212 protein-coding genes, 2 tRNA genes, 1 other RNA gene and 2 pseudogenes (2 of these 217 cut by a window edge) are annotated in these 230,686 nt (G+C 51.1%); 99 read left to right on the top strand and 118 right to left on the bottom strand.

The window, feature by feature from the left end:
- Positions 1 to 1,095, top strand: partial view of an exostosin domain-containing protein gene (locus IE073_RS10480; protein WP_189585385.1) — the end only. The gene continues 1,272 nt to the left of window position 1, outside the view; only the last 1,095 of its 2,367 coding nucleotides appear in the window; the start codon falls outside the window, past its left edge; it ends in the stop codon at positions 1,093 to 1,095.
- Positions 1,096 to 1,164: 69 nt separating this feature from the next.
- On the opposite strand, the gene IE073_RS10475 is transcribed toward IE073_RS10480, so the two are convergent.
- Both IE073_RS10475 and IE073_RS10470 read right to left on the bottom strand, forming a co-directional pair.
- Positions 1,165 to 1,842, bottom strand: coding sequence for an ABC transporter ATP-binding protein (locus tag IE073_RS10475; RefSeq protein WP_189585382.1), 678 nt, complete (start codon positions 1,840 to 1,842; stop codon positions 1,165 to 1,167).
- A gap of 73 nt (positions 1,843 to 1,915) precedes the next feature.
- Positions 1,916 to 2,776 (bottom strand): ABC transporter permease, encoded by an 861-nt coding sequence (locus IE073_RS10470; protein WP_189585379.1) that lies wholly within the window; start codon positions 2,774 to 2,776, stop codon positions 1,916 to 1,918.
- 168 nt (positions 2,777 to 2,944) lie between these two features.
- Between IE073_RS10470 and IE073_RS10465 the strand changes: the two genes are divergently transcribed.
- The 3 genes from IE073_RS10465 (at position 2,945) to fcl (ending at position 6,018) form a co-directional block, all read left to right on the top strand.
- The gene (locus tag IE073_RS10465; RefSeq protein WP_189585376.1) at positions 2,945 to 3,712 is read left to right on the top strand and encodes an FkbM family methyltransferase; all 768 of its coding nucleotides are present in this window, start codon (positions 2,945 to 2,947) and stop codon (positions 3,710 to 3,712) included.
- 277 nt (positions 3,713 to 3,989) lie between these two features.
- Positions 3,990 to 5,057 carry a GDP-mannose 4,6-dehydratase gene (gene gmd / locus IE073_RS10460; RefSeq protein WP_189585373.1) on the top strand — a complete coding sequence of 356 codons (1,068 nt, stop codon included), beginning with the start codon at positions 3,990 to 3,992 and terminating at the stop codon, positions 5,055 to 5,057.
- Positions 5,050 to 6,018: a GDP-L-fucose synthase gene (fcl, locus tag IE073_RS10455; RefSeq protein WP_189585370.1), complete on the top strand. Its 969-nt coding sequence runs from the start codon at positions 5,050 to 5,052 to the stop codon at positions 6,016 to 6,018. The genes gmd and fcl overlap by 8 nt, the downstream gene beginning before the upstream one ends.
- 35 nt (positions 6,019 to 6,053) lie before the next feature.
- Here fcl and IE073_RS10450 read toward each other — a convergent pair whose 3' ends face one another.
- The 3 genes from IE073_RS10450 to IE073_RS10440 all read right to left on the bottom strand — a co-directional run bounded on the left by IE073_RS10450 (position 6,054) and on the right by IE073_RS10440 (position 10,000).
- Entirely contained in the window at positions 6,054 to 7,094 is a 1,041-nt protein-coding gene (locus IE073_RS10450; RefSeq protein ID WP_189585367.1) for a glycosyltransferase, read from the bottom strand.
- 42 nt (positions 7,095 to 7,136) lie between these two features.
- Complete coding sequence (locus tag IE073_RS10445) at positions 7,137 to 7,622, bottom strand: hypothetical protein (protein ID WP_189585364.1); 486 nt, start codon at positions 7,620 to 7,622, stop codon at positions 7,137 to 7,139.
- 119 nt (positions 7,623 to 7,741) lie between these two features.
- The gene (locus IE073_RS10440) at positions 7,742 to 10,000 is read right to left on the bottom strand and encodes an acyltransferase family protein (protein WP_189585361.1); all 2,259 of its coding nucleotides are present in this window, start codon (positions 9,998 to 10,000) and stop codon (positions 7,742 to 7,744) included.
- 196 nt (positions 10,001 to 10,196) lie between these two features.
- Here IE073_RS10440 and IE073_RS10435 point away from each other — a divergent pair, with 196 nt between their 5' ends.
- Complete coding sequence (locus IE073_RS10435) at positions 10,197 to 11,141, top strand: hypothetical protein (protein WP_189585358.1); 945 nt, start codon at positions 10,197 to 10,199, stop codon at positions 11,139 to 11,141.
- On the opposite strand, the gene IE073_RS10430 is transcribed toward IE073_RS10435, so the two are convergent.
- From IE073_RS10430 to IE073_RS10420, 3 genes are read right to left on the bottom strand one after another with little or no spacing between them, the layout of a single operon-like run.
- The gene (locus tag IE073_RS10430) at positions 11,138 to 12,253 is read right to left on the bottom strand and encodes an AGE family epimerase/isomerase (RefSeq protein ID WP_189585355.1); all 1,116 of its coding nucleotides are present in this window, start codon (positions 12,251 to 12,253) and stop codon (positions 11,138 to 11,140) included. The genes IE073_RS10435 and IE073_RS10430 overlap by 4 nt on opposite strands.
- Positions 12,254 to 12,263: 10 nt before the next feature.
- Positions 12,264 to 13,151, bottom strand: a complete 888-nt coding sequence (gene galU, locus IE073_RS10425; RefSeq protein ID WP_189585334.1) for a UTP--glucose-1-phosphate uridylyltransferase GalU — start codon at positions 13,149 to 13,151, stop codon at positions 12,264 to 12,266.
- A gap of 52 nt (positions 13,152 to 13,203) precedes the next feature.
- Complete coding sequence (locus IE073_RS10420; protein ID WP_189585330.1) at positions 13,204 to 14,724, bottom strand: phosphomannomutase/phosphoglucomutase; 1,521 nt, start codon at positions 14,722 to 14,724, stop codon at positions 13,204 to 13,206.
- 258 nt (positions 14,725 to 14,982) lie between these two features.
- Between IE073_RS10420 and IE073_RS10415 the strand changes: the two genes are divergently transcribed.
- On the top strand, positions 14,983 to 16,083 hold the full coding sequence (locus IE073_RS10415; RefSeq protein ID WP_189585327.1) for a mannose-1-phosphate guanylyltransferase: 1,101 nt from the start codon (positions 14,983 to 14,985) through the stop codon (positions 16,081 to 16,083).
- Here IE073_RS10415 and IE073_RS10410 read toward each other — a convergent pair.
- Entirely contained in the window at positions 16,080 to 17,105 is a 1,026-nt protein-coding gene (locus IE073_RS10410; RefSeq protein WP_189585324.1) for an NAD-dependent epimerase/dehydratase family protein, read from the bottom strand. The two genes, IE073_RS10415 and IE073_RS10410, sit on opposite strands and share 4 nt — an antisense overlap.
- Positions 17,106 to 17,244: 139 nt before the next feature.
- Here IE073_RS10410 and glmM point away from each other — a divergent pair, with 139 nt between their 5' ends.
- Entirely contained in the window at positions 17,245 to 18,594 is a 1,350-nt protein-coding gene (gene glmM / locus IE073_RS10405) for a phosphoglucosamine mutase (protein ID WP_189585321.1), read from the top strand.
- On the opposite strand, the gene IE073_RS10400 is transcribed toward glmM, so the two are convergent.
- The 4 genes from IE073_RS10400 to gap form a co-directional block, all read right to left on the bottom strand.
- Entirely contained in the window at positions 18,591 to 19,730 is a 1,140-nt protein-coding gene (locus tag IE073_RS10400; RefSeq protein ID WP_233350003.1) for a DegT/DnrJ/EryC1/StrS family aminotransferase, read from the bottom strand. The two genes, glmM and IE073_RS10400, sit on opposite strands and share 4 nt — an antisense overlap.
- A gap of 151 nt (positions 19,731 to 19,881) precedes the next feature.
- Positions 19,882 to 20,928, bottom strand: a complete 1,047-nt coding sequence (locus IE073_RS10395) for a class I fructose-bisphosphate aldolase (RefSeq protein WP_189585318.1) — start codon at positions 20,926 to 20,928, stop codon at positions 19,882 to 19,884.
- Positions 20,929 to 20,955: 27 nt separating this feature from the next.
- Entirely contained in the window at positions 20,956 to 22,137 is a 1,182-nt protein-coding gene (locus IE073_RS10390) for a phosphoglycerate kinase (RefSeq protein ID WP_189585316.1), read from the bottom strand.
- The gene (gene gap, locus IE073_RS10385; protein WP_189585314.1) at positions 22,134 to 23,153 is read right to left on the bottom strand and encodes a type I glyceraldehyde-3-phosphate dehydrogenase; all 1,020 of its coding nucleotides are present in this window, start codon (positions 23,151 to 23,153) and stop codon (positions 22,134 to 22,136) included. Before gap ends, IE073_RS10390 begins: the two co-directional genes overlap by 4 nt.
- 153 nt (positions 23,154 to 23,306) lie before the next feature.
- On the opposite strand from gap, the gene IE073_RS10380 reads away from it, so the two are divergent.
- From IE073_RS10380 to IE073_RS10350, 8 genes are all read left to right on the top strand, one after another.
- Complete coding sequence (locus tag IE073_RS10380) at positions 23,307 to 23,606, top strand: hypothetical protein (RefSeq protein ID WP_233350002.1); 300 nt, start codon at positions 23,307 to 23,309, stop codon at positions 23,604 to 23,606.
- A 1-nt stretch (position 23,607) separates the two neighbouring features.
- Entirely contained in the window at positions 23,608 to 23,967 is a 360-nt protein-coding gene (locus IE073_RS10375; RefSeq protein WP_189585308.1) for a cell division protein ZapA, read from the top strand.
- A gap of 48 nt (positions 23,968 to 24,015) precedes the next feature.
- Positions 24,016 to 25,011, top strand: coding sequence for an SGNH/GDSL hydrolase family protein (locus IE073_RS10370; RefSeq protein WP_189585306.1), 996 nt, complete (start codon positions 24,016 to 24,018; stop codon positions 25,009 to 25,011).
- Positions 25,012 to 25,071: 60 nt separating this feature from the next.
- Positions 25,072 to 25,230, top strand: a non-coding RNA gene (ssrS, locus tag IE073_RS14320) — 6S RNA.
- A 66-nt stretch (positions 25,231 to 25,296) separates the two neighbouring features.
- The gene (locus tag IE073_RS10365; RefSeq protein ID WP_189585303.1) at positions 25,297 to 25,776 is read left to right on the top strand and encodes a hypothetical protein; all 480 of its coding nucleotides are present in this window, start codon (positions 25,297 to 25,299) and stop codon (positions 25,774 to 25,776) included.
- Positions 25,773 to 26,318, top strand: coding sequence for a 5-formyltetrahydrofolate cyclo-ligase (locus IE073_RS10360; RefSeq protein WP_189585300.1), 546 nt, complete (start codon positions 25,773 to 25,775; stop codon positions 26,316 to 26,318). The genes IE073_RS10365 and IE073_RS10360 overlap by 4 nt, the downstream gene beginning before the upstream one ends.
- Positions 26,315 to 27,130 (top strand): TIGR00282 family metallophosphoesterase, encoded by an 816-nt coding sequence (locus IE073_RS10355; protein ID WP_189585297.1) that lies wholly within the window; start codon positions 26,315 to 26,317, stop codon positions 27,128 to 27,130. The genes IE073_RS10360 and IE073_RS10355 overlap by 4 nt, the downstream gene beginning before the upstream one ends.
- 102 nt (positions 27,131 to 27,232) lie before the next feature.
- Positions 27,233 to 28,009, top strand: a complete 777-nt coding sequence (locus tag IE073_RS10350; RefSeq protein WP_189585294.1) for a YebC/PmpR family DNA-binding transcriptional regulator — start codon at positions 27,233 to 27,235, stop codon at positions 28,007 to 28,009.
- A gap of 59 nt (positions 28,010 to 28,068) precedes the next feature.
- Here IE073_RS10350 and IE073_RS10345 read toward each other — a convergent pair whose 3' ends face one another.
- Positions 28,069 to 29,361: an ATP-dependent DNA helicase gene (locus IE073_RS10345; RefSeq protein ID WP_189585291.1), complete on the bottom strand. Its 1,293-nt coding sequence runs from the start codon at positions 29,359 to 29,361 to the stop codon at positions 28,069 to 28,071.
- A 735-nt stretch (positions 29,362 to 30,096) separates the two neighbouring features.
- Between IE073_RS10345 and IE073_RS10340 the strand changes: the two genes are divergently transcribed.
- A complete protein-coding gene (locus IE073_RS10340) occupies positions 30,097 to 31,206 on the top strand; it encodes a S1C family serine protease (RefSeq protein ID WP_233350001.1) in 1,110 nt (369 codons plus the stop codon).
- On the opposite strand, the gene rfbA is transcribed toward IE073_RS10340, so the two are convergent.
- From rfbA to aroA, 4 genes are all read right to left on the bottom strand, one after another.
- A complete protein-coding gene (rfbA, locus tag IE073_RS10335) occupies positions 31,203 to 32,072 on the bottom strand; it encodes a glucose-1-phosphate thymidylyltransferase RfbA (RefSeq protein ID WP_189585284.1) in 870 nt (289 codons plus the stop codon). The genes IE073_RS10340 and rfbA overlap by 4 nt on opposite strands.
- Before the next feature lie 148 nt (positions 32,073 to 32,220).
- Positions 32,221 to 33,234 carry a dTDP-glucose 4,6-dehydratase gene (gene rfbB, locus IE073_RS10330; RefSeq protein WP_189585281.1) on the bottom strand — a complete coding sequence of 338 codons (1,014 nt, stop codon included), beginning with the start codon at positions 33,232 to 33,234 and terminating at the stop codon, positions 32,221 to 32,223.
- An 88-nt stretch (positions 33,235 to 33,322) separates the two neighbouring features.
- Complete coding sequence (gene cmk, locus IE073_RS10325) at positions 33,323 to 33,946, bottom strand: (d)CMP kinase (protein ID WP_189585278.1); 624 nt, start codon at positions 33,944 to 33,946, stop codon at positions 33,323 to 33,325.
- Complete coding sequence (gene aroA, locus IE073_RS10320; RefSeq protein ID WP_189585275.1) at positions 33,943 to 35,265, bottom strand: 3-phosphoshikimate 1-carboxyvinyltransferase; 1,323 nt, start codon at positions 35,263 to 35,265, stop codon at positions 33,943 to 33,945. Before aroA ends, cmk begins: the two co-directional genes overlap by 4 nt.
- A 107-nt stretch (positions 35,266 to 35,372) precedes the next feature.
- Between aroA and IE073_RS10315 the strand changes: the two genes are divergently transcribed.
- Positions 35,373 to 35,837 carry a TIGR02300 family protein gene (locus IE073_RS10315; RefSeq protein ID WP_189585272.1) on the top strand — a complete coding sequence of 155 codons (465 nt, stop codon included), beginning with the start codon at positions 35,373 to 35,375 and terminating at the stop codon, positions 35,835 to 35,837.
- A 99-nt stretch (positions 35,838 to 35,936) separates the two neighbouring features.
- Positions 35,937 to 36,012: transfer RNA gene (locus IE073_RS10310), tRNA-Ala, on the top strand.
- A 173-nt stretch (positions 36,013 to 36,185) separates the two neighbouring features.
- On the opposite strand, the gene IE073_RS10305 is transcribed toward IE073_RS10310, so the two are convergent.
- On the bottom strand, positions 36,186 to 36,806 hold the full coding sequence (locus IE073_RS10305) for a response regulator transcription factor (RefSeq protein WP_189585269.1): 621 nt from the start codon (positions 36,804 to 36,806) through the stop codon (positions 36,186 to 36,188).
- A gap of 72 nt (positions 36,807 to 36,878) precedes the next feature.
- Between IE073_RS10305 and IE073_RS10300 the strand changes: the two genes are divergently transcribed.
- Positions 36,879 to 38,879, top strand: a complete 2,001-nt coding sequence (locus IE073_RS10300) for a sensor histidine kinase (RefSeq protein WP_233350000.1) — start codon at positions 36,879 to 36,881, stop codon at positions 38,877 to 38,879.
- A gap of 153 nt (positions 38,880 to 39,032) precedes the next feature.
- On the opposite strand, the gene IE073_RS10295 is transcribed toward IE073_RS10300, so the two are convergent.
- From IE073_RS10295 to IE073_RS10285, 3 genes are all read right to left on the bottom strand, one after another.
- Positions 39,033 to 40,298 (bottom strand): dicarboxylate/amino acid:cation symporter, encoded by a 1,266-nt coding sequence (locus IE073_RS10295; RefSeq protein WP_189585263.1) that lies wholly within the window; start codon positions 40,296 to 40,298, stop codon positions 39,033 to 39,035.
- A gap of 232 nt (positions 40,299 to 40,530) precedes the next feature.
- Positions 40,531 to 42,000 carry a carotenoid oxygenase family protein gene (locus tag IE073_RS10290; protein WP_189585260.1) on the bottom strand — a complete coding sequence of 490 codons (1,470 nt, stop codon included), beginning with the start codon at positions 41,998 to 42,000 and terminating at the stop codon, positions 40,531 to 40,533.
- A gap of 72 nt (positions 42,001 to 42,072) precedes the next feature.
- Complete coding sequence (locus IE073_RS10285; protein WP_189585257.1) at positions 42,073 to 43,011, bottom strand: NAD(P)H-dependent flavin oxidoreductase; 939 nt, start codon at positions 43,009 to 43,011, stop codon at positions 42,073 to 42,075.
- A 91-nt stretch (positions 43,012 to 43,102) separates the two neighbouring features.
- On the opposite strand from IE073_RS10285, the gene IE073_RS10280 reads away from it, so the two are divergent.
- The 4 genes from IE073_RS10280 to IE073_RS10265 are packed head-to-tail and all read left to right on the top strand — an operon-like array spanning position 43,103 to position 47,666.
- Entirely contained in the window at positions 43,103 to 44,332 is a 1,230-nt protein-coding gene (locus tag IE073_RS10280) for an acetyl-CoA acetyltransferase (RefSeq protein ID WP_189585254.1), read from the top strand.
- 3 nt (positions 44,333 to 44,335) lie between these two features.
- Positions 44,336 to 45,553, top strand: a complete 1,218-nt coding sequence (locus IE073_RS10275; RefSeq protein ID WP_189585251.1) for an acetyl-CoA C-acyltransferase — start codon at positions 44,336 to 44,338, stop codon at positions 45,551 to 45,553.
- On the top strand, positions 45,553 to 47,220 hold the full coding sequence (paaN, locus tag IE073_RS10270) for a phenylacetic acid degradation protein PaaN (RefSeq protein WP_189585248.1): 1,668 nt from the start codon (positions 45,553 to 45,555) through the stop codon (positions 47,218 to 47,220). The genes IE073_RS10275 and paaN overlap by 1 nt, the downstream gene beginning before the upstream one ends.
- Complete coding sequence (locus IE073_RS10265) at positions 47,220 to 47,666, top strand: lipocalin-like domain-containing protein (protein ID WP_189585245.1); 447 nt, start codon at positions 47,220 to 47,222, stop codon at positions 47,664 to 47,666. The genes paaN and IE073_RS10265 overlap by 1 nt, the downstream gene beginning before the upstream one ends.
- Before the next feature lie 89 nt (positions 47,667 to 47,755).
- On the opposite strand, the gene IE073_RS10260 is transcribed toward IE073_RS10265, so the two are convergent.
- Both IE073_RS10260 and IE073_RS10255 read right to left on the bottom strand, forming a co-directional pair.
- On the bottom strand, positions 47,756 to 50,074 hold the full coding sequence (locus tag IE073_RS10260; protein WP_189585242.1) for a TonB-dependent receptor: 2,319 nt from the start codon (positions 50,072 to 50,074) through the stop codon (positions 47,756 to 47,758).
- A gap of 137 nt (positions 50,075 to 50,211) precedes the next feature.
- Positions 50,212 to 51,876, bottom strand: coding sequence for a class I adenylate-forming enzyme family protein (locus IE073_RS10255; protein ID WP_189585239.1), 1,665 nt, complete (start codon positions 51,874 to 51,876; stop codon positions 50,212 to 50,214).
- 107 nt (positions 51,877 to 51,983) lie between these two features.
- Between IE073_RS10255 and IE073_RS10250 the strand changes: the two genes are divergently transcribed.
- Positions 51,984 to 52,907 (top strand): winged helix-turn-helix transcriptional regulator, encoded by a 924-nt coding sequence (locus tag IE073_RS10250; protein ID WP_189585236.1) that lies wholly within the window; start codon positions 51,984 to 51,986, stop codon positions 52,905 to 52,907.
- On the opposite strand, the gene IE073_RS10245 is transcribed toward IE073_RS10250, so the two are convergent.
- Both IE073_RS10245 and IE073_RS10240 read right to left on the bottom strand, forming a co-directional pair.
- Entirely contained in the window at positions 52,904 to 54,820 is a 1,917-nt protein-coding gene (locus IE073_RS10245) for a DUF5060 domain-containing protein (RefSeq protein ID WP_189585233.1), read from the bottom strand. The two genes, IE073_RS10250 and IE073_RS10245, sit on opposite strands and share 4 nt — an antisense overlap.
- Before the next feature lie 14 nt (positions 54,821 to 54,834).
- Entirely contained in the window at positions 54,835 to 55,389 is a 555-nt protein-coding gene (locus tag IE073_RS10240) for a DsrE family protein (protein ID WP_189585230.1), read from the bottom strand.
- A gap of 196 nt (positions 55,390 to 55,585) precedes the next feature.
- Here IE073_RS10240 and IE073_RS10235 point away from each other — a divergent pair, with 196 nt between their 5' ends.
- On the top strand, positions 55,586 to 57,748 hold the full coding sequence (locus IE073_RS10235) for a PQQ-dependent dehydrogenase, methanol/ethanol family (protein WP_233349999.1): 2,163 nt from the start codon (positions 55,586 to 55,588) through the stop codon (positions 57,746 to 57,748).
- A gap of 199 nt (positions 57,749 to 57,947) precedes the next feature.
- Positions 57,948 to 58,832 carry an acyl-CoA thioesterase gene (locus IE073_RS10230; RefSeq protein WP_189585224.1) on the top strand — a complete coding sequence of 295 codons (885 nt, stop codon included), beginning with the start codon at positions 57,948 to 57,950 and terminating at the stop codon, positions 58,830 to 58,832.
- Positions 58,833 to 58,881: 49 nt separating this feature from the next.
- Here the strand turns inward: IE073_RS10230 and IE073_RS10225 are convergent, their stop codons facing one another.
- On the bottom strand, positions 58,882 to 60,354 hold the full coding sequence (locus tag IE073_RS10225; RefSeq protein ID WP_189585221.1) for a protein adenylyltransferase SelO: 1,473 nt from the start codon (positions 60,352 to 60,354) through the stop codon (positions 58,882 to 58,884).
- Between the two features lie 92 nt (positions 60,355 to 60,446).
- Positions 60,447 to 60,575, bottom strand: coding sequence for a hypothetical protein (locus tag IE073_RS14220; protein WP_267905572.1), 129 nt, complete (start codon positions 60,573 to 60,575; stop codon positions 60,447 to 60,449).
- Positions 60,576 to 60,837: 262 nt separating this feature from the next.
- Here IE073_RS14220 and galT point away from each other — a divergent pair, with 262 nt between their 5' ends.
- The 4 genes from galT (at position 60,838) to IE073_RS10205 (ending at position 64,511) form a co-directional block, all read left to right on the top strand.
- Positions 60,838 to 61,920, top strand: coding sequence for a galactose-1-phosphate uridylyltransferase (gene galT, locus IE073_RS10220; RefSeq protein ID WP_189585218.1), 1,083 nt, complete (start codon positions 60,838 to 60,840; stop codon positions 61,918 to 61,920).
- The gene (gene galK, locus IE073_RS10215) at positions 61,917 to 62,981 is read left to right on the top strand and encodes a galactokinase (protein WP_189585215.1); all 1,065 of its coding nucleotides are present in this window, start codon (positions 61,917 to 61,919) and stop codon (positions 62,979 to 62,981) included. Before galT ends, galK begins: the two co-directional genes overlap by 4 nt.
- A gap of 64 nt (positions 62,982 to 63,045) precedes the next feature.
- Entirely contained in the window at positions 63,046 to 63,735 is a 690-nt protein-coding gene (locus IE073_RS10210) for a hypothetical protein (protein WP_189585212.1), read from the top strand.
- Between the two features lie 20 nt (positions 63,736 to 63,755).
- A complete protein-coding gene (locus IE073_RS10205) occupies positions 63,756 to 64,511 on the top strand; it encodes an SDR family NAD(P)-dependent oxidoreductase (protein ID WP_189585209.1) in 756 nt (251 codons plus the stop codon).
- A 26-nt stretch (positions 64,512 to 64,537) separates the two neighbouring features.
- Here the strand turns inward: IE073_RS10205 and IE073_RS10200 are convergent, their stop codons facing one another.
- A complete protein-coding gene (locus IE073_RS10200) occupies positions 64,538 to 65,737 on the bottom strand; it encodes an FAD-dependent monooxygenase (RefSeq protein WP_233349998.1) in 1,200 nt (399 codons plus the stop codon).
- Positions 65,738 to 65,841: 104 nt separating this feature from the next.
- Here IE073_RS10200 and IE073_RS10195 point away from each other — a divergent pair, with 104 nt between their 5' ends.
- Positions 65,842 to 66,987, top strand: coding sequence for a DsbA family protein (locus IE073_RS10195; protein WP_189585206.1), 1,146 nt, complete (start codon positions 65,842 to 65,844; stop codon positions 66,985 to 66,987).
- A gap of 56 nt (positions 66,988 to 67,043) precedes the next feature.
- Here the strand turns inward: IE073_RS10195 and IE073_RS10190 are convergent, their stop codons facing one another.
- Positions 67,044 to 68,630, bottom strand: coding sequence for an isocitrate lyase (locus tag IE073_RS10190; RefSeq protein WP_189585204.1), 1,587 nt, complete (start codon positions 68,628 to 68,630; stop codon positions 67,044 to 67,046).
- Position 68,631: 1 nt separating this feature from the next.
- Positions 68,632 to 70,263, bottom strand: coding sequence for a malate synthase A (aceB, locus tag IE073_RS10185; RefSeq protein WP_189585201.1), 1,632 nt, complete (start codon positions 70,261 to 70,263; stop codon positions 68,632 to 68,634).
- A 156-nt stretch (positions 70,264 to 70,419) separates the two neighbouring features.
- Here aceB and IE073_RS10180 point away from each other — a divergent pair, with 156 nt between their 5' ends.
- The 5 genes from IE073_RS10180 (at position 70,420) to IE073_RS10160 (ending at position 76,869) form a co-directional block, all read left to right on the top strand.
- Positions 70,420 to 71,820, top strand: a complete 1,401-nt coding sequence (locus tag IE073_RS10180) for a helix-turn-helix domain-containing protein (protein ID WP_189585198.1) — start codon at positions 70,420 to 70,422, stop codon at positions 71,818 to 71,820.
- A gap of 189 nt (positions 71,821 to 72,009) precedes the next feature.
- On the top strand, positions 72,010 to 73,536 hold the full coding sequence (locus tag IE073_RS10175; protein ID WP_189585195.1) for an efflux RND transporter periplasmic adaptor subunit: 1,527 nt from the start codon (positions 72,010 to 72,012) through the stop codon (positions 73,534 to 73,536).
- Positions 73,537 to 73,600: 64 nt separating this feature from the next.
- Entirely contained in the window at positions 73,601 to 74,254 is a 654-nt protein-coding gene (locus IE073_RS10170; RefSeq protein ID WP_373298707.1) for an ABC transporter ATP-binding protein, read from the top strand.
- Positions 74,251 to 75,477 (top strand): ABC transporter permease, encoded by a 1,227-nt coding sequence (locus IE073_RS10165; RefSeq protein ID WP_189585192.1) that lies wholly within the window; start codon positions 74,251 to 74,253, stop codon positions 75,475 to 75,477. Before IE073_RS10170 ends, IE073_RS10165 begins: the two co-directional genes overlap by 4 nt.
- An 18-nt stretch (positions 75,478 to 75,495) precedes the next feature.
- Positions 75,496 to 76,869, top strand: a complete 1,374-nt coding sequence (locus IE073_RS10160; RefSeq protein WP_189585189.1) for a TolC family protein — start codon at positions 75,496 to 75,498, stop codon at positions 76,867 to 76,869.
- A 6-nt stretch (positions 76,870 to 76,875) separates the two neighbouring features.
- Here IE073_RS10160 and IE073_RS10155 read toward each other — a convergent pair whose 3' ends face one another.
- A complete protein-coding gene (locus IE073_RS10155) occupies positions 76,876 to 78,561 on the bottom strand; it encodes a M20/M25/M40 family metallo-hydrolase (RefSeq protein WP_233349997.1) in 1,686 nt (561 codons plus the stop codon).
- A 287-nt stretch (positions 78,562 to 78,848) separates the two neighbouring features.
- Here IE073_RS10155 and IE073_RS10150 point away from each other — a divergent pair, with 287 nt between their 5' ends.
- Complete coding sequence (locus IE073_RS10150; RefSeq protein ID WP_189585186.1) at positions 78,849 to 80,156, top strand: efflux RND transporter periplasmic adaptor subunit; 1,308 nt, start codon at positions 78,849 to 78,851, stop codon at positions 80,154 to 80,156.
- Positions 80,156 to 83,311: an efflux RND transporter permease subunit gene (locus IE073_RS10145; protein ID WP_189585183.1), complete on the top strand. Its 3,156-nt coding sequence runs from the start codon at positions 80,156 to 80,158 to the stop codon at positions 83,309 to 83,311. The genes IE073_RS10150 and IE073_RS10145 overlap by 1 nt, the downstream gene beginning before the upstream one ends.
- Before the next feature lie 27 nt (positions 83,312 to 83,338).
- Here IE073_RS10145 and IE073_RS10140 read toward each other — a convergent pair whose 3' ends face one another.
- The 4 genes from IE073_RS10140 to IE073_RS10125 form a co-directional block, all read right to left on the bottom strand.
- A complete protein-coding gene (locus IE073_RS10140) occupies positions 83,339 to 86,623 on the bottom strand; it encodes an error-prone DNA polymerase (protein ID WP_189586269.1) in 3,285 nt (1,094 codons plus the stop codon).
- Entirely contained in the window at positions 86,620 to 88,107 is a 1,488-nt protein-coding gene (locus tag IE073_RS10135; RefSeq protein ID WP_189585180.1) for a Y-family DNA polymerase, read from the bottom strand. Before IE073_RS10135 ends, IE073_RS10140 begins: the two co-directional genes overlap by 4 nt.
- Entirely contained in the window at positions 88,064 to 88,705 is a 642-nt protein-coding gene (locus IE073_RS10130) for a hypothetical protein (RefSeq protein ID WP_189585177.1), read from the bottom strand. Before IE073_RS10130 ends, IE073_RS10135 begins: the two co-directional genes overlap by 44 nt.
- 236 nt (positions 88,706 to 88,941) lie before the next feature.
- Entirely contained in the window at positions 88,942 to 89,961 is a 1,020-nt protein-coding gene (locus IE073_RS10125; protein ID WP_189585173.1) for a mechanosensitive ion channel family protein, read from the bottom strand.
- Positions 89,962 to 90,177: 216 nt separating this feature from the next.
- Here IE073_RS10125 and IE073_RS10120 point away from each other — a divergent pair, with 216 nt between their 5' ends.
- Both IE073_RS10120 and IE073_RS10115 read left to right on the top strand, forming a co-directional pair.
- Entirely contained in the window at positions 90,178 to 90,621 is a 444-nt protein-coding gene (locus IE073_RS10120; RefSeq protein ID WP_189585170.1) for a PA2169 family four-helix-bundle protein, read from the top strand.
- 32 nt (positions 90,622 to 90,653) lie between these two features.
- On the top strand, positions 90,654 to 91,658 hold the full coding sequence (locus tag IE073_RS10115; RefSeq protein ID WP_189585166.1) for a DNA topoisomerase IB: 1,005 nt from the start codon (positions 90,654 to 90,656) through the stop codon (positions 91,656 to 91,658).
- Between the two features lie 72 nt (positions 91,659 to 91,730).
- Here the strand turns inward: IE073_RS10115 and IE073_RS10110 are convergent, their stop codons facing one another.
- The 3 genes from IE073_RS10110 to IE073_RS10100 all read right to left on the bottom strand — a co-directional run bounded on the left by IE073_RS10110 (position 91,731) and on the right by IE073_RS10100 (position 93,552).
- Entirely contained in the window at positions 91,731 to 92,705 is a 975-nt protein-coding gene (locus IE073_RS10110) for a sensor histidine kinase (RefSeq protein WP_189585164.1), read from the bottom strand.
- 180 nt (positions 92,706 to 92,885) lie between these two features.
- Entirely contained in the window at positions 92,886 to 93,332 is a 447-nt protein-coding gene (locus tag IE073_RS10105; RefSeq protein WP_233349995.1) for a hypothetical protein, read from the bottom strand.
- Between the two features lie 49 nt (positions 93,333 to 93,381).
- Positions 93,382 to 93,552, bottom strand: a complete 171-nt coding sequence (locus IE073_RS10100) for a PLD nuclease N-terminal domain-containing protein (RefSeq protein ID WP_189585161.1) — start codon at positions 93,550 to 93,552, stop codon at positions 93,382 to 93,384.
- A gap of 219 nt (positions 93,553 to 93,771) precedes the next feature.
- Between IE073_RS10100 and IE073_RS10095 the strand changes: the two genes are divergently transcribed.
- Positions 93,772 to 94,143 carry a response regulator gene (locus IE073_RS10095; RefSeq protein ID WP_189585157.1) on the top strand — a complete coding sequence of 124 codons (372 nt, stop codon included), beginning with the start codon at positions 93,772 to 93,774 and terminating at the stop codon, positions 94,141 to 94,143.
- Positions 94,144 to 94,280: 137 nt separating this feature from the next.
- On the opposite strand, the gene IE073_RS10090 is transcribed toward IE073_RS10095, so the two are convergent.
- Positions 94,281 to 95,387: a sensor histidine kinase gene (locus IE073_RS10090; protein WP_189585154.1), complete on the bottom strand. Its 1,107-nt coding sequence runs from the start codon at positions 95,385 to 95,387 to the stop codon at positions 94,281 to 94,283.
- A gap of 228 nt (positions 95,388 to 95,615) precedes the next feature.
- Complete coding sequence (locus IE073_RS10085; protein WP_189585151.1) at positions 95,616 to 95,831, bottom strand: hypervirulence associated TUDOR domain-containing protein; 216 nt, start codon at positions 95,829 to 95,831, stop codon at positions 95,616 to 95,618.
- 134 nt (positions 95,832 to 95,965) lie between these two features.
- On the opposite strand from IE073_RS10085, the gene IE073_RS10080 reads away from it, so the two are divergent.
- Positions 95,966 to 96,709, top strand: coding sequence for a Crp/Fnr family transcriptional regulator (locus tag IE073_RS10080; RefSeq protein ID WP_189585148.1), 744 nt, complete (start codon positions 95,966 to 95,968; stop codon positions 96,707 to 96,709).
- Here the strand turns inward: IE073_RS10080 and IE073_RS10075 are convergent.
- A complete protein-coding gene (locus IE073_RS10075) occupies positions 96,678 to 97,451 on the bottom strand; it encodes a response regulator (protein WP_189585145.1) in 774 nt (257 codons plus the stop codon). The genes IE073_RS10080 and IE073_RS10075 overlap by 32 nt on opposite strands.
- Positions 97,452 to 97,608: 157 nt before the next feature.
- On the opposite strand from IE073_RS10075, the gene IE073_RS10070 reads away from it, so the two are divergent.
- The 8 genes from IE073_RS10070 to IE073_RS10035 all read left to right on the top strand — a co-directional run bounded on the left by IE073_RS10070 (position 97,609) and on the right by IE073_RS10035 (position 101,532).
- A complete protein-coding gene (locus IE073_RS10070; protein WP_189585142.1) occupies positions 97,609 to 97,791 on the top strand; it encodes a NepR family anti-sigma factor in 183 nt (60 codons plus the stop codon).
- A gap of 28 nt (positions 97,792 to 97,819) precedes the next feature.
- Positions 97,820 to 98,446, top strand: a complete 627-nt coding sequence (locus IE073_RS10065) for a sigma-70 family RNA polymerase sigma factor (protein WP_189585139.1) — start codon at positions 97,820 to 97,822, stop codon at positions 98,444 to 98,446.
- A 27-nt stretch (positions 98,447 to 98,473) separates the two neighbouring features.
- Positions 98,474 to 99,445, top strand: coding sequence for a sensor histidine kinase (locus tag IE073_RS10060; RefSeq protein WP_189585136.1), 972 nt, complete (start codon positions 98,474 to 98,476; stop codon positions 99,443 to 99,445).
- Positions 99,446 to 99,562: 117 nt separating this feature from the next.
- Positions 99,563 to 99,856, top strand: a complete 294-nt coding sequence (locus IE073_RS10055; RefSeq protein ID WP_189585133.1) for an ElaB/YgaM/YqjD family protein — start codon at positions 99,563 to 99,565, stop codon at positions 99,854 to 99,856.
- Positions 99,857 to 99,862: 6 nt separating this feature from the next.
- A complete protein-coding gene (locus IE073_RS10050) occupies positions 99,863 to 100,297 on the top strand; it encodes a hypothetical protein (protein WP_189585130.1) in 435 nt (144 codons plus the stop codon).
- Positions 100,298 to 100,299: 2 nt separating this feature from the next.
- On the top strand, positions 100,300 to 100,443 hold the full coding sequence (locus IE073_RS10045) for a hypothetical protein (RefSeq protein ID WP_189585128.1): 144 nt from the start codon (positions 100,300 to 100,302) through the stop codon (positions 100,441 to 100,443).
- 214 nt (positions 100,444 to 100,657) lie between these two features.
- Complete coding sequence (locus IE073_RS10040; protein ID WP_189585125.1) at positions 100,658 to 101,128, top strand: hypothetical protein; 471 nt, start codon at positions 100,658 to 100,660, stop codon at positions 101,126 to 101,128.
- A complete protein-coding gene (locus IE073_RS10035) occupies positions 101,128 to 101,532 on the top strand; it encodes a hypothetical protein (RefSeq protein ID WP_189585123.1) in 405 nt (134 codons plus the stop codon). Before IE073_RS10040 ends, IE073_RS10035 begins: the two co-directional genes overlap by 1 nt.
- Before the next feature lie 38 nt (positions 101,533 to 101,570).
- Here the strand turns inward: IE073_RS10035 and IE073_RS10030 are convergent, their stop codons facing one another.
- Positions 101,571 to 102,302, bottom strand: a complete 732-nt coding sequence (locus IE073_RS10030) for an endonuclease/exonuclease/phosphatase family protein (RefSeq protein WP_189585120.1) — start codon at positions 102,300 to 102,302, stop codon at positions 101,571 to 101,573.
- Positions 102,303 to 102,369: 67 nt separating this feature from the next.
- On the opposite strand from IE073_RS10030, the gene cls reads away from it, so the two are divergent.
- Positions 102,370 to 103,827, top strand: coding sequence for a cardiolipin synthase (gene cls / locus IE073_RS10025; protein WP_189585117.1), 1,458 nt, complete (start codon positions 102,370 to 102,372; stop codon positions 103,825 to 103,827).
- On the opposite strand, the gene IE073_RS10020 is transcribed toward cls, so the two are convergent.
- The 11 genes and pseudogenes from IE073_RS10020 to IE073_RS09970 form a co-directional block, all read right to left on the bottom strand.
- Entirely contained in the window at positions 103,822 to 104,634 is an 813-nt protein-coding gene (locus tag IE073_RS10020; protein WP_189585114.1) for a metallophosphoesterase family protein, read from the bottom strand. The two genes, cls and IE073_RS10020, sit on opposite strands and share 6 nt — an antisense overlap.
- Position 104,635: 1 nt before the next feature.
- The gene (locus IE073_RS10015) at positions 104,636 to 105,547 is read right to left on the bottom strand and encodes a diacylglycerol/lipid kinase family protein (RefSeq protein ID WP_189585111.1); all 912 of its coding nucleotides are present in this window, start codon (positions 105,545 to 105,547) and stop codon (positions 104,636 to 104,638) included.
- Positions 105,548 to 105,872: 325 nt separating this feature from the next.
- Entirely contained in the window at positions 105,873 to 106,598 is a 726-nt protein-coding gene (gene phoU, locus IE073_RS10010) for a phosphate signaling complex protein PhoU (RefSeq protein ID WP_189585108.1), read from the bottom strand.
- A 4-nt stretch (positions 106,599 to 106,602) separates the two neighbouring features.
- Positions 106,603 to 107,394, bottom strand: a complete 792-nt coding sequence (gene pstB / locus IE073_RS10005) for a phosphate ABC transporter ATP-binding protein PstB (RefSeq protein WP_233349994.1) — start codon at positions 107,392 to 107,394, stop codon at positions 106,603 to 106,605.
- 11 nt (positions 107,395 to 107,405) lie between these two features.
- Positions 107,406 to 108,683, bottom strand: coding sequence for a phosphate ABC transporter permease PstA (gene pstA / locus IE073_RS10000; protein WP_189585100.1), 1,278 nt, complete (start codon positions 108,681 to 108,683; stop codon positions 107,406 to 107,408).
- A pseudogene (gene pstC / locus IE073_RS09995) lies at positions 108,676 to 109,590 on the bottom strand (phosphate ABC transporter permease subunit PstC); the annotation flags it as partial. The gene pstA and the pseudogene pstC, both read right to left, overlap by 8 nt.
- Positions 109,591 to 109,631: 41 nt before the next feature.
- Entirely contained in the window at positions 109,632 to 110,723 is a 1,092-nt protein-coding gene (locus tag IE073_RS09990; RefSeq protein ID WP_189585093.1) for a substrate-binding domain-containing protein, read from the bottom strand.
- A 23-nt stretch (positions 110,724 to 110,746) separates the two neighbouring features.
- The gene (locus tag IE073_RS09985) at positions 110,747 to 111,877 is read right to left on the bottom strand and encodes an OprO/OprP family phosphate-selective porin (protein ID WP_189585090.1); all 1,131 of its coding nucleotides are present in this window, start codon (positions 111,875 to 111,877) and stop codon (positions 110,747 to 110,749) included.
- A gap of 679 nt (positions 111,878 to 112,556) precedes the next feature.
- The gene (locus IE073_RS09980; protein WP_189585087.1) at positions 112,557 to 113,804 is read right to left on the bottom strand and encodes a glycosyltransferase; all 1,248 of its coding nucleotides are present in this window, start codon (positions 113,802 to 113,804) and stop codon (positions 112,557 to 112,559) included.
- 25 nt (positions 113,805 to 113,829) lie between these two features.
- Positions 113,830 to 115,341 (bottom strand): glycoside hydrolase 5 family protein, encoded by a 1,512-nt coding sequence (locus IE073_RS09975; RefSeq protein ID WP_189585084.1) that lies wholly within the window; start codon positions 115,339 to 115,341, stop codon positions 113,830 to 113,832.
- A complete protein-coding gene (locus IE073_RS09970; protein ID WP_189585081.1) occupies positions 115,338 to 116,021 on the bottom strand; it encodes a hypothetical protein in 684 nt (227 codons plus the stop codon). The genes IE073_RS09975 and IE073_RS09970 overlap by 4 nt, the downstream gene beginning before the upstream one ends.
- A 209-nt stretch (positions 116,022 to 116,230) precedes the next feature.
- On the opposite strand from IE073_RS09970, the gene IE073_RS09965 reads away from it, so the two are divergent.
- The 6 genes from IE073_RS09965 (at position 116,231) to IE073_RS09940 (ending at position 127,092) form a co-directional block, all read left to right on the top strand.
- A complete protein-coding gene (locus IE073_RS09965; protein WP_189585078.1) occupies positions 116,231 to 117,403 on the top strand; it encodes a glycosyltransferase in 1,173 nt (390 codons plus the stop codon).
- A 34-nt stretch (positions 117,404 to 117,437) separates the two neighbouring features.
- Positions 117,438 to 118,694 (top strand): MATE family efflux transporter, encoded by a 1,257-nt coding sequence (locus tag IE073_RS09960; protein WP_233349992.1) that lies wholly within the window; start codon positions 117,438 to 117,440, stop codon positions 118,692 to 118,694.
- 1 nt (position 118,695) lies between these two features.
- Positions 118,696 to 121,824, top strand: a complete 3,129-nt coding sequence (locus tag IE073_RS09955) for a putative glycosyltransferase family protein (RefSeq protein ID WP_233349991.1) — start codon at positions 118,696 to 118,698, stop codon at positions 121,822 to 121,824.
- A 176-nt stretch (positions 121,825 to 122,000) separates the two neighbouring features.
- Positions 122,001 to 123,485 carry a TolC family protein gene (locus tag IE073_RS09950; protein ID WP_189585070.1) on the top strand — a complete coding sequence of 495 codons (1,485 nt, stop codon included), beginning with the start codon at positions 122,001 to 122,003 and terminating at the stop codon, positions 123,483 to 123,485.
- A 17-nt stretch (positions 123,486 to 123,502) separates the two neighbouring features.
- Positions 123,503 to 124,972 (top strand): MBOAT family O-acyltransferase, encoded by a 1,470-nt coding sequence (locus tag IE073_RS09945; protein WP_189585067.1) that lies wholly within the window; start codon positions 123,503 to 123,505, stop codon positions 124,970 to 124,972.
- 20 nt (positions 124,973 to 124,992) lie between these two features.
- Positions 124,993 to 127,092 carry a hypothetical protein gene (locus IE073_RS09940; RefSeq protein ID WP_189585064.1) on the top strand — a complete coding sequence of 700 codons (2,100 nt, stop codon included), beginning with the start codon at positions 124,993 to 124,995 and terminating at the stop codon, positions 127,090 to 127,092.
- Here IE073_RS09940 and IE073_RS09935 read toward each other — a convergent pair.
- The 4 genes from IE073_RS09935 to IE073_RS09920 form a co-directional block, all read right to left on the bottom strand.
- Complete coding sequence (locus IE073_RS09935) at positions 127,089 to 128,543, bottom strand: sigma-54-dependent transcriptional regulator (protein WP_189585061.1); 1,455 nt, start codon at positions 128,541 to 128,543, stop codon at positions 127,089 to 127,091. The two genes, IE073_RS09940 and IE073_RS09935, sit on opposite strands and share 4 nt — an antisense overlap.
- 8 nt (positions 128,544 to 128,551) lie before the next feature.
- Positions 128,552 to 130,594, bottom strand: coding sequence for a PAS domain-containing hybrid sensor histidine kinase/response regulator (locus tag IE073_RS09930; RefSeq protein WP_189585058.1), 2,043 nt, complete (start codon positions 130,592 to 130,594; stop codon positions 128,552 to 128,554).
- 503 nt (positions 130,595 to 131,097) lie between these two features.
- Positions 131,098 to 131,174: transfer RNA gene (locus IE073_RS09925), tRNA-Arg, on the bottom strand.
- A gap of 105 nt (positions 131,175 to 131,279) precedes the next feature.
- On the bottom strand, positions 131,280 to 132,221 hold the full coding sequence (locus tag IE073_RS09920; RefSeq protein ID WP_189585055.1) for a P1 family peptidase: 942 nt from the start codon (positions 132,219 to 132,221) through the stop codon (positions 131,280 to 131,282).
- A 213-nt stretch (positions 132,222 to 132,434) separates the two neighbouring features.
- Here IE073_RS09920 and IE073_RS09915 point away from each other — a divergent pair, with 213 nt between their 5' ends.
- The 5 genes from IE073_RS09915 (at position 132,435) to IE073_RS09895 (ending at position 138,978) form a co-directional block, all read left to right on the top strand.
- Entirely contained in the window at positions 132,435 to 133,205 is a 771-nt protein-coding gene (locus IE073_RS09915; protein WP_189585052.1) for a Crp/Fnr family transcriptional regulator, read from the top strand.
- A gap of 81 nt (positions 133,206 to 133,286) precedes the next feature.
- Positions 133,287 to 134,525: a putative DNA modification/repair radical SAM protein gene (locus tag IE073_RS09910; RefSeq protein WP_189585049.1), complete on the top strand. Its 1,239-nt coding sequence runs from the start codon at positions 133,287 to 133,289 to the stop codon at positions 134,523 to 134,525.
- Complete coding sequence (locus IE073_RS09905) at positions 134,522 to 136,024, top strand: UdgX family uracil-DNA binding protein (protein WP_189585046.1); 1,503 nt, start codon at positions 134,522 to 134,524, stop codon at positions 136,022 to 136,024. The genes IE073_RS09910 and IE073_RS09905 overlap by 4 nt, the downstream gene beginning before the upstream one ends.
- A gap of 93 nt (positions 136,025 to 136,117) precedes the next feature.
- Positions 136,118 to 137,791 (top strand): class I adenylate-forming enzyme family protein, encoded by a 1,674-nt coding sequence (locus IE073_RS09900; RefSeq protein ID WP_189585043.1) that lies wholly within the window; start codon positions 136,118 to 136,120, stop codon positions 137,789 to 137,791.
- Positions 137,791 to 138,978 carry a flavin monoamine oxidase family protein gene (locus IE073_RS09895; RefSeq protein WP_189585040.1) on the top strand — a complete coding sequence of 396 codons (1,188 nt, stop codon included), beginning with the start codon at positions 137,791 to 137,793 and terminating at the stop codon, positions 138,976 to 138,978. The genes IE073_RS09900 and IE073_RS09895 overlap by 1 nt, the downstream gene beginning before the upstream one ends.
- Here the strand turns inward: IE073_RS09895 and IE073_RS09890 are convergent.
- Positions 138,971 to 140,392 carry a sodium/proline symporter gene (locus IE073_RS09890; RefSeq protein ID WP_189585037.1) on the bottom strand — a complete coding sequence of 474 codons (1,422 nt, stop codon included), beginning with the start codon at positions 140,390 to 140,392 and terminating at the stop codon, positions 138,971 to 138,973. The two genes, IE073_RS09895 and IE073_RS09890, sit on opposite strands and share 8 nt — an antisense overlap.
- A 133-nt stretch (positions 140,393 to 140,525) precedes the next feature.
- On the opposite strand from IE073_RS09890, the gene IE073_RS09885 reads away from it, so the two are divergent.
- A complete protein-coding gene (locus IE073_RS09885) occupies positions 140,526 to 141,308 on the top strand; it encodes an enoyl-CoA hydratase/isomerase family protein (protein ID WP_189585034.1) in 783 nt (260 codons plus the stop codon).
- On the opposite strand, the gene IE073_RS09880 is transcribed toward IE073_RS09885, so the two are convergent.
- From IE073_RS09880 to IE073_RS09865, 4 genes are all read right to left on the bottom strand, one after another.
- Entirely contained in the window at positions 141,309 to 142,397 is a 1,089-nt protein-coding gene (locus IE073_RS09880; protein WP_189585030.1) for an aminotransferase class V-fold PLP-dependent enzyme, read from the bottom strand. It abuts the gene before it with no gap.
- On the bottom strand, positions 142,390 to 143,136 hold the full coding sequence (locus tag IE073_RS09875; protein WP_189585027.1) for a tryptophan 2,3-dioxygenase family protein: 747 nt from the start codon (positions 143,134 to 143,136) through the stop codon (positions 142,390 to 142,392). The genes IE073_RS09880 and IE073_RS09875 overlap by 8 nt, the downstream gene beginning before the upstream one ends.
- Before the next feature lie 679 nt (positions 143,137 to 143,815).
- Positions 143,816 to 144,244, bottom strand: coding sequence for a PaaI family thioesterase (locus IE073_RS09870; RefSeq protein WP_233349990.1), 429 nt, complete (start codon positions 144,242 to 144,244; stop codon positions 143,816 to 143,818).
- Positions 144,245 to 144,301: 57 nt separating this feature from the next.
- Positions 144,302 to 144,778 (bottom strand): Lrp/AsnC family transcriptional regulator, encoded by a 477-nt coding sequence (locus IE073_RS09865; RefSeq protein WP_189585024.1) that lies wholly within the window; start codon positions 144,776 to 144,778, stop codon positions 144,302 to 144,304.
- A 226-nt stretch (positions 144,779 to 145,004) separates the two neighbouring features.
- On the opposite strand from IE073_RS09865, the gene IE073_RS09860 reads away from it, so the two are divergent.
- Positions 145,005 to 145,247, top strand: coding sequence for a DUF6356 family protein (locus IE073_RS09860; protein ID WP_189585022.1), 243 nt, complete (start codon positions 145,005 to 145,007; stop codon positions 145,245 to 145,247).
- Positions 145,248 to 145,489: 242 nt separating this feature from the next.
- Complete coding sequence (gene putA, locus IE073_RS09855; RefSeq protein ID WP_189585018.1) at positions 145,490 to 148,882, top strand: bifunctional proline dehydrogenase/L-glutamate gamma-semialdehyde dehydrogenase PutA; 3,393 nt, start codon at positions 145,490 to 145,492, stop codon at positions 148,880 to 148,882.
- Between the two features lie 22 nt (positions 148,883 to 148,904).
- Here the strand turns inward: putA and IE073_RS09850 are convergent, their stop codons facing one another.
- Positions 148,905 to 149,219, bottom strand: a complete 315-nt coding sequence (locus tag IE073_RS09850) for an Lrp/AsnC family transcriptional regulator (protein ID WP_233349989.1) — start codon at positions 149,217 to 149,219, stop codon at positions 148,905 to 148,907.
- Between the two features lie 3 nt (positions 149,220 to 149,222).
- A pseudogene (locus tag IE073_RS14300) lies at positions 149,223 to 149,357 on the bottom strand (Lrp/AsnC family transcriptional regulator); the annotation flags it as partial.
- Positions 149,358 to 149,486: 129 nt separating this feature from the next.
- Between IE073_RS14300 and IE073_RS09845 the strand changes: the two are divergent.
- Positions 149,487 to 150,113, top strand: coding sequence for a VOC family protein (locus tag IE073_RS09845; RefSeq protein ID WP_189585013.1), 627 nt, complete (start codon positions 149,487 to 149,489; stop codon positions 150,111 to 150,113).
- 64 nt (positions 150,114 to 150,177) lie between these two features.
- Here IE073_RS09845 and mmsB read toward each other — a convergent pair whose 3' ends face one another.
- The 5 genes from mmsB to IE073_RS09820 all read right to left on the bottom strand — a co-directional run bounded on the left by mmsB (position 150,178) and on the right by IE073_RS09820 (position 155,332).
- Entirely contained in the window at positions 150,178 to 151,059 is an 882-nt protein-coding gene (mmsB, locus tag IE073_RS09840; RefSeq protein ID WP_189585010.1) for a 3-hydroxyisobutyrate dehydrogenase, read from the bottom strand.
- Positions 151,056 to 152,114 carry an enoyl-CoA hydratase/isomerase family protein gene (locus IE073_RS09835; protein ID WP_189585007.1) on the bottom strand — a complete coding sequence of 353 codons (1,059 nt, stop codon included), beginning with the start codon at positions 152,112 to 152,114 and terminating at the stop codon, positions 151,056 to 151,058. Before IE073_RS09835 ends, mmsB begins: the two co-directional genes overlap by 4 nt.
- 52 nt (positions 152,115 to 152,166) lie before the next feature.
- The gene (locus IE073_RS09830) at positions 152,167 to 153,306 is read right to left on the bottom strand and encodes an acyl-CoA dehydrogenase family protein (RefSeq protein WP_189585004.1); all 1,140 of its coding nucleotides are present in this window, start codon (positions 153,304 to 153,306) and stop codon (positions 152,167 to 152,169) included.
- Positions 153,307 to 153,744 carry a DUF4174 domain-containing protein gene (locus IE073_RS09825; protein WP_189585000.1) on the bottom strand — a complete coding sequence of 146 codons (438 nt, stop codon included), beginning with the start codon at positions 153,742 to 153,744 and terminating at the stop codon, positions 153,307 to 153,309. It abuts the gene before it with no gap.
- A gap of 91 nt (positions 153,745 to 153,835) precedes the next feature.
- A complete protein-coding gene (locus IE073_RS09820) occupies positions 153,836 to 155,332 on the bottom strand; it encodes a CoA-acylating methylmalonate-semialdehyde dehydrogenase (protein WP_189584997.1) in 1,497 nt (498 codons plus the stop codon).
- A 144-nt stretch (positions 155,333 to 155,476) separates the two neighbouring features.
- Between IE073_RS09820 and IE073_RS09815 the strand changes: the two genes are divergently transcribed.
- Entirely contained in the window at positions 155,477 to 155,962 is a 486-nt protein-coding gene (locus IE073_RS09815; RefSeq protein WP_189584994.1) for a CreA family protein, read from the top strand.
- Here IE073_RS09815 and IE073_RS09810 read toward each other — a convergent pair.
- The 5 genes from IE073_RS09810 to IE073_RS09790 form a co-directional block, all read right to left on the bottom strand.
- Complete coding sequence (locus tag IE073_RS09810; protein ID WP_189584990.1) at positions 155,959 to 156,417, bottom strand: DUF4112 domain-containing protein; 459 nt, start codon at positions 156,415 to 156,417, stop codon at positions 155,959 to 155,961. The genes IE073_RS09815 and IE073_RS09810 overlap by 4 nt on opposite strands.
- Before the next feature lie 95 nt (positions 156,418 to 156,512).
- Positions 156,513 to 156,785 carry a DUF5710 domain-containing protein gene (locus IE073_RS09805; protein WP_189584987.1) on the bottom strand — a complete coding sequence of 91 codons (273 nt, stop codon included), beginning with the start codon at positions 156,783 to 156,785 and terminating at the stop codon, positions 156,513 to 156,515.
- A 120-nt stretch (positions 156,786 to 156,905) separates the two neighbouring features.
- Entirely contained in the window at positions 156,906 to 157,805 is a 900-nt protein-coding gene (locus IE073_RS09800) for a class I SAM-dependent methyltransferase (RefSeq protein ID WP_189584984.1), read from the bottom strand.
- A gap of 236 nt (positions 157,806 to 158,041) precedes the next feature.
- On the bottom strand, positions 158,042 to 159,025 hold the full coding sequence (locus tag IE073_RS09795; protein WP_189584981.1) for a complex I NDUFA9 subunit family protein: 984 nt from the start codon (positions 159,023 to 159,025) through the stop codon (positions 158,042 to 158,044).
- Positions 159,026 to 159,131: 106 nt separating this feature from the next.
- A complete protein-coding gene (locus tag IE073_RS09790) occupies positions 159,132 to 159,575 on the bottom strand; it encodes a low molecular weight protein-tyrosine-phosphatase (RefSeq protein WP_189584978.1) in 444 nt (147 codons plus the stop codon).
- Between the two features lie 9 nt (positions 159,576 to 159,584).
- Between IE073_RS09790 and IE073_RS09785 the strand changes: the two genes are divergently transcribed.
- Positions 159,585 to 160,286: an NAD-dependent deacylase gene (locus IE073_RS09785; RefSeq protein ID WP_189584975.1), complete on the top strand. Its 702-nt coding sequence runs from the start codon at positions 159,585 to 159,587 to the stop codon at positions 160,284 to 160,286.
- Here IE073_RS09785 and IE073_RS09780 read toward each other — a convergent pair.
- Positions 160,272 to 161,519 (bottom strand): MFS transporter, encoded by a 1,248-nt coding sequence (locus IE073_RS09780; RefSeq protein ID WP_189584972.1) that lies wholly within the window; start codon positions 161,517 to 161,519, stop codon positions 160,272 to 160,274. The two genes, IE073_RS09785 and IE073_RS09780, sit on opposite strands and share 15 nt — an antisense overlap.
- Positions 161,520 to 161,574: 55 nt before the next feature.
- Here IE073_RS09780 and IE073_RS09775 point away from each other — a divergent pair, with 55 nt between their 5' ends.
- A complete protein-coding gene (locus IE073_RS09775) occupies positions 161,575 to 162,021 on the top strand; it encodes a YaiI/YqxD family protein (RefSeq protein ID WP_189584969.1) in 447 nt (148 codons plus the stop codon).
- A gap of 6 nt (positions 162,022 to 162,027) precedes the next feature.
- Here the strand turns inward: IE073_RS09775 and IE073_RS09770 are convergent, their stop codons facing one another.
- Positions 162,028 to 162,390: a DUF6768 family protein gene (locus IE073_RS09770; protein WP_189584966.1), complete on the bottom strand. Its 363-nt coding sequence runs from the start codon at positions 162,388 to 162,390 to the stop codon at positions 162,028 to 162,030.
- Positions 162,387 to 162,959 carry an RNA polymerase sigma factor gene (locus IE073_RS09765; RefSeq protein ID WP_189584963.1) on the bottom strand — a complete coding sequence of 191 codons (573 nt, stop codon included), beginning with the start codon at positions 162,957 to 162,959 and terminating at the stop codon, positions 162,387 to 162,389. Before IE073_RS09765 ends, IE073_RS09770 begins: the two co-directional genes overlap by 4 nt.
- Before the next feature lie 160 nt (positions 162,960 to 163,119).
- Here IE073_RS09765 and dapD point away from each other — a divergent pair, with 160 nt between their 5' ends.
- On the top strand, positions 163,120 to 163,965 hold the full coding sequence (dapD, locus tag IE073_RS09760) for a 2,3,4,5-tetrahydropyridine-2,6-dicarboxylate N-succinyltransferase (RefSeq protein ID WP_189584960.1): 846 nt from the start codon (positions 163,120 to 163,122) through the stop codon (positions 163,963 to 163,965).
- Positions 163,966 to 164,453: 488 nt separating this feature from the next.
- Here the strand turns inward: dapD and IE073_RS09755 are convergent, their stop codons facing one another.
- From IE073_RS09755 to trxB, 4 genes are all read right to left on the bottom strand, one after another.
- The gene (locus IE073_RS09755; RefSeq protein ID WP_189584957.1) at positions 164,454 to 165,062 is read right to left on the bottom strand and encodes a hypothetical protein; all 609 of its coding nucleotides are present in this window, start codon (positions 165,060 to 165,062) and stop codon (positions 164,454 to 164,456) included.
- Position 165,063: 1 nt separating this feature from the next.
- The gene (locus tag IE073_RS09750; RefSeq protein WP_189584954.1) at positions 165,064 to 167,475 is read right to left on the bottom strand and encodes a response regulator; all 2,412 of its coding nucleotides are present in this window, start codon (positions 167,473 to 167,475) and stop codon (positions 165,064 to 165,066) included.
- Positions 167,476 to 167,802: 327 nt separating this feature from the next.
- The gene (locus IE073_RS09745; protein ID WP_189584952.1) at positions 167,803 to 168,711 is read right to left on the bottom strand and encodes a LysR family transcriptional regulator; all 909 of its coding nucleotides are present in this window, start codon (positions 168,709 to 168,711) and stop codon (positions 167,803 to 167,805) included.
- Complete coding sequence (gene trxB / locus IE073_RS09740; protein ID WP_189584951.1) at positions 168,712 to 169,683, bottom strand: thioredoxin-disulfide reductase; 972 nt, start codon at positions 169,681 to 169,683, stop codon at positions 168,712 to 168,714.
- Positions 169,684 to 169,869: 186 nt separating this feature from the next.
- Between trxB and IE073_RS09735 the strand changes: the two genes are divergently transcribed.
- A complete protein-coding gene (locus tag IE073_RS09735) occupies positions 169,870 to 170,751 on the top strand; it encodes a ThuA domain-containing protein (RefSeq protein ID WP_189584949.1) in 882 nt (293 codons plus the stop codon).
- A 68-nt stretch (positions 170,752 to 170,819) separates the two neighbouring features.
- Positions 170,820 to 172,268 carry a tetratricopeptide repeat protein gene (locus IE073_RS09730; protein WP_189584947.1) on the top strand — a complete coding sequence of 483 codons (1,449 nt, stop codon included), beginning with the start codon at positions 170,820 to 170,822 and terminating at the stop codon, positions 172,266 to 172,268.
- Here the strand turns inward: IE073_RS09730 and IE073_RS09725 are convergent.
- Together IE073_RS09725 and greA are read right to left on the bottom strand one after the other, a co-directional pair.
- The gene (locus IE073_RS09725; protein ID WP_189584945.1) at positions 172,253 to 173,227 is read right to left on the bottom strand and encodes a mitochondrial fission ELM1 family protein; all 975 of its coding nucleotides are present in this window, start codon (positions 173,225 to 173,227) and stop codon (positions 172,253 to 172,255) included. The genes IE073_RS09730 and IE073_RS09725 overlap by 16 nt on opposite strands.
- Positions 173,227 to 173,700, bottom strand: coding sequence for a transcription elongation factor GreA (greA, locus tag IE073_RS09720; RefSeq protein WP_189586260.1), 474 nt, complete (start codon positions 173,698 to 173,700; stop codon positions 173,227 to 173,229). The genes IE073_RS09725 and greA overlap by 1 nt, the downstream gene beginning before the upstream one ends.
- Before the next feature lie 377 nt (positions 173,701 to 174,077).
- Between greA and IE073_RS09715 the strand changes: the two genes are divergently transcribed.
- The 3 genes from IE073_RS09715 (at position 174,078) to IE073_RS09705 (ending at position 175,839) form a co-directional block, all read left to right on the top strand.
- Complete coding sequence (locus tag IE073_RS09715; protein ID WP_189584942.1) at positions 174,078 to 174,392, top strand: UrcA family protein; 315 nt, start codon at positions 174,078 to 174,080, stop codon at positions 174,390 to 174,392.
- Between the two features lie 374 nt (positions 174,393 to 174,766).
- On the top strand, positions 174,767 to 175,249 hold the full coding sequence (locus IE073_RS09710) for a hypothetical protein (RefSeq protein ID WP_189584939.1): 483 nt from the start codon (positions 174,767 to 174,769) through the stop codon (positions 175,247 to 175,249).
- An 83-nt stretch (positions 175,250 to 175,332) separates the two neighbouring features.
- Positions 175,333 to 175,839, top strand: coding sequence for a hypothetical protein (locus tag IE073_RS09705; RefSeq protein ID WP_233349987.1), 507 nt, complete (start codon positions 175,333 to 175,335; stop codon positions 175,837 to 175,839).
- Between the two features lie 55 nt (positions 175,840 to 175,894).
- Here the strand turns inward: IE073_RS09705 and carB are convergent, their stop codons facing one another.
- The gene (gene carB, locus IE073_RS09700; RefSeq protein ID WP_189584932.1) at positions 175,895 to 179,182 is read right to left on the bottom strand and encodes a carbamoyl-phosphate synthase large subunit; all 3,288 of its coding nucleotides are present in this window, start codon (positions 179,180 to 179,182) and stop codon (positions 175,895 to 175,897) included.
- Between the two features lie 216 nt (positions 179,183 to 179,398).
- Between carB and IE073_RS09695 the strand changes: the two genes are divergently transcribed.
- From IE073_RS09695 to IE073_RS09675, 5 genes are all read left to right on the top strand, one after another.
- Positions 179,399 to 180,307 (top strand): M48 family metallopeptidase, encoded by a 909-nt coding sequence (locus IE073_RS09695; RefSeq protein WP_233349985.1) that lies wholly within the window; start codon positions 179,399 to 179,401, stop codon positions 180,305 to 180,307.
- A gap of 64 nt (positions 180,308 to 180,371) precedes the next feature.
- On the top strand, positions 180,372 to 180,599 hold the full coding sequence (locus tag IE073_RS09690) for a hypothetical protein (RefSeq protein ID WP_189584929.1): 228 nt from the start codon (positions 180,372 to 180,374) through the stop codon (positions 180,597 to 180,599).
- Positions 180,596 to 180,976 (top strand): type II toxin-antitoxin system death-on-curing family toxin, encoded by a 381-nt coding sequence (locus IE073_RS09685; protein ID WP_233349983.1) that lies wholly within the window; start codon positions 180,596 to 180,598, stop codon positions 180,974 to 180,976. Before IE073_RS09690 ends, IE073_RS09685 begins: the two co-directional genes overlap by 4 nt.
- Positions 180,973 to 181,995 (top strand): NAD-dependent epimerase/dehydratase family protein, encoded by a 1,023-nt coding sequence (locus IE073_RS09680; protein ID WP_189584926.1) that lies wholly within the window; start codon positions 180,973 to 180,975, stop codon positions 181,993 to 181,995. Before IE073_RS09685 ends, IE073_RS09680 begins: the two co-directional genes overlap by 4 nt.
- A 37-nt stretch (positions 181,996 to 182,032) precedes the next feature.
- Positions 182,033 to 182,377 carry a hypothetical protein gene (locus IE073_RS09675; protein WP_189584923.1) on the top strand — a complete coding sequence of 115 codons (345 nt, stop codon included), beginning with the start codon at positions 182,033 to 182,035 and terminating at the stop codon, positions 182,375 to 182,377.
- Between the two features lie 14 nt (positions 182,378 to 182,391).
- Here the strand turns inward: IE073_RS09675 and carA are convergent, their stop codons facing one another.
- A complete protein-coding gene (gene carA, locus IE073_RS09670; protein WP_189584919.1) occupies positions 182,392 to 183,549 on the bottom strand; it encodes a glutamine-hydrolyzing carbamoyl-phosphate synthase small subunit in 1,158 nt (385 codons plus the stop codon).
- Between the two features lie 253 nt (positions 183,550 to 183,802).
- Here carA and IE073_RS09665 point away from each other — a divergent pair, with 253 nt between their 5' ends.
- Entirely contained in the window at positions 183,803 to 184,300 is a 498-nt protein-coding gene (locus IE073_RS09665) for a GatB/YqeY domain-containing protein (RefSeq protein WP_233349981.1), read from the top strand.
- On the opposite strand, the gene IE073_RS09660 is transcribed toward IE073_RS09665, so the two are convergent.
- Complete coding sequence (locus IE073_RS09660) at positions 184,297 to 185,466, bottom strand: pyridoxal phosphate-dependent aminotransferase (protein WP_189584916.1); 1,170 nt, start codon at positions 185,464 to 185,466, stop codon at positions 184,297 to 184,299. The two genes, IE073_RS09665 and IE073_RS09660, sit on opposite strands and share 4 nt — an antisense overlap.
- Positions 185,467 to 185,541: 75 nt before the next feature.
- On the opposite strand from IE073_RS09660, the gene IE073_RS09655 reads away from it, so the two are divergent.
- Together IE073_RS09655 and IE073_RS09650 are read left to right on the top strand one after the other, a co-directional pair.
- The gene (locus IE073_RS09655; protein ID WP_189584913.1) at positions 185,542 to 186,441 is read left to right on the top strand and encodes a DMT family transporter; all 900 of its coding nucleotides are present in this window, start codon (positions 185,542 to 185,544) and stop codon (positions 186,439 to 186,441) included.
- 289 nt (positions 186,442 to 186,730) lie between these two features.
- Positions 186,731 to 188,395, top strand: a complete 1,665-nt coding sequence (locus IE073_RS09650) for a hypothetical protein (protein WP_233349979.1) — start codon at positions 186,731 to 186,733, stop codon at positions 188,393 to 188,395.
- Between the two features lie 15 nt (positions 188,396 to 188,410).
- Here the strand turns inward: IE073_RS09650 and IE073_RS09645 are convergent, their stop codons facing one another.
- Positions 188,411 to 188,932 carry an SRPBCC family protein gene (locus tag IE073_RS09645; protein WP_189584907.1) on the bottom strand — a complete coding sequence of 174 codons (522 nt, stop codon included), beginning with the start codon at positions 188,930 to 188,932 and terminating at the stop codon, positions 188,411 to 188,413.
- 97 nt (positions 188,933 to 189,029) lie between these two features.
- Between IE073_RS09645 and IE073_RS09640 the strand changes: the two genes are divergently transcribed.
- Both IE073_RS09640 and IE073_RS09635 read left to right on the top strand, forming a co-directional pair.
- The gene (locus IE073_RS09640) at positions 189,030 to 190,565 is read left to right on the top strand and encodes an FMN-binding glutamate synthase family protein (RefSeq protein WP_233349977.1); all 1,536 of its coding nucleotides are present in this window, start codon (positions 189,030 to 189,032) and stop codon (positions 190,563 to 190,565) included.
- A 73-nt stretch (positions 190,566 to 190,638) separates the two neighbouring features.
- Positions 190,639 to 190,983, top strand: coding sequence for a YbbD-related protein (locus IE073_RS09635; RefSeq protein ID WP_233349975.1), 345 nt, complete (start codon positions 190,639 to 190,641; stop codon positions 190,981 to 190,983).
- Between the two features lie 41 nt (positions 190,984 to 191,024).
- Here the strand turns inward: IE073_RS09635 and lptB are convergent, their stop codons facing one another.
- The 4 genes from lptB to IE073_RS09615 all read right to left on the bottom strand — a co-directional run bounded on the left by lptB (position 191,025) and on the right by IE073_RS09615 (position 194,199).
- The gene (gene lptB, locus IE073_RS09630; RefSeq protein ID WP_189584901.1) at positions 191,025 to 191,792 is read right to left on the bottom strand and encodes an LPS export ABC transporter ATP-binding protein; all 768 of its coding nucleotides are present in this window, start codon (positions 191,790 to 191,792) and stop codon (positions 191,025 to 191,027) included.
- The gene (locus tag IE073_RS09625; RefSeq protein ID WP_189584898.1) at positions 191,792 to 192,319 is read right to left on the bottom strand and encodes an LptA/OstA family protein; all 528 of its coding nucleotides are present in this window, start codon (positions 192,317 to 192,319) and stop codon (positions 191,792 to 191,794) included. The genes lptB and IE073_RS09625 overlap by 1 nt, the downstream gene beginning before the upstream one ends.
- 11 nt (positions 192,320 to 192,330) lie before the next feature.
- Entirely contained in the window at positions 192,331 to 193,506 is a 1,176-nt protein-coding gene (gene lptC, locus IE073_RS09620; RefSeq protein WP_233349973.1) for an LPS export ABC transporter periplasmic protein LptC, read from the bottom strand.
- A gap of 63 nt (positions 193,507 to 193,569) precedes the next feature.
- Complete coding sequence (locus IE073_RS09615; RefSeq protein ID WP_189584893.1) at positions 193,570 to 194,199, bottom strand: ribonuclease D; 630 nt, start codon at positions 194,197 to 194,199, stop codon at positions 193,570 to 193,572.
- Between the two features lie 130 nt (positions 194,200 to 194,329).
- Between IE073_RS09615 and IE073_RS09610 the strand changes: the two genes are divergently transcribed.
- Positions 194,330 to 195,385: a bifunctional transcriptional activator/DNA repair enzyme AdaA gene (locus IE073_RS09610; protein ID WP_189584891.1), complete on the top strand. Its 1,056-nt coding sequence runs from the start codon at positions 194,330 to 194,332 to the stop codon at positions 195,383 to 195,385.
- A 10-nt stretch (positions 195,386 to 195,395) separates the two neighbouring features.
- Here the strand turns inward: IE073_RS09610 and IE073_RS09605 are convergent, their stop codons facing one another.
- Genes IE073_RS09605 through gspE form a run of 9 tightly spaced genes read right to left on the bottom strand, consistent with a single transcriptional unit; the run spans position 195,396 to position 202,594 of the window.
- Positions 195,396 to 195,848 (bottom strand): type II secretion system protein M, encoded by a 453-nt coding sequence (locus IE073_RS09605; RefSeq protein ID WP_189584889.1) that lies wholly within the window; start codon positions 195,846 to 195,848, stop codon positions 195,396 to 195,398.
- Positions 195,845 to 196,903: a type II secretion system protein GspL gene (gspL, locus tag IE073_RS09600; RefSeq protein ID WP_189584879.1), complete on the bottom strand. Its 1,059-nt coding sequence runs from the start codon at positions 196,901 to 196,903 to the stop codon at positions 195,845 to 195,847. Before gspL ends, IE073_RS09605 begins: the two co-directional genes overlap by 4 nt.
- Entirely contained in the window at positions 196,903 to 197,934 is a 1,032-nt protein-coding gene (gene gspK, locus IE073_RS09595; protein WP_189584876.1) for a type II secretion system minor pseudopilin GspK, read from the bottom strand. The genes gspL and gspK overlap by 1 nt, the downstream gene beginning before the upstream one ends.
- Positions 197,931 to 198,560, bottom strand: a complete 630-nt coding sequence (locus tag IE073_RS09590; RefSeq protein ID WP_189584873.1) for a type II secretion system protein GspJ — start codon at positions 198,558 to 198,560, stop codon at positions 197,931 to 197,933. Before IE073_RS09590 ends, gspK begins: the two co-directional genes overlap by 4 nt.
- Positions 198,557 to 198,928, bottom strand: a complete 372-nt coding sequence (gene gspI / locus IE073_RS09585; protein ID WP_189584870.1) for a type II secretion system minor pseudopilin GspI — start codon at positions 198,926 to 198,928, stop codon at positions 198,557 to 198,559. The genes IE073_RS09590 and gspI overlap by 4 nt, the downstream gene beginning before the upstream one ends.
- On the bottom strand, positions 198,925 to 199,428 hold the full coding sequence (locus IE073_RS09580; RefSeq protein WP_189584868.1) for a prepilin-type N-terminal cleavage/methylation domain-containing protein: 504 nt from the start codon (positions 199,426 to 199,428) through the stop codon (positions 198,925 to 198,927). The genes gspI and IE073_RS09580 overlap by 4 nt, the downstream gene beginning before the upstream one ends.
- Positions 199,419 to 199,844: a type II secretion system major pseudopilin GspG gene (gspG, locus tag IE073_RS09575; RefSeq protein ID WP_189584865.1), complete on the bottom strand. Its 426-nt coding sequence runs from the start codon at positions 199,842 to 199,844 to the stop codon at positions 199,419 to 199,421. Before gspG ends, IE073_RS09580 begins: the two co-directional genes overlap by 10 nt.
- A 15-nt stretch (positions 199,845 to 199,859) precedes the next feature.
- A complete protein-coding gene (gspF, locus tag IE073_RS09570; RefSeq protein ID WP_189584862.1) occupies positions 199,860 to 201,086 on the bottom strand; it encodes a type II secretion system inner membrane protein GspF in 1,227 nt (408 codons plus the stop codon).
- A 2-nt stretch (positions 201,087 to 201,088) separates the two neighbouring features.
- The gene (gspE, locus tag IE073_RS09565; protein ID WP_189584859.1) at positions 201,089 to 202,594 is read right to left on the bottom strand and encodes a type II secretion system ATPase GspE; all 1,506 of its coding nucleotides are present in this window, start codon (positions 202,592 to 202,594) and stop codon (positions 201,089 to 201,091) included.
- Positions 202,595 to 202,800: 206 nt separating this feature from the next.
- Here gspE and IE073_RS09560 point away from each other — a divergent pair, with 206 nt between their 5' ends.
- The 4 genes from IE073_RS09560 to IE073_RS09545 all read left to right on the top strand — a co-directional run bounded on the left by IE073_RS09560 (position 202,801) and on the right by IE073_RS09545 (position 209,135).
- Complete coding sequence (locus IE073_RS09560; RefSeq protein WP_189584856.1) at positions 202,801 to 203,697, top strand: ABC transporter ATP-binding protein; 897 nt, start codon at positions 202,801 to 202,803, stop codon at positions 203,695 to 203,697.
- Positions 203,690 to 207,364 (top strand): ABC transporter permease/M1 family aminopeptidase, encoded by a 3,675-nt coding sequence (locus tag IE073_RS09555; RefSeq protein ID WP_189584853.1) that lies wholly within the window; start codon positions 203,690 to 203,692, stop codon positions 207,362 to 207,364. Before IE073_RS09560 ends, IE073_RS09555 begins: the two co-directional genes overlap by 8 nt.
- Positions 207,365 to 207,567: 203 nt before the next feature.
- On the top strand, positions 207,568 to 208,131 hold the full coding sequence (gene efp, locus IE073_RS09550; protein ID WP_189584850.1) for an elongation factor P: 564 nt from the start codon (positions 207,568 to 207,570) through the stop codon (positions 208,129 to 208,131).
- Between the two features lie 179 nt (positions 208,132 to 208,310).
- Positions 208,311 to 209,135: an inositol monophosphatase family protein gene (locus IE073_RS09545; RefSeq protein ID WP_189584847.1), complete on the top strand. Its 825-nt coding sequence runs from the start codon at positions 208,311 to 208,313 to the stop codon at positions 209,133 to 209,135.
- 33 nt (positions 209,136 to 209,168) lie between these two features.
- Here IE073_RS09545 and IE073_RS09540 read toward each other — a convergent pair whose 3' ends face one another.
- The 3 genes from IE073_RS09540 to IE073_RS09530 all read right to left on the bottom strand — a co-directional run bounded on the left by IE073_RS09540 (position 209,169) and on the right by IE073_RS09530 (position 211,675).
- Positions 209,169 to 209,660, bottom strand: coding sequence for a hypothetical protein (locus tag IE073_RS09540; protein ID WP_233349971.1), 492 nt, complete (start codon positions 209,658 to 209,660; stop codon positions 209,169 to 209,171).
- 625 nt (positions 209,661 to 210,285) lie between these two features.
- On the bottom strand, positions 210,286 to 211,299 hold the full coding sequence (gene arsB, locus IE073_RS09535; RefSeq protein WP_189584842.1) for an ACR3 family arsenite efflux transporter: 1,014 nt from the start codon (positions 211,297 to 211,299) through the stop codon (positions 210,286 to 210,288).
- A 37-nt stretch (positions 211,300 to 211,336) separates the two neighbouring features.
- Positions 211,337 to 211,675, bottom strand: coding sequence for an ArsR/SmtB family transcription factor (locus IE073_RS09530; protein WP_189584840.1), 339 nt, complete (start codon positions 211,673 to 211,675; stop codon positions 211,337 to 211,339).
- A 174-nt stretch (positions 211,676 to 211,849) separates the two neighbouring features.
- Here IE073_RS09530 and rpmE point away from each other — a divergent pair, with 174 nt between their 5' ends.
- A complete protein-coding gene (rpmE, locus tag IE073_RS09525; RefSeq protein WP_189584839.1) occupies positions 211,850 to 212,071 on the top strand; it encodes a 50S ribosomal protein L31 in 222 nt (73 codons plus the stop codon).
- Positions 212,072 to 212,179: 108 nt separating this feature from the next.
- Here rpmE and rcdA read toward each other — a convergent pair whose 3' ends face one another.
- Entirely contained in the window at positions 212,180 to 212,740 is a 561-nt protein-coding gene (gene rcdA, locus IE073_RS09520) for a protease adaptor protein RcdA (protein ID WP_189584837.1), read from the bottom strand.
- A gap of 136 nt (positions 212,741 to 212,876) precedes the next feature.
- Positions 212,877 to 213,080, bottom strand: a complete 204-nt coding sequence (locus IE073_RS09515; protein WP_189584835.1) for a DUF1192 domain-containing protein — start codon at positions 213,078 to 213,080, stop codon at positions 212,877 to 212,879.
- A 208-nt stretch (positions 213,081 to 213,288) separates the two neighbouring features.
- Here IE073_RS09515 and IE073_RS09510 point away from each other — a divergent pair, with 208 nt between their 5' ends.
- Positions 213,289 to 213,954, top strand: coding sequence for a DUF1013 domain-containing protein (locus IE073_RS09510; RefSeq protein ID WP_189584828.1), 666 nt, complete (start codon positions 213,289 to 213,291; stop codon positions 213,952 to 213,954).
- Positions 213,955 to 214,043: 89 nt separating this feature from the next.
- Here IE073_RS09510 and IE073_RS09505 read toward each other — a convergent pair whose 3' ends face one another.
- Together IE073_RS09505 and IE073_RS09500 are read right to left on the bottom strand one after the other, a co-directional pair.
- Entirely contained in the window at positions 214,044 to 214,850 is an 807-nt protein-coding gene (locus tag IE073_RS09505) for an SDR family NAD(P)-dependent oxidoreductase (RefSeq protein ID WP_233349969.1), read from the bottom strand.
- A gap of 133 nt (positions 214,851 to 214,983) precedes the next feature.
- The gene (locus tag IE073_RS09500; protein WP_189584827.1) at positions 214,984 to 215,154 is read right to left on the bottom strand and encodes a YdcH family protein; all 171 of its coding nucleotides are present in this window, start codon (positions 215,152 to 215,154) and stop codon (positions 214,984 to 214,986) included.
- A gap of 202 nt (positions 215,155 to 215,356) precedes the next feature.
- Here IE073_RS09500 and IE073_RS09495 point away from each other — a divergent pair, with 202 nt between their 5' ends.
- The gene (locus tag IE073_RS09495; protein ID WP_233349967.1) at positions 215,357 to 215,602 is read left to right on the top strand and encodes a YdcH family protein; all 246 of its coding nucleotides are present in this window, start codon (positions 215,357 to 215,359) and stop codon (positions 215,600 to 215,602) included.
- Between the two features lie 25 nt (positions 215,603 to 215,627).
- Here the strand turns inward: IE073_RS09495 and IE073_RS09490 are convergent, their stop codons facing one another.
- Positions 215,628 to 216,701 (bottom strand): NAD(P)/FAD-dependent oxidoreductase, encoded by a 1,074-nt coding sequence (locus IE073_RS09490; RefSeq protein ID WP_189584824.1) that lies wholly within the window; start codon positions 216,699 to 216,701, stop codon positions 215,628 to 215,630.
- Positions 216,702 to 216,826: 125 nt separating this feature from the next.
- On the opposite strand from IE073_RS09490, the gene IE073_RS09485 reads away from it, so the two are divergent.
- Positions 216,827 to 218,563, top strand: a complete 1,737-nt coding sequence (locus IE073_RS09485) for a carboxylesterase/lipase family protein (RefSeq protein ID WP_189584821.1) — start codon at positions 216,827 to 216,829, stop codon at positions 218,561 to 218,563.
- Between the two features lie 5 nt (positions 218,564 to 218,568).
- On the opposite strand, the gene IE073_RS09480 is transcribed toward IE073_RS09485, so the two are convergent.
- Positions 218,569 to 219,519 carry a carbon-nitrogen hydrolase family protein gene (locus tag IE073_RS09480; RefSeq protein WP_189584819.1) on the bottom strand — a complete coding sequence of 317 codons (951 nt, stop codon included), beginning with the start codon at positions 219,517 to 219,519 and terminating at the stop codon, positions 218,569 to 218,571.
- 238 nt (positions 219,520 to 219,757) lie between these two features.
- Positions 219,758 to 220,063, bottom strand: a complete 306-nt coding sequence (locus IE073_RS09475; RefSeq protein WP_189584816.1) for a DUF6958 family protein — start codon at positions 220,061 to 220,063, stop codon at positions 219,758 to 219,760.
- Between the two features lie 131 nt (positions 220,064 to 220,194).
- On the opposite strand from IE073_RS09475, the gene IE073_RS09470 reads away from it, so the two are divergent.
- From IE073_RS09470 to IE073_RS09460, 3 genes are read left to right on the top strand one after another with little or no spacing between them, the layout of a single operon-like run.
- Positions 220,195 to 220,704 (top strand): hypothetical protein, encoded by a 510-nt coding sequence (locus IE073_RS09470; RefSeq protein WP_189584812.1) that lies wholly within the window; start codon positions 220,195 to 220,197, stop codon positions 220,702 to 220,704.
- Positions 220,705 to 220,715: 11 nt separating this feature from the next.
- Positions 220,716 to 221,201: a hypothetical protein gene (locus tag IE073_RS09465; RefSeq protein ID WP_189584810.1), complete on the top strand. Its 486-nt coding sequence runs from the start codon at positions 220,716 to 220,718 to the stop codon at positions 221,199 to 221,201.
- Positions 221,202 to 221,203: 2 nt separating this feature from the next.
- Positions 221,204 to 221,815 (top strand): class I SAM-dependent methyltransferase, encoded by a 612-nt coding sequence (locus IE073_RS09460; protein ID WP_189584807.1) that lies wholly within the window; start codon positions 221,204 to 221,206, stop codon positions 221,813 to 221,815.
- Between the two features lie 15 nt (positions 221,816 to 221,830).
- Here the strand turns inward: IE073_RS09460 and IE073_RS09455 are convergent, their stop codons facing one another.
- From IE073_RS09455 to IE073_RS09435, 5 genes are all read right to left on the bottom strand, one after another.
- Positions 221,831 to 222,877: an AraC family transcriptional regulator gene (locus tag IE073_RS09455; protein ID WP_189584804.1), complete on the bottom strand. Its 1,047-nt coding sequence runs from the start codon at positions 222,875 to 222,877 to the stop codon at positions 221,831 to 221,833.
- A 309-nt stretch (positions 222,878 to 223,186) separates the two neighbouring features.
- Positions 223,187 to 224,023, bottom strand: a complete 837-nt coding sequence (locus IE073_RS09450; protein WP_189584800.1) for an enoyl-CoA hydratase-related protein — start codon at positions 224,021 to 224,023, stop codon at positions 223,187 to 223,189.
- 9 nt (positions 224,024 to 224,032) lie between these two features.
- Complete coding sequence (locus tag IE073_RS09445; RefSeq protein WP_189584798.1) at positions 224,033 to 225,121, bottom strand: DUF2855 family protein; 1,089 nt, start codon at positions 225,119 to 225,121, stop codon at positions 224,033 to 224,035.
- 46 nt (positions 225,122 to 225,167) lie between these two features.
- The gene (locus IE073_RS09440; protein WP_189584795.1) at positions 225,168 to 225,590 is read right to left on the bottom strand and encodes a DUF1330 domain-containing protein; all 423 of its coding nucleotides are present in this window, start codon (positions 225,588 to 225,590) and stop codon (positions 225,168 to 225,170) included.
- On the bottom strand, positions 225,587 to 226,474 hold the full coding sequence (locus IE073_RS09435) for an SDR family oxidoreductase (protein ID WP_189584792.1): 888 nt from the start codon (positions 226,472 to 226,474) through the stop codon (positions 225,587 to 225,589). The genes IE073_RS09440 and IE073_RS09435 overlap by 4 nt, the downstream gene beginning before the upstream one ends.
- A 236-nt stretch (positions 226,475 to 226,710) precedes the next feature.
- Between IE073_RS09435 and IE073_RS09430 the strand changes: the two genes are divergently transcribed.
- Positions 226,711 to 227,514 carry an outer membrane beta-barrel protein gene (locus IE073_RS09430; protein ID WP_189584790.1) on the top strand — a complete coding sequence of 268 codons (804 nt, stop codon included), beginning with the start codon at positions 226,711 to 226,713 and terminating at the stop codon, positions 227,512 to 227,514.
- 58 nt (positions 227,515 to 227,572) lie between these two features.
- On the opposite strand, the gene IE073_RS09425 is transcribed toward IE073_RS09430, so the two are convergent.
- Positions 227,573 to 229,399, bottom strand: a complete 1,827-nt coding sequence (locus IE073_RS09425; RefSeq protein ID WP_189584788.1) for an ABCB family ABC transporter ATP-binding protein/permease — start codon at positions 229,397 to 229,399, stop codon at positions 227,573 to 227,575.
- A 75-nt stretch (positions 229,400 to 229,474) separates the two neighbouring features.
- On the opposite strand from IE073_RS09425, the gene IE073_RS09420 reads away from it, so the two are divergent.
- A complete protein-coding gene (locus IE073_RS09420; protein WP_189584785.1) occupies positions 229,475 to 230,320 on the top strand; it encodes a WecB/TagA/CpsF family glycosyltransferase in 846 nt (281 codons plus the stop codon).
- Between the two features lie 270 nt (positions 230,321 to 230,590).
- Here the strand turns inward: IE073_RS09420 and IE073_RS09415 are convergent, their stop codons facing one another.
- Positions 230,591 to 230,686, bottom strand: the 3' portion of a protein-coding gene (locus IE073_RS09415; protein WP_189584782.1) for a DUF262 domain-containing protein. The gene runs 960 nt beyond the window's last position; 96 of the gene's 1,056 nt are visible here — the last part of the coding sequence; its start codon lies beyond the right edge, outside the window; its stop codon occupies positions 230,591 to 230,593.

Here is a 230,686-nt window from a genome sequence, read left to right as displayed (position 1 = left end):
GCTTTCATGGAATTTGATGAGAAGAAGATTTCGCCGAACCAAGAGGCGTTCGAGGTTACGAAGCCTTTGAAAGTTATGTTGTACGGAAAACACTCTAATCGGACACCATTGTCTTACCAACCTTACTTGACGCACTCCAAAGACATGATCGAAATTGTCGATACGGCCAAAGAAGCCGACCTGATTATGACAGGCTTCAATATCGATTTTTCTTCAGACACCAAGGCGTTAAACAACCATAAATTAGATAATTACAATGCTAAACATGTGGTCTTGTCGGAAGAGCCCCTTTGGGACGTAATCTGGAGCAAGGGCTATACCGAGCAAGCCCGGACGATTGAGAGCAAGGCGGGCAATATCCCCTATCACTTCCTCAACCACATGAACTCTGACATTTATGCCTTTAACAAGGTTCCCTATTTCATAACCACGAGTGACAAATTCTTCGTCAGATATGGGAATTACTTTAGACGGAACGCTAAAATGTCTGTCGAAGATCTGATGAAGCATTGGTCTTCCACGACAATACGGTCAGCGTTTTATGCCGAAATCCGTAACAATGAACGCTATGGCGTGGAAGTGAAGGAAGACGATGTTTATGGACTTTGTCTCCTGCGTACGTCCGTCGCGAAGAACTGTAAAAAAGGCAATATTGTACGCGTCGGCGGTGGTTGGCCCAAAACAGCGAAGAAACGTCAAGCCTTGCCAGATTGGCATTTAGATAAGTTAAATGCCCTGGATGGGAAAACGCTAATCGCGTCGGGTTTGGAAAACACCCATCAAAAACACTATATCACAGAGAAGATTTTTGACGCTTTTGCCGTCAATGCAATTCCAGTGTATTTCGCGAGTCCAAATCATCGCATTCATGAACTTTTCCCCGATGGTGGGTTCATCAACATCTTCGGTATGACCGGTGAGGACGCCGCCAAATACATTGATCGTTTCGTGCCAGACGAAGCCTTTGCCAAGCAATATTTGAAGTCTCAAAAACGTATGGCAGATCTCTTTAGTCAGCCGCAGGTTCTGGTCGAAGAGCGCAAACGTTTAATGGTCGACTTTATAAAGGCTGCTAAGAAAATCTCATCAATCTGAAGGCTACAATTAACCTATACGGAACCGTTCCAGCCACGGCTGAATCCTATACGCTTGGGCTAAGTGAGTTTAGTATTCAGTTGTACGGTTGAACTTAATGGCCTCATCAATGTCCCCGCGGAATAAAATCTTCCCACGGCGCAACACTATACCTTTGTTGCAGGTTCTTGCCTGCACTTGTGAGTTATGGCTGGCGAAAATAAAGATGCCCGTCCGGTCGATGAGAGAGCCCAAGCGCTGACTGGCTTTCTTCTGGAAGTTTTCGTCACCAGCGGACAACCATTCATCCAATATCAAAATGTCAGGCCGAAAAGCTGTGGCAATCGCAAAAGCGAGGCGAAGTCGCATCCCACTCGAATAAGAGCGCATCGGAAGATCGATGAAGTCATTAAGGTTGGAAAATTCAATGATATCCGCGAATTGCTGATCAATCTCTTCTTCGTTAAAACCCATATAACGCGCCCGCAATCGGATATTGTCGCGGCCAGTGGCATGATTGTTCAGCCCCAGTTGGATGGAGATCAGAGACGATATCCGCCCCTCAACCCTAATTTTGCCTGAGGTCGGCGGGATGATCCCTGCCAATATCCGTAGAAGCGTCGTTTTGCCGGCTCCATTGTGCCCAATTAAAGCTACCCGATCACCTGTTTTGAGATTGAGTGAGACATTATCTAGTGCACTGATGCCAACGCGCCTTTTCTGTTGCGTGATCACACCACCCAAAGCCACAGTTTTGAAAGAGTTCATTATGCCCTGGGATCGAGCCTGTGGGAGATCGAAGTGAACGCCGACATTTTCCATTTTGATTGAGGGGCCCATCTTAGCTCCAATACACAATGCGTTTTGCAAACAGACAGAAAGTGACCATACCCAAGACAGCGATGACAATCGATGTTCCGCCCGCCCAAAGAAAACTTTCGACCACATCGGAATACCCGAGAAGTGAACCGCGGACCGTGTTGATGTAGTGGTAGAGTGGGTTGTAGGTGATGAGAAAGCTAAGGTCGCCCAGTCGATCAGAACGCCAAAAAACAGGCGTGACGAAAAATGCAAAGGTCAACGATGCACTGGTAAGCTGCCCAATATCCCTGAATTTCGTGCCAATAGTGCCGATAAATAGGGTAAACCAGAACCCGGTCCAAAGTATAAGAAACATCCCGCCGATCGCCATCAAGAGGGCGGGCCAAGACGGAAAAACCTTAAAGTAAATGAGGACGCCAACCACGATGATCAATTTGTAGAGCATGCTGAGTAAAGCTGTACCAACCAGACGAAGAGCGAAAATTGTCTTGGGGATCGGCGCCTGATTGAAGGCGACAGACGCGGCCAGGAAAACCGATGCGCCTTCGTTGATCAATGTCGATATGAGGCCCCAAACGATGATCCCGATGGCGACATATGGAAAATAATCGCTGAGATTATCACCAAGGATGCGTGAGTAGAGAAGTGCTAGTCCGGAGACCATCATAAAGGTTGTGGCTGTGATCCAAAACCCGCCTAGAAAAGTGCCTTGATACCTTGAGAAAAAAGAGGTGTGAACCAGATTGAGGAGCAGTCGAGGACGCGATAAGGCCGTCTTCAGGTCGTCCAAAGCGTATTTAAAGCCGTCTTTGGAAGCATCAAAACTATAGACGGGCAAAGTCTCGCGTTCTACTGCCTCATCTTGATTAACGGAAGTCATATTTAGGATTCATCCTGTTCCATGCGTCCGCAGGGTTTAATACCCATCCGTGGTTGTGAGCAACACATAATGCAGGTCTGCTATAGCGGGTATATTTACAATCTTTAACCCAGCAGCGACTTGCTTTTCAGCTTGGTCAATTTATGCTGTCGTTTTACGGAAAAGTACATGTTAAGCAGACATCCAACCAAAGCCCATGCCTTCAAAACGTTGAAAAACATGGGTTTCCCCGTAGAGGCGGTTGTCGATGTGGGCGTTTTAAGCTGCACAGCTGACCTCATGAACAGTTTTCCTAACGTACCGCATATCTTGGTCGAGCCTATCGAAGAGTTTTATGCAGATATTGAGCGCATTTATCAGGGCGCAGGTATCCAATTCAAAATTATTAAGGCCGCAGCGTCCGATGCCGATGGCACTGCGAAGATGAAAACCTCCTCGATAAGATCCGGTAAAGACATTACGCACTCTCGCTTAACCCATGAGAAAGGGGATGGTGAAAATTTCCGTACGGTCCCGACCATCACGATAGCGACTCTGATTAAGACGGAAACGATCCCAAAACCCTACCTCCTAAAAATTGACGTCGACGGCGCGGAGCTTGATGTAATGCGCGGCGCACTTCCTGTCGTTTCGAATTGCAGCGTTCTCTGTATTGAAGCTGGTCCTCAGAACTTTGCAGAGCGCTGTAACGCGGCGCTCACCCTTGGGTTCGAACTTTTCGATATCGTAGATTTGTGCTATTATGGTAACCGCTTTGTGCAAGCAGACTTCATTTTCATTAACTCTCAGATGGTCAAAAATCTGAAACTTGATATGTATGAAGACGGATTTGACGTCGAAAAATGGACGCCTTATGTCCCCCAGACTGAAACGCTCAGTGACTCAAAGGTTAAGCGGACGTTCAACCGTATGAAGAAGGTACTTGGCGACACCTAATGAATTCAAATTATCGCGGCTGAATTCTACGCTATTGTTGGACTTCCAACCTCTTTCACCCTCGATCTTTACTTTACATGAAGGATATATTTTCCTATTTCGTATGGGCTAACGTTGCGGGGCAATTGTGCCGTCAGCCAAACCATCAAGACTGCATATTTTAAAACAATTCAACCAGAATACTGATCTAGCCTTTTATAGAGTTTGAAGCCGCTGCGCCGTAAATCTGTATCAGGTCTGCTCATGGACGAAAAATAAATCGACAGAGAGTACTCATATGACAAAGACCGCTTTAATCACAGGTGTTACCGGGCAAGACGGTGCCTATTTGACAGAGCTTCTGCTTGGCAAAGGTTACACTGTACACGGCGTTAAGCGCCGGTCGTCTTCGTTTAACACGTCGCGCATTGATCACCTTTATGTCGATCCGCATGATCCAGATGCCAAGCTATTCTTGCACTACGGAGATCTGACCGACTCCACGAACATGATCCGTATTGTTAAAGAAACGCAACCTGACGAAATCTATAACCTAGGCGCGCAATCACATGTCCAAGTTAGCTTTGATACGCCAGAATATACGGCGCAATCTGACGCGATTGGCACACTGCGTTTGCTCGAAGCTATTCGTATTCTCGACTTGGCGGACAAGACACGTTTCTACCAAGCCTCTACATCTGAGCTGTATGGTAAAGTCGTCGAAACGCCACAAAGCGAAACAACGCCTTTTTATCCACGCAGCCCATATGCGGCCGCTAAAATTTACGCTTATTGGGTTACCGTAAACTACCGCGAAGCTTATGGAATGCATGCGTCCAACGGCATCCTGTTCAACCATGAAAGCCCTCTCCGCGGTGAAACATTCGTGACGCGTAAAATCACTCGGGCTGTTGCCGCCATTCACAACAATCTCCAAGATACACTCTATCTGGGCAACCTCGACGCAATGCGCGACTGGGGCCATGCACGTGATTATGTAGAAGGTATGTGGCGCATCCTGCAGCAAGACGAATCTGACGATTATGTTTTGGGTACGGGTGAAATGCACTCCGTTCGTGAATTTGTGGAACTGGCTTTCTCTATGGTCGATATCAAAATCGATTGGAGCGGCGAAGGCGTTGATGAAATCGGTAAATGTAGCAAAACTGGTCGCACGTTGGTTAAGGTAGATCCACGTTATTTCCGTCCAACAGAGGTAGAACTTCTTCTTTCTGATCCAAGTAAAGCGAAAGAAAAGTTGGGCTGGACATTCACAACACCTTTTGCAGGTCTCGTTGCCGATATGATGGAAAGCGATCTGAAGCTAGTGGCACGTGAAGTCGACCGGAAAAACCGACATGACTAATACGTCCAAACCCTATGACCTGACCGGAAAACGGGTCTGGGTTGCTGGCCATCGAGGCATGGTCGGTTCAGCGATTGTTCGCCGACTAGAGAGTGAAAATGTTGCTGAGGTTCTAACGGCTACGCGGTCGGAGTTGGACTTAAAAGACAAAGCGGCCGTTGACGCCTGGATGGATGAAAATAAGCCCGACGCCATTTTTTTGGCGGCAGCAAAGGTTGGCGGAATTCACGCGAATTCTGTCTACCCGGCTGATTTCCTCTATGACAACCTAGCGATCGCTTCGAACATCATTCACAAGGCTCACGCCATTGGAACGGAGAAGCTCTTATTCCTAGGCTCATCTTGCATTTATCCTAAGTTTGCAGATCAGCCAATTGAGGAAAGCTCTCTCCTCTCTGGCGCTCTCGAGCCAACAAATGAGTGGTATGCGATCGCCAAAATCGCAGGGATAAAACTTTGTCAAGCCTACCGTCAGCAACATGGCAGTGACTTCATCTCCGCAATGCCCACAAACCTGTATGGTCCAGGCGACAATTACCACCTGGAAAACTCCCATGTTATCCCAGCCCTTATTCGCAAGGCCTATAATGCCCGCGAAGAAAATGCGGATTCGATGGAAATTTGGGGAACAGGCACGGCGCGTCGTGAATTTATGCACGCTGATGACTGCGCTGATGGTCTTGTTTTCTTAATGAAGAATTACTCTGGTCATGAACATGTTAATGTCAGCCAAGGCGACGATATACCTATCGAAGATTTGGCGCGACTGATTATGAAGCTCGTCGGCTTTAAAGGGACATTGACAAAAGACACGACCAAGCCGGACGGAACGCCGCGCAAACTTATGTCCAACTCACGTATGGCAGCTTTAGGGTGGTCACCTACCCGCGAACTCGAAGACGGGTTGGCGGATGCGATTTCATGGTTTGAGACACATCTGGATACAATCAGAGAAGCCTAAAACGTCTCATTTCTTGGCTAGCGGCGGTTTCGCCGCTATGCCCATTTGGCTTCTATCAGCTTCATATCATCTGATGAATTTTTTGCGTCTATGCAAATGACGCCGCATTCCCCAGCCTTTATCGCGGTATGGAACGTGATCCACGCGGTAGCCCCATCCCAAGTTATATCTCCAGACTTACAGCTTACAACATAGTCCTTTGTCGGCTTTGAAAAGCGGCACTCTAGCCTCCGCTGAGCGGTCTCTGTCGCATTGATAATCGGTAGCGTCGCGTGAGGTTTCCCGTTGTAAAGCGGGAGTAAGCTATCACCCCATTTCGTCTGGTCACGATAGACACCATGCGTTTGCAGCACGCTGGATACGACACCTTTTGCGACGTTCATGAGACCTTGTGAACGATGCAATATGGCGGCAAATTCTTTGTAGCGCTTTATAGAAATCTGGCTTGTTTTCGTGTCAGTGACCCAAGACACATTCGAAAAAATTTCGTCAATGAACATAAATTCATGGCCATTATCATAAAGCCGTAACCAGAGATCCCAGTCCATTGTGTAGTGCAGAGATTTATCGATCCCGCCGATTTTTTCCAAAGCACTTCGTCGGATGAAACAGGAAGGCTGCGAAATATAGTTATCTCGATATATTAAATTGGAAACGGGCTTAACTGCACTGTGTAGCCCAAGAACATCGCCTTCCTCATTGCAGATCGAGCTATGCCCATAGATAAGATCAATGTTTGGATTGGCCTCAAAAGCGGCGAGAACCATAGGTATGCAGTTTTCCAACAACATATCATCAGCATTCAACCAGGCGAGAATGGGCGCCGTTGAGCGGGCCCATCCTTCTGCGATCGCGTCTGACTGCCCTCCGTCAGGCGCACATCTATGGTAGGTGGTTTGAACGCCGCTTTGGGCGATTTCCTGAGCAACAGCGGGGTCCCCGCTTGCGTCCATTATCGCAATATCAAGATATTCATTTTGGGCTTTTAAAGACCCAAGCGAAGACTTGAAAAACTTTGATCCATAACCAATAGGAACGCTCACGCAGACACGTAATTCGGATGTGTGACGTGTCATATAGTGCGAAGCGTTCCCGACATTGCCCTAGGGGCGGCAGCTTTAGGCGTTAGGTAGTTTGCCAGCGACCGTACACTCGCGAGGACCGCGTGTACCAGATAGGTTGAGCGTTGCCTCTGTCAGGCTCCCCGTGAACGTGATGTCGCGCGGCTGACCGGGAGTATCTTCATAAGTACCTTCGACGTTGACCGTTCCATCTGCTGCGACTGTGCCGCCCCAATATTCGTAACCTGACTCGCCAGCAGTGCCTTTGATGAATGAGAGCGTTCCGCCTTCAACAAAAACAACATAGGAACGTTCAAACCCTGCTGCAGAGCCAACGCCGCCACATGTCATACGCGTCAAATATTTAGGCGCGGGCGTCACGGTAACAACTGCAGGGACTTCAACTGTCGTTGTTTTTTTCGGAGCATCCTTTGGCGCGCATGCGCTTAGCGCGAAAGCCAAGCCGATCGCACTGACTGTAGCGAAAGTACTGCGCACGGTATTTTTGTTCGTTTTCAGAAGCGAAAATGTCTTGAAAGTCATAATATCCAACTGTTTCTAAAATTTCAGCCATCACATACAGGCATCAGACACTGGGTGAAAGTGAATTGTACGTAGGAGTAACGTAAAATCCATTCACCGTCTCAGAAGTGTTCTGGTCCCTATTTTAAATCTGCCACTAGACGGCAATCTCGAGGGCCGCGTTTTCCATTTGCGATTAAAATGTCATCGAATGAGATGCCAGAGAAGCTTATTTCTTTCATGCCACCAGCCCCCTCCTGATACTCGCCTGCGATTGAGACTACACCCTCGGGGGAGATGTTCAGGTCCCATCTTTCAAAGGCTCCAGAGGTCGGGTTTGAACGGTCCAGTTTCCACATCCCACTTTCTTGAGACAAGCTATACTCACGAACGAACGGCTTTGCTGATCCAACCGCAGAACATTGCATAACAAGCTGGGATTTGCGCCCATTCTGGCCTTCGGACGCAATTGCCTTCGCTTTGAAAATAGGCCGTAGTTGCGGGTCATATTTCCGGCGGATTTTAGCGGCCATGACTTCAGCTCCAACTTCAGTCAAATGTCTATCATCCAAAATAATCATACGACCGTCATTCGTTGCAATTGAACATTCGGGCGTGCAGGCGAGCTCGAGGAAATCAACGAATACATCCGCTTGCGGACCATACCGCGTTTTATAGAACTCATTCCATTTGATATTGGCTTGATCAATTTTTCGATCTGCCGATTTCTGCGCCTCACTTAGGGAAATCGAGCTTTCTAATATTGTCGGTAGTTTCTCGGAATAGGCAAGTCGCTGGCCAATTAAAACTGACGGCGTCTGTGTATCCGCACTTGCCTTCAGAACATCACCAATATCTGTGTGCAGATTGGGTAACCAGTTAGACGTGAAAATCACGGCGTCATATTGGCGACTGGGAAGCAACTCGTTGAAGAACAAAGCATATAACCGCTTGCAATCGGCATATTTACCCTCGTCGGGCATATTCTCTGGAAGCTTCAAACGGCACCCTGGAATGGACATTTGAAGGAAATTCACATCGGGATAAGCGCGTTTGAACGCCATATAAGTTCCGCCGGTATAGCTATCGCCAATTACAAATACATTGGGCCGCGTTGGATCGACCTCACCGCAAATTTCCAGATTCCAATCATCAAAACCATGATCTGCCACAACAATATTACAGCTGCCTGTCCGTATTTCGGCAAGCCTCGTCGCCCAGTCATTTGGCGCATTATTTACGATAGATTTCACAGCTTCAGGAACTCGACTTGGGAACCCATCTTTTTGAATAAACAGAACAGAAAGAGAGAGAGCGGCCGCCATTGGCAGAATTATTCCCGCTAACTTTAGCTTACTTTCGGTGAGGGATTGCTTGCCATGAATGCGCAAAGGTTCTTCAACACAGTTATAAAGGACAGCACCCAGAACTAGGGACACAACGATCAAGCCAATCTGATCGACGGGCGAAAAATTAAACCCAGTTTTGATGCCATAATAAACAATGATCGGCCAATGCACCAAGTAAACTGAATATGAGCGACGCCCTAACCAAACAGCCGGGGGCGAAGCAAAAATAGTTTCTAAGATGGGTGTTCTAGCTGTTGCGATAAATATCCCCGCTAAGGCTGCGGGCAACAAGGCGGTCGGCAGGACGCCTGTTACCGTATCGCCGATCCAAACCGTTGCGAAGACAAGCGCGACCATCGCCGCCAGTCCAAGATAGCCGCGTTTATTGCCGGCTACAGGGAATGCCCAAAAAGCCAAACCTGCGCCGATACAAAATTGAAAAATGCGGAAAGGCGTCATGAAAAATACGAAATTCGCATTTTTAGGCGCATAATAAAGTGCCGCGGCTAGAGACAGTACCCCAATGATCGGGATCAGGTATTTGGCTTTGCCCTTAAAAACGCGCATCAACACAATGATCGTCACAGGCCAGACGAGGTAAAATTGTTCCTCAACCGATAATGACCACATATGCAGCAGTGGTTTTAGATGCGAAGCGGTGTCAAAATAGCCCGCATCCAACGCGAAGAAAATATTTGCGAAGAAGAGAGCTGCTGCCAAAGCAGATCCTGACATTTCTTCCAGCGCAGAGGGGCTGAGAACAAAAAAACCTGCGATCAGCGTCGCAAGAATGGTAACAAAGAGCGCAGGAAACAACCTCACGGCCCGACGAGAGTAAAAATTAGCAAAGCTGAACTTGCCCTTCTCAGAGGCCGAAATAATGCCACGCGTGATCAGGAACCCTGAAATCACAAAAAATACATCAACACCTACATAGCCGCCTAGAAAAAAAGGTGTTTTGACATGAAAGAGTAGGACCAAACTAACGGCCACAGCGCGCAAGCCGTCGATTGCCGGTATGTATCCGGAATTTGCTTTGGTAACGGACAAAATGAGACTCTAAGTTACGGGACAGACCACCTGATTAAACGTGTTTTGCATAATATAGTCAGACGGAAATACCAACCCGTACTTACCATTCAACGGAAGATAGGGCCTAGGTTTTTCCCTATAGCTGTACTTAAATTACGCATACCCATTTTATAACTTCATAGACGTTCAAAGGTTATTGGCTTAGCGTACGCCTATGAACAAAATAAAATTTGACGAAGGCGATACAGCGACTGTTGATCGGATTGAGGCTGTATTGCGAAAGCATGGCCCGCAAACGGGAACATGGCTGTCGGAACATTTTTCTAATGTCCATCCGATCGGCCTCTGGCGTGTATGCTACGGCTCCAATCGCATCCTGATTCAAAATTGCGCGCGCTATTACCTGAGGTATGACGTCACGCGCGAGAATATGCTGCGTTTGAGCCCGTCCATCTTGCGCGACTTTCTGACGTTCAGTCTAATTTACCTGCCAGAGCAAGGCGTGGCCTCGGTGGAGGCAGGTACACGTTTGGCTAACCGCTTCCGCCGTATCTCCCTTCGGAAGTTATCGCTCGCTAGAGAAGCGCTCCTAAGATTGCCCTCTGATCTACAGAAGGAAATCAACGAGAACTGTGTGGTTTTCTTGTCGGGAGACATCGCCTATTATCTCGCCCACGACACACCACGCCAGCATGATACATTGAAGGTGCCCATTAAGGGGTCTGATATCGACATCGTGATCATCAACAATTTGGAATCTGACCCCGAAATGGTAGCGGCTATTGAGGCCGAACTGCTGAAAATCAAACGTCTTTATTTAGTTTCGCCCGATATTCGCGAAGAATTGGATTTTATCGTAAAGCCTGTCGGGAAAATGCTGGATCAACTGTCCTACCAAGACATTCACCAAAAAATTGCAACAAAGATCCTGTATGAAAGCTATTTTCTGATGGGTCGGGTTGATATCTATCAATCGCTTATGCGGCATTTAGATGTGAGCGGCGCGCGCGCGAAAATCGAAGCTGATTTTGAGGTCGCATTAGGGGAACGCAAACAGACAATCGGCAAGATTATGAATTTGTCTTTCGCGGAGTCCGAGCAAGACACCAATGTCAATTCCCTGTTCTACGCGTCCCAAGAACGGTTGGAATTCACTTAGGCCTCGATCAAGCCTGCGACACGTTCAGCTTCCGCCGCCATGCATAAAATATGGTAAAACGTACTGACGGGAATGGTTTTGGCGATATTGGTTCCACAGGCATTTATCTGATCGTTCCAGAGACCATCTGCAGTCAGATATGTAGGAAAAAGAGCATCAATTGTAGCGGCCGCCATATCTCTTGCACCAGGCGTTCCCTTTTCCGCCATTGCCAAATGCGCTTTTATCACTTCAGTTTGAACCCATAGACGTTTGGTTTCGCGCCGCACCTCTCCAGCTTTCGTTTCTTCATCATTGAGGAACCATCCGCGGTTTCGCAGTGCCGTTTGGTAGAGTGCGGCTTGATAAGGGCCAACGCTTTCGCTTGTGGCTTTCTCATATTGCCCTAAGAGCCAAACCCACTCCATTCCATGTCCGGGTTCAGCTGTTTGGCCTTCGTCGCTTGCGGCTATTGTCCAATCTGCCTCAAAAAACTCACTGATTGTACCTTCATTGAACACATGTTTTTCGAAAATAGAAAATACACGCTCAGCGTATTGAATGTGCTGCTTGTCTTGGGACAATCCATAGAGAAACAGACTGGCTTCCAACAGGTGCATATGGGGATTTTGACGACGTGCATCAGAAAGTGAAGCTTGGTTCGTTTCCATCCAGCCGCCATGCGGGTGAGCAAGCGTGTCTTCTATCCAACCAAGAAGACCTTCTGCGTCTTTTAAATATTCAGGTCGATTAGTTAGCCCATAAAGACTGCTCGCCGCTAAAACATAAAAGGCGTGGTCATAGAGGTCGCGCATATCATTTGTGACATTTCCGTCGATGCCCACGCGGTGAACATAACCGATATCCTGCAGTCTTTTATAGGTATTCTCAGCAATTTCTAACCCGTCATACCAGCCGAGGGAGGTTGCTTTGGCGTAGACGTAAACTTGGCGCGCCAACACCCTCCATCTTCGCTCCGCCTGTAGGTCAGGCTGCCCGTTCAAATCTAGATGTTCAACCCAGCCACCCGTTGGGAGTTGGGCGCGGTCGGCCCAAATTGGCAAGGCTCGCTCGCTGCACCACGTTCGGAGCCGCACAGCACTATGCATTAAGGCGTCATTAAATTGCGTCACGAAGCCGTGCCTAGGCTAATTCAGCCGACTGACGGATGAGCGCGCGTGCCCCTTCGCCAATGTCTGCATGTGTGCGCGCATAGGCCATAACCGCCTCAAAATAACCGAGTTTGGAACCGCAGTCATAATCTTGGCCTTCATAAGCGAAGGCGTGGAAATCTTGGGTTTCCATCAAGCGCGCCATAGCATCGGTCAGCTGAATCTCTCCGCCCGCACCGGCCGCTTGATCTTTAAGCAAGCCCATCAACTCTGGTTGCAAGATATAGCGCCCCGTAATCTTAAGGTTAGAAGGCGCCTCGGCGACCGGCGGCTTCTCAACCATGCCATCCATTGCGATAATTTTTTCCGATCGAAAATCCTCACCCGATTTTGGCTTAATTACGCCATAGCTCGACACCTTATCTTCGGGGACAGGGTCCACGGCGATAATATTGCCGCCGACTTGGTTATAAACATCCATCATTTGCGCCAAACAAGATTGTTCGGATTGAATGAGTACGTCTGGAAGCAAAACCGCAAAAGGCTCGTCACCAATGATGTCGCGGGCGCACCAGACCGCATGTCCGAGGCCCCTAGCTTGCTGTTGACGTACGAAACTCATGGTACCTTCAACTGGCTGTTTGGCTTTCAATCTGTCATAAATGTCCTTCTTACCCTTACGCAGTAAAGTGTCCTCCAACTCATAGGCGCTATCAAAATAATCGACGATTGCGCTTTTGCCTCGGGCTGTGACGAATACAAAATGCTCAATTCCCGCCTCAATCGCTTCATCCACCACATATTGTAACGCAGGACGATCCACGATCGTCAGCATTTCCTTGGGCACCGTCTTTGTGGCGGGCAAGACGCGTGTGCCGAATCCGGCAACGGGGAGGACAGCTTTTGTAACGCGTTTCATCATTTTATCCGAACTGTGGAAGTGTCTGGGTTTGGCGATGCAAGTTTAGGGCCTAGATCTTTTGATCAAACTCACCGATTTCTGGGTATTTTGCCAAACGTCGCTCAATCTCTCGGAACATACCGATCATATTCTCTTCAGAAGTGGGGCTTTCGACAACCACAACGAGGTTGGGTGTATTCGAGCTGGCGCGCATGAGCCCCCAAGTTCCATCCTCAAGGGTCAGGCGCACACCATTGACTGTGTTCACATCGACAATCGATTGACCCAAGATTTTAACTCCTGCTTCGGCGTCAGCGGTGGCGTTGGCAACGAGGCTGTCCATGACACCATATTTTTCTTCATCAGCGCAATATGGGCTCATCGTTGGCGAACCCCAGGTTTTTGGAAGTGCTTCACGGAGGTCAGCCATGGTTTTCCCAGGGTTTCGGTCCAGCATTTGCAAAATTGCGATCGCCGACACCAGACCATCGTCATAGCCGCGACCGAGCGGTGCGTTAAAGAAATAATGGCCAGATTTTTCAAATCCCACGAGTGCGTCAAGTTCATGCACGCGGCGTTTGATATAGCTGTGGCCTGTTTTGTAATAATCTGTTTTCGCGCCATTGGCTTTCAAGACAGGGTCCGTGTGATACAGCCCTGTCGATTTTACATCGACAACAAATTGTGCATTTTCATGAATGGCGGATAGATCGCGCGCCAACATAACGCCGACTTTATCGGCAAAAATTTCTTCGCCCGTATTGTCCACGACGCCACAGCGGTCACCATCGCCATCAAAGCCAAGTGCGACTTCGGCTTTGTTCTCAAGACAGGCATCCCGCATGGCATGGAGCATTTCCAAAGCTTCTGGGTTGGGATTGTAGTTGGGGAAGCTCCAATCGAGATCGCATTCGACAGGCACGACGTCCGCGCCGATACGTTTGAGCGTTTCTTCCGCAAATGCGCCTGCCGTACCGTTACCGCAGGCTGCAACAACGCGAATAGGTCGCGAGAGTTTTATGTCCTTCGTGAGGTCGGCAATATAGGCTTCGCGAACACCATCCACATAGCGGTACGACCCGCCGGCGCGTGCAACGCTTTCGCCATTAAGGACGATCTCTTTGAGACGGCCCATTTCATCGGGGCCGAATGTCAGCGGCGCTTGAATGCCCATCTTCACGCCTGTCCATCCATTGGAGTTATGCGATGCGGTTACCATTGCAACGCCGGCACAATCTAAGTGGAATTGCGCGAAATAGGCCATCGGAGACAATGCCAAACCAATGTCATGCACATTGATACCCGCACTCATAAGGCCAGCTGTGAGCGCCATCTTTATCCCGAGGGAGTAATGACGAAAATCATGGCCAACCGCGATATTAGGTTCGACACCGCGTTCGTGCATCAATGTTCCTAAGCCCTCGCCAAGCGCCTGCACGCCGTAAAGGTTGAGCTCAGAGGGTTTTTCCTCACTGGGCAGGCCAAACCACCACCGCGCATCATATTCACGAAATCCAGTGGGTTTGACAAGCGGGAGAGTTTCAAACTCAAGCGTATTGGCACTGATGTCTGAGCGAGGCGTACGTGTCATAATATATTGCTTACCAAATTTCGACTTATGGGCATTGACCTGTCCTAAGACTGGTATGTCTTCGTTACCATAAGGTGTAAGGGAAGTCTTTGCGCCGTTAATTATGTGCAGTATTATCGCCAAACATATGTGTTACAAGAATAAATTCGAAATTTTGCGGTATCACAGGTGCAATTTAGAAATGCGTTTTGCCTCTTGCGATAAGGGTGTGTATGCGGTTCCCATATACCCCTAGCGCAGTTGACTGGAGAGAATATCTTGGCCTTTAAAATTTATCCTTTCGTGATGTGCGGCGGCGCGGGCACGCGCTTGTGGCCCATGTCGACAAAAGCACAGCCCAAACAGTTTCATAAAATCGTCTCAGATTTGTCGATGTTGCAGGAAACCGCTGTACGTGGCGGCATGGCCAAAGGCGTTGATATTGCCCCGCCCAGTTTTGTCTGCGCCTCTGCGCATAAAGACCTCGTCGTGTCGCAATGTGAAGACATTGGCATCAAACCTCACATGGTTATCCTAGAGCCGCTCGCCAAAAATACAGCCGCCGTTGCGGCCACAATTGGTTTAGCCATGGCGGATGCTGATCCAAACGCGCTCGTTCTGTTACTGCCTGCCGACCACTATATCGGCGATGTGCCAGCATTCTGGAACTACATCAATTCTGGCGGCGCCAGTGCAATGGCGGGCAACATTGTCACCTTTGGTATTCGGCCGACACATCCAGAAACGGGTTATGGCTACATTCAGGCGGATAAAGAAACGGGCGACGGGAGTCGCGGGATCGTAGAATTTGTAGAAAAACCAGATTTGGAAACGGCGAAAGACTACCTCGCAAATGGTAGTTATTTTTGGAACGCAGGAATTTTCCTCTTTAAACCCGACGTTATTACGTCGGCGTTCGCTGATCATGCGTCCGATATCCTAGATGACGTAAAACTGGCCGTCAGCGAAGCCAAAACAGTCGACAACCTTATCTTCCTCGATGGCGTTAGCTTCGATAAATGTCGTAGCGAGTCTTTTGACTATGCGATCATGGAAAAAGCTTCAAATATCAGCCTGGTCGGCCCCGTCGACATCGGATGGAATGACATCGGGTCTTGGCGCGCGGTGTGGGAACATGAAATGAATATGGGTGGCCCGGCAGTTAGCGATGGATATTGCGCCGAAACAAATACGAGCAAGGTGGATTGCTCCAACGTCCTTCTTCGTTCGTCTGGACCGTTTGTGGCAACCGTCGGCGTATCTAACCTCGCCGTTGTGGCGACAGCGGACTCTGTTCTCGTCATCAATCTGGACTCAGCGCAGCACGTGAAAAAGGTCGTCACGCAGTTAAAAGACGCGAAAGCCGATAAGCTGGTTTAGGGTTGAGCGGTGTTCAAGCCGACGCTGTAATATTCACGATACCAATCGACGAAGGCTTTCACGCCTTCTTCCACATCGACACTCGGTTTATATCCTGTCAGCGATTGTAACAAATCAGCATTAGCAAATGTCTTTGTGACGTCGCCCGGCTGCATATCCATCATGTTCATTTTGGCACTAACGCCGACATTTTTTTCAATCTCTTGGATAAAGTCCATAAGCTGAACAGGGTTAGCGTTGCCAATATTGACGATACGGTACGGCGCCACGGGGGAAAGCGAATCTTCGACATCCGTCACGGGTTGACCTTTCACAGGTGGCGTTTTGATCAGCAAATTAATCGCCTTGGTCAGATCATCAACATAGGTGAAGTCGCGCATCATTTTGCCATGGTTGAAAACGTCAATGGACTGGTTTTCAAAGATCGCCTTGGTGAACATAAAGAAGGCCATATCGGGTCGCCCCCACGGTCCATAAACTGTGAAGAACCGAAGGATCGTGGTCGGGATATCAAACAGGTGACTGTGGCTATGCGCAATCAGTTCAGATGCTTGTTTGGTCGCCGCATAGATCGTCAGCGGAAATGCGGCTCGATCATTCTCTTTAAACGGATAGACGTCATTTGCCCCATAAGCGGAACTTGTTGAGGCAATGATCAGATGCTTAACTTTATGCTGTTTGGATAATTCGATGACATTGAAACCACCCATGACATTGGTGTCGACATAGGTGCGCGGATGATTAAGCGAATAACGTACACCAGCTTGTCCCGCCAGATGGACAACGTAATCGGGTTCAAATTCGTCAAATGCTGATTGCATCGCATCCATGTCTTCCAGACGAATTTCATGATTTATATAGGTGTCAAAAGCTTCCAAGCGCGCCAGACGATCCCGTTTGAGCTGCACATCATAATAGTCTGTCACGGCATCAATGCCGCTCACCTCATGCCCGTCTTTGAGCAATCGTAGCGCAAGGTTATTGCCGATAAATCCAGCTGTACCCGTGACGATAATTTTCATAATGAACCGCTTTCAAGTCTGATGCTGACCTAAACCCCTGCCCCGTCGCGTGCAACGTTCGTATACCGCAGATTTTTTTGTTCTTATTTCACGTTTTGCGGCACATTATGTCCAGAGATAGGCGCTAGAGAGAGTTCATATGAGTAAGTTTTTTGGAACAGATGGCGTCCGCGGTCTGGCAAATACTGGCAAAATGTCCCCCGCCAGTATCCTAAACCTAGGACAAGCCGCAGGTCGTTATTTTCGCGCAAACGGCAAAACCCGCACCTCTGTCTTAATCGGAAAAGACACGCGCCTATCGGGTTATATGGTTGAGGCTGCATTGGTCGCGGGACTGACATCCGTGGGCTTAGACGTCACTTTGACAGGCCCGATCCCCACGCCTGGCGTAGCGTTAATGACCCAAAAACTGGGCGCAGATTTGGGCGTCATGATCACGGCCTCCCACAATAAATTTCAAGATAACGGAATTAAGTTCTTTGGCCCTGATGGCTGTAAACTCTCTGACGCTGCAGAAGCGCAAATTGAGGCCTATTTATTAGAGGCCGACACGGCTTTGGTCCCATCGGCAGACCTTGGTCGGATGTCACGCCGCGATGACCTGCAAGCCGAATACGTAAACATTTGCAAATCCAGTTTCCCCACAGACTTAGATTTGACAGGGCTGAAGATCGTGATCGATTGCGCCAATGGTGCCGCCTATAAAACCGCACCAGCGACGTTTGCGGAGCTGGGGGCTGACGTTATTATTCCGATCGGCGTGAGCCCGAATGGGGTAAATATTAATAAAGACTGCGGGTCCACCGAAACAGATTTATTATCCGAAACTGTTCTTGCCGAGGGCGCGGATATTGGGGTTGCCCTAGATGGTGATGCGGATCGTTTGATCATGTGTGATGAAAAAGGGCGCATCATTGATGGTGACCAGCTGTTGGGCTTGATCGGATCGAATTGGAACAAGAACGGCTTGCTTTCTAAGCCTGGGATTGTTGCAACGGTCATGTCCAATTTAGGGTTAGAGCGCTTCATCGAATCTCAAAATATGAGTTTCATCCGCACGGATGTTGGTGATCGCCATGTTGCTGCGCGAATGCGCCAAGACGGATATAATATTGGCGGAGAACAGTCTGGGCATCTATTGATGACAGATTACGCCCCCACGGGAGATGGAACGATAGCGGCTTTGCAGGTCTTGGCGGCGATCATTCGCATCGGGAAACCTGCGAGCGAAGCTCTGTCCGTCTTTGAACCCGTACCGCAATTGCTCAAAAATGTGCGTTACGCAGGCGCAAATCCAATGCAAAGCCCAGCGCTCTTATCTGCGATAGACGCGGCGAAAGCTGAATTTGGCACGTCGGGCCGTGTACTTGTCCGCGCCTCGGGCACAGAACCGCTCATCCGCGTCATGACCGAGGGCGACGATGCGACTCAAGTGGAGCGAATTGCCGATCAGCTTGTCGAAGTCGTGCGGCAGCAGTCTAAAAGTTAAACAGCCTTTGCCGCTTCAATGATGCGGTCTTGGTCATCCTCAGACAGATAGCCATGCATCGGTAGGCTGATGACATGTTCTTTACAGGCCATAGTATTGGGTAGCCCATCCGAGCAAATCGGATAGTCCATATAGGCGGTTTGCATATGTATAGGTCGCGGATAATATCGGGCCGTCGGAATGCCGTGAGCTTTTAGCGTGTCAGCAAAGGCCGTCGGGTCCGACACTTCGACCGTATATTGTGCCCAAGTTGAGATGACCCCATCCAAAACAGCTGGCGTGCGGAGTGTATTGCTCTTCAAACCTTCGGAATAGCGCGCTGCAATTTTGTTTCGGGCTTCGATTTCATCCGCAAAAATACCGAGTTTAGCCAAGAGAATGACGGCTTGAAGCGTATCGAGCCGGGAGTTCAGGCCGATCCGCACATTATCATATTTGTCGACGCCACTGCCATGCATCCGCAGGGACCGCAGGACTCGATCCATTTCCGCATCATTGGTCAGCGTCGCACCGCCATCCCCGTAAGCGCCGAGAGGCTTAGCGGGAAAGAAGCTCGTCGTCTCGACATCTGCCCACGCCAGAGGGTGTTTGCCATTTAACGTCGAACCAAAGCCTTGCGCACAATCAGAAATAAAATGCAGACCCGCCTCACGGATGATGGGCGAGAGAGCGTCGTAATTGGCACATTGCCCAAATAGATCGACGACGATGACGGCTTTGGGCGTCAATTCACCCTTAGCCTCAACATCTTGGATCGCCTGTTTAAGGCTCTTGGCGCACATGTTGTAAGTGTCACGATCTATATCGACGAAGACAGGTGTCGCGCCCGCAAGCGCCACAACTTCGGCTGTCGCACAATATGTGAAGGATGGGCAGAATACAGCGTCGCCAGGACCAACACCCCAAGCCATCAAAGGCAGCAGGATCGCATCTGTCCCATTTGCGCAGCTGACGGCATGTTTAGCGTCGGCGAAAGCTGCGAGTTTGTTCTCAAATTCGGTAACTTGAGGCCCAAGGATATATTGTCCGCTTTCCAAGACAGCGGCGATGCCTGCGTCGATCTCGGCTTTTAGCCGCGCTTGTTGCGCGTGAAGATCAATAAATTGCATGGCGACGGCTTTCAAACGAGAGGTCATATCTGAACTCACACTATAGTCACGACATCACGCGGAAGCCATATCCAAGGACAATCGTCGGCGCTTCATATGCAACGCGATAATTTTAAAAGCCCCAATAGACGCGCGGTTTCGCGCGTCTCTGTAGCAGACTGTAAAAAAGCGTGTAGGCCTATGCGTCGACTTCGTCGTCGATCGCCGCACTCCAATCGCCCGTGCTGGCCAGGCCGTTCATGCGGGCGCGGTGATTGAACGCTTTTTGCGCTGCATCGTAATTCTCTGCCTTACCTTGCCAAGCAAAGAGGGCGGATTGCTGGAGCGCGCGACCGAAAGAATAGGTTAGCTTCCAAGGGAAACCGCCAATTTTGTTCATCATATCTAGGTTGCGTGTCGCTTCTTCATTCTCTTGTCCGCCGGACAGGAAGGCGATGCCAGGAACCGCAGATGGGACTGTGTCTTTGAGAACTTTGATCGTGCGCGTGGCGATTTCTTCGCGAGTTGGTTGCTCCGCACATTGCTTGCCCGCAACGACCATATTCGGCTTCAACACGATTCCCTCTAGGGCCACACCTTGTTCATATAGCTCGGTGAAAAGGGAGTTCAAAACCCGCTCTGTGACTTCGTGGCAGCGCTCAACAGAATGATGACCGCCCATTAGAATCTCAGGCTCGACGATTGGAACAATGCCAGCCTCTTGGCAAAGCGCCGCGTAACGACCTAAGGCGTGATTATTGGCTTTTATCCCGCCATTTGTTGGCGTGCGGCCCACTTTGATATCCGGATGAGAAATCTCGATCACGGCGCGCCATTTGGCGAAGCGTGCGCCCAGCTCGTAATATTCAGCTAAACGTTCACGCAAGCCGTCGAGGCCTTGAGTAATCGTTTCACCAGGGCGACCCGCGAGTGGCGTAATGCCTTTATCGACTTTGATACCTGGAATAGCGCCTGCATCTTGGATGAGCTTGACGAAGGATGTACCGTCTTCGGCTGACTGACGCAGAGTCTCATCGAATAAGATAACGCCACTGATGTGGTCTTGCATGGCAGGCTGTGTACGGAACAACATTTCCCGCCACGCGCGGCGATTATCTTCGTTGTTTTCCGTATTGATCGACGCAAAGCGCTTCCCAATTGTGCCAGTGCTTTCATCGGCAGCGAGGATACCTGTTCCAGGCTCCACCATTTTTACTGCGATTTTATTTAGGGCTTCGAGGTTCATCGTTGCGCTCCGTGTCGTCTTGAGAGTTTAGGCTTTAAGAATATCTACACCAGGCAGAGTTTTGCCTTCCATCCATTCGAGGAAGGCGCCACCAGCTGTAGAAATAAATGTGAAGTCATCAAGCACGTCGGCCAAGGCCAGCGCGGCAACTGTATCGCCGCCGCCTGCAACGCAGATGAGATTGCCTTTACGGCAGAGCTTGGCCGCGTATTTCGCGCATTCAACCGTCGATGTATCAAATGGGGTCATTTCAAACGCGCCCAGCGGCCCGTTCCAAATTAGGGTCTTTGAAGCGTCCATGACATCTAGAATAGCGGACACCGTATCAGGGCCCGCGTCCAAGATCATCTCATTGGTCTTGACCTCGCCCAGACCGCAGACGCGGCTCTCCGCATTGGCTTTGAACTCGGTCGCAACAACGACGTCCACGGGTAAGACGATGCGGCAATTTTCTTTCTCGGCCGCCTTGAGAATGTCGAGAGCCTTGTCGCGCAGGTCTTTCTCGCACAGTGACGCGCCGACATCATGACCTTGGGCATAGAGGAATGTATTGGCCATCCCCCCGCCGATCACGAGTGTATCGAGGCGGGAGACGAGGTTTTCCAGAAGGTCAATTTTTGTACTGACTTTGGCACCGCCGACGAGCGCCATGACCGGCGTCTCTGGATGGTCCAGCGCGGCAGCTAAGTGATCAAGCTCGCGTTCCATAGCCAGACCGGCGTAAGACGGGAGATATTCACCAATAACAGCGCTACTGGCATGTTTACGGTGCGACGCTGAAAAGGCGTCCATGATAAAGACATCGCCAAGGCTGGCGAGGAATTTCGCCATCTTTGGATCGCCCTGTGTTTCCATTGCAGAAAACCGCGTGTTTTCGACCAAAACGATAGCGTCTTGGTCAAGGTCAGCGATCATATCAGGACTAGGTCGTTCAACAAATGTGACTGTCTCGCCGAGCGCTTTCTCAAGAGCGGGTACAATAAACCGCAACGACATGTCAGGGTTTGGCTGTCCTTCTGGGCGTCCAAAATGAGATAACAGAACGGTCTTCGCGCCATGGCCTTGCAGATGTTGGATAGTTGGCAGGGCCGACCGGATGCGTGTGTCATCCGTGATGTTTCCGTCTGCATCCCGTGGAACATTGAAATCCACGCGGACGATGGCAGTCTTGCCCGCTAATTCAGCGGATTCTATACGATTGAAGCTCATGCGGCATGATCCATATTTTCGCCCATAACGCGGGCAACATCGATCATACGGTTAGCAAAACCCCACTCATTATCATACCACGCAATGATTTTTACCAAATCACCGTCGAGCGCTTTCGTCAGAAGGGAGGCAAAAATTGCGCTATGCGGGTCATGATTAAGATCGGAACTCACCAGCGGGTTTTCAGAATAGCAAATCACGCCTTTCATGGGACCTGCCGCAGCTTCGGCCATGAGAGCATTAATTTCTTCAGCAGTTGTTTTCATCTCGGGCTGAAACGCCAGATCAACCATGGAGACATTGGCCGTTGGCACGCGGACAGCCGAACCTGAGAGACGACCTTTGAGCTCTGGGATGACAAGTCCCACCGCTTTGGCCGCGCCGGTGCTGGTCGGGATCATGTTCAAAGCCGCCGCGCGGGCACGATATAAGTCTTTGTGGCTGTTATCTAGGATGCGTTGATCTTGGGTATAGCTATGAACGGTGGTCATAAAGCCACGGCGAATACCGACGGTATCCATCAAGACCTTTGCAACAGGAGCCAGGCAATTCGTCGTACAAGACGCGCAAGAGACAACCTTATCGTCGCCTGTAATGTCATTATGGTTCACGCCATAAACAATTGTTTTATCAACGCCTGTACCAGGCGCCGAGATCAAGACCGCTTTCGCGCCAGCTTGCAAATGCGGTTGGACGCTCTCTTTGGAGCGGAAAATACCTGTACATTCCATGACGACATCGACGCCCAGTCCGCCCCAATCAACGGCGCCCGGATCGCGTTCATGGCTCATGGCAACGCAGCCACGACCGAAATCAATATAGCCCTCGCCCATTTCAACTTTATGGCCAAAACGACCATGCACAGAGTCATAGCGCAGAAGATGCGTCGAGGTTTCAATGGCCCCGGGCGAATTGATGGCAACCAACTCTATGTCCGAAATGTCATATTCCGCCAAGGCGCGCGCCACGAGGCGCCCAATGCGACCAAAGCCATTAATACCAATTTTTATGGTCATTTTCGTACATTTCCTACGGTTCGAAAAAACCCGCACCCCTTGCGGAGGACAGTGAGACAAGTCAACATAAACCCCTTGTTTTCCAGCAATTTGCGGGCCATTCTGTCAAGATATTTGCGAGTCTGGAAGAATTAAATGAATGACAGCGCTGACATGAAATCTGCTGAAGCGGAATTGGATCGAGCCGTTGATTCGCTCGAGGTGGGCATTGATGCGCTCTTGTTGCGAATGCAGAAATTGGAAACAGGCGCGCAGGATAGTGACGCCTTCCGTCAAGATCGAGTAAAGCTGGCCGCGCAACTGGATGAAATGGCGGCCGATGCGCAAGCCGCGAAAGACCGGCTAGCGGCACGAGAGGCGGAATTTGCCAAATTGACACAAGACAGCGAGGCTGAGCTGGACCGTGTCATGACGGTGGTGCGCGGGGCGCTTCAAAACGCATCTGGAGGATAAGATGGGAAAAGTCAGCCTAGACATAAATGGTCGCAAATATGCCATGGGATGCGAGGACGGCGAGGAGGAGCGCTTGCTTCGCCTGGGTCAAAAACTTGATGACCGTGTTGCCCAAATGGCCAATCAATTTGGCCAGATCGGTGACCTCCGCCTTTTGGTGATGGCAGGTATAACAATGATGGATGAAGTCGAGGACACGAATGAGAACCTAGACCTGCGCGTCGATGCGCGCGCCGCAGGCCTCCGACAAGAGCGTGACGCCGCCACACTCGCCAGCGCCAAGAGCCAAGCCGATGCGGCAAAGGCCCTAGCGAAGGCAGCCAAACGGATTGAGGGATTGGCGGCGAAATTGGCGAGTTAAGTGCGGTTCGGGGTCATTGTTCTAACAAGTATTTTTCTAGCATCGTGCGTGGCACAAAAGCCTAAAACTACATTTGAGACGGTCATCGTCGAAGGTCGCGCACTCCACACAGATGAAGGCATTCGACTTTCATTTCCAGGTAACCGTCTACGGTTAGCAACCGACGGGAATGCGCTTCAGTTCACGATTGCGCCCGGCGGAAACATAGAATTGCTCGCCGTTGATATTCGAACCAATGGTGACGATTGGGGAACAGTGGAATTGGATCGTTATTCGCCACTTACGATTTTTATCGATAGCGAAGACAATAAATTAGAGGTCGATATTATCCGGAGAAATGAGGCATGGCAGGGAGATATTATTTTAACTGAGATATCTCCAAGATCCAATTTTATTGACCCAACCCCATTCCCCAAAAGTAAACTTCTCTTCATTGGCGATTCCATCACGGCTGGCACAGGCACGCAATCCCGCATCAATGATGCGGGTCAACGCGAAGCGGTTTCAAACGCCCGCCTCGCCTACCCCCGCGTATTGGGAAATCGTCTCAACGCCCAAGTTCATCAAGTCGCTTACGGCGGGCGGGGATTAGTACGCGATTGGCAGGGCATCACCGACACAAATAATGCGCCGCAATTTTACGACCGCGTCTTGCCTGACAATCCCGACTACCTCTGGGACCCCGCCGATTATCAAGCCGATATTGTTTCAGTGATGCTCGGTACGAATGATTTCAACACGGGTATTCCCGATCGCGAAAGCTGGGTGGTGGCGTATAAAACTTTCGTAGCGCGTATCCAAAAGGATTACCCGAAGGCCCAAATTTTCCTCATCTCGTCTCCGATGACAGGCGGAGAGAAAGGCGAGACCCTAAAAGCCTATGTCCGAGAGGTCGCGCAGAGTTTTGAGACGCCGCAAGTCCGTTACCTCGAAGTTGGCCTTTATGAAGGTGAACCTTGGGACAGCCATCCCACGGCCGCAGAGCATGAGAAAATCGCCGATGACTTAGAGGCCGATTTTCAGGCTGCGTTAAATCGGCGCTGAATGCGGAATTAAGCCGTTGTCACTTGCGCAACCCCTGCACACGCGCCACATAGAGCTTGACGGTCGCTGCGGGTTTCGTGAATTGCACTAATCCACCGGACCTTAATCTATCCTTAGGGAGCTGGCTCTGCGTAGATCGTGGTTTACGTAATTCCGGCGCCCACCTGAACTTCTGGTTCACGAGGATTCTTAAGCGGTCACGGACATCGTGGTTGCCGTCACTTTTAAACTTGTCCGACGCCTATCATCGGCGGCGTCTTCAAGATTGAATGGAGCGGTTAAAATATGACTCTTTTGAAAACCTGCCTCATATCCTTTTTCGCGATGATCGCGCTTACAGCGACCGCCGCTACGCCGCCGACCCTCAATGACATTGATCGATTTTCCTTTGTGAACATGCAGAATGATACGACGATTTCTGTCTCATTCACCTCCGCAGGATGCTTCCACTATGAATCGGGGGTTATGACATTCACGCCTGAAACTGTAGCCTATGGCGACGAAACCAAAACCGTAGGATTCGAAGACATGGCGGGGGTTGATAAATATCTGCGCAATCTGGCCCATAAACAGGGACAACTGGGGGGCTGTACCTCCTCAACGACCCTTACCTTGACGCTCAATCGTGATGGGCAAGCGGTCGGACAAAAGACACTGCGCGATGATTTTTGTTTCCGCGAGGACGGCATGGTCTCGCCTGATAGCTTGAGATACCGTTTGTTCGAACAAGAAGAAGCAGAACAGCTCTCCCTGATTAAAAAATGACAAAAGCAGAGGCTCGCGCAAAAGCGCGGTTAAAACGAAACGCCTTGCACGTCCCAGATCTGGGTACGCGATTGATACAAACGTTTCCGCCCCAAACCCTGCGGGGTGAATGTGTGGCGGGTTTCGCCCCAATCAACGATGAAATTGATATCTGGCCTCTGCTCCATCATCTTCACGGCGCAGGGCGACAGATCGTCTTGCCCGTTATCACTGCGCCCGCAACACCGCTTCGCTTTCGCCTTTGGACGCCCGATTGCGAGATGGCGACAGACCGTTACGGCGTTCAATTTCCTGCTAAAGGGCCATTTCTGACGCCTCAACTTATTCTCGTTCCACTGCTCGCCTTCACAGCAGACGGCAGGCGGCTCGGCTATGGTGGCGGGTATTATGACCGCACATTGGCCGCGTTAAGGTCGCAATCTGACGTTTTCGCTTGCGGTGTGGCCTATGCGGGGCAAGAGGTCCCCGAACTACCAACGGACGCGCATGATGCACGTTTGGACGCGGTTCTTACAGAGACTGACTTCAGGATAATGACATGAAAATCGCCTTTTTCGGAGATGTGGTCGGACGTTCAGGCCGAGACGCCGTGAAGCGTCATTTGCCAGGACTGAAAGGCCGCCTCGGGCTCGATGCCGTCATCATCAACGCAGAAAATGCGGCGGGCGGGTTTGGGATCACGCGCGCGACCGCCGAAGAACTCTTCGACGCAGGCGCAGATGTCCTGACGCTCGGCAATCATACATTTGATCAAGCTCAGGGTATTTCCGTTATCGATAATGACCCACGCATCATCCGTCCATGTAATTACCCCAAGGGGACAACACCTGGTCGGGGGGCTGGATTATTCGATGTTAATGGATTCCAGCTGCTTGTGATCAATGTTCTGGGCAACGTCTTCATGGACACGCTTGATAATCCTTTCCACGCTGTTGAAGCCGAATTGGACGCAGCCCCTCTAGGCTCGGTCGCTGATTTCGTTCTCGTCGATGTCCACGCCGAAGCGACGTCAGAGAAAAATGGAATGGGCTATTTTTGCGATGGTCGCGCCAGCCTTGTCGTCGGAACGCATTCGCATGTGCCAACGGGCGATGCGCGCATTTTGCCAAATGGAACCGCCTATCAAACCGACGCAGGCATGTGCGGCGATTACGATTCCATCATTGGTATGGAAACTGAAGAGCCTCTGCGCCGCTTCACGACTAAAATGCGTGGCGGGCGCTTCACAACCGCCAGCGGCCCCGGCACGCTTTGCGGCGTTTATGTCGAAACTGGCGCCAATGGACTCGCGACCCGCATCGAGCCTATCCGCATGGGCGGGCAATTAGCCGAAACAGTGCCAACACCACAATAAGCTGAGACTGAACGAAACGCGAGCGCATCCACACGGTTGCGCCCATGCGCCCCCCTCGCTAAAGCCCTCTCAAATTCAGAATTTAAGAAAAAGAGGTCTCCCATGGCAGGACATTCCAAATGGGCCAATATTCAGCATCGCAAAGGGCGTCAGGATAAGCTGCGCTCCAAGCTGTTCTCCAAACTCGCGAAAGACATCGCGATTGCATCAAAAATCGGTGGACCCGATCCCGACATGAACCCGCGCCTGCGTTTGGCCATCGCCAACGCCAAAGGCCAGTCCATGCCAAAGGACAACATCCAACGCGCCGTTGATAAAGGCGCGGGCGGCGAAGGCGATGATTACGAAGATATCCGCTATGAAGGCTTTGGCCCCGCTGGAATTGGTTTCATCGTCGAAGCGTCTACCGATAACAAAAACCGCACAGCCATGGCGGTTCGGACAGCGTTCTCTAAAAACGGTGGGAATATGGGCGAAACAGGCTCTGTGTCCTTCATGTTCGACCAAGTCGGTAAAATTGAATATCCGCTGGATACGACGGATGAAGACACAATGATGGAAGCCGCAATCGAAGCCGGCGCCGATGATTGCGAAACAGACGAGCCCGCAGAAGATCAGTGGGACGAAGTCGAGCCCGTACATACAATCTGGACAGCCCGGGACGATCTCGGAACAGTTTCAGCTGCGCTTCAAGAGCAGTTCGGCGATGCCAAATCCGTCAACTTGGTTTGGAAAGGGCAAAATGATATCGACAATCCCGATGCGGCCGCCCAAGTTGTCAGACTTCAAGACGCTCTCGAAGATGTCGATGACGTCAATGACGTCTATCATAACTTTGATATGACCGAAGAAGCCGCCGCCCGTCTCGAAGAAGACTAGAGCCCGCGCGACATAGTTTTAAAAAGCGGCCCGTTGAGGCCGCTTTTTTTATGCGCCACCTACCACCTTGCAAAAGCCGTCGTGTGCGAACTGCTGGGAACATCTTGGACCCGCAAAGGCGCAGTAAGCGATAACCCCTGCAATGTCCGCGCGCGAGACAAGGCGACATATGTCTGACCGGAAGCGAAGGCACCGCGCCCTAAATCAATCCGCACGTCATCCAGTGTCAGACCTTGCGCCTTATGAATGGTCACGGCCCATGCCAGAATGAGCGGAATCTGCTCAAAGGTGGCTGTGGCGGATTCGATCATTTTCTGGTCGGCTTCACTCCATTTATAGCTAATGGCTTCCCATTTTGTGGCTTCGATTTTTCGTACACCGCCCCCACTATCAAATTTCACATACACCTCTTCAGCCGTCAGATCCGTGATCGTACCCAGAGAGCCATTGACCCATCGCTTCTGCGGATCATTTTTCACGGCCATGACGCGCGCGCCTTTTTTGAGCTTCAACTGTGCGGGCGCTGGCGCGCGTTTCTCATTAAACTTGCCTTTTACTTTGCAACTATATTCAACGGTGGGCGGCGTTAAGTCCTCCAACCCTTGTCGATTATAACGATCGGCAACAGCATTCGTCGCCGTCAATAAGACGGGCGTGTGAGCGTCACGGTGCGGACGTACACAAATTTCATTCAACGTCGACACCGCCGCGGCAACATTCCGCGCAACGCGGATATCCGACAGAAGGCTGACGAAATGCGGATCTTTCTGACGATAAACCTTGGTGAGTTCAAAATGCACAGGCGGATCGCGCTGAAGCACTTTGGCGTCATAGGCATAGGGTCCGCCATAGCCGAGTTGCGCCAAGACAGCTTGTTCTCGGTTTGGAATGACAGGTGGGAGTTGGTGGAAATCTCCGACCATGAGCAGCTTCACCCCCCCGAAGGGCAGGTCAGACGCCTGTGCGCGACGCAAGATCATATCAATCCCGTCCAATATGTCGGCCCGTACCATAGAGATTTCATCAATGATGATCAGCTCGACCTTCTTCCATAATCGATTGCTACGTTGATCACTGAGCGCGGCTTCATCGATAACTTGGAAAGGCAGGCGAAAAAATGAATGCAGGGTCTGGCCGCCTACATTCAGAGCCGCCACACCCGTCGGCGCGAGGACGACAGTATTACCGATATCGGGAAGCCGTTTTAGATAGTTGACCAGCGTTGATTTCCCCGTTCCGGCTTCGCCCGTGACCAAAATCGGCGCGCGGTCGTCCGACCGAATCTGCTCCAAAATATGACTGATCGTCGGGTCCGCGTCGTAGCGCGCGGGAGCTTGGTCAAATGTGGACACGAAGGACCTTTCGGGAGGGTCGAGGAGAATTTTCTGAAAAGTCTGCATAAGGGCAAAGACTAGTCCAGCCTATGGAAGACTGAAAATAATGATCCCGTAATACAGGCGTTACAGTCCCGCTTTTTCAAGCGCTTAAATCTAATTTCGGGAAAATGATCCCCGCAATCATTTTTGCCCGTATGTTTAAATAGTTCTCTCGGACACGGGACAGGCAAGTATACGTGACTGGCTGGTATCGAGAGACGGTGTGTCTATTGAGTTTTGGGTAACGCCAGAATTCAAGGGGCCGGGTAGCGCGTGCCTGACAGCCTGTAACGGCTGCAATCAAGTGAGGCCGCTACACGAGAAGCATCGCCGCGCGGTCGTGCAATTGGTTGACAACCAAATGCACATGGCAATTGCGTAAACATTTATACCTATTCGGCAGCCATCGCGGTTGCCACTGCGCGGACGTCCTATCTCATCGGGAACGCATTTCGGTAGACCCTCATGTTGAAACAATAGTTTCAATCAGGGCTGCGAGCCTAGGCGCGTGGGTGAAAACCTATTGCGGGAGCGTCTCCGATAACCTGAGCGAGGCACACCCAATTGGGCAATGTCGATGGAGTTTACTTTTCAGTCATCATTTCGTCGGTTCGGTTACAAACTCCCCATATCGGGATTTCGCGCTTGCGGAACGCGGGTAATTCTGTGTTAGTTATAACATTGCATATGCGCCCATTTGCAATTCCCTAAGTGCCACTCAAACTGGAGTCTGCTTTGCGTCGTCCTTTCGTCCTTCTTCTATCCGCCCTCACTGTTGCAGCTGCTACGCCAGTGTTCGCCCAATCGAATTCGGCAATCAGTTATGACGCCACCCGAAATGTATTCACTATGGCCCCGATCATTCAGGGCGTGACGCCGGGCGTTGTGTCGATTTCGACGGTGATGTCAGAAGAGGCAGATGGCACGACCGTAGGCGGAATTGGGTCGGGCGTGATCATTGATGCAGAAAAAGGGCTTATCTTGACGAATGATCATGTGATCGCAGATGCGCAATCCATGAGTATCATTCTCTCTGATAAACGCCGCTACGCTGCGAGTATTTTGGGTCAGGATAGTGAAACAGATTTAGCTTTGCTGCGGATTACAGCCGAAGATTTGACCGCGCTGCCGATCTCGATGTCTGATGATGTGATGGTCGGGGATTTGGTCATCGCCGTCGGTAATCCCTTTGGCCTCTCGCACAGCGTCAGCACGGGTATCGTGTCCGCCATTGGGCGCACAGATGATAATCCGCTCGGGTATTCCGACCTCATCCAAACGGACGCCGCCATTAATCCTGGTAATTCAGGCGGCGCACTGGTCAATTCTGCAGGTGAATTAATTGGCATAAATTCTGCGATTGTTGCCAAGGATAGAGGCTCCTCAGGCATTGGCTTTGCAATTCCATCTCATACATTTCGCGCCGTGGCCGATCAGCTGGAAACCTATGGCGTGGTCTCGCGCGGCTCGCTTGGCGTCATGATCTCTCCCGTCACCCAAGAGGTGCAAGCGCGACTGGATCTAGACGATCTAGACGGTGCGCATATTGTCGAAGTCACGACAGGTGGCGCGGCGGCGGAGGGCGGATTGCGTGTCGATGACATTGTGACCCATTTCGGCGAGCGCGTTATTGGAAACAGCTCTGACCTTCGCTACGCCGTGGGTCTAGTGCGGCCAAACACGGGCGTCTTTGTCACCTATATTCGTGATGGGAAGTCATCAGAAAGTGTCGTCATCGTCCGTGGTCAGGACTATATCAAGACAGCAGATTTCAACGGTGTTCTTGCCCCTGTCCTTCAATCTGACGGTTTGGAGAACTAACGACCCTTTGGTAGTTTTAGGAGATATTCGCCATAGCCGCTCTTAGAAAGCGCCTCGCCGACTTCCAAAATTTCGGCATCGCTCATCCAACCGTTCCGCCAAGCAATTTCTTCAGGCGAACAGACCCGCAATCCGTGGCGGTCAGACAATGTTCTCACGTAATTGCCCGCATCTAAGAGCGATTCATGTGTCCCTGTGTCGAACCAGGCAAAGCCATCGCTCAACAACTCGACATTCAAATCGCCGCGTTCGAGATAGGCGAGGTTCACATCCGTGATCTCTAATTCCCCTCGCGCTGAAGGTTGGACATTTGCGGCGATGTCCAGAACACTATTGTCATAAAAATAAAGGCCAATGACGGCGAAATTTGACTTGGGTTGTGTCGGTTTTTCTTCAATCGCGATCACGCGCTGGTCTTTATCGAGTTCCAAAACGCCATAGCGTTCGGGATCAGCCACGCGGCAACCAAATATGGTAGCGCCGTTCATGCGTGATGCGGCCGCTTTCAGGAAGCTGGGCTGGCCGCTCCCGTACAGAATATTATCACCTAAGACGAGCGCGACGCTGTCATCACCAACAAAATCACGTCCAATGATAAAGGCTTGCGCCAATCCATCTGGCGACGGTTGCTCCGCGAAAGTTAAGTTTACGCCCAAATGTGAACCATCGCCCAAAAGGCGTTTAAAATTATCCGAGTCCTGCGGCGTCGTGATAATCAAAATGTCGCGAATACCCGCCATCATGAGTGTGGACAGCGGATAATAAATCATCGGCTTGTCATAAACTTGCAGCAACTGTTTCGAAGTCACCAGCGTCAGAGGATAAAGGCGTGATCCTGTGCCGCCCGCTAAAATAATACCCTTCATAAATGGCCGTCCAGTGTCGCAAGGCGATCAGTAAAGGTAAACGAAAGACCGAAGTCTTTCAGCGCGTCAGCAGACGTTAGATAACACAAAGTCCGACTTCAAGCGGGTTTCGCAACTCAGGAAAAGGAAGCGCAGGAATTGATCGTGGTTAGCCTATTAGGGGCTCCCACCAATCGCGTCGGGTCAAGTACCAGTCGATTGTCTTCTCTAGACCGTCTTCAAACTTGGTATTGGGCGTCCAGCCAAGGTCAGATTGAATGCGGGACCCATCAACAGCGTAACGTTTGTCATGCCCCAGGCGGTCCGTAACGAAGGTGATCAAGGCGGTATGATCAGTGCGTGTCGTATCCTCCCTGCGGTCCATTAGGGCGCAGATTGTCTTGACGAGCTCTAGATTTGTGCGCTCTGTGTTGCCCCCAATATTATACGTCTCACCGATCTCGCCTCGGTCTAATACCGTCAAAAGTGCGTCGGCGTGATCCTCAACATAAAGCCAATCTCGAATATTGTCTCCCGCGCCATAAATCGGAATGGGCGCGCCGCGCAGAGCATTTAAAATAACAACAGGAATCAACTTTTCCGGGAACTGATAGGGACCGTAATTGTTCGAGCAATTCGTAATCAGGACGGGTAAACCATAGGTCCGACACCACGCCCGCACCAAATGATCGGACGCCGCTTTCGAAGCTGAATAAGGGGACGACGGGTTGTAAGCCGTGGTTTCCGTGAAAGCAGGGTCCGACGGTTCTAAATCACCATAGACTTCATCCGTAGAGACATGGTGGAACCGGAACGCAGCTTGGCGATCTGCTGTTAAACCGTCGCGATAGGCCCGGGCTGCCTCCAGCAGAACAAATGTCCCCATTATGTTCGTCTCAAGAAATTGCCCCGGCCCTGCGATAGATCGGTCAACATGGGATTCTGCGGCCAAATGCAGAACTGCGTCAGGTTGATGGGTTTCGAATATCCGTGAAACCGCTTCACTGTCGCAAATATTAGCGACCTCCAGCACATAATTTGGAGCCTCAAGCATGGAAACGTTCGCAAGGTTTGCGGCATAGGTCAGACAGTCTAGGTTGATGACTTGATGCCCACGGCTAACGGCCAGACGGCACACCGCAGACCCAATGAAACCCGCTCCGCCTGTCACAAGTATTTTCATTGGCTCTCATCTTCATGTCGAAGTTTCAGGTCAGACCGCGCGTTTGTTCTGCCTAGCATAGCCACGGGAAGAGACAAGAATAAGGTCTTTAGCGCTTAAGGACCGCGTCACAGATGGCAATGGCGGCGTTCAAGACCTCCGAAATGCTCATGCCCGTCGTATCGATCATATGCGCGTCAGCTGCAGGTTTCAGCGGGGCCGTAGCGCGGGTACTATCGCGCGTGTCGCGCTCTATCAATTGCGCCAGAACCTCTTCAACAGAAACTTGCTCGCCATAGCCCCTCAATTCAGCATGTCGGCGTTTGGCGCGCTCTTCAGGACTGGCTGTTACATACAGTTTTACGTCTGCATCCGGGCAAATCACAGTGCCAATATCGCGGCCGTCCAAGACGCCACCTTTAGCCGCGAAATCCCGTTGGAAATCAAACAAAGCAGCCCGGACGGCTGGATGAACAGAGACTTTTGAAGCGGCCGCGCCGATGGGACCTGATTTCAGAATTGGGTCAGATAGTTCATCGGTCTTGATCGACTTAGCCGCACGCGCCCCGTCAACCGAAGATGTGACGTCACCGCCCGCATCCAGTACGCGCTTCGCCGTCGCGCGGTAGAGCTTTCCCGTATCCAGATAAGGCAAGCCATAATGCGCGGCGAGACCTTTGCCGAGCGTCCCTTTACCAGAGGCAAATGTTCCGTCTATCGCGATAACGCTCATGCGGTTTTATCAATCGAAATATTGGCTCCGAGCCCCGTCATCACATCGAAAAATGTTGGAAAGCTTGTCGCGATCATCGCGCCATCATCAATCGTCACGGGCGCATCCGCGACCAAGCCTAGGATAAGCGCGCTCATCGCGATGCGGTGATCATGATGAGTTGTGACCAGACCGCCGCCACTGACCTCGCCGCCGACAACCTTAATCCCATTCTCCAATTCGGTCACGTCGACACCATTATTTGCCAGCAAAGCGACTGTCGCTTTGATACGATCACTTTCCTTCACGCGCAATTCGGCAATATCATCCATGATGGTCGTGCCTTTGGCGACGGACGCGGCTACCGCGAGGATTGGGTATTCGTCGATCATTGAGGCCGCGCGGGCGGGCGGGACCGTAATTCCGTGAAGTTTTGAAGATTTTACATGAATATCGGCAATGACCTCTCCACCGGATTTGCGGAAGTAGGTTGGACGCACATGTCCGCCCATTTCGGTCAAGCAATCAAATAGGCCGGTCCGTGTCGGGTTCATCATCACATTTTCAACCAAAACATCAGATCCTGGGGTAATCAGAGCCGCGACAATTATAAATGCAGCGGAAGACGGGTCGCCTGGCACGTTGACCTTCGTCCCCTTAAGTCGAACAGGCCCATCAAGGCGGATGACGTCTGCCCCATTTTTCTGTGTCACCTCAATGGTCGCGCCAAAGGCGCGCAACATATTTTCCGTATGATCGCGTGTCGGAATAGGTTCGGTGATGGTCGTGACGCCCTTTGTATTCACGGCGGCGAGCAAAACAGCCGACTTAATCTGGGCGGAAGCCACAGGCGGTGTATAGGTCAGGGGTTTCAAATCCCCGTCACTTTCCAAGGTCACCGGCAATCGTCCGCCTTCTTGCGCCGTAGCGATGGCGCCCATCTCCCGCAGTGGGTCGAGAATTCGGTTCATGGGGCGAGAGGAAAGGGAGGCATCGCCAGTATAGGTCGCACGCAACTTATATCCAGCACAGGCACCCATAATCAATCTGACGCCTGTCCCAGCGTTCCCGCAGTCCAAATTCACGTCTGGCGTTTGCAAACCGCCCTCGCCGCAGCCTTCGACTTGATAGGCTCCGACACCTGTTTTCATGATTTTCGCGCCTAAAGCCTGCATGACGGAGGCCGTAGAGAGGATATCGGCTCCCTCTAACAATCCGGTTACATGGGTTGTGCCGGTTGCCATTGCGCCGAAAATCATCGCGCGGTGGCTGATGGACTTGTCGCCTGGAGCACTTACAGTGCCTGAAAGAGCGTGTGAGCGGGTAGAAGAACTGCGCATGACGGGCTTGCGCCTCCATTGATTGTTGACTCAGATTGGTCAGTCGCTAAGACGCGACGGTCTGGCAAATCTGCAAGCTAATCGCAAGACAATAGAAGGTGTCCCTCATGGCAAAAGTCGATATCGGCACAAAACGGGTCTGTCCCGAGTGCGAAGCGAAATTTTACGATCTCACCCGCAATCCGGCTGTTTGCCCGATGTGTCAAAATAGTTTTGACCCCAGCGAGCTGGATCCGAACGTTGTTTTACCAAATGCGCCACTGAAGCCGCAAACGTCCAAATCTGATGATGACGATGATGACGATATTGAAGATGCCGTTGAAATTGATGAAGATGACATCGACGAAGATGAAGCCGCAGCGAAAGAGCTAGAGCTTGACGGTGACGATGCCGCGATCATTTCTGGTGCCGCTGGCGATGATGATGATGCCACATCCCCTGACTTCGATGGTTTCTCAACCGATGAAGACGAAGATGAAGACGCCGCTCTCGTCGCCGACGATGATGACGATGTCTTGCCGCCAGTCGCAGATGCCGACGATGACGATGACGCCGAAGAAATCGAAATCTAATAAAATTGCGGGTTAGATCACTCTAGCCCGCAAAACACACTTGCCACGTCGCGCGTCGGACGTTAAACGGCGCGATCAAACCCAAATGGACATCATTTAGGGGCCTTAGCTCAGTTGGTAGAGCGCTTGCATGGCATGCAAGAGGTCAGGAGTTCGACTCTCCTAGGCTCCACCATTTGATGCTGATTCAGATTTGAACGACAGCGGTATCCACTCAACATGATTTAAAGCGTTGTCCCAAAGTTGAATTTTTGGACAAACCTAATCTTGCGCGGAATAACCTCACATCTAGAATGAAGAGGAAGTCCCCTCTGACAACCTGTCAGTCCCATCTAAACAGATCGGCTCTCACTGGACATCCAGTATCCCAGTTTGTATCGCTTTGACCAAGAGGGCCGCCGTTGAATTGACATTCATCTTGCGAAGAAGGTTCGTTCTATGGCTATCAATCGTTTTTGGACTCAAGCCCAAAGCTTCCGCAATCTCTCGATTATTTTTGCCGCGCGACAAGGCGTTCAAAACCTCCACCTCGCGATTAGAGAGCTTTTTCTTTGCCTCAACGCTTTCTATTTCCGCCATGACCTCATCAGAAATCACGCGGTGCCCTGCACACACCCGCAAAATACCGTCAGTTATCTGCTCCGCAGGGGCGTTTTTTACAAACAATCCATCAATGCCAGCATCGTAGAGCTGTTTGAACAAAACCGCGGCAGAGATACCCGTCACGATAATAAATTTGGTATTTGGCGACCAACGCTTGGCTTCAAGGAATACTTCCATGCCATTTGCACCAGGCATACTCAAATCCAGCACGGCGCAATCTGGTTGAAATTTTTTGATCGCCGCGATGGCCTCGATACCGTTAAACGCTTTCCCGATCACGCGCAGGCCCGCAACGGACTTGATCGCCTTTTCCATGCCCTCGGCGATAAACGGGTGGTCATCTGCGATCAGAACGGTTTTAGTCATCGACGGAACTTAGCGTGTGTGCCTACCAAGAGTACAGCACGGCTTTGTACTTTCTTGGCTTGCATGGCCCTTATGTTTATCGGAACAGCCGCTGCAGCCAATGACACCCCACAATTGCAACTCTCTGAGCCGCAAAGCACCAGGGCATTATCTGAATATATATATGTTTTTCGCGACCCGAAATGGGAGAAATCCATTGAGACGATCGTCACGGCGACGGAGGATCTATTTTCACCTCTTGCGACCCCCACGCCAGAGTTCGGTTTCACGGATGATCTAATCTGGTTGCGGATAAAATTGAGCAATCCGTCCCCCGAACCTGGCACCGCATATCTGCATGTTCACGAGAATTTTCTGCAAAAATATGAGGTCCATCTCCAACGCGCAGATGGACAGCTCCAGACCATTGAGTCTCACGGCCCCAGTACCAAATTCTCTGAACGCTCAATCGAATTCCCAGAACTCGTGACCAAATTCGCCTTTGAGGGTGGCGAGGAGGTTAGCCTATTCATCGCCTATTGGTCTGAGGGGTCTTCAAAAATTTCTCTTTCAATCGAAACAGAAGCCAGCTTTTCCGCGAAATCACTGCGGCAGGCCTCAAAGAATTTTGTCTCTTACGGCATGATGCTGATCCTTATTTTGATCAGCTCACTCGCGCTTTTTATCCTGCGCATGCGCGTTTTTATGGCTTATTCGGTTTACGTAATTGTCACTCTGTTGTTCTTGGTTCACTCGGACGGCGTCGCGTTTCAATATCTTTGGCCGTCTCACCCTAGTTTTAATTCGTATTTTTCAATTATCATTGGCCTCGCTTTCGCGATCGTGCCCTACAACTTCGCGCGAACCTTTTTGAGAACGAAGACGTTCCACCCCAAGCTGGATAAGCTGATGGTTTGGATGATGGTCATAACACCTCTATTGGTCATCCCAGGCGCGGTCATCGATCCGCAATCGACGAAGAAATACCTCATGCTTATGGTGTTACTCGCGATCGCGATCGGGATCTTTGCTGGATTGGTGGCAGCACGCACACGTTTTAAAGAAGTTCGGTTCTATCTATTTGCATGGGTCGTTGGCGGCCTTGCGGCGACGCTGATGAATATTCGCCATTTCACCGAACTTGGCATTGCACAAGATGCAGAGCTGGACAGTATTCGCATTGCAATTGTTGTTGACGCCGTAATGATGGGATTGGGGGTTGCAGATCGATACCGCCAACAGATGAAGGCGCGCCGCACCGAGGAAAAACGCGCGCTTAAGCAAGCAGAGCTAAATCTAAAGCTCAATAATCGCCTGCAGGCACTCGAGGAGCGTTATACGCTCGCAACAGAACTTGTGGCTTCGCGTGACGCAGCGCTAAAAAACACCGTACATGATCTACGGCAACCGTTGCATGCGCTTCGGTTAAACGTCAAAAATCTTCAAAACGAAACTGGCAAAAACGTTGATCAAGATGCCCGGTTTGAAGATACGTTTTCTTACCTCGAAACGCTCATCACCGGATATTTGCAGGATTCCGTCTCCGAACAAATATCAGAGGGTTCGAACTTTCAGATTTCACAGGCTACCGAAGAGAAACAAGAGGACGAGAACGATCTTAGTCTGTCGAAAATACTGCTTACAATTCATGAGATGTTTTTGCCTGACGCGAAGGAAAAAGGACTGGATTTCCGCTTTGTGAAGACAAGTGCCGTTTCTTCAGTTGACCCCCTTAAGCTAATGCGGATCATCTCCAACCTTGTGGCAAATGCCATCAAGTTCACGCCAGACGGCGTGATTTTAATGGGCGTCAAGCGGGTCGGAAGCGCAATACAAATTGAAGTTCATGATACGGGTATTGGCATGTCTGCCGAAGAGTTTGGACACGCTCAATTTCGGGAAATTCGACTTAATAAGAGCTCCGCGGATGGCCATGGTTTCGGTTTGGCAATTGCAAAGGATCTCGCAGCCGATAGTGGATGTGAGCTGATCTGGTTGGAACGCGCAGGAAAAGGAACCAGTTTGGCGCTCCGCTTGCCATCTCTCCCTACAAATTTTTCAACGTCTACGCCTAAAAATGGGGTATTTACCTGATACTTATGTCGGCGAGGTCGTGACACAATGAATTCACCGGAAACGGGGGCAACAGGCGCGAATGGGGGTGGCAAAAATATTGTCATCCCTGTCCGCGCTAAATTTTAGACCGCCCGCTCGTTTGGCTAAATCTAAAGCCGTTCGACATCAAAATTATAACCTATCGTTATCGCCATCCGCGTTCAGCATATTGACCCCATCTGGCATCTGAACATCTTCGTCTGAAAGACGCGTATCGACTATCACCGCCGTAGATATTTGACCCAATAAATTGACCGTGCTTCGCATCATATCTGGGATACGGTCGATGCCTAGAATAATGGCTAGCCCCGCGACGGGAACGCCGACAGCCGCCAAGGCTGGCGCCATTGTGACCACGCCTGAGGATGGAACGGGTGCAACCGCTAAGGAGACCAGGAATGTTGCGAAAATGACGGCCCCTGCGCCCCCTAGACCAATAGGAACCCCATAGAGATGGGCTAGGAATACAATTGCAGCCCCTTGGAATAAGGCACTACCTGGACGATAAATTGAGGCACCTAGAGGAATGACAAGGTCAGCCACCGTCTCAGAAACATCCAGATTCTTTGTTGCCTCTTCTAATGAAACAGGGATCGCAGTCGCCGTGCTCGTCGTTGAGAAAGCAATCGATGTCGCCCCCATGGTCCCTTTTAGAAATTTGACGGGCCGCATCTTTGCGATAATCCATAAGAGCGGCAAAAACACACCCATCATAAGTATGAGAAGACCAATAAAAACGCAGACGATAAATATGCCTAAATTCTGAATAAGGCCCCATCCCAACAAGGCCGTCGCGGGCGCGACCAAACCAAAAATCCCGACTGGAGCGGTGTATAAAATCCACCAAACCAATTTAATCAGTGCGGCCCCGAAATCTTCAGCCGCGGTGACCATCCGCTCTCTACGCGCTTTCGGCAGCGTAGCAGAGGCAGCGGCTAGGAGAGCTGTAAAAACGATCAGAGGTAAGATTGTGCCATTGGCAGCCGCCGCAAAAGGATTGGATGGCACCAAACTCACAATGAAATCTGGAAGGCTCTGTAGCACAGGCATTGGCAATGGCTCTGCAGTCGGCATCTCGACATTTGGCGTAAACCCCAATCCAACGGCCATCACGGCCATGCCAATGGTTATCGCGGGAATGAGTGTCACACAATAAAACCCCAGCGTTAGCCCGCCGATTTTACCGAGTTTTCTAGGGTCTCCTAATCTGGCAATACTGGCAAAAATAACGGAGACGACGAGCGGTATCACGATCATCTTTATCGCGTTGATGAACAGTTTCCCCAAAGGGGCGGACTCTCGAGCAATCGCGTGAAGAATGGGGTTGTTCGTTATGGCCGCACCTAAGCCGACTGCGAGACCCAAAAATAGCCCCAGCGCTATCATTCTATTCAACATCGTCCGTACCGTTCAAACTACTCTAAGCCCGCCGTAGGCGGATAGCGTTCGCCTGCCCGTTCCTAAACAGGATGTCACGAAATATTAGACATGAAGGCTAGGCCAATATTGCCGCTGATTTCTGGATCACGTCAAAATTGTCGCCGGATAGATAAATTAGGATCGCTCAAGGCTCGGGTGATATATTTGACCCGAGGCACGATCTCCATTTTCGGAGCGATTTACTTAGCTCCTAAGCGGACCAGCTCTCAATCTGCGATGGTTTCATCCAACAGGCATGGAACCCCACCGGAATCGCGTGTGGCATCTTCACCCGAGCAACGGGGCCGGCGCTGATGTCGAGCGCATCAAAAACCTGCAACTCTTGCTCACGCAATTTATCGTTCCACATGAAAGTTATCACATAGCCGTGGTCTTCGCTTTTTGGGTTGTCAGCAGGCGCAAACCAAGGCTCGCTATACCAGCAATGCGCCGCACCATCGGACCAATTACCGAGACTTTCACCCGTGTCAGTGTTGAACTTCCGGATGCCTGTCCAATGCAATGTCTTAGGGTTATGATCAACGAGATACGCATATTGGCTATAAACGCCCGTTCGCGAACTGTCATAGCTTGGAAACTCGCAATTTAGATCGGCGTTCAGGCATTCCTCTGAAGACTCGCCCGTTTTCAAATTCATACGATAGCGCCAGAGACGCGCATCCATGCCTAGATTGGCAATCATTTTCGCCGTGCGGACCTCGTCGATTTCACCGTCTTCATTTTTGACGGGCATAAAGCGGCAGGCCACCATAACGACCTCGTCGCCTTCTTCCCAACAATTGATGACATGATAGAGGAAACAGGGCGAGAATTCGAACCACTTGATTTCGTCAGCTTTACCGTAGCGCGGAATAACACCGAAACGAGATTTCATTGAAGCGTTAAACCTAATTTTATGGCGTCCCGCAGCCAGCGCGGCTTCATCATGATAGACGGGTAAATCGTGTAAAATGGAGTAATTTTTAGAGACACCCATATCATGCGGCAGGCGGTTTCCCGGCAATTCAATTGGGACGTGATGCACAAGTTTTCCAGCCTTGTCGACGACACCATAGGCCATAAAAGGCGCGTGATCGAAATAGTCGAAGAACATCATCTCGCCCGTTTCTTCATCTACTTTAGGATGGGCAGATACGCCTTGGCCCACACCGCTTGAGTAATCAACGACCTCAAGTGTTTCCAAGGTGATTGGATCCAGAAGGCAGGGTTTGCCTGCCAAATACCACGTCGCGACGGCTTTCCCGGCGTGCCCAATAACGTCAGTATTCGCAGCATCCGCCATTGGCATATCGTCCCGTCCTTTAAGACTCGTCATAATCCCCCAATGGCTCTCTTCGCCTGCCGCATCATTTTTCAGCCACCCTTCGGTGCGCACCCATTTATTGCGATAGGTCAATTTCCCATCTTTAAAATGTGCAGCGTGGATCATGCCATCACCGTCAAAAGGGTGGTAAGCCCCTTTGGGTTTAAAACGGGGGTTTGGACCATTGCGCAGGTAAACGCCGTTTAAATCTGCCGGAATTTCACCGTCAACAGGCAGGTCAGTTAGCACTTCTTCTTCAAGAACAGGTGCAAAAGGCCCTGTCAGCATTGGGCCATGTTCATAGCCGAATGGCGCGTCCTGTAAAAGGGCTTCGGAGGGTGTAAATGGCGCGTTCATGGCGAGCTCCAGTCTGCCTAGGGTTAGACAGGGAAAGGTAGGTATGTTTATGCAAGTTATCCCTAGCCAATTTTAGGCCGTTTTGCAAGCTTCATCATATTCATGTTTTAGGCGGGCGATAATCTTCGCCGCTGGTTCAACGCTTTTCACAGAGCCGACTCCATGCCCCGCGGACCAAACATCTCGCCAAGCCTTAATTTGGCTTTGCGAGTCTGACAAATCCAGACCAGATCCGGCGGCCATATTGTCGGGATCATATCCCATCTTCTCTAGAGACTGACGAAGGTAATAGGCCTTGGCTCCAGTGAGCGCATCACTGAGAACTAAATCTTCAAAGCCAGCTTTCACAAGCATCTCTTTATACTCGGCAGTCGCGATACTTTCTTCGGCAGCGATAAAGGTGGTCCCCATATAGCAAAGGTCCGCGCCTGCGATCTCCGCTGCGCGAATAGCAGCCCCCGTTCCGATCCCACCAGCCAAGATGACTAATCCATCAAAGATATCTCTGACCTCGGACACAAACGCGAAGCCCGACATATGGCCCGTATGTCCACCTGCCCCTGCGCTCACCAGCGCAAGACCATCCACGCCTTTTTCAATCGCTTTCCGCGCATATTTGACTGAATTCACATCGGCAATCACCTTGCCGCCATATCTATGCACGACATCCAAGACGGGTTCAGGGCCACCTAGCGCCGTAATCACGATTTCAGGCTTGTGGTTTTCAATGAGTGCGATCTCATCAGCTAAACGGTCATAACTGCGATGCGTGGTGAGATTCACCGCCAGAGGCGCATCGGTCAGTATGGCACTGCGGCGTAAATCATCCAGCCACCCATCCAATGTTTCAATTGTGCGCGCATTTGGAAAGGGAAAAGACCCAATGACACCTTCGCGGCGGCAAGCTTTGACCAGCGTAGGACCCGAAACCAAAAACATCGGCGCAGCAATGACGGGAAGTTTGAGATTATCAAAAAGCGCGCTCGCGGATGACTTCAATTTAGTCGCCATTATTAACTTGCCTTTCGTCACTTTCATAAACGTACTAACTCTTGCCCTCATTCATAGCAAGCGATAGACCTTGGAGGATATGGAGGCCTAAATGGGTAAGAAGATTTATATTCTCGGCGGCGCACAGACCGACTTTTCTGAGAATTGGAGCCGATCCAATAAATCGCTGTTTGATCTTTTTTCGTCTGCTGTGTTGTCAGGATTAGACGATGCTGATCTAGAACCCAAAGATATCGAGGTTGGCCATGTCGGAAATTTCGTTGCCGAACTCTTTACAGGCCAAGGCATGTTGGGTGGTTATTTCGGCCATGTGCACCCTGATTTTTCTGGCCTGCCATCATCTCGGCATGAAGGCGCTTGCGCGTCAGGGTCGCTCGCCATCCTCGCCGCTATGCGAGATATTGAAAGCGGGCACTACAAAACTGCCTGCGTTGTCGGTGTCGAGCTTATGCGCAATGTCCCCGGCGCGATTGCGGCCAAAAATCTAGGCGCGGCAGCTTGGGTCGGTCGCGAAGCCTTAGGCGCAAAATATCTCTGGCCCGCCATGTTTTCTGATCTTTGCGACATTTATGAAGACCGTTTCGGCCTGAACTACAAACACCTTTCAGCAATCTCCAAAATTAATTTTGCGAATGGCAAAAATAACCCCAACTCTCAAACGCGAAAATGGGATTTCACGGAAAAAAGCTTCTCGCAAGATGATGAGGCTAACCCCGTTATTGAAGGCTGGATGCGCCGCCAGGATTGTGGGCAGGTCACCGATGGTGCCGCTGTCGTCATTCTCGCCTCAGAAGAACGCGCCGCCAAATATGCCAAAGACCGTGGCCTTCGACTCGATAACATTCCCTTTATTAAAGGCTGGGGTCACACGACCGCGCCCATGTTGATGCAGACAAAAATGCAAGAAAGCGCTGATGGCGGCTATGTTTTCCCATGGACCCGCAAAGCGATTACGGACGCCTATAAGCGCGCGGGCTTGCCTGGCCCCGAAGCGCTGGACGCGATCGAAACACACGATTGTTTCTCCATCACAGAATATATGGCGATCGAACATTTCGGCCTGACCGCGCCAGGCGAAGCCTGGAAAGCCATTGAAGCCGAACGCATCAGCATGAGCGGCGATATTCCGATCAATCCGTCTGGTGGGTTAATCGGATTAGGTCACCCCGTCGGGGCGACGGGCGTACGCATGATGCTGGACGCGGCACGCCAAACGTCCGGCCGCGCGGGTGATATGCAAGTTGAAAACGCAAAGACCGTTGGCACATTCAACGTGGGCGGATCGGGCACAACAAATGTGTCCTTTATGATTGGCGTTTAGACCGTGGCCACATTCATTTTCGACGCCGTCAGAACACCTCGCGGGAAAGGACGCGCGGCTAAAAATGATAAGCCGGGCGGCGCACTTTCCAAGGTCGCCCCGCATGATTTAGTCGCGGGATTGACGCAGGTTTTGAGTGACCGAAATTCTGCTATTAAAAGTCAAGTTTCTCGCCTTTCGCTCGGCTGTGTCGGACAAGTCGGCGCGCAAGGCGGTCACATAGCCCTCGTCAGTCGTTTGGCGGCGGGCCTTCCTGACAGCACCTCCGTTTCGACGATAAATAATTATTGTGTCTCGGGCTTAACCGCCGTCAATCAAAGTGCGGCTTGGTCACACCTTTGTCCTGGCGAACTCATGTTAGCTGGCGGCGTTGAGTGTTTGTCACAAGTTGGGTTTCTGGCGGACAAAGCCATCTATTATTCTGACCCCGCAATTGCCAAGCGTTTGAAATGGGCGCCGCCAATCATGGGGGCGGAACTGATTGCGTCAAAAGACGGCTTCACCAAAACGGATTTGGATGAAATCACGCTCTTATCTCACCTCCGCGCTGAAGCCGCATGGGAAAAGGGGCATTATGACAAGAGCGTTGCGCCCGTTACCCGCGACGGGGAGACAGTTCTGGACCGGGATGAACTAATTCGCGGGAAAATGACGATGGAACAACTCAACGCAATGCAGCCAGCATTCGCCGATCAAGGCGCGGCAGGGTTTGACGACATGATGCTGGCAGAGAACCCCGAGCTGAGTGAAATTTCTCATATCCACTCCTTCGCCAACTGCCCCGGCATGGCCGATGGGGCAGCACTGGTGCTCTTAGGAGGTGAGAAAGCCGCTAACAAATATGGCTTAAAGCCGAAGGCAAAAATACGCGCTTTTGCGGAAACCTCTGGGGACCCCGTCTTACAATTTGGTGCGGGGTTTAAGGCGATGGAACAGGTGATGGCCGAATCTGGTTTAACGATTGCAGATTTTGATCGCATCGAATTTATGGAAGCCTTCGCGGCCGTTCCGCTGAAATTCTATCGCGACTACAAACCGGACATGGACAAGGTCAATGTCAATGGCGGTCACTTGGCTATGGGGCATCCAATGGGGGCGACCGGTGCAATCCTTCTGACGTCGCTGGTGCATGAATTAGAACGATGTGGCGGCAAACTCGGTTTAGTTGTGACCCATGCTGGCGGCGGCATCGGTAGTGCTATGATTATTGAGAGAGTGTGATGCAGCACTTTCTGAAACATAAGGCGGCTCTAGACATGGCCGTTGAGGCTTGTGCGACGCGGGAATATTGGAGCGCTTTTACCGAAAGTCCCAGCCGCACGCTACATCCCGCAGGCGCGCATGAAGCGGGCAAAACTGCTTTTGAGGCGCGGCTGAACACCCCCTTCCCGCTTGACCAACCTGGTGAAATTGGACGGATTGGGTTTGAAATTTCCCCCTACACACAAGCCCCACTCGGCATTGATTACCCCCACGTCGATGTCGATGTCATCATGTCGGCATCAAAAACAGCGATGCACAGTTGGAAGGCCATTTCTCCCGAAGAACGGGTTGGCTTGTGTTTTGAGATGGCTTTTGCCTTGGAAGAACAATGTTTCGAGAATGCCTATGCCACCATGCACACGGCGGGACAGGCCTTCTTGATGGCCTATTCCGGCAGTGGTCCCAACGCCCTAGATCGCGGGATCGAAGCGCTCACTTATGCCCATAAAGCTATGAGCGACATTGCGACATCGGCGACATGGACAAAGCCATTCGGCAAAGCAGGTGTGGTTACGCTGAAGAAGTCATATCGCCTAATGCCGCGTGGGACCGCCATCGTCGTCTGTTGTGCAACCTTCCCCATGTGGAATGCCTATCCGGCAATTTTCGCCAATCTCGCGACGGGTAACCCTGTTATCGTAAAACCTCATCCCAATGGCATTTTGCCCGTCGCGATTGCGGTCAAGAAAATGCGGGCGATATTGGAAGGTGCAGGACATGATCCGAACCTCGTCATCATGGCGGCAGATACACGCGACGCCCCAATTACGATTGACCTGCTGCAGCATGAAACCACGGCAATCATTGATTATACAGGCAGCCAGAGATTTGGAACTTGGATTGAAAAAAACTGCGCGGACAAACTTGTCTTTACGGAAACGGCGGGCTGCAATGGTGTGGTCATTCACTCAACGGATAATCTCAAAGGATTGATCTCGGGTCTCGCCAATGCCCTCTGCGGATTTTCTGCCCAAATGTGCACCAGCCCGCAAAACATTCATGTGCCAAAAGACGGTTTTATAAGCGATGAAGGGCCCATCTCTTTTAATGAGTTTAAAGACCGACTTAGCCAAACCATTCGAGACCGATTGGCAGAACCGCGCCGGGCCGCCGCAATGTGTGGGGCTATTCAAGCGGATCAGTCCTTAGCGATTTTACGCGACTTACAAACTGACCCGCGCGCGCAAATTGCTTTGGATACACGGCCATATGACCACCCTGAATTTCCCAATGCACGGACCGCGACCCCATTGATCCTTGAAGTTGGCGCGAAAGATCGCCCCCTGTATCAAGAAGAACATTTCGCGCCCGTTTCTTTTCTCATTAAAGAAGAGAGCGCGGAAGCGGCATTGGAAAATGCGACAACTCTTGCGAGAGAGTTTGGGGCGATTTCATCTTATCTTTATAGCGCGGATGATGATTTTACAGAGAAAGCTCAGGACGCTTTTGCCAATGCGGGCGCATCACTTTGGTGTAATATGACGGTTCCCATGCCGATTAATTTTGCAGCTGCCTATAGTGATTTTCACGTGACGGGTTTGAACCCCGCAGGGAATGCATGCCTGTCTGATCTGGCTTTTGTCGCGAACCGCTTTCGTATCGTTCAGTTTAGGTCGCCTGCTTGATGCCGAACTCCATCCTATACCCCGAGCAATTTTACGGTGGATGGTCACTCGTGGATTGGCGCATTGAATATAGTGATGGCGGCGTTACGCGACCCTTTGGCGAGGACGCAATTGGTCAAATCCTTTACGCGGAAGATGGCCACATGTCAGCCACAGTCTCTCGAGGGGACAGACAACCAATCAAACAAGGCAATGTGCGGAATGCCTCTGATGGCGATAAAGCCCATCATTTTGATAGTTATTTCCATTACGCAGGGACATGGAGCATTTCTGGCAAGACCGTCCTTCATAACGTGAAACTTTCCATGAACCCGAACATGGTCGGAACTCAGCAAATCCGCAAAGCCGAATTTAAAGGGCCAAATAAATTGAGCCTATCCGCTTATGAGTTTTTAAAAAACGGAGAGCAGCGTCACCACATTTTGGAGTGGCAGCGCGCAACTTAGACAAAGCGCTTGTTTTCCTGTCCACCAGACACAAAAAAAGGCCGAAGCAGAGCTCCGGCCAGTTCAGTCGCAGGGATATTGAATCCAGGTTAGAAATTATAGTCCAGCTTCAGCGTAATATTTCGCGGCCGTGCATAAATCGCATTATAGCCAGTCCCATCCAACGCCCCACCAGAGGCCAATTGAACAAATGTACGGGCCAAAGGAAGCGTACCGCCAAGTACACGAATACGCTCATTGGTCAGGTTGTCCCCAATCAGGGAAAGACGCCATGTGTTTTCGCCGCCGCTAATCCCGATCTGGCCACCAAGCTTGGTAAAGCCATCCTCGATTAGATTTCCATCCAAATTCGTTGTTAGGAAGTAACTCGACGATGTATCCACATTGATGTTGAGATCAAATTCGAGGTTCTCGGAAATATCTCTATTATAATCTAAACCAAAGTTTGACGTGAAATCGGGCGCGAAGGGCGCGGTTGCGCCAGATCGATCACAGAACGTCCCGTTTGTCGGGGTCTCCTGATACGCACATTGGCTATCCGTAAAGCTCGTAAACTTATAATCTAAAATAGCGGCTGAAGCGTAGAATTGAAGATTATCATTTACCAAGAAACGACCGTCGGCCTCAATGCCTTTCACCTTTGCAGCGGAAGCGTTTTGAACAAGGAACCCCAATACCCCGTCAAAGATGTTGGTTTGCAGGTCATCATAATCGGTTTGGAACGCGCTGACATTCAGGCGAACTTGGTCCCACCCCATTTTTGCCCCAAGCTCGTAATTGGTCGCGCTTTCACCATCAAACTCGAATGTGCCAGGGTTCCCAATACCGGGGGTTCCGGGAATAGAATTACTGCGAATATCAAACCCGCCGGCTTTTGAACCTTGAGTATAGGACGCATAGAGCGAAACATTATCGCTGGCCTCATACTGCAAACGAACGAGGGGGTCGAAATTTGTTTCTTTGATTTTGCCATCAAACTGGCTGCCATTAAGTCCGGCGGTAGGAACTTGATGGGGCCCCACGTTAAGGACGGCAGCCCAGAGAGCTTCCAGAGTCGCCTGCGGAGCAGCATTGGATGGCAGGGCATCAATAACTAGCGTCCGCGCGCCCGTTTTTTCCTCATGCGATAAACGCGCGCCAGCTGTCAACGTCAACTGGTCGGTGATGCGATAATCACCTTGGGCGAAAACAGAGTACAAATCGGAGCTTTGTTCAAATTCGCGATCCCAAAATGAGTCGACAAGGAAGGAGACTGGCGGTCCAGCCAACGCAAGAAATTGTCCTAAGAAAACTTGGTCTGTGACATCGGCATTATTGTTCTGGTAAAAAACCCCGCCAATATAATCGAATGTTTCGCCGCCCGGGGAGGCAATCCTTAACTCCTGAGAAAACTGGTTATATTTCTCCGACTGATTGGTGCCATCCAAAATATCGAGGCCCGTGTAGTCAACGTCCAGAATTTCTTTCGTATCATATTCCACATAACCCGTGATGGATGTCAGGGTATGTTCGCCGAGATCATAATTTGCAGTGACAACGGCATTGAACATATCGTTTAGGCTTTGGACATCATTACTCGCACGCACATTATCTTCATTGGTTTCCACAGCGATTGGCCCTGCGAAAACAGTTGAGTAGCCGTCTTGTGGCAGGAGCGCTTCCATAGCGTAGCCATAGCTATCAAATGTAGCGTATTCGCCTTTGAAGTTTAAGTTTAATGGCCCGCCATTGTCATATTCAAGCTGTCCGCGGAAATAGAGTTCATCCCGTTGAGGTTCCAAACGATCAAGCTGCGTGTTGTTGATCCAGCCGCCTAGCTCCCGATAGGACGCGGTAAGGCGACCATTTAGGTTTTCTGCGATGGGGCCAGAAATCACTCCCAAGGCCTGCGGCTCTTCGTGATTAAATTCATAGCTTAGCGACAGCTTGCCTTCGAACTCATCGGTGGGTTTCGCGGATACAACATTGACGGCACCCGCAATCGCATTTTTGCCAAACAAGGTCGGCTGTGGCCCCCGCAGGACCTCTACACGCTCCAAGTCGACAAGCGGTGTACGGACAAGCTGGCTTCGGCCGAAAGAAATGCCGTCAAAATACATGCCGACAGATTGTTCAAACCCCTTATTGTTACCCGTTGTGACGCCACGAACCGAGATCGAGGAGTCAATTTGATTTTCTTGGATATAGAAGTTGGGAACGGAAGATGAGAGTTCCGACAAACTATCGATACTCCTGTTTTCAATCGTAGCGCCCGTGACGGCAGAAATTGAAATCGGAACATCTTGGAGCCCCTGCGCGCGTTTTTGAGCAGTAACGATAATTTCGTCTAACACCTGCGCCTGCGCGGCGGCGGGCAAACAAATGCTTAAGGCCAATATGGATGCGCCTAGCAAATTAATTTTTGTCATGAACTTCCCCTTCGAAATGCAATCTATGTTGCGTATGCCACATTGGTATTTCAGTAGGTATGTTTACGCAAGCCAATTATTTTTGCCCCTCACGTGATAATTTTTGGGAGTTTTCCTTCTCGGTAATCTTATGCGCGCTAAGCGATCAGTGTTTCCAGTTCGCGCCTGACAACTTTATTCATTGCATTGCGAGGTAGCGCTTTCATAATATGTAGGCGCTCTGGCCACTTAAATTTCGCGACCTTTTTTTGTGACATGAACGCATTTAATTGCTCTAGGCTCAAGTCTTCGCCGTCATGCAAGACGACAACGGCACAGATTTTCTCCCCCATGACCGCGTCGGAATATGCCGCCGCGACGCCTTCAGCGACTTTCGGGTGAGAGGAAATCAGTTCATCTAACTCCTCAGGTGATATATTGACGCCGCCCCGTACGATGAGAGATTTGCAGCGTCCTACAAAACGATAAAACTCATTATTGTCACCCGCGATTTCAAAAAGGTCACCCGTTCGAAAATATCCGTCCTCCGCGAACGCTTCAGCGTTGTCATCGGGAGAGTTATAATAGCCGTCAAAGACTGTTGCGCCTGAAATATGGCATTCCCCAGACACACCCGGCGTTGTGATTTCGTCTCCGGTTTCAGGGTTCACGAGCTTCGTCTTTATACGCTTTGATATTCGATTGGCCCACTCATGCTCCGTCCGCCCGAACCTAGGAAAGAATGAGGCCCGCTCGACAGAGTCTGGAACGTCTACGGCTCCACTCAAGATTGCCATGCCCTCGTTCGATCCAAAAATATTGACAACGTCAATTCCAAATTCTTCTTTGAAACCCGTTATCATGGCAGGACTCAATGGCGCACTTCCAGATCCAATAATGCGCAATGCGGATAGATCAAAGCCAGCCTTTATCTGATCTTTCGTTTGCAGCAAACGCGTCAAAACGGCGGGCGGCGCAATGGTATATTCAGCCTTTTCATTTTGAAGCTGGCTGAGGAAGACCATGGGATCAAACGGATGATGTAAAACCAACTGGCCGCGTATTTTCAGCCAATAATACAAAAATCCGCCAATGGCCGCCATATTGATGAAGGGGAATGGGTTGAGCATAACGGCCCCCATACCAAGTTGGATCGCGTCTTCACTGGCAAGTGTCGAGGAAAGCCAATGATTGTGACTGCGCGGCACACCTTTGGACCGCCCCGTTGTGCCAGAGGTCCAACAGATTGTGAAAATATCATTGGCGGTAATTTCAACCCCCTCAATATAGACGTCATAGTCACCTGATTGGGCGGGTTCAGTCTGAAAATCACCTTCTTCACCGAAGAGAAGCAGCTGACAATCCTCATTCAAGATCGGAGATTGCGCTTGGCCGAAAGGTTCACCTCGGAAGTCTATAAAAGCGATATAAGCCTTCGGCTCTATCACGCCGCAAATATGCTCCAACTCATGATGTCCGTATTGCATCGCCACGGGACTGACGATCAATCCCAATCGCGCTGCCGCCAGATAGACAAATACAATTTCCGCCACATTTGGCATTTGCACGAGAATTTTATCATCTTGGCGCAAGCCCGCCTCAAATAAGCGGCGCGCGACGTGATCCACTTTTGAATCGAGCTCTCGGAAAGAAAGACGCAAGGCGACACCGCCCACGAGGTCCCCGCGATTTATTGGATCACACAAAGCAAGATCATCAGGGGCCGCCGCAAGCGTTTCTTGAAAAATTGAGCTCAGCGTATCCTGTCCCCACCATCCTGCCTCTGTAAAGGCCTCAATTTTTTCGCGGGGCGTCGTTCGCATAAATGTAGCTCACTGTGATATTACTTGTTTAAACATACTATCTAGAGATAAAGGCAGGTACAACAGCTTTCCATTTCTTTCACGTCGATATCAGTTTAGTCTTCCCTATGGCCTCCCCCAAATATATCAAAACCTGCTCAATTTGGAGATCGCTTGAAATTGTCGGTGATAAACCAAGCCTGCTTCTGTTAGAAAGCTATTGGCTGGGCACGCGTCGGTTCAGTGCGTTTCAGAAACAAACAGGACTTCTCAAGACGGTTGTAAGTGACCGATTGGGAAAACTTGTCGCGGCTGGCTGTTTTGAAAAAGTTCTCTATTCGGAACGCCCAAAGCGTTTTGAATATCGTGGCACTCAAAAGTTTTACGACCTTTACCCTATTGCGCTCTCTATGCTGCACTGGGAACAAAAGTGGGGCGCAACAGACGGTAAAATTCAACTCTCTCTCGTTCACAAAAACTGCGGACAAACAACGCAGCCACACGCGGTTTGCGGCGACTGCAAGATCGAGGTCGACGCGCGAGACGTGTCTTGGTCGGAGGGACCAGGCGTTGGGCTAATGCCGGCGGAATATAGCCGCAGACGGCGCAAAGAAACACCCGTCAACGCGAAAAAAACGCCCTTATTTGATGAAATTGCGGATTTGATTGGGGATCGGTGGTCAACTCTGATCATGCGCTCAGTCTTTACAAATCTAAATAGTTATCAGGACATTTGTGAAGACACGGCTATGGCCACAAATGTCTTGGCGGAACGACTGACCCGCTTATGCGCGACGGGATTTCTGCAAAAGAAAGATGCGACTTACCGGCTGACGGAAAAAGGCCGCGACATTTACCCCATACTCCTCGCGTTGATGGAATGGGGCGATAAATGGTACGCGGATCCAGAAGGTCCACCGCTAATTCTGACACATAAACCCTGCGGAAACGCGCTGAAGAGCGCAATTATTTGTCCGCAATGCGGTGAAAATGTCACCAAGGGGGACATAAGGTTTGAGTTTACTCAGCAGACAGAAACCGCAGACCTTTAATTTGACTGTTTGCGAATAAGAACAACCCAATCGGTCGTTTCCGTATTCGGCGCATATCCAATAAATTGACCCCCGCCTTTTCCTAAGCGTCTCACACTGCCCGTTTGCAAATTGCCGCCCCGCTTTGGGTCGAACCAATCAACGATATACTCGCCCGCATCCAACTCGGGTAAATAGACCATAGAGCTTCCCCGACCCGGCATATAAAAAGCGTAAATTTCGTTCGGGACCGCCAAACAATACACGTCTGGCCGTGCGATCACGCCTTCACAATCGCCCATCTTCCAATAGGGCAGGTGTTGATCGAAAAACTCCAGCGCATATCGCGTCTGGGTCCATAGGTTCTGCCGCGTGCGCCAATCTTCTGCACTGATATCACTCGATGGGAAACGACCCCCAAAATACCATTCAACGCCAGCGCCGCCAGCCAGAAGATGCCCCCAGAGCACATGGCGTCGCAAGTCGTCATGGTCCGGATCAAAACTGTCAGGCAGAGCCCCATTAAACCACGGACCAATCTCGTCCATTGTGATCAGCCATTGATTGCCCGCGTCGGTGGAGCGTTTGTGCCAATTTCGTGTCGTCTCATAAACATCTTCGCCATTTTCGATTTGCAAAGACATCCCATCCAATGGCGCGTGTCCCAGTAAGGGAGCGAATATGTGGTCTATGTCACCCGCAGCCGCGTGAGAATGCAGCACGACCGTATGGTCATAGGGATCATTTTCGGCAAAGAAACTCGCCATGTCTTTACGTTGTTGATCGGTCTGGCCTGTTTGCATCCAACTGGACGGCCCATTCTCTTCACCCAAATTCCAAATCAATGCAGGGTGATGACCAAACCTGGAGATGAGTTCTGCATAATAAAGTGACCGATAAAATTCGGTTTCACCATCATCCAACAGGCGTTCATTTTCAGTTTCCTGCGTCACCATATGCAGCAAGATGCCTTTGGATTGCATGTGGTCAAAAAGGACATTCCACTGCTCTAATTTACTTACGTCGAAACGATCAAACTCTGTAGGTGACACATATGGCCAGACATCATTGCCATCGCCCGTGATATTATTGGTCAGAAAATAAACGACGTTCATCCCCTCTTCTGCCAAATAATTCATGGCGCCAATCATTGAATGGCCTCGCGGTTCGCCCGATTTCAAACCCCAGAGCGGGTCTCCCTCATTCCAATCTTTTCGATGCGGCTCAAAAGCATGGATTTCACCTTCTGTGCTGGCCTCGCCGTCCCGACTTCGTTTGACCAAACGATAGGTGTCGTCAAAGCCAACATACCCCAGCAAGTTTTCGGGGCTGTTGGGGCCGCCTTTCAACCAATATTTCCCAGAGCTTTCAAATCGGAAAAATCGCCCGTCTTTTCGCAATCGCCCCCTATCGGACGCTCTGAAATCCACACCTGTCGCGGTGGACGGCGCAACGTCGAAAGTCCCAACTGCCTTGTCTAATTCAATTGGTTCACCGACCGAGGCATCGCGATTAATCGCTATATTTTCACCTTTGTGAAACTGCGCCTTATAGGTCCAAGGTCCGACGGCATCTGGTGTAAATCGAACGCGCCAAATATTTCCTGATGTCGCGCTTGTATTCTCTGCCTCTCCGTCAGCGGCGTAAAAGCCTCTAATCAGATATGAAGTCTCGCCATTGCTAAATTCGACAAGCAGACGATAATCGGTGAAAGGGTTTAAATCTGCCGTCTCAGAAGTATTTACACCCTCAAAGTCCAAAGTTAGCGTATGCCATAACATGGGCCCTTCATTGACCGAGACCACGGATGGCGTGTCGACGGTCGTGTTTGCAACGGCGACCTCTGGCGCACTGGACGGTGAACAACCCGATACACTTCCGACTATGGCAAGTAGCACGACACTTAAGAAGCGCTTTGATTTAATGAGAACCACGTAGCGGTCCGGTCTTAAAACGGATTCAGCGTGTAGCCTTGCTGCTGCAAGATCGCGTGCGCAGTCATTGCAGAAAGCGCCATTTCGACACCAGGCAATAGATCTGCGTTGTCGATGTCATAATAAGCGGCGGTCTGACCGCACAAAATAATGCGTACACCGTTATCTGTCAGGGCCTTAATGGCGGCTTCGTTTACATTGGCTGCGTCGTCATATTTTTCGCCATAATAAGACGCCGAAGTCAGGTCAAAGGCGGCTTTACCATGAACGATAACGGCCAATTTAATTCGCTCCTGTTTTACCCCGGCCGCAACATGCATATTTATAAAACGTGCGGCGGTATTGAGCGTTTTGTTGATGTCCCCGACTTTGGCAGGGGTCGCCGTATCGAAAGCAATCGCAAATTTAGCGCGTTTAGGGATAGTAAAATCAGTTTCGACTGGCGCGGTTTGACCCATATTTTCGAAGACAGGGCCTTTCGTAAATGCGGTTTCATCCGCCCATGTCGGTGTCACATGACCGATTGCCAAACAGGCCAGAACTACGCCCAATATGTATTTCGATTTCATGCCAGCAATCCTCTCAAGATGACCCTAAAAACTCTCACGGGCGCATTTCATTCTGCGCTCTGTGTATCGGGACTGTCCAAGTTTGTTCAAGGGCTATGTTGAAAATGCGACGTCTCGCGCATTGCGCCGCACGCAAATTGCTTTTAGTCAAATGGCAAGTGACGGTCAAAAATGATCGCGAAAAATGGGGAATATTATGTCGAAGCTATTGAGAGCGAGTCTCTACACCACCGCCTGCGCAGTTTTAATTGCCTGCTCAAATAGCACGCCCGACACCGCGACGACGGATGCCGTAAACGAAACCATGCGCGTCTCCGATGCGGCTCTTTCAGCAGCAGCTCAGACGCCAGAGACTTGGTTGACCTATGGCGGCGATTACAAAGAACAACGCCATTCGCGTTTAACTGGGATCACAAAAGACAATGTCGCAGACCTTGGCGTCGCCTGGACATTTGATCTTTCGACAGGACGCGGCGTGGAAAGCACACCAATTGTCCATGATGGCATCATGTATGTTACTGGGGCTTGGTCTATCCTCCATGCGCTGGATGCGAAAACGGGCGAAGAAATTTGGACTTATGACCCTGAAGTCGCGGGCGAAGACGCCATCAAAGGCTGTTGCGACGTGGTTAACCGCGGTGTCGCAATCTATGACGGGAAAGTCTATTTAGGCGTTTTCGATGGTCGCCTTGAAGCGCTAGACGCCAAGACAGGTGCCGTTGTCTGGTCAAAAGTAACCGTCGATCAAAGCCAACCTTATACGATCACAATGGCCCCCCGTATTGTGAAGGGCAAAGTCATTATTGGGAATTCTGGCGGAGAACTCGGCGTACGAGGCTATGTTAGCGCTTTTGACGCGCAGACCGGGAGCATGGACTGGCGTTTTTACACCGTCCCTAATCCCAAAAAGCAACCCGATGGAGCCGCCTCAGACTCGATCATGACGGAACTTGTCAATGATACATGGGGCGACACGGGCGGATGGGTCACTGATGGTGGCGGTGGTACCGCATGGGACTCCATCGTTTACGACGAAGCCAATGATCAAATCCTTGTGGGCGTCGGTAACGGATCCCCATGGAACGCAAAAATTCGCGACCCCGAAGGAAAAGGCGACAATTTGTTTTTGTCTTCCATCCTTGCGTTGGACGCAGATACAGGCACCTATAAATGGCATTTCCAAACCACGCCGCGTGATCAGTGGGACTTTACCGCAACACAGTCTATTATTCTGGCAGATCTACCCTTAGGCGAAAATGGCGCAGACCGACGCGTCGTCATGCAAGCGCCGAAAAACGGCTTCTTCTATGTCTTGGACGCGGAAACGGGTGAATTTATTTCGGGCAATAATTTCGTGCCAATGAATTGGGCCACTGGCCTAGATGAAAATGGTCGCCCGATAGAAGCGCCCAATGCACGTGTGACGGACGGCGAACCTAATCCGATTTTTCCCGGGCCGCTTGGTGCGCATAACTGGCACCCAATGGCGTATTCTCCCGTTGAGAAACTGGCGTATATCCCGGCACAAATGATCCCGCAGCTGTTCCAAGACAATCAAGTCGAACCTGATCCTGATGCCTATTGGAATTTGGGCTATAATCTTTCAGCGGGTATTCCGCCAGAATTCCCAACTGGAACCGTCGACGCATTTAGAGGTTTCAACCAAGGCTGGCTCGTCGCATGGGACCCGATCAAACAGGAAGCCCGCTGGACGGTCCAACATGACGGCCCTTGGAACGGCGGAATTCTTTCGCTCGACACCGGCATAGTTTTACAAGGCCAACGCGAAGGTGATGTATCGGCCTATGACGCGGCGACCGGCGACAAGCTGTGGACAACAGATGTCAAATCGGGCGCCCTATCTGGCATGAGCACTTATGAAATCGACGGAGAGCAATATGTCACGATCACCACAGGTTGGGGCTCGGCCTTTGCGCTCTCTGCAGGGTATGGATATAAGTCTGCCGTACCGCCTCAGGTCGGACGTGTTGTGACGTTTAAACTGGGCGGCACAGAAATTATCCCTGATAAAATGGCATCCTCCATCGAGCGGTCCCCAAAAGGTGAGCGCTTTGGAACTCCAGATCAAATCATGACGGGTCTGGGGCTTTACTCTGAAAGTTGCCTCGTGTGTCATGGACCGCTTGCCGTCAGCTCTGGCGTTCTACCCGATCTGCGTTGGTCTTATGCCACAGCGGACAAAAATGAGTGGACGGACATTGTCATGAATGGCGCGCTATCTGAAAACGGCATGGTTTCGTTCAAGGAACAAATCTCGCCCGAGGGCATGGAAGCCATCCGCGCCTATGTCATGAGCCAGGGTCATTTGGCCGTCAAAAATGGTGAAGCTGGAAAATAAATTGGGTCAGACCCGCGTATACTCTCGGTCACTCGACCCCGATTTGCGCGGGTATCGGTTTCACCAAATCATGAAATATAGCCTAAACGGATAGAACGGTTAGGCCCCAATTTGCACACACGGCTTTATACATAAGGCGTGGTGCGAAATGCTAAGATGTACGGTTTATTTTCGACACAGAGGCGGTTAGGTCACCCCCATGTTTAAACGTGACGAATTTCTTCTGAAAATGCATGTCGAGGAATTGGACTCGCTCCTTTTTCGCGGTGAAACCTTGGAAATGGGTCTACCCCGTGTTTTTGGAGGGCAGGTTCTAGGCCAAGCGTTGAATGCAGCGGTACGTACCGTTGGACCCGATCGTACGCCACATTCTCTACATAGCTATTTCCTACGCCCCGGCGATCTGACACGACCCATCATTTACGAAGTCGACCCCATCCGAAATGGTCGAAGCTTCTCAACGCGGCGGGTGGTTGCCAAGCAAAAAGGCGAAGCCATTTTTAACGCCTCCATCAGCTTTCAAATCGCAGAAGACGGCTTAAGTCATCAGTTCGATTTTCCTGAAAATGTTCAGCATTACAGCGAACTTCCCAATGATTTTGACCGCGCGAAAGAAGTCGGAAACCTCATGGGCATTTCGGAGGAAAAGTTCCGCAGCTACTATCTCATTTTCGGCACAGACATTCTTGAGATGCGCACCCCAGGGCTAGAAACGTCAATCATACCGGGTGAATTTTCACCAACATTTGGGTTCTGGTTCAAGTTCAATGACGCAATCGGAAAAAATGCAACAACCCATCAGACCTTGCTGGCCTTTATCTCAGACAAAGCCCTCATGAGCACGGCCCTGCGCCCGCATCCTGTAAATTTCCGAACCCACAAAATAATTGGTGCGAGCCTGGATCACGCCATGTGGTTCCATGAAGAAATCGATGTAACGCAATGGATTTACTACCATATCGACAGTCCCCGTTCCGCAGGCTCTCGTGGTTTCAACCGCGGTAGTTTTTATACAGAAGACGGACGCTTGATTGCCTCCACCGCGCAAGAAGGCTTGATCCGCGTCGTGGGTGAAAACAACTAGGTCGATAAGAGAGAAAGCCTCTGAAAGCGCCTTAGCGTTATCAAAGGACCTATGTCCCGCAGAACGTCTGACGCACAATTTCATCCGGCCTTGGCGGGTTCTCGTATTCGGCAAATTCTGCACGCTCAGTAAATGGCTGGGTGACAACCTCCATGAGGGTTTTGAAACTGTCCAAATTTCCAGTGTTTGCGTCGGCAATCGCGTCTTCCACACGGTGATTACGCGGAATATAGATCGGGTTGGCCTGCCGCATTTGCGCGACAATAGGCTCACTTAAGCGGCCATCAAATTCTGTGATGGCCTTCCAGCTTTCCAGCCATGCTGCGCCTTGTTCAGTGTCATTGAATTCAGAGAGTAACGCGTCAGCGTCACCCCCATTTGCCAGCCGCGTCAACGCTCGGAAGAACAGGGTATAATCGACTTGGCCGACCGTCATGGCGTCAATCGTCGCGGCGAGAAAATCGGATGACGACAGAACGGAATCTTGAACGCCCAATTTGCGCGCCATGATGCGGTTCAAATCTTCACTAAAAGCTGGCGCAAAGCGATCCAATTCAACTTCCGCGGTGGACTGCTGTGCCTCGGCCGTTTCGCCCAAAAGCAACAACAGGCTTTCCGCCAATCGCACCATATTCCAATGGGCCATTTCGGGCTGCTTGTTCCACGCGTAACGTCCGTTGCGGTCAATCGAGCTAAATACCTTCCCCGGATGAAATTCATCCATGAAGGCGCAAGGCCCATAATCAATCGTCTCACCAGAAATCGTCGCATTATCCGTGTTCATTACGCCATGAATAAATCCGAAGCCCATCCACGTCGCAACCAAACGCGCCTGAGCCGCAATGACCTGTCGTAGAAAGTAACTGTATCGCGCGGGACCTACGGCTGGCGCGTCGGGGTAAAGACGGTCAATCGCGAAATCAGCCAAAGCTTTCACATCCCCATTGTCGCCGGCCGCCGCCGCAATTTGGAATGTTCCGACACGGATATGACTGCGCGCTGAGCGACAGAGAATGGCCGCAGGTTCTGCGCCTTTTCGGATGATCGTTTCTCCCGTTGTCACGACAGACAGAGCCCGTGTTGTCGGTACGCCGAGGGCCGCCATGGCTTCGCTGACGATATATTCACGGATCGCGGAGCCGAGCGTCGCTTTGCCATCGCCACCGCGAGAGAAGGGTGTGAGGCCCGCCCCTTTGAGGTGAAGCTCATGTACGGCGCCTTCCGCGTCCTGCACTTCGCCTACCAATCTGGCACGCCCATCACCCAGCATACCTGACCACTGCCCGAATTGATGCCCGCCATAGGTCATGGCCAATGCGGACCCGCCCCCAATCGCTGAGCGTCCAGACAAGACATCTTGGCCGGCTTTCGATGTCAGCCAATCAGACGTTAGGCCAAGTCTCTTACCCAGCGGGAAATTTATTGCGACAGCTTCGGGCGTCTCAAACTCCGCCCCGTCCACATCGCGAAAGAAAAATGCGGGAAGCTGACGGTAGGATAACGGTGGTATTTTAGATGACATGCGCTCGCCTTATAGCAGAGCCACCCAATTAAAAAGGGCGCAGACAAACTGCCGCGCCCTTGGGAATCAAAAGTTATCACCGTGAAAAATGCCTAGACTCTCGCGTCGGCCAGTGGCGTCCGAGAGAACACATTATGGGCATCCCATTGCTCTTTCTTCTTAAAGGCTAAGCGATTTAGAAGCAGGGCCAGAACGACCATTGAGATCAGATTGATCGCCATCAGGTGAATGCTCCAAAATACCTTCTACACGCAAAAACATAGGAGAAATGAGCGTTCGACAGGGCAAAGGTCAGATCATCTGAAACCGTAATCAAGCTCGTCATATTGCGAATTTACCTCTCGATGCGCTCTTCCTCAAACAAAGGCGTCGGCAAATAAAGATAGGTCGGGTCTGGGAAAGCACCTAGTCAAAGACCCGTCCCAGCGTTAGGTTGAAACAGGGACCGCCAAGGCGGCCTCCCTCAGAGGACGGAAACCGAACATGGCCGACCATCTTGATATTTTGGCCTCACAAATTGGAGGTCGCGCAATCCATCGACGGACCTTTACCAAGGCCGATGGCAGACCTCTGCGGCTATATGGCTATCAACCGCATATGGAAGCGCCTCTCCCGCAAGAGGGTGGCGAGGTGGCCAAGGGCGGCGAATTGCGGTGGCATCCCCTGCGCCGCGAATGGAATGTTTATGCGCCGCATCGACAAAACCGAACGTTCAAACCCTCCGCCGCTGATGATCCATTAGCCCCATCGCGCGCAGGTGGAGCGGCGACAGAAATCCCATTTACAGATTTTGAACTCGCCATATTTGAGAATAAATTCACAAGCCTCCACCGCGACGCCCCGATCCCGCAGAGTGTTATCGGTGTCGAAAGCGCCGTGGCCAAAGGCCATTGTGACGTCGTGGTTTACACGCCCGAAGCAACGGGAAACTTGCACACGATCGGGCAAGATAAACGCCGCCTTCTGCTGAGCGCGTGGATTGATCGATATGAGGACTTGTTTACGCAGGGTTGCAAATTCGTCCTGCCCTTCGAAAGTCGCGGCGACGCCGTTGGGGTCACCCTGCATCATCCGCACGGGCAAATTTATGCCTTCCCTTTTGTGCCAAAGGTCCAACGCGACGCGGCGGCGGGCTTTCAATCTGGATATGACTTGGCAAAACATATGGCAGCGTGTCGCGATGCCTATAGTGTGACCGACGCAGGTGGCATTGACGCCATTTGCCCGCCCTATGCGCGCTTCCCTTATGAAACTTATCTCGTCCCACGCCGCCCCGTTAAAGGCCCTTGGGACTTCACAGAAGACGAGGCTGCGGGTTTCGCGGAGCTGCTCGGGGAAATGACCCGCCGCTATGACGCCTTTTTTGGTCAAGTCACACCCTATATGTTATCGCTTCACGCCGCGCCCGTCGGATTGGAAGACAACTGGCAGTTCCACGCCAAATTCTATCCGCTCATGCGCGCTCCGGGCCGCATTAAATATCTGGCCAGCGTCGAACAATCGACGGGCGCTTTTACCGTCGATGTCATGCCCGAACGCGCAGCGAAGGAGCTACGAAACCTATGATCGATGAGAAGTTCAAAGCTTTATTCAATCATGCGCCAGAGATTTCCAGCTTCACCCCGGGTCGCGTAAACCTCATTGGCGAGCATGTAGATTATAATGGCGGACGCGTTTTACCGACAGCCCTAGAGCTGGGTGTGAGCCTAGCCATGTCGCCGCGCTCAGATTGGCAAGTTCGAATTGGCTCTGAATCCTTCGAAGATGTTGCCAAACGCGAACTGTTGGACGAGGCCACAGACCATTGGTCTGATTATATCACGGGCGCGCTTCAACTCGCCCACGCTGAAGGGTTCGGCCCAAATGGAGCAAATATCGCGGTGACGTCGAATTTGCCTTTTGGCGCAGGCCTGTCCTCTTCTGCAGCCATCACAGTCGGAGTTTTAAGCGCCGCCCGCGATCTTGCCGAGGCCAATATCACAGATACAGAGATCGCGATTTTGGCCCGCCGCGTCGAAAATGATTACATCGGCGTGCCTTGCGGAATTATGGACCAAATGGCCGTCGCCATCGCGCGCCCTGGCCAAGCCTTGTCACTGGACACAGAGAGCCTGGCGTTTGATCTCGTCGATCTGCCGAAAACACATCATATGGCTGTGATCCATTCCGGCGTCGTTCGGAAATTAAACGAAGGGCGTTACAAAATTCGGACTGAGGAATGCGACGCCATCAAAGCCGCTGCAGGGCGAGATGACATCTGCCAAATGACCAATGCCGAGTTCGAAGCCCTGATCGACCTACCGGACCCAATTTTCCGTCGCGCGCGCCATTGCGTGTTCGAGCATCGACGCACACTTTTGGCAACGGAGGCGTTGAAGACAGGTGATATCGCCGAGTTTGGTGAACTGATGAACGCAAGCCATATTTCCATGCGGGACGATTTCGAAATGTCCGTGCCCGCCGTGGATGCATTGGTCGCAGACGCGCAAGCCTTTGGCGCAATCGGCGCGCGATTGACAGGTGGCGGCTTCGGCGGATGTATCGTGGCTTGCGTTGAAAATACGCGGCTAGAGGCTTGGCGGGATCAATTACTCGCAGCACATCCCGACGCCTATTGGGTGGCTTAAAAGGATGAGATTTGGCGACTTCAACGCCATTGAACCGCCATAATTTTCGGCACATAGCAACTAAATGGATAAGAATAGATTTTTCAATTTCATTTGGCGGACGAACGGGGTTCTGCTTTTCGGGATCGCCGTCGTTACGGCAGGTTTCCTAACATATTTTGCTATGTTTGCCTTAGCAGAAATGCGGAACGATGACTTGCTGCCCCCACCTGCGGACGCCTCGAATACAATACCGCCGACAAACGAGAAACTCAGGGTAGTGATTCCTCGCACCAACCGAGACACTGATGGTTTCACATATTTTGAATTGAGAGCAGGTGAAGATACCTTTGGGAAATTGTCGTCTTATCGATCCAGTCAAATCAGGAATTTTGCTGTTTATGACCTGAGCACGGATTCGACAAAGTGGCTGTTCCCAGAGTCTCAACAAGAGATAGAAACGATCTATGCGATTGAAGTGCCTTTGAAGGTTGAAACAGAAAAAACAAAACTTGTGACTCAAGGTTTTTTACTCCAAGTCGCAACAAGCCGCGCAGACAAATCCATCGTCAGAGACCTTTGGGTCGTCTTTCCCAATGGCGAAGGTTTACGAAAAATCCTACCGAACATCTCGGGCGACTTCAGCATCAAACTATATCAAGATATTGCGGTAAAACTTGTTGTCGAAAGAGAGAATGAAATCGACGTATACCCGCTTAACATCGAACACCTTACCATAGGTGAGCCCACAACGATACCATTGCCACGACCGTAGAAAACCTCGAAACTCCCCCAATGTCACACACCCCAAATATCATCATCACTGGCGCGACGTCTGGGCTTGGGCGGGAGATGGCTGTTCAGATGGCGGCGCGGGGCGAGCATGTGATCGCGTGTGGTCGTCGAGCTGCACGTTTGGCGGAGTTAGAACAAATAGACGGTATAACAGGTCAAACACTCGACCTGTCTTCGCCCCCACACATAGATAATTTCTGCGCGCAATTTGACACGGTTTCGGGGATTATTCTCAATGCGGGCGTGACCTTTGTTGACCGATTTGACGCGGGTGACGTGGCCACGGATATGTCCTTGATACAGACCAATGTGGCGGCGAATGTGCAACTTATCCGTGGGCTTTTACCCGCATTAAAAGCGAGCAAGGGCCGCATCCTGATCGTGGCGAGCGTCGGCGGTTTGACACCCCTGCCCTATCAAGCGGTCTATGCGGGGACCAAAGCCTTTATGGTCAATTTCGGATTGTCGCTGCGCGAGGAACTTAAATCTGACGGGGTGCAAGTCAGCGTGTTTGCCCCAGGCGGGATTAAAACTGAAATGACAGATATTCCCGTCATGAAGACGTTAGAAAATGATCTGGCGCCGGTGGCGGATGTCGCACGAGCCGCGATTAAAACTTACGATAAGATGCCCGCGCTCTTCGTGCCGGGGGGACAAAACAAACTCATCACGCTGGCGGCGAAGGTTTTCCCGCGCCACGTCATTGCGGCACAAGCCGAGCGTATTTATCGCAAAGCGCGCCAGGACGAATCCTGAAACAACACCTCTCCAGACCGCGGAGCTTACGTCGTCACATCATACCCATAGAGCCAATCCATGCGGCGATGGACGATATTGGGCAGAATTTTTCCTGCAATCCACATTGGCCCATAGGTAACAAATTGCGCGACGCGCGATCGTTTATGGAACAGCCCCATATTGGCGCGGGACGCCGCTTGGACTTTGGTCGTTCGGTCCAGCCGTTCATTTTGGTAGTCTGTCAGAGGCGCCCCCGCCGCGATAGTCTGCGCCAAAACATATGCATCCTCGACCGCCATTGCTGCGCCTTGGGCCAGAAAGGGTAACATCGGATGGGCCGCATCGCCCATTAAAGCCACGCGACCGTCCGTCCACTGTGACAGAGGCGCACGATCAAATAGGGCCCAACGGTGGAAGGTATCTGCCGTTTCAATCAAAGTTGTGATGGTCGGATGCCAGCCCGAGAAATCTGCGAGCGCATCGGCTTTGGACCCCTTTATGGACCAGCCCTCTTCTTGCCAATCTTCTCGCTCGACAACACCGACGAAATTCGTCAATTGCCCCTGCGCGCCCAACCTATACGTCACACCATGTTTGCCGCGTCCGAACCATGCGCAAGCCGTCGGGCGGGGGGCATGATCGCCCAGTGCCGCCGTCGGAACCACGACGCGCCAAGCTACATTACCGGTGAAACGAGGGGCATCCGGTCCCAGCATTTGTGTCCGAACTGTGGAGCGAATGCCGTCCGCGCCAATTAGATATTGCCCTTCAACGATCTCGCCATTGTCTAATGTGACGCGCACAGCTGACGCATCTTGGTCATAATTTTTTACGCGCACCCCAAGGCTTAAGACATTTTTTGGCAGAGCTTCTACAAGGGTCGAAATATAGTCAGCGCGGTGAATATGAAGGTAGGGCGCGCCCCAACGCGTGACGGATTGCGCGGCCAATGGGATGTTGAAAATCTCTCGACCTGTCTCGCCCATGCGCGCCTCAATTGCCGTCGGCTTGAAAGCGCGGTCAGACACGGCAGCATCGAGTTTCAGAGCGCGGAGAACTTTCACGGCATTGGGCGGAATTTGAATGCCCGCGCCAACCGCGCTCAGTTCAGGCGCCGCCTCCAAAATCTGAACAGCCACGCCACGCGCCAGAAGCGCATGCGCCAAAGTGAGCCCGCCAATGCCCGCCCCGACGATGAGCACAGGTTTATCAGATTTTAGCATGTCTGATTTGAGGACGGGCATAGCTCTCAGTAGCGGTTAGAGGTTCACGGAGCCATACGTAAAGCGACGTCCGCAATTTTATGACGCGGGCTTGGCGTGTGGACTATTCGTGCTAGCACGTAGACATGTCACTCAAATCCCGCATTGCCCCACATGTCGCGTCCTATCTCCTGGGCGCGCCGCGATTAGAGCGACACCGCGCAAAGGCAGAACGTCAACGTTTAAGCGCAGATGAGCCGCATATCGTCGAGGTTTTTCACGATCCTGCCGATCCCTATTCACAGCTCTTAATGCAGGTTTTGCCCGATTTCGAAGCGCGTTATCATGTGGCGATCCGCACCCATGTCATTGGCCCGCCCGCCGATAGTGCTGTGCCAGAGCGCGAATTATTGCAGGCATATGCGCGGAAAGATGCGGAGGATTTGGCCAGCGAGGCGGGAATCAATTTCACTAACGCAAACGCGGCACCTGCTGAAAACACGGCAGAGGCCGACGCACGGTTAAAGGCACTCGGCCACTATCAAGGCGGAATGATCTATTATGCTGGGGAGTGGTATTGGGGGATTGATCGCCTGCACTATCTGGAAGACCGCCTCCAAACGCTCGGAGCGCGGAAAAATACAGGCGTGGAAGCCCACATCTTTTCCCCGCCAAAAGTTCCACGTGGAACGTTGAAAACTAGCCCGAAAAACTCCGTTGATCTTCATTGGTATTTCTCTTTCCGCTCGCCCTATTCTGCGATTTCCGTCGATCGAATTTCGGCCCTCGCAAATAATTATGGTGCGAATCTGAAACTCCGTTTTGTTTTACCAATGGTCATGCGCGGCCTGCCAGTGCCACCAGAAAAGAAGCGATATATCCCGAGAGATACCGCTCGTGAAGCAAGACGCTTAGGTGTAGCATTTGGGAAAGTTTGCGATCCTGTTGGGTCGCCTGTTGAGCGGGGTTACGCCGTTTTAGCTTGGGCTATTTCACAAGATAAAGGCTTGGAATTCGCGCACTGCTTTTTCGAATATGTTTGGGCGAAAGGCGTGGATGCAGGTAGCGACAAAGGCCTTCGCAAAATCGTTGAAGCATCAGGTTTGGAATGGGCCGGTGCTCAACTCGCGCTGCAGAATGAGGGCTGGCATATCACAGCGGAGACCAATCGCGCTGAGATGATGTCTTTGGGAATTTGGGGAGTGCCGAGTTTTCGGGTCGGTGAGGAAATCGTTTGGGGACAAGATCGATTATGGGCGGTTGAGACTGCCTTGCGTAAGCTAACCGAATAGAGACCCGCCCCAAGCCTGAAGGAAACTTGGGGCGAGCTTTATCAACTAACTGATGATTATGCTACATCAGCAAATTGATTCATGGTGTTGTGCTCACCGCCCGCTTTCAGCGCACGATCGCCGCCGGTCATTTCCTTGAACGTATCGCCCAAGTCGGAACCGACTTCATGTTGGTGACGCACCGCAGAAACGCTTTTGCGGATTTCTTCGCGCTGGATTTCTTTGACATAGGCCAACATCTTCTGCTCGCCAAAGTAACCCTCCGATAGGTCATTCATCACCTTGGCCGTACCGTGGAATGTCGGCAGCGTGATCAAGTTATGGAACACACCCGCTTCGCGCGCGATATCCGTTTGGAAGGCCTGCAGGCGGCGATCGGCTTCGATGCCCAAAGCGTCCTCATCAAAAGCGGCGGACATCAGACGGGCTTCGTCATAATCTTCGGCCTTGATGCGACCTTCGGCAATCCAATCCTCGCGGACTTGTTTGCGCAAATTAAGCGTCCAGTTAAATGAAGGCGAGTTGTTATAAGTCAGCTTCGCATGCGGAGCTTTTTCCTTAATGCGGTTCACCATGTTAGCAATTTGCGCAACATTTGGCGTCGCCGTTTCGATCCAAAGCAGATCGGCCCCACCATCATTCAGCGACGAGATACAATCTTCGACAACACGATCTTCACCCGTATCAGCGCGGAACTTATAGAGACCATTTGGCAAGCGCGTTGGCTTGACCAATTGTCCGTCTAATTGGATGGCGACTTCACCATCGGCCAATTGATTCAGGTCAGATACAGGCTGTGTTTCGAGCCACTTTGTATATTCCGCCGCTTCATCACCCGCTTCGCGGCTGACTGGAATTTTCTGTGTCAGGCCAGCACCAAGGCTGTCCGTACGAGCGACGATAACACCGTCATGCACGCCAAGTTCTTCAAACGCCATGCGGACAGCGCGAAGTTTCTCGTTAAAGTCTTCGCGTGGCACAGTGACCTTGCCATCTTGGTGACCACATTGTTTCGCATCGGAAACTTGGTTTTCAATTTGGATGCAACACGCACCCGCCTTGATCATTTCTTTTGCCAATAGATACGTTGCGTGAACGTTACCAAAGCCAGCATCAATATCGGCAATGATCGGACGAACATAAGTTTCGAATCCATCGATTTTTGCAATGACAGCATCGCGGTCATCTGTTGTCTTCAACTCATTAAACAGATCATTGAGATCCACTTCATCGGCTTGACGGAGTGAGACATAAATTTCTTGGATCAAATCCACGACCGAAGTTTTTTCATGCATGGACTGATCTGGCAGATGGCCAAAACGGTTGCGCAAACCTGCGACCATCCAGCCTGAAAGATAGACATACGCGCGGTCAAGCGACCCTTTTTGACGTTTAATCGCCCGCATCATTTGCTGTGCGTGGAAGCCAGACCAACAGCCGAGGGACTGCGTGAATTGCGAGGTGTCTGCATCATAGCGCGCCATATCTTTGCGCATGACGGTTGCCATCGCTTTGGCGATATCGAGATGTGTCTCAAACGTGTTTTGCGTTTTGAGTTGCGCAAGCGCCTCAATATCGATCCCAGCGGGTGCGCCATTTGGGTAACGACTGTTTAATTCTGCAAGTGTTTCTGAGTATGTCATTTTACTTCTCCAAGATATCGTAGGCTGAAAGGGTCAAAAATTCTGGAAGGACGGAGGCCGTCGCTGTTGCGTCGAACAATTCGGATGCTTCGGGGAAGCGACCTTCATTAAAGGCGTCAGCGCCAATTTCGTCGCGGATGGCATTGCGTTCTTCGACAAGAAGCCGCTGATAGAGACGATCAGTCATCGTTTCCTGGAAACCACCTTCCATCTCAACGCGAGCACCATGACGGAGCCATTGCCAGATTTGCGTGCGCGAAATTTCTGCGGTCGCCGCATCTTCCATTAGATTGTGAATGGGGACAGCACCGCGCCCACATAGCCAGGCCGCAATATAGCGAATACCGACATTAATATTTGTCCGCACACCCGCTTCCGTCACTGTACCCGTATGGGGCGTTAACATTGCGGCATCAGAGATATTGCGGTTTTGCCGCTTTTTATGAATCTGATGTTTCGCAGGCATAACCTCGTCGAAAACTTCCATCGCGACGGGCACGAGCGCGGGATGGGCTACCCAAGTTCCGTCATGGCCGAGTTTGGCTTCACGCAGCTTGTCCTGACGCACTTTTTCAAAAGCAGCGTCATTGGCAGCTTCGTCGCCCTTCACGGGAATTTGCGCAGCCATTCCGCCCATTGCGTGGGCGCGGCGGCGGTGACAGGTTTGCACGAGGCGTTCTGCGTAAGCAGACAGGAATCCACGATCCATTCCGACCTGCGCCCGTTCCGGCAGCAAATATTCGGGATGGGCCCGAAGCGTTTTGATGTAGCTGAAGATATAATCCCAACGTCCGCAATTCAGGCCTGTAATGTGGTTTTTCAGGACGTAGAGAATCTCTTCCATTTGGAATGCGGCAGGCAGGGTTTCGATCAGGACCGTCGACTTGATAGTGCCATTTGGAATATCGAGAACCGCTTGCGAGAAGTTAAACACATCATTCCAAAGACGAGCCTCACGGTAGTCTTCGATTTTTGGCAGGTAGAAAAATGGACCTTTGCCATTATCGGCTAGCTTTTTGCCATTATGGAAAATGTGCAAACCGAAATCGCAAAGGCTGGCGCTCATCGGGTTGCCGTCAACCGTAATGTGGCGCTCTTCCAAATGCCAACCGCGCGGACGCACCAACATGGTCGCTGTCTCTTCATTAAGGGCGTAGCTCTTCTTCTCAGTGGTAAGCGTGAGGCTGTCCCGTGCATAATCATGCATGTTCTGCTGACCCGACATCATATTGTCGAATGTGGGGGATGACGCATCTTCGAAATCCGCCATGAACATTTTTGCACCAGAGTTCAGCGCATTGATCATCATCTTGCGATCCACGGGGCCAGTGATCTCAACCCGGCGATCCATGAGAGCTTCGGGACAAGGCGCGACTTCCCATTGGGAATTGCGGATATGCTGCGTTTCCAATGGCTGCGTTGGCATCTCACCATCGTCATAGCGTTCTTGGTTGAATTCGCGGTTCTGGATGAGGATCTTACGCTGGGGACCAAATCTGCGCTCCAAATCCGCAAGAAAGAGCAAAGCATCAGGCGTGAGGATATCGGCATAATTGCCAGCATTGGGATGTGAGACCTTTGCCAAGACGCGATGGCGAGGGATGTTTGTTTCCGGTGTCGTATGAGCTGTCATGATATGGGCTCCTTTCCCCACTACAATGATGACAAAACTTTACAGACGTCCAGTACAACAAGCGCCTGTGAGGGTCGCGGTGTAAGTTTCAATCATGACTCGACATCACTTTTGTAAATCGTGTAAAGATTGACGCACACGACAAAGAGCGAAAATATGGCAGACAAACTTCTTATCGGCCCGAAATTGCGACGGTTTCGCACCTCGCTGGGCCTTACACAGGCGCGTATGGCCGAAGATTTGGGGATAAGCGCGTCTTATTTAAACCTGATCGAGCGGAATCAGCGCGCGATGAGCGCAAAGGTCTTACTGCGCATGGCTGGTGTCTATGATTTTGACATCAGCGCTTTTTCCGATGCGGGCGACGCGCAACTGGTTGCCAGCACCTATGAAGCCCTGCGCGCGCCGCGGTTCAAGGATATGCCGGTTTCCAAAAATGAAGTCGAAGACCTTGTGGGGATTAGCCCGAATATGGCGCGGGCCTTTCAAAGCCTGTTAACCGAGCGCGGCGGGGCGGAAACCCCAACGGACAGCCCAACCATGCGCGCCATCGATGTGGTGCGGGACTTTATTCAGACCCACTCCAATTATTTCCCAGAAATTGATGCCACCGCCGAAGCGCTTTCGGATGAGTTGGGGCTTCATCGTACAGGGCCACGGGTTGCACTGACGGAGCGCTTGAAAACACGCCATGAGACAGCGGTCCGAATTGTCCCGAGTGATGTCATGCCCGATATGTTGCGTTGGTTTGATCGCCACAATCAGCGCATTAACCTGTCGGAACTCCTGAGCCAGAGTGGACGGCGCTTTCAGCTCGCCTTTCAAATCGCCATGCTGGAACAACGTGACATGATTGACGCCCATTTGGACCGCGCCAAAATCGAAGGACGAGAAGCCCGGGGATTGGCCCGCACGTCACTGGCTAATTATTTCGCGGCAGCTCTCCTGATGCCCTATGCGCGTTTTCTGCGAGAAGCCGAAAAGACACGATATGACGTCGAACTTTTATCCCATCGGTTTGGCGCGAGTTTCGAGCAGACCGCCCATCGTTTGACTACCTTGAACAAACCCGATGCGCGCGGCATTCCCTTTTTCTTTCTGAGAATTGATGTGGCAGGGAATGTCTCCAAGCGATTTTCCGCTGGGAAATTTGCCTTCGCCAATCAAGGCGGGGCGTGTCCTATATGGAATATCCACGAAACATTTAGCGACCCGGGTCGATTGCACACACAAATGGTGCGCCTGCCCGCATCTGGTACAGAAAATGGCGCGACTTATTTCTCCATCGCGAAAGCCGTCAGTCGCGCTGGAAATATGTATGGAGGTCGGGCGCAACGTCTGGCCATCGCCTTGGGGTGCGATGTCTCCTATGCGCCACGTCTTTGTTATTCGCGCGACTTTAATTTGGATGATCCGCAGCCCGCAGACATTGGAATCAATTGCTACCTCTGTGAACGCGAACATTGTCGCCAACGCGCACATCCGCCGCTCTCAAAAGCGCTGATGTTTGACGAGCGCGCGCGCGGCATGAGCCTCTATCGCTGGGTGCCAGATTGACCCCAAAAGCAATTTGAACAGGGCCCATTAAAACTCCTTCATAGAGGGTGAGTTCTATATCTTTTTTTAGCTTAGACGTTAAACGTCTTGCAGGGGCATTCAAAATTTGGGCGTAGATTTCTCTTTGCGCCTGCTTTGACAAACCGCGCGCTGAACTCACACGTATTCTATCCGAACAAGGTTGATAAAATGCAGTCTCGAATTTTTAAGCAGACGTCGGCTCTGCTGCTCGTCATTGGCGCGGGTTTTGCGCTAACGGCATGCGGCAACGCGGATGCGACCCAAGGTAAAGCAGCGAACAAAGGCGCAGAAGCGGCGCAAACTCCAACCCTGCAAACGGGCGCGGTCAGCCGTGGTGAAATCGCGAAAATCATCAACTCAACAGGGACCGTGCGCCCAGACATCACGGTTCAAGTTGGATCAGAAGTTTCTGGTAAATTGCTTAGCGTTGATGTCGACTTTAACTCGGTCGTTAAAGCCGGTGACGTTTTGGCCGTCATTGATCCTGAAAACCTTGAGAACCGCGTCGCCCAAGTCGCGGCCCAAGTTGAAAATCGGCGTGCTGACATCAACATTAATATGGCGTCGCTAAAACGCGCAGAAGTCAATGCCGCACAAGCTAAAAGGTCTTTGGTGCGACGCGAACAGCTGTTTGCTGAAAGCGCAATTTCCAAAGCCCAGCTTGAGGAAACAGAGCGGGCCATGGAATTGGCAGATGCCGATATAGAATTGGCGAAAGCCCGCCTCGAAGGGTCGCAATCAACGCTCAAACAAGCGCAGGCGGATTTGCGCTCTGCCAAAGTTGATTTATCGCGCACTGTCATTATCGCTCCCATCGATGGCGTTGTGATTGAACGCTTGGTCGATCCCGGGCAAACTGTGGCGGCGTCATTCTCCGCACCCGAATTATTTAAAATTGCGGGCGATCTCTCCAAAATTAAAATTGATGCCGCAATTGTCGAAAGCGATGTCTCTGGTTTGGATGCGGGTGACCCTGTCAGTTTCAGCGTGGACGCTTATCCTGGGCGCGTCTTTAGGGGCGTGATCGAACAGCTGCGTCTGAAATCAGAGACCCAAAGTAATATCGTCACTTACACGGCGGTGGTTGGCGCCAGCAACGCTGATAATGTGCTGATGCCGGGCATGACGACAAACCTGCAAATCACAACAAATTCGAAATCAGATATTTTGCGGATTCCCGCGACGGCAGAACGCTTTCGTCCCACGCCCGATCAAATCAAAACTTGGAAAGCCGAGACAACGGAGGAAGCCAATAGTGACGTCGATCCAAAGACCCGCGAACGGCTGACGCTACTAGGGCTGCCCGCAACCCGCATTGATAATGTTCTCAACAAAATGGCTGACGACACCGTGGCCTTACGCGAACAGATTAATGACCCGACGCAAACTTGGCGCAAGGTCGCGCGGATGAAACAATTGCGCGAAACCTATGATGACATCATCAAAAAAGACCTTAGCTCGACGGAATACCAAGAATATCGTCGCCTTCTGCAAGCCGGCGCGCAAACGCGTGACGCTCAAATTTGGGTCAAGTCTGGCGATAAAATGCGCCAAGTGGATGTGGGCCTCGGGTTGTCTGACGGGTCGTTCGTCGAAGTCATTTCGGGCCTAGAGGAAGGCGACCAAGTTATCACATCCATCGGGAGTGGCGGCGGCGGCCAACGCAGAGGACCTCCAGGTGGCCGGAGAGGCTAAGCCCGTGACAGCCCCTTCAAAATCCGCGCTGATCTCCTGTAGAAATCTCACCAAGATTTATAAGATGGGTCAATCCGAAGTTCGCGCTTTGGACGGGGTCGATCTGGATATACTGGAAGGCGAGTTTGTCGCCATCATCGGATCTTCTGGCTCAGGTAAATCTACGCTGATGAATATGCTTGGGGCTTTGGACCAGCCGACAACAGGTCAGGTTACGATCAACGGTGAGAATGTCGGCACGATGAAAAGCAAATCGCTGGCGGAATTTCGGAATGCGACCATTGGGTTTGTCTTCCAGCAGTTTCAACTCCTGCCGAAGAAATCAGCGCTGAAAAATGTCGCTTTGCCCCTGCAATATCGCAAACCAAAGGTTAAAGACGCAGCCCAACAAGCCGCTCATGCCCTAAGCCTTGTCGGATTGGCCGATCGATCAGGCCATCGTCCAACGGAGCTTTCAGGAGGGCAGCAACAACGTGTTGCCATTGCCCGCGCTCTCGCAGGGAACCCGAAGGTTTTGCTGGCCGATGAACCGACAGGGGCATTGGATAGTAAAACCTCAACAGATATCATGAAACTGATGCAGGATTTGAATGCTAATGGCATCACCATCATCGTGATCACCCATGAAGATGAAGTCGCTGCTTATGCGCAGCGCGTTATCGAATTTAAAGATGGCCGCATCATTTCCGACAAACGCAATGAAGAGGCCGCAGCATGAACGCCCTCTCCACATTGGGGCTCGCCGCCAGTTCGATCATCGAACGCCCATTGCGATCTTTGCTAACCTCGCTCGGTATTGTGATCGGTGTTGCTGCCGTATACGCCATGTTGGCGTTGGGCGAAGGGGCGAAGAAACAAGTCGAAGAAAGTCTCAACTCTATTGGGACACGGACCATGCAAGTCTGGCCTGATTGGAACAGAGGCCGCTCTTCTCAGACGCGACCATCAATGCCTTTCACAGAGGAAGACATTCGCGAGATGCGGGCGATCAATGGCGTCTTTGCCGCGACAGGCACGCTGACAGGACGCGGCTATACCATCGCTACCGATATTAGTGACGTGAACGGTAACTTCCTCGGTGTTGATCCAGACCAACTCAAAGCCAGTGGTGGCGAAATGAAATTGGGGGAGAACATTAGCTTTGCCGATATTGAAACACGCCGACCCGTCGTCGTGATCAGTGAAGGCATTCAACAACGTTTATTCGATGGACAAAATCCGATCGGTCAGACGGTCAAAGTCAACAATGTCGCTTTCACCATTAAAGGTGTCGCCTCGAAGCCCGATAGCAACATCTCATTCGGCAATGACGATCTCTTTGCTTGGGCGCCCATAACCGTCGCACGCGAACGCGTAATTGGCGGAAACCGTTTCGTTCAAAATCACGTCAGTAACATTATGGTGGTGGGAGATATCGGGCAGAACCTCAATTCAATTGAGGAAGAGGTGAATACAATTCTTCGCCGGTCCCGCGATCTAAAAGTTGGGGCTCCGCCCGATTACCGGATTTTCTCCTCTCGTGGATGGCAAGAACAGGCCGCGGAAGAGACGAAAGCGCTGAGCTTTCTTTTGGCCGCAATGGGCGCAATTTCACTTCTGGTTGGGGGGGTAGGCGTGATGAACATCATGTTGGTGTCAGTAACGGAACGTACACGTGAAATTGGCTTGCGCATGGCCTTGGGTGCCAAAAAATCCAACATTATGAATCAGTTCCTCACCGAAGCTTTATTACTATGTATTTTGTCTGGGATCGTTGGGCTTACCCTCGGTTTCTTCATGTCAAAACTGGCTATGGACACAATGGATGTTGAACTTGTGTTTAGTCCGTCCGTCGCTCTGATTTCATTTGGCTCTGCCCTAATGATCGGCGTCGTGTTTGGCTTCCTGCCCGCCCGACGTGCCGCCAGCCTTAACCCGATTGAGGCCCTTCGCCATGAGTAGCCCCGCATGAGTATAGTTATGATGAAACCCTTACGGCGCCTTCTCGTCACGGCTGCATTTGGAACGCTGTCGGCATGCGCCAGTCTTTCGCCGCCGCAGACGAACATGGCTGAAATGGCTGCGGATATACCGGCCACTTGGTTATTGGACCTGCCTTCCGACACAACAGGACCGCAAGGCTGGGCAAATCTTTACGATGATCCGATTTTGCTCCGTTATCTAGACATGGCGGCCGCGCAGAATTTTGATGTGAAATCCGCCCAAACACGCGTAATCGCCGCAGAGGCGGAATTGCGTCGCGCAGCAGCGCGCCTCAAGCCTCAGCTAGACGCCAGCGCATCTGCCTCTGGCGGCGCCATCCTCTCTGACATTGACAATGCCTTCGATAGTTACGGTCTCGGATTATCGGGCCGATGGGATCCAGATGTTTTTGGCGAAACCAAAACCATTATCGAAAGCTCGCGTGCAAACCTCCGCGCGCAGGAAGCCTTAGCCGCTGATACGCGACAAGCCATTTTGGCTTCGACAGGACGGGCCTATGTCAGTGCCGTTGAGGCGACGCTGCAGGTTGACCTTGCGAAAACGAACCTCGAGTTTCTAACCGAAAGCCGTCGCATATCCGAGGCGCGTTATCGCTTAGGCGATACGGCCAAGGGCGATTTCTCATTCGCCGAAGCAAATTATCAGAGCGCTTTGGCCAGCTATGAAAGCACTTTGCAATCCGCCCGTGCCGCCCGTCGCGCCCTGAGTATTTTGTTGGGAGATTACCCAACAGAGGATCTCGAACTTGCGACGGAATTAAATACCCCAAACGCATTACCGGCTCGGGATTTACCTGCTGCCATATTGGAACGGCGTCCCGACATTATCGCCGCGCGCGCACAGTTGGCGGGACGAGTTGCGTCGCTTCAAGGCGCAAAACTCGCAAAGTGGCCGAGCCTTGGTCTGTCGGGTAGCTTATCATCAGGATCGGCCTTCAAAGATTTATTTGATCCGGGCGATTACATCGCGCGCTTGGGCGCAAGCCTGTCTCAGGTCTTGTTCGATGGCGGCGCGATAGAGGCAGGCATTGATTCCGCGCAGGCCAATCTGGACGTTTCTCTGCTGTCCTATGAACAACGTTTACGTCTGGCGATGGCAGAAATCACGGACGCCTATGATCGTGCAGAAACGCTGAAACGCACTTTGGTAAATCTTGAGCTATCCTCGGATGCGGCGAATGAAGCGCTTCGGCTGGAATCCATCCAATTTGATCTGGGCGAGAGTTCGCTTCTAGATGTGCTGCAGGTTCAAACCCGCGTGAACAGTATTGATGCCTCACTCATCCGAACCAAAGCCGCCTTGCTGCAGACAGTGATTACGGCGAATGAGGCGATCGCTGGATTTATTTAGCGTCGCCTATTTCCGAGCCTCTGCGCTGGCTTCGCGAAGACCAACAAATTCCGAAGTCGGCTTCAACGCGGGCCAAGCATCAGAATTTCCAAGCTCTCGTGTCATGTCCAAAAATAGCTCTACATCTTGCGCCGCGCCGCGCAGATCCCAATTCGCGTCCCACGCATCATTTTGATTGTGGTAGCGATTATCAATATAACCTTTGACCCATGCATCGCCTGCGTCGCGCCCTCCGTCTTTTAGGTCCGATCCGCCCGCAATCCCCATGATCAACAGAACGGGCACGCCGCGGCGCGCCATTGAAAAATGGTCGGCACGAAAGAATAGGCCATTCTCAGGCAGGCCTTCTGGAGAGACGACACGACCTTGGGTCGCCGCTGTCGCCGCCATCATCTCTTCCAACTCACTTTGGCCTTCGCCGACTTGGATTACGTCATGGGCAAGGCCCGCGGTTTGTAAAATATCCAAGGTCAAATTCGCGACCGTGGTCTCAAGCGGATAGATTGGGTTCTGAGCATAGGCCTCAGAGCCCAACAAACCGCTTTCCTCTGCGGTCCAAGCCGCGAAGATAACGGAACGTTCCAAAGCGGGTTCGGCCTTGAGATTGCGCGCAATTTCTATAATGCCTGCGAGACCCAATGCATCATCATTTGCGCCAGGCATAACCGTACGTCCCTGCGCGTCAGGCTCACCCATGCCATAGGCGTCCCAGTGACCCGACAACATGATCGTCTCATCTGGGCGCTCCGTGCCCGTGATTTTCCCCAAGACATTCTGGCTCTCTACCGTCTCGACGGAGAGGCCCAGATCGGCGTTGAAGCGCAAGTCGTTTAACGTGAAGGCTGTGAAATCTCTATTGCGAGCGGCGGCGCGTAAATCGTCCAAGTCATGTCCGGCTTGTGCGACCCATTTTTTTGCCATGTCTTCATGCAGCCAGCCCTGTAAATCCAAACCAGATTTGGCGGGGCCCGTTGATGCCACCGCGTAGTTTTCGCCCGGGGAGGATGCGGCGACATTCCAACCATACCCAGCGGCTTTCGGCTCGTGGATGACTAATGCGGCAACCGCACCGCGTCGGGCCGCTTCTTCATATTTATACATCCAGCGACCATAATAGGTCATGCGGCGGCCGCCAAAAACGCCGCTCACAGGATGATCATCGGCGACGCCGAAGTCGGGATCATTCACGAGGAACAAGGCTACTTTTCCCGTCAGATCAATATCGCCAAAATCATCCCATTCCCGTTCTGGAGCGCTGGCCCCAAAGCCAACAAACACAATCGGCGCCTCTTTGACCGCAATCACGTCACGCGGATTGGCCGAACTGATCTCAATATCTTTGCCCTGCTCTATATTTATGACAGTTTCGCCCTGCATCACATTCAAGCTGCGAATATCGGTGACCATTGAACGGTTAAGCGTTACGGGATCGGTCCATCCGCCATTGCGTCCACCCGGCTCTATACCGAGGTCTTCAAAACGCTCAATCAAATAATTGACCGTTTTGGTCTCGCCGGCAGTGCCAGGTGCGCGACCTTCAAATTCATCAGACGCCAAAATTTTGACGATTTCAGACATGTTCGCTGTGCTGATCGGTGAGGTCGTTTCAACAGCTTTTACGTCTTCGGCTTTGGGTGCACAGGCTAGCAAAGCTAGACTGGCGCCAAGTGACATCCAGATTGTTTTTCTCATCTTAGGTCCTTCAATCCGCGAGCTTTCCTAAACTGATAGGAAATGGATTTCTCTGGGCGTTCCTTAACAAGGCTTGCTTGGAGTCCCAATGCTTTATTGGCGCAGTCCCGCATGACCACACGAAATTTAGATACTTCGCGCGAAAATCATTTTTTTGCTCTGGGACGGAGGTGAAGCCCGAGTTGAAAACATTTACTATTTGTTTTTCGATATTTTATTATTGATAAACAATATGAATTTGCTATATCGTTTTCATGAGCCGGTGTGCCAACCGGCGGGAGACGAAAATGACTATTCCATATGACGCCCGAAATCCGTCGGATTTCGGCACAGCTAATACCCATTCTGCAAATGACCGAGGCTATCGGAAGAAACTCTTGATGTGGCGGGTGCTGCTCCTTCTGCTGCCGCTGTTGATTATCGGGGGTGCCATCGGCGGGTTTGTTGCCATGGGGGCGTTGAAACCGAAACCGGAAGAAAAAGTGGACGTTGTGAAAGCCATCCCGGTTCTAACCTCAACGGCTACACAGGAAGACGTTACCTTGAGCGTGAATGTTCAAGGCGAAGTTCAGCCCCGCACAGAGATTAATTTGGTCCCGCAAGTCAGCGGCCTTGCCACCTATATGTCTCCAAAATTTATTGAGGGCGGACAGTTTAATAAAGGTGACCTCATGGTGCGTATTGAGCCCGCTGAATTTGAACTGCGCGTCATTCAGGCTAAGGCCAATGTCGCCCAAGCCGAAACCGTCATCAGTCGGGAACAATCCGAATCTAATCTGGCACGACGCGATTGGGAAGAACTCGGTCGGGGCGAAGAAGCGACACCACTCATTCTCCGCGAACCGCAAATGGCAGAAGCGCGCGCGCAATTAGCGTCTGCAAAGGCCAGACTCGCCGAAGCTGAATTACAGCTAACACGTACATCCCTCTACGCGCCGTTCGAAGGCCGCGTCACTATCCGTCATGTTGACCAAGGTGAATTCGTCACGGCGGGCACAAAGCTTGGCGAAATATACGCGACCGACATTATGGATGTCAGGCTTCCCCTCACAAATGAAGAACTTCGGCGCGCAGGCATGACGTTAGGGTTTGAAGCGGCGCGATCGACATCGGGCATTCCCGTCAAACTCTCAGCAGATGTCGCAGGCACATTCAGCCAATGGCAGGGCCATGTTGTCCGTACGGACAGCCGTTTCGATAGCCAGACTCGCGTGCTTTACGCTTACGCGGAAGTCAAAGACCCCTTTGGCGCTGGCGCTGATAATGGCACGCCCTTGGCCCCTGGGATCTTTGTCAACGCCGCTGTCGAAGGACAAAAGATAGCGAACGCAATTATCATCCCGCGATCAGCCCTGCGTGGGAATGATAAAGTCTATGTCGCCGAGGACGACACCCTATCTATTCGTGATGTCAACGTGATTTCATCTGACCGCAACCGTGCAGTCTTGGACGGCGGTCTGTCCGTCGGCGATATCGTCATCACCTCTCCAATCCGCGGCGTGGCCGATGGTATGAAAATCGCGGTCGTCAAACCCAATACGACGTTGGCAGTGAGCGCCCCATCTCCTGAGGACGATCTGGGGGGAGAGGAATAATGAGCAAGATCATTAAGTGGTGGGCCAGCAACCCTGTCGCCGCCAACCTTCTGATGCTCGTCTGCTTTATTGGCGGCATTGTAAGCTATGTTCAAATTGAGCGTGAATTAGACCCCTATGTCGAATTTCCAGGCGCCTGGACCTATGTGGCTTGGCCCGGCGCGTCGCCGCAGGATGTCGAGGAGCAAATCATCGTGCGGATGGAAGAAGCGCTTTCCGAAGTCGAAGGTGTCAACCGCATGTGGGCTTTCGCAGGTGAAGGCGGTGGCTCTGTCACAGTCGTCGGGAAAAACGGCGTCGACGAGGCCAAACTCATGGCCGACGTCAAACGCCAAGTGGACTCGATCAACGCCTTTCCTCCCGCAGCCGAGGAACCGCAAATCAATGTCTTCAGAAACCGCGATGAAATTATCCGTCTGGCGGTTTCGGGCGACGAAACGATCACAGAGCGTGAACTAAAACGCTTTGCCGAAAAGACACGGCGCGAGATTGGATTGCTGGGCTATATTCCCGCGGTTGAACTCTTTGGCGTACGAAATGAGGAGGTCTCTATCGAGGTATCAGAAGACGCCCTTCGCCAATATGGTTTGACCCTAAATGAAGTCGCATTGGCTGTGCGCAGCACATCTGTGAATGCCTCATCAGGTACAGTGCGGACAGACATCGGAAACATGCAACTCCGTACGCGTAATCAGGCGGACACACAGGCCGAATTTGAAAACATCATTGTCAGCCAAGATGCTGGCGGGGCGACTATTCGTGTCAGGGATATCGCCACAGTTATCGACGGGTTTGAACAGGTCAATCTGCTCGCCACGGTCAATGGCAAACGCACGATACTTGTACAGGTCCAAAGTGGTCCGCGAATGGACATCACGAAAGCCTCTGAGAATGTAAAAAACTACTTAGAAAAATTGGAGAAAGACCTTCCTGCAGGTATTTCTGTTACGACTTGGGAAGACGAAGCTGACGCTTACGTTGACCGCATTCGGTCCATTGCCAATAACTTCTTCACAGGGCTAATCTTGGTCTGTTTGACGCTGATGTTATTTCTGCGTCCGATTATCGCCTTGTGGGTCTCTATCGGCATCGCAACGGCTTTCGCGGGTGGACTGGCGCTTCTTCCGCTCTTCGATGTCTCATTTAATATGATTTCGACCTTTGCCTTTTTACTCGTCATTGGCGTGATCGTCGATGACGCGATTATTGTTGGTGAGGCTATACATTTCAAAACCGAAGAAGGTGAGACAGGTCTGGATGCAGCCGTCAATGGCACGAACATGGTTGTTAAACCTGTCGTCTTTGCTGTGCTGACAACGATGATCTTCTTTGCGCCTTGGATGTATCTATCGGGCGGCACGAGTGAGTTTACGCGTGCAATTTCACTCGTCGTGATCTTGGCCCTCTTTTTCTCTCTAATAGAGTCTTTGCTGATCTTACCTGCGCATTTGGCCCACCTTAAACCGGTCAACCCGAAGAGCCGGATCATGCGGTTTCAAGCGAAAATTTCCAACAGCTTGATGTGGTTTGCGGAAGAGGTCTATCGCCCGCTTATCACGGTCGCCTTGAAACATCGGTACGTCACCGCCTCTATGTTCATGGCTTTGATGATTTTGACAATCGGGGCCGTGTCAAATGGTCTCGTCAAATCTTCATTTTTTCCGGAGAGCGAAAGCGACCAGATCGAAATCTCTGTCGAGCTCCCAGAGGGCACGCCCTATGCGCGCGCGCTGGAAGTCTTGGCGCAATTGCAACATGCTGAAGAAACGCTGCAGAAGGAAGTTTCTGCCGAAGACGGCGATCTCATCGAAAATTGGTACACCCGCTCACGGGATGATAACATTCTTGCGCTTGTCAAACTTGTGCCGCCCGAGACACGGTCTTTAACCGCAAAGCAGACAGCAGAGCGTCTGCGAGAGCTCATCGGTGAGGTGCCTGATGCCGAAAAAATCACGGTCAATTATAAGAATAACAATGACGGACCGCCAATTGAATACGTCCTAAATGCGAAGTCTTTTGAGGATCTTGAGGCGGCGGCTGACGATCTCATGACCCGCCTGCGCAGCTATGAAGGGGTTTTCAATGTCGTCAATGATATGGAGAGCGCCTCTGAAGAAGTGCAGTTCGATCTGAAGCCTGGTGCACAGGCGCTTGGAATTACAGCCGCAGATGTGGCGCGTCAGGTCCGTCAGGGGTTCTTCGGCGAAGAGGTCCAGCGCCTGCCTCGCGATGGCGAAGACGTACGGGTCTATGTTCGCTATCCGCGCGTGGATCGGGAGTCGCTCGACTTCTTAAAATCCATCCGCATTCGGACAAATGACGGACGGCAATTACCGCTGGATTCCGTAGCTGATCTCCGCTTTGAAAAAGGGACCAATCAAATCCTGCGGCGTGAACGTCAACGTGCGATCATCGTCAGTGCAGAGGTTGTTACCGACCGTATTGATGAAATCCGCAAAGAATTGAATGATGGGTTCTTTGATGAGTTCGATCAACTTCACCCTAATGTTACACGCGGAAATATTGGCCGCGCACAAGGTGAAGCTGAGTTCCAGCAAGAATTATTGATCTTCTTCCTGATCGCGATCGGAACAGCCTATTTCTTGGTGGCTGTATCTTTCAAATCCTATTTCGAACCGATCCTTATCCTGCTCGCGGCCATTCCGTTTTGTTATTGCGGCATGATCATTGGCCACATGACAATGGGCGCGACCATGTCGCTGCTCTCGATTCTGGGCATGTTTGCGGCAGCGGGTGTGGCGGTAAATGATAATCTGGTTCTATTGGATTATGTCCACCGCTTACGGGCGAAGGGTATGGATGGCGCACAGGCCTTGGTGGAGGCCGGTACGCGGCGGTTCCGCCCAATCTTGCTGACGTCCCTGACAACATTTGTGGGTCTTTTGCCGCTCTTGATGGAAAAGTCGCTTCAGGCGCAATGGCTGATCCCGATTGGCATTAGTTTGGCCTTTGGCGTGTTATTCGCGCTCTTCGTGACCCTGTTCTTTGTCCCGGCTTTATACGCCATTGGCGCAGATATCGGGCGGGGCGTGAAATATCTGATCAAGGGCACCCCACGCGAGGGCTTTACCTCAAAGCTTGGCACACCGCGTCCGAGTAAGGCGCCAGTGATTGTCGAAAGGTTTGGAGACTGAACCGTTGAATGGCAACGACAATGCCGTTTAATGGAAGTCTCGACTCGGAAATAATTTATTGGCCTGTTGGCGGGGGTGACGCGCCCCGCCGCCGCCTGCGTAATACCCACTGATATTCCGTTTCGGCGGAATGGATTTATCCTTGGCTGGCGAAAGATTATTTCCAAGGGATGTCTTGCCCGCGCGTCTGGCTTCCTTTGCGGGAACGGGGCGGCGGGCCTCATCGGCATTATCATGGCTAGGATTGATATGCTTACCCGCACTCTCCGCATCGCCCAAAGTATCGAGCAGATAAGACATATCCGTGATTTGATTTGCGATCACATGGGTCACGATCCCTTCGCGTTGCAGCTTCCCGCGTATTTTGAGCAAACGTCCCGTCATCACAGCTTTGCGTTTTTTCTCGAACATATTCGGCCAGACCACGATATTTGAGACGCCTGTCCCGTCTTCTAATGTCAGAAAAATAACGCCACTCGCCGTGCCGGGGCGTTGCCGCGTAATGACAAGACCGCAGACCTCGACACGCCTGCCATCGACCGTTTCGCGTAGGTCTTTAGCGGGTAGCGTTTGACCAATATCGGGCTGCAGCAATGTCACGGGGTGTTCACGCAAGGTCAAGCGTGTACCGATGTAATCTTCAAAGACTTCTTCGCGCAGGTCCATGCGCGGCAGGTTTGCAGTACCTTCGGGTAGGCCTTCCCCTAAATTGGCAAAGAGCGGTAACGGCTTTTCTCCACCCAGACCTTTCACGGCCCAGAGTGCATCTCGACGGTTCATACCGTGGGCAGCAAAAGCGTCGGCTTGCGCTAACTTTGACAGCGCCCCGCGATCCAACCCAGCCTTGCGCCAGACGGCATCAATCGAGCGATAGCCATTGCCGCGCGCCGCAGAAATCCAATCGCCATCTTCTTCGCGAAACCCCTTTATCTGACGAAAGCCAAGCCGCACGGCGAGTTGTCCATTGCCCGCTGGCTCCAACACATTGTCCCAATAACTATGCTCGACACAAATGGGGCGCACAGGAACACCATGTTCGCGGGCATCACGGACGATCTGCGCGGGCGCATAAAATCCCATGGGTTGGGAGTTGAGCAACGCACAGCAGAACACATCGGGGTGATGACATTTCAGCCAGCTGGACACATAAACCAACAGCGCAAAACTGGCCGCATGGCTCTCAGGAAAACCATAACCCGAGAAGCCTTCAAGTTGACGGAAGACCGCACAGGCGAAGTCCTCGTCATAGCCATTTTCGACACAGCCGACGATAAAACGATCTTTGAATTTTTGGATGGTTCCAGGTCCGCGTGCCGTCCCAAGAGCGCGGCGCAATTGGTCGGCTTCACTTGGTGTGAACCCTGCCGCCACAGATGCAATCTGCATGGCCTGTTCTTGGAATAAGGGGATACCCAATGTCTTGCCAAGCACAGGCTCTAAAGCCGCCGACGGATAGACAACCGGCTCTTCGCCGCGCCGACGTTTGATATAAGGATGCACCATGTCGCCTTGAATTGGGCCCGGGCGAATGACGGCGACTTCAATCACGAGATCATAAAATGTACGCGGGCGCATACGTGGCAGGAAGTTCATCTGCGCACGGCTCTCCACCTGAAAGACACCAAGCGTGTCGGCGATGCAAAGCATGTCATAGACTTCGGGATCTTCTTGGGGGATCGTCGCGAGTGCGTAATGCTCGCCCTTCCAATCTCCCAACAAATGGAATGCCTTGCGAATACAGGTCAACATCCCCAGCGCCAAGACGTCGATTTTCAACATGCCTATCTTATCAATATCATCTTTATCCCATTCAATGATTGTGCGGTCTGCCATGGCTGCATTTTCGACAGGGCACATTTCATCCAGCCGGCCTGCCGTAATGACAAACCCGCCAACATGTTGAGAGAGGTGACGTGGAAAGCCGATGATTTCATGTGTGAGTTCCATCGTCTGTCGCAAGCGGGGGTCCGCCGCATCAAGACCTGCGGAGGCGACACGGTCATCGCCAACGCCTCGGCTATTTGTGCCCCAGACTTGGGAGGACAATGCAGCGACAGCGTCCTCGGATAGGCCCATCGCCTTACCAACTTCGCGGATGGCAGCGCGGCTACGAAAGTGAATCACGGTCGAACATATTCCCGCGCGGTGGCGGCCATATTTCTGGTAGATATGCTGAATAACTTCTTCGCGGCGCTCATGTTCGAAATCGACATCAATGTCGGGCGGCTCTCCGCGTACCTCAGAGATAAATCGCTCGAACACCATTGAGATCGTTTCAGGCGACGCTTCAGTAATACCGAGTGCGTAACAGACCACAGAATTGGCAGCACTGCCGCGCCCTTGGCAGAGAATGTCTTGTGAGCGCGCAAAAGCAACGATGTCGTAAACTGTCAGAAAATATCGCGCGTAATTTAGCTCAGCGATCAGCTTTAATTCCTTTGCCACCATCGCTTGCACACGCGGGGTGAGGCCGTCGGGATAGCGCCATTTCAAACCCGTCTGCGTCAAACGGCGCAGACGAGCATCGGCGTCTTCACCATTCGTGACTTCATCGGGATATTCATATTTCAATTCATCCAAGGAGAATGGGCAACGCTCGACAATGACTTGCGTGTTCGCAAGTGCCTCAGGATAGGCCGCAAACAAGCGCCGCATTTCAAATTCAGACTTTAGGCGCGCTTCCGCATTGGGCTGCGCGAGACGGCCTAGCTGATCAATCTTCACCTTCTCACGGATACAGGAGAGCACATCCGCGAGACGCCGCCGACGCCCTGTGTGCATGATGACATGGCCGACGCTGACAAGGGGCACGTCCAGAGTTTCAGAGAGCTGTTTACGCTTCGCAAACCGCGCATCATCATCCCCGTCATAAGCCGGTTTCAACGCCAGAAAGACATCCGCGCCAAAGGCCGCTTTTAGCACGACAGCATGTTCGGGTTTCTCAATCAGAACAAAGACGCACTCGCCACCCCACTCCACCACATCTTCAAGGGTCAGAACACATTGCCCTTTGACCGCGCGACGTTTTCCAAGCGTCAACAGTCGGCATAGGTTTCCATAGCCTTTACGCGTTTTGGGATAGGCCACGATCTCGGCTCCATCTTGCAAGATAAGCCGCACCGCCACGAGGTAAGTCAGGCCTAATTCCTTCGCACCGGCATGTCCGCGCACGATGCCCGCGAAAGAATTCGTATCCGCAATCGCAATCGCCGACAGACCCAGCTCAACGGCGCGCACAACCAACTCCTCGGCGTGAGAAGCGCCTTTGAGAAAGGTGAAATTCGAGAGGCAATTCAGCTCGGCATAACTCACGCAAATCGACCCGCAATAAACCAATCCGGTTCCGTCGTCCCAGGATAGGTCATCAGCCACAGGCGCGGGCCGTCTTCCGTCTGTACCTGCCAATAGTCGCGGACCGATCCAAAGTCAGAGTGCCACCACTCGGCGGTCAGGCGTTCGGGGCCTTTGGCCTCTTGCGTCGCATAAACCGATTGTCGCCACTGGAACCGTTTCGGCGGACGGCCCGCTTCCAATGTTACCAATCGTTCGGGACGTTTAAACAAGCGCACGGGTCGTTTGCGCGGGGCAGCCGTCCATGACACAGGCTCGCGGCGGTCCATGGCTTCCACATGGATGAACTCACGTTCAGGCAAATGACTTTGCATCGGCATGAATTGGCGAACGCGGTCAAAACCAAGACGGTTGCCCAGCGTTGAGATAATCTTGGAGGTATCGTCTTCGGCTTGTTTGTGCTGATCCAGGCTGATCTGAAACGGCTGAATGGGCTCTACATGCGCGGCTTCCAAGCGAAACCAATCTGCGCCGAATTCTATCTTTAATTCATCCAGCGGCTTAGCAAATTGCTGCAAGACGGCTCGCTGTTCATGGGTAGGTCGCGCGAATCCAATATGCAGCACATGATCGCCTGTATCGACACAGCGCACCGTCAAATAATAACGCCGCGCCCCTTTGGCGTCCCCTGCCAGCCGTTTGCAGACCGATATGCTCAGACGCTCTAACACACCCAATAAATCCGCCTGTAATCCGATGGGGTCAGGCAATGTCATACGCGCCGCGTAAATGGGGTCGGCAGCTTTGGGCGAGACTGGGTCAGGCGAATGCCCAAGGCAAGATGACAAGGACTGCGTCAGTGAAAGCCCAAAGCGCCGCGCGAGCTCAGCTCGTTTAATCTCCATCAGCTGCCCCACGCGTTTGAGACCTGTGCGCCGCATATCTGAACTTAACTTTTGCGGCAGACGCAAAGCTTCCAAGGGCAGAGGCGCGAGGGCGGCGACCGTCTTACCAGCGCCTGCAATTTTGATGTCACTTTGACCAAAGCGCGCCAAAGCCCAAGCCGCACCTTTCGTATCGGCAATACCAATCCGCGAGGTGATCTGCATATCCGTCAGCCGTTCGCGCGTATGAGCCGCCATAGCCTGCTCACCGCCAAACAAATGCGCGCAGCCTGTGATGTCCAGGAACAAGCCATCAGGCGCGTCCAGCGCAATCCACGGCGACAGACTATCCGCCCAGCGCCAAAGCGCACGCAGCAAAGCGGCTTCGCGTACAGGATCAGAAGGCTCCGTCATCAGGTCAGGGCAGATCGCGCGCGCATCTGGCAAAGACAGGCCAGCCGACAGCCCGGCCGTCATCGCGCCCTCACTCAGGTGGGTCAGACGCCACGCGTTTTTAATCTCGGAGATAATTGCAAAACACTCCGCCACGCGCGGGTCGTCTTTGCGATACCGAAGATCAAGCGGCAGTTGCGGCAGCCAGATGGATAACACCCGCCTCATATGCGCCTCCGCTTGTCTCGGAATTTGCCCAGTGAACCCGCCACGCCCCAAGCTCGCCCTTACGGTTCTTGGTCAGCGACCAGACCCACGCATTTTCTCCCGCATTGGAGGCTTCACACTGCCAACGTGTTTCACAGGCTGATGTATGCGCGCGCCCGTGAATGAGAATGATACCAATACCGCCGCCCTCTTCTGCTGCGATTTGGAGGCGACGTGACTCGCGTAGGTTCGGGCCGCTGGAGAGTTCGATCACAACGCATTGCGCACATGTTGCTCGCAAAGCTTGTTCCGCCGCCCAAAGGACTTCGCTGCGGCTGACACCTTCTGTCAGAATGATGCGCGCAGGGTTGATGAAATCTTGCAAAGCCGTGGGGGCCAACGACCCAATTTCGCGCGCAAGCCCAATCCAAATAATGGGCCCTGATAAACGCGACGCCGTCAGCACAGCAAACATATCGGCGCTATCGCCCATCGCCTCATGCACGCGGCCTTTGGCCAAGCGCACGGGTTCTGAGAGGCAAAGCTCTTCCCGCGCCTGCAATGTAAAAGACGCAAGCGTCCCAACATCACGGCGATTGATGATTTCAACGACCGACATATGTTCTTATTTTGTTCTTATTCAAAACAAGGAGTCAAGCGAAAAGGAATTTAGTCCTAAAACTAAATGTGGATGGTTTTTTCGACCCGCAAAAAATTCTGGAAATGGGCAAGCCTAGACCGCCCTACGCCCACTTCGGAGTACCCGGCCGTCCGTTCAAAATAAAACAACGCCTTTGACATGCAAAGGCACGACAAAGGCGTTGTAAATAAAAGATAGGTTTTAGGTGGTCGATCCTATTCTTTTGCCTCTGCCACCTTTGGATCAGAGGTTCCACCTTGGCCCATGACTTGATAGCGTGGCTTGGGCGCATCGCTACCTTTCGGAGCAGGCCAGCCTTCTCGCTGTCCAGCGCGGTCACCGTCAGTTTCCTCTGTCTGATCATGGAACAAGTGAACTTTTGTATCATATGGCATGTCGATCGCCGCTTCATCTAAGGCGTTTTTGACCGCACGAATAACGGCAGCACGCTGTTGAACGACATTACCCCGCTTACTATTGGTCCACCAACGTGCGCGCAGCGTTACCCAGCTGGCGGCGAGATCCCACGGGAAGACTTCTGGTGCAGGGTCAGCCTCAACACCTTCAATTTTGACAAGCTCGGCTCGAATAATTTCGCATGCCGTATCAATGTCATCTGCATACCCAATACCGATATCATATTGTGACCGACGCATTTCATTGCCTGTCTTCACCAGAACCGCATTGGTATAAATATCACTGTTCGGAATCACAGCCCGCTGTCCGTCATAAGTATTGATGATAGTCGCGCGCGTCTCAATATGCGCAATCGTTCCCTCATACCCACTGACTTCAACTTGATCCCCAATTTCAAAGGGCTGTCGAATGAGAATAAGCAAGCCGGCCAGCCAGTTCTGCAAGATATCTTTAAAAGCAAACCCAATTGCGACGGAGCTCACACCCAGACCCGCCACGAGATCACCCGGGTTTAAAGTCGGAACAACAATAGTTGCTGCAATCAGTAACCCAAATAAGATAACAGCGGCTTTTAAAAAGCCTCCCATAATTTCGCCCAAGTTGGAGCGCCCTTTAGAGGTCGCTGTTTTCAAAACAACTTTCTTGAGAATGATCGCGATAATCAAAAATACGAAAAAGACAATTATCGAAACAACCAGATTTGGAAGTATCGCGACAAAGCCATCCAGCCATGAATCAATTTTTTCCAAAGCGAGTGAAGGATTTAAATCGACTTCCCCCGTTTTGTCAGCTGCAATGTCAGTGTTGTCTTGGGCCATCAAAATTCTCCTTAACCTCTGGAGCTTTACGCAAGGCGGCAGAAAGAGTTCCCTGAAAATTGGGAAGACGTCCCATTCCTTGGCGTGAGGCAGCTGCCGCAATTTATTCGACATAGGAAAGACCATGGCTTCGCAGATATTTTGGAACAACTTATGGACTTGCGTGTTTAACATTCGTGGCGCGGATACCCGTGATTTTCAAAGAACGGCGAAACAATGAATGACGTAACTATCAGAATATTAAACTCCGTCACCAAAGCACTAATTGATAGCTCCCAAGGTTACCAAGCGTGCGCTGAGGTCTGCGAGGATAATTATAAGCTACAAAGTGAATTTGCGCGCCGTCGCGAAGAGCGGAACGAGATCATTTCTGAATTTCAGAACCATGTGCGTGAACTCGGCGGTGACCCTGCAGAAACGGGCTCTTTATCTGGCGCCGTTCACCGCGGTTTCACTCGCTTTTCATCCTTGTTTCGGGATGACGAAGTTGCGGCGATTTCCGCTCTAGATGATGGTGAGGAATTTTTAGCGGAGAAAATAGAGGATAAACTTAAAGATTATATTGTGGATGATTCGACCGCTGAGCTTCTAACGAAAGCTCATTTAGCCGCCAAGAAGGGTGAACGCTTCGCGGATATGATCGGGCAGAACTTCAAGTAATCAAACATCCTTGCACGGTATAGAGCTAGAGAATGACCACCCAGATCGACTGCCTGCCCAGATCGTTGAGGTATAGCTCAGACTCTGAACCAGGGTTTAGTTCCACCACCCGCGGAAAAACTCGAAAGTTCTTTGACCCTAAAGGCAATCAAGTCTCCGACACTAAACAGCTTGCACGCTTAAATGGTTTAGCCATTCCACCCGCTTATGAAGACATCTGGATATGTCGCGACGCGCGGGGGCATCTGCAAATGACAGGGCGAGATGTGGCCGGTCGCAAACAATACAGATATCACGAAGATTGGAGCACCTTCCGGGCGAAACAGAAATACAACGCTTTGCCTGCATTTGGTGCACACCTTCCCAAGCTCCGCCGACGCGTCTCCCGCGACTTGCGGCGATCGGATGTCGACAGCCGCTTCGTTACGGCCGCTTTGGTCCGCCTGATCGATGCGGCGGCATTACGGATTGGAAACGCGGCATATACGGATAGTAATAATTCCTACGGAGCAACGACGCTTCGGCAGAAACATATAAAATTGAGCGAGACATCGGTTAAATTAGACTTCCGCGCAAAAGGCGGGAAGCGCGTTAGAAAAGTTATTAAAGATCGAACGCTGAACCGTGTTTTGGAAAGTATTGATGATCTGCCAGGTCGAGACATTTTCCAATACGTCAATGCCAATGGCGATGTCAGCCGAATCGATTCCAGTCAGGTAAATGAATATCTGGGAGAGAATTTCACCGCGAAGACATTTAGAACATGGCATGGGACTGTTGCGGCCTTCACCGCAGCGGAAAAACCCGATGGCAGAGTGACGCTCAAACTTATGTCCGAGGCCGCGGCTAAACGTCTTCACAATACACCCTCAATTTGCAGATCAAGCTACATCCATCCTGCGGTCATAAAGCTCGCGGAATTAGAGTCGCAAGAACTGGAGGATACATTTTGTGAGCTGAGACAAACCACGCAAAGAATGCCTGGGTTGAAAGCCTATGAGAGACGGTGCTTAAACCTGATATCAACCCAGTTTTAATCTGGGAAATGTGGGAGGGATAACACTCTCGTTACTCTGTTCAGCACGCGACTTGCGATGAATCTCAAAACCTTAGGCCGAATGATTAAGCGTGATCCGAACTTCAATCCCGTCTGAATGCGGACGCCGCACACAGTCAATACCGCGCACCACTCTAAGCAACTTAGAGCCAAACCCGGTGGCTTTCATAGGCCCGACTTCGCCGACGCCAGTTTCCATCCAGACAATTTCTGTTTGCGTGTCAGTTGTCGTCCAGATAATGTCCAGACTCCCAGTCTCTACGGAAAAACATCCATATTTTGCGGCGTTAGTCGAGAGCTCATGCACAACCATGGACAGGTCTTTTGCCGTCTCAGCCGACAACTCTACACGAGGGCCATCTAAGGAGAACTTGTCTTCACCTTGAACGGACATGGCACTTAATTCGTCATTCAATAGATCTTTCAGCGACATTCCCAAAAAATCGTTTTTATATAGTCTTTCATGTGCTCGACTCATGGCACCCACGCGCGATACAAACTCGTTTGTGAAATCTTCTACTGACGTCTGCCCTCGGCTACTTAAACGAGCGATCGACTGAATGACGCTCAACACGTTTTTTACGCGGTGGTTAAGCTCCTGAGCGATCAAATCGCGCTGTGTTTCCGCTTGAACACGTGAACTCACATCTTCCACATATTGAACAATATGTGTCACGCGACCCGACGCATCTCTGATAGGTTCCTGGGTGGCTTGCCAGTAATGAAGATTTTCGATACCATCAGGCCCCATGATGTGAAAGGGCTGAGCATCCAATCGAGTAACGCTGCCGTTTATAGTTTCCCGAAACTGGTGGTGTACTTGCTGCACACGTTCTGGGTGTTCAGGGAATACGTCAAAGACATGTCTGCCCTCTAGCTCTGCCCACGTCTTGCGCGTTGACTCAAGATACGCCTGATTTGCAAAACTGAACTCTAGTTCAGTATTCAAAACCATGACGGGCAGGGTCCAAGCTTCTACGGCATCGATAAACCGCATATCGCTAATGCCTCCAGCGAAACTATGCATCACAGCCCTAACTCACATAATGCCGCATTCGGCAACGATTGCACTAATCACTCAGCCCCGGACAGTCAGATCGGCCGCCTAGTTTTGTTTTCAAAGGTTCTAGTCCGAAGGACCCTTGTGGCTCAAGCACAAAAAAGCCGCCAAGACGTGGCGGCTTTTCATCATTAAGTCTGCTCGAGCCTAGCGGTTTGGATTGTTAGCTGGGTCGTCTTCTTTTGGTCGGGTGACATCCAGTGTTGGCACTTTAATCGTTTCCGTAGTCGTTCCTGCATCGACATCGACATCCACGGGGACTTCAATTTCAATTGTTTTAGTCTCGGTCTCGACGCCAACTGTCGGCACTTCAACTTCGACGTCTTTGGTGCCCATTTCTACCGTCGCGACGTCTACATCAAACTTTGGCAGCTGGCCCTCAGCGACTTTAACATCGACATCTGGCAAGCGAGCTTCCTGAGTTTGATCAACGTCTACCAAATATAAAGCGGCTGCAGCAATGCCAGCCACGACTAAAGCTGATACTGCAATGACGGCGACTTTGCCTTTACCGCCAGTTTCATTGCGGGTGTGACGCGATCCGTTGCGGTTGTAAGGATCGTTTGAATTGAGAGGTTTGTTAGAGTTAGACATGTGTGTCTCCTGTGTGTGAGTGAATTCGCCGAAGTTTGAACGTTGTGGTTTAGGACTTTGGTCCAATAAAGAACCAAACGATCAGGCCGATGAGTGGGAAGACTAGAACGAATAGGGTCCACAGAACCTTTTTGCCGGTAGATGCGGATGAGCCGATGATGCTCAAAATTGCCCAGATCGCGAGCACCAAGTGAATTAATCCAAGTAAGCCCTCGAACATTTTATCTCCAATTTAGATTGCGGCATTATCGCCGTCGTATAGAAGATGAACGTCGGTTAATGCGAAATGGTTCCCAAAAACTTTGACTTTGGTTAAAACTTGCGACACGTTTGACAGTCTCATGGATTGCACTACATTGGCGCAGCATAAAAATTACATGTCCAGAATATATGGCAGTGAGGCTAGGAACTTTTAACAAAGATCTGCGTATTCTTTAGTATGACCGAGGCAAGAACACAGAAAACGATTTTCATCGTAGAAGACGATCCCTTCATCGCCATGGATCTTGAGGACATTTTCCTTGAGAGAGGCTTTGAAGTTATTGGTCCGTTTGCTGACGTCGACGCAGGCCTCAGCGCTCTACGCGGTATGCGCCCAGATTTTGCCATGTTGGATTACAACTTAGGCAAGGAAACAAGTATTCCATTGGCGCAGGTCTTGAATAAGAACGAAATCCCTTATGTGTTTTTATCAGGGCAGGTAGAGAAGGTCGTCATTGGCCACGATATTCCAGCAAGACCCGTGATACCCAAACCATTTATGCCACATAAGCTCGTCGCTATGGTCGAATCCCTTATGAATCCGGCTTAGGATACAGTCAAATTAAGCAATCTGAACCTTGGCAGCGAAGGTAGCAGGGAAGGCCATAATCCCTCATCCGCCAAGGCCATCTGTGAAAGATGGTCGCCGCACATATCTTCCCGGGAAACCGACTGCATTAACTTGTGCTAATTGACACTCTGAGAAACACATAGCCGATCTGGCCTGGCGCTAACCTGATATATCAGCCCTTTAGGCGAAAGCGCGTAGTCGGCCTCTCCTAATAAATCCATGGGTACGATCCGCTTCAGAATTTGGCTCCCAAAGCCCGGGTCAACTTTTTCTGTTGAGGATGGATTTGGAAGATCCGATTTGAGCTTTTCCGCCCAGTTTAACGTTATTACTTCACCTGTTTTCCAACCCAATGTTAGCTCACCGTCACGGGGGCCTAAGACGCCGTGTTTGACGGCATTTGTACCCAGCTCACTCAGCATCAGGGTCAAAATGAACGCGCCTCTGGGGGAAACATGGAAATTGTCAGTGAAATCGATTTTCACGCGATGTCTGTTGCTGGAGGTAAGAAATGGCGCCAAGGTAGTTTCAACCAACTCTGACATTGGGATACTGGCCCATTTATGCGCGGCCAAAAGGGATTGCGTTTGGCCGAGCGTCGTGATTTTTTCACGGAGGCGCCGCACAAATTTATCTTTGTCGACCTCACTTTTTCCAACCATCGAAATCAAGGCTGAAACATGCGCATACATGTTCCCCATACGGTGGCGTAATTCTTCATTTACGACGGTCAAATCACTCACCATTTGAGATTTCTCGACCATTTCGATTTCGGTCATAACGCTGGCAGCTAAGTCTTCGAGGATTTGCTTATCATCAGGTGAAAAATCAAACCTCGGAGAACTGTCGATCACACATAGTGTTCCGAGCGCAAATCCATCTGTAGTGATTAAAGGAGCGCCCGCATAAAACCGTATCGCAGGGCCACCTGTCACAAGCGGGTTCTGCACAAATCTCGGGTCCTTTCGAGCATCAGGAACAACCATCACATCGTTATTGAGAATCGCATGGTCGCAAAACGACACCTCGCGTTCAGTCTCATCTAACTCTAGGCCGACTTTGGACTTGAACCACTGTCGGTCAGAATCAATGAGTGAAATAATGGCGATTTCAGTTCCGAGCGCACGAGACGCCAAGCGTGTGAGCCTGTCGAAACGCTCTTCTGAACCAGAGTCAAGTAAGTACGTCGCCTTAAGCGCGGCAAGCCGATCCGAGTCAAACATATGCTGTCCTTAAACGGCAAAACCGTGAAGACCTTCCCTGCATGCGAAAGGTGGTACATGTTTTGCCCCTAGGTTTAAAGGCGTATTAACCGCGGGGAGTTGTGAGCAATACCTGTTCGCAAAAAACAGGATAGTCTCGAAAACGAGTTCGTGATCCAATCGGTGCATACAGGGCTTTGATTGGACCATTGACCTCCCGGGGGTGTCGCGGAGAGTTGAGAGCGTTATCTACGCCTTGTCGACCTCGGAGTGTGATTTTAGGACTGCATCCCCGTCATCTTGCTTGATGTAATAAGCAGGCTCGCTCTCACTGGCCTCTCGGGTAACTTCGTTCCCCTTGATTTTGCTTGTAACTTTCTCGGTATAAACTGTTTCTATTTTGCCCGTCCCCGTGCCGTTACCCCAGCTCCATTTGACTTCAGTTCCTTCTGAATAACTCGACATTTTGCCTCTTTCACTTTTGTTGCTCTATATAAAAAATGCCTAAGCAAAAAATTGGTTCCCGTTTCCACTAGGATTGCCTACGAATTTGAGGCTACACGACAATCCAGACCTGAAACAGACAGAGATAACTTCGAATGGACTCACTCGTCAAACGCATCGGGTATTACTCGGAAGTCGACTCTCATGCCTTTGAGAGCATTAAGCGCTTAACTCACAAAATTGAAACACGGTCGCCAGGTCAAGAGATCGTGGTTGAGGGTGAACATGTCGACTTCGTTTTCGTTGTGGTCTCCGGATGGGCCATCCGCTTTCGCATGATGGATGATGGTCGACGTCAAATTCTGAACTTTATGCTGCCGGGTGATTGCTTTGATCTCATGGCCATTGGGCGCGCGCGCTCGGATCACAGCGTCTCTGCTGCCAGCGACGTTACTTTGCGCCGTATCCGGGCTGATGATTTCATGAAAACCATCTCGAATGATCCGCAACTGGCGACTTCATTTTGGTGGGCGGCAATTCAAGAAGAAGCAATATTACGCGAGCAAATCGTTAGAGTAGGTCGCCGAACAGCCCGAGAACGCGTCGGTCACCTTATCTTAGAGCTCAATAGACGCGTCGCGGCCGTCACAGGTGAACTGAGTGACCATCTCGCTTTGCCCGTCCCGCAGGCATTATTCGCTGACGCGCTGGGACTTTCCATCGTTCACGTATCTCGTACTCTATCACGATTGAAAGCGGATGGCCTTGTCCGAACCACCCGCGCAGGCATTGAAATTATGAACAGAAAGAAGCTGTCAGAATTATGTGATTTTGACAGCCGATATCTGCATTTGGAGAAGTTGAAATTTAAGCCTTATGGAAGAACAACGCCTGACTGATGGCGGCTTTCACATTTTCAGGACGGAACGGCTTGCTGATGAGATAAGCCGGTTCGGGCCTTTCGCCTGTAAGAAGACGCTCTGGGAAGGCTGTAATAAAAATCACTGGCACGTCGTATTTCTTCAGAATATCTGCGACCGCGTCTATGCCTGAACTTCCATCAGCCAACTGTACATCTGCGAGAACGATTCCAGGCTTCTTGGCTTTGGCGGCCTTTACGGCTTCTGTCTCAGTCGCGGCTATCGCATCCACAGTATGACCCAAATCTTCGACGATGCCTTCGATATCAGCTGCAATGATAGGCTCGTCTTCGATGATTAGGACATTGGTCCGCAATTCTTTCTCAATATCGGCTTCTGCTTCATCTAACAGGGATTGCGCTGCCGCCTCCTCGACTCGCATGATGACAGCAATATCTTGCGCAGGGATGCCTTCAACAGCGTTGAGAAGAAAGGCCTGCCGGGAAGCTGGGGTAAGTTTCCGAACTCTGGCCTCAGGCGTATCGCCTTCCGGCGCGCTTCCGTCATCCAGCGTACCACCGGTCGAGTTCCAGATGCCAAGGAACATCTGAAAAAGGCCTACTTTCGGAGACAGGTTTTGGTCTAACGACGCGCTACCGGCGACTAAAGCCTCCAAAGCGGCCCTCACATATGTATCCCCTTCAGACTGACTGCCAGTCAGCGCACGCGCGAAACGGCGCAAATAAGGGATATGTGGCGCGTATTTTTCTACCAAGCTCATCTTTTTCTCAATCTTCTAATTTTATGCGGAACTTTCTGATTGTTTCCGCGTTTTGAATTTAGACCGCACTCATAAATATGTTATCCATACGCATTGGAAGCCTAAAGGGTTCCATGCCGATCAAAAATTATAATTTAGACCGCCAAGGCCAGACTCTATGACAAAAGAACCGCCAAACGATGCTGATGACCTCAAAAAGTCTGGAGACCATTTTACCGATAAGCCCCTAAAGGACAAGATCGGTAGTAATCTGAAGAGAATTTACGACGATGTCGTAAATGAAGCCGTCCCAGATGACTTCCTCGCGCTTCTCTCCAAAGTCGACACTCCAAACAAGTGAGGCGCCAATGCTTCAAGAAAGTCATAACATGACCGTATCTGGTACGACGCCATATGACCCGAATGACACAACGCCTTGGGAACCCTTGGACGAAGAATTATTTAGGGCCGAGCTGACTGCGCTTATTCCACATTTGCGCGCTTTTTCGCGTTCGCTTTGCGGAAACGCAACGCTCGCAGATGATGTGGCGCAAGATGCCATGCTAAAAGCTTGGAAAGCCAGAGAGCGGTTTAAGCCCGGGTCGAATTTGAAGGCTTGGACCTTCACGATCCTGCGCAATCAATTCTATTCAATTAAGAGGCGGTCATGGCGTGCGACTTCCTTAGATCAAGAAGTTGCGGAGCAAACCATTGTGGCGCAATCGGATCAAGAAAAGGTGGTAGAGTTAAACGAACTTCGACGCGGCCTAGACAGCCTAAAAGACGACCAGCGCGAGGCACTCGTTTTGGTTGGTGCGTCTGGACTTTCATATGAAGAGGCCGCTGAGATATGCGGCTGTGCGGTCGGCACCATCAAAAGTCGTGTGAGCCGCGCTCGAAAGGCGTTAGAAGTCATAATGGAAAACGCTGATTTTGACACGAAAGCCGATAATGTGAGTGCTGTCAGCGCCATGGATGAGATTTTGAACGAAGCCAACACGCTCGCAAACTCTTAACTTTTCACCCCTGCCTGGGAGCGGCTTATGTCAGACTTACGTACCCGCTTTGGGGCCGTTCTTGCGATAGCTTTACTGCCTATACTGATATTTTCATTCTTCATGGTCTTCAGCTACGGAAGCCCAAGTTATATTATCGTGTCGATCTTTGCTTGGGCCTTTGCCTATATGGCGATCTGGATTGCTACAGACAGGCTTGTTTTCTTACCTTTAAGAAAAATAAAGAAAGCGTCTGATCAATTCGCAAGTGGGAATTTGAAAGCACGTGTTGGAGACCTAGAAAACGCGCCCGACCGGATAAGCGAGCTAGGCGCTGCCTTCGACAGGATGGCGGATAACATCGTCGAGAGAGAAGAGCGTCTCGTCGACAATTTACGTGAGAAAGAAACAATGCTGCGCGAGATCCATCATCGCGTGAAAAATAATCTGCAGATCATCACCTCACTCCTAAACATGCAGGAGCGAAAGCTCAAAGACCCCTACAGTCTTGAACTACTCCGTCAAACGCGAGGTCGGATCAACGCCATCGCCCTGGTGCATCGTGGGCTCTACGAAGGCCACGATCTCGGTGTAATCAACATGCGCGTCTTCTTATCAAGATTATTGAGCGAACTGAAAACGGGTCTCGGTGTCGACCCCAATAAGGTTCAAGTAAAGATGGACATAGAGAAACTCTACTTTGAGCCTGATACCGCAATTCCAACAGCCTTGTTTATAGTAGAAGCCTTGACCAACTCCATTAAACACGGGCTGCAGGTAGAAGCTCACATCCTAATTGAACTCAAGAATGTGAATGGTCGTGTAAAACTGAGCATCGTCGACGACGGCCCTGGGGTCGAAAAAGGCACGAAGCAAAAGACCGGAAAAAAATTGATGAAGGGCTTTGCGCGACAGCTATCTGGCGTGTTTAGCGCAGAAAATACTGCAGAAGGCTACCGTGTTTCCTTAAGTTTTGATCGGCCCAAGAACACACGCAGTTTAACCCAAGACGCGCGGTAACACATTTTAGGATCAATTTAGTTTTTTTGAGGATTATGGAACCAAACTCCGGAAGGGACGTTGTTTAGGGAGAAAAGCATCACTTTTGGATGCGATAATCCACCAAGGAGACTAAACATGGCGACCAAAAAAACCGTTGTTGCAACAACTCAAGACATTCCATCCCAAATTGAAACGCTTCGTGCTGACATCGCGATGCTGTCCGAGACAATAAAGACACAAGCCAAAGCAACTGTTGCTGCGAAATCGGCCACCGCCAAGCAGATGACAGCCAAACAGGCTGAGGCGGCGAAAGAACGTTATTCTGAAATCAGCAGCCAAGCGGAAACATCTATCAAAGAAAATCCGTTTACATCTATCGCAATCGCGATTGGTGCCGGCATTGTGCTCGGTGCAATTACGCGTCGATAACAGCAGATGTTTAAGCTGGTATCCTATGCCTTACCTTTCATTCTGAATGCTCCCAGCAAGAAGTCAGCCAATCACTTTGCGCGGCTTCTTGCGGCCTATTTCACGATGTGTTTGGCTGTATTGATGATACTAACAGCGGTGATTATTTTGATCGCAACCACGTATAATGCTGTTGTTGCTTTTGCTGCGGTAGGCGGGGCCTTGCTGGCTTCGGCATCATTGTTCGTTTACATTATAAACTCGCCAAACCGGAAAAGGAAAAACTTGAGTGCAAGCACATCCGCTTCCACTGATCCCATTGGAAAGTTTTTACCCGAAGCCATTAAATCCCACCCGACAATACAAACGTTGCTATCGCAGATCGGAGAAAATCCAATCACAGCAGCAGCCGCGGCGGTAACGATTGGCGCATTGATTTCCAAAGAATTTTTTGAGGACTAGCCATGACAAATAATGAGAAAACACGTATTGATGAAGTTGACGCCAAGGGCGGAAAACGGGTCACGGGCATGACAACTGTGCTGGCTGTATCCATTGGCGCCGCGGTCCTAGCGATGCTTGCGGCCTTAGCGATTTTCGGGCTGTAACCAGAATATTAAAACCCTCCCTGCGCCAACTCCCAAACTGATACAAAAAGACCGTTTCGTAAAATTTCTCGAAACCGAACGCCTAATTCTGAACAACTGAGCTCTGCTCTAAGTTATTCAGAATTGGGCTTTTTTTTGTGTCCGAATAGTAACTGTTTGGGAACCTTCACGCGTCGCTAAGCGTAGTTCTTTTAGTTAATAGAGGAAAAAGAAAATGCTTAAGTTGCTCTTATCATCAATATGCGCCGTCCCTTGCATCTTGGCCCCAATTTTCTCACAGAGCGGCTTTGAATTTGGCGACTATGCCACCGCCAGCTTTGACGAAGCCTATGTAGAGCCAAATTTAAACCAGTTGGACAATTGCAAATCAGCTAATCTCGGCATCTTTTTCCACGAGAATTATCTCGAGAGTCACTCGGCCGAGCTTGTGCGTTTAAGCCTTGAAGCTGCGGAAACCTGCAACGATGTCGAATATATCATTCAGCCAATTTCCTCTGCGAAAGCTAACGCTCAAGATTTAGAAATGACTGCAGCGCGAACCCATGAACTATCTCAGACGCTGGAAGCGCTTCAAGTTAAGTCGACAGTGGCGGAACCAGTGAAATTGAAGAACGCTGACAACCTCTACTTAAACGGCCGGACAGCAATTCTGAAAATTGTGATTAAAGATGAGGCTAAGGCGTAATGACCTCATCAACCCCAAAGCCAATACGATATGTCGCGATACTCAGCGTCGTTCTCATCGCAATGTCGACCTTCGGCACCGTAGATGCGCAAGACCAGACGATCGTCGATGACACGACGTCAGAGACGCCTGACGCCCTATTGGAGGCGTTTCAAGTGCAACCCAATCTTTCAGGCGACGAGACCGCGATTTTCGCGGCACCCGAAACTGACGGCTCAATTCGCGACGATGATCAACCAAACTTGGAGTATTCAATTTTACCCAACCTAGATCTCAATCTAGGGCTCATTAAATCGGATACCGATCGTAACGATTACGAATTTCGCGAAGCTTGGGAACTTCCAGGCATTTATATGGAGCCTTTGGAGTCAGACCTGAAAGCTGAGATTTCCACGTCCTTTTAGTGTCATCAAGCAATGCTCAGAGGGTAAGTGAGCAAACCTTAAAGTTTCAAGATCGCTTCTACAGGGCGATGATCAGAATATATTGCATCGACGACACCGGCGTCTCTGCTAAAAAAATGGGGCGACATTAAAATGTGATCATAATCTTTTCTAGGCTTCCAACTGGGATAGGAGCGATCATGGGGGGTGGTTAGCACTTTCATATCCAGCGCTTGCGACAAACGCTCCAATGGGGCTGACATAGATCCGCAATTGAAATCCCCATTAATAATAAGTGGCGTGTCCAAGGGCGCGTTCTCAATCAAATAATCTACTTGCAACATCTGGTCCGCCACCCCCAGACTCATATGTACGTTCATTACGTGAAACGGTTTCGGGGCCTCAATCCTCGCGAGTATGGCGCCTCGTCCTTGGCGCTTACCGGGAAGTTTGAGATCTTGAACGTCAGACATAGGGTACTTTGAGAAGATTGCGTTACCATGACGAGAGACGTTACCAACGACCCTATTCTGCTGCGAGGAGGCCTCAATGTGTGACGACAGCTCTAATAATACATCGACCTGGCACTTAAAGTTTGACCTGCGTCCACCGAGATCAACCTCCTGGATACAAACCACATCATAATCGGAGATCAGTTCGGCTATGGATTCAAGCGTGCTGTTCTTATGAACTGAATGGAATAACTGCCGCCATCCTTGGGTCAGATATTCTTTATAAGCGCGGGTACCTATCGCAGCCTGAATATTATAAGTTAGACATCTGAGTTGCATAGTGTTTCTACGGCGGAAGGAACGGATTTGTTCCGATACATCTTTGCGATGGATATAGGGAGAAAATATGACTGAAATACCCTCCGCCCTACTCATTCATATTTTTCTGGTTTTTGCGCTTGGCACTCGCATTCTTTATCGCCGCATGGCTGTTAACTCGACGCTAGCTTGGCTGATGGTTGTTGCCGCCCTCCCCGTAGCCGGATTAGTGCTATACCTTCTATTCTGCGATCATCGTCTTGGACGGAAGCGGCTAAAATTAGGCGCAAGAATTCGCGAATATTATCAAAAGTCTTACGAAGTTCCAGAGCTTAAGGTCAGAAGCAAAAACATGCCTGCCGATACGTTTTTCAAGGACCTCTCGCAGGTCGTTACCCTTGAAACTGGCTTCCACGCCTCAATGGGCAATAAGGTACGGCTTTTTGATGAAGCGGGACATACGATTGCGGCCATAATTGAAGACATAAATTTGGCGCAGGATCACTGCTTTTTGGAATTTTATATTATCGAAGCAGAAGGGCGCGTCGAAAATGTTTTGGTGGCGCTGGAGAACGCCGCGAAGAGAGGTGTGGATTGCCGTATATTAGCCGATGATATTGGGAGCCGAGGTTTTCTGAAAAGCAAATGGCGACACCGTCTCGTCGCAGCAGGCGTCAAAGTAGAGCGCTCCCTCGCAGTAGGGGTTTTCAAATCTTTTTCTAAGCGCACAGACCTTCGTAACCACCGAAAACTGGTCATCATTGACCAAAGTGTCGGCTATATTGGAAGCTTCAACCTCGTTGACCCCATTGAATTCAAACAAGGCGCAGATGTTGGACAATGGGTGGATATTATGGCCCGCGTAGAGGGCCAGATCGTCTCCTCTATGTCGGTCGTCTTCAATACAGACTATATTTTTGACACCAGTGGAGGCGATTATACAAAATCGACGCTGCAACAATTTCCAGAAGTTTCTCAATCTCAAGCCTCAGGCAAGGATACCGTCTTGCAACTTATTCCATCGGGTCCTGAGATGCGAACAAGCTTAATTTATGAGGTTATTGTTGCGGCCCTGTTTGGCGCGCGCCAATCCATCTCAATCGTAACGCCCTATTTCGTACCTGACGAGACGATCGTTCTGGCTCTAACAAATGCGGCGCGCCGAGGTATCAAAATCACACTCATCATTCCGCAGCGGATCGATTCCATTATGGCCCGTCATGCGAGTGAAGCCGTATATGAAACATTGCTGAATGCTGGCATTTTGATTTACCGGTACCAAAGTGGAATGCTTCATACCAAAGCGATCTTAATTGATAAGAATGTTTCCTTTATCGGAACAGTGAACATGGACATGCGCAGCTTTTACCTAAATCTCGAGGTGACTTTGGCCGTTTACGACGCTCCTTTTGCAGAGCGATTAGATGCAACCATAGACAGATACATCGCTTACTCAGAGGTGCTAGACGAAGATAGATGGAATGAGAGATCACAAATCAAACGTTTGAAGGAAAACTGCCTGCGTCTGGCAGCGCCGCTTCTATAGGGAATTCGGAAACTTACGGGACTTCAATTCAGATACGTCTTTTGCCCATGGCTCAGAGGTCGAGAACTGACCGTCTTTCCAGAACACCTCTGTGACAATTATCCGCTCATCATCGACAACAATGTGATTGAAACTGGCGGGTTTCTCGCGCCGCCGTGTCGATAAGGTTCCAGCGCCAATAGACATGACTTCTGTCAGATTTGGCTGACGCTCCAAAACGAAAGGCACATGTACGTGACCGCTCAGAACCGCATCAATATTTTGCGCGCTTAGACTTGCAAGGGCTTCCTGTCCCCGTTGGGTTTCTTTCTGCAGGGGGGAGACGGGGGGATATATAAGTGGATGATGTACCGCAATCATTTTGACGGTTGCTGGCGAAGTGGACATCAATTGTTGAACGGCTGTGTCCAAGTCTTCCAGATCGACAACGCCGACAGACCAATCCGCCTTTTTCTGCCAGCCGCGCGCTGTATTCAGTGTTGTAATCGACACATACTGATCCGCGAAATACGGTTCACTTAGGGGTGCAATGATACGGTTAAATCGCCCAAAGGGGTCAAAGAACCTCTGAAACAAACCGAACATGGGGGTATCATGATTTCCCGGCGTAATGATTTTCGGTCCGGATAAACTTCGAATCCAATCTCTCGCCGCTTCAAACTCGCTTACTTTACCGTTCTGCGTAATATCTCCACAAATGACCGTAACGTCGGGCTTTAGCGTTTCGACTGTTGCGGCCAGCGCGGCCATTGCGGACTGATCCTCCAGGCCAAAATGAACATCGGCAAATTGAATGATAGAGGTCATCTTATGTACTTGGGGTGTCGTGAAGGTTTGGCGCCAAAACCTCAACGCCTTGCGAATCAAGGGCAAAGAGAATGGGACAGGAAACCGTATCCGTTTCGCCATCGAGCAAAATATCGAACTCGCCCTGACCTGATATTTCAACGTTGGCGGTGTGAGTGATCAACACGTCTGGACTTTCGCGCCAGTCACTCACCAGCGCGAAGGCACCAATTCCCAGCAATTCCCGCAGCGTCAATTGCGGCGCGGACGCCAGCTCAAAGCGTGTGGGGTCGGTCGCGCCTTTGGCCATGTATGGACAAGACACTTGAAGCACATTCGCTGTTCTGTCGAACACTGTTCCGTTTACGCAATATTCAAAACTGTCCCCATGGGTCACCGCAGTCATGACTTCGGTTATATGTTTCACGCCTTCAATGACGCCATCTTCACGTACGGTTTCCCGCGCTTCCGACATAACAATGGGGTCACCCAAGATAGCACCGCAAAAGAAAGCCCTGTCGTTCACGCGGCCCGCCGCCTGCCAACGGGTTGTTTTTTGATCTAAGGCCAGCTCAAGCGCGACGGCCCAGTCCGTTGTCCCATATAGGGCTTTTGGAAGTAGATTCATTGTCCCACCCGGCAAAGCCACAAGGGGAATATTAGCCTCTTGGGCGGCAATCGCGCCAGCTCTGCAAGTTCCATCTCCACCATAGATAACAAGCAGATCGGTCCCATCTTGTGCCACATCCGCTAGGCACCTCATCAGGTCTTCTGGTCCAACTTTATGGATTGCGGGCTTAGTGTAGCCTTTTGTTTCAAAAAGTGCCGCGGCGGGTACAGAAATATCTGTTGTTGACCCAGACCCCATGTTGATGATGAGCGCAGGTTTTCTAAACTGAAGAGGGGCGATAAGGCGTTTTGGGTCGGTGCTCATTTTATCGCTTTCGGCATTCTAGTTTACTTAAAAACTTAATGGTTCGCACATCAAAAATAATGCGGCGTACGTAGAATACTCTTTGACAGCACTTTAGTTTCACTCATGGGAGAAAAGATGCCAATTGAGCCGCCAAATAGCTAAAAACTTGCGGCTTCCAGTCGTTCGATCAACGTCTGGCAGTCGGCGACGTAAGAAATCAAGCCTCCTCACCCGGTTCAATTCGGCCGTCGCACCCAACGAGTTGGACACAAATTACCAAAACCTAAGTTGGCTTTGTATGCAATTTCAGTTGAAAACTAAAGTTTCGAAGGCGTGGAGAATATTACGTCTCTACATTATCGGGATCTAAGATCATTTTACTTGTTTTGTCGCTTTTCACACGCTTGCCCTCTGGCCAGTCGCCTGTGTTCATATAGATCAGCTCTTTGGCGATATCGGCGACATTGTCGCCCATGCGTTCAATGTTTTTTGCCATAAACATGACATGCATGCATCCAGAAATATTGCGCAGGTCTTCCATCATATAGGTCAACATTTCTCTAAAGAGCGCGTTGTGGGATGTATCTACACTTTGGTCCAAAGCACGGACTAATGTTGCGAGTTCAGTATCTCCTGTCCTGTAGGCCCGCATGATAGAACCGATCATATCTTGCACGATTTCACTCATGCGAATTAAAGTGTCAATCGGCCCTGTGTCCGCCTCTGCTTTTGTAATCGTGTTGGTGCGCTGCGCCATATTCCGCGTCAAATCACCAATCCGCTCCAAGTGCCCGGCACTTTTCAAGGTGATTACAACTTTGCGAAGATCACCGGCAAAGGGCTGACGCAAAGCGAGGATTTTGATAGCGAGGTCGTTAAGCTCCGCCTCCATTTTATTGAGCTGCCTATCCCCCTTCACGACTTGCTTTGCGAGGACACGATCTTCTTTACGCAAGGCACGCGTCGCGGCTTTTAGTTGCTCCGCAACCATCTCGCCCATCTCAAGGAACAAAGCCTCCAAACGGGACATGTCCTCATCGAAGGAGGTAACGATGTGATCATCACTCATGTGTTTATCCAATTCGGCCGGAGATATAATTTTGAGTACGTTCTTGGGCGGGGTTCGTGAAAATTGACTCAGTGGCACCACTCTCCACCAACTCGCCAAGATGGAAGAATGCTGTTTGTTGCGAGACGCGCGCGGCCTGCTGCATGGAATGTGTCACAATCACGATTGTATATTTCTCTTTCATCGAATCCATCAGATTTTCGATGATGGCTGTCGCGATCGGATCAAGGGCGGAACACGGCTCATCCATCAATATAATTTGTGGATCAACTGCAATGGCTCGCGCAATACAGAGTCGTTGCTGCTGCCCCCCAGACAAACTCGTTCCTGGTTCATTCAGTCTATCGGAAACCTCGTCATAGAGACCCGCGCGTCGCAGGGATGTTATGACGATGTCTTCGAGATGGTCTTTAGTTTCTGCCAACCCATGGATACGTGGCCCATAGGCGACGTTATCGAAGATCGATTTTGGAAAGGGGTTCGCTTTCTGAAAGACCATACCAATCCGCGAGCGGAGGGCGACGACATCGACTTTCGAACTGTATATGTCCTGACCGGCGAATTGAATATCGCCCGTAACACGGCAGGAATCGATGGTATCATTCATTCGATTGAAACATCGAAGAAAAGTAGATTTCCCACAGCCAGATGGACCAATGAGCGCCGTAATTTGGTTCTCAGGAATATCGAGGCTGACGTTTTTGATCGCCTGTTTCTTTCCATAAAACACATCAACTCCGCTGGCGGTCATGATGGGCGTGGAAGCATCTGTCTGCGCAGTTTTTTCTTCTGTCATGTTCTTTTCCATTACCAGCGTCGCTCTAAGCGTCGGCGGAGATACACAGCGAATAAATTCATTAAGATGAGAAAAACCAACAGCACAATGATAGCCGCTGATGTTAATTCAACAAACCCTTTTTCTGGACTATCCGCCCAAAGGAAAATTTGCACAGGCAAAGACGTTGCGACATCGGTCACACCTTTTGGAATATCCACAATAAAGGCCACCATACCGATCATCAGCAGAGGCGCTGTTTCGCCCAATGCGCGTGCCATGCCCAAGATTGTCCCCGTTAGCATCCCTGGCATTGCTAAGGGCACGACGTGGTGAAATGTGGTCTGCGTTTTACTTGCGCCTAAACCCATCGCGGCGTCTCGCGTGCTTTGCGGAATAGACCGCAAGATAGAACGCGACGCGATAATTATTGTCGGCAATGTCATCAGCGCCAGAACCATTCCGCCAACAAGCGGTGTTGAGCGCGGGAGGTTAAAGAAGTTCAAAAATACAGCGAGGCCCAAAAGTCCGAATACGATGGACGGAACGGCGGCAAGGTTGTTGATATTGACTTCAATTAAATTCGTCAGACGGTTCTTTTTCGCATATTCTTCAAGATAAACTGCCGTCAGAATGCCGAGGGGGAAGGCGATCAAAAAACAGACGAGAAGGCTAAAGAATGAGCCTAGCGCAGCACTCAAAATACCCGCCATTTCCGGTGCTCTGGAATCTCCACTGGTGAAGAATACACGATTGAATTTCTTCTTAACGCGTCCCTCGTCCTGCAACATATTGATCCAAGCAATATCTTGATCTTTGAGTCGTCGGATTGCCTCATCAGACTCGACGTCGACCTTACCTTTAACATAAAGATCAACCTCTGATGAAGCGGCTATCCATACCCGCTGGTTAGTCCCGATCATGTCGGGGTTTGCTGCCACGCGTTCCCCTAGATCGAAAGCGGCACCACCGCTGACAAGCTTGTAAAGATTGTTCCTATCCTTGCGTTCCGTGACGCCTGGAACAACTTTCTGGAGACCGGAAAGGATCAGAGGTTTGTAATTGCCTTGTTTCAAATCCATCTCGGCACGTGAGCCGTTGGGATCAATAACAGACTCCGTAAATTCAACATCTACAGCGATCATTGTCTTTTGGAAGGCACCGGTGCCGCGCGCAAAAATCGCCGCAAACATCAGCAGCATGAAGGAGATAGAAATTCCAATTGCAATACGACCATACCACTGGAAACGCGAATGGCGCGCATGACGTTTGGCCATCTGGGGCGAAGTTGTGAGAAGATAATCAGGCATATTTCTGCTTGTATTTATCGACAATTCTCAAGGCCACAATGTTCAGGCCCAAGGTAAGAACCAAAAGGAACAGAGCAATCGCAAAAGCCGCGAGCGTCTTAGCACTATCAAATTCCTGATCCCCCGTCAGCAAAGTCACAATCTGAACGGTCATGGTTGTAACCGCTTCGAATGGGTTTGCGGTCAGGTTCGCAGCAAGACCCGCGGCCATCACCACAATCATTGTTTCCCCAATTGCCCGAGAGACTGCGAGCAGGAGGCTGCCGATAATCCCTGGCGTTGCCGCAGGTAGTACAACCTTTGTGATCGTTTCAGTTTCAGTTGCCCCCATGCCGTAGGACGCATCACGCAGCGCTTGCGGCACAGCGTTAATAACGTCATCTGACAATGACGAAATAAAGGGTACGAGCATGATACCCATGACTAGGCCAGCCGCGAGCGCGCTCTCTGAAGAAATTTGGAACCCCGCGCCAGAGCCCATATTTCGAATGATTGGCGCGACGACGAGGGCGGCAAAAAAACCATAAACAACCGTCGGGATCCCCGCCAAAAGCTCCAACATCGGTTTGATGATATTGCGGGTTTTAGGCCGCGCAAATTCGGCGAGGTAAACCGCTGAGAGAATGCCTAATGGCGTGGCGACGCACATTGCAATGAAACTGATCAAAAGTGTACCCGACAGCAATGGCAGGACGCCGAACTTGCCGCTCGCGCCGACTTGATCGGAACGCATGGCTGTTTGCGGGCTCCACTCCAGTCCGAACAAAAAGTCCGTTAGAGGAATTCTCCCAAAGAAGCGATAAGCCTCGAACGCCAGGGAGGCGACGATACCAATCGTCGTAAAAATAGCCACGAAAGAGCATGCGATCAGGACACCCTGAATCACATATTCTTTTATTTGATTGCGGCGGTTTGGCCGCCGCAATGTAAAGTCGCGAGAGTTGGACATTAATTCAGGGAAAGTGTCTTTTGAGCGCGAACCTGAGACTGCCATTGCGCGTGCTCTTCCGCATTCATTGGGATCAGACCCTTCTCAGAAAGATATCCGTCCTGTCCGCTGGCACGTACGCTGGTGAACTCTGTGAGGTATTCTGCAATTCCGGGCACTGTTCCGATCATGTCTTTCTTAACGTAGAAATATAGCGAACGAGAGACAGGGTAAGATCCGTCTGAAATATTTTCGAAAGTTGGCAACGTATCGTCAATCACACTGCCTTGCACGCTGTCGCCATTTTGATCCAAAAAGCCGAACCCGAATATTCCGAGAGCATTCGGGTTTGCATTCAGCTTACGGACGATGAGGTTGTCGTTCTCACCCGCTTCAATGAACCCATCGTCCTCACGAAACGCGTGACAGATAGCTTTATAGGTATTTTTGTCTGTCTTTTTGAGAGCTTTGATCCAATCAAACGTTTGGCAACCGCCTTCCATAGCCAGTTCCACAAAGGCATCACGCGTGCCCGAAGTTGGAGGAGGGCCCATAATCTCAATCTTTGTGTCTTTCAAAGCTGGATTAATATCGCTCCAATTAATGTAATCATTCGGCTTTAAGCCACCTTTTCCATCTGGAACGTCTTTCGCGAGCGCAAGATAAAGCTCACGCAATGTCAATTCCATGCGATCGGATTTAGTCGAATTTGCGACAACGATCCCGTCATATCCAACTTTGACTTCCACGATGTCATTGATACCGTTTTCGGCGCAAAGCTCAACTTCGGAGGACTTAATGCGGCGAGACGCATTTGTGATATCTGGATAATTATCGCCCAGACCCGAACAGAAGAGTTTCAGTCCGCCACCAGAGCCCGTTGATTCGACGATCGGAGTCTTAAACGATGTGCTACGTCCAAAATTCTCAGCCACTGTTGTTGCAAAAGGATAAACAGTTGATGATCCAACAATTTTAATCTGATCACGTCCTGACGCAGAAGGCGCCGCCTCGACTTTGGCTACCGACGTTTCGGACGTATTATCCCCGCCATTCCCACATGCAGCGACCCCGAATGCGACGAAACCGCAGAGTAAAATTTTCTTAAACATTATGTTTTTCCTCGACTGAAAGTCTAAAAATCAAATGAAAGTCGACCAACGACACCATTGCCGCTTTTCGCGGAACCGTTTTCCGCGTCAACATTAAAGTAATTCAAAGCAAAGCGGGTTTGCTTTGTCGCCCACCAATCTGCCCCTAATACGATGGTATCAAGTTTTCCGAGATACGGCCCATCTTGCAGATCGATTGTGTCATAGCGCGCCACGAGCGCCAGCGCCCCCATGCCACCTTCACCAATCGGGTTATCGACTTTAGGGCGATCAAATTTACCCCCCTTATAAGCTTTTCGTCCACCGAACATAATTCCAGCTTCCATATATCCGCCGGAGAAGTCGGCATCGTCATTTGCGCCAGACCCATTAGCGCTCAGTAGCGCATATTCACCCGCTGCCCACATGTTCCCCTTGAGAACAGCGACTTCGGCACCGTAGAAATTATCACTGTCGGCGAAACGACCTGTGTTGACGATGCGGTCCGGTGCGACATGTGTATAAGGGCGTTGTCGATACCGAAGATCAGACTGGGAATCGCCTTGCTCGCGGTAACGCCACGATGCGCCAAGATGGACGAGTGTATCGTCGACTTTGATGGGGTTATAATAACCTCGACCCGCAAAGGCGTAGCCCTCATCAGGACCGCTTTCGGTTTCAACATTCGTACCAAATGCACCAACGTCAATACCGTAATTGCTGCCACTCACGTTAACTGAAACACCGACGCGGCGATTAAGCTCAAACGCGTCCGTAAATGCGCCCCGTTCAATTGTCGAAATGAAGCGTGAGGACGTTTCTTCTTCCAACGAATTATGCGTTTTAAAGTGGCCAACTTTTACTTTGAACTTACTATCCTTTGGCACGAATTGGACGTATCCGTCTGTCAGTTCTATGCCGCCACCAGTGGAATGGTTGAACTCGAACTTATATTTGACGCTAGAACCGTAGGTCCCGCTCGCAAAGAGACGGGCGCGACGAACTTCGCTATCGCGAATGCTGGAATCAGGCGTATCAAGGTCGGCAATAGTATAATCAAGCATCACGCGCCCCCCGACCTTAATCGTCGCATCTTGTGCAACTGCGACATTGGGTAAACTCACACACACCGCGAGTGTCGAAGCGCCAAGAATGGCTATCTTATTAAACGTCATCACTAACCTCTTATTCTGACGTAGGAGCTAAGAAGATTCATCCCTCCTCGGCTATGTTGGCGGTCCGATACCGAAGAAACATGACAGGAAGATATTAGTTATATGACAGTTCCATCTATTTTTTTTGACAGTTTTGTGACGACATAAGAACATGCGATCCTATCGGGTCAATCTATCCAAGGCTCAATAAAACCATGCTTGGTCGACCTACATAGGGTCTATTGATCATATGATTTGCTGCCGAGCTCGGCCACAGCCACCTTTTCAGATTAAAACAAAGTTTTGGCGAAGACTGTCTGAAGAAGATGGACCAAGCCCAGCGACGGCTTCAGTCTTGGCATCACGTCGCGCGCCCTAGATTCATCACCTCTAGCCTCCCCTTCGGCGTTGCGAAAATTGCTCTGGCTTCATCATTGTGGCCAGGGTGCTATAGGCTGTCGTTGCGCAATCCGTCACACAAATTCGGAGCTATTTAGGACGAGCATAAGCCGCTTTAGGAAAACTTAGGCTATTCAATAGCGCTTCCCATGAATTCAACAACTCAGAATGCTTCGCAAGCCATTTTCGCGCGGGGAAAAATCGTGTTTTACAAACAGAATAGGATACTCAATTCGTGAATAGGGAGGCCTTTAAAATCTGATGTTGAAGTTTGATATAATTCCTATCCGCTAGTTTAAACTTAACCAGGGCGACTGATCTCTTGGAGATGCAAAGCTGAATTCTTCGCTCTACGTAGAACATTGAAATTCCCCGTTTTAGTTTTCCGCAGGAGTTGCAACTGAATGGACGCAACGGTGTCCATAGTAACACCCTTGGAAATATCCAAATTATTATCGGCAAAATTTTGCCCCAGCTCTGGAGCCTCAAAACATTCGGAAATAGATTCCTCCAAAGCCTTTTGATCTAGCGGCGTGAAGTTGAAACCCTTTAGTCCCTCTCGCTCGGTCACGTCGATAAAGTCACCCATCATTGGATAGGCGGCCGGCGTGCCGTAGATTGCAGCCTGATGCAGGACGCCTGAGCTACCTGTTGTGCTATCATAATCGAAAATGGCCAGTTTGGCTTGCGTGAAGAATGAGGCCACATCCTCTTCCGCGACATAGCCATGAAACACAATATTTGCGTCGGCTTGGTGTTCAGTTGCCAAGGATTTTAAATACCCCGGCGTTGCGGGGTGATCGCTCCCACCGATCACCAACTTGATTTTCTGTGAAGCGGATAGCGAAGAGTTCAAATTCTGAATGGCGGCAATTGTACGCTCCAGACGTTTATATGTGCCAAACTTCCCCATCGTCACGATCGTTCGTTTCCGGTCTAAAAGCTTGGTTACTTGGATATCCGAGGCCATCGGAAAGGAACCGTGCGGGACCATAAATGCGTTTTTGGCTTTGTACTTGCGCTTTAGAATATCCCAGAAGCTATCCAATGTGACGGTCATAAAGCCCGACATCAACATCGTCTTGGTCACAAAGTAACTTGCTGCACCAACAAGCTTTTGACGCAATGGGCTTTTCGCGAGATTTGTTTTGCTTAGATCAACGGCTTCCACCAAATTATGCATGATGACGCCGGACGGCAGGCCGAATTTTTGTGAGATGGTTGGCGTGAGCAAACCAAGAGCGGCGGGAATTTCAATATCTCCAAAGGATGCTGTCTGAAGATTATACAAAGCGCCTTCTGCCTGAGATGATTTAAGCGCCCGTAATATATGGATACCTGCGAGCGGATCATTGAACCGCCATACACGCCTCACCTCAACTTTGGGCCCGAGGTCGAGTTCTGGCGTCTCGCCTTTATATTTATCCGCGATCACGATTATTTTCCGAACGTCTGGGCGCGCTGCGAACGCGTTGACCAGATGAAGTCCATACTCGTTCAAAGAGCCCGCACTTGGTGGAAAGGCGGTAACGATTGCAATGGTTTTCATAGGAGTTTCCTGAGGTATTTTTGAACTAGTTAATGGATTGAGCTGCAACAGACGTCGCATGTGATTGAAGCACAGCTTTCGATGGGCGGGATGAACCATCGGGGCGTATGAGGCCAAATTGTCGTTGCTGGGCTTTACGCCAAGGCCTGGGCCCAACGACATCACTGCCCACATGTTCAAAGTCATTTAAGGTCCAGACAAATACACCATTTGCTGAGGATGATTGACTTAACTGACTCTCCAGACGTGAGGCCTGCTTGGCTTCTGCGGCTCGCGTTGAACGAAGTGGGTTCCAAATTGTTGACCCTAATTCTGTAATCATGATCGGCTTCTTACCGACTTCGGATCTTATGGTGTTCAAACGCTCCGCAAATCCATCGACGCCTCCATATTCATGATAGGTCACAAGGTCGACGATACCGTTTAAACCAAGGGCTGAGTTCGGATTTGACCATCCGACGGTAACTGGAAGGTCTGGATATTGCATTTGAATGTGACGCGCCATAACCGTTAACCAGCCCTCGACGACACCTTTTCCCCAAGCTGGAAAATCTAAGTCAGCTTGATTTTTGATATCTATGCCTAAAATCGCCGAATGCCCTGAAACAGCTTCAAGTACTCGGTCGATGTGATCGATATCGTCAGACATGTTGGACAAAGTATAGTCTGGCCGGAGATCAAATAGTGTGATGAGCACTTGGATTTCATTTACGGCACATAGATCTAAAAACACGTTTAGCTTTGTTATCGCGTCGGTTTGGGTGTCCTCACTATCAAAGTACTCATGGTTTAGAAAAATACGGACAGAATTTGCGTTAATATCGCTAATCGTATCGAGGTCCGATTTAATCTCTCTGACTGGGAAGTCCGCCCAAAAGTCTTTCCACGATGCAGATGCAGGATAGTAATTTACGCCCACGAAATTTTTAGAAAATTTGGCATCAAACATTCCGTTCCGTTCGTTAAATTCCAAAATCGCTTCATCCAGGGTTTCTAATGTACTCTGAACCCAGCCATTTTGGGTTTGGTAGAACCTCAACAATCGTGTCTCATTTGCGATCTTGTCTATAGATACAAATGCCAGTTCAGGATCAGATCTAAATGTCACGCGCAAACTTGTCTCTCTCACATTTGCGACCCGTAGATCTTTATTGATCTGAAGTTCGCTCAATTCACGCCCTAATCGAAACGCAACTCCGCAGGGCTTTGTTGTGGATAGACAGGCCGCCTCTTCTGCTACGGTCAGCGCCTGCCCCGTAAGGGCCATGTCTGAGGCCGGTTTCCAATTGGGCTGCTCAAGTTTTGTAACAATTGTGGCGAGCTTCTGACGGTCTTGAACAGGTAGCTGGAAAACATCCCCTGCCCAACTCGTCTCTTCTTGCAAAGCGGATAAGGTTAAATGCTCATGCAAATATTCATTTGAACCAACAGGCGTTTCAATAATGCCGGATACAAATCCCGCGAACGCAACGCCTGACAAAAGGGTGCCAATCGCGGCTGGTACCCGTTTCGTTTTTTTAAACGATTTGAGCGTCATGCTTTTTCCTTCCGGCCAGGACAGAGGTCAGAAAGCTCAGAAGAAAATACTTCTACATTTTTTAGTACAGCTCTTATTTTCAGCGGAGCCGCATAGGCATCAGGACAAATACTGACATAGGTCATTCGACCGCTTGAAAGCTGCACGAATTCCGACTGTTTCACACCGCTCTGATCAATCCAATCAAGGGCAATAAGTGTTTGGTCCGACACTGGATTGCCAAAAACATCACGTATTACATCCGACTTAACGTCTACGAAATTAGATTCTCTGGACGGTTTGACGACGAGTTTAAATTTAATAGGTTCGCCCGCAACGATCATGACAGGCGTCTGGTCAGAGATCAAATCACCCGCGTGTGCGTTGAACGTCATTCTGCCCGCTTTGCGTTGAGCCGGAACATCAAATGACACCAAACCGTGAGAAACTTTCCCAGAAATTGAAGTAGACACTCCATCGGAATTATAATTCAGCTGTACAGTTTTTTCGTGAGAGCTTCTCCCATCAACGTCGGTCATTTCAATCGTCACACTAATGCTCTCCCCTGGGGTTGCCGTCTGCGGCCCCGCATAGACTTGAAGGCTCTCAGAGGGTGTTTGCGCCCGTGCAGAAACCACAGAGGAGCTGGCCACCAAAATAAGTGACAGAACAGATAAAGGAGCATTTGTACGTTTAGTCATAGGTCTTTTCTTTGCGAGGTTGCCTATGAAGGGTTGCAATGCATATGCCGCGAAAAACGCGCTATTTTGCGGGTCATTTGAATAAGATTGCAAAATGATCTTTGCGAAATGCGAATGTCTTTTCTGATTTGCAAAGAAAATACCCGAAAACACAGGCAAAATCGCGGCCCGGCATTTGCGTAGCTATCTCCAAAATATTGGAGACAAAAATGACCAAACGAAAAACTGTATCTATTGAGACTTCACCAAAACAGCAGACACTCACGCCGTCTATTTGGAAGCACGATAGAACCTCAATTATAATTCCTTGCTATAATGAAGCCAACAGACTGCATCTTGAGGTCTTCCTAAATTTTGCTCGCAAAAACCCAAAAATTTCTTTTGTGTTTGTTGATGATGGTTCAAGAGATTTGACCATTAGTTTGCTCTGCGGTGCAATGGCCGCATTACCCGATCAAGTCGACGTTCTTACCATGGCACGCAACGCTGGAAAAGCGGAAGCCGTTCGTCACGGACTAAAATTCGCGGCTAAACGCGGCGACAAATATATCGCATTTTTGGACGCTGACCTTGCAACCCCGCTAAATGCGATAAATGATTTCATCTCGGTAGCGGATCGCTTGGACAATATAGATGTCGTTTTCGGGTCGCGCGCTGGCGGCTTGGGTCGCCGAGTCTATAGAGACATACACCGCAAGATGATTTCTCTGGTTTGCGCATCGATGGGTCGTATGGCGACTGGTTTGGCTCTAAAAGACACGCAGTGCGGAGCAAAATTGTTCCGCAATACTGAACATCTTATCAACTGCCTCGACGCCCCTTTCACTGCAGGTTGGCTTTTCGATGTTGAATTATTCCTAAGAATTTCAAATCCGAATAAACGAGAACGAAAAAACTTCTTTGAATACCCTGTTTTGGAGTGGACCGAAATCCCCGGATCCAACATCAAGTTTAGTGATGTCATCAAAGGCGGTCTAAAAATGACATCGCTGATTTTCAGCCAATGGAAAATCAGAGCACGTTTTCAAAATAGGCGCGTGTTGCCCCAACCTTCGCTCACCCAGCATTTGCGGTCTGGAGAAACTTTGAGCACACAGAGCATTCATGCGATGGAAGCGATAGTCTCGGAAAACAAGCGTCTCATCACATTGGATTTTTCCAATGTGAAAACACTTGAGCCATCTGTTTTTACATCCCTTACAGAAGTCTGCGAAAGACTCCTCGCTTGTGGAAAAGACGTTTCGATTTATCTTCCAGATGATGCTGATATCTTATCTGCTGCGAGGCGTTCCTCCATCACTGCACTTTTTAACTGCACAATTCGGACCCGCTTGCCGAGCCACTTTACGAACAACTCCCGTTTCTCGTTGTCGGAGGCTTAAGGTGTCACGATCTCTGACATTACCACTCCGAGCTTTGCGCACGAACGCATTAATTGGACCAGCCACCGCTTTATTCATTTCCGCGAATATCGCGAACGCTGCAAACCTTGTTTTCAATATGGTTTTCGCACGCATTATGGGCCCTGCTGCCTTTGCAGATCTCACACTTCTTCTCACGCTAAAGCTTGGCATATTGTCATTCCTTGGCGCGTTGCAGTTTGCGTTTTCCGAATTGACAGCAAAGGAAGGTAAAGTTCAGCAAAGCCGTCAACAGGCACAAGCTGTATCCTGGCGTAGTTTAAAGTTCTCGATTCCCGCCATGTTCATTGTCATCGCCTTGGCGAATTACATTTCAGGATCATTGAATTTTTCTTCGCCGATGGCCCTTTGTGTCTTGGCTCTCGCAATTCCATTTTTCCTTCCCATGGTAATTTATAGAGGTCTTACACAAGGATTGATTGACCTACCAAAAATCATTCTTTCCATCCAAGCTGAATGGATAATTCGACTTTTTGGTAGTTTGTTACTCTGGAAAATGGGGTTGGGTTTAGCTGGTATTGCTGGAGCCGTCGGACTTTCCATATTGGCAGGTTTTTTCTTCTCGACGCGAAAAGATGACTTGCAATCTTTATCCTTCCGCGAGGTACCTAGCCTGGACACGCAGACAAAGGCGTTGGGCATCGTCGCTATGCCATATTTGATTTTGCAGTTCGCTCAAGTCTTGGTTTTGGACAGCGACATACTCATCGCAAAAGCTAGCTTTTCACCTGAAATTGCAGGTCTCGTAGCGGGCTTACTTCTCATTCAACGCGTCTTCTTTTTCGCCTTCTTATCCTGCTCAACGATCCTTCAACCCATTGTCGCCAAGCAAAAGGAGAACCAGACATCACCCCGAGAACTGCTGGCACTTTTAGGTGCAATCACTCTGATCACGGTGGGTGCAATGATCGTTATTTTACCTAATTCCGATCTGATTGTGCGCGTCATGTTAGGCGATGAGTATCAGGCACTCTCGTCAATCGTTTGGATAAGCGCTCTCACAGGTGCTGTCTTTATCGGCAGCCACCTGTGCGCAATCTATCAAATTGCCAAAGGCAAGAGTTTTGCCGCACTCGTCGTGTTATTCTTTGGCGCTATTCAACTCATTTCACTCTCGGCAGTTAATCACTTCTTTCCTGACATCGGGTTACACAGCTACTTCAGCTTGAAGTTGCTTATTCAAATTGCATGTGCGGCAACGTTGATAGGAATTGTTCTGGTGCCATCGAAAAAAGAGAGACTAGCTTCGTAAAATGACGGCAAGGTCGTGGACATATCTGGCGATCTTACTGGCACTCATGTTTCATGGGGCGCTCTTACCATTCACCTATGGGCAGACATACGATTCCTATATCCATATGTTTTTTGGGAACCACTATTTAACATCGTGGTTCGACCCCTGGGAAACAAGGTGGTACACTGGCTTTACCGTGACGGCGTATCCGCCAGGAAGCCATCAAGCCTTAGGGATTTTGATGCGTTTCATGGATATGCGCATCGCATTTATTGCGCTGCAACTCTTGGCCATTGGCATTCTTATTATTGGCGTGTTCCGGTTTAGCCGCCTGTGGGTAAATGATAAGGCGGCGTCCTACGCAGCGATGCTCTGCGCCTTCTCAACTAGCATTTCGGAAACACTTCACATCTTCGGGCAATTACCCACCCTCCTTTCAATCGCACTGTTCCTAAACGCAATTCCTCACATATCGAGCTGGATAGAGCATGGGCGGAAAAGAGACTTTATACTGGGTCTTTTTCTCACGGCAGCGACAACCTCGGTTCACCATGTCACGCCCTTATTTGGTACGGTTTTCTTTGTGGCTCCAATTGGCATAGCAGCACTCTTGGCAAATCTGAAACGACGTGAACTCTACAAACCATCCAGTACGCTTGGATATCTAAAATGGATATCTCCAGCCTTAATACGCGGTTTTATTATGGGGTTGGGGATGCTGTTTTTGATCATCACAATTGTTTTCCCCTATTGGCACTGGTCAATCACTGACCCGATTACACAAGTCAGCATTCCACATGGCAGCCGAGAAAACTTTATTGCCAAACCCAACTTGGGATTAATGTTCTTCGTCATTCCTTGGGGCATGCTGATCACCGTGGTTCCTTACGTCATTCTAAAATCGGCCCGAACAGCGCTTTGGCCATTGGGGCTTTCTGTTTTGATCGCATTATTCTTAGGAACGGGCGGTACAACCCCTTTACCACGTATCTTACTTGGGCCAGCGTTTGAGATTTTAACCTTGGATAGGTTTACCTTTTGGGCGTCTATCTTAATTCTACCTTTTGCAGGATTGGCGGTTCAAAGCCTCTGGGAAGGGCGGGGAAAGATATTAATCAATCGCGCTTTTGGATCTTTCCTAAGCCGCGCTTTTCTTGTTCTGACACTTGTTACCTATGTTGGCTTTGCCGTTGGAACAGCTCTTCTCCCGACGTTCAGACCAACGCAACCTGACTTCATTGATCCTGCACCCATTGTCACATTCATGGATGAAGACCGGCACTCGGATTGGCGATATCTCACCCTCGGTTTTGGGGATCAATTTGCTTATCACAGCGCCCTCATCAACGCCGAGTCAGTCGACGGCAACTATCATTCTGCAAGACGCCTGCCGAGTTTGATGAACTACTCAGTCGAGCGGCTAGAAAATTCAAAATATATGGGCGTGCCTGGTTTAGCATCACTCAATCAATTTCTGACTAATGCCGAGAAGTTTCATTTAAAATATGTGTTTTCAAATGACGAGTTCTATGACCCTGTGCTGCATTATACGGGATGGAACCCAGTCACTCGGCTCAATAACGGTATTCGGGTTTGGGAAAAACCAGACATATCGCCTTTACCTATAGTGCGCCCGCGTAGAGATTTGCCGCGTTACCAAAAACTGATGTGGGGCATTTTGCCGATTGGATCTTTGATCCTCGGCCTACTCACCCTGATCGGTCTAGCCCTTCGTCAGCAACTGATCTCATCTGAATCAAGGCCATTTCTGAGAATAGCCCCTTCGCCATATATGACAGTCAAGGTGCCTGAACCTGAACCGACGTTGACAGTTGGTGTCGCGACCCAACTTGCACCTTTGCCAGTGGCTTGGACGCCTCCGAAAACTATGACTTGGTTAGTGAGGGTATTACCTCTTGTCGCTGCATCTATGGCTGCAATCCTCATAATCATTACGCTACAAAATCAACGTAAACCTTTACTGCCTGAAACAGTTGTTGAGCGTTTCTATCAACACTTAGACTTCCGTGAAACGGAACAGGCTTTTTCATTACTCGCAAGCGATCCAGATTTGGACTATGGACAATTTCTAAAAATGCAAAAGCTCACTGGTGGCCTTGTCCCCTCTTTTGGGAAGCTCACATCTGTAGAACCCCTAAATATGGAAGTCGTGGATGATGGACAGGTTCGAATAAAATTAAAGCTAATATACCTAACATCAATCGGGATCCGGCCAGTCATCACCGAAATGACGTTAATCCAAAACGCAAATAAAGTTTGGCAAATCAAATATGAGCCCGCCGACAAAACCTACACCCCCAATCTGACGTCGAGTAGTAACGCGCCACAGTTCCGTGACCTGACTGGACAAAAATATTCAACCTCAATGGACCCCGTTCAAAGACTAGCACGGCCGGAAATTGAGCTCATGGCAACCGAAGTTATAGAGGACGACGGTAGACTATTCGTGATTGGCCGTCTAAAAAACCTGTCGGAATTTCCAGCTTGTACGAAAGTGTTAGCGCGAGCCGTCAGCACAGATTCAGAAGCTGAATTCAAACAACATGCAGGCCGTATCGGCCCACATAGACTTCTCCCCGGAGAGAGTTCAGCTTTTCGAGTCGATTTTGAAGGCTATTTGAAAATTCAAGACCAACCATTTAATGCGGCTTATAACCCTGATGAGTTCAGCGTGCCCGAATTTGACAGTCTTCCATCTGACATTGACGTCTCACTTTCTACGACCGTTTGCACCCCTGCATACTATAAGTCAGTCGCATTTTCCGAAATAAACATCTCCGAAATGGACGGCCGTCAGGCGCTGACACTAAAAGTGAGTAATATAGGTACAGAGATTGTAAGCACTCTCCAGCTTAAACTCTCATATGTCGACGCCAAGGGCCGCCTCACCTGGGTCGAACCTTACTATCTGCAAAACAACCTAATTCCGGGCGAAGTTAGGGTTATTCAGATTCCACTATCCGTAAAAATGAGGACGCATATTTCGTCTCCCGACCGCTTGCAGATTAACGGAGAGAGCAGCGCAATAAATTTAAACTCAATTTGGCCAACAGGGGCTAAGCTCGCAAATGACGACATGCGCGTTATGATCGACTATGACGCGATGCTCTATCGTCCATTGGATTAATACCACTTCAGTTTTTTGAAAAGAAAACAACTGATTTGCATATTGCAAAACGCGAAATGCATATTGCTAAGTATTTGCGAAATTTGGGGTTCATTAACTACCTAACCCGCTGTTTTCGTTAAACCCCGATGTGGTCTGTCGATTGCAATGACTTTTCCGTAAAACGGAGTCGTCACATGACAATTGAATGGAAAAAATTGAGCCTTAAACAGACCCTGTTGGGGTTCGGGCTTATCGGCACCTTGGCAATGGGAGGATGCTCCACAACAGCTGTAGAATATGACGCCTCTAATGTTTCTAGCCTCACGGATAGCACATTGCGATCCAAAGCTGTCCCGTTGGAAACAGACGAACCTCTTGGCATAGACGCGGTTCGGTCACGGACACTTGCTCACAATTCCGAATATGCGCGCTCGCAAACACAACTATTAGAGACTGTTCGGAAAGCGGGCAGGCGCGGTAAAGATTTCCTCCCGCAGGCCTATGCCAGCAGCTACGGCACATGGCGGAATAACGCGAGTGCGTCTATCGGTAAAAAGGTTGACGATACGTCAAGCACGATGCCGAAAGACTTCTACACGGCGCAAGATCAAGCGGCTGCAAGGTCAACCCTTACGACAAGTTGGGACCTCCTAGAAATTGGCTTAAGCGGGTTCAAAGCTAACCGCCGTTCAATCAACGCTTATGCCCAAGGTGAGCAAAACCAATACCAATGCAATAAGATGATGGTTGACGTTGAGAACGCATATTGGCGGGCCGTTGCGTTTGAACAGGCCGAAAAAAAGTCGACTTGGCTGAAAAGCCGCGTCGCTTACGCGCTAAACCTATCACAACAGCGCGCGGATCAGAACCCCGACACGAAACTTCAAGAGTTGATGTTCCAGCGTGAATTGATCGACATCAACCGCTGGTATCAATCTCTATACCGTTCCCTGCTCTCAGCGAAACCCGAACTCGCCCGATTGATGAATGTGCCTGCTGGGACAAATTTCGAATTGAAATCTAAGCGTCTGCCTTCCAACTTGGGTGAGCTTGGAGGACAGAATGCGCTAGACCTTATTGCAAAGGCTTACCAAAACCGTCCGGAAATTCGGCAAGCGCTATATCAGTCTGATTTAACAAAATTGAAAAATCAGGAAGACCTTTGGCGACACCTCCCCGCGATGCGGTTTTTCCTCGGGGCGAACCACAATACGAACAGCTTTGTCCTGAACCAGGATTTCGCCTCCGCCGGATTAAACTTGAGCTGGGACCTACTGCGCTTAGGTCAAATTGGCGAAACCAAACGAAACGGTAAAATCGCCGTCGCCGCACAACAAAGACAAACAGAAATTCTCGCCAGCGCTGTCATGGCTCAGGTCATGATCGCGCGCGAACAGATGCATAAGTTAGACTACGACCTCACACTCGCGTGGAAGGCGCTTTCTGTCCAAGGGGAGATCACGGACGACCTGATCCGTGACGTGCAGTCTGGCAATAAGCCAGAGACCTATTTGGTGAAAGAAGAGCTTATGCGGGAGCTATCATTCATTCGTGAACAAATGGCCCGCGCTGAATTACATACGGCCAAAGCACGTCTGGAACAAAGCATCGGAATCGTACCAGCCTGCCAAACACCTTCGCAATTACAAGCCAGCGTTCCCGCGGCAAAAGCACTTTAGGTCATCGGATATATAAGATGCTCTTCACTGATCCCGTATTTCTAACGAAATTTTTGCCATTGGTCCTTTTAGGCTTCTTCGCAACTCTGTTTTCCAAAACGCGGTGGCACAGCCAGATCCTTTTGATTGGTGCCAGCCTCGTTTTTTATAGCTGGTTCAAATCTGAATATTTGATACTTTTAGTCGGTTCGATGGGTGTAAACTACGTCTTGGCGAAACACATCTTAGTACAGCCTGGTACGTCGAAATCGAAACGAATTTTAGTTGCGGGTATCGTAGCCAACCTACTGCTGTTGGGCGTCTACAAATACCTGGGGTTCCTGACTGTGAACTTTAATGCATTGTTTGACTTGGGCCTGCCTGATCCGAAATTGCTTCTACCGCTTGCGATCTCGTTTTTCACCTTCCAGCAGATTTCATATCTCTGCGACAGTCACGCTGGAAAGATGGACCCCGTTTCGCATAATCCACTTGAGTACGCATTATTTGTAACGTTCTTTCCTCAGTTAATTGCTGGCCCCATTGTCCATCATGCCGAGATGATGCCGCAGTTCCGGAAAATCATCACCCCAAGTGCGCGCGCTATCATGTTTTGCGAAGGCCTATGTCTCTTTGCGCTAGGTCTTTTCAAAAAACTGGCGATTGCAGACTCCATAGCCCCCTATGCCAACCAAGTATTTACATCCGTAGATAGCGGCGCGGTGGTCACCAGCGTCACGGCATGGGGCGGCGCTCTTGCCTACACATTTCAAATCTATTTTGATTTTTCGGGCTATTCCGACATGGCCATTGGACTAGGCCTTTTATTCGCGATCCGCCTGCCATGGAATTTCAACTCACCCTACAAATCTGAAAACATGTCTGAATTTTGGCGCCGTTGGCACATGACACTAAGCCGTTGGTTACGCGATTATCTTTACATCCCTCTTGGCGGAAACCGTCACGGGAAGGTTCGTCAATACATCAACAATTTTGCAACCATGGTTCTTGGCGGGTTGTGGCATGGGGCGCACTGGAACTTCCTGATCTGGGGAGCGCTACATGGCCTCTATCTGATTATAAACCAAGCCGTTCGCGCCATCGCTAAGTTCTTCGGAGTACTGGAGATTGTTGAGACAGCTAAAGCCATTCGGATCAGTTCTTGGGCCATCACCTTCTTCGCCGCAGTTGTCGCTTGGGTCTTCTTCCGCGCAACAACGACGTCTGGCGCAATTTCGATGACGCTAAGTATGTTCGGAGCAGTGGCAGAGGGAGCGGTTCATATGCCTGCACCTCTGCAGACAATCCTCTGGGGAACGCTTGCTGCGATATCCGCATTTATCTTGCCTAACACCAAAGAAATATCAGAGTTGTTCGAGAAAGATTTACTGAAACGATCTTCGGCGCTCATTGGTGCGTTAGGAATTACGTCAGGGGTCGCCGCATCCGCCGCTTTCTTGGCGTCTTTAAGCCTGACCCAATCCCCTTTCCTATACTTCAACTTTTAGCACGAGTTCTGGACATCTTCATGACTTTTCCAACCAATAATACATCGTCCGTCACCGTGAAAAATCTGGCAGCGAGAAAACTGATTAAGACAGTCAGTACATTTGTCGCTGGCATGGTCGGCACCTCTTTGTTCTGCCTCGGCGCTTACGCACTGACAGTTGACCGTCTGGTTGAACGATCAGCCGTTCCCGCAACTTATAAGTGGTTTCTTTTAAAAGAGATTCCTGGACCTCGGATCATTTTCGAGTCTGGATCTAACTCCCATCACGCAATCGACACTGACGCCGTTGGCGAAGCCCTCGGACGCACAGCGATCAATATTGCTGATAATGGCGGATACGCATTGGAAGATAAGCTGACACGCCTAGAAACCTACACCCGCCCGGGCGATGTGGTTGTTCTGCCATTGGAGTGGACCTTCTATCACAGGGAAAAACTGACCGATAATTACGTCGATACGCTGTTCGGCAGTAACCGAGATTATTACCAATCTATGCCTCTAGATAAGCGTCTAAAGCGCGCGCTGAGCCTTCCGCCAGCGACCGTTATTTCAAAACTCGCAGATCGGCAGACAACCACCAACGAACCAACTGAGTCCCCAGCTCGAGACCTTTTCGTTTCGGCTTTAACTCAACCAAGCGGACATCAATCGCGTCCAAATTCAACCGGGCCAGGAGCAGGCGTCGCAGAGCAAAGCTGTGATGATTATATCTTAGGTAAGGCCCCAACCAGACAAGCTCTAACTGTTGGGAAAAACATCAAGCCAGCTCTGGGGCGGCTCCAAAAGCTGAAAGCCCGCGGAGTTGATATACATTTCGCTTGGCCCGTTTTAGCGGGCGAAGGCTGCCTCACAGATCCCGCATATGTTGAAGGCTTTCGTGCTGAGATTGAAGCGGCAGTCAATGGGGCGGGTTTTGAATTTCTCGGCACACCTGGCCAAAGTCTTTACGGACAAGCTTATCAAGATGACTCACCATATCATATTATCACGGCAGCCACAGATGTTCACACTCGGCAGATGATAGAATTTCTGAGGGCGCAAGGATACGGCGCCCCAGGCGAACCGCTGAACATAACTCATTTTGCACGCCATCGTTTGCTTGAACTAGAACTCGCGGAAGCCAGTCAATTAAACCAAACCCCTCTTGAATTTGGAAAATCTGTGTCATTTGATAATGCGGAACAACGCGATCAAATTGATTTTACGGCAGGTTGGTGGGCATTCGAACCTTATGGTCGCTGGATGCGAGATAATCGCGCCATGTTCCGCGTAACGCTTCCAGAAAACTTACCTTCAAATACTGTCTTGAAAATTCAAGGCATGACGAAATCCGGACGCCCGGAACAGGTCAACATTTCCGTAAATGGGAATTTGGTGAGTTCTGGTTTGTTCGGGGAGAGTGTTTCCCTTTCGGTCCCTGTGACCGGCTTACCCAAAGGCGAAGCACTCTCCATCTTTATTGATCTACCAGAAGCGGGTGATCCAAAGAGTCCAAAGGATCTTGGGGAAAGTCGAGATGCGCGTTCGATGACACTCCACTTGCAAACTATGGCGTTAACGCATGCTGTGGAAATGCCAATTATGGATGAACCAGTCCGCCAAGAGGCGTCCCCTCTCCAAGCTGTAGAAACACTCGAATCAAACGTGGTCGCAAAGCGAGCGACATTTGACGTCGTACCTACCCTGAATACATGTTCACTCGTGACGCCAGTTCTATCTGTTAAGCAGACTGAGCTGAGATATGGTAATGGATGGTGGGCACAGGAAGCTGAAGGCCGTTGGATGCGGAGTGAAGAAGCAAACTTCAGCATAACAATGCCAGAGACCATAGAGACGGGCTTGCCTACTAGCTATCTACTTAAATTGACGGGAGACTTCTTTTCAGAAACACCAGATTCCATAAATGTAACAATCGATGGAGACAGGGTGTTCGCCGCTGAAATTTCAGATGACGGCATCACGTCCATTCGCTTCAACACCTATAAGGCGGCAGGAGAGCTCGAGGTGACTATCAAGCTATCCGTTCCAAAGCTGCGAAGCCCGAAAGATCTAGGCCTTTCAACGGACGACCGCACACTTACATATTTTCTGAAGTCGGTAGAATTAGTAGCGGCTTAACCCGCTTTAGATTGCTGCTCTAAATCCTCTCTAATCCAAGTCTCTCTCTTCCTGTATATGGTTGAGGGGCTTAGCTGTAGGATTTGTGAGGCTTTCGGAATGCTTCCATTACAGGATGTAATCACTGCCTCTATGATAGTTTGTTCAATCGTCGTCATAGGCTGTAGGATATCAACCGTGACCGTCGTTTTTAGCGATTGTTGAGGTGTGTAGGCAGATGTTTCACCCGCAACGCCAATGAGTTTATACTCATCATTTCGAGCATTTGAACGAACCGTTTTCAATGAAAACATATGGGGTTCCAATTCGACACCGTCATAGACGACAGCCGCTTTTCGAACCATATTTTGAAGCTCGCGAATATTCCCAGGCCAATGATAGTCAAGCATCAACTCTTGGGCTTCAGGTGAGATCGATAGGAACCGCTTTCCCTCTTCCGCCGCATATGTTTTCAAGAAACTTTCGGCCAATAAAATTACGTCTTTCCCCCGATGAGATAGGGGAGGCAATTCAATTGAGAGCACGTCCAGGCGATAGAACAAATCCTCGCGAAAACGTTTCGCCGCAACTTCCGTCATCGGATTTCTATTGGTTGCACAAACAATACGGACATCCACGTCTTCGGACCAATCGCTACCAACGCGTTTAACTTGGCCGGTCTGCAAAAAGCGTAAAAGCTTGGCTTGGAGATTGATATCCATCTCGCAAATTTCGTCCAGGAACAGCGTGCCGCCATTGGCTTGGCTCGCCGCTCCTTTTCTCGCTTCATGCGCTCCTGTGAAAGCACCTTTGACGTGACCAAAAATTTCTGACTCGATCAAATTTTCGGGCAATGCCGCACAATTTAATGCGATGAAAGGGGCGTCACGACGGTGACTTACTTTGTGGATTGCTTGCGCCGTAACCTCTTTACCTGTTCCGGATTCGCCAGTGATAAAGACCGCCGCGTTAGAATTCGCGACATTTTCAATCATTTTATAAACGGCGAGCATAGGAGGGGATTCACCCAAAAATCCCGGAACTTGATTGGTTTTTAGACTGGTCTTTAAAACCTGAACCGTTGTTGTGAGCTTCTCCCGTTCGAGTGCATTTCTAACCGTCGTGAGAAGCTTCTCAGTCGGAAATGGTTTTATCAAAAAATCATATGCGCCAGCACGCATAGCATCGACGGCCGTATTTATAGACCCATTGGCGGTAATCACGATAAAGGTAATGTTGTGATTTGTTCCATCCATCTCTTGGATGATATCGAGCCCATTCATATCGGGGAGTTGAAGATCAAGAAGGACCGTATCAACTTTCCCTTTTCGGAGCTCCGTCAAAGCCAGTTCACCAGATTGACAAATCTCAGATTTAATGCCCGATTTTTTTAAATGCTGTTGATACATTAACGCCATGGATAACGTATCTTCTACGATCAACACCTCAGGTGTTGTGTTTGCTCCGACCATCTCATCACCTATGCCGCCTCCTCATTTATGCCAAAGAGGTCGTCTAAATTGAGCAAAGATATCTCGGCTATTTTTATAGCTCTCGATCCATGCTTCACCATCTCCTCGAGCCTATCAGGAAAGCAATGAGAATTTGTTAATGCGGCATGTTCTGACAGCTCAGCAAGTCCGTATAATCCAGCGAGTCCCTTTAAAGTGTGACTGGCAAACTTTGCGCCTTCATAATCTTGCGACGCGATTGCGCTACGCAATGATGCCGTAACATCTGTCAGATCAGTTTTGAATTGTCCTCTAATTTCGACTAAATCTTCAGGGTCTAATCCGTCCAATAATCCACCCGATAACTTTATTGCAGGGACCTTCGACACATCAGACTTTAACAAAGATTGTTTGTTCTGATGCCTCTTACACTGTTCCCCCACAGCATTTATCAAGTCTCTCGTATTAAATGGCTTCAATACGACCTGATCAACACCATAAGATTTCAACTCTTCCGCCTCATGCATATCGCCCATAGCCGTCAAAGCTATCACCGGGATTTTCGCGTTTGCAGAGTCGCCATTTCGCAGCAATCGCACAAGCTCCTTTCCACCCATTTCAGGCATGAAAATATCTGTCAAAAGCAAATCAAACGCTTGCACGTTAAGAATGGATAGAGCTTCGACCCCGTTAACTGCCTCAACAATTCTTGCCCCATGTTTTTTGAGAATGCGGGTGACAACCATACGGTTTGTTACGTTATCTTCTGCCAGTAAAATTTCTTTTCCAGAAATATCCGCCAAGGTGACGTCTTCGACCTCAGAGGCAACGGGCGCCAAAGCCTCTGCCAATGGAATTTTAATCCAAAAATTGGATCCTCGACCAACGTCACTCTCAACGCCAATCTCGCCGTTCATCATGGTTATAAGAACTTTACAGATGGTCAGACCCAAGCCAGTGCCTTCGGACGCCCGCGTATCGACATCATCGACCATGTAAAACTCTTCGAAAAGCCGGTCTAATTTGTCAGCTTTAATGCCTACACCCGTGTCCTTTACGCGACACGTTAAGTTCCATTTTTCAGGACCTGTTTGAATTGTATCGACGATCAGTTCCACTTTTCCGTTGACGGTATGCTTAATTGCATTACTGACAAAATTCATCAGAATTTGACGTATCCGCCCCACATCCCCTGACAGATAGATTTTCGCTGCACCCTCTGTCTTGACCACCAGATCGATAGCTTGTTCTTTGGCTTGCATTGCGAACAAACGATAGACATCATCAAAAACATCCGCGGCGTAGAATGGCGTTTCTCGGACCTTCACTGTTCCAGAGGAAATTCTAGCGTAATCCAGTACATCATTAATAATACGCAGCAGTGATTTAGATGTTCGGTCTGCCGTCTGTATGAGCTGCTTTTGATCAATAGTAAGGTCTGTGTCGCCAAGAATATCGAGAATACCGAGAACCGCGTTGAACGGCGTTCGAATTTCATGGCTCATGGCCGATATAAATTGCGTCTTAGCTTTGTTGGCGAGTTCCGCCGCCTCTTTGGCATCAAGCAAAGCTTTCTCAGCGGCCTTCGCCTCAGAAATATCCCGGATATATGCGATGAAAATGTCACCAGATGAGCTGCGGCTACGCGAAATCGCGAGTTCCGACATAAACTCCTCACCGTTGGCGCGAACGGCTTCAATCTCAATGCGCTGTCCAAGAATATTTGCCTTCCCTGTGTCGCGCATCCTTGCCATGCCAGCATTGTGTGCGTCCCGGTATCGTTCAGGAACAATCAGGGCGGCCATGCTCCGTCCAAAAATATCTTCCTTCTTATAACCAAAAATGCGTTCTGCGGATTTACTGAACTCAAGAACGTGGCCTTCTGCGTTGATAATAATAATACCATCCAGAGATGCAGACACAGTTGCGGAAAGTTGTTCTGCTTGGAGCGCCAATTCCTGTTTCGCCGTCTCGGCCTTTTTTTCCCATTTCAGGGTAAATTTCCGCAGAGCATACCCCAGTAGAAAAGACGGCAATGCCGCTGAAGCAACTAATAACAAACCATCTATCATCGCAAGATCCTTTGACAAAAGATGACACAGATTGATTAAGGTTCAGTTAGACCAGTCATTCCGGTCACATGACGGCAGATCTTTGTCCTTGCGGGAATTGAACAGGCAGCAAAAACAGCGGCAAACGCAGAGGATATCGTCGCGGGCTACAGAGAAACTCTACTGCTCCTTAAAGACATCAATTTGCTTAGACACACTTGCAACTGTAGGATTTAGGGTAGCGCGCATTCCATAGTCCGGTCCCGCTTCTAGCATCCGTTTTTTCAAAGGCATGACGGAAGCTATAAAATCGGTGCTTATCCCTCAGCTATGAAGAGCTTTAATCAGTGCAGGAAATAAGGATTGTCCCGATCATAGTACTTGGGGAGCCTCGTTTTCTCGGAAAAAATGATCCGATGCTCCACAGTCTCTTCCCAAATCGGCCTTCGAATTAGGGAGATTGCAGGAAAACTTGAAAAAACGGACTCTTTCCAACGACTTAACGGTCTTAAGAATGAGAGAAATGGCGCACTGGGGAGGATTCGAACCCCCGACCCCTTGATTCGTAGTCAAGTACTCTATCCAACTGAGCTACCAGTGCGTACGCCTTGTGAGCGAGCGCGCCTTTAAGCGGAAAATGTCGCAGCCTGCAAGAAGTTTTTGCGGCTTTTTTCAGCTATAATGAAAGCCGCTATGTAGAGACGGCTTATCGCGCCGCCAGAACCCCCCGTGTCAGGGCCCGAGCCACCGCCCGCGCAGCCGCCGCTCCAAGATCGGCCAACGCAACAGGCCCTTCGCAAGTCGCTCCGCCCACACTCAACGCGAACAGCGTATCCCCATCCAATGGGGTATGCGAAGGCTGCACAGACATCGCGATCCCATCCTGCGCCATAATCGCAAGCCGTTTCAGCTGTTTCTGAGACAAGGCCGCGTCTGTCATGATTGCACCAATGACGGTCGATTGCCCCGCGCTCTTGAGGAATGCGAGTTTTGTGTCTTCAGGCTCTGACCAAGTATAATCCGCAGGTGGTCGCACGCCATCAAATTCCCCGCTCCGTTCATAGGTCCACGCATGCGGGCAACGCGTGCCAGGTAGAAAAGGCGATCCGACGGGATTGGCCGCGATAATCGCTTGCACAGATACCCCATTCACAGTTTCCGTCGCGAGACCTAATCCACCTGAATACAGCCCTGCCGTCGCGCCATATCCTGCCCCGACCGCGCCTTCCCCGACTTTAGTGTTTGCGACCACGCAGGCCTGTAGGGCCAGCGATTGAAACGGCGGATCCATGCCCCACGCTTTGTCACCGCCATTCGCATTGTCGAAAAGAATAGCGGACGGCACGATTGGACTAACTGGAATCGGTGGAGGGCCTGCCGCAAATCCGATCTGCTGCGCGCCTAACCATCGCGTTACGGCATCTGCCGCACTTAGGCCGTAAACGGAGCCTCCTGACAAAACAATGGCATGGACGTGCTCGATCAGACCGCCGTCCTGAAGCGCCGAAATTTCGCGTGTACCAGGCCCACCACCACGGACATCAACTGCGGCCCGTGCGGGTGCATCGGGCAAGATGACGGTGACGCCTGTGCGCACATCTGCATCATGGGCGAGGCCCACTCGATACCCTGGGATCAAATCTATCATAAATTAGGTGTAGTCGGCTCGCGCCTAATGAGAAAGCCCTTTCAAGAGCGAGGCTCAACACAGATATCCGAGCGCGTCAGGATATCGCGGGTGAGGCCTGTTTTTAAAAGCTATGACTATGTTATAAAATGCTAAATTACGTCACGCCCGACCTCGGTCATAAAGCGGATTATGCTATTTTGCAGAAAGACGTTTGCATCAACCAATACAGAAATGAACCCTGACACTCTCTCCCTGCCGCCGACCACCTTCGACATTTCCGTCTTCAGAAAACTGACAAAACTAACGTCTTTAACGGCGGATAATTTAACCGGCCTGAGCCAGGTACCTTCAACACGTCATACTGTTGGAAAAGAAGAGCGCTTGGTTGAAACGCCTGCCCCAGAGCCTCGATTTTTCATTGTCGTCTCGGGCTGGCTTTATGCATACTCAGGGACAGCCGGGCGAGATCGGCAGGTATATGATATTTTCCAAGCTGGTGATTTCATCGGTTTCGAGACCTTATCGGGGGGCGACAATCATTTCACTGTGAGGGCCCTGACGACAGCGCATCTCATCGAAATTTCACCAATGCTAATGATGGAATTTACGGGACGACACCCGCGTTTGGCGCGGCATCTACAAGCTGTGAATACGCTCAGTCATCTTATACTTATGGATCGTCTAAAAACCATCGCTCGACAACGCCCAAAGGCCCGCGTTGCGCATTTCCTCTTGGAGATCGCCAATAGAGAGCGTTTAACATCTCTCTATCATGACGGTGAGAATGGGAACTCACTGACTTTTAACCTGCCAATGGTTCAAAGTCTTTTAGCCGATTGTATTGGTCTTACTGCCGTACACATCTCACGTACGTTAACTTGGATGACCCAAGAAGGCCTCATCGAACGCCCGGCTAGAACGCTGATCACATTAAAGGATGAAGGCGCACTGATTGAGCTTGCGAATTATCAAAACAGGTATGCGGATTTCAGCTCCGACTAGCGCGTTTAGGACATGTAATGCGTCAGAAACTCGCGCTTATTCGCATTGCAACGCGGTAAATGTTCATGGTATGTTCGCACCATGGCAAAAACACTTATTGATAGACTCAGCATTCTTGCGGATGCCGCAAAATATGATGCGTCCTGCGCGTCTTCCTCGACAACGCGGAAGAACAGCCTGTCTTCGGGGGGGATAGGTTCAACCGAAGGCATGGGCATTTGTCATTCCTACGCGCCAGATGGGCGTTGCATCAGTTTGTTGAAAATTCTGATGACGAATTTCTGCATTTATGATTGCCGCTACTGCGTGAACCGCGTCAGTTCTAATGTGGAGCGGGCCCGGTTTTCGGTCGATGAAGTTGTAAAATTGACGCTCGATTTCTACAAACGCAATTACATCGAAGGGCTATTCCTATCCTCCGGCATTATCCGTAGCTCCGATTACACCATGGAACAAATGGTCGAGATCGCGCGGAAGCTGCGAGAAGACCATAAATTCAAAGGCTATATCCATCTCAAAACAATTCCAGAGGCGGACCCGCTTTTGATTAAACAAGCGGGACTTTTATCGGATCGTTTGTCTATCAATATTGAACTCCCAACCGAAGCCGCGCTGCAATCCTACGCACCTGAAAAATCAACGCTCACAATCAAAACAGCGATGGCGGGTGTAAGACAGAGCATTGAAGATCACCGCCCCGACAAGAAAGAACGCTCGAACCATCGTCCGCCCAAATTTTCGCCTGCGGGTCAATCCACGCAAATGATAGTTGGCGCAGATGCAAGTACGGATGCCGATATCATGACGTCCTCAACGTCACTTTATTCCAGCTATAAACTCAAGCGCGTCTATTACTCAGCCTTCTCTCCCATTCAGGACGCGTCAAAAGATCTGCCGCTCGTGAAGCCCCCATTGATGCGCGAGCACCGGCTTTATCAGGCAGATTGGCTGCTGCGGTTTTATGGTTTCGAAACGTCAGAAATATTTGAAGACCGCAAAAATGGTATGCTTGATTTGGATATTGATCCAAAACTGAGTTGGGCTCTCACCCATCGCGCGGGCTTTCCCGTTGACGTTAATCGCGCCACGAAGGAACAGCTTGTCCGTGTACCAGGGCTTGGGTTGAAATCGGTTGAACGTATTCTGCGCGCGCGGCGGCAGACGCGTTTGCGGTTGGCAGATGTCAAAACGATTGCGCGATCGATTAAAATCTCCAAGGCCTTTATAGAAACCTCTGACTGGACGCCGGGAAGCTTGCTCGACAGTCCATCTTTGCGTCAAGCTTTTGCCCCCGCGCCCGAACAACTCTTACTGCTATGAAGCGTATTACGCTTTCCCACGAGACCGATCTAACACTATGGCGCGAAAGCGTGCGGCCTTTTCTGGCGGCGCGTGTTCGATCGGGGTCATTGCTCTGGCGTGTGGGTGAGGCGCGTACAGATTTATTTTCGGATATGGCGGCTGTGCCCATTAAGACACCCAAGTCGAATGCCGAATATCCTGTGCGTATCTCCAAATCACACCTCAGCCTTTGTGAACGTGTATTGTGTCATCGCGACCCGGCCCGGTTTCATCATCTCTATGCTCTAATGCTGCGCCTACAAACAGACCCGCTAGCCTTGGATGACCCGCTCTTCACAAGCGCGAATTGGGTGCGCGATGCTGATCGCGCGATAGGTCGTGACCGCCATAAAATGCATGCTTTTGTCCGATTTAAAAAAGTGGGCGAGCGGGAAACAGTCGGTGAGCCGCGCGAAATTTTTTGCGCGTGGTTTGAACCCGACCATCGCATTGTCGAACTGACGGCGGCGTTTTTCGCGCGACGTTTTACCGGTATGGATTGGTCTATATTAACGCCTTACGGCTGCTCGCATTGGGATGGTTCAGACCTGAAATTCTCGCCGCCTGTAGAAAAATCCGAAGCGCCGACCTCAGACACAACTGAAGCTGCTTGGACGACTTATTATAGCTCCATCTTTAACCCGTCCCGCGTCAAAATTGGGGCGATGATGTCGGAAATGCCGAAGAAATATTGGAAGAACCTCCCAGAAGCGAAGGTCATTCCGCAACTTCTCCAGCAGGCCGAATTGCGCCAATCCGGATTCATGTCGCGCCCCGAAACCAAGCCGCATCTTTTGACAGATAAAATCAAACCCGATGTCTATGCGCGCCAAGAATTACCCGCGAAGATCAGATCACTTGCCGATGCGGCATCGGCGGCGGCGCGGTGTACAAATTGCTCGTTACATAGCTGCGCAACCCAGACCGTCTTTGGCGAAGGCCCCGTTGATGCGCGGTTGATGTTAGTCGGAGAACAGCCTGGCGATACCGAAGATTTACGCGGACGCCCTTTTGTGGGTCCGGCAGGAAACCTTCTGAACCAAGCGCTAACGGAGGCCGGACTGGCCCGAGATGACCTCTACGTGACGAATGCTGTGAAGCATTTTAAATTTGTTCCGCGCGGAAAATCCCGCATTCACAAATCGCCCAGCACCTATGAGATTCAACAATGTGGGCCTTGGCTCGATCTGGAGCGTCAATTCGTCAAACCGGTCGTCATTCTGGCTTTAGGCAAAACCGCGCTTCGGTCTCTCTCAGGTTATACGGGAACGTTAAAGGCCGTGCGGGGGACAATAGTACGAAGCAAGTCTGGCGAAATTATCCTGCCAACTGTCCACCCGAGTTACCTGCTGCGTTTGCGCGAAGGTCCGACACGTGATTCTGAATATCGGAGCTTTGTTGACGATTTAACGCGCGCAAAAGCATTGATCGCGTCTGAAGCTATTGCGCCTTTTGAGGATATTTCAAAGGCGGGTTAATCCCCGCATGAATACGCGGGCTTGCAGGCTGTGGAAAGATGATGAAAGACACTTTGGAAATCTCTCACGAGAGCGGAAATTCAGAGGACACTTATGAGCGCGTTGAAAACTCCTTGGTTAGCCACATATGAAAAGATCGGCGTGAAAATCACAGCCCCAGCAAACCGCAGCTTAGCCGATTACCTGGAAGAACACGCGCGCGTTAGACCCGACGCGGCTGCCCTACATTATTTCTCTCGAAGTTGGACCTATGGGCAAGTTAATGCAGCCGCCAATCAACTGGCCAATGCGCTCTCTGATTTAGGAGTCGGCCGCGGTGATGTCGTCGGCTTGCACATGCCGAACCTCCCGCAATATTATTTGGGTCTTGTCGCAATCTCGAAACTGGGTGCAATTGGATCGGGCGTTTCACCTTTGCTCGCACCGCCAGAATTGGCACATCAAGTCGCGGATGCCCGCATAAAAGTCCTAATGAGTTTCGAAGCCCTTGGCCCAGCCGTGTCGGCAATGAATGCGCCCGATTGCCTTCAGGCTGTCGTGATCTGCGGCGCACGCGATATGCTTGACGCGCCAGAGGTCGCTTTGCCAAATCTACCGCAGCTGAAAGCAGTGTCATTTAATTCAATCTTTGAAAGCGCATCCAAAAGCTTTGAAACCGTCCCTGTCGACCCGCAAGACACCTTCATGATTCAATATACGGGCGGAACCACGGGTAAACCTAAGGGTGCCGAGCTGTCCCACAGCACATTATTGCACAACCCAATACAAGTTTTGGCGTTAGCCCCTGAAATTAGAGTCGGCGATGAAATTTTTGTGTCGGCATTTCCGCTTTTCCATATCGCAGGGCTTTGTTTCTGCCTGATGGCCTTTGTCACGGGTGGGTCCTACGAGTGCTTGCCTGACCCACGCGACACGGACCGTATTTGCGACGCGATGAAATCCAGACCGCCGACACGCATTGCCGCCGTGCCCGCTCTTTATGATATGTTGGTGGCCAACCCAAAATTTGCTGAAGTGGATTTTTCCCGCGTTGAGATGGCCTCTTCGGGTGCCGCACCCATGACACGCGCCACCCAAGATGCCGTCACCAATATTATCGGCCGCCCTGTCATGTCAGATATTTTCGGTATGACCGAAACGGGCCCCTGTCACACCTCCAATCCTGTCGTCGCGCCGAAAGCAGGCTCTGTCGGCTTGCCTTGTGCAGGCGCCAAAATCCGAATTCGAGATGTCGAAACAGGACTGAAGGATATGCCCTTTGGCGAAGCTGGCGAGATTTGTTCGGCCGGGCCACAGCTCATGAAAGGTTATTTGGATTTACCCGAAGAAAGCGCCCGCGCCGTTCGCATGATTGAGGGTGAACGATGGATGTTCACGGGCGACGTGGGATATATGGATGAGGAAGGTTACGTCTTCCTTTGTGATCGCGCCAAAGACATGTTGGTTGTGGGTGGGTTCAAAGTCTTCTCCGTTGAGGTCGAAGACAAGCTCGCCAGCCTACCCATGGTCGCCAGTTCTGCCATCATCGGTACACCCGACACACGGCGCCCTGGAAATGATATCGTCAACCTCTATGTCGCGCTTTCACCTGACTATCGTGACAAAGCGGAAGATAGTCTTCGCACCGAATTACTCGCGTGGATCCGCGAAAATATGGCGGCCTATAAAGTGCCCAAACGGATCGTCTTCGTTGATGAAATCCCGCTGACGCCTGTCGGAAAAATAGACAAAAAGAAACTTCGCGCCGCCGCTATGGAATCTGCCTAGTGCCATTCAAACCCAAGGCCCAAGCGACGGTCAACCGCCGAAATGCCTTGGTCGGGCTGGGCGCAACAGCTGTTGTCGCCTGTACGCCTAAATCAACAGATCCGCGTAAAAACTATGACGCTGACATCATCATTTTGGGTGCAGGCCTTGCGGGTCTGCACGCCGCGTATCTCTTAACCAAAGTGGGCCGCGACGTCGTGGTGCTAGAGGCCAATGACCGCGTCGGCGGACGGTTATTTACGTTGGATCACGGAGACGGCTTTACCGAGGGCGGTGGAGAATTAATTAACACGACCTACAAACGCATTCTAGACGCGACATCACGCCTTGGTTTGATTGCAACCCCAAACGCAGACGTATCCAATAAAACTGGCTACTGGGCAGATGATCAAGTTGTTGAGAGCAAAGAGCAAAGGCGAAACATCTTCGCCCAACATTTCAATCCCTTTAGTGAGGCGACGTTTTCTATCGATGGGGGCGCACAGCGTCTTCCCGAAGCTATGGCGAAAAAACTGCCTCGCGCACCTATATTGAAATCCTATATCAAGGCGTTGGAGGTTTCGGACAGCCTCGTCACGGCGACCGATCATACGGGGCGAGTTTGGCGTGCTCCTGAAATGATTTGCACCCTGCCATTTGGCGCATTGCGGCAATTGAAGGTCAACGCGCCCATCCCCGCAGTACAGAAAGCCGCTATCGCCCGCTTGCCATATGTGCAAATAGTTCAAGTCCATTTTCGTGCGATATCGCAATTCTGGACAAAAGATCACCTACCTGCCGATATGTGGACTGATGGACCTATTTCCCAAGTCACGGCCAGCCGCGACGCCGATGGCATGCCCACGGGATTATTTCGCGCCTCTATTCGCGGCGCGGGTTTGGCGAGCCTTTATCAGGATGGCGGTGCGGGGCTCTATCAGCGTTTCCGTGCGGAACTCGCGCGTCTGCGACCCTCAACCTATGCCGCTATTGATATTCTGAATGTGGTCGACTGGACCAAAAATAATCACGCCTCGGGCGGGGCCTATATGGATTGGGCACCAGAGCAGATTGCGCAATGGGCCGCGACCATGGGTGAGCCTGTCGGACGGCTTCATTTCGCGGGCGCACATCTGGGCGTGACAGCACTGGGTATGGAAGCCGCGATGGAGTCTGCGGAAACAGTTTGCGCGCGTTTAATTAAATAGGCCGAGGTGTCCTTCCCGCGAATAAAATCGCAAAGCCGATGATCCAACTCGCCCATTTCTCAATCACATCTGCCAAGGGTCCAGCGATATTATAAGCGATCACCGCAATGCTAAACCCTGCAACAATCGCGGCGAAAATGAATATATCGCGAACTTTCATCCCAAGACATTTGACGAGGATCACAGGACCGAAGGCCGCGCCTAAGGCCACCCAAGAAAACAAAACACGCGTGAAAATATCTTTGGGTAAGGTTAGGGTCATAATCACGGCGATGACCGCGACGCCAATCATTGCCAAGCGACCATACAGAAGCCCCCGTTTTGGATCTGAATATTGAATGCCGCTATCGTGAGAGACTGCGGATGCCGCCGCAAGCAACAAACTGTCGACGGTCGACATGACGGCCGAGAGAACCGCAGCAATGACAACACCCGCAACCACGGGCGGCAGATAATTTTGCGCGGCCGCGAAAAACAAACTCTCGCCGCCAGTGTCCACTTTCAACGCTCGTCCGGCAAAGGCCAAACAGATGAGACCTGAATAAATGATCACGCCCCAGCCAATTGTTATGGCGGCGGCTTGCTTACGCTCGCGGTCGGTGCGGACAGACATGATGCGGTTCAGTAATTGTGGCTGACCTAACGCGCCCAATCCTGTGCCAAGCAGACCCATCGCGACGCCAATACCTGCCATGCCTGCCGAACCATTTGTGAAGCTGAAATAATCATGGGGCTCGGTCGCGTGAAGTGTCTCAATCACCGCACCAATTCCGCCAGCGGCTGAAACAGTCGCCAGAGGCACAAGGATGCAGGCAAGCATCATTACGCCTGCTTGCAAGGCATCTGTTACACTGGCGGCCCAAAACCCACCGAGTAAGCAATAGGCGACAATCACAGCCGCGCCCAAGAGGACGGCTTCGGCCACGCCCAAGCCAAAGACTTCATCCAGCGCATTCCCTGCGGCTTGGAATTGGCTAGAGATATAAAAAACGAAACAAAAGAGGATGAGCGCCGCGCAAAGCAAGCCCGTCAAACGCTTGGCTTTTCCCGCCATTCCATCCGTGATGAAATCCACGATCGTAATGTGGCCTTTGGCTGCCGTTTCAGCGTTCAGACGCGGCCCCATCACGAGCCATGTCATAAGATAGCCACCAAAAATCCCCGGCACGAGCCAGAGCCCAACAGCGCCTTGTGTGAAGACAATGCCTGTGAAACCCAGCAGAACCCAAGCCGAACTTGTTGACGCGGCGTAGGACAATCCGGCCGTCCACGCACCTAATCCGCCGCCCTTACCACCACCCGCAATGAAAAAATCGGACTCATCGGACACCCGACGCGAAGCCCACCAGCCGACACCGAGTAAGATAATTTTATACGCGATCAATGTGATCAGAACGATGGTCGTTTCGGTCATGTAGTCCCCAATGTCTCAGGCCCAAGGCCTCGGCCATTTTGGGTCTGGGCTGCAGACTAGGCGATCTATCGCGTGAAGTCAGTCACAAGAATATTCAGGATGCACTGCGGTGTTTTCAACGTTACAGGGGCCCATGACCGACACACCGAATTTACGAATTGATCGACCACATAAGAATGTTGCACGCCTGACCCTTTCGCAACCTGCGCGCCGTAATGCACTGAACGCGGCCATGTGGGCCGCCATTCCTGGTATCATGACGGAGTTGGCGTCGGACGAAACCCTCCGCGCTTTGATCATAACGGGAGACGGTGAACATTTTGCAGCAGGGGCGGATATTTCTGAATTCGGGACGCTCTATGCGACACCAGACTCTGCGGCAAAAATCAGCGCCGATATACAGAACGCGTTTAGAGCGATTGCGGCCTTTCCAATGCCCACCCTCGCAATGATCCGCGGCGCCTGTGTCGGCGGCGGGTGCGGCTTGGCATTATGTTGTGATCTACGCTTTGCCGATGCAACAGCGAAATTTGCGATCACGCCCGCCAAGCTTGGTCTCGTCTACCCATTCGGAGATGTTGCGCGGTTGATCGACGCCGTGGGTGTTGCCAATGCCAGTGACATGATGCTCTCCGCGCGGGTGATTGGAGCCAAACCAGCACGGGAGATGGGATTGATCCACCGCGTTGTCGACGTTGACGCATTGGATGCCGAAGTGATGGCCTATGTCGGAGGCCTGACCACACTTTCCCCCGAAAGCCTACGGGTCACGAAATCTATGATCACGGCCTATCGTGAAGGCCAGCGCACTGACACACCACAGACCGACGCGCAATTCCTAGCGGGATTTTCATCCAAGGATTTCGGCGAGGGTTTCCGGGCATTCCTCGAGAAGCGGAAGCCCGATTTCAGTTAATTAGATTTCCAAAATTGCGCCTAATAAGACATCCAAATCTTGATCTGATGTGTAGCCATGTATGGAGAAACGAAAGCCTTCTTCGCGCTCGTCATAGCGGATAGCCTTCGCCTTTAGTTTGTCATGCAACGCAAGCCGATTGTCTGGTGAGACGACAAAAGTTGCACCGCGAGCCTTTGGCTGAATAGGCGAAACGATCATTTCTTGATCGACATGATCACAAAGCCGAGAGAGACAGGTTTCAATACGATTATGCGTGTGATGTGGCGTCGTAGCCTGCCAGATTTTCATCGCGTTGTTAGCCATAACGAAGGGCGCAGGTGACGGTGTGCCCCCAAAGAAACGCAATGCATCATCCGCATATCTAAAGTTTTCAATGGCCATTTCGAAAGGGTTTTGATGTGAAAACCAACCGACATCGATGGGCTCACAACGCTTTAAGATATGCGGGGCCACATAAAGAAAACAGGCCCCCGGACCAAAACATAGAAATTTCACCCCTGTCCCGATTGCAAAATCTACGCCCCAAACTGAGATATCAACAGGCACAGCCCCCAAGGACTGCGCAACATCAACAATCGAGACAGCCCCGTTAGATTTCGCCAACCCGGCAATATCTTTAACGGGTAGAATATGGGACGTATTGGATGTCGCATGAGTGATGTGCGCAACCGCGACACGCCCATCTATGGCAGCCTCCCACGTCTCAATATGTGTCGGGTCACCCTCGACAAAGCGAAGTTTATAGCCCTGACGCTCCGCTTGTTTGATGACAAACCCGATAGTCGGAAAGTCCTGCTTCGACAATACAATGACGTTGCGGCCCCTTTCCTGCGGGAGGCTGAAAAGAACTTTCGTCAACGCGCTAGAAATATTATTTTGCGGGCAAATGCTTTCAGATTTCACATCGAGTAGCTCTGCCATCCCCGCTCGAAACTCATCAAATATTGGCATCCAATCCATCCAGTTAGAGCCAGAGATCCAGGGCTCTAGGAATTGCGCCATTAACGCATCTCCGCTCGTAATCGGCAGGCATCCCACGCTGTGCGAGAGAAAGTAAGTATCTGGAACGTAGAATAAATCACGCATCTGCTTTGGGCTCTAATTTTGCGCGCTTTTGGCCATAGCTGCCGCCCCAACGATCTGTCATTTCAGCCCGTACCGTCCAAAGCGCTGGGAAAAATTTTTGACGTAAACCTTCATTCAATATTTCCACGGGCCGTCCTTTGAGGGAATTGGCTGCGACGCCGATGGACCGATAGATCAATTGCATGTGCGCATTGCGAAACTTTTGGAACTGTTCATCAAATTCCGCGAGCGCTTCAGCGATCATATAGGTATCATCATGCCTATATTCGCTGTCATAAACCTGTTCAAGCGTGCGGTTCCCACTCTCCAGATAAACCGCCTCAAACGTAGCCCAAAGGTCCTTCGGCATCTTCAGCAGAACTCGAAATCCAGGGCTTTCTTGCCCGCTTCCATTCCCCAAAAGAAGACGGATCTCTTGATAATCCTTCGGCGACATAGTTTCCAAAAGCGACAACTGGGTCGTCATCATTTCTTGGCAAATATGGACTCGTCGAAACAGCGTCAGCGCTTTAAATGTATTCCCCGCAAGCATTTCGTCATGAATATCCAGCAGAGTTGTCGCCATGAGCTTCATCCACAGCTCTTCGACCTGATGGACAATCATAAACTGTAATTCGTCAGGATTACAGAGGTCTTCGGGTGTCTTCTGACACGCCAAAAGACGCGCTGTATTTAAATAAATTTCGTAATCAAGCTGGCCTGCGCCACGCATCATCACTTCATATTCGGATCGGTTCATTGTCTCTGTCTTTCATAATGTCTGATATCGTCAGCAAAATGAAAGCTGTCTAAGCGTGACCTGTCAGCCAGTTTCGGAGCACGTGTTGTGCAAGCGCGATTTGAAAGTCATTGAACACGATCGGAGGATGTAGGGTTTAGATGGTTTTGTAAATCCATGAATTAGGCTTTCCTAACCCGCCTCATAAGTCACCATTCTATGCGAGTGAACCGCGTTGAAGACCCTCAAATTCATTTCTTTCCGCTTTTTTGAAAAACTTTTCTGATAAGAAATCAATTCTCAGAGCCGCATTTTGGGACAATACTCCGCGTTGAAAGAAACTGTGATAGGGTTCTATAGTTCTTTCGGACACGGGACAGGCTCGTGATCATTGACTGGCTGGTCCGAAAGACGGTGTGCCTATCTGCATTTAGTAATGCAAATGTAGAGGGGCCGAGTAGCGCGTGCCTGACAACCTGGAACGGTTGCAATCAAGTGAGGCCGTTATTCGAGACACACCGCCGCGTGGTATTGCGGTGCGGCATGCGCCGCTTCGCATAGGTCAATGGATTGACACACATTGGTCGCAAGTCGCGTAAAACACATTTAGAACACTCTTGGCAGGCCATCGCGGTTTGCGCCACGCGGACGTCCTGATTATTCTCAATATCGGCAGTCACGAGATGGGCTGTAAGGGTTTTCACTTGGGCAATGCGTAGGCCACGGTCGAGAATGACGACGGCTCCGAATGACCTTCCCCAAAAATGCGAACCTCTATTGTGGCAGACGTTTTTCCAATACGCAGCAAAGTTCCTTCCGCACGCACCAAAGGCCCCAAACATGGACGTAAAAAATGCATATTCAAATTCGATGTCACCGCCATTGGCGTAATACCCAATTTGGTGAAAACAACGACATAGGCAACAGTATCAGCAAGGGCCATTTGCGTGGGGCCGCTCACCATATTTCCTGGGCGCAGATGGCGCGCATCGGATTTTAATTCTAATGCAGCAAAGCCATCCCGCATTTCCGTTACGATCGCCCGGGTTTCGTTGTCAGGGAAATGGGCTGCAAACATGGCGTTCACGGCGGCAATATCGGTAAACGGCTTATTGTCATTAGACGGCATCTTAAGTCTCACATTTTTGGGATTGATTAGAGTTGCCAATGCGATTGGATTGTAAATCTAATTTCTGACAGCATGACGGATGGGAAGTTCCGTTGTAAATTTGAGCTTTTCCATCGCAAAACTCGCCGAGACATCCGAAAGACGGACTTGGGAAATCAAGGCCTGATAGACGCGATCATAATCGGAAACACTGGCAACCATCATCTTCAAAATATAATCGACATCGCCAGCGAGGCGGTAAAATTCAACAATTTCAGGCGTCGCTTCGACGGCTTGCGTAAAACTATCCGACCAAGTTTTTGAATGATCATCCGTTCGCACGGACACGAAAACGGTCAGCGGCAATCCAACTTTCTCATTGTCAATCAGGGCCACACGCCGTTCAAGAATTCCAACGTCTTCGAGCTTTCGAACACGCCGCCAACACGTATTCAATGACACACCAACTTCGTCGGCAATCGAATCCAAAGACCGAGTTGCGTCATGTTGCAGGATTTCCAAGATGTGCACGTCGTTTCGTGTGAGCGTTTCCAAAACGTTGTCTCCATCTCCATTTGCGCCGCTGCGTCTCTATTGAGCAATCCCTCAAACGTCAAAGGATATTCAAATATTAACACTCAGATTGAACAAAAACTATGTAATATTTTCGGCTGGAGCTACATTAAGCAAAATTTTTTTGATAAATGGAGTGAAATACGGTGTTTTTCGTAAAGTCTTTACGAGACATCCACTTTATAGTCCTCGTTCAAGGAGATATTTGATGAAAGCTTTTACCGAACATCCGGAATCTGTGGGCGAGACATATTTCGAGCACATGCGGACATCGTTTGGTTTCGGCGCGCGCATGCTCGTGGCGGGTCTCGGATGTTTTCTACACGGTCTCTTCCCTTTCATTTGCACCAAAACGGGAAGCAAAACGATTGGCACGTTGCACCACACGATGGTGACGCATCGAGATAAGAGCATTTTGCCCTGTGCGGAGGCTGATAAAAATCCAGCCTAATTGCCTAGCTCTGCTTTGCGCCCGAACCTCTCACCACGTTCAATTGCCCTTTAAGTTTTAGGCCCGAGACAGTAGCGGTTAACGGAGATCTCGACGAAAATATTTTCGTTGAAAGCCGCAATGTCAAAAACAGAACGACGTTTTTAGAAGGGTCAAGGTCGCAGAAAATTTTTGCGCCAAATGGATTTCTTGTCTTCAAAATGAATAAAACGCCGCTCAGCACGAGGGCTAGAGGTTCATCCATGATCAACTCCTATCGCACAGCCATTCAATCGGATTTAGAGCTCGACCCAGCTGTCGTTCTAAAAAAGCAAACCCCGATTCCGGCCCATATTCGGGCTGCTGCCACTGCGCGCGCGACAGGTTTAGTTAAACGTCTAAGAGACGAGGCCGAACCAGGCCTGATGGAAAAGTTCCTCGGGGAATATGGTCTGTCCACTGATGAAGGCGTCGCACTTATGTGCCTTGCCGAAGCCTTGCTCCGTGTACCTGACAAGGAGACCATGGACGACCTGATCGAGGACAAAATCGCACCTTCCGAATGGGGTGCGCATTTGAACAAGAGCAGCTCGGCACTTGTAAATGCGTCGACTTGGGGATTGATGCTCACAGGGAAAGTCTTGGACACAGATGACAGCCGCGGCGTGGTCAAGACCCTGCGCACGCTTGTGAAGCGGTTAGGCGAACCCGTTATTCGGACCGCAGTTCGCCAAGCCATGCGCGAAATGGGACGCCAATTTGTGCTGGGCGAAGACATACAAGACGCCCTTAAAAATCGTCGTTCGGGATATCGATACTCTTTCGACATGCTAGGCGAGGCTGCAATCTCAACGGCCGATGCGCGGCGTTATGAAAACGCCTATCGTTTGGCCGCGGAAGCATTAGCGCCCTATTGCAACTCGGTGTCCATTCACGACAATCCGGGTATTTCGGTGAAGCTTTCAGCCCTACATCCGCGCTATGAAACTTTACAAGCGTCGCGGGTAGAGGATGAGTTACTGCCGCGTCTGAAAGGCTTAGCGCTTATCGCAGCCAAATCTGGAATAGGCCTCAATATTGACGCGGAAGAGGCTGACCGTCTTGACCTTTCGCTGGACCTGTTCGAAAAATTGGCTCGCGATCCTGAATTGTCTGGCTGGGATGGGTTGGGCCTCGTCGTCCAAGCCTATGGGTTGAGAGCGGCCTCCGTGATTGATTGGCTTGCGGCTCTTGCCAAAGATACAAACCGCCGTTTCATGGTACGTCTTGTCAAAGGCGCCTATTGGGATGGCGAAATAAAACACGCTCAAGTCGGCGGGCACACACATTTTCCCGTCTTCACGACCAAGGCAGAAACTGATCAGAATTTCGCACTCTGCGCCGCCAAACTTATGGGGTTGCGGGATCGCCTTTATCCACAATTCGCGACCCACAATGCCCGTACAACAGCCGAAGTTTTGGAGCTTGCGAATGGAGATTTAAGCGGCTTCGAATTCCAACGTTTGCACGGCATGGGCGACGCCTTGCATGAGATTCTGCGGAAAGAAACGAAAGTGCCTTGCCGCATTTACGCGCCGGTCGGTATTCATCGCGATCTTCTCGCCTATCTCGTCAGACGCCTTTTGGAAAATGGCGCTAACTCATCATTTGTCAGCCAAATCACCAATCGTGACGTTCCAATAGATGTGATCGTCGCAGACCCTTTCGAGCAGACCCAAATCCCGATCGTCACAAACGCTGAAGATATTTTTGCGCCTCGAAAAAACTCTCGCGGATGGAACTTACAAGATCCTGTGGAACTCGAGGTATTTGAAAAAGGGCGCTCTCTCTTCGAGACGAAGCAATGGACGGCCAAGCCACAATTGGCAAAGTCCACGCGGAAAAAGGGAACACCTCGCGAGATTGTAAATCCAGCGGATAGTTCTGACGTCGTAGGCATCGCTTGGTTCGCAACGTCCCAACATGTAGACGCCGCATTCAAACATGCCACACCTTGGAACGCGCCCGTTGAAGAAAGAGCCAATATTCTGCGACGCGCCGCTGATAACTTAGAGGCGCGGCACAGTGAAATCTTTGCCCTGCTCACACGTGAGGCCGGAAAAACCGCCGCTGACGGAATAGCAGAACTTCGCGAAGCCGTCGATTTCCTTCGCTTTTATGCCGATGAAGGCGAAAGCAATATTGGAGAAGCCCGCGGGTGCATTATCACGATTGCACCGTGGAATTTTCCTCTCGCCATTTTCTTGGGCCAGATTGCAGCGGCTTTGGCGGCTGGAAATGCGGTGATCGCCAAGCCCGCAGAAGCGACGCCGTTGATCGCCGCACTCGCCGTCGAAATATTGCACAAGGCCGGCGTTCCCAACACAGCCCTTCAAAACCTCCCTGGCGAAGGCCCTGTGATCGGAACTGCTTTAACAACTGATCCACGCGCAGATGGTGTCGTCTTTACGGGCAGCACATCCACGGCCCAGATCATTAACCGAAACGTGGCGGACGCGCTCTCGCCTCATGCTCTTTTCATTGCTGAGACGGGCGGCATTAACTGCATGATTGTCGACAGCACGGCCCTTCCACAACAAGCGGTCGCAGATATCATTGCCAGCGCCTTTCAAAGTGCCGGGCAGAGATGCTCCGCGCTTCGGATGTTATACATTCAAGACGACATTTATGAACCTGTTTTGAAAATGCTCACTGAGGCCATGGATGAACTGGCGCTTGGAAATCCTTGGGACATGAGGACCGATGTCGGTCCCGTGATTGACGAAGCGGCAAGGGCGCGTTTCTCGGCTTACATCGCCGAAGCCGATGTCATCCATCAAGCGAGTGATTTTCCAGATGTTGGGCATTTCATACAACCAACCTTGGTCCGAGTAGGCGGCCGAAAAGATATGGAGCAAGAAATATTCGGCCCCGTTCTCCATGTTGCGAAATTCAATCCAAAGGAAATTCCTGCAATCTTAGAAGATATTGATTCCGCAGATTATGCGCTCACATTTGGACTTCACACGCGGATCGACAATCGAGTTGATGACATCACGCAAAAGCTTCGAGTCGGAAACATTTACGTAAACCGCAATCAAATTGGCGCTGTTGTCGGCAGTCAACCCTTCGGCGGCTCAGGCTTATCTGGAACGGGTCCAAAGGCTGGCGGACCAGACTATCTCCCTCGTTTCCTAAAAAAATCCCACACAACCCGAGACGAGCCGGATCGCAGGCAATCTGACCCCGCCAAAGCACAAGCCCAAATTGACGCGACGCCTCTACCAGACAAAGACGTTCTGCACGCGATAGATTGCCCTGGACCTACGGGCGAAAGCAATCGTCTGTCGACCTATGCGCGTGGCCGCGTTTTATGTTTGGGCCCCGATGTTGATGTACAAGCGGACCTTATCAAAGCCGCAGGTGGCAGCCCGGTGAAATTACCGACACTCGCGCCAACTGAACTAGAGAACCTCAGTGGGTTTTCCGCTGTGATTTTTTGGGGCTCTGAAAGCGAGCAAAAGAGCGCCCGTAAAGCCCTAGCTCAACGAGATGGAGCCATCTTACCTCTGATGACAGGGGAAGACGTGCACTGGGCCGTTACGACCGAAGTTCACGTGTGTATCGATACGACCGCGAGTGGCGGCAATGCCGACTTACTGGCGGGGAAGGCTTAAATAACGTCTCACGGAAAACCGCTTATGCTGGCCGATACCCCACCTTTTGCTCTGCCAACACGATAGCAGAACTCGCATCAACAACGCCGTCGAGCGCAAGCAGGCGATTGTCGAGAAAATCAGATAAGGCGCGAATGTCTGCAACGTGAAGGTGGATCAGATAATCGATCGCACCTGATAATTTGTAGAAACCGCTGATTTCGGTGTAGCTCGATAATCGGGCCCGAAACGCGCGTGCAGTTTCGACATCTTGGCGTTCCACCTTGATCTGCACGACGGCATGAATGGCCTGTCCAACGGCGACTGGGTCTACCTCAACGGTGAATCGCTTAATCACACCGTTCGTTTGCAAGGCCTCGACACGTCTCTGACAAGCCGACGGAGATAACCCGACCTCAGCACCAAGGTTTACCCAACTGATCCTGGCATTGAGCGATAACTCATGAATTATCTTTTTATCAATTGGAGACAGCATAAAAACTCTCAATTTTGAACGAAAGTATCATATTCCTGCTAAATTTAAGAAAATTCTGCATGAATACGCAGACTAAGCTTATGATACATCTGTTATAGTGCAACCTAATTCACCCAAATCGGAGTTTATATGTCACATTTGAAGAGCATTGATCACGTCACTTATGCCTGTGAAAAAGGCATGATCGAAAAATGGGCTTGGTTCCATATTGAAGTCGAAGGCGGAACACTCATTAAACGTATCGATGATGTGAACCCTGATGGAAAATCCTCAATGAAAATCTGGTGCATCGACTACGGCAATTTCGGAATTGCGTTGATCGAAGGTATTGATCGCGAAGAGAAGTCACAGGTCACCGCTTTTACAGATCTTCATGGCGACCATTCTTGTCAGCACGTCGCATATGACTGCTACAGTTTGGACAAATTCATCGCGCATATGAAAACACTGGGCGGTCACCCGCGCGGCGACGTGATTATTCAAGACGACGGCTTCGGTATCCTGAAGCAAATGTTCGCTAAAGGCTTTGCCTCTGGCCATGCTGGCGAAGCAACTTTCCCAGAGTATTGCGAACGCCCGCGCAATGCATCAGAAGCCCGTGACATGGAAATTACATTCTCTGAGATGGCCGGTGAAGGTTTCTATGCGCAGGTGCAAAAGGCCATTGAAGAAAATGATACAACGCCATTCTTCGACTTCAAAAAGATGCCAACGGATTGGAGTGTTCCGCCGGTTCAAGAAAAGACTGGCGCATAATCCGCCAAACCTATTTTAGATATTTAATCAAAGCCTCGGTTTCGCCGGGGCTTTTTTTGTCAGCTTAAAGCGTTCCGTCTATCAACTTCATGATACCCGAAAAATCAAGACCATCATCGCCACTGGCCTCCATTAGGCCATAAAGCGCCATAGCTTGTGCACCCAGAGGTGTTGCGGCCTTGGCAGATTGAGCCGCATCTTGGGCGAGACGCAAATCTTTCAGCATCATTGCCGCGGCAAATCCAGGTTGATAGTCGTGATTTGACGGGGCTGTTTCGACGGGTCCCGGAGCTGGGCAATAGCTGGTCATGGACCAGTTCTGCCCAGAAGCCGTCGACGAAATATCGAAAAAAGTTTGCGCATCTAGACCCAGTTTTTCAGCCAAGTTAAATGCCTCACATGTTCCAATCATATGTATGCCCAGCAGCATATTATTGGCGATCTTGGCAACCTGCCCGTTCCCCGCTCCGCCGGCATGAAAAATATTCTTGCCCATGATGTCCAACACAGGTTTGGCCCGCCTAAAGGCTGGCTCTGTACCGCCACACATGAAGGTCAATGTACCTGCCGTCGCGCCGCCTACGCCACCCGAAACAGGCGCGTCGATCATAGCAAATCCTGCTTCCTCCGCTTCGGCGATAACTTTGCGTGCAATATCTACATCAATTGTCGAGCAATCGATAAAGAGAGTGCTCGGTGCAGCATGCGTCATTACATCGGCATAAACCAACTCAACATGCTTTCCTGCCGGCAACATAGTGACAACAATATCAGCCGTCGCGACCGCATCTTCCGCGTTTTTCGCTTGGACACAGCCCGCTGCGACGGCCTTTGCCAGCGCATCGGCATTGATGTCTAAAGCGCGAACAACGTGCCCCGCCTTTGCGAGATTGCTCGCCATCCCAAGCCCCATATTGCCGAGGCCGATAAATGCGATCGTGGTCATGCATCATTCTCCGAAGATAAGAATTTTAATGGCTCCATCGCATGTCGACCCAACACACGTGAGACTTGACCTTGCGTCACCTCATCCATGCCATGAGACCACTTTGGATTACGGTCCTTATCGATTAACTGAGCGCGAATTCCTTCGTAAAAATCTTGCGTTTTTAGGAAGCCTAACGAATAATCTAGTTCCCGTGCCATAGCTTCGCGAAACGTCATTGTACTGCCGCGGCGGAGCGCTTCGAGTGTGACGGCGAGCGCCAGAGGTGACTTCCGCCGCAATGTTACTGCTTGCTTCGTGGCCCAGTCAGACCCGTCTGCCTCAAGACTACGCAAAATGGCAGGAACCGTGGATTCTTCAAAACATTTAATTGCGGCGGGCAATGTTTCAGCAACAGGCGGCCGACGCACAAACTGCTTCATGACATTGGCGACTGCAGCGTCGCTACCATCAAGATCCGCTGCGCCCAGAGCGTCAATGAGAGCGTCATGTAGATTGGTCGGAACGTAAGCATTGGCCACGCCGAGTGCATAACTCGCAGCCGTATTCAATCGCGCACCCGTCAGACCCAACCAGTTGCCAACAGCTGTACCGAGACGTGGGAGGAAATAAGATCCACCGACATCAGGGAAATAGCCGATACCTGTTTCCGGCATGGCGAATAATGTGTTGTCGCCGGCAACCCGCAAACGACCATGAACCGACAAACCTACGCCTCCGCCCATGACGAACCCATCGATCAATGCGATATAGGGTTTGGGGTAGCGCGAGATATATTCATTGAGTGCATATTCTGTTCGCCAAAAGTTTTCCGCGCGTGTGTCGCCCGCTTTGCCGCTATCATGCAACAGAATGACATCACCACCCGCGCAAAACGCGCGTTCTCCGGCACCATCAATGACAACCGCGCCTATGCTATCATCTGCCGCAAAGCCTTGCAGCGCACGCGTAATTGCAACGCACATCTCTTCCGTGAGAGCGTTGAGCGCTTCTGGACGATCCAAAGTGATATGACCTATGGAGCCACGCTTTCGGGCGATAATCTGATCTGTCATCGGGGTGGTTATCCGTTTTATGTCACGTTTCTTAGGATTAGCGTAGTCGCATTTACTGTCGCGTCAAACTGCGGCCAACGATCATGCGCATGATTTGGTTTGTGCCTTCGAGGATTTGATGGACGCGAAGGTCTCGGACAATCTGCTCCAAAGGATAGTCCTTAAGATAGCCGTAACCGCCATGCAGTTGCAGTGCGTCATTGGCGATCTTTGAACACATATCTGTCGCGAACCGCTTGGCCATAGCGCATGCCGCTCCAGCGTTTGGTGCTTTGTGGTCAAGTAGGTCTGCCGCGCGATAGAGCATCAAGCGAGAAGCTTCTAATTCTGTAGCCATATCGGCCAGCATGAATTGCGTGTTTTGGAAGGCTCCAATGGCCTTCCCGAATTGTCTGCGTTCGGATGTATAGTCTAAAGCCGCGTCCAAGGCTTTCTGCGCGCCACCGAGACTACAGGCGCCAATATTAACTCGTCCCCCGTCGAGACCAGACATTGCAAAACCAAAGCCTTCGCCCTCACCTCCAACCCGGTTGGAGGCTGGGACGCGGCAATCTTCAAATATGATCTGAGCCGTAGGTTGGGCGTTCCAGCCCATTTTTTTCTCATTCGCGCCAAAGGCTAATCCGGACGTGTTCTTTTCCACGACGAAACAGGAAATGCCGCGCGCTCCATCATCGCTCGTGCGCGCCATGACCACATAAATATCTGACCAACCTGCCCCAGAAATAAATGTTTTGGTGCCATTTAAAACGTAATCATCCCCATCACGTACAGCTTTGGTCGCAAGCGAAGCCGCGTCAGACCCTGCGCCAGGCTCCGTCAAGCAATAGCTAGCAATAAGCTCACCCGCAGTGAGGCGCGGTACATATTTCGCGCGCAAGTCGGCGTTCCCATAGCGATCAACCATCCACGTCGCCATATTGTGGATGGTCATCATAGCCGTATGGGAGACGTCACCCGCCGCAAGTTGTTCGAACACTAGCGCGGAGTCCAAACGAGATAGGGCTGTACCACCGTGTTCTTCACCTGTGTAAATGCCCAAGAAGCCAAGCTTCGCCGCTTTGGTAAATACGCTGCGATCCAAAAATTTTTCTTCGTCCCACATGGCGCTATGAGGGGCGAGCTCAACACTCGCAAATTGCCGCGCCATATCTTGGATGAGAGTCTGTTCTTCGGCAAGTTGGAAGTGCATCTAATTCGACCTTTGTGAAGACATTATTTCAAAACGGCGCATGGGCATCGCGTCAATGGTCTGGAATAAATCCTCAACCGATAGAAATTTCTGCCAACGCTTTTTAACGGCTCCATCTCTTCCGATCAGGACAAATTCAAAGTCCTCGCGGCAAATCTCTTTGGGCTGGAAATCGTTCAGCAAAACCTGTTCGACGCGATCTCGCTGCCCGTCTTTCAGACTGATGATCGGATGTGTTGTATCTCCGATGACTTCGACCAAGACCAAGTCTCTTTCATTGAAGCCGACCCAGTCAATTGTGGGGCGTACGCGTTCGGCAAGTAAGAGACTCTGATCTGAAGCTGGGTTGTCGCAGAAGGCCAGAATACGCGGCGCATCCTGAAGACTGACCACGTTCCCTTTCGAAGTCTCAGCCGCCACCGAGTATGTGGGGAGCATTGCCAAAGCACAAGCCGCCATCCAAACGCAGAGACTGCGCGGGGATTGCCTTTTTCCGAATATTTGGAACGCGTTAAATCCCACGCTTCAATTACCCAAAATGCGGAATAATAAAGGCGCTGTCTTCTGTTTCGCCTTCTGGCCATCGCTGAGTGACAGTTTTGACTTTGGTGTAGAAGCGCAAGCCTTCCATTCCATACTGGTTTGCATCACCAAAGGCCGAGCGTTTCCACCCGCCAAAGCTGTGATAGGCGACGGGCACCGGAATTGGCACATTTATACCGACCATACCGACTTCGACACGGTCCGCAAATTCACGTGCGACGCGGCCATTTTGAGTGAAGATAGCAACGCCATTACCATATTGATGGTTGGACGGGAGCGCGACGGCTTCTTCAAAATTTTTAGCTCGGACGATTTGCAAAACAGGTCCGAAAATTTCGTCATGATAGGTTTCCATGTCTGGCGTGACATTATCCAACAATGTCGGTCCAACAAAGAATCCCCCTTCATGCCCTTGCAAAGTGAAGCCCCGACCATCGACGAGAAGCGTGGCGCCCTCTTCGACGGCTTTGTCGATATTGGCTTCGATGCTTTCCTTGTGTACTTGCGTCACGACGGGACCATAATCAGCATCGGGATCCGTTGACGTTCCAACCGTCATGGCTTCGAGCTTCGGCATAAATGCCTCGAGGAACTTTTCGGCTGTACCGTCTCCGACGGGGACGACAACAGGCAGCGCCATGCACCGTTCGCCAGCAGAGCCATATGCAGCACCAAGGATGTCTTTGGCTGCTTGCTCCATATTGGCGTCTGGCATGATGATGCCGTGGTTCTTCGCCCCGCCCATACATTGTGCGCGTTTGCCATTCGCCGTTGCCCGCGCGTAGACATATTGCGCAATATCTGACGATCCAACGAAGCTGACGGCTTTGATTGTCGGGTGATCACAGATCGCATCAACGATCTCTTTGTCGCCATTGATACACTGCAGAAGCCCCGTGGGTCCGCCCGCTTCAGCAAAAAGCTCAGTGAGGCGCATTGGAACACTTGGGTCTTTTTCTGAGGGTTTGAGAATACAGGCATTGCCCGTAGAGATCGCCATGCCAAACATCCACATCGGAATCATCGCGGGAAAATTGAATGGCGTAATGCCTGCGACAACACCGAGCGGTTTGCGTAAGCTATAGACATCAATGCCAGGGCCCGCGCCGTAGGTGTGCTCCCCTTTTTGGCCGTGCGGAACGCCACAGGCAAATTCGATGACGTCAATCCCGCGCATCACGTCGCCGCGTGAGTCGGCAATAACTTTCCCATGCTCTGAACTGAGCATGTGCGCGAGGTCTTCCATATTGTCCTCGACGAGCTGTTTATAGCGGAACATGATCCGGGATCTACGTTGAGGATTTTCCTGCGCCCATTTTCGTTGGGCATCAGCGGCAGAGATTACAGCCGCGTCCAATTCGGCAGGCGTAGCCAGATTTACGCGAGATTGGACAGCACCCGTGTTGGGGTCAAAAATATCTTTGAAACGATCACTCGTCCCTGCAACCCGCGCACCGTCAATGAAATGTCCAATGGTCTTCATGGTTTTCCCCAATATTGTATTTGCCTCGTTATACGCCTTAAAATTTGCGATGCCAGTGACAGAAAGCGCGACCTTCCAGTACAAGTTTGCAGGAACCATTCGGCTTTCAACACGTTGTGGAATTGTATTCTAATGGGGAACAATATGCGGCATCTTTCAATTACCATTTTGACAGCTCTTCTACTGAGCGCCTGCGGCGCAAATAACACGCAGGAGGTGGCAGAAATCAATAATGATTGGACGGGCAACGAGATCAAAATCGACGCTTTTACCGATGAGAAAGTCAAAGGCGTGACCTGCCACATGGCCCATTTTGATCGTGGCGTTTACGATCGTTTGAAGAAAGGGTCATGGTTTGAAAACCCGTCAAATGGTTCGATCAACTGCGTCCAAACCGGCCCGATCACTGTAGGCAACATTGATATGGGGAAAGGCGGAGAAGAAGTCTTCCGTCAGCGGCAATCGCCCGTCTTTAAGAAACTGACGGTCCGCCGGGTCTATGACATAGAAAATAATACGCTTATTTACCTCGTCTATTCGAGACGCGTTGTCGAAGGTTCCGCGAAAATGAGTATAGCAAGCGTGCCGCTTTATGGCGCGGACATCACATGGGCAGATGGCGCCCCTTAAAGAGCGGCGGCATCAGTACGTTCTTTTTGCCAGCGTGCTTCTAGATGTTCGCGGGCGATCTTCACGTTCCGGACGTTTCCGCGCCAGCCAATGTCGAAAATATCCCCGATGATGGGGACAAGGCCAATGATCCAGTCGATCAGTATATTTCCCAGCATGCGGAATAAATGAGTCTTTGGAATATCTAGCCGATGAGCGCCCACCACAATCACGCCAGATACACCTAGGCTAATCGTATCACCAATTCCTGGAATAAGACCGATCAAACTGTCTAAGCCAATCGGAACGGGAAGAAATGGAAGGTTAAACTGCGTGTCCATCAGATTGGCAAGGCTTTCCATGCGCACAAGTTTAGCAGACTCAATAGCGTGAGCCGCCTCAAGCGCTTCCAAGCGAGATTGAGCCGCGGGCGACAAGATTTCAGGATCAGATGCGGGGTAGATAGGTTGTGTCATAAAAAAAGCCTGCGACAAATGTCGCAGACTTTCAATAGAATGACACTGAAAACCAATCCGACACTCTTGCCGCGCGGGTCATTCAATAGCTAACGCTAGCCAGCGGCTTGAAACATGTCGAAATTCTCGTTCATTGCGACAGTAGCCTGGCTGGCGGCTGCGACTTCGGCGTTGACCGTATTCGCCGCTTTTCGCCAGCTGAAAATTTTAGAAAGTGGCGACCCAGCCAGACAATACCATCGCCTTACAGACGGGTCCCATTTCGCACCCAGCCGCTTGGCAAGGTCACGATCTTTATAGGCCACATTCAAATAATGTTTTGTAGCCGTTTGCTTTTTTACCGGTTTAGTCTGGGTTCGTGTTTCCATCTCACCGCTCCTTTGCCTGTTCCATAAATAGAACATAGGTGGAACAAACTAGATAATCAAGGGATATATTCCTAAATTTCAGCAAGGTCGCGTCCGCTTCCGCAGACAACTTGATCGAAACTAGGGCTTTCTAAACAACAGGGTCATGCGGTCAGATTCACCAATAGCGAGGCGTTCAGCTTTCAGGGCTTCATTGTCACCTACGCCGTTCATCGACGGTGGTAGTCGCCAAACAATGTCATCTCCGACAGGTTGATCGTTCGGATTAGCATTGATCTCGGAGGACTTTACGAATTCAAATCCAGCCGCTTTAAAGGCTGCGATAACATTTGCTTCTTTGAGATATCCGGCAGAACCATCTGCCCACTCATCGGTCGCAGACGCCGGTGCCCGGTGCTGCACAACGCCAACAATGCCACCTGGTTTTAGGACATCATGCGTCATTGCCAAAGCATTCGTCATATATTGCCCCGCGTCTTCGAAGCGAGATAGATTGTGCATCGCCCGCACAAACAGGACGGCATCCAACTGCCCGTCCATGGCCCCAGATGTATCCCCAAACGTTGTCGCAGAAATTTCCGCTCCATCTTCGGGCGCCCATTCAGCAGATTTTTCGACAAATTCCACAGGCCAGTTTCGCTTAGTCTCCATAAAGGCTTCATTTGCAAAGCTAAATTCGGGATACATCTCCAAGGCGTAATCAATCCCGACCAGCTTTCCTTCACTTCCTAAATAAGGAACAAGGATTTTGGTGTACCATCCACCACCTGGCAAGGCTTCGCCAATGGCCATTCCTGGTGCAATCCCAAAGAATTCCAGCGTTTCCGCAGGATGACGGGCGACATAGCGGGCTTGAGTTTTTTCGGGTTGGACCGCGAGAACCTTGGCTAACTTAGCCGTATCTCTTTTCGTGATTTCAGCAAGTTGCGCCTCTCCACCCGACATTTTCGTGGTCGTGTCTCCACTGCTGCAGGCAGCCAAGATAAAGGCCGCTGCGGTGGCTGTTAAAAATCTGCGCATATTCTGTCTCCCAATATTATTTGGGAAAACGTAACAGCCTATACTCCAAGCTCCAAGAGGGCGAGTTTACCTAGCATCATCACCATTTTGTCATCTGCTTCGTTTCCAAAGGCAGGTGGTCTGGTGAGATAACTGCCGAAACTAGCCCGCCATATAGCTCAGCCACTGCCTTAACGGCTTTGACTTTTAACGTCAGGAAGCCTGTTTTCGGCAGCCGTTAAGAAGAATATTGTCGCCTAGAGGGCGTCGTCAACGATTTCGCGCTTTTCATGAAACTGTCCATATTTGCGATACTTGGACAGATAGCTTGGCACAATGGCTTCGATTGTCTCAGGGCGAATATCGAAAGCTTCAAACCCTTTAGCGGTCTCAGAAACCACATTGTCGACTTTGAGGTTCTCAACTTGGTCCCGCGTCAGGAACGGTTTGACGAAGGGTAGCGCGCCAGAAAGCTCGCCGCCAAAACCCATCATATTTGCGGCGAACCACGGCACAGGCGCGAGAAAACGCTTCTTGTCAATCGTATCGAGAACGAACTGGAGCAGGGCTTTGAAGGTGTAAACGTTGGGTCCACCAAGCTCAAAAGTCTCACCCGTAGTCCCTCGTGTGACAGAAATCGCCACAGCATTCGCCACGTCTTCAACATAGGCTGGCTGAAACTTTGTTTTGCCGCCACCGATCAAGGGCAACGCAGGTGCAAAGCTGGTGAGGCCCGCAAACCGATTGAAGAAATCATCTTCGGGTCCGAACAGGATTGACGGGCGCAGGATATCCGCGGTCGGGACATGTTCGCGCAAGACATTCTCGCCTTCGCCCTTTGTACGGGCATAGTCGCTTTCGCTCTCGGCATTCGCGCCAATCGCGGAAACCCCGACAACATTACGAATACCTGCAGCGGCACATGCATCACCGATGACGTCTGAGCCATTCACGTGGAGAGACTCAAATGTCTGACGGCCAGCTTCGAACAAGACGCCGACCAAATTGATTACAGCGTCAGCACCTTCGACGGCGCGGGCAACAGAATTTGGGAATCGCAAGTTTGCTTGCATTAATTGCACTTGGCCAACATCCCCGATAACTTTCAGCTCATGCGCAGTGTGTGGATTGCGCACGGCAGCACGGACACGCCAGCCCCGCGCAGTGAGCGCACGAACAACATAGCGCCCTAAAAATCCAGAGGCGCCGAAGACGGTAACGAGACCGGGGTTTGAAGCCATGATGAAGTGTCCTTCGTGAACAGTCGTCTAAACACAGCGTTCGCTGCGCAATTCTTAGAGCGCGGATTAAGCCCTTGGCAGGGTTGTGTCCACTGCGCTTTTTAACTCAACTCTTAGCGCCCAACCTGGCAAGCCAGTGATCTGAGGCGGCTTCAATCAGGTCGACGACATCCTTAAATCCATCCGGCCCACCATAATAAGGGTCAGGAACATCCGAATTATCCGGCAAAAACAGCGATAGCTCTGCCGTCGCATCACTTGGACGAATAGCCTCTAGATCAACAAGATTGGACGCATCCATTGCCAAGACTAAATCGAAATCATAAAAGTCCTCCACTCGCACTTTACGTGCCGTCTGCCCCGCAAAGCTGTAACCTCGGCTCTCACCTTCGGCACGACTACGCGGATCCGGGCCCTCACCCGTATGCCAGGCGCCCGTACCCGCGCTATCAATACGAATGTCTTTCCCGGCGGATCGCGCGCGAAAGACAGCTTCCGCTGTGGGTGAACGGCAGATATTGCCTAGGCAAACGAATAGAACAGATGTCATAAGGGGCTCATGGCTGAACCCGATCAAATTGTCATCCTCACGGGTGCAGGAATTTCTGCTGAGAGCGGCATTGATACTTTTCGTGACACGGGCGGCCTGTGGGAAAATCACCCTATTGAGCAGGTCGCGACTCCGGAGGGTTTTGCGAAGGACCCAGAGTTGGTTCACCGGTTCTATAACTTGCGCCGCGCGGCGCTTTCGAAAGTCAAACCCAATGCTGCGCATCTGGCGCTGGGACGCTTACAACATGAATTTGCGGGCAAGTTAACGCTCGTGACCCAGAACGTAGATGACCTACACGAACGCGGCGGATCAAGCGATGTGATCCATATGCATGGCGAGTTGCTATCCGCTTTTTGTTCCGCTTGTGACCACCACTGGCAACAGCTCAGCGATTTGAGCCCATCAACACCCTGCCCCGCTTGCCAAACACGCGGTGGCCCGCGTCCCGATATCGTTTGGTTCGGCGAGATGCCTTATCAAATGCGTCGGTTGGAAGCCGCCGTGCAAGCTTGCGACCTGTTCGTGTCGATCGGCACATCAGGCGCGGTATATCCAGCGGCGGGGTTTGTACATTTGGCGAAGACATATGGCGCGCGGACCTTGGAACTAAATCTTGATCCCTCACAAGGTAGCGCAGTGTTTGATGAGGCGCGGCATGGCCCCGCGACAAAGCTTGTTCCCGAATGGGTCGCCTCAGTCCTCGCCTAAATCAGGGGCTTCTAATTTCTTCGTTTGGCTCATCTTTGGGAAGATCACGCGCCAGATCGCGGCAACCCCAACCGCAGCCACGCCCCCTGCGGTAACGGTGAAAACCGCTCCGTAGACCGCGGCCATTGTCCCTGCACGAAACTCGCCCAGCTCATTGCTCGCCCCGAGGAAGATCGAGTTCACCGCATTGACCCGCCCGCGCACACGATCTGGTGTCCACAGCTGCAAAAGAATTTCGCGAATATAAACGCTGATCATGTCGAAAGCCCCCACAAATGCGAGCGCCAAAATCGATACCCAAGCCAAGGTTGAGACACCAAACACAGCCGTCGCACCGCCGAAGGCAGCGACGCTGAGCAATAAGATAAACCCCGCGTGATCCCGCACAGGGAAACGGATCAGCACCCCAATCATCAGCACAGCCCCGACCGCGGGCGCGGCGCGCAACAATCCCAAACCGATAACGCCAACATCCAAAATGTCGCTGGCATAGATCGGCAAGAGTGCGACCGCTCCGCCAAGCAGAACCGCAAACATATCTAGCGATATCGCGCCCAAGACGACTTTTTCCTTCCAAATGTAGCGGAAGCCGCCAAGGATCATCGACCAACTTGTCGGATCGGTTTCCATGTCTTGGTTGGGCTTAGGAATGCTCAAGATCAGAACAGTAGAAATTGCAAACATCACGGCCGCGACGCCATAGGCGAAAGGCCCCGAGATCCCAAATAATAAGCCGCCCGCGGCAGGCCCGACAATTGCCGCTAATTGCCAGGTCAGCGTGACCCATCCAATCGCGTTGGAAAAATCCGCTTGAGGCACGACATTCACGACCAAAGACGACGAGGCCGGCGTGTAGAAAGCGCGCGCTATGCCGAAAACGGTCAGTGCGCTTAGCACCAAGACAGGCGAAAAATTTCCCGTAACAGCTAGCCCTAAAATCGTTGCTGCGCAGAACATTTCTAATGTCGTGGCTGTCGCCATCACGCGGCGACGCCCCAGACGATCTGAAGCCAAGCCCGTTACCAAGACCAAAGTTAAGGCGGGCAAGAATTGCACTAATCCGATCAAGCCCAGCAGAAGGGCGTTTTTCGTTTGCTCCCAAAGCTGCCAGCCAACGGCGACCGACACGATCTGCGTCGCGGAAGATGTGATGAATCGCGCCCAGAAATAACGCTTAAAGGCGCTATGGCGAAACGCGGCAAAACGGTCTTCATCTGTGGTGGGCGAACTCATGTCCTGCCCTATCCCGCTCTTGCGGCGATGACCAGTGCCAGCTTAAGACGCGCATATGAATTACCATGTTTATATTGATGCCGATGCCTGCCCCGTTCGGGATGAAACCTATCGCGTCGCAAGACGGCATAAGGTGCCCGTGACTGTGGTTGCCAATCAATATATTCGCGTCCCTAAGGAACCTAACTTTACCTTTCGATTAGTCGACGACAGTTTTGACGCTGCTGATGATTATATCGCCGAAGCCGCCGATGAAAATTCAATCGTTATCACTTCCGATATTTTATTGGCCGAACGCGTGCTGAAATCTGGCGGGCGTGTCCTAGGGTCGAATGGCAAGCTGATGACAATGGACACCATCGGCAGTCAGATCGCCATCCGCGCCATCATGGCCGATTTGCGCGCAGGTGCAGAGCAACCCAATTTGGGCGGTCCCGCGCCATTTTCTCAACGCGACAGATCACGTTTTCTAGAGGCCTTGCACCTGTTGCTCGTCAAATAGGGCGGCTTAGCTTCGGCTCGCTACGACCAATTGAAGGCGCCTGATTTCTTGAGAAATCGCGCGGCGATTTAGCTGCATGTTGAACCAAAGTTTCAGCGCAATCTGCGCAGAATTTGTGAGGATCGCAAAGACGCCCCAAATGATTTGCATCCGCAAAGTGTCCGCCACGAACATTTGCCAGATCGAGACAATTAAGATCACGCCAAAGACAAGAATACCCCCCCAGGCCATCACCCGCATGCCACTGCCTTGACCACGCAAGCTGCCCAAAGCTGCTTTGTAGTAGCCCGTTTCGTCGATTGTATCCCCATCGAAACTAGTGTCGGCTTCGCTGAGTATCGCTTTCATTTCTGCGTCAAAGTCGTTCATCTGATCTCTCCTTCTTGGGTTTCATATTGTGCTTTCAGCTTTCGCCGCGCGGTTGATAATCTGGACTTCACCGTGCCCAGTGGAATACCTAATGCCGCTGCGATCTCTGTCCCTCGCAGCCCTTCAACATAGAATAAGCTCAACATCAGTTGTTCGGTTTCAGGCAAATGCAACAAAGCTTGGCGTAATGAAAACGCGGACTCCGGCCCTGTTTTGGCCTCGGGCTCTGGCATATCGGCAATCACTTGTCGGTCACGTATCGCGCGCTCTATATGGTCCGCAGCCCGACGACGGATGATTGTATAGGCCCATGCAGAAAATCGTTCAGGTTCACGCAATTTATGGATATCTCGCGCGATGGTCAGTGACGCATCCTGCATGACGTCGCGCGCTTCATCGGCGTTACCCGTCAAACGATGGGCTAGGCGTAACCAACGCGGATGCCAACGTCGGTAGAGCGCGTCAAAGGCCTGAACATCTCCCTGCGCCGCTAAGCTGACGTGATAAATGTCCAGCGCAGCCGCTTGCCGCTTTTGCAGGTTTGTTATGTTCGGCCCTTGGCGTTTCACACATATCCTTCGCGTGTTTTCACCTTATAGTCAGACCAAGTGGGAGAAAGGTTCATTTTGCCGCCAATTTTTATTAGAAATTCTTTGTCCTCTGACCAGCTACGCGTTGACCTTCGTGACCGCCGCCCTATGTTGCGCCCGCTTTTGACAGGATAGAAATATGACCCCGACCCAGCTTGAAACCGCCATCGAAGCCGCATGGGATGACCGCGCGGCTCTATCGCCTGACACAAAAGGTGAAGCGCGCGACGCCGTAGAGGCCGCAATCTCAGGCCTTGATGATGGTACATTTCGCGTAGCCTCCAAGGCAGGGAATGGGGATTGGGTTGTGCATCAATGGCTCAAGAAAGCCGTCCTGCTGGGTTTCCGTCTTCATCCGAATGCGATGATGACAGGCGGGCCAGCGACTGTGGGGCGCGGCGCTGGTCATTTTTACGATAAAGTCCCCTCCAAATTTGAAGGCTGGACAGAAGACGATTTTGCCAAAGCGGCCTTCCGCGTTGTTCCGCCCGCCACTGTGCGTCGCGGATCTTACATCGCGCCCAATGCCGTCTTGATGCCGTCCTATGTGAATATTGGTGCACATGTCGGTTCGGGCACGATGGTCGACACATGGGCAACAGTTGGCTCCTGCGCCCAAATCGGTGAAAATGTTCACCTCTCTGGTGGCGTCGGTATCGGTGGTGTTTTGGAACCTCTCCAAGCCAACCCCACTATTATCGAAGATAATTGTTTCATCGGCGCCCGCTCCGAAGTCGTTGAAGGCGTGATTGTTCGCGAAGGCGCCGTCTTGGCGATGGGCGTGTTCCTCTCGCAATCAACGAAAATTTATAACCGCGCCACGGGTGAAATTCACTTCGGCGAAGTGCCAGCTTACTCGGTTGTCGTTCCGGGCACGCTTCCCAGCAAAGATGGTTCGCATAGTCTGGCCTGTGCCGTTATCGTAAAAACTGTGGATGCGAAGACCCGCGCGAAGACAGGTGTGAACGAACTGTTGCGCGACTAACCAAGCGTCATCGCTCACAGCCCCTCACCTTGTTTCAGGGGGGCTGCCAAATTATGCGATGTCTGATTAGGTGGGACAGTCCGCAGGGTGGTCTCCGCGATGGAGGACCAAAATAGAAAAATGTTTTACGCGATGACCGTGTATCTGGTTGCTAATCAGATGCACGAACCCTGCGGCAGCGGTTTTTGACGGAGCGGCCCGTCTGTCCTACCAGTTAGGGCAACTTTGGCCCCAGGCATCGGCTCTCACCCAAAAGGTCCGGCACACGCCGCGCTCTCACACGCAGCCGCTCAACCCCGCCGTCTCTCGATACGGCAGGTGAGCTCCTACCTGTCCCGTGTCCGAAAGAACTATTTAAACATAGGGGTGAAATGGTGAGCGGGGATCATTCTCTTAAATTTAGATTTAAGGGCGTAATAACAAAGGGTTCAGTTTTCTTATAAGTAGGGAAAGACTTCCAAAGCCCCTACTTTCGTTCGCGGCTGCCTTTATGGCGACGGCTTCGTCAGGTCGAAAACAGCGATGAATTCTCGGTTCTCGCGGCGCAACTCATAAGTTAGCGACGTCTCTGGGACGAGCGTAAAAGACCAAACATTGGTCACAGAAGCATCCAACCCATTTTCACGAAAATTATCAATCGACTCTTGATCGACCGGGAAGACTACGCGGGTTGCGGTGCTCTCGCCTGACGCCATGCCACCATAATTTGTGACGGGATCAGGAGATCCATCTTTGAGCGTATGCGCATGTTTAAATTCTAGGGCTTGGCCTTGATCCATCATTTCCAGAGACCAGACGCGGCTTTTGTCTGCGCCGACATCCAGCGCCATAGAGGTCTTATTCTCTGACAAACACGTAATCGGGCCGAGGGTCAAAACCTCTCGTCGCCAGTCTTCGTCCACCGCGTCTTGACTGATCACTTTACCTTGGAAGCTCTGCCCGCACAGGGATTGAATGCTGTGATGGAACGCCGACAGCGGTGTTTCGACTTGGGTTTCTGCGCAGGCTGTCAAAGACAGAACACCGAGCGCGAAACCCAGTGTTTTGATAACCCGAAACTTTATCGGGGCTTGAAGAGAAGACGAGAAAAAGTTCATTTCATGATACCGATCGACGAATGGTGATGGCGCGTCCGGAATAGGACTCCAGCTTTTCGAGTAGGGCGGCTTGTTTGACAGGCTTCGTCAAATAGTCATCCATACCCGCGTCTAAACAATTTTCCCGGTCATCTTTCAAGGCATGTCCCGTCAAGGCGACAACAGGCGTCGGGGACAAGCCATTTTCGCGCTCAAAGCTGCGAATTCGGCGTGTCGCTTGGAAGCCATCCACCACCGGCATAGATACGTCCATGATGATCAGTGGAAAACGTTCTGGGTCAGCGGTAAACATCTCAATCGCCTCCTGACCATTATTGGCAAAGATAGGTTTGAAAGCGGTATCGGCCAGCATGAGTTTGACGACTTCTTGGTTCAGCGTGAAATCCTCAGCGACGAGAATTTCCTGTTTTTGCGAACGTTGGACCTCCTGCGCCGCCGCGGTAGTTTCTTGAGGGGCTAACACTTTTGGCGTCATAGGGTTTGAGAGGACCCGCACAATTGTATCAAAGAGACGGCGTTCACGCACAGGTTTGATGAGATAGCTATCAATACCAATGTCTGCCAAGGCCGTCATGCTCACGGGTTGATCGCAAGAGGACAGCATAATTATTTGCGGAGCTTTGAGTGAAGGTGTCTGACTGATCAACTGAGCAAACTCCTGCCCATTAATGCCAGGCATCAAAAAATCCAGAAGAATTAGGTCATACGGTTTTGCAGATTCTTGTGCCACCTTAATCTTGGCTAGCGCATCCACACCATCAATAGCGACGTCCGTGCGTAGGCCCCAAGCTCCAAGTTGCTCCGTAAAGAGGTTGCGATTGACCTCAATATCATCAACGATCAGTACGCGTTTACCTTCAACCAAGCTTCGGTCAAAAGATTCTTCCTTGGCCGCTGCATCAATGGGGAGCGGCACCCGAAAGCCGAAGGTTGACCCCTCGCCTAAAGTTGATCGCACGCTCATGCGGCCACCCATCATTTCAATGATATATTTTGAAATGGTCAGGCCTAGGCCTGTGCCGCCATAGACACGCGTCGTAGATCCATCGGCTTGAGTGAATTTATCGAAAATACGGCTCATTTTTTCAGGCGATATACCGATACCTGTGTCGGTCACCTCAACGGTGCACACCGCCATGTCACGAACGGTCTGCACATCCACATTGATGGTGATATGTCCGGTTTCAGTAAATTTAACGGCGTTCCCCAAAAGGTTTGTAATGACCTGACGCAAACGACCTGCATCGCCAATGAAACCCTTTGGTAGGTCAGACGGATAGTTAATGATCAGCTCAAGCCCTTTGCTCTGCGCATTGGCTCGAAGAAGCGACGTCACATCATTCAGAGACGATTTAAAATTAAAAGGCATCGGATCAATTTCAAACGCGCCTGCTTCGATCTTTGAGAAATCGAGAATGTCGTTGATGATCGTTAAAAGTGCCGAGGCAGAATTATTGATCACCGACACAAAATCACGCTGGCGATCGCTGATTTCAGAATTCTCCAACAGCTCTGCCATACCCAAAATCCCGTTCATCGGGGTTCGTATTTCATGGCTCATATTTGCGAGAAATTCCGATTTCGCCCGAGACGCCGCTATTGCTTCATCCTTAGCCTGCTCCAGCTCTGCGGCTTGACGCCGTTCACGCGTCACATTTTTTACAAACGCTTGGATACGAATGGCTTTACCGTCAACATCCCGAATGATTTCTCCGGATGTGGTAAACCAACTGTCTTCGCCAGACTGCGTTTTAATATTATCCGTACTTTCGAAACGGTTTCCGGTTTTCGGCGCGTTTGCCAAGGCCGCTTTAAAAGACCGCCGCGCATCAGGTTGAAGAATGCTCATTATTCCGTGAGTTTCGATCTGTTTCACAACTTTAGAGCCGAAAAACTGCTGCAAAGAGTTGCTTAGCGTGTAGGTCTTCGTCGAAATGTCAAAAGACCAATAGCCCGCGTGACCTAAGGCTAGGGCCTTATCCAATAGAACCTCTTTTTCGACGAGTTCGGAGACATCATCCGCAATTGAAATCACCCGACCACAAGGCAGGTTTTTCCTGAGAAACCGATGTGTCGTTCCATTCCCCAATGTAACCAGGCGCGCAGTTTCAGAAATGCCCGCGGCGTTTCGTCGGATCTGTTCGTCCGGCGACAGATTTTGCTGGTCTAGCATTTCAGGCGTGAATAAGCCGTTTTGCAGCATAAGGTCATGGCATTGTGAGAGCGGGTCGCCGGGCTTCAGCTCTTCTTCCGTTATACCAAGGTGTCGATACACGGCTTTGGAAATGAGCAAATAGTTCATGTCCGCGTCAAGAATACTGACGCCTGACTCAAGATTTTCGGCTAGAATTTTCAGGTATTCGGTGTCTTTCAAGCCCGGATCATCACTTTGATTAATGGACTGATCCGACATTCTACGAAAACCTTTGACACACCGCGGTGCAGCCGTCGCTGCTTGGCGAAAGTCTTGGCCCCTCAAGGTTAATAAAACACAAAAAAAACGGCCCACTGTCTAAAAGACAGGGGCCGTGAAAGTCTTCGCAATCCAATCGGGGAGAGTGAATGCGGTATGAAGCGCGGCAACAAAAGGGGAGGACGTTGCCGTGTTCGTGAGCTCTATATAGGAATAACCCGTCACGTTCGGAACCCGCGCCCGCGCAAGTGAGCTATGCGAAAACGCATAGGAATTTGCCCTATCTCACTATCTTCGTTCACATTCGCGTCAGGAACGGCCGTAAATCTAGCCGTTCGGCCAGTTTCGAGTCATTTCGGTTAAAAATTCGCGGAAGACTTTTGCGCGAACCGAGCCCCGCAACTCCGTCGGATAGACAAAATATAGATCAAATTCTTCACCACGGACGCTTGGCAGTATCCGCACGAGTCGTTTTGACAGAACCGTCATATAGTCTGGAATACCGACAATGCCGATTCCTGCCTCTGCCGCGCGCATAATGCCGTGCAAATTATTGACAACCAATGCAGGTTTCCGCGGGGCCTCGCCCGGTTCATGTCCAACGTTCAATACCCAGTTTGCACTATTGAGGTTTTTGGGGATCAATTCTCCAAAGGCGACAATTCGGTGATTGTCCAAATCTCGCGCAGACGTCGGCGCCCCATGATCAGACAAATATTGATGACTAGCATAAAGCGACTGCGTGATTTGGCCCAATTTTCGCTCAATCAAATCACCTTGCGTCGAGGGCCACGGCCGTAGAGCACAATCGACATCGAACGCTGAAAGGTCATGCTCCGCATCTTCCAAAATCAATTGCACATCAATGTCAGGATAGGCTTTGAGGAACTCTGGCAGGACTGACGGCAGCCAATTTGACCCTAGCGATATCGGCGATGATACGCGCAAGACGCCTTGAGGTTTTTGCCGGCTGTCGATGACGCGACTTTGGACCCGCGCGATACGAACTGCGACATCATCTGCGGTCTTATATAGAATTTGCCCCTGCTCTGTCAGGGTAAGACCGCGCGCATGCCGATGAAACAACGGCATATTGAGAAATTCTTCGAGAGCCGTGATCTGCCTCGAGACCGCCGACTGAGAGATTTTGAGCTTATCCGCAGCGGCGGTCAGAGATCCTGTCATCGCTGCAGCATGAAAAGTCTTCAACTTATCCCAATCGAGGGAATGCGGCATTTATTCGGCGGCCTCGGCGAGTTTCTCCGCCGCGTCGACTTCTGCCAAATAACGTTCGGCTTCTAACGCGCCCATACAACCAAGACCTGCGGCTGTGACCGCCTGACGCCACTCCTCATCGGAAACGTCGCCTGCTGCGAATACGCCGGGAATATTGGTCGCCGTACTGTCAGGGGCCGTTGTGATATAACCGCCTTCATTCATCACGACATGACCTTTGAAGATATCTGTCGAGGGCTTGTGCCCGATCGCGATGAAAACACCATGGGTTTCGCGATCATACACTTCGCCCGTCTTTGCGTTTTTCAGACGTACGCCCGTCACGCCCAGAGGCTGATCATCACCGAGAATTTCTTCCAGCGTCGTATCCCAGAGGATTTCGACCTTTGGATGATCAAATAGGCGTTGCTGCAAAATCTTCTCTGCCCGCAAGGTGTCACGACGATGGACAAGCGTCACACGCGACGCGAAATTGGTCAGGAATAAGGCTTCCTCGACCGCTGTATTGCCGCCGCCGACAACAACGACTTCCTTCTCGCGGTAGAAAAAACCGTCGCAAGTCGCGCAGGCGGATACGCCAAAGCCTTGGAACTTATCTTCCGACGGCAATCCTAACCATTTGGCTTGTGCGCCTGTCGCAATAATCACGGCATCGGCTGTATATTTTTTTCCGCTCTCACCGCTAAGCTTGAACGGACGCTCGGAAAAATCGACGTCGGTGATCATGTCTTCATGAAAAGCTGTACCGAATTTCAACGCATGCTCTTTAAAATGCTCCATAAGCTCTGGGCCCATAATGGACGGGAAACCGGGATAATTTTCAACATCCGTCGTGATTGTCAGCTGTCCGCCGGGTTGCATGCCCGCCACAATACCTGGCTCCAGCATGGCGCGCGCTGCATAGACGGCCGCCGTATAACCCGCAGGTCCAGATCCAATGATTAGGACGCGGTGATGAATAGTCTCGGTCATGCGGTTTCGCTCTTTAAAAAATTATCCTGCCCAATGTAGACATTGCTATCTACATCCGCAACCAGACTCGGCACGGTGCCTGTGGGCAGGCTTGGTTTTCGGCAAAGTCGATAATCTTGGGGCAGGCTGACCGTTTTTTGGACAGAAATGATTGAGGCTCCTGCTAAGGTCTGGCAACACGAGGCTATGAAACACCTTATACCTGCCTTTCTCGCCCTTCCGCTCACCGCTCTCGTGGCCTGCGCTGCGCCCGAAGAGACAGCCCCACCACCCGCGCCAGAGGTCACAACCGTAGACCTTTCTTCGAAATTTGTGTGGCCGCGAAGTTACGATTATATGCCCGAAGGCGCGACGCTGGTATATTCAGCCACCCTGGACTGGCGACATGACAGCGGGATCGCAGGCGCACAGGCATTCTGGTCGCGTGAGTCCGATGAAAACGGATCAGGCATTTTTATATCCGAAGACGCGCGTATCTTTTCGGACGAGAACCTTACGAAATTTGACGTCATTGTTTTGAATTCCGCGACCGGCAATGTGTTGAATGGAGATCAACAAAAAGCCCTCCAACGCTTCGTCGAAGCGGGCGGCGGCTTAATCGCGCAGCACGCCGCTGGCGATAGCAGCTTGGCCGAAAGCTGGCCGTGGTGGGAAACCCAATTTGGAACAGAGTTCGTGAGCCACCCCGCCGACCCACAATTTCAGACAGCAGATGTGGTCACCTTAGCGACGGATCATCCCGTCATGGATGGCATCGGCGCAAAGTTCGCCCATAATGACGAATGGTATTCATTCACTGGCCCAGTTGGTGGAGACGTCGTCGTGCTCGCAGGTTTAGACGAGAGCACCTATTCGCCGCTGAATAAGGTTTACGGAGTCGAAGATTTACGCATGGGGCCAGAGCCCACAGATCACCCTATCATTTGGGCGAAATGCCCTGGAAATGGCAAGATTGTTTATTCTGCCCTGGGTCACAAAGCCGACGCCTATGATTCCGAAGCTCATAAAAACATCCTGCGCAACGCGATGGCATGGGTGCGGGCAGAAAGCGACGCGGGTTGCCCTTAAAACCTAATTAACTACACTCAAATTGGGTTTTTTAACTCCCCCTTGCTATCTCAGGTGGCGAGGGAACTATGACAAATTCAAAAAAGACATACGGGTGGATAAGTTTGGTTGCTCTGACAGGTTTGGCCTTCGTCTCTGTTCTTGTCTTATCACCTAGGCCGAATAGGACTGCAGTTGCCGCCCTTCCCGAACGCCCTCCGACATTTCAAGAGTTGATGCTGTTGGCGGATAATGGCCTAGCACAAAATAGTTTGATCCAAAGCTATATATACAACCAACCAAATGGCATGGGCGCGCAGCGCGTATTCGCAGAAGCGGCTAAGGGCGACGACGAAGCCGAATTGATGTCCTGTTATTTACTGATCGCTGGGATAGGTATTGAAGAAGATGAGGACCGGGGATACGAGATTTGTGAAACCTCAGCTAAGAAAGGCTTTTCAGCAGCCAAAGCCAATCTGATTTACCGGGACCTTCGCGCCAACCCCGATAATATGGACTGGAAAGGTGCCCATAAAAAATTCCAAGCCTTAATCAAAACGGATCCTGCGCGCGCCCATCGGGGCCTTCAATCCTTATATGGCTTAGATCATCCGAAAGCCTCACCCCAATTGATGCGGTACCATCTCCAACAGGCCATTAAACACGGCAACACGAATGCCATGCACGGTCTGGCAGAGTTTGATTTCAGGGGGCGCCCGCGATACCGCAACGTCCCGCGTGGAAAACGCAATCTCGAAAAGGCTTATAGCCTGAATGATTTCGACGCGGGCTACACTTTGGCCATCGAATATAAGACGGGGCGGTATTTCGAAAAAGATCTCGAGCGATACGCTGAGATGATCCAACGTATGTCAGCCTTCCTGCACCCCGCTTCACTTGGGGAACTTGGTTATATGTATAAGGCAGGTTTAGGCGTCGAAAAAGATGACGGTAAGGCTTCCGAACTCTTCGCAAGAGCGGCCGAACTTGGGAACCCCTATGCACAGAAGATGGCGGGATTTAGTCTCCTCTCTGACCCAACGAGCCTACAGGATCGTCAGTCAGGGATAAAATACCTGGAAATCCATGCGCGCTCAGGAGACGTCCACGCTATGGTTGGTCTAGCCCGCCATTACGAAACTGAGGGCGTAGCAAATCCGAATAATGAGAAGGCGCACTGGCGTGCTCGGGCCGCAATGCATGGCGACCAACATTCTCAAGATATCCTTGGCTATGGCTATATGGATACGGGTTATATTAAAGAAGTGGCCCCTTATATCGCAGCCTTAGAGATACCCGCCAAAGCTGGAGATCCCTACGCCAGTTTCCTACTCGCACGACACTACCGTGCCGCCAGCGGCGTGGACCGTGACATCCGTAAAGCTCAGCTTATCTTAAAAAAGGTCGCCCATTCGGAACATCCGCGCGTCATTGAAGAAATGGATGTGATTGACGGATATATCACTTACTTCGGGTCGATTGATGCCATTCCCGCCATCATTAAACATGGGGCCAGTTTAGGTCAGGCGTTGCCGTGATCAGACGCCTTAACTTGATCACTTAACAATTCGGCAACCCGTGCGGTTTCGTCGAGCGGCTCGTAGTCTGGACCCTCGACCTGTCCCGCGTAGCGTCCAACACCGCATCGCACTTCTAACGCGTCGTAGAGTCTTTGAAATTTGCCGGCCTTACCTGACATCGGTAGGCGAAACACGGGTTTTCCCGTCGCGCAGGCTTCTGTCAGCATATTCGTACTATCTTCAGTTACGAGGATGAGCTCTGCCCCACCGAGAAAAGCAAAATAGGGGTTAGGGCCTTCGCCATCATGCAGCCAAATATTGTCATGATCTGAGGCTAACCGTCGCCACGCCAAAGCTGCAAACTCAGGCGTCCGGCGAGAGGTCGTAATTAGCAGCGAATGTCCGGCCTTGAGCAGGCCCTGAGCTGCGATCAGATGCGCGGCATGGGCCTCTTGATCCAACTTATGTGTATTGGACGTACCCCCGATAAGGAACGCGGCGCGCGGCGCAGGGAGCTTTGAGAGGCCTTGGGCAAAGTTCAAAGTTTCACCAATAATCTTCGTATCTGTGACACGATTTGGCGACCCAATCATTTCGATGACGTTCTCACCGCTCACGCTGTCATGCTCTGGCGCGATGACAAGATCAAAATCTGTAGGTGCGCGCCGGGGGTCTTGAACATAGACCGTAAATACATCGGGGCGCGAACGTTTAAGATGGAGGAGCGCGGCAATCGCTTGCCGTCCGCAACCAATCGCGATGTCGCATTCAGGCAGATCAAAGGTCGCCAGCCGAAGCTGTCCTTTGGGCGGAAGCGCCGCAATGGCTTTGGAATGGGCAATGACCTGCGTACATATCTGCAATTCGGAAATGCGACTGCAAGCCTCAGCCAAGCCGAGTGCTTGGTTCTCTATTCCGCGACGCCCGTCAGACAGGACGAGGCAACGCAGCGGCTGAGCTGCCGCCGCCTCGGTCATTATTTGTAGAAGACCTCTAGGATTTCATAGAGCTTAGACCCACCCGGCGCGACGACTTCAAATCCGTCACCGACTTCTTTCGTGATCATCGCGCGCGCGATCGGCGATGTGATCGAGATTTTGCCATCTTTCACATTGGCTTCGTCTTCACCCACGATTTGATAGGTGCTTTCGACATCCGTATCTTCATTCACGATTTTTACCGTTGCGCCAAAGCGGACGACTTCACCTGACATGGAAGACGGGTCGATGACCTGCGCTAGGGAAAGCTTGCTTTCCAGTTCTTGGATCCGGCCTTCGATGAAGCCCTGCTTTTCCTTTGCTGCGTGATATTCTGCGTTCTCTTTTAGATCGCCATGATCGCGCGCAACCGAAATGGCATTGATGATCTCTGGACGCTCAACAGATTTGAGGTGTTTGAGCTCAGCTTCCAGCGCGGCGTGGCCGTGGACTGTCATCGGAAATTTTTGCATCATGGAAACGATCTCGTCGTAAAATTTATAAGCCGCAAGCAGATAGGCGCAAAAATCGGGTCGTCAAGCTGAAAATCACGCCGAAAGGCGAGTGAAGGACCTTGTCTAACCAAATCCTCACAAAGGTGTCACCCTCCTGTTACCTCTGATGACTTTATATATGCAGGTGTTTCCAAAACACAAATTATCGTTTTTCGATAATATTTTCTGGACAACGACGTTCAAATATATTATCGAATAACAATAAGGCAGACGAATAACCCCTTCCGAACGCCTTATACCACTTTCGGATCCCGGCGTGCCAACCGGACCGAAAGTGGAGATTACCCGCCCAAGTATTTCATTGGGAGATGCAGGCGGAACAAAGGAGAACTGACATGAAAACTTTATTTAAAACAACCGCGATTGCTTTGGCTGCCTTGGGCACAACACTGGCGCCGGCTGCGTTTGCGTCCACATCTGATGATGTCACCGTTACCATCGATACGCGCTACCTCGAAACAGATTGGGGCGTCGAAAAAGTTTATAACACGCTCGCCAGCAAGGCCGAGAGCGCTTGCGACGCTGGACACACGCGCGATATCGCCGCGCGCAAATTTGCCCGCGATTGCATGAGCGACTTGCTCGACGATTTCATCGTCAACGCCGATGAGGACTCATTGACCTCCTACCACGTGCGCATGACGAGCTAATCCTGCGCCACAGTAAACTGACCGCGAGGTCCTCCCACGGGAGGGCCTTTTTTTTTGGGAGGGAAGTGCCCGACGGCGAAAACCGTCCAGACGAGGAGCTGTCGTATTTTTCAAAAGAAAAAGGCGGCAGGAGTGCCACCCCGCCGCCATACGTCTTTGTCAATCGAAAGGAGACGAAAATCTAAAGACATGAATAGGTTACGGGATTTTCAGGCAGAGTGTCAAGGTCGCGATACGGCCAAGCCAATCCGCCGCAGTCACGCCAGACCCGACGATCGTCGGGTGAGGGGTTTGACTCGATTGACGCGATCAGCACAGGTAAACCATGGTCGTATCATCGCGCTAGAAGATAAAAATTTATAGACTTACGGAGAATGGCTAAAATGCCCAAGTTAAAGCCATCAAAAGCCGCCGCAATGCTAACCTTGGGCATGCTGATGGCCTTGCCACAGCTTAGCTCCGCGAATGGCGTCTCTGTTAAGCGCGGTGAGGACGGTCGGTATTACGCTGTGGAGCGGCCTTCATCGATGCAGAGGCGGTCCGCCGATTGCAAAGGCATAAGCGTTCGTATGATAGCCCAACTCTTGCATGGACGAGGCACAGAACTTTTCGCCAGAATTATCGTTTCTGACGGTGCAAATACACGAGCCTTTCAGCTCTCAGATGAATTAAATCACTTACTAGACGAGAGCCATGCACTGAAAAACATGGAGTTGGGGTGCTTATCTGGAGACGGCGGAGTAGGACTTATTCTCCACTCAACACAAGGCGTAAGTCATAACGCCCATATCCAAATTGATAGAGACGGCCGCGTGTTTACAAATTTTGATCAAACAGGATTTAAATTAGTGAAATAATAGTCGTTCAATTTTCCGAATTCGCCAGACTGATTAGAATTTGGAATTAGATACAAAAAGAGACGGTTGATGAGATATCCGATATGAACATGTTTGTGAAACATTCTGCAATAATAGGATTGCTCATCGCAGCCACCTTAGCGTCTTTCACCGCGGCAACAGCTCAAAACGTGTTAGACCCTGATGGAAAGTATTTGGGTGTCGTCGAGAGAAATCAAGCCGGAGAAATTGTGATCTCTACTGGCCCAGATACAAAATACTTTTCTTCTCAAGTCAGTGAAACAAAGCATCAACTTTTTTGCCAGTCTAACACAGCGATGATTATCGTAACGCGACGAGTTGAGGACAGTGATCAGGACACACTTCGAGTTTTCGATTTTTCAGCAACGCTCAACGGTGAGAAAATTGATATTTTCCAAGGAGAGGGCAGATCAACAGACTTTGATGACTTCACAACAATTGATGTGCAAACCACCTGTATAGAAGATGACTTTAAAATTTTTCTAATGGGGTACAGCGCAAGCCGAACGCGCAGCGGATCGACGCTTCTCACCTTGAGGATTAATGCCACAACCGGCCAAATTCACTAATCAAAGCTCTCTATTTTGAATTCATGAAGTTAATTTGACCTTGTTGGAAGCAAGCCTACCCCGCCGCAATGCTCTGCAGGCTCTCCACCTCATAATCCCCTTTCGCCAACGCCTTAATCGCTTCGACGGTGGCTTTGGCGGCGGCGGCGGTTGTGAAATATGGGATTTTCTGCGTGAGAGCTGTACGGCGCAGCGACTTACTATCGTCTAACGCTTGTTTGCCACTGGTCGTGTTAAAGACGAGCGCGATCTCTCCATTTTTCATTTGATCGACAATGTGCGGACGGCCCTCGTGGACCTTGCGGACATATTCAACCTCGACGCCATGTTCGCGCAAATGTTTCGTCGTCCCGCCCGTCGCGATGATTGTGAAGCCAAGCGAAATCAAGTCTTTTGCCATTTGCACCATAGCGGGTTTGTGATCTTCGCGCACAGAGATGAAAACCTTGCCTGAGGACGGCAATGTCACGCCACCACCGAGTTGGCTCTTGGCGAAGGCCATGCCGAAATTAGCCGCCAGTCCCATGACTTCGCCTGTCGAGCGCATCTCAGGCCCCAACACGGTGTCCACACCCGGGAAACGGGCGAAGGGGAAGACGGCTTCTTTGACCGCGATATATTTCTGCGGGCGCAGGTTCAGATCAAATTCGGAGAGCTTCATGCCCGCCATGACTTTGGCGGCGATATTGGCAACGGGCAAGCCAATGGCTTTGGCCACAAATGGCACGGTCCGCGAGGCGCGTGGGTTCACTTCGATGAGGTAAACCACATTATCTTTGACCGCGAATTGCGTGTTCATAAACCCAACGACGCCAAGCTCGAGCGCGAGGACTGTGGCTTGACGGCCCAGTTCTGCGACGATCTCATCAGACAACGTATAAGGCGGGAGCGAGCAAGCCGAGTCGCCCGAATGGACGCCCGCTTCTTCGATATGTTCCATAATGCCCGCGACGAAAACCTCTTCACCATCACATATAACATCGACATCAACTTCAACGGCGTCGCGCAAATATTGATCGATCAGCAGCGGCGACTTGCCCGAAACCTTGACGGCTTCTTTAATGTAGCGATTTAATTCGGCGTCAGAATTAACGATCTCCATACCGCGTCCACCCAAGACGTTGGAGGGGCGAAGGACAAGCGGGTAGCCCACAATATCTGCGGCCTCTTGCGCTTCCTTAGCGTTGCGCGCGATGCCGTTATTGGGCTGCTTTAGACCGAGCATTTCGACAAGCGCCTTGAAACGCTCACGATCTTCGGCGCGGTCCAGCGCGTCGCGTTTTGTCCCCAGCAATGGAATGCCATTGGCCTCTAACGCTTCGGCCAATTTCAGTGGTGTCTGCCCACCAAATTGTACGATCACGCCCAGAAGCTCACCTGAGGCCATTTCGCCTTGGATCAATTCCAAAACATCTTCTTCGGTGAGCGGCTCAAAATAGAGACGGTCGGATGTGTCATAATCCGTCGACACTGTCTCGGGGTTACAATTGACCATGATGGATTCAATATCGAGTTCCGCCATGGCGTAAGCGGCGTGACAGCAGCAATAATCAAATTCGATGCCTTGGCCGATACGGTTCGGACCACCACCCAAGATGACGACTTTTTTGCGGTCTGTGACACGGGCCTCATTGACGACTTCGCCGTTGAAACTTGGCTGCTCATATGTGGAATACATATAGGGCGTCTTGGCCGCAAATTCGGCCGCGCAGGTATCAACACGCTTATAGACGGGACGGACGCCCGCTTTGTGACGAGCTTTGCGAACCGCTTGCTCAGATTTCCCTGTAAGTTGACCTATCCGGACGTCGGAAAAGCCTTCCGCCTTAATCGCGCGCCATGTTGCGGTGTCTTTGGGGAGGCCCATTTCGGCCAACCAGTTTTCGGCTTTCACAATGGCTTCAATCTGGCGCAGGAACCATGGATCAAATTTCGTATAAGTCTGGACTTTCTCTACGGTGAAGCCCGCGCGGAAGGCTTGGGCGATCACCAAGATGCGGTCAGGGGCTTGAATCGTCAGGCGCGATTTCAGCGCCGCGTTCAGCTCTTCAGGGTCGTCGATCCCCATATCAATCGGGTCAAGACCGACCAAATCCGTTTCCAGTGACCGTAGTGCTTTTTGCAAACTCTCGGCAAAGGTACGACCAATCGCCATGGCTTCACCCACAGAGCGCATGGCTGTCGTCAGAATGGCTTCGCTGCCTGGGAATTTCTCAAACGCGAAACGCGGAATTTTTGTGACGACGTAATCAATCGTCGGCTCGAACGCCGCAGGGGTCGCGCCCGTGATATCATTGTCGAGTTCATCCAGCGTATAACCGACAGCCAGTTTCGCCGCGATTTTGGCAATCGGGAAACCTGTAGCTTTGGACGCCAGCGCAGACGATCGCGACACGCGCGGGTTCATCTCAATAACGACCATGCGGCCATCTTTCGGATTTACACCAAATTGTACGTTTGATCCGCCTGTCTCCACGCCGATTTCGCGCAAAACCGCGATGGAGGCATCACGCATGATTTGATATTCTTTATCCGTCAGCGTCAGGGCGGGCGCGACCGTGATAGAGTCGCCTGTGTGGACACCCATGGGGTCGATGTTTTCAATCGCGCAAATGATGATGCAGTTATCCGCTTTGTCACGGACAACTTCCATTTCATATTCTTTCCAACCGATTAGGCTTTCATCGACGAGAACTTCATTTGTTGGCGACGCGACAAGGCCCGAACGTACAATCTCCTCGAACTCTTCTTGGTTGTAAGCCACGCCGCCGCCTGTGCCGCCCATAGTGAAAGCGGGTCGGATAATTGCGGGCAAGCCTGTTTCATGTAGCTTGCGCACAGCTTCAGCGACACCCTCGGCGATATTTGGCTTTCCGTCTGGGCCCATTGGCGCAGAAATCATGCTGGCGCGTGGATTTTCCAGACCGATCTTTGTCATAGCTTCGGCAAATCGTTCACGCGATTCGGCCTTGTCGATGACGTCGGCCTTGGCCCCAATCATCTCAACGTTATATTTTTCCAACACGCCCATTTGCTCGAGCGACAATGCGGTATTCAGGGCTGTCTGCCCGCCCATCGTCGGCAGCAACGCGTCTGGCCGCTCGATTGCGATAATTTTCTCAACGATTTCAGGGGTGATCGGCTCGACATAAGTCGCATCTGCCATGCCAGGATCCGTCATAATCGTGGCAGGATTGGAGTTCACCAAGATGACCCGGTAACCCTCGTCTCGCAGCGCCTTACAGGCCTGAACACCCGAATAATCAAACTCGCAAGCCTGACCAATGATGATCGGACCAGCGCCGATGATGAGAATGGACGAAATATCGGTACGTTTAGGCATGTTTTCTCTACAATTCGAAGACGGCGGACCACGGGCGGAAAAGCAAATTGTCTCGCCATAATGAAGCCTGAGCGCAGGTGCAAGCATCCTGCCTGCGGGAATGTGGAAAACTGCGCAATTTTTAGCTGTTTAGCGCCTATCTCGACCGTTTTGGCTGTCGGGTTGGCCTTGCATGGCCTGCACGCTAGTCTATTCCAGACATAAGGAGGCCCCGTCATGGTGTATCGCAGACAATATCAGACCCAACGCCCCGTGCGTCGTTCGGCCCAAGGCCTGTCGCAATTGGGCCGCAGTGGCGGAATGCGTCGGCGTGGCGGCTTTCGCTGGCAGATCATGTTACTTTTCGCGATTGGCGCAGGCGTCTACTATCTCATGAATCAGGAAACCGTGCCGCTAACGGGGCGCAAGCAATTGCGCACCATGGAGCCCCAGCAAGAAATGCAACTTGGCCTGCAGTCTTACCAACAAATACTGAGCGACTCCCGCGTGGTCTCGCCCAATCAACCGGTGGTGAAGGCTGTGCGGCAAATTGGGGGGCGTTTGAAACGCGCGGCAGCGCCTGAAGACCCTGGCTTTGAATGGGCGTTTAATGTCATCGATAGCGAACAAGCCAATGCGTTCGCCCTGCCGGGCGGATATACGGCCATCTATACGGGTCTCATTCCAATCGCGGAAAATGAAGATGGTATCGCGGTGATCATGGGACATGAAATCGGGCACGCCCTCGCCCATCATGGTGCAGAGCGTATGGCCCAGCAAAATATGCAGCGCATTGTTGGCGCGGGTGTTTCACTGGGTGCGGGCGGGATGGACTACAGCGCGCAAAAAGCCGTCATGGGCGTCTTTGGCGGCATCAGCCAATATGGTTTCGCCCTGCCATTTTCGCGAAAACATGAAACAGAAGCGGATTACATCGGCCTGATCTTAGTTGCACGCGCCTGTTACGACCCGCGTGAAGCGCCGCGTCTGTGGGAGCGCATGGGCGCAAATGGCGGTGCAACGCCACCAGAGTTCCAATCCACCCACCCTAGCCCTGAAACGCGTGTTTCAGATTTCCAACGTTGGATGCCGGAGGCAATAGAAATCTATAACGCCAATTGCCCAACAAAAATCTCGATGCGGTAGCCTCAATCCAGATAGAACTTGATGTTTCTTGATAACGTTCTATTTTGGGAAGCGGAGTTAAGAAATGTCAGTACAACGTGAAAAGTTTTCAACCCAGATGGACGCCAAGCTTCTGTCTGATTTACGACGGGTTGCGAAACAGGAAGGGCGACAGCTTCAGTCTCTCATTGAAGAGGCTGTTGATCGACTTCTGGAAGAAAAAGACGCTAGGCGCCCCAATGCAGATGTCTTAACCAGAGCTGAGTCTGCAATGGCAAAATATAGTGACGCATTGGAGTATCTTGCGAAGTGATCGTTCGCTATTTAACCCTTGCAGACGTCATCGCCATACATGACATGCAAATCGAAAAATTCGGCGGTGGCGACGGTCTACGGGACGCAGGGGCATTAGAGGCCGCATTGTTTCGGCCACAAAGCGGATATTATACCGACCTCATCCAAGAAGCGGCGGCGCTTTGGGAAAGCCTTTCTCAAAGCCATCCTTTCATAGACGGAAACAAACGCACAGCCTTCGTCTCAACACTCGTTTTTCTAGACGTGAATGACGTCAATGTGACGGCATCGGGACCATCCGCCAAAACCTTTGTCGTTGAATGCTATGAAAATGCGAAAGCCGATTATCACACGTTCGAGACCTGGCTCCGGGCGAACACGAAAGCAATTTCATGACTGATACCGTTCTTGTTACCGGGATTTCCGGATTCATTGCCAGCCATGTTGCGGCGGGTTTGCTGACCCAAGGGTTCGCCGTACGCGGCACTGTGCGAAACAAAGTCAAAGGCGAACGTATCGTCGAGGCTTTAGCTGCAAATGCCATCGACACCTCAAAACTCGAGCTTATTGAGGCGGGCCTCGACAAGGACGCGGGTTGGAAAGACGCGGTCCAGGACTGTCGTTATGTCCAACATATTGCCTCGCCTTTTCCGTTAGAATCGCCATCAAATCGTGAAGCGCTTGTGCCTGCCGCCCGCGCAGGGGCCATGCGCGTGATCGAACAAGCCATAGGCGCGGGCGCTGAGCGCATCGTCATGACCTCCTCTATGGTTTCAATGATGGGACAGGCAGGACGTGGCGAACATATGTTAGTCAAAGAAAACGATTGGTCAGATCCGAATTGGAACCCCCTGACCGCCTATCCCGTCTCCAAGACACGCGCCGAACGCGCAGTGTGGGACTATGTCGAATCTCACGATATGAAAGATCGTCTCGCGACAGTCTGCCCTGGCCTCGTATTTGGCCCCGACACCTATAATAACTCAGGCGCGTCTTTGGCGATCATCACGGCGATGTTTACGGGCAAAATGCCAATGATTCCGCGCATTGCCTACCCGATTGTCGATGTGCGCGACTGCGCCTCTTTACATATCAAATCCATGACTTTGCCCGATGCAGGGGGACGACGTCTTATGTCTGCATCCAATACATTATGGTTTTCAGAAATCGCAGCGATCCTTCGCCAAGCCTATCCAAAAGCAAAGCTGCCGCAACGTGAGTTGCCAGATATTGCCGTCAGGCTGGGCGGATTTTTCGACAATTCCATCAAGAGCATCGTACCCGATGTCGGGATCTTCCACGAAGCTGACGCAGGCTATGTCACGGGTTTAACAGGTGTTATCCCCCGCCCTGCGAAAGAAGCTGTTCTGGCGGCGGCCGAGAGTTTAATTGAAAACGGTAAAATCAGGCTTTGAGCGATAAATAAAATATCCGTCTGAGACTCCCTTACCTATGCGAAATTTCGTCGACCAAAATCTGGGTTGGATCGCTCACGCTATTCGGGTGCCGACCCGCTTTGCCATGATTTATCTGGGCGCGACTGCGGCTGGGCCTATGGCTGCTCTATATCTCATGCTGTTCAGTCTCGCCCTGATTGCTTGGGCTTATGATGCGCCGCTGCGTCTATTAAAGCCCAAATCTTATAAAGCCGAAAATTTTCGAACGGGCGACGAGTTTCCACCCGCAACATTTTTCGAGCGCTTGATTTGGCCGCGCATAAAAACCACCGCGAAACATCTTGGTGCAGCGATGGGAATGACCTTAGGGTTTTATTGGCTGGGCCGATTTCTCTACTGACGCCCGAAGGGAAATTAGCCGACCGCATCCGCAAAACGTTCGAAGAGATAGAAACTATCTTGCGGACCAGGGCTGGCTTCTGGATGGTGTTGGACGGAAAACACGGGCTTGCCCTTCACGCGAATACCACAATTTGAACCGTCAAATAGGCTAACATGCGTCTCTTCTACGCTATCAGGCAAAGACTGACGGTCGACAGCAAAGCCATGATTCATGGAAACGATTTCGACCTTATTCGTTGTGTAGTCTTTGACGGGATGATTGGCGCCGTGATGGCCTTGGTCCATTTTGACCGTTTTCGCGCCCAATGCGAGGGCCAGCAATTGATGTCCGAGACAAATTCCCAAAAGCGGTAAGTCAGCCGCAATCAACTTTTGGATCGTTGGTATCGCGTAAGTGCCTGTCGCTTCTGGATCGCCAGGCCCATTGGACAGGACAACGCCATCAGGTTTCAAAGCCAAAATATCCTCAGCGGATGCCGTTGCCGGCACAACTGTCACGGCGAGACCACAACTGACCAAATTCCGCATGATATTCCGCTTTACGCCATAGTCGATCATGACGACGCGTTTCGTGTTTTCGACATCGCTGTAACCTCCCGGCAAGTTCCAACGCGCTTGTGTCCAATCGAAGTATTCCTGCGAGCCAACATCTTTGGCCAAATCTGCGCCAACCAATCCAGCCCATTCGCGCGCCTGTTGCGTGAGCGCTTCAATATCGAAAACGCCGTCGGGCGCGTGCGCTATGACGCCGTTCGGCATGCCATTGTCGCGGATGAATGCCGTTAAGGCACGTGTGTCGACACCCGACAGGCCAATAATCTTACGGGCCGCGAGCCAGTCGCCCAGCTCCGCGTCAGAGCGCCAGTTTGAGGCAGGTGTCACAGCGGCGCGGAAGATGGCGCCGACGGCAGCGGTTTCTGCGCGCGGGCTACTGGCCTCTTCATCGTCTATGGATGTGCCGGTATTCCCGACATGTGGGAAGGTAAAGCAGACGATCTGCGCGGCATAGGACGGGTCCGTGAGAATCTCCTGATATCCCGTCATCGCAGTGTTGAAACAGACTTCGCCAACCGCGGATCCGACGTGACCAATACCGGCACCATAAAAAACTTGTCCATTAGCCAAAACGAGTGCGGCCGTAGGTTCTTGCGTCGGCTTATAATCTGTCATGGTTTTACACTTTATTCTTCAACGGGGTCAGTCTGTGACTTGCCGCACTAACGATCAGGCAAACTGTCGGAGCTTTTATAGTCCACGTCGCAATAGGCAAGACCCCAAAAACAAAACCCTAACCCACACCCCTGCGAATCCCTAAACAATACACCCTCTGTGCAAAACCGACTCTGGATACTTGGCAATCTTGTCAGAGAGGCTTATGAGTGCTCGCTTGAAGACATGGGTGTGGGGCGCCCTGGGCAGATAGATGGTAAACCGTATGACGGATGCCGCAGAAATTCGTTCACAAATCAACGAGGCCATTAAGGCCGCGATGAAGAGCAAAGACAAATTGCGCGTTTCAACGCTGCGTTTGGTAACAGCAGCGGTGAAAGACCGCGATATTGCGGCCCGCGCCGAAGACCGCTGCGAAGGTATCGATGCCGCAGAGATCATGTCTCTGCTGGCCAAAATGGTCAAACAGCGCAAAGAGAGCGCTAAAACCTATGAAGACAATGGCCGCCCAGAGCTGGCCGAACGCGAACGCGAAGAAATTGAGATCATTCGAGATTTCATGCCGAAGCCACTCTCAGATGACGAAATGAAAACGGTCATCGCAAACCTTGTCAAAGATTCGGGCGCAACTTGCCTGAAAGATATGGGCAAGATCATGGGTAAACTAAAGACAGGTTACGCGGGCCGTGTCGACATGGGCAAAGCAGGTGCCGTCGTGAAAGATCACCTCTGCAATCAAGCCGCCAGCTAAGACAGAAATACTTCCAATCGGTCCAGCGCCCCATCTAATTCTTCGATGGCGGCGGCATAGCTAATCCGAATATGACCCGGTGCATGAAATGCGCTGCCAGGGACCGTGGCAACACCTGTCTCTTCCAAGAGGCGAAGTGCAAAATCTGCATCATCTTGCGTTAGTTCCGACACATCACCAAATGCATAAAATGCGCCGGGCGGCGTGAGGCAAGTTACGCCATGCATGGCATTTAAACGCGACACCACACGATCGCGGCGTTGGACATAGGTGGATCGCCAGTCGTTCAAAAACGCCTGCGGACCATTTAACGCGGCGACGGCGGCCCATTGGCTAATACTGGCAGGGTTTGACGTTGTCTGCCCCATATATTTGCGCATCGCAGAAATGAGCCAGTCTGGTCCGCCCGCATAACCGATGCGCCAACCTGTCATCGCATAAGCTTTGGACACACCATTCATGGTGAGCGTCCGGTCCGCTAGATCAGGCGCGACCTGCGCGAAGGTCGCAAATTCAAAGTCATCATACACAAGATGCTCGTAAATATCGTCACTCAGCACCATGACGTGCGGATGAGCGCGCAGGACTTCAGCTAAAGCCCTTAACTCATCTGCGGTGTAAGCCGCACCTGTCGGATTAGACGGTGAATTGAGCATCAACCATTTTGTGCGGGGCGTGATGGCCGCTTCGAGAGCCTCCGATGTCAATCTAAACGCAGTCTCAGCCCCACAGGACACGACGACTGGCGTGCCACCGCAAAGTTTCACCATATCAGGATAGCTGACCCAGCACGGCGCGGGAACGATAACCTCGTCACCTGCCCCTATTGTAACAGCGAGGGCATTGAAGATGACTGGCTTCCCGCCGGGCGACACGTTGATCTGTTCTGGCGTGAATTTCAGATCATTATCCCGCTCAAATTTTGAAATGATCGCGGACTTTAACTCTGAAATTCCATCTACGGCCGTGTAACGTGTCGCGCCCGCTGCCATGGCGGCGACCGCGGCGTCACGAATATGTTTGGGCGTATCGAAATCCGGCTCCCCAGCAGATAGTGAGATCACGTCACGTCCATTGGCGCGCATGTCGCGTGCCGTTTGCGTGATCGCCATAGTCGCAGATGTCCCAATGCGCGTTATTCGATCCGAAAGTCTTGTGTCCGCCATAAGAGAGGCATAGGCGCGACAGAAGTTTTTGGAAAGCCTGTAAGTTGGCTCCCCTAAGGTATGAGTGGATCGACCATGTCGCTACGAGAATTTGCTGTCTTGATGATGATTTGCCTTATTTGGGGCCTGCATTTCGTTGTCATGAAATTCACAATTGTTGAGATGAATATCCCGCCGTTGTTTTACGCAGCTCTTCGCGTGTCGATTATGGCCCTGATCCTTCTGCCTTTTTTGCGTTGGCATAAAGGGCAGATGCGGGCTGTTCTGATGGGCGGACTTGGGTTTGGCGCACTAAATTACGCCTTTATGTTCCCCGCCATGAAGCTGACGACAGCCAGCGCTGCAGCGGTCACGATCGAGCTTTATATGCCATTCTCGATCATATTATCCGTCCTAGTCCTAGGCGAACGTATTGGCATATGGCGCACTAGCGGAGCGGCCTTGGCTTTTCTTGGCGTTGTCCTGATTGGCTTAGGCGCACCGCCAGAGGCCGCGAGTGAGGGTTTCGTTTTGGGCATAGCGCTTATTGCATGCGGGGCTATGGCAGAAGCCGTCGGGGCCATCAGCGTGAAATCGGTGAAATCAATTTCTCCGGTGCAGCTTCTTGTCTGGTTTGGGATTGTTGGGTCAATCGTACTGTGGCCCTTGAGCCTATTTTTGGAAGACGGGCAAACGCGGGCCTTTAATCCTGAAACGCGTGTGAATTTTGGTTTAGCGCTAATTTATTCCGTTTTACTGGTTAGCCTCGTCGCGCATGGGTCTTACTATTGGCTATTACAGCGGCTGCCCATTCATACTGTTGCCCCGTCAGGCTTGATGACAACAGTCATTGGCGTCATCGGCGGCGTCGTAATTTTGGGCGAAAAATTGACGCCTATCATCTTGCTGGGCGCCCTCGTGACGATCTCTGGCATTTGCGTCATTCTCTGGCGAAACCGGGAAGAGGCGAAGCGTAAAGTCACAGAGAGTTCATAAGACTGTCATTTTCTCGCCATTGTTAGATCGGATAAGACCTTAAGAACAAAGGTGACTGAGTATGACACAAGATTTGAAATTCGAGAAAGCCGTCTTGATCAGCACTGTCGTCATGGCCGTGTTTTTGTTCGTCGCGCAGGGCATTTAGACAATTCCTACCCAAGGTACGTTCAGAAAAGCCATCCCCAGCCTGACTGAAATTTAAGCCAATACTAGGTGCTCCCCACCTTGGCCCTGCGTGCAAACCGTCCTAGTCTTTTTGCTTCAATGGCGAAAAGATTGGCACAACGTGCGACCCACGGGACCCAGAGACGCGAGCTTTTCGCCCTACCACGATGAAGATCGGATATCCGATTTTTTAGACGGCGACGTGCAGCGATTTTCGACGAATGCCGCCATTGTATTTGTAGTCCACGTCGGACTTGTCTTCGCCTTGTCGGGCAGCTTCATCGTTCCAGATCTGAAACCACCGCTTCCGCCCGAACCCATTACTGTTGAGATCGTCACATTTGATCCCGTGCAAGAGCCGGAGCCTGAACCCGAACCTATCGTGATTGAACCTCAGATCACATCAAAGCCGCCCGTCGCCGTGCCTGCGCCGCGCCCATCGCCCAAGCCACAACCACGGCCAGAACCTGCGCCTATACCGCGACCGACACCGCCGCCAGAGCCTATTCCTGAGCCCGAAGTAGAACCAGAGCGGGTTGTGACACCTCCCCCGCCGGAGATTTTGGTGCAACCTGATCCGGAACCCGAACCAGAACCTGCGCCTGAGCCGCTTGACCCTATCGAGCCAGAACCGCTGCCCGATTTAGACCCTCTTCCAAAACCTGAACCAGAACAGATCATTGAATTTTTCGATCCTATTCCTGAGCCCATTGTTGAGCCGCTCCCAGAGGTTTTGCCCGAAGTCCCTCTGCAACCGCTGCCAGAGCCTTTAATTGAGCCCACCCCTGATCCGATGGTTGAGATTTTTGAACCCGAGGCTGTCGTCGAGCCGGACCCCTTGTCGATTGCGCCAGAGGTCCCGGCGACGCCTGGCATCATTGATGCCGACCCACTGCCCGAAATTGTTGAAGCAGAGCCATTGCCTCCAGAGATCATAATTGAACCTGACCCAGAGCCCGTTGCACCAGAGCCTATAGTTCCGGACCCTATCTTGATTGAACCAGAGGTTACAACCGAACCGGAACCCGAAATCGTTCCGACGGCCCCGACTGTTTTAGCCTCACCCGATGCGCCGGAGACTCAGGAAGAAGAGGTGCGGGCCGTACCGCAAGAGCAAAGCGATCCCTTCCTTGAGTTATTGAAGAAAGATTCCCAATCATCGCTCAATGATCCAGCGATCACGCCACCTGCCGGCGGGGGCAACCAAGGCCCGATTAGCCAGGGGGGTGATATTGCCGCCCCGCCTGGTGGAGGCACACAAATTGGTCGGACCAATCCTGGCGCGGGCGGTTGGACACTTGCCCCTCAACCCAGCGGCGGAAACAAAGCTTTTGAAGGCATCAATCTGGACATTCGTTGCCGCGAAGAGGGCCGCACCCATCTGGATTGTCCAGAATATCTGCGTGCAAATAAGGGGCGTGACCGAACAGGCCGCGAGAGTTTCGAAGGTATGGCCGGCACAGGTGCGGATCGCGGTGAACGCATCTCGGGATCGCGAGCTATCCCGTCTCGTAGTGCACTTGGCGTCAATATTGGCGACAACGCGGTAAATAGCGGCGGGCCATCCACCAGCGTGCTAGATTTTCAAGACACGAATTTTGATCGTGAGTTTGTGAATAAGCCCTTAGATTTAGGGCCGCGACCCAAAGGTTTATCTGACCTTTTCACACCATCGGAGCCCCCGCCAAAAGTCAATGATTGGGGCCTGTCTACGCCGACGGCCGCAAATGAAGAAACAACCGATGATTCAATAGATTGGGTATTAGACACACTTCCCGATGAGTAGATCGAGGGGCAGAAACTAATTTTGGGCGACGGTCATCTGCTCGAGACCTATTGCGGCGCGGTCCATTGCCTCTTGCGTCGCAACATTTTGTCGGAGGGCAGCCACCCGTCCGATGTAGGGGAAACCACCTAAGTCCCGTTGCGCCTCGATTAAGAAATTTGTCATCGCGCCGCTTTCCTGAATTGCTAGCGTCACCTTTTGCTCTCCCAACGGACCAATTGTCCGTACAAGAACAAATTCTCCAGGGGTAGATTGCAGGATTTCAAGGGACCCAAAACGTGCGCCCGACTGCCAAGCCGCTGTTTGGCCCGTCCCATCGGCGGCACCGCCAAAAACCCATTCGCTTTCGGGACCACCTATACCACTCCACTCGGGATAGGATTTTAAATCTGAAACGACTTCAAATACGGTATAGGGATCAGCGTCCAATTGAACATTCGCATCCACGACTTGGCGCGCAGGAATGAAATACCCCGCGACACAAAGTGCGACAAATAGGAGGAGAATGAGTCCAATGATGTGGAATAACCATTTCATGAGAGCTGTTAAATCACCAATCGCCTGTGGTGGCCAATAAAAACGGATTGCGGGGACTCGCGCAGCCCTTCATAATCTCGTGAAGAGGAGACCACCCATGCCCAACACTCTAATCTTCGCCGAAGGCGACCCTACGATGATGGCGCAATTCGGAGGGTTAGCAATGTCGGGCTTGAACCTCTTAGGCTCGCTCTTTTTGTTTCTTGTGGGATTAGCCGTCGCGGCAGCGGTCGTCTTATTTGTTTTGGACATCACACAGACGCGTTCGGCCGTCCGCCGCAATTACCCTGTGATTGGCCGTTTTCGGACGCTTTTCTCGCATTTAGGTGAGTTTTTCCGACAGTATTTCTTCGCCCTCGACCGCGAAGAAATGCCGTTCAACCGCGCAGAGCGCGAGTGGATTGACCATGTCTGTGAAGACGGCAGTGATGTTGTGCCCTTCGGCTCGACGAAAAACCTAGATCCGGGCACACCAATCTTTGCAAATGGATTGTTTCCGGCGCTGGACGATGACGAACGCCCGGTGCCTGATTTCATTATTGGCCCAAATACACGCAATCCCTACCAACCCGGCTCCCTCTTTAACATCTCCGCGATGAGTTATGGCAGCTTATCTAAGCCAGCCATTCAAGCCCTTTCGCGCGGCGCCGCGCTCTCTCGCTGTTATCTAAATACAGGCGAAGGCGGCGTATCACCCTATCACCTCGAAGGTGGGTGTGACGTGGTCTATCAACTGGGCACAGCAAAATTCGGGGCACGGAATGATGATGCAACTCTGAACGAGGACAAGCTTCGTAAGGTCTGTGAAAACCCCCATATTAAAATGGTGGAAATCAAACTGAGCCAAGGCGCAAAACCTGGCAAGGGCGGCATCCTGCCCGGCGGCAAGGTTAACGCGGAAATCGCAGAAATTCGCGGTATCCCAGAAGGTGAAGATGCGATCTCGCCGAACCGACACATAGACGCAAGCAATTCGGAAGAGCTCTTGGATTTGATCCATAAAGTCCGTGAGGCCTCTGGCCGCCCGACGGGAATTAAGCTCTGCATCGGCCAAGTTGGACCTATTGTGGACCTCCTCAAAGCGATCAAAGTTCGCGGTGACGCCTCTGCGCCAGATTATATTGTTATCGATGGTGGGGATGGTGGAACAGGTGCAGCGCCCCTGCCCTTGATCGATAATACGGGCCTCTCAGTTCGAGAGGGGCTGCCGCTCATGGATGATCTGTTGCGGGAATATAACTTGCGGGATCGCGTGAAAATTATTGCGTCTGGAAAGTTGGTCACCTCTGCCGATGTGGCGTGGGCGTTTTGTGCGGGGGCGGATATGGTCAATAATGCACGCGGTTTCATGTTCGCACTCGGCTGCATCCAAGCCCTGAAATGCGATAAAAACACCTGTCCAACGGGTATCACCACGCATAACCCACGATTACAAAAGGGGCTGGACCCTGCCAACAAAGCCGTGCGGGTTCACAACTATATAAAGAACATCATCAAAGAAGTTGAAATCATCGCTCATGCCTGCGGCGTCGATGAACCGCGTCAATTGCAACGTGAGCATCTCCTAATCGTACAAGCCTCGGGCCGCTCGAAGCCATTTGACAAAGTTTGGGACAGCTCTCGATATATGTAGAGGTAGTCCGCCGATGCGCACTGAAATAAATTTCATAATCCTGGCATTTCTAACTTTCGCCACCGCTTGCTCCATGTCTGAGATGGATTTTTATATCATTTATCCATCTTTATCTGAGGCAAAAGATGACAAAGCTATAGAACGGGGCTGGATCCCAGATTGGATACCAGAACAGGCGACTGAAATTCATGAAGCTCACAATCTCGACACGAATATCCGCGCGATAAGCCTTACACTTCCTGAAGCTCAAACATTTGTTTCAATGCTGAATTGTCGAGACGCAAATCAACCGATGCGGCCAAGGAAAGTAACAAAACTGTTCCCAGAGAAAATCCATTTAAATGAAGGTGTGAAGGATTGTGGCGATTTATTCATATTTGCCGAAAACGATGAACGAATTCATATTTGGGCGAATTAGCTAGACAGTAAAGGGTATCCCCTTACGCGAACAGGACGGCTTTACGCGTATTTCTCACCGAGATAGACGCGACGGACATCTGGGTTGGCGCGGATTTCGTCTGGTGTGCCTTCGAACAGAGCTTCTCCTTGGAACAGGATCGACGCACGATCGACGATGTCCAATGTCTCACGCACACGGTGATCCGTGATCAAAATTCCGATACCGCGCTTTTTCAGATAGAGCACAAGTTCAGAAATATCTGCAATGGCAATGGGGTCGATGCCCGTGAAAGGCTCATCCAAGAGAATGAAGCTTGGGCGGGAGGCAAGAGCACGCGCAATTTCTACCCGACGACGTTCACCACCTGACAATGCCAAAGCGGGTGACTTTCGGATATGCCCAATATTAAGTTCATCCAGCAGAGCCGAAACATTATCATCCCATTTGGACCGATCTTTTTCCGTCAGTTGAACAACAGCTTTGATATTTTCTTCAACGGTCAGCCCGCGAAAAATCGATTGTTCTTGCGGTAGGTAACCAACGCCCAGACGAGCACGCTGATACATCGGAAGTTTGGTGATGTCTTGCCCATCCAACGAAATTGAACCGCGGTCAGCTTCGATCAAGCCCATGATCATGTAAAAACTGGTCGTCTTACCGGCACCATTCGGACCCATGAGCGCCACAACTTCGCCGCGCTGAACGGTCAAAGTAATATCTTTAACAACCACGCGACCACGATAGGCTTTGCCAATATTATTGGCCGCCAAACCCGTTGCAGGCGGCGTAATAATTTTGGGTTTTAAGCGTGGGTCAGCTTCGGCCATTAATTTGTACCTTGGTCTGAGTTTGTCGAACGGATCAGGATGGCAACACGTTGTTCTTTGGCACAGCCACGGCCCTTACATTCGGAAACAACTTTGGCGGCTCGTGTTGTAAGGTTGTAATCGAGGCGGCTGCCGGTCACGACGCTATCCTCTTGCAACAAAATCACATCCCCTGTCACGACGAAGCTATCATTTGCGCGGGTATAGACGCCCTTTTCGCCGCGCACTTCTTGCTCAGGCGTGATGTAATAAAAATTACCCGTTGCGACCATGCGGTTAAATCCTTCGGTAGAGACCAATCCGCCGCCGTTGCCATCCGTGTAAATTTCGATTTTATCGGCAAGCAACCGAACGTCACCTTGACGAATGTCAGCCTGACCCGTGAGCGTAATCACGCCATTCGTGGACACTGTATCATCCGCGTAAAGCACTGTGTCTGCAGCGGAGTCAGGAGAGAACTGTGCGTAGGCTGAATGAGAAAAGGCGCTCATCAAAAGGGCTGCCGAAAAGGTCAGAAAACTGCGCATTACATCACGTCCTAATTCTTTGAGCCGGGAATTCGAATGCCGACCCGTCCATTGGTATCACAATCACGTCCAAGACACTTTCCCGAAAATCGAATAGTGCCAGTTTTGGTATCATATGTCAGTTTTTGCGCCTCAACGCGATTGCCACCTGGTTGAATAACAATCACATCGCCTGTCACGGTCATAAGGCTTTTCTCGCGCTCGTAAACGCCTTTGCGCCCGCGGATATCATTCTCTGCGGTGACGTAACGGAAATTTCCTTCGGCATCGATCTTCTGGATGGCCCCTAATTTAATGCTGCCCGCGGCGGGGCCATCTTCTTGGATACGGAAAATATCCATCTGGTCTGACGTGATGACAGCACCTTCTTGCACAACGCGGACATCACCTTCTAAGTCGGTAAAGTCACCTTTATAAATTCCCGTTTTGGCCACGATATCGACGGGACCAGATCCGCCAAAGCCGAAGCTCAGACCATCGGTCGGCGCGGGTCCGCTGTCTGGACCCCGTTCAAGCCTTGCAACCATACCATCCTTGAAAACAAAGGTCTTATAGTCGTCTTGAATTTCATAGGTCTGGCCGTTCACTTTGCCAAAGCTGCCCGTGCAGGAGATTGGAGCGTCACCTTCGATACGCTTTTCTACGTTGAAAATACGGGCATGGGTTGTGTCACAACTATTACCGTCGTCCGTTTCCAAATTCACGTCGGTATTTAGCTCCAGAATTTTATCTACGTCATTATATGAGCCTGTCTTTGCGATAACGGCGCTGCTTTCCACGCCTGCGTCCCGAATAAATTCGAGCACGGGATTATCTAACAATACAGTATTGCGATCCTCCATCCGACGCACGGCTGTGTCCGCTGTCAGATAAAACGGAAGGCCATCGCCTGTGCGACCCGAATATCGCGGATTGACCATTTTCACGCTCTCGGTCGGATCATTGATAGGATCAAATCCCCCACGATCTGACAAAAACTGCCAGATTAAAACAGCAACCAGAACGACTGACAGGCCAATCAATAGGTAGCGCATTACCTTAATGCGTTGCGTGTGCGCGCGTGCTGCCTCAAGTGTGAGGGCACGCTTAGGCTCCCAAAGGCCTAAGCCTTCAGAGACCCTACGATCGGGACTAGGGGATATGGGTGCAGCCGTGCTCATAATCTCTGCGTAGCTATAGCGTTTCACGCACGAGGGCGCGACACATAATGTGCGGGAATAACTTAATCGTAATGCGCCCCATGTGAAACATTAATCGGCGCGACGCATGCGATGAGAGAATATATCGACATCCGACCAGCCGTTCAGGTCGAGCATAGCCCGCGTAGGCAGGAATTCGAAACAGCCCTGAGCAATATCCCAACGACCTTCACGCATGAGGCGGCCCGATAGGATCGTCTTTAGTTGATGCAAATACAGCACATCAGAAGCGGCATAGTTCAATTGCGCTTCCGTCAATTCGTCTGCCGCCCAATCCGAAGACTGTTGTTGCTTCGACAGATCGACGTTGATCAATTCTTTGGTCAGGTCTTTCAACCCATGACGGTCCGTATAGGTCCGCACGAGGCCTGACGCGATTTTGGTACAGAACACAGGCGCAACTGTGATTTTCATATCACGCATCATCATCGCGACATCGAAACGTGCGAAATGGAAAATCTTCACGACGTCAGGGTCTGTCATAAGTTTACTAAGGTTGGGCGCGTTATAAGCATCGCGGTCCATTTGCACAATGTGGGCATCCCCATCGCCAGCTGAAAGCTGAACGAGGCAAAGCTTGTCACGAACCAAGGACAAGCCCTGGGTTTCGGTATCTACGGCAACGGATTTTCCAAAGTCCAGTCCATCTGGAAGGTCATGTTTATGCAGATACACAGTCATAGTACGCTCTTTCTTATCGAAGCTTGGCTGTAAGCGGGACATCGCTGTGTTGCAAGTTTCGCAAGCGGTTTTCGACTGTCTTGCTAGATTTTCGGCGACGGTGACCGAAAACCCCTGCTATAGGGCAATCATGGACCTGCTCTCACCGTCAAAACCGCCCAATAATACGGCGTGCTACGAAATTTTTCGAGAGAAAGACCTCGCTTATGATGGGCATCTGTTTCTTGGTGTCAGTTCAACCGGTATATTCTGTCGACCGGGCTGTCCGGCCCGATTGCCAAAGCCAGAAAATTGCGCCTTTTACCCCTCAGCTGACGCCGCGCTGTCTGCTGGTTATCGCGCCTGTAAACGCTGCCACCCTGCGGGCGGCGACATGACGCTTATCAAACAGCTCATCACCCTCGTCGAAGACGAACCGGAACTTAAAATAACGCAAGCGGCTTTGGCCAAACGCGGCATTGATGCATCAACGGCACGGCGAAAATTTCTCACCCGATTTGGCATGAGCTTCGCCGATTATGCGCGGGCAAGGCGGCTTGGACGCGCTGCGCAAACCTTGGCAAAAGGTGGATCCGTTTTGGACGCGCAATTAGATGCAGGCTTCGATAGCCCATCAGGATTTCGGACAGCCTATGCCAAGCTGTTTGGAACCGCCCCCGCAAAAGGTCAGGCCACGCCACTGTCTATTGACTGGATTGAAACACCGATGGGGCGCATGATCATCATTGCCGATGAGGCTGCGCTTTATTTGTTAGAGTTTACCAATCGAAAAAATATGCGTCGACAATTTGATCGTCTGCGCAAAATCCAAGGACGACCGGTTCTTCCCGGGCGAACAGAGATCACTGAACAGATTGAGGTCGAGTTAGCGGCTTATTTCAAAGGGGAGCTATCAAACTTCGAAACGCCACTGGCGACTTCAGGTACAAGTTTCCAAAGACAGACATGGGAAGCGCTTCAAAAAATCCCACACGGCGAAACACGATCTTACGCCCAACTAGCCGAGATGATTGGGAAGCCGTCTGCGGTGCGCGCTGTGGCATCAGCAAATGCCAATAATGGTTTGGCCTTGATCATACCCTGTCATCGCGTCATTGCGAAAGACGGCAGCTTGGGCGGCTATGCAGGTGGTTTGAAACGCAAGCGCGATTTGTTGGATTTAGAAAAGAACGCCACCGAACTTTGAAGCTCAACCGCTATCCCAATTCCGCCAATGTAAATTGCGCGTTTAGAACGCCATTGGGAGTCGTGCTAATGAGGACGTTCTCGACATCGACATTATAGCCCGCGACGAGATCACCGATGATTGCGTAGAACTCCAGCGTGCCTACGTCTTCAATATAAACCGTCAATCCACCGCTGGGCTGGGGTTGAATGCGTGACAACTCGACGTCACGTTTGCGCGCCACGTCAATTAATGCGCCACGGGTAAATGCAGCCCGTTCTCCATTTGCTCCCGATACATTCAACTTTGGAGCCGCACGCAGCCATAATTCACGATCTGTCTGAGCAGCTTCAAGTTTAGATTGTCCTGTCGGACCCACCTCACGATTGACCAAAAACCATGCGACAAATAGTGCGAGCATTGCGCCCATAATGAGGAGCAGCACGCGTTCGCGTGGTTCCCGAGATTGGAACCAAGACATCATGATGCGCCCCCGACGCTCAGCGTGGCATCACCGACAAAAGCGCCATTTTGCTCTCGCACACCGCCCGTCGTCAGAATGCCACCCGCTTTCGCCACCGCGGATTCCGCACGAGACGCGGCATCGAAACTGGGGTAAATGAGTCGTAAGCGCAGCACACCGTCTTCCGCATTATATCGCAACTGATCGACGCGAAGGTCGTCAAATTCCGATAGTCCCGTAAATAGAATGGAAGACAGGTCCAGAAACCCCGTGCGTGTCACAGAACCTGATTTAACAGATTGCGCCGCGACGCGCCCCGGATTGTTTGGAGCGCGCTCACCCGTAAGCGCCAAATAATCGGCGGCTGTTTGTGCGCGCAAATCTTTAGCTTGTGTCGCGGCAGAGCGATCCTGAACACCACTCCATATGAACAGCGCCAAAGCAGCAGACGCGGCCAGAGCGGCAAAACGGATCAGAGGTACGCGAGGCAGGTTTAAATTAGAACGCGGGCGATAATCCCCTTGCATTAAGTTCAACCCGTGACCCGCGTAGACCGCTTCAGCAAAGGTCGACGCCAGCTGAGAATCTGGGAGTTGAACTAAATTTTCATCCGTCCAATCCAAATCAACCGCCGCGCGTTGCGGTTCAACAGCGCGATCTATGACGAGAACCGCCTCCTCTCCCATCAGCAGATCATAATCAGCGAAAATCGCTTTGGGTCGCGAAGCTCCCAATGCCTCAAACAGCTGATTCATGATCCGTTTGTCGACAACAGCCAGCGCAGGAGGTTGAGCATCCGACAAAGCGAAATGCAGCTCATCGGCTCCATTGGCAATATCGTCTTCACGCGCGAAACGAGACATTTTCAATTGCTGCGCTCGCCCTGCTTTGGGCAGTTCGGTTTCAAAAATGCGGACCCACTGTCCAGGCAAAATGATGACTGGCTCGGATAGTCCAAGGCTAGGTACGTCAGCAACCGCAACACGAGATGTCGCGTGGCCTTGCCCAGACGCGGTTGCGACAATGGCCTCACCACCCTCTAACCCGGGCAAAATAATTAATGTCGGTGCCGCCATTAGCGCGCGTCCAATTCGATTTCGATTTCAGGTCTAAAGGTTTCACGCCCCCACCCGCGATATGTCAGTTGTAAGACCCCTGTGTCCACCCCATCATATCTGTAAGTTCGGACACGTTCGGCGGGGCCGACCTGGGTCACAACCTCAACGAAGATTGCGGTCACATCAATACCGAGACGTTCTGGATTCTGAAGTTCGAATCCGAGGCCTTCTAATTTTGTCGTTATCTCATCGAGAGTTTCATACCCCGTCATGGGCCTATCTCGCAGCAGCGCCTCCGCCACAGGAACAGCGTCTTGCGCCGAGCCGACGCCTGCCAAGGCCGCCGCCAATAGAATCAGGCGCTCGGGCGGAAGGCTGTTAATATTGATGGATTGGGATTGTTGTCCCTCCCCCTTGGTGGGGCCAGTGCAAACAAAGGGTTTGAAAAGCTCCCATAAATCCTCATCCATTCCATTCAAAGCCCGCATTTCTTCTGGGCTTCGCATGGCGGTATCCGCCGTACGATATGGGGGGTTACGTCGGAGATAGGTCCCATCCTCTGCACCGCCCGACCTCATCTGTTGATCCTTATCCTGCCAATCGATGAGGGTGCTGGCTAAAGCGATAGCTTGATTAGGCGGCAAACCTAAGAGTTGCGCCACATTGCTAAACTCTGCGGCGGCAACGCTGTTTTGCTCACCGGCGTCGGTCACGACATGGCTCAAATTAAAACAATGGCTGGCATCTTTCAGGATCAACGTGATGGCACCTTCTGGAGTTGGCAGTATCAATGGTGTTCGCGATTGCAACAAAACGGCCTTCGCAGCCGGATCCAATTCACGGAAATCATTCTGCAGATACGCCGCGATGAAATCTTCAGCGCCGCCGGCTTGCCAATCCGCCTGAGCGTAGGCGTTCACATTGATCGTTCGCTTCACTGCAAAGCGGATATCTTCCATCAGCGCGACGGTTAGGGCTGCCATCACCGCCATGATAAGCAAAGTGGTCAGCAGGACAGTGCCTTGTTCACTTTTCGATTTGCGCGTCATAGACCCAACTCGAACAAATGCGCTGTCACATTCCCGCGACGATCCGTGATTAAGAGTTCTACAGCTGAGGTGGTCAGAACTGGTCTGGCCGCAGGCGGATTTGGGATCGTCCAATTCTGGAGTTCCAGATCGACATTCGCAGTTCGTGTTAAGTAGGTAAGTTCCGCATTCTGCAGGCCTTCCAGAATGACACGCCCGCGCCACAATCCCAGTTCCGCAGGATTTTCATGCGGCAGACTTTCGCGAATAAATTGGCCATCCCGAAAAAGGTATCGGACCCGCTCGGCCTGCCCCCGTTTCGCCCCCAATGTATTAGATCGTCCGAGTCGGGTAAATGTCAGCAACGCATCGCCATCCGTCGTGACCAATGTTTGTTCGCGCCCACCGAACCCATCCCGGGCAGGACGCAAATCCAGCGCGGCCATATCTGCACGGAGGATTGATCGAAACGCGGCTAGATCAGACAGCTCGGTCGCCGCTTGATCCAATCGATCTTTCGCCGCAAAGGTTTGCATCATAGCGGTCATCGTGCCTGCGCTGATCACAGCAAATATAAATAACGAGACGAGCACTTCCACTAAAGTGAAGCCAGCCTCAGAATTCGATTCAAGTCTATCCCGTCTCATTGTTGCACCGTGGTCGCATTACCACCCTGGCTTAGCCAAGCACGTCGTGTGATGAGGACATCTTCGGATTGGGAAACTTGAACCTGTAGTTCTAATAAGCCCGCTTGCGGTGTTTCGGCAGTCAGAATCCGCCATCGATAGGTTTGCCCACCTGCCGCCTCTTCACCAGATTTCGTTCCGACTTGCGGGCGTTGCATTCGGGCGCGAATGAGTTGATTATCAGCCACAACCCCCGCGAAGGTTTTATCAGCCAAACGCTGACTGTGCGAAACCGACTGCGTACCCACATGTGATAGTCCGACAATGGCGACTGAAAAAATAACTAAGGCGGCCATGACTTCGACGAGTGTAAATCCAGAGTCTTTCATGGTTGAACCTCGACGGTAATTCGGCCTCTCGAGTTCGGCGACAAAACGAAACTCCCACCCTCTCCAGATAGCGAGAGAATAAAGGGTGTCACATTTCCGGTTGCGTCAAATTGAATCAAAGGCGGGAGGTCAATTTTGGATTTAGATCGTGCTTTAAGGTCGACACGCTGATCGTCGACATCCAATTCAATGCGCGCGGCATCTGAGAAATCCCGGCGCGTTTCAGCGACCCATTCCCCGTCATAAATAAAAAGCTCAATACCTCCGACGTTGACATCAATAGCGCGGGTCTTGCCGTCAATTACGCTTTCTCGTGCAGCAAGATTGAGCGTTGTCGCCAGCATTTGGACCTCGGTTTGGATAGGCGGCGTTGACTTGGGTAGATTCAAAACAACCATGCCTGCTGTCAAACCCAATAGAGCTAGAACGCAAAGGATTTCGACGAGCGTAAAGCCCGCTTCACGCGCGTGACGAGCTGTCTGATGTGCCGTTATTGCCAATTCCCAATATCCGCATTTTGGTCTTCACCACCCGGTTCGCCATCCGCGCCGAGCGAATAAATATCTACCAAGGAACGCTCACCCGGGTTGCGATATTCATATGGATTACCCCAAGGGTCGAGTGACATTTTCTTGATATACCCCCCCGTGCGATAAGCTCCTTCGTTCACACCAGAGGGCGGCGTGGTCAGGGCCTCAAGCCCTTGCTGCTCGGTCGGGTATTGGTTCATATCCAGATAGAACATCTCTAGGGCTGTTTCGATTGCTGCTATGTCGCCCTTGGCTTTTTGAACTTGGGCTTTACCTTGGGCAGGCAAGACATTGAGCACCACAAATGTCGTCAGCAAACCAATAATTACCAAGGTCACCATCACTTCGACCAAGGTAAATCCGTCTTCGTTCGTTTTATGCTTCATGGTGTTCAAAGCTCCTTAATAGGCGAGCGTGTTGAGTTGCAAGATTGGCAAGAAGATAGCGGCTACGACCATGAGAACAACTCCTGCTAACATTATTATTATGGCAGGTTCTAACAGTGTCAGGAAGACAGTCGTCTGCGCGTTGAATTCATCCTCTAGATAGTCAGCGGACTTGGCGAACATTTTTCCCATGTCGCCAGAGGCCTCCCCGCCCATGACCATTTGCGTGACGAGTGGTGGGAAAACGCCTGTTTCTTTCAAAGCGGCCGACATAGGCGCGCCCGAACGAACACGTTCTACCGCGCCCGTCATGGCATCGCGCATCACGCTGTTTCTCAGCGTATGTTGGGCTGTGTCCATAGCTGCCAAAGCTGGCGTTCCAGCGCCCACCAGCCCCGCCATCGTCCGCGAAAAGCGCGCGGCATTGACGTCGCGGTGCAATCGCCCCGTCAAAGGTATGCGGAGTTTAAATCCGTCCCAGCGCCGCCGAATGCGAGGGGTTTTTAAAGCGAAACGAAATCCAAAGAATACCGCCACCAACAGTCCAAAAAGGATAAGGCCGTAGTTTTGCAAAAATTCAGAAAACCAGATCGTCGCGCGCGTGAGCGGCGGCAACTTTTGTCCAAAGGTATCAAATTGTTCAACGACTTTCGGGACCACAAAAATCATCAAGACAACGATGACGACTAAAGCGACAACCGTCAGAACAAGCGGATATGCTGTCGCGCCCGCAATCTTGCGGCGGATTGCTTGAGCAGCTTCCAAATCATCCGCAAGACGGAGCAGAACCTCTGGCAACTTCCCTGACGTTTCGCCCGATGATACCATCGCCGTGTAAAGCTCCGAAAAGGCTTGGGGTTGACTGCGCAGCGCTTGGGACAATGTCGCGCCTTCCACAACCTGTGAACGGATAGAGAGCAAGACACCTTTCATTGGCGATTTCTCAAATTGAAGTGCCGTCACGCGCAGGGCATCTTCAATGGGCGTAGCGGCATCGATCAGAATTGCGAGCTGTCGGGTGGCCCGAGTCAATTCAGTGTGCTTGATCTTACCCGACCCGAAATTTTTTGAGCCCGCGACGACTCCTGTTTTAGCCCCCTTCTTTCGAGATTGGTTTAGATCCAGTGGCGTCAGTGCACGTGCGCGCAGGAGGTCCCGCGCTTCACGAGCGCTTCCCGCCATCAAGGTACCAGATCGTTTGATGCCGCTGGCATCCAATGCGCTGTAATCAAACGCGTCCATTTTTAAATCGTCTCTGCGACGTTGGCCGAACAGACGCGGAGCACTTCTTCAAAACTTGTCGCCCCTGACAGCACAGCGTCTGCGCCACTCTGCAAAAGTGTCATACGCGTTTTAAAAGCATATGTCGCCATATCGGTTTCCGAAGCACCGTCATGTATCATCTGCCGCAGCGTATCGTCATTGATGACCATCTCATAGAGACCAAGCCGACCCTGATATCCGATATTCTGACACTTCATACAGCCCGAAGGTTTATGGAACGTCGACCCAGATTTCACGCCCAATTCCGCACATTCTGAAGCGGTGGGTTGGTAAGGCTTTTTACAATGCTCGCAGAGTCTGCGCACCAAACGCTGCGCCACCAGAGCGGTAACAGTTGAAGACAAAAGGAACGGCTCCACCCCCATATCTCGCAGACGCGCAATGGCGGCGACGGCGGAATTTGTATGTACGGTCGATAAAACAAGATGTCCCGTCAACGCGGCTTGCACTGCGATTTCGGCGGTTTCAGGATCGCGGATTTCACCGACCATCACCACGTCTGGATCTTGCCGCAAAATAGCGCGCAAACCCGCCGCAAAGCTCATACCGACTTTGTCGTTCACCTGAGTTTGGCCAATCCCGTCCAGCGCATATTCAACAGGGTCCTCCACCGTCAGCACATTCCGCGTACCATCATTTAACCGCGACAACGCACCGTAGAGTGTTGTTGTTTTACCCGAGCCCGTCGGACCCGTGACGAGTATGATGCCATTGGGGCGCGCTAGCATGGTTTGGAAATCCGTCAACATGTTGGCATCCATGCCGAGTTCTGACAGGCCAATGCCTTGACTATCTTTTTCCAAAATCCGCATAACAAGTCGTTCGCCATGGCGCGCTGGCAAAGTTGAAACTCGTACATCAATCTGGCGGTCGCCAAGATTAAAGGAAAAACGTCCGTCCTGCGGGATGCGCTTATTGGCAATATCCAAGCGCGCCATAACTTTGACCCGACTGACCAAAACTGGCGCAAGACGCGCGGGCAGCGAGAGTTTCTCGGTTAGAGTTCCATCAATACGGAACCTGACAGATAAACGTTCTTCATAGGGCTCCACATGTATATCTGAGGCGCGAGACCGAATAGCCTCCTGCAAAATTCCATTGATCAAGCGAATAACAGGCGCATCATCGGCATCGTCTAAAAGGTCGGATGATTTGGGTAGACCTGAGGCGAGGAGCGATAAGTCTTCGGGATTTCCAATCGCCGCATCCGCCGAGCTATTCAGGTCAGATTGCGCATAAGTCTTCGCAATCAAATGTGTGAAAGCCGTTGCATCCATCGGTTCGGGTCGAATGGGTCGGCCGAAAACACGGCGCGCCTCCAATAGAGCTTCGCGCGCAACGCCGGGGCGATGTGCAAGAACAGGGACGCCCGCGTCACCCTCGGCCACAATCACGCCATGCAAACGCGCAAAGGCATAAGACAATGGTGGTGACGTCGAAGGAATAGCAGGTGTTTCGGTTTTCATATTGCGTCCAACCTAGCGCGTTGAGGCGGCTCAGGGAAGCAAATCTAAGTGACAAATCGGAGACGTTTGAGCGCGACGTGAGGGAACGAGCTGACCGACGATGAGACCCCACACTTATCGTTAATCGATATTATATGTTGTTTTTCGATAAGGGTCATGCTTAGAGTGGGGCAAGACTGTAATTCGTTAGCGTTCGGGGAAATACCATGTTGTCCATTCAGAATATATCCAAGAGTTTTGGGGACGTACACGCGTTGAAAAACGTTTCACTAAATCTTGAACCTGGCCTTTTTGGCCTGCTGGGGCCCAATGGCGCAGGGAAATCTACGTTGATGCGGACGCTCGCAACACTACAAAAACCTGACAGCGGTTCGATCCACCTAAACGGAGTCGACATTGTCGCAAATCCGATGACCATGCGATCCACGCTGGGATATCTTCCGCAAGATTTTGGGGTCTATCCAAAAATGAGTGCGAAAGCGCTTTTGGACCATATCGCCGTTTTAAAAGGCATAACGGACAAGACCGCGAGAGAAACTCAGATCCGGTCGCTTTTAGAACATGTAAATCTTCTCACCCACTCCTCTGCGAATGTCGCGACCTATTCTGGCGGTATGCGACAACGTTTCGGTGTTGCCCAAGCGCTACTCGGTGACCCGAAAGTCTTGATTGTCGACGAACCTACAGCCGGCCTTGATCCAACAGAGCGTCAGCGTTTCCTCGATTTGCTATCGGAACAAGCGGAGTCAAAAATCATCATTCTCTCGACCCATATTATCGAAGATGTCCGCGACCTTTGCACGGATATGGCCGTTATGGGGGCTGGTCAGATTGTAGCGCGTGGAGCCCCAGAAGCTTTAGTTGCGCGAATTGACGGCCAAGTCTGGCGGAAGCGCGTGACCAAAGAGGAGTCGGCTAAGGTTAAAACGCAGGACAATTTCCTGTCTTCTCGACACCTTTCGGGCGGTGTGATCGTTTCCGTTCTGGACACGCGCTCTCCCGGTGCGGGCTGGGATCAGGCTGATGTTATGCTCGAAGATGCCTATCATGCCCATCTTCACGGTCTTGTTGCGGATAAGACTCTGGAGCTTGCGAATGTTTAAGCAACTCCTCAAATTTGAAACAGGATATCAGTCCAAGCAGATTGCCTTTTGGGTCGTCATGGTGGTTATGGTAATCTACGGGGCGCTCTCTACCCTGCTCCCTGATGTTATCGGCTCTGGGCTTTCAGGCTCTCGCCTAAAAGCCAATGGCGCTCAGATGATCGCCGCGGGCGTTTCTGGCGCTTTTCTTCCAATCATATTTTTCGGCGGCATTTTTACTGTCACAGGTGTCTTGAGGGACAAGACATCAAACATGCTGGAGATCATTCACGCGACACCTGTCACCACGCGCGATATGACGCTTTCGCGCATGTCAGGTATATTCATGGTGATTGTGGCCTCGACATTCGTGTTCTTGCTGGCACAGTTTTTGGCGCAATTTAGCCCAAGCCTTGATGCTGAAACCTTGGGTCCAGTTCGTCCGCTTTATTATCTCCAACCGTTTTTGATCTTTACAGTCGTCAACGCCTTATTCGTCACGGCATTTTTCACGCTGATTGCCGGGTTTACGCAAAACCGCGTACTTGTATTGGTGTCTGCGATAGGCTTGTTTTTCTATTCCATCATGGTGGGCCTGACAGCCGAAGTGGATGCACCCAAATGGGTGCAAGCCGTCACCGACCCCTTTGGCAGCATGGCCTACAGCTTGGACACGAACTTCTGGTCTCCTGATGAACGCAACACCAAAATTTTGCCGCTGACGGGATATGTCGGGTTAAATCGTCTTGTCTGGGGTATTATTTCCATAGGCACTTTGGCCTTAGTCTTCGGGAAGTTTAAGCGCGGTCTTTTGACGGGCAAAACGAAATTGAACCGAGACAAAGAAATGGTTGCGACGGGCGCCCCTTACACTGGTGTCGCCCAAGCATCTGGCATCATAGCTGATGTATCGGCATTTTGGACAAGGTTAAAATTTGAATATCTAACGACGGTCCGGTCTGTTCCATTTATAATTCTAGCGAGCCTTGCGACAGCCCTCTTCGCCGTTATCATCATCATTTCGGTCTTCTTCTCCCCGCAAAAACTGATTCCGACCTCGATGATTATGTCTCGAGTGGGTTTCACAGCTTTTGCAATTCCAATGGTTCTGATTGCGGCCTTCTTTGCGGGGGAAATCACCTTCCGCGACCAGTCGGCTAAGTTTAATGAGTTGTTGGATTCGACCCGCGTTTCAAACTGGCCCCTTTTGGCTGCTAAATGGGCGGCCCTGACTGCGGTACTCTTCACGCTCTGTGCAATCGGTATGGCGATCAGCATGGCCATTCAACTGGTCACCGACAGTCCGCCCATCGATTTTGGCGTCTATTTTGGATACACATTTTTGAACGTCTTTCCGAATTACTTCTTCTTGGGCGCATTAGCCATGATCGTTCAAATTTTTGCGCCAAACCGAATTGTCGGCATGCTTGCGGCGGGCGGTATATTGGCGGCAACCTTCTTCATTGGACTCCTCCCCTTCTACCACCCTTTGATGGGCTTCGGTGGGACATCCCCAGGCCCAGTATCTGAAATTTCCCCTTATAATAATTGGATCGCCTTTAGATGGTTCAACGCTTACTGGGGCATGTTCGTCTTGGCCTTTGCCGTGCTGGGTATTTGGCTGTCTCGACGAGGCTTGCAGACAGGTCTTTTGACACGGATCGAGAACCTACGCGATAATCTGAGTCCTGTTTCGGGCGGTATTTTTGCACTCGCCATTGCAGGCTTTATTGGTACGGGCGCATATATTTACCAGGCTTATGATAAAGTCGACTGGAACAACCAAAAGGCCCGCGAAGCCCGTCAGGTTGAAGGCGAGAAACTTTTCGCCACTGAAATGAAGCTTCCGCGTCCGCATACGCGGGCCGTGAATGTCGACGCGCAGATTTTCCCGTCTCGTCAAGAAGCCGTTATTTCTGGCACCATGCAGCTTCAAAATTCCAGCGGCACGCCCATCACCGAACTCTATGTTCAACCCTCGACCTCACACACGGAAGACATGCGTATCTTGACTATTGAGGGGGCCACAGAAGTGACCACCGGCGAGAACATGGATGGCGACAGCATTGAGACGATCAATGATTATGATGTGCGCCTATTCAAATTCTCTCCGCCTCTGGCTGAGGGTCAAACAGTGCAGTTGAACTTTGAGGTCTTCTTGCACGGGCCCCGCCTTTCGGATCGTAGTGCGATTTCCAAAAACGGAACCTTCATGAATAATTACGCGGGCTTTCGCGGTAGCCCTCGTGTCGTTCCAATTTTCGGGCCGCCTGATCTCTCGATCCAAAGCACCAATAAACGCCGTAAGTTAGGATTAGAGGAATTAGAGAAATTCCCTGAACCCACCGCTGAAGGATCGGATCTAAGCCTGTTCGGGACGATTACGGGTCCTGCGGATATGATCGACTTTGAGGGCCGTATTTGTACGGAAGCTCCGCAAATTCCAATCGCGCCCGGTAATTTGATTTCGGAAGAAACGAAGGACGGCCGAACCTGCCGGACCTATCAAACGACACAACCCATCAGCAACTTCTTCTCCATGTTGTCGGGGGAATATGCCGTAACCTCAGATAGCTGGACAGCGCCTGATGGCAGAGTCATTCCAATCAATGTCTATCATGCCGCGCACCATGACTATTCTGTGCAAGACATGGTCAAAGCCACGCAGTTCTCCTTGAATCATTACACCGAGCATTTCTCACCTTATCAGTATGATTACGTCCGCATTATGGAGGTCCCGTTCATCGGATTCGCCCAAGCCTTCGCCGGGACAATCCCCTATGCAGAAGCGGGTTTTATTATGAACTCAGGCGATCCAGATGACATTAAAACCCTCGACAATGCATCTTGGACGACGATGCACGAAATGGGTCATCAATGGTTTGCTCATCAAATCGTCCCAGGCTTTAGCCGTGGATTTAACGTCCTATCGGAAGGTCTGACCTCTTATGCGGCAATGGACGCTTACGAAGAAATGTATGGCTGGGACAAGGCGCATTACGCGTTGGAGAATGGAACCATCGCGCAAATGCAAGCTTTAGCGTTTCTGGACCGCGAGAAAGAGGTGCCTTTATCCAAAGCCCGCAATCAGCAATATCTCGTTTACAACAAAGCCGATTGGGTGCTTTGGAGTTTGAAGAACTACATCGGCCCGCAAAATATGCGTGACGCGATGAAAGGCTTTTTAGACGACTATGGTCTTAAGGGCCCACCTTATCCGACGACTAAAACCTTGACCAACGTCCTTCGTGAGGCCGCAGGCCCAGAATATGACCAGCTGATCACGGATCAATGGGACCGCATGGTGTGGTGGAAGTTTAGCTTTGGCGAGGCTGGACCGACCCTAACCGAAAATGCCGATGGAACATGGAAGGTCACAATTCCTGTGGCTCTGGACAAGGAGATCAAGACCGAGGACATGGAAACAGCTGAGAGCTGGGCTGACATGGATGGAGAGGTTCTGAATGAACCCCTCGAAATTGGTATCTACCTGCAAGAGCCGAAGAAGCTCTGGAGCCAATGGACAGCCTTAGAAACAGTCCGCGTGACCCAGTCAGAGCAAGTCTTCAGTTTCGATGTTGCCGAAAAGCCAACCCATATCGCGCTTGATCCGCGCCGTTTGATGTTGGAACGCAATGTCGATGACAATGTTAAAACAATCGGTGAGACGACGGCCTTTAAGCCTTAGCCTCGCTTCAAACCCGATCAACAGAACGGCCGATTGGCGCATTTCGTAAAATTGCGATTTGCGCCAAACGGCCGTTCTCGTTTGTACTAAGTCTGGTTGTTCAGCCAATCCGCATGTCGACTCTCCATGCTTACTGCGCCTTGCCCGCATGACGTTGCGCTGATAAGGCCCGCGCGACGTACAGCCTACAAGGAGCCGACCCCATGAAAATGAACGGCAATGAAATCAAACCCGGCAATATTATCAAGCACCAAGACACGCTCTGGGTCGCGGTGAAATGCAACGCGGTCAAACCAGGTAAAGGCGGCGCCTTTAATCAGGTCGAATTGAAGAACCTCCTTGACGGACGTAAGCTCAATGAGCGGTTCCGCTCTGCTGAAACTGTGGAACGCATCCGCCTTGATCAGAAGACGCATACGTATTTGTACCCCGAAGGCGACATGCTCGTCTTTATGAACGCCGAGAATTATGAGCAGATTTATCTGCAAGCTGATTTCGTGGGCGACCAAGCTCTTTACCTAACGGATGGCATGGAAGTGGAAGTCGAGTTTTACGAAGAGCGTCCGATCACGGTGGCCCTACCAGAACAGGTCATCCTCACGGTTGAGGAAACTGAGCCTGTCGTCAAAGGGCAAACATCCGCGAACTCATTCAAACCTGCAACCCTCTCTAATGGCGCACGCACCAACGTGCCGCCATTTGTCGATGCAGGCGAGCGACTGGTCATCAACACAAATGATGGCTCCTATGTGAAACGAGCTGACTGAGTGTGGGATAACGTCAAAACGATCCTCATATTTGGCGTAGGCGTTCCCATCGTTTTCATATTGGTAGGCCGATATTTAGCGAACCCTCACGTTAATCTCCTTCCCATTGGGCTATTTTTTGGCGCCCTTCTAAGTTACTTTTTTATCTCTATGCGATATCTCGCAAATAAGGAAAAATCATGAGCGGAATGTCAGTTATCATGACCATCATGCAGGACGCGGCGCGCAAAGCGTCCCGCAACCTGCTGCGCGATTTCAACGAAGTCGAGCATTTGCAAATCGCTCGGAAGGGTCCGAAGGATTTCGTGAACCGCGCCCATATTAAGGCTGAAAGCACGATTGTTGAAATGTTGTCCGAGGGTCGTCCTGGCTATGGTTTCCTCCTCGAAGAAGGCGGCGAGATTACGGGCTCTGACAAGACCCATCGTTTCATCATTGCCCCGCTACAAGGCAAAGTGAATTACGCGCATGGTATTCCACATTTCGCGATTTCCATTGCGCTCGAACGGGAGATTGACGGCAATCCGCGCGAGGTTGTGGCGGGCATGGTTTATAATCCGATCACGGATGAAATGTTTATGGCTGAGAAAGGCAAAGGCGCCTTTGTCAATGACGGCACACGTGGCGGTGCAGACCGTCGTTTACGTCCCGCCCAGCGCGATATTTTCCAAGAAAGCCTGTTCGCGACCAGCACGCCCTTTATTGGTCGGACAGGTCATGCGCGCTTCCTCAAGGAATTGCATAAAGTTATGGGCTCCAGCTATGGCGTGCGCACAATGGGCGCGGCCAGTCTTGATCTTGTCGCCACGGCGGCAGGGCGTTTTGACGGCTATTGGGAACGCGACCTCGCCGTTTGGGATGTGGCCGCTGGCCTCCTTATCGCGCAAGAAGCTGGATGCGTTGTCGAAAGCCTCTCTGGCGCAGACGACATTGCCTATACGGGCGATCCCCTCGTCTCCAACGCTGTCTTGCTGCCAATGCTAAAAGAGCGTTTGGCCGTTTAATTAAAAACTCAAATGGGGGCCAGGACACCCCCGTTAACAGGCCCACAACATCAACGCGTTTTTGTGGATCAGATTCTGAAATGTTGGAAGACATTTGGTCAAGTTAAATGGTTTGGTCAATATATGTGTTCCAGTTTTTGACGCATAATCATAGACAAAGTCCTGGTCATAAAATTCATCTAATGCTGCGCGCGCTAGCGTCGTTTCGGCGTCGGTATCGCAATCAATCAACCAGAGTTTTTCGCCCTTCACGGCATGGGAGGGTTGCATCAAGGCCGACGCCCAACGTGCCTCTATGTTGCGATAAAATGCGGTCGAGTCCGCGTCATAATCCGCATCCAATTGCGCCATTTTAAAAGCCCGTATCGCCTTGGGCACATCCCGCGGTTCCGCTGAGGCATAGATCCGCTGACCGGGACGCGCCAAAGACATGAACTGCTCGAGCTTACCGTCAAATTGCTCAACCGAATGCGTGATCGCAAGCCCACTCCGCTCTCGCACATGCGTATCCTTATTACGGGACACTAAATGCAAAACACGCGTGCCGCTTTTAAAAGATTGTGGATGTTGGATGAGGTTTAGCATTAGAGTTTTCACTGTTTACATAGATGCAGGATAGGATTTCCTTTCATCATAACAAGCGTCTTTTCCCATCGCCCAGGGTGAAACAAGGGTTCCAACATGGGAGCGACAAAATATTAAGCGGGACAGTCCGCGTGGTCGATACGCGCGACGGAGTACCGAATAGAAAAAGTGTTTTACGCGAATATCAACCACGCAGCGGTGTTTTGCGGAAGGCGGCCGGAATTTATTTCCTGCCGTTCCAGGCAGTTCAGCTCACACCCTCAGGCCCCGCTACATATGCATTACCACATGCAGATAGGCACACCGTCCTTCGAACCAGTCAGCCAATGATCACTTACCTGTCCCATGTTCGAAAGAACCTGTGTAAGGTACCACGGGATTTAAGGCCGGGGATTATTCTCTTTGATTGAGCGTTAAGACGTTGAAAAATAGTATTTTAGGCCCGCCTCTCGGCGGGACCATTATTCCGAGACCATCTTTTCACGCCCGCCGCACGAAAATCAGTACGCGCCAAATCTTTGCGGCAGAGGCCTTAGTGGCATCTGCCAAAAATAGCTCCGACTGCTTAAAATGCTTTCCGCGTTCTGTTCGCAAATGCGACGAGTGAAAGCATGACCGGAACCTCGACAAGGACGCCAACGACGGTTGCCAGAGCCGCCCCTGAGTTCAATCCAAATAAACTGATAGCGACGGCGACAGCCAATTCGAAGAAATTGGAGGTGCCGATCATGGCACAAGGGGCAGCCACATTATGAGGGACCTTCCACAACCAAGCCGCACCATAGGCCAGCGCAAAAATTAAGTAAGATTGGATGAGAATTGGAACTGCAATCAAAAGGATGATCAACGGACGTTCAAGAATGGCATCACCTTGAAATCCAAACAACAGGACAACCGTTCCCAAGAGAGCGACGATTGACGCAGGTTTAACCTGCGATACGAAATCGTCGACGCGGGACAGACCGCCTTTGTCTATGAGTATTTTTCGCGTGATGAGTCCCGCAAAGAGCGGCACAATAACATAGAGGACGACGGAAAGAATCAGGGTTTTCCAAGGAACAACAATCTCCGTAACTCCCAATAAAAAGGCAACAATTGGTGCGAACGCAAACACCATAATGGCATCGTTCAGGGTAACTTGTGCGAGCGTATAATTCGGATCGCCTTTTGTGAGTTGAGACCAAACGAAAACCATCGCCGTACAGGGCGCCGCGCCCAGCAAGATCAGGCCGGCCAGATACCCGTCGGCATCAGCGGACGGGATAAGGCCTGCGAATACAAATTTGAAAAAGAGCACACCAAGTGCAGCCATCGTGAACGGCTTAATCAGCCAATTCACAATCAAGGTAATAATCAGCCCCTTTGGTTTTTCGCCGACACGTTGCAAGCTAGATATGTCCACCCCGATCATCATAGGCCAAATCATCAACCAAATCAGAAGCGCGACAGGTAAATTGACACTCGCGTATTCTAGGCTTGCAAGGCTCTGGAAGAGCCCAGGGAACACTTGTCCCAGGATAATTCCGCTCGCAATGCAGACTGCGACCCATAGGGTCAAATAACGTTCAAAGATGCCCATAATACCTCACTCAATAATCCATAACTGCCGAAGTCGATTATTGTGACGGACGACAGATAATTTCCGCAAGAACAGCGCCGCACAACTCTGGCGCACCACCGCAGCAATCTTCCATCAAAAACTCTAAGAGCCCCCGAACACCTACCATATTGGCGCGGTATAGGACGCTACGCCCGTCTCTCTCAGAAGAGATGAGACCCGCAGATTGCAAGATCGCCAAATTGGTCGAGGTGGAGTTCTGCTTCGCGCCCAAACGTTCTGCAATTTCACCAGACGGTAAACCCGCCTCTCCCGCCTTGATCAGCAAACGAAACGCATCCAAGCGCGGAGCATTTGAGAGAGCCGAAAAGGCAGCCAATGATTCATATTTATCCATATATCGGGAATTATAGATATATTATAGAAAAGCAACCATCCGAGGTCACATCACCGAGGCCTATTCCTATCTGAATCAACTCTGTTGACGACACGCCATCTGGCTTCTATATCGCGCCCTCGCGAGCGGGATCGCCACCTAATGAAATCCCGTGACCAGACAAAGGCTAAGACCATGAAAAAAGATACTCATCCAGATTACCACATGATCACTGTGCAAATGGTGGACGGCTCAACATATGAGACACGTTCAACCTATGGCAAAGAAGGCGACACGCTCGTCCTCGACATCGATTCCAAAACTCATCCGGCTTGGACAGGCGGCGACGCTAAATTGATGGACCGCGGTGGACGTGTGTCACGCTTTAAAGACAAATTTGCAGGTTTCGGCGCTTAGTCGACACCCATATCGCAAATGCAAAAAGGCTCCCTCAGGGGAGCCTTTTTTATTGGGCGTATAGCTGCCAATTGATTTGGGAGCGGTTAGCTTTGAAAGCTGCGCGGCTTAGGCCGAACGGCCAAAGGCGGCTTCTAGACGATTAATCTGATCCGCAACCGTATTGCCGGCCTGTGCCGCAATCGATCCATAGAGCGAGCGGTCAAGGCGCATGATCCGCTCATAAAGCTGTTCGGAGCGCGCCAAAAGATCCAGCAAACGAGCCGGTAAAGCATAGGCATCTTTGGCAAGATCAGAAAAACTGAGTGTGCCTTCGGGTTTTTCTTCTGCGACTAAGCGGTATTTATCAGCACGGGCTTCAGACAATTCCATTTCGCCCTCTTTCAACGCACGCTGCACCAGCAGCCAACTCGCCACTTGCATCAAGCGCGTCGTCAACCGCATGGATTGGCTGGCGTAGGTCAGCGCGTCAGAGCGGCCAAGTTGCTTGGAATCCTGACGACCAGGGCCATCCAGATAGGCCGCTGTCTCTTCGACCAAATCCATGCCCTCGCGGAAAGTCTTTCCGAAAAGCTCTGATTTCGTGAACGCGAGCAAACGTTGTTCCGCCTGCGGCGTCAGCGTGTCGGTCAATGTATGTTTCTGAATATTCAAGGGCGAAGCAGCCATGGTTATTATCTCTTGGGTCAGTGTGTCTGGGGCCGCCCTGTTTTGCAAGGCACTGTTGAGGGAGAACTTGCAAGACGCACGCCAGAACAACGCCGCAGCGTGCGCAAAAACGTTGCAGAAGCTCAAAAGTTAACGATTACTTGCTTTTCTTACCAAAGATTGCGTGGGCGGCATCGGTTTCAGCCTGCTTCTTAGCGCGTTCAGCTTCCAATCTTACAATCTCTGCTCGGTAGAGCGCGATTCGTGTCCCTAATTCGTCCACTGACAAACCATAGAGATCCTCGCCTGGGGTAGGTGGTTGTGTGCTAGAAAGTGGCAGGTCATCCCCAAAAATTGACATTGAACGCACTCCTTGCCCTGATTGCCCTGATCCCAATGAATAATTAGGGGCTCTCTTGCCAAATGGATGTTAATCTATTATGTGCAGAGCACCAATAGATGATCACAAGGTCAAAAATTGGTAAAACCACCCCGCCGAGCGGGGTTTTTTAATGCCTGCTTCTTGCTCAGACTCGCTCTGACTTGGATAGACCTCTTGGAGGAAAGACATGACACAGATTTTGATGCCCAAGGCCACCGCCGTTTGGTTGATCGACAACACAGGTATGACCTTCAAGCAGATTTCCGAATTCTGCGCCCTGCACATTCTCGAAGTCGAAGGCATTGCCGATGGCGACGTCGCCGCGGGTATTCGTGGCGCGGACCCGATCGCGAATGGTCAAATCTCTCGCGAAGAAATCGAAAAGGCCGAAGCGGATCCAAATTACGCCATGAAGCCAAATAGCTTTGACTCGGATAAAATCGAGCCAAAGACAAAGAAGAAAGGCCCACGTTACACGCCGCTATCGCGTCGTCAGGACCGTCCAGACGCGATTGCTTGGATCGTCCGCAATCATGCGGATATCACAGATGCACAAATCTCCAAACTGATCGGCACAACCAAGCCAACGATCAAAGCGATCCGCGATCGGACACATTGGAAGATCAACACAATCAACCCAACTGACCCTGTGAGCCTTGGCCTCTGTGGCCAGATCGAACTCGACGCGCTTGTGAAAAAGGCCGCCGAGAAGCGCGCTAAGGAGCAAGCAAAACTGGAAGCAGAAGGCGGCGCACCCCTAGAGCCCCTCGCCGCGCCCAAGCCATTGGAATTGGACAAACCAAAAGTTGAACATACGCTCGAAAGCCTGTTCAAGCCCAACTCGGATTCTTAAGTCGAGACAACCGATTAAAAAAAAGCCCGCTCAACCGAGCGGGCTTTTTTATTGCTCTAAACTTTTCGGGAGACCCACTGAGCCAAAGTTTACTCGTCAACAGGCATCGTGTAGTTCAAGGCCAGACGCCCGCCATCGGCATAGATATGCTGACCCGTGATATAGCTGCTTTCTTCTGAGAGCAGGAACGCCGCGACGGCCGCAATTTCGTCAGGCAACCCAGGACGTCCCAATGGTGTCCGCTGCGTGATTTTCTTCATCGCACTGGCATCGGACAGAACACTGGCAAGCATTTCTGTTTTGATCGACCCAGGGCCAATTCCGTTGACGCGAATGCCATAGGGCGCAAGCTCGATCGCCATGGCGCGCGTCATTTGCTTCATCCCGCCTTTGGAGATCGTATAGGCCAGATAGTCAGGTATCGCGACCGTGTCGTTAATTGAAGACATATTGACGATAGCGTAAGGACGCTCTGTTAGGCGTGAACGATCAGAGCGATCTTCTATTTCGGCCACCATATGTTTAGCGACGGCTTTGGAGACAAGGAAAGCCCCGCGTAAATTCACTGCCAAATTGCGGTCGAAATCCTCAACGCTCATGTCCAACGCGCCACCTTTAACTGCAATACCAGCATTGTTGATCAAGCCGTCGATGCGATTATAGGCGCCCAATGTTTCGGCAATCAGGTTGTGAACGGAAAGCGGATCGGCGACATCGCATTCAACAAATATTGCTCGTTCTGTGCCGGCTGCTAAATCTTTACCCGCCGCCATACCTGCGTCTGTATCGCGGTCGGCCAGAACAACACGATGACCATCTTCGACGAGACGTTGCGCGCAAGCGAATCCAATACCACGCGCGGCCCCTGTAATAATGAAAACCCGATCAGACATCATGACCTCCTTCGATTGAACATAGGCTCAAAAATAAACCCCCACTGGTGATCCACGCAAGGTGGGCCAGTGGAGGCGTCATATAGACCGTCGCCACATCCTTCAACAGATGTAGGACGAAGCTTTTATGTTGGGCTCAGTTGGATTGTGAAAACTGCTGGATTGTTTCTTTGATGTGCAGCTTTTCTTTTTTGAGTTGCGAGACTCGTATATTGTCGGGGAGCGGACTTCGAAGTTCAGCTTGGATTTTTTGTTCCAGATTGGTGTGCTTGCTCTGCAATGTTTCCAAATGTGCTGTTACTGCCATCCTAGGCTCCTTCTTTTTGTCTGATGAATTCACCTTAGCAGAAATCTTCGCCAGAGTCCCGCCCAAGTTGAATACCTCAACAAATTTTCATGGTGAGGGTGAATAAAGCTGAAATATTATCCGCGTGTTGCTGAAAATCACGGCGCTCTCTTTAGGGGCGAGAAACATTGCGCCCTATTCCAATCAAGGCTAAACGCCCGTCATGGACGATTTCACGCCAGATATGCCTGACGAAACAACGCCAGAGGGCCTGTCTGATGACGAGCTTCTAATTTTACTCAAACGCCTGCGCACAGAACATCGCGCTGTCGATAGTGAAATTAAGGCCCTCGCCGAGACGGGTGTAATGGACATGCTGAAAATTCGTCGGATGAAGAAAATCAAACTGGCGATGAAAGATCGAATTGCCTTTATTGAAAATCAGATCACGCCAGACATCATCGCCTAGCCCCCGACGTCGCCCGAATCCCTGCTTAACCCGCGAAAGCGAAGCGTCCGTCTTGTCGCTCCTCTAAGATCATCTCAGCAAGCAATTCGCCGGATCCTGCGCAAAGCGTCCACCCCATATGCCCATGTCCCGTATTGACCCACAGGTTCGATATAGATGTCGCGCTGATGTAAGGTCGACCAACGGGGCTCACAGGGCGTTGAGAGGTCCAAATCGATTGGGGCGCATCTAATCGCTCAAATATATGCGGCGCGATTACGGTCCAACGCGCAATGAGCGCTGTGGGGTCAGTTACGTTCCAACCACCAGAAACGCGAAGGCGATCGGCAAAAATTGTCAACGCCGATCGTGTTTCGCGGTCCATGATCGGACAGCTAGGAAAATCGCTTACATCGGTGGGCAAGGCGAAGTCTGCAGCTGCGCCACTGATCAGTTCTAGGTTCAGTCTTAGGCCCAACTTGACCAGAATTTGAGGTGACCCCGCCCCAGCTGCAACGACGACATGGTCACAGCGAAATTGATGCGCAGATGTCCGGACCGCGAAGCCCTCATCACTGCAGCGCAAATCGAGGTCTTCGGCGTCATAGATAAAGCGCACAGCCCGCGCGGCTAAATTTTTCTCTAAGGCACAGCCAAAGGCCTGCGCATCGCCAGAGCTGTCTTCAGGGAAGAAACAAGCGGGTCGACCAAAGCTCTCGGCCATGCCCATCATGACATCCGTCCGAACGCCCAGATCATTTTGGGACGCCTGCATCGCGCGCGCCGCTTTCAAGCTTGGTTGGAGCTGAATACATCCGGCATCGCGCTCTGCCATGCCAAATTGTTTCATTTTCTCAAGAAGCAAAGTTTTAGAGCGCTTTCCCAAAGTAACCGAAACCCGCGCAGCATCCAGCGCGGCCTGGGTTTGGCGCGCATCTGGATCCCAGCTACAGGCCTGGCTAGGATGGATCATTCCCGAGTTAGAAAAACTGGTGCCTTCGCACGGACCAGAGCGGCCATCGATGACGGTTACACGTGCGCCGCGCTGGGTCAGCTCATCGGCTGTGCAGAGCCCCATCAGCCCCGCACCGATAACAATGATATGTGGCGCGTCAGTCACGGCTCGCGCCCTACACAATTGCAGGAATGGCGGAAAGGCGGAAAGCTTGTCATCACTGTGGTTTCAGGCCAATCATAGGAAAAATTCCGCGCTTGAGCGTAGGTAACTAGGCAAAAGATAATTTTATGCGACTTTCACCCCTGTGTTCTCTCTTTTTATCAGCGGCCGCACTTGCGCTTGTCGCCTGTAGCAGCGCCGATGAAATCGTCAGCGAAGCGGCCTTGATCTGGACACCCCAAGGTCCCGTCCAAGGCGTGACAACAGAGGATGATGGGATTTATAACTTCAAAGGCTTGCCCTTTGCGGCTGCCCCCACGGGTGAGCTGCGCTGGGCGCCACCCGCGCCTGCGCCGACGTGGACGGAAACCCGCGTTGCCGACACATTCGGGAACCGCTGTATGCAACCCGCTGACGTCGAAGGCGGATTTTTCAACCGCCTTATTGAAGGTCACGGTTTGAGTGGCACCAAGAACTTTTTGATCAAAAAAGCTGTCGCCGCGCAGACACCCGCCCCGATTAGCGAGGACTGCCTCTATCTGAACGTTCGCACGGGCAATCTAAATGGCGAGACAAAGCAGCCTGTCATGCTTTGGATTCATGGCGGCGGACACCAATTTGGGTCCAGTGATTTTTCCTATTATCAGTCCAACGGCCTGGTCCAGAAAGACGTTGTTCTTGTGACGATTAATTATCGCCTGGGCGCTTTTGGATATATGGCGCATCCCGCCCTTTCGGCCGCTGATCCCAATGGTGTGTCCGGGAATTACGGTACGCTGGATCAAATGGCCGCGCTGGATTGGGTGCGCGATAATATTGCCAGCTATGGCGGTGACCCAGAGAACATCACGATCTTCGGTGAAAGCGCAGGGGCATGGTCAGTAACGGAGTTGATGGCCAGTCCTCTAGCAGCCGGTAAATTCCACAAAGCCATCTTGCAAAGCGGCGCGTCGACCTATCACCTTGGTCAGATGGACGGCGAAGGCCTAGGCTGGCCGAGCGGCTATTCCATGGGCAAAAAGGTCGCCGACGCAGTGGGTTTGACCGATCCGACAGCGGCAGATTTGCGCGCGATCCCGGCAACCGAGATCATGGCTAAGTTACCGGAAAAAGCCGACGAAGCCTTTCACCATATTCGTGACGGCTATGTCTTTCCGAAAAATGTCGGGCACGCGTTCCGCGACGGCGATATTAATGCCGTTCCGATGATTTCCGGCTATAATTCTGATGAAGGTACGCTCTTCTTCCCTGATGATCCGCAACCGTCCGTCTGGGAGGATGACATGCCGCAGGGCGGGCCAAAAATGGTGGCCGCGCTCAACAAACATTACCCGGATCAAGGGCAACAGCTGGCGACACTTTACGATTTAGAGGCTGACTTCATGGAGGGTGGCACTCAAATGATGGGCGACGATATTTTCGGCGTGAACGTCCGCTATGCGGCGCGGGCCAATGCGGCCACAGGCGCACCGAACTGGCTCTATCATTTCTCGCGCACGCCCCCGTCTAAAAAGCAAACCTTGGGTGCCTTTCATGCGGCCGAAATCTCATTCGTCTTCGACAGCAACGAACCCATTTTGGGGCTTTCAGAAGATGATGAGGCACTGACCGACATGATGGTGGCTGCCTGGACAAATTTTGCCAAGACAGGCGATCCAAATGGCGTAGGGGTGCCCTCTTGGGACCCACACTCAGGTCAGAATTGGATGCATTTCTCTGGAAATACCGGATTGCCCGTCGCCGCAGTAGAAAAAGATATTCGCAATGAAAAGCTCGACGCTCTGGAAACAGGGCTCACGCTAAAGCTACAGCAATTGGATGCGGAATTCGCCCAGTCGGGCGATATTGGCGCTATGAATGATTAAGCGGCTTAATCCTTAAAGATCGTCGTCGTTTGACGGCGACGATCAACGGTGAGCTGTGTGACATCAGGACGAGAGTAATGGCCTGCAGGGTCGAAATTCTGTCGCTCGCGTCGAACAAAGGCGGGGTCAAGTTCGCAAAATCTCAGACCTGTTTCTCCGACGATGGGTTCTAGCACCCAACTTCCGTCTGGGGCGGCGACGCAAGACCCGCCATTGGCGGGCATCTGGCCTAAAGCTGACCGAATTTCATCAGCAAAAGGCGTGTCGTCGCGCACGTCCTCCGGGCGCATAATCGCTGAGGCGGATACGCAATAACTCCGGCCTTCTTTGGCCAACATCGGCGTTAGGTCACGGGTATTGCGGTCATTTCCCGGCCATCCCATGATATGTAAATCTTCGCCTTGCCCATAGAGCGCAGCGCGGGCGAGCGGCATCCAATTTTCCCAACAATTTAAACCGCCGACTGTAAATGCCCCCACACGGTGTGTCACGAGGCCATGCCCGTCACCGGGGCTCCAGACGAGACGTTCCTCGTAAGTCGGTTGCAGCTTTCGGTGGACGGATTGGATTGTCCCGCTCGCGTCGATGTAGACGTAAGAACAATAGAGCGAATGCCCCGTGCGATCACGGGGGCGTTCGATAATGCCCAAGTAACAGGCCATGTTCGCAGCGGCGAGTGCCGCGCAGACGCCGTCCAAATGGCCATCTTCAATCGTCACGGCTTGATCAGCATAATGAGCAAAAATCGACTTCTGCATTTCATTGTCGAATTGCGCCCCGCCCGTGCCGTCCAACCAGAATGGGTAACCGGGCACAAAGCTCTCTGAAAATGCAATCAACCCGGCCTCGCTTTTATGCGCAAGCTCAATTGTTTGAATGACCTGTGCCAAACCACCCTCTCGAGACAGCCAAATTGGGGCCAATTGGGGAAGTGCGAGTTTAAGAGATTCGGTCATAGGAACAGAATAACGCGACATTCACCTTATACCCAAGGATAATTGAAACGACGCCTTCCTGGGTAACGGACACAAATAGGTTTGAGTGCAAGGCGTTTGGGTCTTATCGACAAAATACCGAAGCCAACTTCATAATCCAAAACATAACCGCGTCGGATAATAGCTATCTGTCAGCCTGTGTCATGTGGGGCTGTAGACCCTTCAAAAAAGGGAGCCTATGAAAGTGAAGAGTTTGCGCCTACACACCTTTGCGTAAGGTTTGAGGACGAGCGCCGTGAACACGAACAAGCTCGCCTTCGACTTCCATATTTAATTTCACCGTCGTGACATGCCATCCGACGGAACCCAGCTTCGCCAGTTGATTGGAAGTCAAGCGCAGTCTCACCGCATCATTCAAGTCCTTGAAGCGGATTTGAGCCGTCTCACTTTCGTCCAACACATCCAAAATGGCGCGGCGGATGCAATCATATTTCCACTTCGGAATATTTACGCCCGCGTTTCGACCTTCAGCAGGCGTATAACACGTTACCTTCGGCTCACTCATTATCCCATTCCCCCAAATGCGGTGCGTCTTTTAGCTTAATTCGCCAAAAATGCCAAATCGCGGAGCCGAAAACAATTCTGATACCGTCGATATCCGCTTTGCCAGAGTGCCGACGCCTGTTAGGCGGGAGCATGGCAAATGCACTCACCCTCCGTTTCTTCACCGCGTTGAAGGTGGCGACCCTCGCGGCAACCACAGGCCTAGCCGCTTGTTCAGGCGAGATGCCTGTAGAGAAAGCAATAGTCGGGACTTGGATACAGGAAACACCTGTCTCTATGTCGGCCGACAGGTTGCAGACAACGACATCGAACACGGTTTTAACACTGAAACAAAATGGAGAAGGGTCTTTGTCGCGGGCATTAAATCTGCAAGGCGCAGGCTTACCCGAAGGGGGTATTGATTTGAATGTCGATCTTCGCGGCCGATGGGAATTGAAATCTGGACAATTGATTCAAACCGCAGAGACAACCTTGATCACGCCGCGCACCGTTGACGCGCTTTCAGTCCAATGGGCCGACGCCTTACAAAAACAATCAGAGGGAACGACGGCCTCGGTCAAGACAATCGTCGCCGCCGATAAGAAACAGCTTATCCTGCAAGATACCGATCTTGGGATGACAGATGTATATCGTCGGAAATAACGGAGCAGAAAATGAAATTGAATTTGAAACAGGCGTTTCTTGGCCTCTTCACTGCCTTGGCTTTGAGCGCTTGCGGCGTAGGCCCATCAGCAGATGAATTAATTGTCGGCGATTGGGTTCAAACGAAATCTATCGAGGTCGATGATGCGGGCGTTAGCCTTGAAATTTCAGATTCCTCTATCCGGTATTTATCCGATGGAACGTCTCAATCCTCCGCACGCTTGAAGATCGGTAATGTCCCAGCGGACCTATCGACCTATCAAGTCGAAGCCGTGGGAACATGGGCCATCACAAATTCAAATCTGGTCGAAAAGATCACCCAAGCCGATGTCATTAACACGAGCGGGAATCCGCAGGCGGCGGCTATCGCTCAACAAATGGCAGACACCATTTTGGCCGCAGAGCCTTCATCAGCGGAAATTTTGGCGCTTACGGAAACTCAATTAACGCTGCGGGAGACGGAAGCCAATTATACGATCCAGTTTGAAAAGCGCTAAGGATGGGATTTTATAGCCGACATATTTTACCGCGCTGTTTAGACATTGCCTGCGGTGTTGGCCCAGTTGAGAAACAACGTGCCAAAGTCGTGCCTCAAGCCAGAGGACAGGTCGTTGAAATTGGGATTGGTTCGGGACTAAACTTGGCCCATTATGACCCGTCTCAGATTACTGGCGTGATTGGCGTTGATCCAGATGATCACATTTGGGCCCGTAGCACAGAACGTCGCGCCGCAGTAGATTTCCCGATTGAGCGCATTGGCTTATCTGGCGAGTCTATCCCATTAGATGATAAGACTGCCGACACCGTGGTCGTCACCTACAGTCTGTGCACTATCCCTGATCCTGTTGCAGCCTTGCGCGAGATGCGTCGCATTCTACGTCCTGACGGCGAGATCTTGTTTTGTGAGCACGGGAAAGCTGCCGACCCTAAGATATCGCGCTGGCAATCCCGTATTGATCCCGTCTGGAAGAAGATTGCAGGGGGCTGTCACAGCGGACGAGATATTCCAGCACTTTTTGCGCAAGCAGACCTTACGATCCATGATTTGAAACAGGGCTATATCCCTGGGCCGAAAATCTTGGGGTATAATTATTGGGGCCGCGCGACTTAGAGACGGACCAATAGGTTATTCAGTCTGCGTGTCGACCGACGCGCATGATTCGCCTGAATGACGGGCTGCTTTCCATTGGCTTGGGGTCATGCCGTACCAACGTCTAAACGCACGATTCATGGCGGGTTGATCATTATAGGCCAAGCCCAAGGCGATTTGAGAGAAGCTTTGTCCTTCGGCCAAATATTCATGAAAAAGGCCCTGACGTACCGCGTCAACCCGATCACGGAAAACTGGGCCTGACCGTTTCAGCGCCGTCCGAAATGCTGACCACGTCAATCCCATCCGGTCTGCAACCACATGAGAGGTTATATGACCGTTTTTTATGGCCGCTAGGATCGCCGCATTCACAGATGTGTCAAAGGACTTGGTGCAGGCTCCCTGCCCGATCATATTGTCCAATCGCTTCTTGATCCGCACAAGCCGCTCGGGATTATAAGACATCAATGTATCGGCCATCGCGATATCTGAAAATTGCAGGCTGGTTTGTTCTGCGTTAAATTGAATAGGAATTTGGTAGATCGCCTCATGGGTCTTCAAATTTTCTGGCGCGGCATAAGGGAGCTGTACACCCAAAATTTCTTCGCCGGACCCCCAAGACAGCCAATGATAAGCCGCGAAATAGGCGCCCATGATTACATCGGTAATGCGGCGATATCGTTCCATATCTTCGTAATGTGGCGAGAAGACCATGAAGTTTTGGTCTGGACCATCTTGAACAAATGTGACTTTTCCGACGTCGATAGCCAGTTTTTGATATTGGTCGTTCATCTTGATAACGGCTTCAAGATTTTTGCAATATCCATAAACACTTCCCGTCTCAGCAAATGTCGCGACACGGAATTTATGCCCGACGCGTAATGCAAGCTGAGGATCACCGAGTGCCTCTGAAGCAAAATTGAGTAACTCAAGAAAAGGCTCAACAGACAATCTTGCGTCAGGGTTTTTGAACGCGTCCTCTCCAATATTGAGTAAAGAGAGAGATTTTTCCCGTGGAAACCCGAATCCCGCAAGTAAGCCCAGATTCGTATTGAGGTAGCGGTAAGAAAGCGTCATTTTCATCAGGAAATGCGCCCAATTCTTCTCTGCTTAACCAACTTCGCGTTATAGTTTTGCATCCGTAACCTCATTTAAGGTGAACTAAACCTTAAAGAAATTATCAGAAATGACAAATGAAATGATCGTTAAGGACAATCCTTGCCGTCAAAATTCGGTTAGAAATTATCCCGTGGGGCAACCACGTTATTGGTCATGACGCGCATTAAACATCGTTTAGTTACGCGTCATGACCAGTGTGGACACATTAGGCCGAGACATGTTGTGGGGCACAACATCGTTTCGGCCTAACCCGTTTTACAACCCAATTTATCGCTAAGCTTTTTTCGTTTCGACGGGCGGCAAGTCTTTGAAGTTCCCTGCCCGTTTTTGTTTCCCGGCCATCATGGCTTCCATCATTTCTGAGGGTATCAACATAGACATGTTCCAAATCGCGATATTGTCGAGGGCATCCGCGGTACTGTGATCGCGAGAATATGTGATCGCGCGTTTACAGCCATAGACCGCGAGCGGAGGCTTGGACGCAATCTCACGCGCCATGTCCATCACAGCGCTCATCATGGTTTCATGATCAGCATAGACTTCATTAAACAGCCCCCGCGATTTACATTCTTCCGCGCCCATCTTGCGGCCCGTATAGGCGAGCTCGCGGACGATACCTTCGGGCATGTGATTAAGGATGCGAGGGAATGTCCCAACATCAGCCGTCATGCCCACATTGATTTCGTAAATCGTGATGAAGCTATCGGCAGTACCATAGCGCATATCGCAGGCCGTGATCAGGTCGACGCCACCGCCGTAACAGCCACCTTGGATCGCCGTAAGAACAGGGATGCGGCAATTTTCAAGCGACGACAATGACGCCTGCAGACGTTTCACATCAATGTAGAAACTTGCGCCATATTGCGGCGCATTTTTATCTTTGGCACCACCAATATCTTGGAACATTCCGACATCGATTCCCGCGCTGAAAACGGGGCCTGTTGAAGACAGTACAATTACGCGCGCTTTCGAATTTTCATCAATATCCCGCACAATACGCGGCAGCTCTTCCCAGAACGCGGCAATCATCGCGTTGCGTTTTTCTGGGCGGTTCATTTTCACATGCGCGACGCCATCGGCAATTTCGACATCAAAACAAGTATAAGACATTTCAGCCTCCTATAAGGTGAAGAGATAGCCCTTATCCGGACCGCTTTGCCCATTTAGTAGGGCTTTGTAATTTTCCAAAACAGCTTCGATACCTTGGGCATTTTCGACATGCATCCAGTCTTTAGCACTGTCGAGGAAAGGCATCCAACGCCGACCCAAGTTTTCCGCAAATCCCGCTTGTCCCCAGTCCGCGATGCGCTTCTTCGCCCGATCAGGCGCAAAGAAAAATGCGGTTGGTGTCGCGGTACGTTTCGGTGGAACTTTGGCGGCCTCTTGCCAATGGGACATGCCCACGCGACAGATGTAGGTTAGGTTCTCCTCGAAATGATCTTCTAAAGTACGAATAACGCCCATATTGCCAGACATATCGACAACAACGGTTTTCACATCTGGGTTCATATCGGTGATGGAATCATAATCGAAGGTTTCGTTATAGAACCCTGTGCCCTCGACGAAGGCTTTATTGCCCGCTGAAGTTAGACCCACGACTGGTCGACTGCCGCTGGCCTTCAAACAATAGGCTGTACCCAAGGCTGTTTTTGACGACGCCGAGAGCAAGACAACTTGTTCGGCCCCGAAAAAATCCTCATCCGCAAGGAAGTCATCGATTAAATAACTTGTTGTAAAGAGCGGGCGGAGAACGGGTTGAAGATCAACATGTTTGGCGTAGCTGGGATCAGCATCGGTAAAGCTATACCCGCTGTAAAGGCCGTGCAGGCCAGAGCGGTGTGCGGCTATGTCCGTAAAACCATGATCGGACAAGCGACCCGGCTGCATATCCATAGATTTTGCGATCGGGAAAAAGCCGTACATTTTACGACCGACTTCGATACCGGGATAATTAGAATCACGCACAACGCCATAACCCCAAACTGGCATACGGCCCTGCGCCTTATCTTTTGTGAGGTCATAGGCCATTGGATCAAAAACTGACCAATATCCGATCTGATCCCCCGTCACCATATAAGTCACATTATTCGCGGTGAGGGCGAAGGGGCCGATATCGACGCGGATTTGGCCATCGGGCAATTCACCCTCGTCGTAACTGACAATTGAGACATCGGCGAAATCGGTTTTATTGACGAGTAGAGTTTGCATATGTGTCTCTTCTTATTTTGGGGTCATTGTTAAAATTTATACGGGACTAATCAAAGACATTGCCGTTGTCACAGGCAATTAAAAGCTGGCCCTCTAAGCCGGCCTTACGGTGCTTATGGATTTTTCGGTAATCTTCTGAACTGACGGTTGCGAACATCGTCTTGGCATCGGGATAGCGGAAAATCGCGACCGCATCCCATTCGCCCTCACCCTGACCAATCAGCCAGGCCCCCATTTTTCCACCAAATACGGAATGGGCACCATCGATATTTTTGGACGCCACCAATTTGGCGAACGCCTCCCCATATCGACCATACGCTTCGGCCCCCGAGATATCTTCATCATCATGATAGGTCGCGCGGGCTTTGAACTTTAGCAGGTTGAGCATGTAAACAGGTTCGCCATCTGGGTGTTTAGCCAGAAAAGCTTTCACCTGCTCCGGCAGCGGATCGATGGCATTTTCGCTCATGCTTTCGCGTCCTCATAACCTGGGGCTTGAATGATGTCTGATTTCGAACGCGCCAACATCTCTTGTGGCACAAAGAAATCTGCGACCAATGGGCCATCATGATCGGGATGTTGGTATTTGGCGAAATCCGTCTCGCCATTTTCAGCCAAGATAAATTCATCAATCACGAACTGCCCTGTAAAGGTCTTCGCATCTTGGTTCAAAACGGCGTAGGCTGCATCGGCCATGATCTCTGGTGTGCGGCTCATTTTCGCCATAGCGTCACCGCCCAGTACATTTCGAACGGCGGCCGTATCAATAGAGGTCATGGGCCACAGCGAATTGACGGCGACTTTGCCACGGAACTCTTCCGCCATACCCAAAGTGCACATGGACATACCATATTTCGCCATCGTGTAAGCTGTATGATTTTTGAACCATTTCGGGTTCATATCCAACGGTGGCGCGATGTTCATGATATGGGGATTTTCGCTTTTCAGCAGATGCGGTAGGCAAGTTTGACTTACGAGGAAAGTCCCCCGCGCATTCACACCATTCATCAGGTCATAGCGTTTCATCGGTGTGATCAACGTGGGTGTGAGGGAAATCGCCGAGGCGTTATTGATGCAGATATCGATGCCGCCGAAACGGGCAACGGCCTTATCAACGGCCGCTTTGACCGCGGCTTCGTCACGGATGTCACAGACGACGCCTAAAGCGTTTCCGCCCGCCGCTTCAATCTCCGCTGCCGCCGTGTGGATGGTACCAGCCAATTTCGGATGTGGCGTATCGGTCTTAGCCGCGATAACGATGTTAGCTCCATCGCGCGCGCAGCGTTTGGCCATTGCCAAGCCAATCCCGCGAGAGCCGCCTGACATAAAGATCGTCTTACCGTTCAGTCCCATGATATCTCCTAATTTTCTGGCTCCGACTTAGGCCGCCAAGATTATTGGGGCAAGCCATGCGATTGCACGGCGGCCTGCCCGATCTTGCATGGTGGGCAGACGCGCCCGTCAAACTGAGCGAAGGTTTTGACAAAAGGTTAAGCGCCAGCTTACCCGATATTAAACATAGGCTGTTACGCATTGGGAAATCAGGTTTGACTAACTTTTGAACCTGTCTTGAACTTGGGAACAGTCTTATGCGCTCTACGGCTAAATATTTACCTCTTCTGATCCTCGGGACGGCATTGACCGGCTGTTCAATGGCTGGGACGGGTGACTTTTTCGCGGATGAATATGCTGACCTTCAACGTCAGCAAATGCCTCACTATTTCGGTGCACCCGCTGCAAAATCTCAGTACCCCGTCACACCAGACGCACACACATACGGAACATCAGTTCGCGGACATCAAGAAAAGCCTGGGCATCAGGGACAACGCGGGCATCACGCCACAGGGCAACACGCGAATTACGTGCCGTCTTCCTATGGTGCCGCACCGCATGGATTACGTGGCGGACCCGTCCCTTTCAAACCGCATACATATGGCACCGTTGGTGTTGTAAATTATGAAGCGGGCGAAGACCTCTACGGCGTTCAGAGCCGCTTTGGTTATCAGGCTAACAAATATCTCGGGGCCGAGGTCGAAGGGTCATTTGGGCTATCCAAAGATTCTTCAGATTTAACTGTGGGAGGGGCACCTTTCAGACAAACGATTAGCGTTGAAAACTCACTTGCCGCCTTTGGCGTCCTTCGCCTGCCCCTCTTTAACAAATTCAGCGGTTATGGTCGTGTTGGCTATCATCAGACCGAATTAGATGAGAAAGTTTCATCCGCATCGGCCGTTATTCTCGATCGGGAATATTCGACAAATGGCGTCGCCTACGGCACAGGCCTCGAATACGCGCTGAACCCGCGCACGGCGGTTCGTCTAGACTATACAGTTTATGACTATGATGGCCCGAATTCCGATGCGGTTTCTTTGGCGGTTTCGCGGAAGTTCTAAGACAACACTAATCTGCCTGAAGTCTTTCACACCCTCCGCTTTCGGAGGGTGTTTTCGTTTAAGCGTCTTGTTCTTGTTGTGTCCAAAGATGCGCATAGAGGCCATCTTGCGAGAGAAGCTCATCATGCGTGCCGCGCTCGCGGATACGGCCATCTTCCATCACCAAAATCTGATCCGCATTTATAATTGTCGACAAACGATGGGCAATCACCAGCGTCGTGCGGTCCGTTGCGATCCGGTCCAACGCGGCCTGAATGTCACGCTCTGTCGCGGAATCCAGCGCAGAGGTCGCCTCATCCAAAATCAAGATTGACGGATTTTTTAGCAGCGTCCGCGCAATCGCGACGCGTTGCTTCTCCCCGCCTGACAGCTTCAACCCCCGCTCACCGACGATGGTGTCATAGCCCTTGGGCAGCGTTTCGATGAAGTCATGGACCTGCGCATCCCGTGCGGCTTGCTCAATCTCGTCCTGCGTAGCACCAGGTTTTGCATAGCCGATATTATAGCCGATCGTATCATTGAACAGGACCGTATCTTGCGGAACGATACCCAAGACGCGGCGCACACTCGATTGTGTCAGTGACTGCAAATCTTGCCCGTCAATGCGCACAGTTCCCGACGCAATATCGTAAAAGCGGAACAGGATACGCGAAAGCGTTGATTTCCCTGCCCCTGTGGGACCGACAATCGCGACGGTCTGCCCAGGCTCGATTGTGAAATCGATACCCTTCAGGATTTCGCGGTCTGGGTCGTAGTGGAAATGCACATCTTCAAAAGTGACACGGCCTTCGACATCCGCAATATCGACTGCGTTGGGGCGATCTTCAATCTCGGGGCGTCGATCCATCAGCGCGAACATGTTCTCTAAATCCGTCAGCGCCTGTTTAATCTCGCGATAGGCAAAACCGAGAATGTTAAGCGGGCGATAGAGATCCAGCATAACAAAAGTAATTGTGGTAATATCGCCAATGCTCATCTCAGAGCCGCCTAAAATGCCATCTGCGGCCAACAACATTACGGCCACTAAGCCGAGGTTCATCAATAAACCTTGTCCGATATTCACCGTCGAGAGCGACGTGCGAGAGCGAATGGCGGCGCGCATATATCCGCCCATGGCCACATCGTAGCGGTCCGTTTCAAACCGTTCTGCGGAGAAATATTTCACCGTCTCATAGTTTAGCAAACTATCAACAGCTTTGGCAGCGGCCTCATTATCCTGGCGGTTCATCTCGCGGCGGAATTTTAGCCGCCACTCTGTCGTAATGATTGTGAAAGCCACATAGGAGATCACAATCACAACCGCGATGGCTGCGAAACGCCAATCATAAACAGTCGCAAAAGCAACGCCGACGACGCCGAGTTTCAAAAAAGTCGGACCAATATTGAACAGCAAAAAACGAAAGAGGAAATCAATCGATTTCACGCCGCGTTCGATAATGCGGTTCAATTTACCAGTGCGTTTTTCCAGATGATAACGCAGCGAGAGTTTGTGCATATGCGCAAAAGTTGCGGTGGCCACAGCGCGTTGGGCGGATTGCGCAACAGGCGCAAAAATATACTCGCGGCCTTCCGAGAACAAGATCGATAAAAGCCGCAGACCGCCATAGCCGAGCGCCATAACAACGATCATAAAGGTCACTTGCTCAGCCGCACTGGCTTTTGCCACATCCGTCGCGTCAATCGCACGTCCTAGCATGAACGGCGCGCCCACAATCACGAATTGCCCCGTCACCGTCAGGATCAACGCAATAATCGAACGGACTTTAAATCCCACATTCCCCGCGGGCCAGAGATAGGGTTTCAGCCGCCCCAAGCCCAAAAGCTGCTTAAAGATTCCGCGCTCAGCAGTGTCGTCGGAAGGGTGGGCTGTGTGATCTGGCGGCATGTGTGTTCATGTGGACCCTGTAAACCCGATGTCAACCACACGGTGTTAGACCATCCCCATTATGAGGTGGGACAAATGGGCCGAACAGTGAATCAAGTCGACAAACATATCGTACCGGCGGTACCGCGCGGTGAAGATCGCCGCGAGAGCAGCCGCCCCGGACAAACCGATTGGCGCGTGAATATGCGCAGTTATGAGTTCATCGGCGCGACCTTTGATCCCCTCACCCCCATGCAGACCTTGGCCCGCGCCAAATGGATGACGATGGATCACGGCTTCCGCTTTATCGTTACGCCCAATGTCGACCATCTGGTGCGCGTCGCCAAAGAGCCCGAGGTGTTTAACCCGCTTTACGAAGCCAGCTGGCTGTCCGTCTGCGACTCGCGGATTTTGGAACTCCTCGCTAAATTCTCAGGCATTCCCCTCAAAGCTGTCCCGGGGTCTGACCTTACGCAGCAGCTATTTGATAATGTTATCACGCGCGACGATACCATCACCGTCATTGGCGCAGACGCAGAGATCATTGCCACGATCAAAAAGCTCTATGGTTTTGATAAGATCAATCATTACGAGCCGCCCTTTGGCCTGCGCCATAAACCCGATGAAGTCGCCAAAACAGCCGAATTTATCGCGGCAAATCCTGCGCGCTATGTGTTTATTTGCGTGGGTAGCCCGCAACAGGAAATGATCGCCAAAGCCTGCTTGGATCGCGGGGATTGCGTGGGCCTGGGCCTCTGTGTGGGGGCGTCGCTCGACTTCCTCTCGGGGCGCACAAAACGCGCGCCGAAATGGATGCAAAAGATCAGAATGGAATGGCTCTACCGCCTCGCCAGCGAACCCAAGCGGTTATGGAAGCGGTATTTAATTGAAGGCCCAAAGATTTTCTGGCTCTGGGCGAAGTGGAGCCTAGCGCGGGGATAGGGGGAACTTGAAATTCTCTTATAACATTGCACAAATACCTCCGAAGTAGACGTTAGCTCAGTGTATTTCACTGGGCTGGTTAAAGCCACTCATCGAAATCAGGAAAAGAAGGCTACCGAACATCAAAGTTTGAAATACTGCGAGGCCATCGGCTAATAAAAACAAAAAAGGTAAGCAAAATTTTTGTTGGCCTGCCCCATATTTTGCGCTGTTTGCAGCGATGGGCTAAACAGCTTCAATCTAAAAAGTTTCTACAAACCTTGGGGCATATTAAGTGCCATTTTCAAGAACATTTAGAATAGTATTCACTCTAATTTCTCTATTCGACCTTCGGGATGTACCTTCGTTAGACGCACCCCAGTACTC

Source organism: Litorimonas cladophorae (genome assembly GCF_014652455.1).
In the GTDB taxonomy this organism is placed as follows: domain Bacteria; phylum Pseudomonadota; class Alphaproteobacteria; order Caulobacterales; family Maricaulaceae; genus Litorimonas; species Litorimonas cladophorae.
The sequence above is the reverse complement of the archived record's forward strand: the minus strand, read 5'-3'. Positions and strand labels throughout refer to the sequence as shown.

Coding starts and splice junctions, on each gene's coding strand:
- IE073_RS10110 (WP_189585164.1), bottom strand. CDS start 92,705: ATGCATAGTTTCGCTGGAGGCATTAGCGATATGCGGTTTATCGATGCC.
- IE073_RS10130 (WP_189585177.1), bottom strand. CDS start 88,705: ATGTCGGTCGTTGAAATCATCAATCGCCGTGATGTTGGGACGCTTGCG.
- IE073_RS09970 (WP_189585081.1), bottom strand. CDS start 116,021: ATGACTAAACGTACAAATGCTCCTTTATCTGTTCTGTCACTTATTTTG.
- IE073_RS09780 (WP_189584972.1), bottom strand. CDS start 161,519: ATGAGTTCGCCCACCACAGATGAAGACCGTTTTGCCGCGTTTCGCCAT.
- IE073_RS09770 (WP_189584966.1), bottom strand. CDS start 162,390: ATGAACGACTTTGACGCAGAAATGAAAGCGATACTCAGCGAAGCCGAC.
- IE073_RS09830 (WP_189585004.1), bottom strand. CDS start 153,306: ATGCACTTCCAACTTGCCGAAGAACAGACTCTCATCCAAGATATGGCG.
- IE073_RS10230 (WP_189585224.1), top strand. CDS start 57,948: ATGTTTAAACGTGACGAATTTCTTCTGAAAATGCATGTCGAGGAATTG.
- IE073_RS09420 (WP_189584785.1), top strand. CDS start 229,475: ATGGGCCGAACAGTGAATCAAGTCGACAAACATATCGTACCGGCGGTA.
- lptB (WP_189584901.1), bottom strand. CDS start 191,792: ATGGCCGAAGCTGACCCACGCTTAAAACCCAAAATTATTACGCCGCCT.
- IE073_RS10305 (WP_189585269.1), bottom strand. CDS start 36,806: ATGACTAAAACCGTTCTGATCGCAGATGACCACCCGTTTATCGCCGAG.
- IE073_RS09465 (WP_189584810.1), top strand. CDS start 220,716: ATGAAATTGAATTTGAAACAGGCGTTTCTTGGCCTCTTCACTGCCTTG.
- IE073_RS09655 (WP_189584913.1), top strand. CDS start 185,542: ATGTCGCTACGAGAATTTGCTGTCTTGATGATGATTTGCCTTATTTGG.
- IE073_RS09975 (WP_189585084.1), bottom strand. CDS start 115,341: ATGACGCTCAAATCGTTTAAAAAAACGAAACGGGTACCAGCCGCGATT.
- gap (WP_189585314.1), bottom strand. CDS start 23,153: ATGACCATAAAAATTGGTATTAATGGCTTTGGTCGCATTGGGCGCCTC.
- IE073_RS09990 (WP_189585093.1), bottom strand. CDS start 110,723: ATGTTTAAGAAAATTTTACTCTGCGGTTTCGTCGCATTCGGGGTCGCT.
- IE073_RS10055 (WP_189585133.1), top strand. CDS start 99,563: ATGGCGACCAAAAAAACCGTTGTTGCAACAACTCAAGACATTCCATCC.
- IE073_RS09715 (WP_189584942.1), top strand. CDS start 174,078: ATGAAAACTTTATTTAAAACAACCGCGATTGCTTTGGCTGCCTTGGGC.
- IE073_RS09910 (WP_189585049.1), top strand. CDS start 133,287: ATGGCAAAAACACTTATTGATAGACTCAGCATTCTTGCGGATGCCGCA.
- IE073_RS10380 (WP_233350002.1), top strand. CDS start 23,307: ATGAAATCTGCTGAAGCGGAATTGGATCGAGCCGTTGATTCGCTCGAG.
- IE073_RS09815 (WP_189584994.1), top strand. CDS start 155,477: ATGCGGCATCTTTCAATTACCATTTTGACAGCTCTTCTACTGAGCGCC.
- IE073_RS09790 (WP_189584978.1), bottom strand. CDS start 159,575: ATGACATCTGTTCTATTCGTTTGCCTAGGCAATATCTGCCGTTCACCC.
- IE073_RS09440 (WP_189584795.1), bottom strand. CDS start 225,590: ATGAGCGAAAATGCCATCGATCCGCTGCCGGAGCAGGTGAAAGCTTTT.
- IE073_RS10420 (WP_189585330.1), bottom strand. CDS start 14,724: ATGACACGTACGCCTCGCTCAGACATCAGTGCCAATACGCTTGAGTTT.
- IE073_RS09785 (WP_189584975.1), top strand. CDS start 159,585: ATGGCTGAACCCGATCAAATTGTCATCCTCACGGGTGCAGGAATTTCT.
- dapD (WP_189584960.1), top strand. CDS start 163,120: ATGACCCCGACCCAGCTTGAAACCGCCATCGAAGCCGCATGGGATGAC.
- phoU (WP_189585108.1), bottom strand. CDS start 106,598: ATGAGTGATGATCACATCGTTACCTCCTTCGATGAGGACATGTCCCGT.
- IE073_RS09495 (WP_233349967.1), top strand. CDS start 215,357: ATGGACGATTTCACGCCAGATATGCCTGACGAAACAACGCCAGAGGGC.
- carB (WP_189584932.1), bottom strand. CDS start 179,182: ATGCCTAAACGTACCGATATTTCGTCCATTCTCATCATCGGCGCTGGT.
- aroA (WP_189585275.1), bottom strand. CDS start 35,265: ATGCGCAGTTCTTCTACCCGCTCACACGCTCTTTCAGGCACTGTAAGT.
- gspK (WP_189584876.1), bottom strand. CDS start 197,934: ATGACGCGCAAATCGAAAAGTGAACAAGGCACTGTCCTGCTGACCACT.
- IE073_RS09480 (WP_189584819.1), bottom strand. CDS start 219,519: ATGACCGAATCTCTTAAACTCGCACTTCCCCAATTGGCCCCAATTTGG.
- IE073_RS09710 (WP_189584939.1), top strand. CDS start 174,767: ATGGCTAAAATGCCCAAGTTAAAGCCATCAAAAGCCGCCGCAATGCTA.
- galK (WP_189585215.1), top strand. CDS start 61,917: ATGATCGATGAGAAGTTCAAAGCTTTATTCAATCATGCGCCAGAGATT.
- IE073_RS10095 (WP_189585157.1), top strand. CDS start 93,772: ATGACCGAGGCAAGAACACAGAAAACGATTTTCATCGTAGAAGACGAT.
- IE073_RS09645 (WP_189584907.1), bottom strand. CDS start 188,932: ATGAAATGGTTATTCCACATCATTGGACTCATTCTCCTCCTATTTGTC.
- IE073_RS10375 (WP_189585308.1), top strand. CDS start 23,608: ATGGGAAAAGTCAGCCTAGACATAAATGGTCGCAAATATGCCATGGGA.
- IE073_RS09870 (WP_233349990.1), bottom strand. CDS start 144,244: ATGCCGTCTAATGACAATAAGCCGTTTACCGATATTGCCGCCGTGAAC.
- IE073_RS09835 (WP_189585007.1), bottom strand. CDS start 152,114: ATGACAGATCAGATTATCGCCCGAAAGCGTGGCTCCATAGGTCATATC.
- IE073_RS09695 (WP_233349985.1), top strand. CDS start 179,399: ATGGTGTATCGCAGACAATATCAGACCCAACGCCCCGTGCGTCGTTCG.
- IE073_RS09945 (WP_189585067.1), top strand. CDS start 123,503: ATGCTCTTCACTGATCCCGTATTTCTAACGAAATTTTTGCCATTGGTC.
- IE073_RS09985 (WP_189585090.1), bottom strand. CDS start 111,877: ATGACGTTTAATAAGATAGCCATTCTTGGCGCTTCGACACTCGCGGTG.
- IE073_RS10200 (WP_233349998.1), bottom strand. CDS start 65,737: ATGCCCGTCCTCAAATCAGACATGCTAAAATCTGATAAACCTGTGCTC.
- gspF (WP_189584862.1), bottom strand. CDS start 201,086: ATGGACGCGTTTGATTACAGCGCATTGGATGCCAGCGGCATCAAACGA.
- IE073_RS10410 (WP_189585324.1), bottom strand. CDS start 17,105: ATGAAAATTATCGTCACGGGTACAGCTGGATTTATCGGCAATAACCTT.
- IE073_RS09875 (WP_189585027.1), bottom strand. CDS start 143,136: ATGAACCGATCCGAATATGAAGTGATGATGCGTGGCGCAGGCCAGCTT.
- IE073_RS09880 (WP_189585030.1), bottom strand. CDS start 142,397: ATGCGTGATTTATTCTACGTTCCAGATACTTACTTTCTCTCGCACAGC.
- pstA (WP_189585100.1), bottom strand. CDS start 108,683: ATGCCTGATTATCTTCTCACAACTTCGCCCCAGATGGCCAAACGTCAT.
- IE073_RS10400 (WP_233350003.1), bottom strand. CDS start 19,730: ATGACCTCTCGTTTGAAAGCCGTCGCCATGCAATTTATTGATCTTCAC.
- IE073_RS09920 (WP_189585055.1), bottom strand. CDS start 132,221: ATGATAGATTTGATCCCAGGGTATCGAGTGGGCCTCGCCCATGATGCA.
- IE073_RS10090 (WP_189585154.1), bottom strand. CDS start 95,387: ATGTTTGACTCGGATCGGCTTGCCGCGCTTAAGGCGACGTACTTACTT.
- IE073_RS10395 (WP_189585318.1), bottom strand. CDS start 20,928: ATGAACCTCGAAGCCCTAAATAAAATCGCAGTAAAAATGGTGGAGCCT.
- gspE (WP_189584859.1), bottom strand. CDS start 202,594: ATGAAAACCGAAACACCTGCTATTCCTTCGACGTCACCACCATTGTCT.
- fcl (WP_189585370.1), top strand. CDS start 5,050: ATGACTAATACGTCCAAACCCTATGACCTGACCGGAAAACGGGTCTGG.
- IE073_RS10475 (WP_189585382.1), bottom strand. CDS start 1,842: ATGAACTCTTTCAAAACTGTGGCTTTGGGTGGTGTGATCACGCAACAG.
- trxB (WP_189584951.1), bottom strand. CDS start 169,683: ATGACCGAGACTATTCATCACCGCGTCCTAATCATTGGATCTGGACCT.
- IE073_RS10170 (WP_373298707.1), top strand. CDS start 73,601: ATGGGTCAATCCGAAGTTCGCGCTTTGGACGGGGTCGATCTGGATATA.
- IE073_RS10125 (WP_189585173.1), bottom strand. CDS start 89,961: ATGGCCCAAGACAACACTGACATTGCAGCTGACAAAACGGGGGAAGTC.
- IE073_RS09425 (WP_189584788.1), bottom strand. CDS start 229,399: ATGCCGCCAGATCACACAGCCCACCCTTCCGACGACACTGCTGAGCGC.
- IE073_RS09795 (WP_189584981.1), bottom strand. CDS start 159,025: ATGGCTTCAAACCCCGGTCTCGTTACCGTCTTCGGCGCCTCTGGATTT.
- IE073_RS09610 (WP_189584891.1), top strand. CDS start 194,330: ATGGACCTGCTCTCACCGTCAAAACCGCCCAATAATACGGCGTGCTAC.
- IE073_RS09470 (WP_189584812.1), top strand. CDS start 220,195: ATGGCAAATGCACTCACCCTCCGTTTCTTCACCGCGTTGAAGGTGGCG.
- IE073_RS09545 (WP_189584847.1), top strand. CDS start 208,311: ATGAGCGGAATGTCAGTTATCATGACCATCATGCAGGACGCGGCGCGC.
- cmk (WP_189585278.1), bottom strand. CDS start 33,946: ATGAGCGTTATCGCGATAGACGGAACATTTGCCTCTGGTAAAGGGACG.
- IE073_RS09735 (WP_189584949.1), top strand. CDS start 169,870: ATGAAACACCTTATACCTGCCTTTCTCGCCCTTCCGCTCACCGCTCTC.
- IE073_RS09705 (WP_233349987.1), top strand. CDS start 175,333: ATGAACATGTTTGTGAAACATTCTGCAATAATAGGATTGCTCATCGCA.
- IE073_RS09625 (WP_189584898.1), bottom strand. CDS start 192,319: ATGCGCAGTTTTCTGACCTTTTCGGCAGCCCTTTTGATGAGCGCCTTT.
- IE073_RS10060 (WP_189585136.1), top strand. CDS start 98,474: ATGTCAGACTTACGTACCCGCTTTGGGGCCGTTCTTGCGATAGCTTTA.
- IE073_RS09485 (WP_189584821.1), top strand. CDS start 216,827: ATGCGACTTTCACCCCTGTGTTCTCTCTTTTTATCAGCGGCCGCACTT.
- IE073_RS09680 (WP_189584926.1), top strand. CDS start 180,973: ATGACTGATACCGTTCTTGTTACCGGGATTTCCGGATTCATTGCCAGC.
- IE073_RS09955 (WP_233349991.1), top strand. CDS start 118,696: ATGACGGCAAGGTCGTGGACATATCTGGCGATCTTACTGGCACTCATG.
- IE073_RS10075 (WP_189585145.1), bottom strand. CDS start 97,451: ATGAGCTTGGTAGAAAAATACGCGCCACATATCCCTTATTTGCGCCGT.
- galT (WP_189585218.1), top strand. CDS start 60,838: ATGGCCGACCATCTTGATATTTTGGCCTCACAAATTGGAGGTCGCGCA.
- IE073_RS09905 (WP_189585046.1), top strand. CDS start 134,522: ATGAAGCGTATTACGCTTTCCCACGAGACCGATCTAACACTATGGCGC.
- gmd (WP_189585373.1), top strand. CDS start 3,990: ATGACAAAGACCGCTTTAATCACAGGTGTTACCGGGCAAGACGGTGCC.
- IE073_RS09930 (WP_189585058.1), bottom strand. CDS start 130,594: ATGATAGATGGTTTGTTATTAGTTGCTTCAGCGGCATTGCCGTCTTTT.
- IE073_RS09665 (WP_233349981.1), top strand. CDS start 183,803: ATGGTAAACCGTATGACGGATGCCGCAGAAATTCGTTCACAAATCAAC.
- IE073_RS10205 (WP_189585209.1), top strand. CDS start 63,756: ATGTCACACACCCCAAATATCATCATCACTGGCGCGACGTCTGGGCTT.
- rpmE (WP_189584839.1), top strand. CDS start 211,850: ATGAAAAAAGATACTCATCCAGATTACCACATGATCACTGTGCAAATG.
- IE073_RS10050 (WP_189585130.1), top strand. CDS start 99,863: ATGTTTAAGCTGGTATCCTATGCCTTACCTTTCATTCTGAATGCTCCC.
- IE073_RS09445 (WP_189584798.1), bottom strand. CDS start 225,121: ATGCAAACTCTACTCGTCAATAAAACCGATTTCGCCGATGTCTCAATT.
- IE073_RS09805 (WP_189584987.1), bottom strand. CDS start 156,785: ATGGAAACACGAACCCAGACTAAACCGGTAAAAAAGCAAACGGCTACA.
- IE073_RS10445 (WP_189585364.1), bottom strand. CDS start 7,622: ATGACTTTCAAGACATTTTCGCTTCTGAAAACGAACAAAAATACCGTG.
- efp (WP_189584850.1), top strand. CDS start 207,568: ATGAAAATGAACGGCAATGAAATCAAACCCGGCAATATTATCAAGCAC.
- IE073_RS10265 (WP_189585245.1), top strand. CDS start 47,220: ATGCCGAACTCCATCCTATACCCCGAGCAATTTTACGGTGGATGGTCA.
- IE073_RS10290 (WP_189585260.1), bottom strand. CDS start 42,000: ATGAACGCGCCATTTACACCCTCCGAAGCCCTTTTACAGGACGCGCCA.
- IE073_RS10030 (WP_189585120.1), bottom strand. CDS start 102,302: ATGCAACTCAGATGTCTAACTTATAATATTCAGGCTGCGATAGGTACC.
- IE073_RS09915 (WP_189585052.1), top strand. CDS start 132,435: ATGAACCCTGACACTCTCTCCCTGCCGCCGACCACCTTCGACATTTCC.
- arsB (WP_189584842.1), bottom strand. CDS start 211,299: ATGGGCATCTTTGAACGTTATTTGACCCTATGGGTCGCAGTCTGCATT.
- IE073_RS09430 (WP_189584790.1), top strand. CDS start 226,711: ATGCGCTCTACGGCTAAATATTTACCTCTTCTGATCCTCGGGACGGCA.
- IE073_RS09475 (WP_189584816.1), bottom strand. CDS start 220,063: ATGAGTGAGCCGAAGGTAACGTGTTATACGCCTGCTGAAGGTCGAAAC.
- IE073_RS09510 (WP_189584828.1), top strand. CDS start 213,289: ATGACACAGATTTTGATGCCCAAGGCCACCGCCGTTTGGTTGATCGAC.
- IE073_RS09745 (WP_189584952.1), bottom strand. CDS start 168,711: ATGCCGCATTCCCTCGATTGGGATAAGTTGAAGACTTTTCATGCTGCA.
- IE073_RS09530 (WP_189584840.1), bottom strand. CDS start 211,675: ATGGATAAATATGAATCATTGGCTGCCTTTTCGGCTCTCTCAAATGCT.
- IE073_RS10135 (WP_189585180.1), bottom strand. CDS start 88,107: ATGAGGCGGGTGTTATCCATCTGGCTGCCGCAACTGCCGCTTGATCTT.
- IE073_RS09455 (WP_189584804.1), bottom strand. CDS start 222,877: ATGAAAATGACGCTTTCTTACCGCTACCTCAATACGAATCTGGGCTTA.
- IE073_RS10165 (WP_189585192.1), top strand. CDS start 74,251: ATGAACGCCCTCTCCACATTGGGGCTCGCCGCCAGTTCGATCATCGAA.
- IE073_RS09810 (WP_189584990.1), bottom strand. CDS start 156,417: ATGACACAACCTATCTACCCCGCATCTGATCCTGAAATCTTGTCGCCC.
- IE073_RS10285 (WP_189585257.1), bottom strand. CDS start 43,011: ATGGCGACTAAATTGAAGTCATCCGCGAGCGCGCTTTTTGATAATCTC.
- IE073_RS10080 (WP_189585148.1), top strand. CDS start 95,966: ATGGACTCACTCGTCAAACGCATCGGGTATTACTCGGAAGTCGACTCT.
- IE073_RS09800 (WP_189584984.1), bottom strand. CDS start 157,805: ATGCGCAGATTTTTAACAGCCACCGCAGCGGCCTTTATCTTGGCTGCC.
- mmsB (WP_189585010.1), bottom strand. CDS start 151,059: ATGACCACGATCGCATTTATCGGCCTCGGCAATATGGGGCTTGGGATG.
- IE073_RS10065 (WP_189585139.1), top strand. CDS start 97,820: ATGACCGTATCTGGTACGACGCCATATGACCCGAATGACACAACGCCT.
- IE073_RS09435 (WP_189584792.1), bottom strand. CDS start 226,474: ATGGGACTGAACGGTAAGACGATCTTTATGTCAGGCGGCTCTCGCGGG.
- IE073_RS09730 (WP_189584947.1), top strand. CDS start 170,820: ATGACAAATTCAAAAAAGACATACGGGTGGATAAGTTTGGTTGCTCTG.
- galU (WP_189585334.1), bottom strand. CDS start 13,151: ATGAAACGCGTTACAAAAGCTGTCCTCCCCGTTGCCGGATTCGGCACA.
- IE073_RS10045 (WP_189585128.1), top strand. CDS start 100,300: ATGACAAATAATGAGAAAACACGTATTGATGAAGTTGACGCCAAGGGC.
- IE073_RS09555 (WP_189584853.1), top strand. CDS start 203,690: ATGTTTAAGCAACTCCTCAAATTTGAAACAGGATATCAGTCCAAGCAG.
- IE073_RS09450 (WP_189584800.1), bottom strand. CDS start 224,023: ATGTCTTATACTTGTTTTGATGTCGAAATTGCCGATGGCGTCGCGCAT.
- IE073_RS10120 (WP_189585170.1), top strand. CDS start 90,178: ATGAATGACGTAACTATCAGAATATTAAACTCCGTCACCAAAGCACTA.
- IE073_RS09935 (WP_189585061.1), bottom strand. CDS start 128,543: ATGGTCGGAGCAAACACAACACCTGAGGTGTTGATCGTAGAAGATACG.
- IE073_RS10350 (WP_189585294.1), top strand. CDS start 27,233: ATGGCAGGACATTCCAAATGGGCCAATATTCAGCATCGCAAAGGGCGT.
- IE073_RS10195 (WP_189585206.1), top strand. CDS start 65,842: ATGTCACTCAAATCCCGCATTGCCCCACATGTCGCGTCCTATCTCCTG.
- IE073_RS10360 (WP_189585300.1), top strand. CDS start 25,773: ATGACAAAAGCAGAGGCTCGCGCAAAAGCGCGGTTAAAACGAAACGCC.
- IE073_RS10105 (WP_233349995.1), bottom strand. CDS start 93,332: ATGTCTAACTCTAACAAACCTCTCAATTCAAACGATCCTTACAACCGC.
- IE073_RS09885 (WP_189585034.1), top strand. CDS start 140,526: ATGACCGACACACCGAATTTACGAATTGATCGACCACATAAGAATGTT.
- IE073_RS09590 (WP_189584873.1), bottom strand. CDS start 198,560: ATGAGACGGGATAGACTTGAATCGAATTCTGAGGCTGGCTTCACTTTA.
- IE073_RS10115 (WP_189585166.1), top strand. CDS start 90,654: ATGACCACCCAGATCGACTGCCTGCCCAGATCGTTGAGGTATAGCTCA.
- IE073_RS10435 (WP_189585358.1), top strand. CDS start 10,197: ATGAACAAAATAAAATTTGACGAAGGCGATACAGCGACTGTTGATCGG.
- IE073_RS10160 (WP_189585189.1), top strand. CDS start 75,496: ATGATGAAACCCTTACGGCGCCTTCTCGTCACGGCTGCATTTGGAACG.
- IE073_RS09900 (WP_189585043.1), top strand. CDS start 136,118: ATGAGCGCGTTGAAAACTCCTTGGTTAGCCACATATGAAAAGATCGGC.
- IE073_RS09515 (WP_189584835.1), bottom strand. CDS start 213,080: ATGTCAATTTTTGGGGATGACCTGCCACTTTCTAGCACACAACCACCT.
- IE073_RS10315 (WP_189585272.1), top strand. CDS start 35,373: ATGGCAAAAGTCGATATCGGCACAAAACGGGTCTGTCCCGAGTGCGAA.
- carA (WP_189584919.1), bottom strand. CDS start 183,549: ATGACAGATTATAAGCCGACGCAAGAACCTACGGCCGCACTCGTTTTG.
- aceB (WP_189585201.1), bottom strand. CDS start 70,263: ATGACAGCTCATACGACACCGGAAACAAACATCCCTCGCCATCGCGTC.
- IE073_RS10155 (WP_233349997.1), bottom strand. CDS start 78,561: ATGAGAAAAACAATCTGGATGTCACTTGGCGCCAGTCTAGCTTTGCTA.
- IE073_RS09845 (WP_189585013.1), top strand. CDS start 149,487: ATGTCACATTTGAAGAGCATTGATCACGTCACTTATGCCTGTGAAAAA.
- IE073_RS10470 (WP_189585379.1), bottom strand. CDS start 2,776: ATGACTTCCGTTAATCAAGATGAGGCAGTAGAACGCGAGACTTTGCCC.
- IE073_RS10040 (WP_189585125.1), top strand. CDS start 100,658: ATGCTTAAGTTGCTCTTATCATCAATATGCGCCGTCCCTTGCATCTTG.
- IE073_RS09675 (WP_189584923.1), top strand. CDS start 182,033: ATGCGAAATTTCGTCGACCAAAATCTGGGTTGGATCGCTCACGCTATT.
- IE073_RS10235 (WP_233349999.1), top strand. CDS start 55,586: ATGTCGAAGCTATTGAGAGCGAGTCTCTACACCACCGCCTGCGCAGTT.
- IE073_RS10465 (WP_189585376.1), top strand. CDS start 2,945: ATGTTAAGCAGACATCCAACCAAAGCCCATGCCTTCAAAACGTTGAAA.
- IE073_RS10390 (WP_189585316.1), bottom strand. CDS start 22,137: ATGAGCTTCAATCGTATAGAATCCGCTGAATTAGCGGGCAAGACTGCC.
- IE073_RS09690 (WP_189584929.1), top strand. CDS start 180,372: ATGTCAGTACAACGTGAAAAGTTTTCAACCCAGATGGACGCCAAGCTT.
- IE073_RS09640 (WP_233349977.1), top strand. CDS start 189,030: ATGCCCAACACTCTAATCTTCGCCGAAGGCGACCCTACGATGATGGCG.
- cls (WP_189585117.1), top strand. CDS start 102,370: ATGACTGAAATACCCTCCGCCCTACTCATTCATATTTTTCTGGTTTTT.
- IE073_RS09605 (WP_189584889.1), bottom strand. CDS start 195,848: ATGATGTCTTGGTTCCAATCTCGGGAACCACGCGAACGCGTGCTGCTC.
- paaN (WP_189585248.1), top strand. CDS start 45,553: ATGCAGCACTTTCTGAAACATAAGGCGGCTCTAGACATGGCCGTTGAG.
- IE073_RS09890 (WP_189585037.1), bottom strand. CDS start 140,392: ATGACCGAAACGACCATCGTTCTGATCACATTGATCGCGTATAAAATT.
- IE073_RS10015 (WP_189585111.1), bottom strand. CDS start 105,547: ATGAGCACCGACCCAAAACGCCTTATCGCCCCTCTTCAGTTTAGAAAA.
- IE073_RS10150 (WP_189585186.1), top strand. CDS start 78,849: ATGACTATTCCATATGACGCCCGAAATCCGTCGGATTTCGGCACAGCT.
- IE073_RS10020 (WP_189585114.1), bottom strand. CDS start 104,634: ATGACCTCTATCATTCAATTTGCCGATGTTCATTTTGGCCTGGAGGAT.
- IE073_RS09460 (WP_189584807.1), top strand. CDS start 221,204: ATGGGATTTTATAGCCGACATATTTTACCGCGCTGTTTAGACATTGCC.
- rcdA (WP_189584837.1), bottom strand. CDS start 212,740: ATGGCTGCTTCGCCCTTGAATATTCAGAAACATACATTGACCGACACG.
- IE073_RS09660 (WP_189584916.1), bottom strand. CDS start 185,466: ATGGCGGACACAAGACTTTCGGATCGAATAACGCGCATTGGGACATCT.
- IE073_RS09560 (WP_189584856.1), top strand. CDS start 202,801: ATGTTGTCCATTCAGAATATATCCAAGAGTTTTGGGGACGTACACGCG.
- IE073_RS10145 (WP_189585183.1), top strand. CDS start 80,156: ATGAGCAAGATCATTAAGTGGTGGGCCAGCAACCCTGTCGCCGCCAAC.
- IE073_RS10295 (WP_189585263.1), bottom strand. CDS start 40,298: ATGTTGAATAGAATGATAGCGCTGGGGCTATTTTTGGGTCTCGCAGTC.
- IE073_RS10180 (WP_189585198.1), top strand. CDS start 70,420: ATGGCAGACAAACTTCTTATCGGCCCGAAATTGCGACGGTTTCGCACC.
- gspG (WP_189584865.1), bottom strand. CDS start 199,844: ATGAAGCATAAAACGAACGAAGACGGATTTACCTTGGTCGAAGTGATG.
- greA (WP_189586260.1), bottom strand. CDS start 173,700: ATGCAAAAATTTCCGATGACAGTCCACGGCCACGCCGCGCTGGAAGCT.
- IE073_RS10240 (WP_189585230.1), bottom strand. CDS start 55,389: ATGAAATCGAAATACATATTGGGCGTAGTTCTGGCCTGTTTGGCAATC.
- IE073_RS09965 (WP_189585078.1), top strand. CDS start 116,231: ATGACCAAACGAAAAACTGTATCTATTGAGACTTCACCAAAACAGCAG.
- putA (WP_189585018.1), top strand. CDS start 145,490: ATGATCAACTCCTATCGCACAGCCATTCAATCGGATTTAGAGCTCGAC.
- IE073_RS10365 (WP_189585303.1), top strand. CDS start 25,297: ATGACTCTTTTGAAAACCTGCCTCATATCCTTTTTCGCGATGATCGCG.
- IE073_RS10175 (WP_189585195.1), top strand. CDS start 72,010: ATGCAGTCTCGAATTTTTAAGCAGACGTCGGCTCTGCTGCTCGTCATT.
- IE073_RS10085 (WP_189585151.1), bottom strand. CDS start 95,831: ATGTCGAGTTATTCAGAAGGAACTGAAGTCAAATGGAGCTGGGGTAAC.
- IE073_RS09500 (WP_189584827.1), bottom strand. CDS start 215,154: ATGGCAGTAACAGCACATTTGGAAACATTGCAGAGCAAGCACACCAAT.
- IE073_RS10225 (WP_189585221.1), bottom strand. CDS start 60,354: ATGTCATCTAAAATACCACCGTTATCCTACCGTCAGCTTCCCGCATTT.
- IE073_RS10250 (WP_189585236.1), top strand. CDS start 51,984: ATGGCCTCCCCCAAATATATCAAAACCTGCTCAATTTGGAGATCGCTT.
- IE073_RS10450 (WP_189585367.1), bottom strand. CDS start 7,094: ATGACACGTCACACATCCGAATTACGTGTCTGCGTGAGCGTTCCTATT.
- IE073_RS10300 (WP_233350000.1), top strand. CDS start 36,879: ATGTTTATCGGAACAGCCGCTGCAGCCAATGACACCCCACAATTGCAA.
- rfbA (WP_189585284.1), bottom strand. CDS start 32,072: ATGAAGGGTATTATTTTAGCGGGCGGCACAGGATCACGCCTTTATCCT.
- IE073_RS09775 (WP_189584969.1), top strand. CDS start 161,575: ATGAATTACCATGTTTATATTGATGCCGATGCCTGCCCCGTTCGGGAT.
- IE073_RS09725 (WP_189584945.1), bottom strand. CDS start 173,227: ATGACCGAGGCGGCGGCAGCTCAGCCGCTGCGTTGCCTCGTCCTGTCT.
- IE073_RS10190 (WP_189585204.1), bottom strand. CDS start 68,630: ATGACATACTCAGAAACACTTGCAGAATTAAACAGTCGTTACCCAAAT.
- IE073_RS09750 (WP_189584954.1), bottom strand. CDS start 167,475: ATGTCGGATCAGTCCATTAATCAAAGTGATGATCCGGGCTTGAAAGAC.
- IE073_RS09820 (WP_189584997.1), bottom strand. CDS start 155,332: ATGAAGACCATTGGACATTTCATTGACGGTGCGCGGGTTGCAGGGACG.
- IE073_RS10355 (WP_189585297.1), top strand. CDS start 26,315: ATGAAAATCGCCTTTTTCGGAGATGTGGTCGGACGTTCAGGCCGAGAC.
- IE073_RS09755 (WP_189584957.1), bottom strand. CDS start 165,062: ATGAACTTTTTCTCGTCTTCTCTTCAAGCCCCGATAAAGTTTCGGGTT.
- IE073_RS09940 (WP_189585064.1), top strand. CDS start 124,993: ATGACTTTTCCAACCAATAATACATCGTCCGTCACCGTGAAAAATCTG.
- IE073_RS14220 (WP_267905572.1), bottom strand. CDS start 60,575: ATGGCGATCAATCTGATCTCAATGGTCGTTCTGGCCCTGCTTCTAAAT.
- IE073_RS10100 (WP_189585161.1), bottom strand. CDS start 93,552: ATGTTCGAGGGCTTACTTGGATTAATTCACTTGGTGCTCGCGATCTGG.
- IE073_RS10255 (WP_189585239.1), bottom strand. CDS start 51,876: ATGCGAACGACGCCCCGCGAAAAAATTGAGGCCTTTACAGAGGCAGGA.
- IE073_RS09615 (WP_189584893.1), bottom strand. CDS start 194,199: ATGACTGTGTATCTGCATAAACATGACCTTCCAGATGGACTGGACTTT.
- IE073_RS10210 (WP_189585212.1), top strand. CDS start 63,046: ATGGATAAGAATAGATTTTTCAATTTCATTTGGCGGACGAACGGGGTT.
- IE073_RS09980 (WP_189585087.1), bottom strand. CDS start 113,804: ATGAAAACCATTGCAATCGTTACCGCCTTTCCACCAAGTGCGGGCTCT.
- rfbB (WP_189585281.1), bottom strand. CDS start 33,234: ATGAAAATACTTGTGACAGGCGGAGCGGGTTTCATTGGGTCTGCGGTG.
- pstB (WP_233349994.1), bottom strand. CDS start 107,394: ATGACAGAAGAAAAAACTGCGCAGACAGATGCTTCCACGCCCATCATG.
- gspI (WP_189584870.1), bottom strand. CDS start 198,928: ATGAAAGACTCTGGATTTACACTCGTCGAAGTCATGGCCGCCTTAGTT.
- IE073_RS09635 (WP_233349975.1), top strand. CDS start 190,639: ATGTCTGAGATGGATTTTTATATCATTTATCCATCTTTATCTGAGGCA.
- IE073_RS10070 (WP_189585142.1), top strand. CDS start 97,609: ATGACAAAAGAACCGCCAAACGATGCTGATGACCTCAAAAAGTCTGGA.
- IE073_RS09950 (WP_189585070.1), top strand. CDS start 122,001: ATGACAATTGAATGGAAAAAATTGAGCCTTAAACAGACCCTGTTGGGG.
- IE073_RS10035 (WP_189585123.1), top strand. CDS start 101,128: ATGACCTCATCAACCCCAAAGCCAATACGATATGTCGCGATACTCAGC.
- glmM (WP_189585321.1), top strand. CDS start 17,245: ATGAGTAAGTTTTTTGGAACAGATGGCGTCCGCGGTCTGGCAAATACT.
- IE073_RS10260 (WP_189585242.1), bottom strand. CDS start 50,074: ATGACAAAAATTAATTTGCTAGGCGCATCCATATTGGCCTTAAGCATT.
- IE073_RS09825 (WP_189585000.1), bottom strand. CDS start 153,744: ATGCTCCCCACATACTCGGTGGCGGCTGAGACTTCGAAAGGGAACGTG.
- gspL (WP_189584879.1), bottom strand. CDS start 196,903: ATGGCGGCACCGACATTAATTATTTTGCCCGGGTTAGAGGGTGGTGAG.
- IE073_RS10280 (WP_189585254.1), top strand. CDS start 43,103: ATGGGTAAGAAGATTTATATTCTCGGCGGCGCACAGACCGACTTTTCT.
- IE073_RS09860 (WP_189585022.1), top strand. CDS start 145,005: ATGAAAGCTTTTACCGAACATCCGGAATCTGTGGGCGAGACATATTTC.
- IE073_RS09505 (WP_233349969.1), bottom strand. CDS start 214,850: ATGATGTCTGATCGGGTTTTCATTATTACAGGGGCCGCGCGTGGTATT.